Here is a 225,157-nt window from a genome sequence, read left to right on the forward strand (position 1 = left end):
AAGATCTAAGAAGCCCATGTCTAAAACGCATGGGCTTCATGCTTTCTGGCTGCCGAGTTTGTCGATCAGCCGGGAGCGTGGTTAGAGTTGTTCCTTGATCCAGTCGCGCTGGGCTTCGCGGCGGCGTTTTTCGGTGAGTTTTTCGATGATGCGCGGGCAAGCTTCAGCGAAGGGCATCATGCCGAAGGGCAGGATTTCGTCGCAGCGCAGGATGTGCAGGCCCATCGGTGATTCGAGGACTTCGGAGACTTCGTCAACCGCCAGTTCAAAGGCTGCCGGTTCGAGTTCCGGGAAAAGTTGCTGGCGCTTGACGGTGCCGAGCTTGCCGCCATCCATTGCAGTCGGGCACTGCGAGTGGCGAAGCGCCGCCTGACTGAAATTTTCGACGTTTTTTCCGGTTGACCGTAGATCTTCAAGCGTTTTCGCGGCGATGGCCTTTTCTATCGGATTCGAAAAAGTGATCAGGATGTGGCGAAGGAGGCGCGCTTCCGGACGGTCGAAGGCTTCCGGGTGCAGGCGATAGTAGATTTCCGCGTCGACTTCGGTGACCGGGGGAACGGCTGAGGCGACCTTTTCAAGAACTGCTTCGATGCGCAAATCACGTTCGACGGCTTCGGCCAGTTTGTCGGCATCGAGACCAATCCGTTCGAGATCAGCGGTCATCTCGTCCGGGCTGGTGTAACGAAGGCGGATTTCATTGAGCCGGGTGGCGATGGTTGGTGCCGGAACAACAACCCTGGCTGCGGCGGCGCTCGACAGAATGCGTTGCTCGAGACGCGCCTGCTTGCTGGCAACTTCACCGAGGCGGGCCTGCTCGGCCTCGCTCAGCGTGTCGGGCGCCTTTTTGAACAGTTCGTGGGCAAGCTTGAGTTCCAGGTAGCCGTGTTGCATTTGCTTACTCCGCCGGTTTGTGCGGTTCGAGGATGGCTTCAGGAATCTGCAGGACGCGCCCTGGCAGGCTGTCGAAGTGGATGTGATACGTCACGCCATTTGCCGCATCGCGGATCACTTTGATTACTTCGCCAACAGCGCCAAGTTCGACCAGCACCTGGCCGCCGACCGACAACTGCTTGGCGGCGCGGACTTTCTCGCGGAACTCGAAGCGTGACGGCGTCCATTCATCGTCTCCACCGATCAGTTCCTCTTCGCGGCATCCGACGATCTTGCCCTCTTCGAGGAAGTTCACCGAGTAGATGATCTGGTCCTGCAAGAAGGTGCCGACATCAACGACATAGCCGATGCTGCCACGGCGCACGAGAAAGTCGCCCGGGTCAAGGCCGGGATAGGTGCCGTCGTTGCGGACGTTGCGGGTGAGGCGCACGGCCTCACCGTACTCCCATTTGGCGTTCATCATTGGCGGAACACCTTGTCGAGAGACACGAAGGAGCTCATGCCGCCATCGGGCTTGGAAACGGTCTGAAAGACGGCAAAGACTTTTTCGGTCAGCGAATCCGAGGTCACGAAGTCCTGATAGGCGCGTTCCAGCCACAGGCGGTAGATGCCGCGCTGCATTTCCTCTTCCGGCGGCAGGTTCGGGGCCTGTTTCGACAGGTAGTCGTGGAAGCGCTGCAGGATGTGCAGACGATTCACGTGAACGACAGCCGGGTCGTAGGGGACCGCGAAATAGTCGAGAAAGTCTTCGGCGGAAACCAGGTCTTCCATGGCTTCGGCAAGGGTCAGGGTATCGTCCATGATGGTTTCCTCAGGCAGCAACTAGGGTTAGTGAAGGTTCTTCGGCAGGGGCCGGGTTTTCGCTCTGGAACTCGTCGATGACTTCGAGCAGTTTGGCGGCGCCAAGGTGGTCGCGGCTGTCCAGTGCGGCAAGCCGGGTCAGGCGGTCGCGCGATTCGGTGATGCGGCCAAGGCGCAGCAGAACGACGCTTTCGGCCTTGAGCGCCAGCAGATAGAAACGGAGCAGGCCGAAGGAGGTGGTCGCGGCCGAGCCGAGCTGGGTTTCATTGATCAGCCGCCAGTCGTTGGGAATGCCAAGATGGCGGGCCGAGATGCGCTTGGCGTGGTCGGCGACGATCAGCACATCGTCAAGGCGATGCTGATAGAAGTAGTAGCGATACAGGCTGACCAGCACGGTGAGGTGCTCGGGGGCGAGCAGATGGGCGCGCAGCAGGGCGAGTTCGGCTGCCGGGTCGCCGTAGTCCTGAGCGGCCTGGGCGATCAGACGTTCGGCCTCGGCGGGCAGTTCGTCCTCGAAATACAGCTTGCAGTCGGAGAAGTCGAGTAGGTCCATGGCGGGTCAGTTCACTAGATGCATGGACTCGTGCTCGCAGCACAAGTCGCCGGCTGAACAGGTATTGCATTCGCCGCTGTGATCGGTTGGCGGCTCGTGGCGGACTTCTGCCAGTTCCCTTTCGAGGATCTCGATGCGCTCGATCAGGCAGGCGATCGACTTGGCGACCGGGTCGGGCATGAGGTTGTGATCGAGGCTGATGCCATTGGCGGGGCGTGCCGTACCGACCCGGGTGTCGACGATCCGGCCGGGAACCCCGACGACGGTCCGGTCGGCCGGCACGTCCTTGACGACAACCGAGTTGGCACCGACGCGAACACGTTCGCCGATGCTGATCGGGCCGAGAATCTTGGCGCCGGCACCGACGACAACGCCGTCGGCCAGCGTCGGGTGGCGCTTGCCCTTGTTCCAGGAAGTGCCGCCCAGCGTGACGCCGTGGTAAAGGGTGACATCGTTGCCGACTTCTGCCGTTTCACCGATCACGACGCAGGCGCCGTGGTCGATGAAGAAGCGGCGGCCGATGGTGGCGCCAGGGTGGATGTCGACATTGGTCAGCGTCCGCCCGACGAAGGACAGCAGGCGCGCCGGAAAGCGCCAGCCGGCAAGCCACAGGCGGTGCGATAGCCGGTGGGTGAGGATGGCATGGACGCCGGGGTAGGTGGTCAGCACTTCAAGTGTCGAGCGGGCGGCCGGGTCGCGCTGGAACACGCAGGCCAGGTCTTCCTTGAGGGTCGCCCACAGGCCGGGGGCTGCCAGTACAGTTGCTGTCATGGTCATCGCTTCAGACATGGAGTTGGCTCCGGACGGAGGTCAGAAGTTCGCGCAGATCGGCGGTTTCCGGTGCGTGCTTGTTTTCGGCAACAAAGTTGCGGACGCGTGGCAGCATGGCCTGCGCTTCCTTCTCGCCCAATTCGATGCCGAGGCTGGCGAAAACGACCTGCACGGCACGCGACCCGGAATGCTTGCCGAGCACGATGCGGTGGGACTGGCCAACTTCCTGCGGGTCGTAGCCCTGGTAGTTGTCGGGGTGCTTGAGCAGGCCATCGACGTGGATGCCGGCTTCGTGGGTGAAGGCGCCGGCGCCGACGATGCTCTTCTGCCATGGTACGGCGCGGCCGGAGGCGCTGGCGACCTGGCTGGAGAGGGCGGGGAACCCTTTGAGGCTGACGCCGGTTTCGATGCCGTAAAGCTTGGTCAAGCCGAGCACGACTTCTTCAAGTGGCGCATTGCCGGCCCGTTCGCCGAGGCCGTTGACCGTCGTATTGACGTGCGTCGCGCCGGCCTTGCAGGCGGCCAGCGTGTTGGCGGTGGCCAGGCCCATGTCGTCGTGGGCGTGCATCTCGATTTCGAGGCCGGTGTTGCGGCGCAACGTGCAGATCTTGTCGAAGGTGCCGAAGGGCTCAAGGATGCCCAGGGTGTCGGCAAAACGCAGGCGGCGGGCGCCAGCGCGTTCGGCAGTTTCGGCCAGGGCGCAGAGGAAATTCATGTCGGCGCGCGAAGCATCTTCGCAACCGAGGCCGACTTCGAGACCGAGTGACAGCGCGGCGCCGATGAACTTGGGCAGTTCGCGCAGCAACCAGGCGCGGTCCTGCTTGAGCTTGTAGGAGAGGTGCTGGTCGGAGGCAGGCACCGAAATGTCGATCATGTGGGCGCCGAGATCGGCGCAAGCCGCGATGTCGGCAGGGTGCATGCGGCTCCACACCATGAGGCGCGGGGCGAGCTTGAGGTCGGCGACGGCACGGATGGAGTCACGCTCCTCGTCGCCCATGGCCGGGATGCCGACTTCCAATTCGGGCACGCCAATGGCGGCGAGCTGACGGGCGATGTCCAGTTTTTCGGCCAGCGAGAACGCCACGCCAGCTGACTGTTCGCCGTCGCGCAGGGTGGTGTCGTTGATGGTGACGAAAGCCGCTTGGGTCATGGAAATCTCCTCGGCTTCTTTTCAGCAAGGATGGTGCCAATTTGCAAACCATTGAAAATGCGAAGAAATTTTTTTGTGCTGACGATGGTGTGGGGCCAATGTAGCGAATGCGACAAATTGTTTCGTCGTGCAGCTCGGGCAATTTCGGTGATAGGCTAGTCGTTACCGGGCAACCAGATTGCTCCAACCGCGCGAGTGCCTTTTCGGCCTGCATGGCTCTTTTAGTGGTCCCTTCGCCAATTGCGAAGCAGACCATCAATGAAGCGTTGTGTCTTTCGATCAGAACATTTTCCTGATTCAACAACGCTGCATTTGAAGGGAAGAATCCGCCATGACCGGGCGTGACAACGAACTTTGGCAACAATCCTGGCGCGACGACGAGATCGCCTTTCACCAACTTGCGGTAAATCCGCATCTTGTCAAATTCTGGCCAAATTTCCGGTTGACCGTGGAAGACCGGGTGTTTGTCCCACTTTGTGGCAAAAGTCTTGATCTCCTCTGGCTCGCCAAGCAAGGCCACAAGGTGATCGGCGTTGAACTGAGTCCGCTGGCTGTGCGCGCCTTTTTTCGTGAAAACAAGCTGCAGCCGACGCGCCGGAAAGCCGGTAAATTTACCCTGTGGGAACATGGCCGGATCGCGATTCTGTGCGGTGATTTCTTCAAATTGACGGCCGCCGATCTGGGCGATATTTCCGTCGTTTTCGACCGTGCCTCGCTGACAGCCCTTCCCGACGACATTCGCGGTGACTACATCGCGCAACTTCGGCGCATTTTGCCCGCCAGTTGCCGCATGCTGCTGCTGACCACCGAGGAGCCGGACGAGGACGAAACGCAAGGGCAGCCCTTCGCCGTGGCTGATGAAATTGCCAGTCTGTACACCAGCGCTTTCGACATCGAGCTCAGCCATGTCGAAAGCTTCTTCGAGCCTGATCCCGATCCGGCAATCCGCCAGCCGGTTCGGGTCGAGCAGAAGGTCTATGTTCTGACGCCAAAACGCGAACTGTCTCCCGGGTGATCGAGTGCGGTTCGACCATCAACCTTGGCCTCATTGCCGAGCAACTGGAACGCGTTGGCTACATCGTTCTGCCGGCACCGTTACTGAAAAAACTCTCCGCCCAATTGCTGGGGCGTTGCCAGGATGACGATCCCGGGCGCTTTCATGCCGCCCAGATTGGCCGCGGGCAGGCCAAAAAGCGGATCGACGCCATTCGCGGTGACGTCATCTGCTGGCTCGATGGCCAGGACAGCGTCGATCAAGCCTATCTGGCATGGATGGAAGAACTGCGCGTCGGGCTGAACGCGGCGCTTTTTCTCGGTTTGTTCGATTATGAGTGCCACTACGCCATATACGGCTCAGGCGCTGGCTACGCCCGGCATTCGGATGTGCTGGCCGGGACCCGAAACCGCGTGCTGTCGACGGTTTATTACCTGAACGAAGCCTGGCAGGCCAGCGACGGTGGCGAACTCCTCCTCTTCGCACCGACCGGCGATGCCGTCGTCGCCACGGTCAACCCGACATTCGGCACGATGATCATCTTCCTGAGCGAATCATTTCCGCATCAGGTGCTCGCCGCCCGCCAATCACGCCGCAGCATCGCCGGCTGGTTTCGCGTCAGGGAAGCTAGCTGAAGGCCAGGCTGGCCGACCATTAAACCGAATACGGCCGGTGCAGCCAGCCACGCACGACATCGACATCACGTTGCGGCAGGTAGGCGAAGCCGGCCAGCGCGTCTTCGACAACGGTCTGGGCCACCCAGTGGGGAACCGCCTTGGTGCTCAGCATGTGGAAATACCAGGCGAGCGGGTAGCCCATTTCGCGGTCGAAACGGGTCAGCGCCTCCTGCAGGCTCAGGCCGCTGGTGCCGGCGCTCGCTTCGAATTCGGGCGGCTCACCGGCCAGCGTGGCAATCGGCTGGGCGCGGAAGACTGGCTGGTGGTAGCGGTCGAGGTGTTCGCGGGTGGCGATGACCCAATGGTTGTAGTAGTTGCTGGCGCTGCCGGCGCTGCTCTTGCTCCAGTCTTCGACCATGCGGTGAATGGAGGCGGGTTCCGGCTTTTGCGCCAGCATGCGCTTGAGGAAATTGCCGACATGCTGGATGCGGCGGAATGCATAGAAGGGCAAGCCGACCGGGATCGGGGCATCGTTGCCGCCGCGTGGATCGACCAGTTCTTCGAGCGTTGTCGGTTCGTTCACAAAAAGCTGATGGACGCGCATTTCCTGCAGGTCTTCGATTTCCAGCTGCAGGAAATCGTCGCAGCCCTCACCGGCCGAGGCGACGAGGTAGTGCGTTTGGCCGACCAGTCGCGTGGCGTAAAGCTGCTGACCGGCAAAGTCGTCAATCAGTCGAGCGATGTCGCCGTCGCGTTCATCAATGGCATTTTCGACCCAGCTCTCAAGGCTGTCGCTGACCCGCTGGCCGGCCGCATCGACGATGCCGCCGAGACGGTACCAGCCGCCGCGACCCAGCGCGTGGCGAAATTTCCATTCGGGCAGGGCGTTGCTCAGGGCTTTGACCAGCGCGGCCGGGCCGGCGCTGACCGGGGTCTTGGCGCAGGTTTCAACAATCGCCGGCGACAGTGATTTACAGTATTCGGTCCAACCCTGGTCTTGTTTCATGACTTTCCCTTGTGGTCAGGCAGCTTCCGATTCAGCAAGCCGGGCTTGCGCCGCTTCGCGGACTTCAATTTCTGGGTCGGCGGTCAGTGGCCGCAAAAATTCGATGGGGGCGTTGCCGACGGCCGCCAGGCGAACCCACCATTCGCTGTCCTGCAGCATGGCGGCAGCGAGGCCGGGCAGGGCGCGTTCGGCGACAATGGCGCGAACTTCCGGCTCTTCATCGTCGGCCAGCAGGTGCAGGGCAAAGGGCGGCAGACGGGAGGCGACGACCTTGCGGACTTCGCGTTCCGGATCCTTGGCCAACTTGGCCAACTGGCCATGCGGCAGGCGGCGGGCGACGGTAGCGCGAATCAGATAATCGGGGTCGTTGATCAGGCGGATGAGCAGCGGCTCGGGCAGGCGGGCGGCGACGGAAAGCCGAACTTCGCGGTCACGGTCGGTGGCCATGTCGATCAACTCGTCAACCGGCAGACGCATGGCGACGACGCGACGGACCACTTCGTCGGGGTCCATTTTCAGCCCCAAAATGGCGTCGACCGCAGCATAACGGGTGGCAATGGCCCGCCGTTCCCAGAAAATGTCATTGAGGTACTCGTGCGCCAGTTCCGGATTGTTGCGCAGGAAGCGGTCGATCTGCCGGCCGCTGTGGGCGCGGATGCAGGCATCGCCGGGCGCGCAGCGGCGGCCGTTCAGGTATTCCGGGAAAAAACGGCAGCCTGAGCACAGGCCCAGTTTTCCGATGCCGGCATCGGCGGCGGTCTTTTCACTCGTCATCGACCTTGGACGCAATCAGGATGCCGGTGGCGGCTTCCGCGTTGTTGGTGATTTCCAGGCAATGGCCGGTGGCGCCGGAGATGTAGAAAAGTTCGTAGCCTTCGATGCTGAAAGCCGGGTGATAGCGTGGCGAAACGTCGTCTTCGCTGCATTCGGTAAAGTGCAGTTCGGGAAAGCGCTGGCGCAGCGCGGCGGCGCTGCCATCGATCAAGGCGGCTTCGCCGACCCGGGCGAGCAGGGTCGGGGTAATCATGCTGATTCCTCTTCTTCGAAATCTTCCTCAAAGCGCGCCAGCGAGGCGGATGGAACACCCATGATCTGGGCCAGCCAGGGCGGCGGGCTGGCCAGGCGAGCCTGCAGCTCGACCAGCACTTCGCGGGCCTTGCCGCCTTCCGGCTTCTTGACCGGATGGACGCCGGCGCGAACGACCTTGGCCGCTGCCGGGCCGCCGATCGACTGGACATAGACAATCTGGCAGTCGTTGATCAGCGCCGAGCGGGCGGCATTCTTGTCTTCGGCCGTATCGGCTTCGACCGTCGTGCGGATGTCGATCAGACGGATGGCGTCCTGGCTGATCTGATAGACCAGGAAGCGTTCGCAGGAGCCGAAGTGGCCGTCCAGGGTTTCGCCGCGATTGGCTGCAATGGCGACGCGCAGTGAGCCGGGCATGTCGCCGTCGGTATAGGCGTCGACCGCCGGGAAGTCGCTGTTCTCTACACCCTGGCCCCAAAGCAGGCGGACGGCCTCCTTGAGCGCTTCGCCTTCGACGCCAACGTGGCAGCCTTGTTCGGCGAAGTCGCCGGCCAGGATGACGCGCAGGTCTTCAACCGTCAGCGTGCCGAGCTTGCTTTCGGTGAGCGGGGCTTCGAGTTTCTCGATCAGCGCGCCGACCAGGGCACGAACATCGAGACCGTTCAGGGCGCGGGCCGCCAGCGCAATGCGCAGAGCGGCTTCACGAGAGGCAATTGGCGTATTCGACATGGTGTGCTCCACAGAGGGTCTTCAGTGGAACACCGGTGCAGGTTTCGCTGCCCCGGCGTTCGGCTCAAGACTCTTTGACTCAGGCCGGGCTGATACAGCCCGACGGGCAAACGTCGACACACAACGGTGAATCGTTGTGGCCGTCGCATTCCGTACAAATGGCGGCATCGATCTTGAAGAAGATCTTGCCGGAACTGATGGCCTTGGTCGGGCAGACAGGTTTGCAGTCGCCGCAGGCGGTGCACATGTCGGGGTCGATTTTCATTGCCATGATGCTCTCCTTTAAATCCGCCCTGGCTGGCCGCAGTTATCAAATAAGCGGCTGGCTGGGCGGGCAGGTTTCAACGGGCTTAGTCTTCGGCAGCGCCGAGGCGCTTTGCTCTCAGCGAAATCGGTAAGCGAGCCGGTTTGGCGATCGGATCGATGTAGTACGTTCCACCGTTGTCCAGTTTGAGTTCGCCACCCCATTTTTCGGCGGTGTCGAATTCGATGGATTCGATGGACGCTTCCAGATCGCGCTTCGGAAGGTAGAACACCAGCCCACCGCTGCTGCCTTGCTGGATCATGATGTTGGCCATTTCGGCTCCCTAATGATGTTGTCGCCAAAGTTCGCGCGTATGCCCCACTACCGTTGCCGGTAGCGGGGCATTGCGAAGACCGATTAACGAACCAGGTCGAAGTTGTAGTCGGTGGTGCCCATGCCGATCGTTTCCTTGTCGAGTTGCTCAAGGACAGCGTTGGTCAGCTGGGTAACTACAGACATCATGCCTTCGTAGCCCATGGTCGTGGCGCGGTGCATGTGGTGACGGTCGAAGATCGGGAAGCCGAGGCGGATCAACGGTACTTCGAACTCTTCACCCAGGTGGCGGGTGTCGCGCTGGATGTACTTGCCGTAGGAGTTGCCGATCAGGAAGTCCGGCTTGTCCGTGAAGCACAGGCTGCGCATGTGCCACAGGTCGTTGCCAGCGTAGACCTTGCCATTGACGCCGAACGGGCTGGAAGCGAGCAGCTTCTCGATGCTCTTGGCCCAACGCTTGTTGCCGTTGTGAGCCAGGATGTGGGTCGGTTCAGCACCCACTTCGAGCAGCATCTTGACGACGCCCATGACGAAGTCCGGGTCACCGTAGATGGCGAACTTCTTGCCGTGCAACCAGGCGTGGCTGTCGGAAACGAGGTCCATACAGCGGCCGCGTTCCAGTTCCAGGGAGGCCGGGATCGGCTTGCCGGTGACTTCGGAGATCTTCATCAGGAACTCGTCGGTCCACTCGACACCCATCGGGATGTTGAGCTTCGGAATGTCGTGGTTCCAGGTGTTCTCGACGAACTTCTTCGTCTTTTCCAGTTGAGCCGGTTGCAGCAGGACGGTGGTGATGCCGTTCGGTGCATCCTTGACTTCGTCCATCGTCGTGCCGCCCGAGTACATGCGGAATTCGCCGTCAGCCGGGGTGTCGAAGACTTCGGAAGGATCGGACAGCATCGTGTAATCGACGCCCATTTCGGTCAGCATGCGCTTGATGACACGGTAGTTGCCGAGATAGGTCTCGAAGCCGGGCACGATGTTGATCTTGCCGTTCGAACCAATCTTCTTGCCGTCCATATAGTTCAGCGTGAAGTAGCGGAGGATGCCTTCTTCCATGTTGTCCCAGCCGGTCGTGTGCGAACCGACGAAAGACGGGGTATGGGCGTAAGGAACCGGGTATTCCTGGGGAATGTTGCCGGCCTTCTTGGTGTTGTTGATGAAGGCATTCAAGTCGTCACCGATAACTTCCGCCATACAGGTGGTGGAAACAGCGATCATGTCCGGCTTGTAGATGGCCTTGGCATTTTCCAGACCGTCGATCATGTTCTTCTGACCACCGAACACGGCTGCATCTTCGGTCATCGAGTCGGAAACGCAGGAACACGGCTCCTTGAAGTGACGGTTGAAGTAGGTGCGGAAGTAGGCGACACAACCTTGCGAACCATGCACGTAGGGCAGGGTCTTGTGGAAGCCGGAGGCGCAGAGGACGGCGCCGAGCGGCTGGCAGGCCTTGGCCGGATCAACGGTCAGGGCTTCGCGCTTGAAGTTGAGGTCCTGATATTCCTTGGTGGTCGACCACACGAAGGTTTCCCAGACCTTTTCAGGGCCATGGCCTTCTTCGAAGAGTTCGCGCTTTTCAGCGAGGTTCTTCTTGTAGTCGTCGTCGCGGAACAGCGGGTAACAGGGCTTGATGTTGTCTGCGGTTTGCATTGCTATCTCCTTGCCCGGTCCGCTCATCTGCGATACCAGGCGAAAGGTTGATGATCAGGGTTTCCGGCAGCGGGACAGGTGAAGGACGCGAAGTCCGCAATCACCTGTCGCCGCTACTTTTTCCCAATTCCTGAAACTCAGGCAGCCTTCTTGACTTCTTCAGCAGCAACCTTCTTCCACGGGGGCGTCAGGTTCTTGAAGGTCGGGTTGGACAGGGCGATGTCCATGTCACGGGCGAAGATCGCGAAACCGTCGTAACCGTGGTAAGGACCCGAGTAGTCCCAGGAGTGCATCTGGCGCAGCGGAATGCCCATCTTCTGGAAGATGTACTTTTCCTTGATGCCGGAGCCGACCATGTCGGGCTTCAGGCGCTTGACGAACTCTTCCAGCTCGAAACCGGTGACGTCGTCGTAGAGCAGGGTGGCATCACCCATTTCCTTGATCGTGCGGTCGTAGTCGTCGTTGTGGCCGAATTCGTAGCCGGTGCCGATGACTTCCATGCCGAGGTCTTCGTAGGCGCCGATAACGTGACGCGGACGCAGGCCGCCGACGTAGAGCATGACCTTCTTGCCCTGCAGACGCGGTTTGTACTTGGCGATGATCTCGTCCATCATCGGCTTGTAGCGGGCGATGACAGCTTCGGTCTTTTCCTTGACGGAATCGTCGAAGAAAGCAGCGATCTTGCGCAGCGATTCGATGATCTTCGTCGGGCCGAAGAAGTTGTATTCCAGGTAAGGAATGCCGTACTTCTCTTCCATGTGACGGGAGATGTAGTTCATCGAACGGTAGCAGTGCAGCAGGTTCAGCTTGACCTTCGGCGTGTTCATCATTTCAGCAATGGTGCCGTCGCCGGACCACTGAGCCACGACACGCAGGCCCATCTCTTCGAGAAGAATACGGGTTGCCCAGGCATCGCCGCCGATGTTGTAGTCACCGATGATGGCTACATCATAGGGGGTCGATTCGTAGGCAGCGCCATCGCGCTTGTCGAGAACCCAGTCACGGATCGCGTCGTTGGCGATGTGGTGGCCGAGGGACTGCGAAACACCGCGGAAGCCTTCGCAGCGAACCGGGACAACCGGCTTGTCGATGGCGGCCGCAGCCTTCTTGGAGACGGACTCGATGTCGTCACCGATCAGGCCGATCGGGCATTCGGACTGGACCGAGATACCCTTGTGCAGCGGAAAGAGTTGTTCGACTTCTTCGATCAGCTTGGCGAGCTTCTTGTCGCCGCCGAAGACGATGTCCTTCTCCTGGAAATCGGAGGTGAAATTCATCGTGCCGAAGGTATCGACACCGGTGGTGCCGACGTAGTAGTTACGGCGACCGGCGCGGGAGTACTGACCGCAGCCGACGGGGCCGTGCGAGATGTGGATCATGTCCTTGATCGGACCCCAGACCACGCCCTTGGAACCAGCGTAGGCACAACCACGAATGGTCATGACGCCGGGCAGGGACTTGCGGTTGGAAGTGATGCACTTCTTCGATTGTTCGATGGTTTGATCATTGGTCGCGAGATGCTTGGCGCGATCCTTCTGAGCTTTTTCCGGATAAACCTCAAGCACCTCGGCAATGAGGGCGTCGGTTTCTTCGCGAGACAGAGTTGTCATGTTTTCCTCCTGACGTCGCCACCAATCTGTGGCCGACGTACTGGTTGAAAGTGGCGGGGGGAAGCCCCCGCCGGAGCTTGCAGGGTCTTGCTTAGGCAGCCAGTTCAGCAGCGGTCTGACCGACGATGGACTCGTCTTCCGCTTCCATGATGCCGAATTCCATCAGCAGTTCTTCCAGCTCTTCCATCTCGATCGGAGTCGGGATGACGAAGTTGGTGTTGTTGACGATCTTGTTGGCGAGCTGACGATATTCGTCAGACTGCTTGTGCTTCGGATCGTATTCAACCATGGTCATGCGGCGGATTTCAGCGTGCTGAACAGCGTTGTCACGCGGCACGAAGTGGATCATGGTGGTGCCCAGGCGACCAGCCAGAGCCATGATCAGTTCGTCTTCGCGGTCGGTGTTGCGGCTGTTGCAGATCAGGCCGGCCAAACGGACAGAACCGGAGTTCGCGTACTTCACGATACCCTTGGCAATGTTGTTGGCAGCGTACATGGCCATCATTTCGCCGGAGCAAACGATGTAGATTTCCTGAGCCTTGTTTTCGCGAATCGGCATGGCGAAGCCACCGCAGACCACGTCACCCAGCACGTCGTAGAAAACGAAGTCGAGATCTTCGTCGTAGGCGCCTTCTTCTTCAAGGAAGTTGATGGCGGTGATAACGCCGCGGCCAGCACAGCCGACGCCGGGTTCCGGGCCACCGGATTCAACGCACTTGATACCGCCGAAACCGACGGAGAGGACGTCTTCCAGTTCCAGATCTTCCACCGAACCGGCTTCAGCAGCCAGGTGCATTACGGTGGTCTGAGCCTTGCTATGCAGGATCAGGCGGGTTGAGTCGGCTTTCGGATCGCAGCCAACAATCATTACTTTCTTGCCGGATTCAGCGAGTGCAGCCACCAGATTCTGAGTGGTGGTGGACTTGCCGATGCCGCCTTTGCCGTAGATGGCGCATTGACGCAGTTTAGCCATGGTGTAATCTCCTTAGTCTGTCAGTCGATTTGCGAAGGAATCTTTGAGAGTCGCACCTCACCTTTTGCACGTAGCGTGCCAGGTCGACTGGCAGACCGTAATCGATTGATTATTAAATGAAAATAAAAAATAAGCCGGTAATTGTCGGGTCGGATGCATCCGACAATATCCCTACGCTTTGTAGGGGTGACGACAATGCGTCGAGCGTTAGCGAGACAAAACCGGCCTCAGGAGACGGCAGTCTCCTATGTGACTCATTGCGAGGCAGCCACTGGCCTCAGGCCGGATCAACTCACAAAGCGACATTGCCGCGCGAGGCTCGCCTGCCGATCAATCGCTGCAATCTGCCGGCCGTCGTCCTCGGTGGCCTGACTTATCAGCAATACCCCAGCCCCTTATTGATCGACGGCGTTGCCGAGCTGCATAGTGATTTGTTCCGGCGCCTCAATGCAGCGCTGCCGGAAGCGCGGGCAGACGTCTTTCGCGATTACATGACTATCCATTTCCAGCTTGAGTGGCCTGAAGAAATGGGGCTGAGCGGAGAACTGCGCGGGCGTCGGAAAAGTCGGGCGAAAGCCAACTACATCCGGATGATTCGCGGCTGGAGCTTCGATTCCGACAGCCGCGAGGGCGCCGTGCTCAAAGGCTGGGTCGAGTCACGTTTCGGCCTGATGCCGCGCTACCACGGCCAGCCTCTGCGTGACCCGGCCGGTGAGGGTTACCGGCGCTACCAGGAAATGCGCTCGCACGGCCTGTATGGCACCAGTGCACTCGAAGCGCAGTTCGATCTGCTGTACACCTTCAGCCAGTTTGAACTGGCCCAACGCCATCATGGCGCCCGGCACGTCACGCTCTATCGCGGCGTCAATCGCCTGGCCGACCACGAAGTGCTCAGGAAGGGCGCTGGTGGCCACCACATTGTCCTGCTCAACAACCTCAATTCATTCACCTGCAGCCGCGAACGCGCCTGCGAGTTCGGCGACTACATACTTGAAGTCAACATTCCGCTGACCAAGATCTTCTTCCAGTGCGGCCTGCTGCCCGGGGTGCTGCAGGGTGAGGATGAGTTTCTGGTAATCGGCGGTGTTGTCGATGTCACGTTGTCGACAATTTGACGCGTTCCGGGGCGTCGGTCGAGTCAGAGTGCTGTTGTTTGGCTCATGACTAAATCATTTTTTGCAGTTAGCGGTATCTGACTACAGAAAGCACGGTATTTACGGTTTCTCGCCCGGTTGGTAGGCTCGAAAAAATGCAAATGAGCTGACGTTTGCAAGGCGTTATCGGGCGGAGAAGGAGCGAGATGAGGGAGGGTAAGTCTGCCAGATCACGGAGCTTTCCCGGAGCACCGACCATGTGGCGCCGTATCTTCGACGCCATCGAGGATCCGGTAGTTCTCCACGATGCGGAGTTCCACGTGCTGCTGGCCAACGCAGCCTATTGTCGGGAGGCTGGTCTGAGTGAGGCGGAAGTTCTAGGAAAACCATACTGGGAGGTTTTCCCCCGCGGCGCCGGGCCGCTGCCCAAGCGCAAGGATGTGGTGCGGAGCGGTGACCCGTCGATCAGCCAGGATGAGGTACAGGTCGGGGCGAAGCTGTTTCTTGCCAAGTGTTATGTCGTTCGCGACGACCAGGGGGTGGCCAGCCATTCATTGCTGATCTTCAACGACATCACGGCACAACGTCTGGCCGAGATGGCCCTGGCAGAAAGTGAGGAACGCTTTCGCCGGGCCATGGAAACGGCGCGCGACGCCATTGTCAGTATCGATGGCGAGAGTGGCATCGTCACTGCCTGGAACCCGGCGGCGGAGATGATGTTCGGCTTTCCGCGGGAAGAGATTCTCGGGCGGAATTTTCACGACTTCATTTTGCCGCCGAGATTTCGCGAGGCAGCAAAAACAGGTATGGCCCAATTCGCCAGCGAAGGGAAAGGTCCGGTCATCGGCCGTACGCAGGAGCTTATCGCCTTGCGCCGCGATGGTACGGAGTTCCCCATCGAGCTTTCGATTTCCGCGGTGCAGATTCACGGTAAATGGAATGCCACCGGGATTGCCCGCGACATCAGCGAGCGCAAGCATGCAGAGGAGTCGCTGAAGAACCTGGCAACGAAATTCCGTACCGTCTTCGAATCGTCTTCGGATGCGATCATCCTGCTCGATGAGGCAGGTTTCTTCGACTGCAACATGGCGGCCCTGCGCATGTTCGGTTTTCAATCGCGCGACGAATTTCTTGGCAAGAATCTCTCGACACTTTTCCCGCCGACCCAGCCGGGCGGTGAACAGTCGATTGAGTTGGCCCATGAACACATGGCCATCGCATTCGAGAGTGGAAGCGATCGGTTCGAGTGGCTCCATTGCCGGCAGGATGGCGCAGAGTTTCCTGCCGAGGTGTTGCTTACCGCCCTGACGCTTGATGGAAAACTGGCAATACAAGCTACGGTGCGCGACATCTCCGAACGCAGGCATGCGGAAGAAAAAGATCGTCGCCTTGGCCAGATGTACCGTACGATCAGCCGTTGCAATGAGGTTTTGGTACGCGCGCAGGACGAGGCGGCGCTGATCCACGATATGTGCCGGGTTCTTTCGGACGAAGGCGGATTTCCGACTGTATGGGTCGGTTATGTCACGCCCGGTGCGTCCGAATTGATCCGGCCGGTTGCTTCGATCGGGGAGCTTGCCGAACGTTTTCTCGAATGCCCCGATACGACCACGGCTGACGAAGGGCAGGGGCCGGCGACCACTGCCATTCGCACGGAGCAGGCCGTGGTGTGCCTGGACATCCAGAAGGACGAGCGCTGCCAATCGGTGCGTGAGTCGGCCTTGCAACTGGGTTACGAGGCGGTCGCCGCCTTTCCGCTTACCTTCAACGAACATGGATTGGGCGTCCTGGTTGTCTATGGGCACCGGCCGGACGAGTTCGCCGAAGACATCATCGCGCTGTTGGCGGAATTGGCCGGCGACCTCGCTTTCGGCATCGGCAATCTGCGTTCCCGTGGGGATCGTTTGCGCATTCTGGAGAAGCTTGAACTGAGTCTCGATCACGCGGTCGCCGCGATCGCCGCAATGGTCGAGATGCGCGACCCCTATACCGCCGGACATCAACGGCGCGTGGCCAAGCTGGCAACTGCAATTGCTGAGGAAATGGGGATGTCAGCCGATGACCAGGAGGGACTGCACATGGCGGGCATTCTCCACGATATCGGCAAAATCCATGTGCCGGCCGAAATTCTGTCAAATCCGGGCAAACTGAGCGATGCGGAATTCGAGATCATCAAGACGCACGCCAAAATCGGTTGGGAAGTCCTCAAGGAAATCGACTTTCCCTGGCCGGTCGCCGATATGGTCTATCAGCACCACGAAAAGCTGGATGGTTCCGGCTATCCCCGTGGCTTGAAAAGCGATGAAATTCTCCCCGCTGCACGCATTCTTGCGGTGGCCGACGTCGTCGAATCAATGACCACGCACCGCCCCTATCGGCCCGGATTTGGCGTCTTCCCGGCATTGCAGGAAATCTCCCAGCGCAAGGGCACGGCCTATGACGCAATGGCGGTTGAGGCCTGCCTGCGGCTGTTCATGGAGAAGAACTATCAATGGTAGGAAGCCCCCGGATTCTTTCGGTCTGATTGAAAGCAATCAGGTGGCGTGACCGGGCGTCGCTCGCGGCGGCGTTTCGAGAGGGTCGCCCCTGGCCAAATTCACATTTCGATTTTGGCCGTTTTTTCCGGTTGACCGTGGAAATACTCAAGCCAGGCTGTCACGCGAAATCGGCTTGCCAAGCAGGCCGGCCGCGGCATTTCGCGATGTGGATCGATCGGGGGCTATCCTCAAAAGCACCCCATCTAAACCAAAGTCTAATACTCCGCTTCTTTCATTCCCTGTAACTTTAGCCATATGCGGAATCTCGATATTTTTCAATTTGCCGCGTGCCCCTGGCGACAGAGATCGCTTTGATTCGGGAAGTGCGGGATCCCCAATCCTGCTACAAAGAAGGAGACATTGATGGCTGTACTAAACAGAATGGACTGGTATGACCTGGCCAGGACCACGAACTGGACCCCCACGTATGTGACGGAAAATGAACTGTTTCCGCCACTGATGTCGGGCGATTTCGGCTTGCCCCAGGATGCCTGGGAAAAATACGACGAGCCTTACAAGCAGACCTATCCGGAATACGTCAAAGTCCAGCGTGACAAGGACGCCGGCGCTTACTCGGTCAAGGCAGCGCTGGAACGCAGCCGCATTTTCGAAAATGCCGATCCGGGCTGGAAGTCGGTCATGAAAGCCCACTACGGCGCCATCGCCCGCGGCGAATACGCCGCCGCCAGTGCCGAGGCGCGCATGATGCGTTTCTCCAAGGCACCGGGCATGCGCAACATGTCCACGCTGGGTTGCCTGGATGAAATCCGTCACGGCCAGATGCAGTTGTATTTCCCGCACGAACACGTTTCGAAGGACCGCCAGATGGACTGGGCCTTCAAGGCCTACGACACCAATGAGTGGGGCATGATTGCGGCCCGTCACTTCTTCGACGACATCATGATGACCCGCGACGCGATCAGCGTCTCCATCATGCTGACCTTCAGCTTCGAGACCGGTTTCACCAACATGCAGTTCCTCGGCCTGGCTGCCGATGCGGCCGAAGCAGGTGACCACACCTTCGCCAACCTGATTTCCAGTATCCAGACCGACGAATCCCGCCATGCCCAGATCGGCGGCCCGGCCCTCAAGATTCTGATCGAGAACGGTCAGAAGGCAGAAGCGCAAAAGCGTGTCGATATTGCCGTGTGGGGCGCCTGGAAGCTTTTCTCGGTGTTGACCGGTCCGATCATGGACTACTACACGCCGCTCGAGCATCGCAAGCAGTCGTTCAAGGAATTCATGGAGGAATGGATCGTCGCCCAGTTCGAGCGCGCCCTGACCGACATGGGCCTCGACCTACCCTGGTACTGGGATATTTTCCTCAAGGACATCGCTGAAACCCACCACGGCATGCACATGGGGTCCTACTTCTGGCGCCCCACCGTCTGGTGGAATCCGGCAGCAGGCGTAACGCCCGACGAGCGTGCCTGGCTCGAAGAGAAGTATCCCGGCTGGAACGACACCTGGGGTCAGTGCTGGGACGTCATCATCGACAACGTTGTCGATGGCAACATGGCCATGACCTATCCGGAAACCCTGCCCTACGTCTGCAATCAGTGTCAGTTGCCGATTCTCGGTACGCCCGGCAAGGGCTGGAACGTCAAGGATTACCCGCTGGAATACAACGGCCGCTTGTATCACTTCGGTTCGGAAGTTGATCGCTGGTGCTTCGAGCAGGAGCCGGAGCGTTATGCCGGACACCTGAGCATTGTCGACCGTTTTCTGGCCGGCATGATCCAGCCGATGGACCTCGGCGGTGCGCTTGCCTACATGAACCTGGCGCCTGGCGAGTGTGGCGACGATGCCCACAACTATGCCTGGGCTGAAGTTTATCGCGCCCTGCGGGCAACCAAAAAGGCCAGCTGATCGCAGCTGCCATGCAAGCCGGCGTCTGCGGACGCCGCTTCCAAAAAAACAGGAGATTCTAGAAATGGCGTTGTTTCCAATTACTTCCAATTTCGAGGGCGACTTCGTCCTGCAACTGGTCGCGGTCGATAGCGAGAACACCATGGACGAGGTGGCTGCCGCCGCTGCCGTGCATTCGGTCGGCCGCCGCGTCCGGGCGCGGCCGGGGCAGATCCTGCGCGTGCGTCGGCAGGACAGTGACGAGTTTCTGCCGCGCACCATGCGCGTTTCCGAATCCGGCCTGAAGCCGACGGAGACCGTCGAAATCATCTGGGAGGCCCCGAAGCACTGAGTGCTTGCGGCGTCGCCATCCTAAACAGGAATTATCAGGAGTCAGGAATGGGTTTCAAAAAGGTATGCACGCTCGACGACCTCTGGGAAGGGGAAATGGAGTCGTTCGAAGTCGATGGCCAGGAGATTTTGCTGGTCTGTGCGGAGGGCGGCGACATCAAGGCCTTTCAGGGCATCTGCCCGCATCAGGACATTCCGCTGGTCGAAGGCAGCTTTGATGGCAAGAAGCTGATTTGCAAGGCGCACCTGTGGCAGTTCGATGCCTGTACCGGCAAGGGTATCAACCCCGACGACTGCGCGCTGGCCGAGTATCCGGTCAAGGTTGATGGGGAGGATGTCCTGATTGAGACAGACGGTGTCGAGCCTTTGTTTGCCCATTCCTGACCGGGCTTCCTTCACATATTTGAGGATGAGTCACATGGGTATTTTGAATTGGCTGGGAAGCTTATTGGGCGGCGGACAAACGCAGCCGAAGCTGGCTTGCCCGTCCGGACTGGCCAGCAGCATCGGCGCGCCAGACTTGAAAGAAATCGAGGAGAAAAAAATGAACACGACAGGTTCCGCACAGGCCTATCACAACAATCTGGTCGGGCCTGTCATGCGCGGTGGTGACTTGGCCATGGCGGTCATCGAGGCGGCGAAAATCGACAATCCGGGCAAGGAAGTCTTTGTTGACGACAAACGCGCCTATATCCGCATCCACACCGAACACGAGATGGTGCTGCACCGCGCAACCATCGAGGATGAGTTGGGCCGCCCGTTCAAGATGAATGATCTGGAAGTGGACCTGAGTTCCTTCGCCGGCCAGATCGAAAGCGGTGATAACTCCATCCGTTTCTATTTCGCGAAAAAGATGTAAGGGCTGCCCCAACGCAACACTGGCCAGCCAACACCAAAAAATCAAGGAGACAAGAATGTCGGAAGTTCAAGTACTGAAGCCGCTCAAGACGTGGAGCCATCTCGCCGCCCGCCGTCGCAAGCCGAGCGAATACGAAATCGTCAGTGCCAACCTGCACTACAACGACCGGGATGCCAATTCGCCGTACGAGCTTGATCCCAACATGTTCATGAACACCTGGTACAAGAAGAACACCTTCGGTACCGCCCTCAAGCACCCTGACTGGAACGCCTTCCGCGACCCGGAAGAAGTCGTCTACCGCACCTACAACATGATGCAGGACGGCCAGGAAACCTACGTTTTCGGCCTCTTCGACCAGTTCAACCAGCGCGAGAACGACAAGGCGCTCGATCCCCGCTGGGCCGGCACCCTGGCGCGTTTCTATACGCCCTCCCGTTACCTGTTTCACACCATCCAGATGGCTTCGGCTTACGTCGGACAGGTCTCGCCGGCGAGCACCATCACCAACTGCAATTACTTCCAGATGGCCGACAGCCTGCGCTGGCTCAGTCACACTGCCTACCGCACCAAGGAGCTGTCAATCGCCTTCCCCGACAAGGGTTTTGCGGTCGACGAGCGGACCTATTGGGAAACCGATCCGGTCTGGCAGGGTTTCCGCGAACTTATGGAAAAGGCGATGACCGTGTGGGACTGGGGCGAGGCGATTGTCGTCCTCAACCTGGTCGCCAAGCCGGCCATCGATGAAGCCGTGCTGCGCAAGCTCGGCGAGTCTGCCCGCCACAATGGCGACACCCTGCTCGGCCTGCTGACCGATGCCCAGTTGCTCGATGCGGCGCGCCATCGCCGGTGGATTTCGGCGCTGGTCAAGATGGCGCTGGAGACCCCGGGCAACCTCGAGCTGATCCAGGGCTGGGTCGCCAAGTGGGAGCCGCTGGCCGACAAGGCCATTGATGCCTACTGCTCAACGCTGCCCGACGTTGCTGCCGGTGCCGAAGCGGCCAAAGCGGCAACGCGCGACTTCCGTCGTTCCCTCGGCCTGTAATCGTCAAGCAATCTGAGTTTGGCCAGCGCCCCTTGGCGCGGGCCAAACGCAACCTTCACATTTGTGCTGCCATGACCAAACCAACTATCCGGAATGAAAAAGACGGTTCCGTCTGCGAGCAGAAGGACGGCGACACCATCATCCGCGCCGCCTTGCGCGCCGGGCTGGGGTTTTCGTACGAATGCAACTCCGGCGGCTGCGGTGCCTGCAAGTTCGAACTCGTTGAGGGCGAAGTCGAGACGCTGTGGGTCGATGCGCCGGGCCTCACCGAGCGGGACCGCAAACGTGGCCGCCATCTCGCCTGCCAATGCCGGGCTCTTGGTCCGGTGACCATCAAGGCAGCGACGGCGCCAGAATACAAGCCGAAGGTTCTGCCCAAACGGCAGCGCGCCTACCTGATCGGAACGCGCGATATCACGCATGACATCCGCGAGTTCCGCTTTCGCTCCGAGGATGATGCCGAGTTCCTGCCTGGTCAGTTCGCCATGCTCGATCTGCCCGGCCTTGGCGCCTCGCGCGCCTATTCCTTGTCGAACACGGGCAATGAAAAGCGCGAGTGGCATTTCCAGATTCGCCGCGTCCTGCATGGCCAGGGCACCCACATACTTTTCGAGAAGCTGGCCGAGGGCGACGAGATTGGCCTTGATGGGCCCTACGGTGTGGCTTACTTGCGCACCGAATCGCCGCGCGACATTGTCTGCGTCGCGGGGGGCTCAGGGTTGGCGCCAATGATTTCGCTGACGCGCGGAGCCGTCGAGGCCGGGCTGCTAGCCGACCGGAAACTGTATTTCTTCTACGGCGCACGAACACCGCGTGATGTCTGCGGCGAGGAGATGCTGCGCGTTCTCGCCGGCTTCGGCGACCGCATCGTTTATGTCCCGGTCGTTTCGCTGCCCGGCGACAACGGCGACTGGCATGGCGAGAGCGGTTTCGTCCATGACGTCGTGGCCCGTGCCCTGCCAGCCGAATTGGCCAGCTACGAGTTCTACTTCGCCGGTCCGCCGCCGATGACCCAAGCCTTGCAGGAACTGCTCATGGTTGGCCACAAGGTGCCCTTCGAACAGATTCATTTCGATCGCTTCTTCTGAAGCGCGTTTCAACCGGTTAGCACCGGGGGGATTCAACTGTTTCACATTCCAACAACAGAGGAGATGACGGGGATGACGACAAGAAAAATCGTTGTATCGGCGCTGGTTTCGGCGCTGGCAGGTGGAACTCAACTGGCCCAGGCGACCGATGTGTTTCGCCTCGAGGGTTTCGGCGCCGTATCACGCGGCATGGGTGGCACCGCCGTCGCCCATGATGTCGGCCCGGCCGGCATGATGACCAATCCGGCAACGCTGTCGCTGATGCCGGATGGCGATCAGGCCATGGTTGGCCTTGATCTGGTGACGACCGATATCAACGTCACGAACAAGGCAACCGGCGAAAGCGTTTCTTCCGAGACCCACTCCAACAACCGCGGCCCCTACATGGCACCCGAGGCGGCCTACACCAAACGGTTCGGTGGCTGGTCCTTCGGCGTCGGCGCCTTTGCTCAGGGCGGACTGGGTACCGAGTACGGCAATGGCAGCTTCCTGTCCCGGGCTACCGGCGGGCTGGCTACCGGGCTCGACAATTCGAGCCGCTTGCTGGTGCTGAACATTCCCTTCGCTGCCAGCTTTCAGGTTACCGAAAAGCTGACAATCGGCGGCAGCGTCGATGCGATGTGGCAGGGCCTCAATCTTGATTTGCTGCTTGGTGCTGATCAAGTCGGCAGCCTGATCGGTGCCGGACGGGCCACTGGTTCGCTGGTGGGTGCCCTGGGCGGCTTGCCAGACCTGCGCGGAGCGCATTTCAGCCTGACCAAGGACAAGTTTTTGGCTAGCGGTGTCGATGCCTGGGGCTACGGCGGCAAGTTGGGGATGATCTATCGGGCCACGCCGGAAACCATATTGGGTGCGTCCTACACGATCAAGAGCCAGATGAACGACATGGAAGGTCGGGCAACGCTGACGGCCATCGACGGTATCGCCGGCCAAATCGCCTTTGCCGGGAAAATCCAGATCAAGGATTTCCAGATGCCCTCCCATCTCGATCTCGGTGTCAGCCACCGCCTGACCCCGCAATGGACGGTCGCCGCCGACATTTCACGGGTCTTCTGGAAGGACGTGATGAAGGATATCAAGGTCGCCTTTGTTGCCGATGCCGGGGGCGACATCAACATTCTCTTGCCGCAGGACTACAAGGATCAGACCATTGTCTCGCTGGGCGCCGCCTATGCGGTCAACGATAGCCTGACGGTACGCGGTGGTTTGCGTTTCGCCAGCCAGGCCTTGTCTTCATCCACCCTGTTTGCAGTCATTCCGGCAACCCCGAAAAAGCATCTTTCGGCCGGCTTTACCTATGCGTTCTCGAAACAGAGCAAGCTTGATTTCGCCTATTCCCATGCCTTCAAGGAAACCATGGACAACACGAGTTTGCCGAATACCTCTGCCCCGATCGAGGTGACGCACGCCCAGAACAACGCAACGATAAACTTCCGCTACAGCTTCTAACGGTTTACCCATCCTCCGATGGCTTTTGGCGAGTTTTTACTCGCCTTTTTTGCTTTCTGTTGAGGATTCGAATGGCTGCAGAAGTCCGGTCAAGCCTGCAGTTTTCATTCGAATCCGCGACGGAGGGGCATCGCCGACGTTTTGCTCGTATAGTCGGGAAATGGCCTGGCGCGACGTCTCGTGCCGGCCGTGAGCCTCGATTTCCGGATTGAATTGTCAGCAATAGCCCCCACATTTTCTCCTGACTATTCGGCCCAATGGAGTGTGGATGAGAACTGAATTATTAGCGCCGAACGCGGACGTTCACGCCTCCGTAAAAGGCGTGATGCTTGCTGCAGATGACACCACAGAGGTGCGCCGGCAAAAGCTGGCGCGCATCATTCTCGATGCGATGTACCAGTTTCTCGGGTTGCTCGATGTCAACGGCACGGTCCTGGAAATCAATCGGGCGGCGTTGGAGGGGGCGGGGGTCTGTCTTGACGATGTGGTCGGGAAGCCTTTCTGGGAGGCCCGCTGGTGGGCTGTTTCCGAAGATTCGAGCCTGCGCGTGCGGGAGATGGTCGAGCTGGCCAAGCGCGGTGAATTTGTGCGCTGCGATGTCGAGGTCTATGGCGATCTGCATGGAGAAAAAACGATCTTTGTCGACTTTTCGCTGACCCCGATTTACGACGATGAGGGGCGAGTCGCCTTCCTGCTTCCCGAAGGGCGAAACATTACCGAAAAGATCGCCATCGAAGCCGAACTGACGCGCAAGAACGGCGAGTTGCAGTTGGCGCTCGAGAAGCTGCGCGAAATCGATGGCTTCAAAACGAAGTTCTTTGCCAACGTCAGCCACGAACTGCGCACGCCTCTGGCCCTGATTCTCGGGCCGGTCGATCAGCTCCTCAAGGAAGCCACGCAGCTGGGTGAACGGGAGCGCTTCCGGCTGACGACCATCAAGCGTAATGCCCAGTCCCTGCTGCATCAGGTTAACGATCTGCTCGACCTGGCGCGCATCGACGCGCAGCAAATGCCTTTGGCCTACGTCTGTGCCAATGTCAGCGCCATGCTGCGGGATGTCGCAGCCAGTTTTGCCGCAGCGGCTGAGGAGCGATCGATTGCCTTGCTGATCGAGGGGGAGGATGAGCTGTATGCCGACGTCGATCGGGCCAAACTGGCCCGAGTTCTGGCCAATCTGCTCTCCAACGCCTTCAAATTCACCCCGGCCGGTGGCCGCATTAGCTGTTCGATCACGCGCGTGGCGAATCGGCGGTTTTTGCTGAGCGTGCAGGACAACGGACCGGGCGTGCCGCCGCAAATGAAGGAACAGATTTTTTCCCGCTTCGCCCAGGGCCAGGATGGCCTTTCGGGGAGTGGCAGTGGCCTCGGTCTCAACATCGTCAAGGAATTTGTCGAACTGCACTTTGGTACGGTGGTCGCTCTCGATGCACCGGGCGGCGGGGCGATCTTCCAGGTCGAAATGCCGATGCGCGCCCCGAAAGGTGTTTTTGTCCGTGAAAGCAATGAAGAGACTGGATTTGGTGCTTACCAGCCCATCGATTTTTGCGATCCGCAGAGTCAGCCGGCCCGCGATGACAAGCCGGGCGTTTGCCGGATTCTCGTCGTCGAGGACAACCCCGACCTGCGCCATTTTCTCTATGACGTACTGATCGATGACTACAACGTCACGCTGGCCGAGAACGGGGCGATCGCGCTTTCATTGGCGCTGGAAAATCCGCCGGATCTGATCATCACCGATCTCATGATGCCGTATTTCGACGGCGAGCAATTCGTCAGGGAACTCCGTGCCAGCGAGCGTTTCCCGAACATTCCCGTGCTCGTCCTCTCGGCCCGCGCCGACGATGCGCTGCGCGAGACGCTACTCGAAGAACTGGTCCAGGATTACCTGACCAAGCCGTTTTCGCCGCAGGAGTTGCGGGCTCGTGTCCGCAATCTGGTCATGGTCAAACGCACCGTCGACATTCTTCAGAAGGAACTCAATTCACAGGCTTCCGACGTTTGCGAATTGACCGCCGGTCTCGTCGCCAGCCGAAAATCCCTGCAGGATGGCTTCGTGGCCTTGCAGATCTCGGAGCGCCGCTGGCAGGGGCTGTACAACAACACGGCGGTCGGCATCGCGCTGGCCGACAGGGAAGGGCGGATCTTGACCGCCAATCCCGCCCTGCAAAGAATGCTCGGTTACAACCAGGCCGACATCGTTGGCGTCTCGTTTGTCGATATCTCCGAGGAGTCCCAGCGGGCGATGACCAAGCAAAACGTGCATGGCCTGTTCGACGGGGTCATCGACAACTATCACGTGCAAAAACGCTATGAAAAGAAAGACGGCGGCTTCCTCTGGGCCAACGTCAGCGTATCGCTGATTCCCGCCGTTGACCGCGAAGGCCCGCGGCTCGCCGTGATCGTTGAAGACGTCACTTCGCGCAAGCAGGCCGAGACTTCGCTGGCCGTCACCCAGGCAGAACTGGCCAGGGTTTCGCGGTTCACGACCATGGGCGAACTGGTCGCCTCCATCGCCCACGAAGTCAATCAACCGCTTTCGGCCATCGCCACCAATAGCCAGGCGGCGTTGCGCTGGCTGGCTCGGGAAACGCCCGATCTGGACGAGGTGGTCGCCGCCTTGAACCGGGTCAACCGCGATGCCAGCCTGGCCGGGGAGGTCATTACCCGCATCCGGAATTTTCTCCGCATGGGCGGCATCAAGCGCGAAGTGCTCGACGTCAAAAGCATGCTCGACAACTTGCTGCAGATGCTGCAAACCTTGCTGCTCGAGACCGGCGTCCGGGTTGACGTCGCGATTGCGCCTGACTTGCCGGTCGTGCACGCCGACCTCGTTCAGTTGCAGCAGGTCATGCTCAATCTGGTCGTCAATGCCGTCGATGCCATGCGTGATCAGCCGCCAGCCGGGCGTGTCCTGAACATTTCAGTCACGGACCATGCGCAGGAAGGAGCGCTGTTCAAATTCAGCGACACCGGGCCGGGCATTCCCTCCGACATGAAAGAGAAGATTTTCGACGCCCTGTTCTCGACCAAACGCGACGGTCTGGGCATGGGTCTGGCGATCAGCCGCTCGATCATCGAAAACCACGGTGGCCGACTTCGCCTGGAAACGGCCGGTGCCGGGGCAAACTTCGTCTTCAACATTCCGATCAGCCAATGACTGCCAGCCTGACTTCGCAACTTCCCATCGTCTATGTCGTCGATGACGACGCCTCCGTTCGTGAATCCCTGAGCAGCCTGATCCGCTCGGCGGGCATGGCCGTCGAGGTCTTCGCCTCGCCCTTCGATTTCCTGGCCAAGGACAAGCTCAGCGATTTCGCCTGCCTAGTCCTCGACGTCCGCATGCCGGGCCTGGACGGTCTGGCGCTGCAGGAAAGAATCGCCGAGCTGGGCGTCGAGATACCGATCATCTTCATCACCGGCCACGGCGATGTTCCGCTGGCGGTCCGCGCCATGAAGGCGGGCGCCATTGATTTCCTGAACAAGCCGTTCGACGACACGGATCTGCTGAAAGCCATCTCCGCCGCCCTATCGCGAGTCAGCGCCAAGGTCAATGAACGGTCCGAACAGGCCGATCTATGCCAACGTTTCGACGCCCTGACGCCGCGCGAAAAACAGATCATGTTCGCCGTCGCCCAAGGCAAGCAGAACAAAGCCATTGCCTTTGATCTTTCGGTGACGGAAAGCACGGTCAAAGTGCACAAGCACAACGTGATGACCAAAATGAACCTGCGCTCCGTCGCCGAGCTGACGCTGGCCATTCAGCAGCTAAAAAGCGTCGGCAAGAAAGCTCCGGCGGGCTGAAGAGCCAGAAGCAGGAGACTACGGCCAAAAGGTAATTTCAATTTTGGCCTTTTTTCCGGTTGACCGTAGCAATCACAAAACAACCGGGTCGCTGACCACGCCAGCCGTCGCCAGCCGTTCGATTTCTTCTGCCGACAGGCCCAGCCCAGCGAGCCGTTCGCGCGAGTGTTCGCCAAGCAGCGGGGGCGGGCTCTGGATGGTGCCGGGGGTGCGCGAGAGGCGGGGGGCAGGGGTTGGCTGCAGGACGCCGGCGACCTCGGCGAAGGCGTCGCGGGCGACGTTGTGCGGGTGGGACGGGGCGTCGGTCATGCTGAGGACGGGCCAGACGCAGTCGTCGGTGTCGTCGAACAGCGCCGTCCAGTGGTCGCGCGGCTGGGCCTTGAAAATGGCTATGAGGCGTTCCTTCATGGCCGGCCAGGTCGTCGTGTCGTACTGCTTGCCGCTGAAATCAGGGTCACCGACCAGGCCGAGGCGCTCGACGAAAGTCTTGAAGAACTGCGGTTCGAGCGGGCAGACGCTGATCCACTCGCCGTCGGCACACTGATAGACATCGTAGAACGGGGCGCTCGAGTCGATGGCGCACTGGCCTTTCCATTCGCCCAGCGCTTCGAGGTTGAATAGGCCGTGGGCGAGGAGGGCGGCGCCTTCGCACATGGCGGCGTCGATGACCTGGCCTTTGCCCGAGCGTTGCGTTTCGATCAGGGCGCAGGCGATGCCCCAGGCCAGCATGAGGCCGCCACCGCCCATGTCGCCGACCAGCGTCGGTGGCGCCCACGGTGCGCCGCCGTGGCGACGGCCGGTGTCGAGCACGCCGGCAATCGCCGCGTAGTTGGCATCGTGGCCGGCGCGCGGGGCGAGCGGGCCGGTCTGGCCCCAGCCGGTCATGCGGCCGTAGATCAGGCGCGGGTTAATCGCCAGACATTTGTCCGGACCGAAGCCGAGGCGTTCCATGACGCCGGGTCGGAAGCCCTCGATCAGTACGTCGGCTTCAGCGATCAATTTGAAAACGAGCGCCTTGGCTTCCGGATGCTTGAGGTCGATGCACAGCGATTTCTTGCCGCGATTGGCCACCGCCTTGCGCCCGCCGCCGAAGAGCTGCGAGGCGAAGGTACCGCCGGCGCGCTCAAGCAGCGTGACCTCGGCGCCCATGTCGGCGAGCAGCATGCCGCAGAACGGCCCGGGGCCGATACCGGCGAATTCGACGACCTTGATGCCGGCCAGCGGGCCGCGGGATGGGTTTGGGGTGTTGGTTGGCATGGTTTTGGCCGGAGACGGATTCAGGTGGGGTCAGAACATATCACCCAACGGGCATTGGTTGGGCATCGTCTGCAGTGTAGGTCGTGCACCGAAAAACACTGTCGCAAACACGACAATTGAATGGCAGTGCGCCCGGAAAGGCAGGCCAGATCGCGAAGTGGATTCAGGCGTGGAATTTGCTGAATAGGGCTACACCCCCTTTCAGAGCAAACAAAATGACCCCAGAATTGCGCGAAAAACTGCTGGCCGGCCTCAAGGATGGCAGCATTGTTCCCTACCTCGGCCCTGGCGTTTTGGCTGATGTGAAAAATGCGGCGACCGGCGCGCCGATTCCGGCCGACAGCGATTCGCTGATTTACGCCATGAACGACGGCAAGCCGATGGCGCCGAAGCTCATGTACGAATTCCCGCGTGCCGCGATGAATGTCGAGCTCAAACGCGGCCGCAGCGCCGTTACCAAGTTCCTCAACCGCACCTACGGCGAAACCGCCTGGACGCGCGGCGCCGTGCATGACTGGCTCAAGGGCATCGCCCCGCACTACGTCATCGACATCAACCGCGACACGCAGTTGCAGGATTCCTACGCCGACGTCCCGCACAACCTGATCGTCGGCATCGCCCGCCTTGGCGGCACCGATTTTCGCTACAAACTGTATTTCTGGGATGGCGTCGCCTACCAGAAGACCGAAGTCATCAACGCCGCCCTGCCCATCCTCTACAAGCCGATGGGCACGCCGAAGCCGGAAGCCAACTACATCGCCTCCGATGCCGATTACGTCGATTTCATCACCGAACTCATGGGCGGCTTCTCGATCCCGCCGGAAGTCAAGGAACTGCGCAAGGGCAAGCAATACCTGTTCATGGGCCTGCGCATGAACCGCGACACCGAGCGCATGGTGTTGTCCGACGTCATCTACGCCGCCGCCGAACCGGCCGGCTGGGCGCTGATCGCCAACCCGACCGACAAGGAACGCCGCTTCTGCAAGAAGCAGAAACTCGAAGTGATCGAAGCCGACGTCTTCGACCTGATCGGTGCCGCGATTGCGGCCTGAGAGGCAGCCTAATTCATTCAATCCACCAAGGAAGCAACATGTCGCTTGACCGTTACGAACCCCTCTTCTTCAACGCCAATTTCAAGGAAGCCGCCACCTCCGGCGGCCTCGTCGCCTATCGCGGCGAGCTCGTCCTCAAGGAAGGCGAAGTGGCCGATGCCAATGGTCGCCGCAAGCCGCCGACGGAAGTCCTCAAGCAGGCTGTCCTGCTCGGCGATGCCGGTGGCCTCAAGCTCATTTCCGGCTCGCTCGACGAACTGCAGCAATACCCGTTTGTCGTTGAAAAATTTGGCGCCGAATTCAATGCCGGAACGATTGCCGTCTTCTTCACGGTCAATATTCCCAAGGGTTTCGTGACGACCACCAACGGCGCAACCGTTGCCTTCATCCCGCTCGTTCAGGGCATGGTGTGGACCGAGTTGAGCGATCTTGTTGCGCTCGACAAGGGCGATTTCAAGGGCCTGAGCGCTGCCGACAAAGTCGTAACCGTCTTTGACGCGCTCAAGAGCTACAAATTCAAGCTCGCCGAGAACACCGTCGACGAAGCCCTGAAGACCACCAACAACGCCAAGCGCGAGACGCACGGGGCCATCTGATGGCCTGGGACGAGTCCCGTCATGCTTTGGGCGTCCCCGCCATGGACGACACCCATCGCGAATTCGTCGAGCTGGCCTATGCCCTGCTCGTCGCGTCCGACGAGGACTTCCCGGCGCTGTTCGTGCGTCTGCACGAGCACACCCGCCAGCATTTCGAGCACGAAGGCAAGCTCATGAAGTCTTGCCGTTTTCCGGCCATTGGCGAGCACAACAGCGAGCATCTTCGGGTGCTCGGTGAGCTGGCCCACTTCGCTCGTGGCGTGGCGGCCGGTCGGTTGGGGGCGGCGCGTGAATACGCCCGCAACCTGCCAACCTGGTTCGCCGGTCACCTGGCGACGATGGATTCGGCCCTGGCGGGGTGTTTGAAGAAAGCGTGATGGCGGATCGCATCGCGCCCAAGTTTGCCGTCTGCGCGAGTGCCGAACTGGCCGACGGCGAGCACCGCAAACTGACCATGACTTTCGAAGGGCGGGAGGAGGAATGCCTGCTCCTGCGCTTCGAAGGCCAGGTCTATGCCTACATCAACCTCTGCGTGCACATGCCACGCCGGCTCGATGGCGAGGAGCCAAAGATTTTCGACCACACCGGACGCTACCTGCGCTGCTCGATGCACGGCATCGTCTATACCCCGCAAACCGGCGCCTCGGTCAGCGCCATGTGTGAAGGCGAACGCTTGCGGGCGGTGGAGTGCTACGAGGAGGGCGGGGAAGTCGGCATTGCCGACTTTCGGGTTGGCGCCGTTGTTGCCGTGGTCAATTAGGTTTGTCATTCCCGCTTACGCGGTTTTTTGCGCAGGCCAGGCTGAAGTAGCGGTTAGACATCCGAGAACTACGCTGGCCGAATGACCTGTAGAAGTTCCTGAACTACGGCCTTGACACCACGGGAAGATGGTACTGCCAACCGATCTGCAAGCATTGGCGAGCGGCTACGGACTTCTTGAGCGGTAATGTCATGCCAGACGGGTAGAACAACCTTTGTGCCGTCCTCTTCCTTCGCCACAAGGCCATCAAGTTCTCGTTGAGGCCATTCTTTTGCCAGGAAAGCTCTGCTAATGACGACGATCCCATACTGCGACTTGGCGAGGCCCTTCTCGATGGAGCGTCTCAGCCCGTCTCCCACCCTGAGTGTCGCCTCGTCATACCAGACTGTGAGTCCGCTCTGACGCAATGCATCTACTAACGGTCGGACGAATGACTCCTTGTCTTCTGAGGCATGGGAGACGAATACGTCCCAGGTTTGAGTCTCGTTCGAATACGCAGGGGGAGTCGTTCCTGTCACCGCCTTGCTTGTTGGCGGTCCAACGTTCTGGGTGGGGCTGCCCAGTCTTTGGACCTCAGGGATTCCGAGCAGGGCGGAAAGGCTATCGTGTTTCGTCAGGCGGGATCGGCGATCAGCGATCGGGGCGGCGATCTGACTTCGGAGCTGCGACCCGTAGCCCTCCAAGTCTCGTGCTTGACTGTTGAGGAAGAACTCGATGTTGTTGAGCTGGCGATCCAGTGCTGCCTTGATTTGATCAAGAGGCTCGTCGGAAGGTTGCTTGAAAGCCAAATCGAGGTAGCCGCCGTCGCCTCCTGGGTTGAGGTGAATAGTTCCCCTCGGGTCAGAGTATTGAAAGGAGCTTGGCTGCAGGTGCCACAGTTCTTTGTCCCCCGTGAACGGAACCGAGACAACCACCTTTATTCCTGGAATCAGTATTGGCCTTCCTTCGTCGAAGATGTCTCGCCTCGGATCGCCGCGCACATCGATCTGTATTTCCTCTCGCACCATTCTTGCCCCAGCGCGATTCAATACTAATGGAACGATCTTCAGTTCTTCCGCAAGTTCATCGATCATTTCGGCGTCGGGCCTAGCTCGGATGACGCTTTCAGAAATGAGCTGAACTCGCTTAACAATACTTGCGGAATGCGCACGTAACGCGTCCGACAAGCGCGCGCGAGCGAAGAGGGAGGTCTGATCGGAGTTTGTGCGCATGCCGCAAGTGTAAGTTTCTGAGGACTAAGGGTTAATCAGATGCAGAGCCGTTCTGTTTATATTTACTCGTTCGAACAACATTGAAGCGCTCATAAGCATTCTAAATGACATTGAGATTATCCGGTGCCGATCTCCTTATCAATCAAGAATCATCCGTACTTAGCCAATGTCCGGTGTAGAGGCGTTTTTTGAAGAGCTGCATGTAGCCGACCTCTGTCCGATGAAATATTTATTGTCTCTGCCCCGAGCAGGTCACGAGCAGGTCAGACACCAGATATTCTCTGACCATCGTCCACGCCAAACGATGGTCAGCTCGGGTGACATTCCGCGTTCAAGCTTCCGCCGTCACCTTTTCCAGCAGCAGCGGTTTGACTTGGGCCAGCCAGGTGGTGATGCGCTCGTCGGTGAACATGCCTTGCGTGCGCTGGTCGATGAGCAGGCCGATGAAACGGCCATCGACTTCGGCGGCGGAGTGTTCGTAGGTGTAGCCGTCGGTCGGCCAGTCGCCGACGATTTCGGCGCCCCAGCCCTTGAATTTTTCGACCAGTGCGAACAGCGAGCTGCAGAAGCGGTCAGCGTAGCGTTCCTGGGCGCCGAGGCCGAAGAAGGCGATGCGCTTGCCGGTGAAGTCCACATTGGCCGGGAGCAGGGCAAGGAATTCTTCCCAGTTCGGCTCGAAGCAGCCTGACGATGCGCCCTTGCCGGGGATTTCGCCGATGCCGTAGCTCGGCGTGCCGAGGATCAGCGCGTCGTATTTGAGCATGTCGTCGGGCGTGATGCGGTTGACGTTGACCGGCTTGTCGCAGACGTCGTCGCCGAGCTGTTTCTGCATTTTCTTGGCGATCAGGCGCGTGGTGCCGGTTTCGGTGCCAAAAAACATTCCGATTTTATTCATGGTTTTTCCTGGATGGGGTTTGAAAGTTGAAAGGTGCGGACTTGGCACGGCCGTTGCGAAGGTGGGTGAAAGCAGGCTGCCGTCGTCGACTTTGCGACAGGGCAGCAGACCCAACCCCAACGGAGTTCGCCATGAGTGCCACCACCATTGATTGCAAGGGACAGATCGTCAGCATGGGCGACAAGGTCCGCGTTCTCGAAGTCAGCGTCGATCCCGATCTCGATGAGGACGATCTGGAGATGTTCCGGGACATGGTCGGCGCTATCTGCGACATCGAGCGCATCGATGGCGAAGGCGCTGCCTGGGTGGCGCTGTGGTGGAACGGCGACGAGGGGACCATCCTGACGCAGGTTGGCCTGGCGCCGCGGCAGATGGAGCGGGTTTGAGGGGCGTTCAAGTTCTTTTGCTGGTCACCCAAACCCCACCCCAGCCCTCCCCTTGTCAGGGGAGGGAGCTTGATTGCCCGCGGTTTGCGCAGTGCTCCTCCCCTGAGAAGGGGAGGCCGGGAGGGGTTTGGGTGGATCATTCGTCGATTTCCGCCGCGCTGTAGTTCTTCAGCCGCTTTTCGGCCGAGACGCCGAGAATCTTGAGCAGCCAGGGCGGCGGCGATTCGACCATGGCCACCTGGAAGGGCTGGAGGATGTCGAGCGCCGGCCCGCCATCGGGAATCTTGATCGGGTAGATGTCGGCGCGGATGACCTTTGCAGCGGCCGGGCCGCCAATCGAGACGACGTAGCAGACGTGACAATCGCCGATCAGCTTGGCGCGCCAGAGGTTCTTGTCCTCGGAAAACTCGGCGTCCATGGTGTCGCGGATATCGACCAGGCGGATTTCGGTCGGCGACACCTGATAGACAAGGAAGCGCAGGCAGGAGCCGAAGTGGCCGGAGAGCAGGTCACCCTTGTCGGAAGCGATGGCGATGCGCACCGAGCCGGGCATTTCGCCGTCTTCATAAGACTCGATCTTCGGTAGCGAATCGTCGCCCTGCGTTTCGCCCCACAGGATGCGCACGGCCAGTTTCATCGACTCGAGGCCGATGCCGATATCCTCGCCATCCTCCTCGCCGTCGGCGCTGGCAAAGCCGGTCTTGAGCATGGTGACTGTCGTCTGGCGCAGCTTTTCCTCGTCGATCTCCTCGCCGAGCCGGCGTTGCAACAATTGGATCAGCGCCGGCAGGCTGGCGTTGGGCATGGCCCGCGACGCCAGCGCGATGCGTAGCGCGGCTTCGCGGGTGACCGGCGGTTTTCTGGCTTCTTCCATGACATTCTCCGTTTTTGATTGGGGTTGGGATTTAAATTTAGGTTTGCTTTTTCCAATTCCCTTGCAGAGATGGTGCCAGCCAGTGAAACTGGGCTAACTGCCTGATTTCACGCGGGCATGGGGCTTGCTGAAGTCCACCCAACGCCAAGGAAAACCCATCATCGTGTCGGATACCTCACAAGAAGTCGTACGCGCCTACCACGCGCGGACCAAGCATCGTTTCGAAGCCTATGCCGAAGGCCCCGGCCAACTGGACTGGGACGCCCAGCCGGCCGCCTTCCGCCACTATCCGGGCGCGCCGGTTAGCGAATTGCCGCTGGCGGCGGACAGTTTCGAGCGTTGCTACGGTCAACTGGAAAAAAAGCCCAAAAATGAAATCGCGCCGGACCTCGCCAGCCTCGGCGCACTACTCGAACTGTCGTTCGGGCTGTCGGCATGGAAGACCTGGGGACCGAGCCGCTGGGCGCTGCGCTGCAACCCGTCGTCCGGCAACCTGCACCCGGTCGAAGCCTGGGTGCTGAGCGCCGGCCTGCCCGGTGTCGGCGCCGGCCTGCAGCACTACGACCCGGAGCAACACGCCCTCGAAGGCCGTGCCCTGACTGCGCCGGCAGAGGGCGAGGCATGGCTGGCCATCGGCCTGAGCAGCGTCATGTGGCGCGAAGCGTGGAAGTACGGCGAACGCGCCTTCCGCTACTGCCAGCTCGACATCGGCCACGCCGTCGGCGCCCTGGCCTACGCTGCCGCGCTGCTTGGCTGGGAAGTCGTGCCGCTCGGCGCCACCGCCGAAGCGCTGAAGCATTGCCTCGGGCTGGATCGGCCGGACGACTTTCCGCCCTCGCGCTACGCTTTCACGGAAACGGAAGAGCCGGAAATCCTGCTCGCCGTCCGCGCGCCTGGCCTGGGCACGCCGCCATCGGCCGAAGCACTCGCCGCCTGGCTCGATACCGCCGCCTGGCAAGGCAAACCAACGCGCATCGACCCGTCACCCGGTTACCGCTGGCCGGCCATCGATCAGGTCGCCGCGGCCAGCCGCGAGGCGAGAAGCGCGCCGGAAGCCATCGATTTCGCACCGCTGCCGCCGCTCGTTCTGCATCCGACAACAACCGGCGCCGCCCAGATCATCCGCCAGCGCCGCAGCGGCCAGCGTTTCGATCCGCACTACGCCCTTCTGCGGCCTGCCTTCTACCGCATGCTCGACGCCGTACTGCCCCGGCCGCAATTGCCGTGGTTGGCCCAGACCACGCCGCCGCGCATCCACCTGCTGCTCTTCGTCCTGCGCGTCGACGGTTTGCCCAGCGGCCTCTACCTGCTGCCGCGCACGCCTGCCGCCGTCATCGAATTGCCCGCCGCGCTACTGCCCACTGACGAACGCTTCGCCGCCCGGCGTCCGGTCGCCGAATTCGACCCCGAATGCCCGCCGCACCTCGGCCTGATCCAGCTCGCCGAAATGGGCCTGCAGGAAATGCAGCGCCTGGCCCGCTCGCTGTCCTGCCACCAGGACATCGCCTCGACCAGCGCCTTCTCGCTCGGCATGCTCGGCGAATTCGAGGTGGCCACCGCTACCGGCCACGGCTACCGCGACCTGCTGCGCGAAGCCGGGCTGGTCGGCCAGGTGCTCTACCTTGAAGCCGAAGCCGCCGAAGTGCGCGGCACCGGCATTGGCTGCTTCTTCGACGATCCGGTGCATCAGCTTGTCGGCCTGAGCGGCCCGCGCTACCAGAGCGTCTATCACTTCACGGTCGGCACGCCGATCACCGACGCACGTATCGAAACCGGCCCGCCTTACCCCCAACGACAAGAGAAACCATGACCCCCGAACTTTCAGCCTTCCTCACCGAACACGGCTTTCAGCCCGACAACATCAACGCCCCGCAAGCCGACGGCCGCTTCACGCCGCTCATGCGCGCCGCCAAACTCGGCCGGCTCGACATCGTCGACGAACTGCTGGCCCTCGACGTCGATCTCAATGCCCTCAATGCCGACGGCTGTAACGCCCTGTGGCTGGCCTGCTACAACGGCAGCCATGAACTCATCGAGCGCCTGATCGCCGCCGGCGTCAATATCGACCAGCAAAACGGCAACGGCGCCAGCGCCCTGATGTACGTCTCGTCGAACAGCAAGCCCGACCTCGTCAAACTGCTGCTGGAAAAGGGCGCCAACCCGAAACTCAGGAATTTCGACGACTCGACGGCGCTCGATCTGGCCGCCTCGCTGGCGTGCCTGAAACTGCTGCGCAAGGCCGCCTGAGGGCTGGTACTTCTGGACAGAAGGGCTGGGAGGCGAATCAGTGTCGGCCAGCCAACCCACCCCTGGAAGGAGGGGGCGCTACGGCACTATCCTAAGAGGCCAGCGGATCGCCTTCCGCTTCGGCCTGGCGGGCCGCCTGGACCTGCTCGTCAGGGGCGCCGATGCGCTCGAGCAAATTGCTGTGGCCGATGTGCAGCAAGGTTTCGATGGCCCGATAGTCGTCCGGCAAGGCGGGGTCGTTCCAGCCATTGGCTGAGTGTCGGGCGAGATCGACGGCGAGCTTGACGTTCCTGACGTTGGCTGTTTCCGCATCGGCCGGATTGAGCAGCGAACAAAGCAGTGACGGCAGCCCCCAGTGGGCAATCAGTTCAACGGCGATTTCGTCGAGCGAGGCGCCGAAGACTTCTAGCTGAATCTGGCTGCTCCGCCGTCCCGGCTCGCTGGCCAGCCGCTCCTTGGCGCGGATGGCGAGGTTCGGGGCGAAGCACCACATGAGGATTTCGACCAGATCGTGAAGCAGTGCCGCCAAGGCGATTTCGTCGAAGCTGACGTTTTGCCGCTGCAGGGCCCAGTCGCGGGCCCATTGCGATGCAACACGGGAGCGGGCGATGACCTTGAGCAGGCCGAGCATGGCCTTCGGGTAGCCTTTCATTTGCTGCTCGACGATCGGCGGGCTCTGGATGCTGTTGTAAAAATTCTCCGTACCGATCATCACCAGCGAACGCTCGATGGTCGTGATGTCGGCCGACTGGCTTTTGGTTCGACGCGCCTGCATGGTTTGAAACAGGCGCACGGTCATCAGCGGGTCATGGGCGATGATCGTCGCCAGCTTGCGGGTGTTTATCGTCTCGGCTGTGGCCCGCAACTCGTCGAGCTGGTGCGCAGTGTGGCGAAGGACCGGGACCTCGATGGTCTTGAAGTGATCGACCCAGGGGCCGACGCCCGAGAAGGGAAAATCGATCATCAAGGTCATGGCAGTAAACCTTTCATCGCTCAGGCGTTGAACAGCTGTTTCAGAAAATTCTCGACATAGGCCGGGCGAACCGGCTTGACGACATAGCCGCGAGCGCCGAGTCCGGCCGCTTGCTGGACGATGGTGCGCGAGGTGTCGCCGGTGACCATGACGACGGAAGTATTCGGGCTGGCCTCGACAATTCTGGGCAGGGCATCGAGGCCGCCGAGGATGGGCATGTTGACGTCGAGAAACAGCACCGAGGGTTGGTAGGTCGTCGCCACCCGGATGGCTTCTTCGCCGTTTACTGCCTGACCGACGACCTGCAGGCCCAGTTCGGTGAGCAGACCTTTGAGCAGCAGGCGGATCGAACTGTTGTCGTCGGCAATGACGGCTGTCGGTCGTTTGCCAGGGGTTTTGGCAGGAATCGCCTGGACTGGCTGAGCTGCCGGCGATTTGGCGGCAACTTCCGGCTCGATTTCGGGCGAAGCGCGGCGGCGGGTTTCGCAAACCTGTTGCAACTCGTCGATCACCTGTTTCTGGCCAAACGGCTTGCGCAGAAAGCCGGCCGCGCCGGCATCGGCGGCCTGGCTCTCGATGCCCGGACCTTCCGTCGCGGTGATGAACAGCACATCGATTTCCGGATGGTACGAGTTGATTTCGCGCAGGATGTCGAGGCCATCGCGACCCGGCAACTGGTAGTCGAGGCAGATGATCTGCGGCGACAACGTGCGCACGGCATCCATGACGCCGTTGCCATCTTCAAGCGCACCCACTACCTCGTAGCCCTGGCTCGACAGCAGGGTGGTCAGCAGGTCTCGCATCGAGGCATTGTCATCAACAATCAGAACGCGCATTCAGAACTTCCCAACAGTTTCCATGAATCGAGGTTTGGTGTGATTCGGTCATATCGCTTGCGACGCTTATGTTAGCCGCGAAATGGGGAGATTGGACAGGCAGAAATCAAAACGCCTCCAGGTCGGAGGCGTTTTCGATTTTGGCTGTTTTTTCCGGTTGACCGTGGGAAGCCTTACAGAATCATCCGGGCGATGCACTACGCTACAGCCCGACAGCATGTCGAATATCCCGTCTGAAATTCAGGAAAGCCCTTCGATCACTCGGCGTGCTCGGTACGCTGAGGGTTACTTTTCCCGCCGGCGAGCGTAATCGGCCGTGTTTGCCGCCCCAGCGAAATGACCAGCCTTGGCGAACAAGCTGTCTGACCAACTGATCGATTTCCTTCGCAGAGCAATATCTCATGCGAAGTTCTCGCTCGGTTTTGAGTGGTACCTGGACTGGAATTTCTCCGCCTGCCAGCAAATTTCCCGAAATGCCGTTTCGGCGCCCACCGCCAGGATTTCCTTGCTGTAGCGATAGCCGTTTCCATTCAGGGCGTTCTGAAAGAAGCGGCCATGCGGATCGATCATGATGTATGACTCGATCATGTCGTTGTTGTCTTCCGCCGCCATGATTCCGCCAAGCTGCTGGTGACGGCCAACAAATTCGGCAAACTCGTGGTCGGCAATGGACAGGTCGCTGGTGATCGTCGGCAACATGCGCAGTACTTTCCATTTGTCCGGTGCCAGTTGCCGAATCGCTTGGCTCATGTCCTCCGTGAAATTAAGCGAATTGACCACGGTGTTGAGCTTCATGCGCAAGTCGGGATTCAGGCGTCGTCCTGACTCAACGATGGCAGCCAGATTGCTCAGGGAGAGAACCCGCTCATGTTTGTCAGCCCGTCCGATTTCCCGGTTGGTCGAAGCCATCGCCGAATCGAGGCTCAGACCAAGGACTGAAAGCTGCGGTGCCAGTTCCGCCATTAACGGCTGAGTCAGGCGGCTGCCATTGGTGATCAGCGAAACCTTGAAGCCGAGATTCCGTGCCAACGCGACGACACCGACAACTTCCCGGCTATACAAAAGAGGCTCGCCGCCCGCCAGGCTAAGACGCACCGAATCCCATTGCATGCCTAGGCGAGCCTGGTTAGGCTGGTTGTCCGGCGAAAAATGGCGAGCAATTTCCGTCAGCATCGCGGCACTGCGTTCCGGCGAATGAATCAGCTCCTTACCCGCACCCGCCTGCCATTTTGAATAGCAGTAGCGACAGCGGTAATTGCAAGCCTCGGTCATGTGCCAGTTGATGACCAATTCGCTGGATGGGGCGTTGCAGAAAGTCACAGCCATTCCCCGCGCTTGTTGATAAAGCCCCATTTGCCATTTTGGCGAACCGCAGCCTTGCCACCCTGAAACTCACGGGCATCCTCGAATCTCGGCTGGATAACCCAATCCTGTCGTTCATTGACGAATCCCCAGCGTCCGCCTTGCGTCTGAACGGGGGCGAGCCCTTCGCTGTAGGAGCGGGCGTTGCGGTATTTGGGGCCGGGACTTCCGCAGGCGCTGAGAGTGAGTAGCGACAGGGTGAGCAGGGCGGTGATGAGTTTTTTGAACATGGGTTGGAGCTTTCTGGCGATGGTGTTGGGTACGGGCGCGCCGACAGGAGCGCCCGTGGTCAGGGTTGCTTACTTCTTGGGCGGGTTGTTATCGCGACCGCCGCCGGATTTTTCGCCGGTTTTGCTGGGCCAGTTCGGGGTGTTGTTGCTCATGGTTTTTCTCCAGATAGAAGCCCTCTGATATATCCATGTCCGGAGTTGAGGAATATTCCGAACTGGATCGAATGCGGTGTTGCATTCGATGGAGTGGAGTGTGAGGTGAAGAAAAACGCACTGCAATGCATGATGCATTGGTGCTGCATCGGTGCAGTGGCGATGCTGGTTGTGTTCGATTCAGGTTACAGTTCTCGTCGTCGCAAAACGGAGAATCTCGATGTCAGGCACGGTGCGTTCAGCAAAGAAATATTCAGAGTTCAAATCGAACAATCACTTGGCTAGAGAGTTGATGGAGTCCTATCCTGGGCTGGAGTGGGGGAAGGATTTCCGTTCCTTAGGAAACAAAATTGGTGAGCTGGACAAAGGCAAAGTTACTTGGTGGTTGAACAACTCCGAGAAAGCCAAATGTTTGGCCAAGTTACTTGAGGTCTCACTCGAAGACCTTGGCTTGCATGGAAAGGCACAGAAAGGAGTATTTGGATTTCAGGAATTTCCCGAATTTCCCCCGCTCGATTTGAAGCGTGAGGAGTCTTGGGGGCTAGCAGAAGAGGTGCTTGATCCAGCACAGGTGGCGCCTGGTTATGTTGGAAAGTTCAGTCTCGATCGGTGGTTTAGCAAAGCACTAATTGGTAATTGGTATCCGCCGCATGAAATGGACTGGTTGTGTATTTCAGATGAATTGCATCGCCAACTCTTATCGAGAATGCTGGAAGCAACGGCGCGTCACGAGGTGATTTTTGTCGATTCCTTGGCTGATGCGGCAGTTCGGCTCGCTAATCCGAAGCCGCTGATTGTTTCCGTGAGCCACGATGGGGGAGATCAGGATTTGCTGGCTTTGGCCGGTCGACCACAAGACGCGGGTCTCTTGGTTATTGCCCCCTTTGCTTCGACTCAAAGGGAGGAGACCAGTTCAGAGGAGCGGTGGGGTAGCTGGGAGAGTAGAACCACCCGAGGATTACAAGGACGAAGGTTCGATCTGATGGGTAGAGGCCTGGGGCGCTGGACCTTCAAGAAAATTCCGGATTGGCGCGAGCAATTACTGGCGTGGGTCGAGGTTCGCTTGAATCGTGCAGGTGGCGATACCTTCTTTAGTGCGCAAGCAGTCGGTGATTGGCTGAAACGCTTTGATCCGTTAGCAGTATGGTTTTGCACAACTTCCGATGTCATGCAACTCTGCAGGCTGGCACATCTCGACTCGGAAAAGCGCTTGCCCGATCCAAGTGATTCCAATGCCGGCAGTCGCTTGGTCCAATTGCTGTTCGCGCGCGAATCTTCGTCGCGTGTTTTTCGGATCAAGCAGTTGGCGAATGCCCGTTGGCAACGAAGTGATGTGCCTTGGCAGGGGAGTCTGCCGCTCGATACTTGGTCGGCTATCTCGGTTACGGAGGCCGCCCCGGTTTCCAGGTCTGCGTTAGACGAGATTGTTTCCGGGGCAACCGTTGGTGAGCGAAAAAAGGCGGCAGATCGCGTGGCGCACATGCTGGAGGCCGGCGACCCTGAAGTGCTGTTGAGCAGCGGATTGCTTACCGAGAGCAGGCAGGGGCTTTTCGACTTTCAGCACCCGACTTTTGCTGGGCTGCTAATTCGTGATCGCTTGATGGAGGAAGTTGCTACGGAGTCGCCGGCCGAATGGGCAATGAATTGCTTTGATCCTGACCGACGTTTACTTGTCGATGCTGCATTGGATGCAGTTTCAATGGGGTGTCTCGTCAATGCGGCAGAGAGATTGGCGGCCGAGCCAGAAAATTCTGCCAAGGTAATTGCTGCCTCCGAGGCGATATTCATGGCAATCGGTAGGCGGATTGCGAATGAGGAAACTATTCCTCCCGCCTTGTATTTCATAGGGAAGCTGGTTATTCAGCGACTTGATACGTCAGACGATTGGTGTTTGGCTGAGCCGTGGTCTCGTTCCGTAACGTCGGTCGACGAACAGTTGGCTTGGGTGGGGGCTTGCTGGTCGTGGAGTTTGCTTCCTGATGCGGCTGTAAAAGTTGGCTCGTCCTGGCTTTTTCCCGGTTGGGCCAATGAGTTCTCTGAAACCCCGTATTGGCTAACGGGATTTGTTCCCCATCAAGAGGAAGAACACGCATCTCCTGCATTAAGGCGCTTTCTTGAGGTTGCTTATCAATGGACAAAGGAACTGGATGCTCCGATTGAGAATGGCCCGGCAATGCTCCTTCTTCCCTTCCTGGGTAAGGCAGCGCAGGGTGTGTTATCTCCTGAAAGTGTTTGGTGGAAGGCTTTGATTGGCCTGAAATGGGCTGAGAGCTTGCTGCTTGAGTCCTTCGAGACATCTGGAGAGGAGGCCGCACGTCGTTTGTGGCCATCGTTTCTCGCCGCAGAGCGAGAGGTGCTGTCAGAGAAGAAGGCAGAAGATAAGTACAATTTTCCCCATATGAGTTTTAGATCTTCCCCCATTCGTTTCTGGTTGCTTCGGCAGTTGAAACCGACTGAGATATTGATGGGTTTAAGTGAAGCCGACCGTATTTATCTCGGCCATACCCCGGAATCATTGCCGCCAGAGGTTCGAGCGCCGCTGTTGCAATCCTTGGTTGATTGCGCTGAGGTATTTCCATCTTTTGAGCGATTTGGCTTTCATGCTGCGCCGGCACTGGAGGCGTATTTGGCACATGAGATCTTGGGGTTTGCTGCGGCTCAGTGTTTGTGGCGCTGGAATGCCGAGCGGGCGGCAAGTCTGCTTGTCCAAGGGGCGAGTATTTCGTTGGCGGTGCGGAAAACCTTGTTTTGGCAGTGCCCTGAGCAATATTTTTCGAAAGCTATTGAAGCGCTATCGGTTGCGCCTGCACTGTGTAATGCAGAGGAGCGAAAACAGTGGGTCAGAAAACACCTGCCTAGTTCGGGCCTATTTGCAGCGAATTTGCTTGCGCTGTTGGATGTTGAGTGACATCAACGCGGTGCCTAAACGAAAACGCCTCCGGGGTGGAGGCGTTTTCAATTTTGGCCGTTTTTTCCGGTTGACCGTGGGAATCGCCTACAGAATCATCCCGGCGCCGACCGTGTTGTTGTTGCTCTCATCGATGATGATGAAAGCCCCGGTCCCACGATTTTCCAGGTAAGGATCGGCGAACAGCGGCTGGGCCAGCTTGAAGGTGACTTGCGCGATGTCGTTCATCGCCAGCTTTTCGGCCGGGACTTTTTCCAGCGTGTTCACATCGAGGCGGTGATCGATGGCGGCCAGTTTGGCTTTCGAGTCGCGCGTCGTGTGGCGGATAAGGTAGGTGCGGGCGCGGTCCATGGGGGCTTCGGCCATCCAGCAGACGGTGGCTTCGATCTGCTTTACTGCCGCCGGCACTTCGCTCGATTTGACGATCATGTCGCCGCGCGAGGTGTCGATTTCATCGGCGAGCAACAGGGTGATGGATTGTTCGCAGAAGGCTTCGCCGATATCAACGCCGCCGATTTGCACGGCTTTGACGGTCGATTCGCGGCCGGAGGGCAGGACGGTGACTGCGTCGCCGACCTTGATCGAGCCGGCTTCGACGCGGCCCATGAAACCGCGGTAGTCGTGCAGCTCAGGGTTGGCAGAATCCTGCGGACGGCAGACGTACTGGACCGGGAAGCGGAACTTCTCGGTGTGTTCGGTGTGCGCAGCCGGGGCGGCTTCGAGCATTTCGAGCAGGGTCGGGCCTTCGTACCAGTTCAGGTTGTCGCCACGGTCCACGATCATGTCGCCGTTGAGCGCCGAGAGCGGGATGAAGCGGATGTCTTCGATGCCGACCTTGGCCGCAAATTCAAGGTATTCGCCCTTGATGCGCTCGTAGGTTTCCTGCGAGTAATCGGCGAGGTCCATCTTGTTGATGGCGACGATCAGGTGTGGGATGCCAACCAGCGAAGCCAGCTTGGAATGGCGGCGGGTTTGCGTCAGGACGCCCTTGCGCGCATCGATCAGGATGATGGCGAGGTTGGCGGTGGACGCGGCGGTGACCATGTTGCGGGTGTACTGCTCGTGGCCCGGCGCATCGGCGATGATGTACTTGCGCGTGCCGGTGGAGAAGTAGCGGTAGGCGACGTCGATGGTGATGCCTTGTTCGCGCTCGGCTTGCAGGCCGTCGGTGAGCAGCGACAGGTCAACCGCGCCCATGCCGCGCTTTTCCGAGGTCTTGGCGATGGCCGACAGCGTGTCGGCGAGGATGGTTTTGGTGTCGAACAGCAGGCGCCCGATCAGGGTGCTCTTGCCGTCATCGACGCTGCCGCAGGTCAGGAAGCGCAGCAGGCCGTGGTCTTCAACTTGGGCGGTCATCAGAAGTAACCCTCTTTCTTGCGTTGTTCCATGGAGGCGTCGCTGGTCTGGTCGTCCAGACGGGTAGCGCCGCGCTCGGTGATGGTGGTGGTGGCGGTTTCGAAAACGATCTTGCTGACGTTGTCGGCATCGGATTCAACCGGAGCCGTGCAGGAAATGTCGCCGACGGTGCGGAAACGGACCTGCAGGTCGATGATTTCTTCACCCGGCTTGGACGGATTGGCGACGCCGCCACCGACCAGCGGCACGTTGACCGGCACGATGGCGCCCTGGCGCATGGCGACCGGGCGGGTGTGGGCGAAGTAGATCGACGGCAGTTCCAGGCCTTCGCGCTCGATGTATTGCCAGACGTCCATTTCCGTCCAGTTCGAGATCGGGAAGGCGCGGATGTTCTCGCCCTTGTGGCTGCGGGCGTTGTACAGGCTCCACAGTTCCGGGCGCTGGTTCTTCGGGTCCCACTGGCCGAACTCGTCGCGGAAACTGAAGATGCGTTCCTTGGCGCGGGCCTTTTCCTCATCGCGACGGGCGCCGCCGATGCAGGCGTCGAAGCCGAATTCCTCGATGGCTTCGAGCAGCGTCACCGACTGGTGCTTGTTGCGCGATTCTCCTTCATGCTTCAAAACGACGGTGCCGCGGGCCATCGAGTCTTCAACCGAACGGACGATCAGGCGCTCGCCGAGTTCGGCCGCGCGCTTGTCGCGGAAGGCGACGACTTCCTGGTAGTTGTGGCCGGTGTCGATGTGCATCAGCGGGAAGGGGAACTTGCCGGGGCGGAAGGCCTTTTCAGCCAGACGCAGCATGCAGATCGAGTCCTTGCCGCCGGAAAACAGCAGCACCGGGTTGGAACACTGGCCGGCCACTTCGCGCATGATGTGGATGGCTTCGGCTTCGAGCCAGTCGAGGTGAGAGAGGGTGGAACGTTGGGTCATTGCTTGGGTAATCCGCGTGGATTGTCGAATGAGCGCCATTGTAGCAAGCCCTTAATATTGTTTTAAGAACAAGTGCGCATCTTGTTATTTCAAATTGTTATAAAGGTGGGCGAATTTTGACGGAACATCCGTTTTGCATATTGGTCAGACAGCATTGCTCGCTTTCGTTCAGGAGAAAACCATGCCGCTCCGTCCCGCTATCGCCTTGAGTGCCCTGTCCCTCGTCTTGCTGGGCGGCTGTGCCAGCTCCATGTCCAGTCCTTCGGCCAGCGCCGAGTTGCTCGCCCGTTCGAGCAGCATGGTCAGCGGTACGGTCAGCTTTTCCGAAACGGCGGGTCGTTTGCGCATTGAAGCCACGGTGGCCGGGCTGACGCCGGGCGAGCATGGTTTCCATGTTCACGAGGCGGGCGATTGCAGCGCACCGGACGCCAGCAGCGCCAAGGGCCATTTCAATCCGGGCGCCAAAGGGCACGGTCACTTCACCAGCGAAGAGCATCACGGCGGCGACTTGCCCAACCTGATCGCCAACGCGCAGGGCGAAGCCAGATATGCAGCGGATCTTCGCGGCCTGACCCTGAGCGGCCCAACCGGCGTGGTCGGGCGCAGTATCGTGATCCATGCCGATCCGGACGATTACAAGTCGCAGCCGGCCGGCAATTCGGGCAAGCGGATCGCCTGCGGGGTGATCGCCGCGCGCTGACGGATGCTGAAAATTTCAAATTTGGCAAAAATTTCCGGTTGACCGTAATGACCGGATACGGGCAGCGGATCGGCCGGTAATGTGTGGTTTGGGCTTGCTTTCGCATCGCGGCCAGTGCCGGGCGTTGAGGGCGTGTTCACAGTGACCAGCGCTGCCCGCTGCTTGCTGAGTACGCGCTAATGGCTGCGAAATGTGTCGAAAATACTTACACGGCTAAAATTGCCAACATCGTTTTCCGTTGTGCTTGTGGGCTTTCCAGACGCAGGCATCAAGTTTGCTGAGTATTCAGAACCGGCTTTGTAGCAGTCGAGGATGTTTGTGAACTGGAGGCGAGAAGTAGATGAAGGAAGCAGAAAACCCGGGCGATAAAATTCTCACAATCCTGCTCGAAGCCCTGACCACGATTTCATATCTTCGAGGGAAGGACGAGCGGGCGGCCAGCATCGCCGAATATGCCCTGGATCAATACGAAAAGGCCTTGCGCTGTGCAGGGCGTGCGGAGGGCGCTGGCGAGCTGCCATATTTGCCTGGTCTGTGTCCGGACCAGCGCAATCATCATGCTCTCCGGCGCAGCAACGACAGACGATCCATCAACTACGGCCCGCCCGCGGGGCAGGCGGACCAAAGGCTCGGTGCGGAGCGCCGAAGGAATTCGGATCGCCGCAGCCAGTAGCCAACATACTGTTGAACAAGGCGGCATCAACAAAAAGCCGGCCGGCACCAAGGGAAAACGCATCGCCTGCGGCGTGATCGCTGCGCGCTGGGCGTCCCCGGCATTTCAATTTTGGCCAAAATTTCCGGTTGACCGTGGCAACCGTTGCCTGGCGGATCGTCAGCACCCAATCACCTTGAACTCCACCCGCCGATCCAGCGCATCGCTGGCATCGTCGCGGCCGGTGCCGACCATCGTTTGCCGCGAGCCGACACCGTTGGCGATCATCCGTTTGGCCAGCTTCGGCGATGCTCCTTCCAGGCGCGCCTTGACGAATTCAGCCCGCAACAGCGACAGCCGTTCGTTCAAGGGTTCGGGGCCGGTCGGGCTGGTGTGGCCGGTTACTTCCAGGCAACTGCCGACGCCCGATGTGCGCTGGGCGATTGTCTTCAGCCAGACGGGATACGGGCCGCTGAGCTTGGGATCGGTGACAAAAGCCGTCGAGCCGGGCCGGAAGAGGAATTTGACGGCCAGGCGGCGATGCTCAAGGCCGTAATCGACGATCTTCCCGAATGCCGCTGCCGCCTGCTGCCGGTGCCCCAGTTTCCAGTGGGCGAGGTAGATGCCGTTATGGACGCGAAACTGGTTGCCGGCCGGCGTCGCCAGGGCGTTGCCGTAGAGTTCCAGCGCATCCTGATAGTGGCCGGCATCGTAGGCATCGATGGCTTCGGCGACCAGCGCGGCGGCGATGATGCGGTCGAGGTAAAGCGGGTTGATCGGGTCGCCGGCCTTTGTGCCCTGGCAGGTCTTGATGTAGCCCTCGGTCGCGGGGTCTTCCGACCAGGCCGGGGCATCGCGGAAGAAGGCCAGCGGCGTCGGATCGACGCCATCCGGCAAGGCAAAAGCCAGGCCCTTGCTGACCAGCTTGCCGCTGCGCAGATCGGCCAGCGCCAGGCAAATCCGGTAAGCCTCGCGCGGCCCGGCCGTCTTGCGTTCGGCGTTGACGCCCGTGAAAGTGCCGATCAGCACGAGCGGGCTCTTGGCCACGTTGGCGGCCGAAAATGCCTTCACGTCAAACTGCGGATACTGCTCGCGCATCATGTTGGTCAGGCGGACACCCATCGCCTGCGTGGCCACCGATTGCGCCCCGGTCATGCCGTCGATCAGCGGGTCGATCACCACCGCGTACTTGGCCTGCGCAGGCATGCCCTCGGCCGGCAACTTGGCATTCTTGAACAAGGCCGTGGCCGCGCTCAACACGGCCTTGTCGTAGGCCTGGGTTGGCGGCGGGGAGGCGGGTGGGGTGGAAGAAGATGGCTGGGTACTGGTGGCCGGGGCGGCCGGCGATGCTGGTTTCTCGCGCAGGCTGTCGCAGCCCGTGGCGAGCAGGGCGACGCATAGCGCCGTTATGGAGACCGTAACGGCGCCCGTTTTACGGAAAATGGTGGTCATTGCTGACACTCCTTCTGGAATACGGCCTGCGCCTCGTAGGACAGTGATTCGCCCAATTGAACGCGCGAGAGAAGATCGGCGCAGCGTGCCCTGATCGCCGGCGCCCGCGTGGTTTTGACTTTCTCGTCGAGCGGCCGCGCGGCCGGCTTTTGTGCCAGTTTTTCGGTCAGGATCGGCGCATCTGCGGTCACTGATACCCCTGCTGGCTTCTTCGGGGCCAAGGCATCGGCCACTGGCGCCGGCTTCGGCACCACCAAGCCGGGGCGCGTTTCCGGCTGCTCCGGCTGGCGCGCCTGCGGCGGAACCGCGGTCGGCTCCCGTCCGGACAAAGCCAGGTAGCCGGCCCCGGCCAACACCAGCGCGCCGGCAACAGCGACGCTCGCTAAGTTGTTTTTCCACCAAACCGGCGGCTTGGTATTGATGCGGGTCAGATCGGCCGGGTCATAGGCCGGGCCAGCCTCTCCGGGCTTCGCAGCGATTGGCTTCAACGGCCGTGCCGGTGCCGCGCCAACGGGCTTGCCCAGCAGGTTTTCAAGATCGCCGAGCAGCATGCGCAGGCCATCGAAATCCGGCGAGCCATCCCAGCCCGTCAGATCGGCCGCCTGAATCTCGCGGAAACCGGCCGGCGGGCGAACGGCTTCAATCATCACCGGCACCAGCTTGCCCAGTCGCCGCCCCTCGCTGGCCTCCTCGTACACCCACTCGCTTTCGATCGACTTGGCCGACCACAAGACCACCATGCAGCGCATGTCCTCCAGCGCATGCTCAAGCACGCTGCGCCAGGTTTCACCGGCCGGAATCCGCCGATCCCACCAGACGCTCCAGCCGGCCGAACCTAGCACCTCGGCAACCCGCCGTGCCGTCTCCCGGTCGCGCTCGGTGTAGCTCAGAAAAATATCGGTCATTTCCTCCCCCGCTGAGGCCAGAAAAGCCGGAAAGGCCATCGATCCGCCAGCCCTCTTCAGTCGGCAGGCAGTGCGTTCGACGCCAGAAAACCGGCCAACCTCTGCTAGTCGACCGCGGAAAGAATATTCCGTTCAATTAAAGCGGGGGGAAGGCGTTGGGGGGAGTGTTTGTTTAAGAGCACTGCGAAGTTAGAAATGCAGAAGGGCTTTCTGAACGTCTCTGAATCGGCCTAACCGGCCATTGGCCTAATTCTCGGTGGCGGTCGGAAAACTGGCAGTAAGCAGCCCTTCAACGGCAATGAGGCTTGAACGGCAACTTCCTATCTTGGCGAACGCGAACTGCCGATCCGCTGCGGACCGTCGCAATCTTGGTTGTCGAACGACAGGTTTCTGGCTGGAGCCGCCGTTCCGAGCGCTGGCTGAAAGCGAGCTATTCGTTCTGAGCGGTAGATGATGAAACGCCCCAGATCGGTCAGCAGTCTGGCATTATTATTCTGTCTTCGTGGCATGCGTTGCAGCGACCGGAAGCATTCAACTCCGGCGAATAGTTACCCCCGACCGGCACGCACGGCACCTTTGGATTCTGATGGCATTCGGTGTCAATCCGGCTTGCATTTTGCTGCGATTGGAGACGATACTGGCAACAAAAGATACCGCTTTACTGAAGCGAAAAGTATGGGCTATTCGCCATAGGAGCTTCACCATTCCCCGCCTCAATCAACATCACCCTTCGTCAGTATTCGCCTCTGAATGGCTGAGCAAGATTGGACTTTTGACCCTGTTGGTCTGGGTCGGTATCTCTGCTAGCGCGCATGCTGCGCCGCGAGAAGTGCGTGTCGGCGTCTATAGTAATTTGCCAAAGCTTGGGCTAAGCGTAGATCGCCAACCGACCGGAATTTTTGGGGACCTCCTTCTCGAGATTGCCAAACGAGAAGAATGGCAGGTACAGACCACACCTTGCGAGTGGCAGCAATGCCTGAATGCATTAAAAGCCGGCCAAATCGACCTGTTACCGGATGTTGCTTATTCGGATCGCCGCGATCAAGAATTGGATTTCCATACCCTACCGGCGCTACATAGCTGGTCGACCCTCTATGTCCCTCACGGAACCAGCCTGGAGTCGGTACTTGGGCTTCAGAACAAAAAAATTGTTGTCCTCGAGAAGTCCATTCAAGAGGACTACCTTCGACAGACGCTTCGAGATTTCGGTATTTCCTGCGAGTTCGTTCTTGTCAGATCTTACGACGAGGGATTCGCGCTGGTTGCCTCCGGCAAGGCTGATGCGGTATCGGCTAACCAGTATTACGGTGACAGCAACGCTACCCGTTACCGTTTGTCTCCCTCAAGCATCATGTTTCAGCCTGCTCGCCTTTTCTTTGCCACAGCAGAGGGGCGAAACGCAGACCTGCTGGTTGCCATCGATGCCCACCTGAAATCTTGGCAGTCGGCATTCGACTCCCCCTATTTCGCTGTCCGAAAGTCGTGGGTGGCGGAGCCGCCAGTATCCGTACTTCCATGGTGGGGAGCATGGGCGCTGGGTGGGTTGGTAGCCGTTATTCTGATTACCATCCTTATCGCCCGGGCACTTCGTGTTCAGGTCATCAAGCAAACTGCGCAACTGCAAGATGACCTTGTTCGCATACGTGAGACCGATGCCGCATTGCGCGAGAGCGAACATCGCTATCGGATGTTGGCAGAGCGTTCACCGTTGGCAATTCAGGTGTTCGCGCCCGACGGCTCCGTGCTGCGGGTGAATGCTGCTTGGGAACAACTTTGGCACGCCTCCTTCGACGACCTAAAGCACTACAACGTACTGCAAGACCAGCTGCTTGAAACACTCGGCATTCTGCCGTTGTTGAAGCGGGTGTTTGCGGGTGAAACCCTCGTGCTTCCCGAGCATTCGTATGAGCGGATCGCAGGCGGTACGGCGGTCCAATCCAAAAAGATATGGCTCAGGGTGCATTGCTATCCTGTGTACGGCGATGCAGGGCAACTCGTCGAGATTGTAGCAATTCAGGAAGACATTTCCGCTCGTAAGGAGACGGAGGCGGCCCTGCAGGAAACCGCACATCGTTTAGATTTGGCTACCGAAGCGGCCGGTATCGGTATCTGGGACATGAATATCGAAACCGGCGACGCTTACCATTCCCACCAAATGACTGCGATGCTTGGGTATTCAGAAGGGGAGTTGGGTACACACTGGGATGACTGGGCATCCATTGTCCATCCAGATGATACGGCAAACGTAAAACAGCAAATTGCGGCCTTAGCCGCGACGCCTGATAGGCCCTATTGTGTGATGTTACGTGTTCGGGCGAAGGATGGCAGCGAACACTGGATCGAAAGTCGGGGCCGAGTTATCGAGCATTGCGACGGAAAGGTCGTCCGTATGGCTGGAACGCATCTCGACATTACTGCACGTAAGCAGGTCGATGCCGAACTCCAGCAGTACCGAGAACACCTGGAAGAAGTGGTGGTGCAGCGAACTATTGATCTGGAAGCTGCTAAAGCAGCGGCGGAGGCTGCCAGCCAAGCTAAAAGTACCTTTCTCGCCAACATGAGCCATGAGCTGAGAACCCCCATGAACGGCGTTATGGGCATGATCGACATGGCCAGAAGACGAATGGCGGATGTCAAAGGGCTGGAGTTCCTCGACAAAGCAAAACTCTCAGCAGAGCGCCTACTGGGTGTCCTCAACGATATCCTTGACCTCTCAAAAATTGAAGCTGATCGGCTTGTGCTAGAGAACGTCCCGTTCCGACTTGCCGACAGCGTGGGCAATGTTATTGGCTTTCTGGAGAACAATGCATCGCAAAAGGGTTTGAGGCTGACCACGGATGTGCCGGCTGATTTATTCAATCTTACGCTCTGTGGCGATTCGCTGCGCCTAGGACAAATCCTCATCAACCTCATCAGCAACGCCATCAAATTCAGTGAGCACGGCGAAATCGTCTTGCGCGCCAAATTGGTTGCAGAAACTATCGAAGTCCTGAAAATCCGCTTCGAAATTGTTGATACTGGACTTGGTATCGACGTGGAAGCACAAACACGGCTGTTTCAATCCTTCGAGCAGGCCGACAGCAGCATGACGCGCAGGTATGGCGGCACTGGGTTGGGCTTGGCGATCTGCAAACGGCTGGTTCAACTCATGGGCGGCGATATTGGCGTAGAGAGTGTGCTAGGGCGTGGTAGCACCTTCTGGTTCATCGTTCCATTCCAAAAGCGCGATTTCGCTTCTATCCCGCCAGCAAAAGTAGTTTCCATGCTCTCCGCTGAGCAACGTCTTAAAGCCAATTATGCGGGTAAGCATATCCTTCTTGCCGAAGACGAGCCGATTACACAGGAAGTATCACGTTGCCTGCTTGAAGACGTGGGACTGAAGGTCGACATAGCTGAGGATGGTTTACAGGCGCTCGCATTAGCCAAACAAACCGCCTATGCCCTCATCCTGATGGATATGCAGATGCCGAACATGAATGGCGTTGACGCTACTCAAGCCATTCGGGCGGATTCGTTGAACGTCGCCACCCCCATCCTAGCGATGACGGCCAACGCTTTTGAGGAGGATCGCCAAGTCTGCCGTGAGGCTGGAATGAACGATCATATTGCCAAGCCAGTTGATCCTGGCAAGCTGTATGAGACTTTGTTGGCTTGGTTGGATATTCGTGGCAATTGAACGACGGCTCCTTCTCAGTCATGTGTCATCGCATATCTTACTGATCGTCTGTCCACAGCACGTTGTGGTCCTGCTGTAGCCAGAAGTGAAAAGCTGTCATTGACTTCGGCTTACGACTGAACGGCCGGTGACAGACGAATTGCTGACGGACAAAACTCCGGATGCCAACGACCGCAAAGGCCGATTCTCCGACATGGCGCCGCCTTTCATTGAGAACTGGCAGCAGCAAATGCCTTACTCACGACTTGATCTCGGAGTTTTGATTTCACCGAAAAGAAAGACTCCGGTTGTCTTTCCGATTGCCCGGCGCGCATTCGGTTGGATGGCCCCGTTGGAACCAAATCACTTTGATCTGTGGTACTCCGAAACCAGGACTTTTGCCTTGAGTAGCATGATGTCTTTGAGCATGCGTATTTTTCGCCCATGTTCCTGATGCGCCAGGTCGTAGATTTGTTTTTTCAGCGTTTCATCGCAGCTTTCAGGAAAACTCAAGGACCATTGCGTGAAATAGGCGTCATAGCCATTGATTGTCTTGATCAGCTCGAACCTGAGTTTTTCCCGGGTTTTCGGCGGGATGGGTGCCAGTATTTCTTCAATGTCGGCATCGTAGTCATGGTTTCGTTGATTGTTCGCAATGGGAAATTCGATGATCTGACTCATGGGGGCATTCACCTGTTCGTTGATTCAAGAAAAAGGCCTCTGGGTATCTTCCCGGCATGGCAATTGATCTGTAGCGCTATCCGCTCCAATTCGCGTCTGCCTGCGGTCACGAAATCGTTTCGAGCAGGACGGTGCGCGCTTTGGTGATGCGGACGAACTGTTCATGACTTCCCCCGACGTCGGGATGGGCTTTCTGGGCGAGGCGTCTGTAGGCGGTGTTGACCTGGCGTCGTTCGAGCTTTCCGCTGGCCGGCAGGTTCAGTGCCTCGCGATGTTCGCGTTCGTCCACGGGTTGGCGCTTGCTGTGGTGTCTGCCTTGCCGGCCGAAGAAGCGGGCAAATTCCTCGTTCATTCGCTCCTGGGCGGCACGGCGCAGGTGGATTGATTCCCGCTTCAAGGCCGCCTGGTCGTCTTGCCAGCGCTGGCGTGACATGACGATACATGCCGCAAAGCTGATTCGGCCGCGGGTCTCGAGTTCGTCGAAATCGAATGGCCCGACCATGTCGAAGGGTTCTTCCAGCCATGCCTTGCGGCCTTCGGGGCCGACCTCGACCCGGCCGAGCGTGGCCGTGGTGACCACGCCGAGCCCACCGTTCCAGATGACCCATTCGTCGTCACCTGCAGCGGAGTAGGTGTCATGCATACCTTGCCTCCCGGGCGTGAGGGGCGCGGTATCGACAGGGCCGCGGGCGCCGGTTGTCCGGCGCGGGGCGCGAGGTGGCAAGGGATGTGGCTTGAATTGAGGGGAACACGACAAGAATCGCCCGTTTGAACGCTGTTACCAACGGGAATGCAAATAGCGCACCAAGAATTGCTGTGCCGTCAGTCAGAGAGCAACGACAAAACGTGCGGGGCTAACTTGCGAAGGGCTTTACGGCGCCAGGCAGCGCTTGGGAAATTTCAATTTTGGGCAAAATTTCCGGTTGACCGTGGGAGGCGAACCGGATGGGTTGCCAAAGGCGTCGGGGCTCGGGGTGATTCAAACCCCTCCCTTGTCGGGGGAGGGGGCCGATTGGGCGCGGGTTACAGGGTTTTCAAATACTCGACAAGGGCGTCCTTTTCGCTGGCCGACAGGCCGGTGCCGAACTCGTGGCCCTGGTTGCCGCTGCCCTTGCTGGCGGTGTCGAACTTGGTGCCGACGCGTTGGGCTTCCGGCGTGGCGGTGATGAAGCCGACGTTCTTCTGGTCATAAACGTCGTAGCCGCGCCAGAAAGCCTTGGGGCGTTTGGTGGCTGGTTCGAGCAGGTCGCGCAGGGTCGGCACCGAGCCGTTGTGCAGGTAGGGGGCGCGTAGCCAGAGGCCGTCGAGGAAGGGGATGTGGTAGCCAGGCAAATCCTCCTCGACCAGGCCTTTCCGTTCGAGGCCCATTTCCTTGACGACCTGGTTGGCCTTGATCGCGGCGCCCTTATTCCAGGTGTCGAGGCGGCCGCGGTCGGTGCCGACATCGGCCAGCGGCAGCGATGTGCCGGTTTTGTCGCTGGCGTGGCAGGCGGCGCAATGGGTGGCGAACAGCGCTTTGCCGTTGCTCGCCCGGGCTTGGTCGATGGGGAAGGGGTAGCTCGGTGGCTGGAGTTCGGAGAGATAGGCTTTGAGCCACTCGACCTGCTCCATGAAGCGGGCGTTGTTCTTGGGCGGGGCACCGAGCACGCCGAGCGCCGAATCGATGACTACCGAATGGACGTCGTGGGTGTCGGCAGCGTAATTTGGGCGGCTGCCCTTGGCCGGGTCGTATTTCTTGAGGTTCCACACGGCCGGCATGTCGGCCGGGCCGAAGTAGTCGTCCATCGGCGCCTTGATCATGAAATACCGGGTCAGGTTCATGCCGTCGTCGCGGCCGCGGCCCCATTCCGGAAAGTCCGGGCGATAGAGCCAGGCGAATTGCGCCTCGCGTTCGAGCAGGCGCTTTTTGGTGATCGGGATGATCAGGAAGCGGTAGAGCAGCTGGTCGATCCAGTCGAGGTGCGTGACGCGGTTGATCTCGGCCATCAGGATGTCGGCGTTGAAGCGCGGGTCCTTGGCGCAGTCGATGAGCAGCCGGAAGAAGGCCTGAACATTGGTGGTGTGGCCCGAGCCGCCGACGACGAAGACCGGGTTGCTGTCCGGCGATACGCGGTAGCTCGTGGTGTGGCAGACGGCGCAGTTGTTGGCGACGCGGGCGAAGCCGATGGTTTTCTGGGTGAAGCCGACCGGCAGTTCGCGGCCCATCTCCCACGGCACGCCGAGCGCCGCGTAACCGCCGGGGACGACCTTGCCGTCTTCCTTGAACTTCTCGGGAAAGACCCGGGGCAGCACGTAGAAAATCCAGTACGGGATGCCGGAATCCTGCTCGGCGCCGATTGAGCCGTATTTGAAGCGCATGTCCGGCGTGGCGGTCACCCAGTCCGGTTGCGGGTATTCGCGAAAGCCCCGGTCATAGCCGATCATGGCGCCGATGACGGCGAGGGTGGCGAGGCCGAGGGCGGCGTATTTGAGCCAGGTTTTGCAGGCGCAGTTGCTCATGATGGTGCCTCTCAGAATGTCTTGAGGAACTCGACCAGCGCGGCCTTTTCGCCGTCGCTCAGTTCGGTTCCGTAGGCCTTGCCCTCGTGGCCGCCGTTGCCGTTGCCGGGCACGGTGGTGTCGAGGCGGAAGAATTTCTTGCCGCCGGCTTCGGTGACGTTCGAGACGAAACCGACTTTCACCGGGTCATAGACGTCGTTGCCGCGGTAGAAGGCTTTCGGCCGTTTGGCGGCCGGTTCGAGCAGGTCGCGCAGGCTGGGCACCGAGCCGTTGTGCAGGTAAGGCGCGCGCAGCCACAGGCCGTCGAGCGGCATGTTGGCGTAGCCGTGGGTTTTCTGGAAATGTGTGAAGCGCCACGGGTAGTCGGCGTAGAGCGTGGCCTGGTTCACGGCCAGCGTGTAGGTGTAGGAATCAAGGCGGCGGCGGTCGGTGCCGATTTTGGCCAGCGGCTCGATGGTGCCGACGTATTCGCCGCTGAAGTCGCTGCCCGAGGCGCCGTGGCAGGCGGCGCAGTATTTCTGGTAGATCGGCGCGCCCTGGGCGGCCATGCCACGGTCAACCGGGAAAAAGTCCGAAAATTGAAGTGGCTCGGCCTCCCTGATCCACGCTTCGACGCGCTTGATGCGCTGGATGTCGATGGTCGGCGGCGTCGTGCCGGTGCCGAAAGCGGCGCTCTTGTTGCGCTCCTCGACCGTCGTGTTGTTGCCGTCCCAGTGCAACTGCATTTCCTTCGGCTCCATGCGCTGACGTTGCCGCCAGATCGACGGGAAGTCGGCCGGGGCATCGAATTCCTTCGGGTCGAGCAAATGCATGGGCCAGTTGAAAATGACCTTGGCCGAATTGAAGGTATCGACCCGGCCCGGCCCCCATTCGTGCTGCTTGAACACCCAGTCGAAACGCCCGGCCAGCGCCAGCACCCGGTCGCGCATGATGGCGATGGCGATGGGGTAGACCAGATAGTGGTCGAGCAGGTCGAGGTTGGCGCCCTGGCGCTCGATTTCCGGCAGGATGTATTCCTTCGAGAACTTCGGATCGGCGGCGCAGCGGAAGAAGAATTCCTCGAATGCCTTCATGTTGAAGGTCGCCGCCGGCATGCCGAGGACGATGGTGGCCGGCTGGTCGGCCGCAGTGCGCACAGTGCTGACGTGGCAGACGGCGCAATTGACGAAGACGCGGTCGACGCCCTGATAGCGGCGCTGCGAGGTACCGACCGGGAGGTCGCGGTCGCTGCCGTCGGGATTCTTTTCATAGACCATGCCGAGCGACTGGTAGCCCTTGCCCGGCAGGTATTGCGGGCAGACCTCGGGCAGCGCCTTCCAGATCCAGTACGGGAAGCCCATCTCATGCTCGCCGCCGGTCGAGCCATATTTGAAATGCTCGGTCGGGTTGGCGTAATCGACCGGAATGTCCTCGGTGAAACGCTTGAGGAAGAGCAGGCCGATGAAGCCGGGGATGATGACGGTGATGACCAGAAGAATCAGGAAGCGGCGCTTCCAGGGGCTGGGGGTTTGTTTTAGCTCTTCGTTCATGGTGCTCCCCTTGGTTTGTTGGCGTTATGGCGTGGTGGGCAGACAAGGGCGCAGGGCTTCGTAGCCGCCGGCCAGCAATTCGTTGAGGTTGGGCGAACGGCCGGTTTCTGCCCGCAGCCAGTCGCCGACCTGAGCGAGCAGGGTCTTGCGGGCCGTGCTGTTGCGCCAGCGCTCGCTGTGGGTGGCGAAGGCCGGCAGCATGCTTTCCGGCGGCATCGGCGTCTTGTCGCGTTGTTCCGGCGGCAGATCGGCCATGGCCAGCCGGACGTAAAGGCGCGGTGCACACTGGCGCAGGCGGGCCGCCACCTGCGTGCCATTGCCGGCCAGGAAATTGGGCGGGAAGGTTTCAGCTGTCTGGTGGCAGGTCGCGCAGTAGGGGTAGAAGGCCTGCAACGCTGGTTCGACCGGGGCGGTTACGAGGTTGCCCAGCGCGGCCGAGGGCACTTCCAGACGCGGCGCGGGCAGGTTCTGCGCGGCCTGGCAGCAAGGCTTTGGCGTTGGGGCGCCGAGTTCGGCGAGCAGCGCGGCCGCCAGGTTTTCCCGGGGGATGGCGCGTGGGGCGAACAGTGACTCGCCTTGCGGGCTGTCGGCCAGTCGCGTCATGGCGCGTTCGATGGCGGCGAAATCCTGGCGGATATCGAGCACGGCTTCGCCAGCAGCGGGATCGCTGGGGTTGCGGCGAAATGTCAGTCGGCCAAGCACGTGGCCATCGGCGCTGCGCGGGCTTTGCTGCCCGAGGCGTAGCGTGAAGCTTGCCTCGTTCGTCGTCGCCGGGCCGCTCGGCACCAGATCGAGATTGCTCAGGGCGGTGCCGCCGGGCAGGGTGAGGCGGGTCAGTTGTCCGCTGTTCGGTCGGCCTGCCGTCAGGTTCAAAGTGCCGGCCAGGCTTGGTCCAGCGCTCGCCGCACAGTTCACCGACCAGCGCGAGGCCGGGGTGTTGGCGCTGATTCGACAGGACGCCGTCAGTTGCGTCGTGGCGATGTCGGGTAGCCGGGCGAGGGCGATTTCGATCTGCCGGCGGTCAGAGGCGGAAACGAATTCGGCGAGGCCGGTGACCAGCGTGGTGAGCGCACCCGGGGCCTCGGCTTGCCAGATTTCCCGGGGCGGGCGCGGGCTGAGCGGTTCAAAACGGGCCGCGACGTGGGAGTGGGCGACGCGGGCAGCCGGTTCGGCCGGCCAGTCGGCGACGTTCTGCAGCGGGTTGCGATTCGGGATGTCGGGGTTGCCGACGGCCAGCCCGCCGGGCCAGCGGCGGCGGGCTTCGCTGCATAACGGGTCGATGACCTTTTGACTGAAATCGGCATCCGGTGCCCAAGTCTGTCCGCCGGACAGGGCGTGGCGCAGCGCGGCGGTGAATAGTCCGGCCCGGCAGCGGCGGGCGGGCAGGTCGTTGTCGCCGCAGCCTTCGCGCCACAGCTTCTGGCTCAGGGCGAAGCCGTTGGCGCGCTCGGTGGCGTTGTCGATGGCGTAGGGAATATCGATGCCGCGCTCGACCGGGATGCCGTAGAAACGCCGTCCACTGGCAGTGAGCAGGGCGGCAACCTGCGGATTGGCATTGGTTTCATCCCACAGGGCGCGCGAGAAAATGGGTGAGCCGTTCTGGTGGCAGGCGAAACAGAGCTTGCGGTTGGCGTAGAAAACCTGCGGCTGGCCGCCGGCCCGGTAGTCCTTAACGAGCTGGAACTCGAAACGCCCGGCCGCTTCGTTGTAGCTAATGACTTCGAGGACGGCCGATTTTTCCTGGTAGCCGAGGTAGATGCGGTCTTTCAGGAAGAATTTCGAATTTGGGCGATTTTCCGTGTCGACCGTAACAACGACGCGGGGATAGGCGAAATAGTCCGGCGCTGCCGCCGTCCGTTGCAGGGAGCGGCCGAGCGGAATGAGGACGCGCTTGGTCGGCGGCAGGGCGCTGCGGGAATCGGCTATCAGCTCGGCGTCGAGGCGAGCGAGCAGGGCGGTGAAGGGAAAGGGCAGTTCGATGGCACTCTGGCCGTTGCGCGCCACGGCAAAAAACTGGTCGAACAGCGAGCGGCCGACGGGGGGAAGATCGTCGCCGGGCACAGCCGGGTCGACGACCCAGGTCGGTGCCGGGCGGGTTTCAGCCGCCGCCCACATCACCGCTCCCGGCCCGCAGGCCAGGCCGATCAGGCCGGCCAGCAGGGCGTTGCGCAGGTTCATGGCAGGCTTCCATGACAAGCTCACGGGTCACGGTTTAGCGGCAGCGACGGCAGATTGTCGCCGCTGAGTGCCCGGCCAGCAGTCTTGCTGAACCTCTCCGGTCTTGATGAATTCCTCCCGCGCCTTGTCGTCGGTGGCCTTGTCGTAGAGCGTGAAGTTGAGGGCGAAAGCCTTGTCGAGGTAGGCGCGGCCAAGGTAAAGGCCGGGGCGGATCATGCGGATTTCGTCGCGCACCTTGAGGCCGCGGCGGCCGGCGAGGTAGTCCGGGCTTTCCTGATAACCGGGAATTTCGTCGGTGAAAAAGTAGTCGATGATGATCGATTCGCGCCGGGCGTCGAGCAGGCTCTGGCCGCAGTAGAGCTTGGCCGGGAAGAGCAGCCAGGTTTCCTTGCCGCCGTAGGTCATTTTCTTCGGTTCACCCTCAACCAGCCCGACTTTCTTGAGCACCGAAAGGTCATCGATGCGGTTGCGCAGCACGCGTTCGTCGCGGAAGAAGACCTTGCCCCGCCACAGCGCTTCGCCGACGTCCTCGATGACCAGGCCCTTGAGATGGAGCAGCGTGCCGGTAAAGCCGCCGACCAGTTCAGTCAGCCGGAATTTGCCGCTTTCTCCGCGCGGCAGCAGGATGCGGCCGTCGAAAGCGCCGTCCGGGATGGGGCCGGCGGCGAGGCGGCCGTAGAGCTGGTCGAGCTGTTCCTGATCGAGCTTGGCCAGGTAGTCCGGGGTGATCTTGGCCAGTTCGGCCGGCGGAATCGGGTATTTGTAATCGACCTGGGCGAGGTCCATCTTCGACTGGTAGCTCTTGTCGTAGGGGGCGTAGCCGATGTTGGGTGGTTCCGGCTTGGTGCAGGCAGTAATGGCCAGGGCGGCGAGGGTGAGCAGACTGGTTTTCGTCAGTGTCATGATGATCTCCCCCTCGCTCACATCGTTGCCAGGAAGGCGGTCAGCGCCTTCTTGTCGGCTTCGGAAAGGTCCTCGCCGAAGCGGTGGCCTTCGTTTTCGATTTCCTGCGTGCAGGTTTCGTAATTGGCGCTGAGGAAATCGCGCTTCTCGCGCAGGATGTCGACGAAGCGGGCGGGGCTCTTGAGAATGTCGTCGGCCATCGCCTGCAGGGTCGCCAACTGGGCCTTCTTGCCGGCAGCTTCGAGCTTGTCCGGGTGGCGCTTGGCGAGGAAGAGGTCGCCGACCAGTTGCTTGTGCTGCAGGCCGTTGAGGAAGCCGGCGCTGGTTCCGGCCGGAATCCTGACCTGGCCGAAGCCGCCCACCGGTTTCTCGGTCTTGCCGTCGAGCGGGCGAATGCCGACGTCGATGATCAGGTCGGCGTTGGTCAGCGTGCGCTTGCTGCCGCGCTCCTTGGGGTTGAGCAGTTCGCGCATCGAGCGCTTGTAGAGTTCGAAGCGGCCTTCGACCGTCGGGTCGTAGCGCAGGCAGTCGGGCTGGGCGGCGAGCAGCTTGCCGTCGCGGTCGACGTAGCGGGCACGATGGAAATCGTTGTCCGCGTTGGCCGGCTTGCCGCAGATTTCGGGGCCGATGGCGTTGTTGTGCATGAAAGGCGCCGTCGCCCAGACATTGACCAGCGAAATGTTGCGCATGTAGCCGCGGCCGCCATCCTTGAGTTCGGGCCGTTCGGGAATATCGGCCACGACCTGCTGTTTGCGCAGCGTGTCGGAGGCGTATTCCATGTAGAGGTGGCCGGCCTTGTGGTTGGAGTGCAGCGAGCGGCAACGGAAGGTGCCGACTTCGGTGACCGGCGTCGATAGGTCATTGCTCAGGAAATCGGCGCGCACCTTGCGCGGGTGGGCGTCATTGGGCGCCGCGAAATCGCGGTTCTTGAAGGCGCCGCCGGCGCTTTCCGGGATGCTCGAATGACAGCGTGCGCAGTTGTCGGCGAAGACCGTCTGGCCACGGCCGACGGCGCCCTTGCCGAATTCCTTTTCGAGATCGACCGTGAGGTCGGCCAGCGCATAGGCACCGCCCTTCTTGTTGGCGCGGGCAGCCTGCAGGTTGGTTTCGTCCGATTCGGCCGAGGCGAAGAAATCGAGCACGTTCTGCAACCTGTCCTCGACGGCCCGGAAATTCGGGCAATCGCGCCGGCACTGACCGACGTTGAACGAGGTCTGGCCGAAACCACGCTGCTCCGGATCAACCTGGCGCATGTCGGAGAAGTGATTGACCCAGCACTGCTCGGAGCACGAGCCGATATTGAAATAGACGCGCTGGATCGCCTCGTGGGCACCGGTCGAGTCCTCGCCACCCTTCAGGATGTGATGGACGCCGGGCAGGGCGACCTTCTGGCCGCCGAGGAAGACCGTGGTCGTGTCGTCATCGCGCGTGCTTTTGAGCCAGCACTTGCCGCTACGGCCTGGTTCGCACCAACATTTGTCCTCGTCCTTCTCGTCGCCGCAGGTGGTGGCCTTGCGCCATTTGTTGATCACCTCGCCCTTGAATACCGGGCGCTGGGCGACGTTGATCAACGCGTTGATCGTGCCCGGGTTGTTGATCTGGTCGTGCGAAATGGCCGAAGTGTCAGTCACACCGGGCCGGGCGTGGGCGAACATCTGGTATTCGAGCGCGCTCTTCGGCATGCCGGAGCCGAGCAGTTCGGACATCCGCGTGTATTGGTTGCCGATCAGGCCCTTGATGTTTTCCCATTTCGGATGCGCCGGGTTGGCCGGCGGATTGAGCGGGTCGAAAGCGATGTGGCAGGAGCCGCAGGTTGTGCCGATCAGGAAGGGCGGCTCGACCGAGGCATCGGCCAGCTTGGAAACGCGGCTGTCGGATTCGACGCCGGTGGCCGCCGCCTTGGTGGCATTGAAGCCGGCCCAGCTGGCGTTACCGCCGTTGAGCGCCTGCCATTTGGCGGCGTCGAAGCGCGGGTTTGGGAACTTGCGCAGGCCGAGCGCCCCGGTCGATGTGCCGAACTTGAGGTCGCAGGCCGAAGCACGTTGGTCGGCCTTTCCACCCTGGCTGTGCGGGTCGTCCGGGTCGAGTGCGGCATCCTTGAGGCCGCAGGCCGGGTCGACGTAGCCCGCCTTGCCGACGTATTTGAGTAGCACGTCGTCACCAGGGCACCAGTCGAAACCGTAGGTTTCGTCGGCCGACTTGGCCGGGCAGTCCGGGTCGCCGGGCTTGCAGCAGGCCGGATCGTTGATGATGCCCCAGGCCCAGAACCGGTCGTCGCGCTGGTCGGCGCGCAGGACGCGGAACCAGTCGACGAGCACGCCGATGCGTTGCTGGAAGGTGTAGGTGTGGAAACGCTCGTTGCCGGCCGTGGCCTTGAACCAGATCAGCCGCCCGACGCATTCCGATTCGTTGAGCCCTTCACGGGCGCAAGCTTCCATATACGGCGCGTCCTGATCGACGGCCGACATTTCAGGGACAGGTTTTCCGGGCGGCGCCGCGGCACTGGCTGGCGCATTTTGGGCCAAGGCCTCGCCGATGCTGTGCTGCTGGTTCTGGAATATCCCGATGCCAGCGGCAAGGGTGACGAATGCCGCAATAGCGGCCAGCAGAGTACGTTTCATACGTTTTCTCCCCATCAACGCCTACGAGTCTCAGGCTGCCGTGATCCCACTCACTGACTTAATGACATGTGAGATAACAGGAAGTTCAATCGGGGATGTAGCTATTTCGCATGAATTACAAATTTGGCCTGTTCTGAATAGCGCTGGCTAGGTGGCAGGCGCGGCTATTTGCGCAGGTCCGTTTGACTGTTGGGTTGGGCCTCTGTTGCATAGCTATTCCGCTTGCGTCTCGGGATGGTCTGTCCAGTCGCAAACGCCGCAACTCGTGTAGTAATCACCATCAGGTGGTATGGCAATGTCGAAGTGTGTTCGTATATGCCGTGATTTGCACACTGGGCATAGTTCGGTCTTATCTGAACGGCTCTTTTCAAGAATCTGTATGAAATGACCAATCACAGTCTGGGTGGAGTGGATCGCAATTGATGATGCGGTCTTGCTCGCACTTCTTGTGTGTGTGAGCCAATTTACAAGCTGCCAAGCTTCTTTGGCGGTGTTCTTCAAGTGCTGTCGAAGTTCCTTGTTGCTACCGCCTCCACAGAGCTGATTCATCAGGACATCGCTCCAGCCAAGAAAGTTTGAGTCCTGAGGCCGTTCAGCTTCATCGGGAAGTTCGGTTCGCCGTCGTAACGCAGCGATTAGCGATATCAGGCTCTCTCTGAGAAGCATACCGACAGCCTGATAGTCTTCAGCTTCTACTGCGCTGTCGTGTCTATCCTTAGCTTGTTCCTCGCGCCTGAGCACCTCATCAAAAGGGCTCGGATCGCCAGCGTCGACGCGATTTGATTGGTTCCTTATCCGCATCATTAGTCCGATGTGGAAAGACAATGTGTAATCGAGGCTGGGAAAGTGCTTCTGCGAATATAGATTGGTGAAATTCGTGATTACCCAATAACGATCTTTGTCGGTAGTCACGTCCCATATTTCGTAGGCATCTCCAAGGACTATCTCCTGCTTGATTCGTTCGACGTGCTGGACGTCTTCGTCTCTTGCTTGGCCCTCCACATACGTCGCAATGTCCATTTCTGAATGTGGATCACTATTGATGCTGTAGCGATCAAGTTCGCCGGGTGGCACGGGGTGCGTATGAACAACGCACTCACCCTGCACAGGGTCTTTGTTTTCTTCTTCGATTTCCATCGGCTATCTCAAAAGGTCCAACTTTTGAATTCAGGGGCGCGACGCGGTTTTATCGCGGCGCGTTCCTTGGAATGATGGGTTAGGACTCACGCGTACGAAAAACCTGCAAAGTCTGCAAAGATGTGCGCGAAGACAACTGGCCAAAGATCCTTTTTCCATAAAAAGTAGATGCTGAGAACTAGACCAAAAGCCACGATGGACAGTGCGCCGACAGGCCCCTGGTAAATGTGATACAGCACACGAACAAGAATTGTCATGCCAATTGCAAAGAAAGCACCTGCGCTCTGCAGAGTGCGCTGCAAGTACCCAATTACGAAGGTCTCCTCATAAAGCCCGTTGATAACTGAAACTCCGAGGAGTGGAAGAAGGGAGATTGTGGCACCGGACGCCATTTCTTCGATTGGTTGAACTGCAACGATAGACCGCCCGCCTGCGAGTTCTGCCGGCCACGACAGAAGCAGGGTCGCACCGTAAAGCACGAGGCCTACCAGGCAACCCTTACCGCTTGGAACCGGGACAAGGTGCCCCAGATTAAATCCACGAACGTAGAGGAATCCTATTGCGATTGTGGCCAGAATTATTTCCAGAACGACAATGCCAAGAAATGACGAGTCTGTGAATGGATGTACCGGAAATCCGGCCGCCACAGCTTGAATTGAGGAAAGGATGAACCAACCGAAACAGATTGCCATAACAATAATTGGGTCGGTTGTGCTGCAGGTTCCGGGATGATGTGGAGCCATTGATATGAGTCCTAACGTGCAGCTTGAGCCGACGCCGGAGCGCGCAGCGCGGAGGGAACCCAAAAGCGACGCTTTTGGGCGGTCGGCTCGAAGCGTTTGTTAGAGCCTTGGCACGAAAAAAATGGGGTTTTCACAGAGCCTCCACAATGCCGCGGTACCACGAGGAAGGGCACACGCTTAGAAACTGAGTGCGTATGGCGTTGGCCTCTGGAGCGAGGCCTTGCTCACACAGGGCGTAGTACTTACTGACGCACATTTGTGTTTGGTTGTTCCACTTGCTATCTGCTTCCGCGACCAGGAGTATTTGTTGTTGAAAAATTTGATCACCTGCCGGTACTTCAAGATCTTCAGACAACAACCGAACCAACAGTTGTTGTTTTTCCGAAACCGATGCCTCGGCTTGGAATTGCCCAGTCTTAAACGCTCGGAGCAACTTGTAGGCAGCGGCCAACTCATCGGACATGCTGGGTTCCTTGTGGGCTCTAACAGTTATTCAGACGCAAAAACGCCCGGGTTATTGCCAATAATACGGACACGATTGAATCGCCTGTAACAGTTTTAATGACATGGAGATTATCCGATGCCGATCTCCATATCAATCAACAATCAGGCGGACAAGGCTGATGTCCGCTTTGGAACAGTTTTCCGGGTAATCAGTTGTGGCAGGACTATGCCTTACGACTATTCCGTCGTCACCGTGTCAACCCGTTCAGGTTCCTCGTTTTGACTGCGCAACCTTGATCAAAAACGACGGTCAGCTTGTTCCAAATTTCGCCCATTTTTCCCGTTGACCGTGGAACTCGGCTACCTAGTCACTTCCCGGATGAATCATCTCGGCCGGCACGACCCAGCGGTCATAGTCTTCGAGCGAGACATGGCCGAGGGCCAGTGCCGCCTGTTTGAGCGTGGTGCCGTCGTGGCTGGCCAGTTTGGCGATTTCGGCGGCATTGTCGTAGCCGATGTGCGGGGTCAGGGCGGTGACCAGCATCAGTGAGCGTTCCATGAGTTCGGCGATGCGTTTGCGGTGGGCGGTGATGCCGCGCACGCAATGGTGTTCGAAGCTCTGCATGCCGTCACTGAGCAGGCGGACGCTTTGCAGGAAGTTGTGGGCGATCACCGGTTTGAAGACGTTGAGTTCGAAATTGCCCGAGGCGCCGGCGATGCTGATGGTGACGTCGTTGCCCAGAACCTGGCAGCAGAGCATGGTGAGCGCTTCGCACTGGGTCGGGTTGACCTTGCCGGGCATGATCGAGCTGCCCGGTTCGTTTTCCGGAATGCCGATTTCGCCGATGCCGGAGCGCGGGCCGGAGGCCAGCCAGCGGATGTCGTTGGCGATTTTCATGAGCGCCACGGCCAGCGTTTTGAGGGCGCCGTGGGCGGCGACCAGGCCGTCGTGGGCGGCCAGCGCGGCGAACTTGTTGGCGGCGGAGGTGAATGGAATGTCGCAGCGGTCGGCCAGTTCGGCCGCAACGCGGGCGCCGAATTCGGGATGGGTGTTGAGCCCGGTGCCGACGGCGGTGCCGCCCACGGCGAGCGGGGTGAGCGACTGCAGGCTGGCGGCGATCAGGCTTTCGGCGTGCTGTAACTGGGCGACGTAGCCGGAGAATTCCTGGCCGAGCGAGAGCGGCGTCGCATCCTGCAAATGGGTGCGGCCGATCTTGATGATGTCGGCGAACTCGGCCGATTTTTCGGCCAGTGTGGCGGTCAGTTGGCGGAGCGCTGGCAGCAGGTGGCGCTCGATGCCGATGGCGGCGGCGACGTGCATGGCGGTCGGAAAGATGTCGTTCGACGACTGGCCGAGATTGACCTCGTCGTTGGGATGAACGAGGCGAGCATTGCCGCGCTGGCCGCCCAGCAACTCTGAAGCGCGGTTGGCCAGCACCTCGTTCATGTTCATGTTGGTTTGCGTGCCGGAGCCGGTCTGCCAGACCGAGAGCGGGAATTCATCGTGGTGGTGGCCGCTGGTGACCTCATTGGCGGCAACGATGATGGCCGCTGCGATTGGCGCCGGGAGCAGGCCGAACTCGCGGTTGACGTTGGCGCAGGTGGCCTTGACCATGGCCAGCGCGTGGATCAGCTCTTCCGGCATGCGTTCGGTGGATATCGCAAAGTGCTCCAGCGAGCGCTGGGTTTGGGCGCCCCACAGGCGCTCCGCAGCTACCTCGATGGGGCCGAAGGAATCTTTTTCCTGGCGGGTGGGGATGACTGGGGGCATGGCAGACTCCTCGCTGGCCGCTCCAAGCACAGGAAATGCCCGCTCGACCTGACCGTTCGAGTTGCAGGCAGCCGGGAAGTTCGGCCGGATTTGCTTTGCCAGCGCTATCCGGTGATGGATACAATCAAACGCAACGATTATTGCGTTGCTGACTTCCGGAGTTCAGGTGGATATAAATTGCCGTCGAGTGTCGCTGTTGGTCGTTGTTCTGGCCGAACATCGGCGTGCTGCGACCGGGGGAGGCAGGCCGTGACGCGCCGTGTGCTTCTTCTGGTCACCGCGTCACTGGTGTTTTTCGGCCTGGCGCTGGCCGCCTATTTTGCCGAGAAAATCAATCGTGAGCAGTTTGCCTCGGCCGAACGCGCCGAGGTCTTGCGCCGCATGACCGTGATTCGCGATGCACTCGAAAGCAACCTCAATAGCGATATCCAGCTGGTGCGTGGTCTGATCGGCGTCATCGCGCTGGATCCGAACCTTGGTCAGGCCCGTTTCGACAGGGCTGTCCAGCCACTGTTTTCTGGTCGGACGCAGCTCCGGAACATTGTCGCGGCGCCGGACATGGTTATTCGTTGGGTGCATCCGATGCTCGGCAATGAGGCGGTGGTCGGGCTCGATTACCGGACTGCGCCGGGACAATTTGCGGCGGTCGAGCGCGCCCGGGTGTCGCACCAGATTGTCCTGGCCGGGCCGCTGAATTTGGTTCAGGGCGGCGTTGGGCTGGTGGCGCGGCTACCGGTCTATTTGTCGGACCGCAGGGGCGAGGAGTATTTCTGGGGCATTGTCAGTGCGGTAATCGATGTCGACAAGCTGTTTGCCAGCAGCGGCCTGGGTGATGACAAACCGCCGTTTGACATTGCGATTCGCGGCAAGGATGCGACTGGCGCTGATGGCGAGGTGTTTTTCGGGCCTCCGGAATTGTTCGAGGCCCAGCCGGTCGTGGCCAATATTTATCTACCGCAGGGTTCCTGGCAGATCGCCGCGACGCCGCGTGGCGGCTGGCAGGCTGCTCCGGATAACCTGTGGTCGCTGCGCCTCGGCTTCGCGCTGATTGCCATCATGGTGGCTGGCGCCTTTGTTGCGCAGGGGCGAGCCTTGATGCAGGCCTCACGGGCTACCGAGCGGGCTGAGGCATCCCGGCGCCAGCTCTCGGCCACCCTGGAAAAAACGCCCAACGTGGCCGTTCAGTGGTTCGATACCCAAGGGCGCGTGATTTACTGGAATCCAGCCTCGGAAGCGCTTTATGGCTGGACTGCCGAGGAGGCCGGGGGCAAACGCCTGGAACGGCTGATTCTGGACGATGGCGAAGCGGCCAGATGGCGAGTCGCACAGGCCGACGTGCTGACCAGTGGACATGCCCTGGGGCCGACCGAATATCTCGCACGCACGCGTGAGGGCGAGTTGCGCTGGGTTGAGTCGACGGCCTTTCTGATTCCCGGCGATGAGGCATCGGGGCAGATCATGGTCTGCATGGATGTCGATGTCACCGATCGCAAGCTGGCTGAGCAGAAAGTGGCTGATTTCAACCGGGATTTTGAGGCTTTCCTCAATCAGACCACCGATTTCATCTATTTCAAGGATGCCGCCAGCCGTTTCCGTTTCTGCAGCCAGACCCTCGCCGACATTTCCGGGCACGCCAGTTGGCGCGACATGCTCGGCAAGCATGACCGGGAAGTCTTTCCGGCCGATACCGCCCGGCTCTACGAGGAAGAGGAAGTCTCGGTATTCAGGGACGGCAAACCGTTGCTGGCCAAGATCGAGCCGTATTACGACGTCGATGGCGAGCTTGGTTACGTGGAAACGAACAAATGGCCGCTGTTTGACGAAAAACAACAGGTAGTCGGCCTGTTCGGTATCAGTCGGGACATCACCGAACGCGTGCACAACGAGAATGAACTCAAGCAGCACCGCTTGCATCTTGAAGAGCAGGTGGTCCGCCGCACGGCCGAACTGGCCGTCGCCAAGGAAGCGGCCGAAGCGGCGAATGTGGCGAAGAGCGCGTTCCTGGCCAACATGTCGCACGAGATTCGCACGCCGCTCAACGCCATCACTGGCATGGCCCATCTGATCCGGCGCAGCGGCCTGGCGCCCGAGCAGATGGAGCGCCTCAACCGCCTGGAACTGGCTGGTGAACATTTGCTGGAAATCATCAATGCCATTCTCGATCTGTCGAAGATCGAGGCCGGGAAATTCACGCTGGAAGAAGCGCCGCTCAGGGTGGCGTGCATTCTCGGCAATGTCGCCTCGATCATGCGCGATCGCGCGCTGGCCAAGCATCTCGAACTGACTGTCGAGCCCGGGCCAAGCCTGCCGCCCTTGCTCGGCGACCAGACCCGCCTGCAGCAGGCGCTGCTCAATTACGTCACCAATGCCATCAAGTTTACCGAGGAGGGCAGCATAACGCTGCGCGCCAGCGTGGATGAGGAGGATGCGGGCAGCCTTGTCGTCCGTTTCGAGGTCGAGGATACCGGGATCGGTATCGCCGAAAGCGAGTTGCCGCGGCTCTTCGGTGCCTTCGAGCAGGCCGACAATTCGACGACCCGCAAGTACGGCGGTACCGGGCTGGGGCTGTCGATCACGCGCAAGCTGGCCAACTTGATGGGCGGGGATGCCGGCGCTGATGGTCGGCCGGGTAAAGGCAGCATCTTCTGGCTGACGGCCCGCCTCAACAAGGGCGCGGCCGTCGAGGTGACGGCCGAAACTGAATTGTCGGGCAGCGCTGGCGAAACCTTGCGGCGCAATTACCCGGGGAGCCGCATCCTGCTTGTCGAGGACGAGCCGATCAACCAGGAAATCGCCCTGGCCATGCTCGACGATGTCGGGCTGCTTGTCGATATCGCCGACGATGGCATGGCTGCGCTGCAGATGCTTGGTCGCGAAAGCTATGACCTGATCCTGATGGACATGCAGATGCCGCGCATGGATGGCCTGACCGCCACCCGGGAAATTCGCCGGATGCCCGAGGGCGGCACTATCCCGATCCTGGCCATGACGGCCAACGCCTTTGCCGAGGACAAGGCGCGTTGCCTTGAGGTCGGCATGAACGATTTCATCACCAAGCCGGTCGATCCGGGCCGGCTCTACGCGATGGTGCTGAAATGGCTGAGCCGGGCGGCAGGCTAGGCGCTTGTGGCGCCAGCCGTCCGATTTCAATTTTGGCCGTTTTTTCGGGTTGACCGTGGCAAGCTCAATTTGCCTCAGGCGGTCGCGTGCGCTTTCTCGTATTCCTTGAGCAGGCGCTGGTGCAGGTCGCAGCCGGCGAGGTCGAGACCTGGCGATACCAGACCGAAGAAGCGCACATCGCCATCGAGCATGGCAATCGCCTGGTCCAGCGTGGCTTCGCCGTAGAGGCTGAGTAGCGCGCCTTCGTAGGTAGCCGGGTCTTCCATGTCGATGATGGTTTGCAGGCAAGCGTAGATGCGGCGACGGCCGGCGTCGAGTTGCTCGAACTGGCGGACCCATTCGAGGCCTTCGCGCAGCGCGTCAGGATCGCCGCCGGCCAGGGCGAGCATGGTCTTCAGTTCGCCGACGCGGAGGTCGGCCCACAGCGAGCCGGGATCGGCGGCGAGGCCGATCAGCGCGGCAACCGGGCGTTCGTCGGCGATGCTCAGTTCGTTAAGGGTGTCGAGCAGCTCGCAGCATTCGTCGTCGTTGAGTTCAGACAGACGCAGGATGTCGGCGCGGACGACGTTGCCGTTGCTGTTGTTTTCCCATTCGAGGTCGTCGATCGGGTAGATCTCCGACATGCCTGGAACGAGGATGCGGCAGGCGTAAACGCCGAGGTGGTCGAAGTCGGCGACGTAGATGTCATGGCCGTCGGCGTGGATGCGCTCGGCCAGCCAGGCGTAGTCGTCGGCCGTCTTGCCGTTGTCGAGGTCGTTGAAGTTCCAGTCGACGAATTCATGGTCGGCTTGATCGCCGAAGAATTCCCAGCTGACGATGCCGCTCGAGTCGACGAAGTGGATTTCGATATTCGGGGCGCTGGCGATTTCGTCGAGGTCGAAGCCGGGGGGGGGGAAGCCGTCGAGCGCTTCGAGGGCGCGGCCCTGGAGCAGTTCGGTCAGGGCGCGTTCGAGGGCGATTTCAAAGCGCGGATGGGCACCGAAGCTGGCGAAGACACCCTGGTCACGCGGGTTGAGCATGGTCACGCACATGACCGGGTAGAGGCCGCCGAGCGAGGCGTCCTTGATCAGAATGCCGAAGCCGGCGTCGCGCAGACCCTTTATGCCGGCGGCAATGCTCGGGTAACGGCCGACCACTTCGTCCGGCACATCGGGCAGGCAGAGGCCTTCGGCGATGACCTTGAATTTGACGTGGCGCTCGAGGATTTCCGACAGCGCCTGGGCGCGCGCCTCGGCCTGGGTGTTGCCGGCCGACATGCCGTTGCTGACATAGAGGTTGCTGATGACATTGACCGGGAAGAAGACCTCGGCGCCGTCACGCTGGCGGATGTAGGGAATGGCACAGATGCCGCGATCCTCGTTGCCGGAATTCATGTCCACCAGCACTTCGGCGGTGATATTGCCTTCCGGGTTGTAGAAGGCCTGCAGCTCGGGCGTCAGCAGTTCGGCCGGCCAGTCGGTGCCATGGGCCGTCAGCGGGAACCAGCGTTCGCGCGGGTAGTGCGTGAAGGCGCGGTTGGCGATGGTTTCGCCGAGGTAATAGTGGTTCCAGAAATAGTTGCAGGACAGGCGCTCGAAAAACTCGCCGAGGGCGCTGGCGTGGGCGGCCAGCTTGGTCGCCCCTTTGCCGTTGGTGAACATCAGGTGGCAGGCACGGTTGCGCACATGCACCGACCACACGTTGTCGACCGGGTTGAGCCAGGAGCATTCCTCGATGTCGAAACCGCGCGCCGCCAGCTTGGCCTGCATCGAGGTGATGGAGTGTTCGAGCGAGGCGTCTTTGCCCGGAATGAAGTGTTCTTGTTGCATCGGGCATCCTGGCTGAAAAGTAAGGGGCGCAGTGTACGCCTGCGTGCAGGCATTGCCACGGTCAACCGGAAATTTTGGCTAATTTTGAAATCGTTTGGCCGAGGCGAATCAGCGGCTTTCCATGGCGGCGCGCAGCAGGTCGATGAAGGCCGTAGTGCGCACTGGCAGCAGGCGCCGGCCCGGCGTCACGCACCAGATGGTCACGGTCGGCAAGGTCCATTCCGGCAGCACGCGTTTGAGCAGGCCTTGTTCGACCCATTTGACTGCGAAGCGGTCGGCCAGCCCGACGATGCCCATGCCATGCGCCGCGAGGTCGCGTTGCAGGCTGCGTGAGTTGGCGGCCAGCGGCCCGGTCGGCATGCCCTCCCAGCGCTCTGCACCGCGCGCCAGTTGCCAGGGGAGCATGTCGCCGGTGCCGCTGATCGCCCCGAGGCAAACGTGATCGAGCAGATCGGCCGGCTGTTCCGGCGTGCCGTAGCGGGCCAGGTAGGCCGGGCTGGCGTACAGGCTGCCCGGCATTTCGCAAAGCTTGCGGGCGACCAGCGTGCTGTCGTCGGGCAGGCGGCTGGCGGCGCGCACGGCGAGGTCGAAGCGCTCGGCCAGCAGGTCAACGCGGCGCGGCGAAAGATCGAGTTCGAGGCGCACTTCGGGGTAACTGCTGGCGTACTGGAGGAGCAGGGGCGTCAGATCAAGCTCGGCAAAATCGGGCGGCAGCGAAACGCGCAGTACCCCGCGCGGCGTGCCTTGCCGGTGCAGCGCCATGGCCGAAGCGGCCTCGGTTTCCTCGAGCAGGCGCTTGGCGTGATCGAGGATCTGTTCGCCGAATTCGGTGATGGCCAGACGGCGCGTGCTCCGGGTCAGCAGGCGTTCGCCGAGTTTCGTCTCGAGCTGGGTAATGCGCCGGGACAGCGTCGACTTGGGCAGCCCGCAGCGCTCGGCCGCGCGGGAAAAACTGCCAGCCTCCATGACCTGGGCGAAGAGGATCAGATCGTTGGCATCAAGGCTCATGGTCATCCTGACTGTTGCATAAACGGAACAATGATACCCATTTTGACGGCTTCCGGATCGTTATCGTGACCAATAGAATTCACTCCATGGTTTCAGCGGTTTGAACCAAGAACCCCACCCAAAACTGGAGAAAACGATCATGAAAATCCTGCAAATCAACGCTAGCGCCCGTTCTGCCGGTGCCAACTCGACCCGTCTGGCCGACACCGTGACGGCTCGCCTGCTCGCCCAAAATTCGAATGCCGCGGTCGAACTGCGCGATCTGGCCAGCCACCCGCACCCGGTGCTCGACGAACCGGCGCTCGGCGCCTTGTTCACGCCGGCCGATCAGCGTACGGCCGAACAATCGGCCCGTGTCGCCCTCGATGACGCGCTGATCGCCCAGGTCCAGTCGGTCGACGTCATCGTCCTTGGTGTGCCGATGTACAACTTCGGTGTGCCCGTCCAGTTGAAGACCTGGATCGACGCCATCGCCCGCGCCGGTGTCACTTTCCGCTACACCGAGAAGGGTCCGGAAGGCCTGCTCAAGGGCAAGAAGGTTTATGTTGCATTGGCCCGCGGCGGTCTCTACCGCGATACCCCGGCCGATTCGCAAGTGCCTTACCTGAAGAGCGTTCTCGGCTTCCTCGGTCTGACCGATGTCGAATTCATTTACGCCGAAGGTCTGGCGCTGGGTGCCGAATCGGCGAGCAGGGCTTTTGCCGAGGCCGAAGCTCAGATCGAAGAATTGATTGCCTAAAAACGAAGAGCGGCAGCGTTCGGAAATGCGCGCTGCCGGCTTGAGATCATTGGAGAAAATCATGAACACAGCACCATCCAGCCATCAATTCAGAACGGTTGAGCGCCTCGTTGCCGGTGTTCAGACCTCCGACGGCGCCGGCGTGCGCCTGACCCGGGTTCTGACCCAGAACCTGCAGCGTCGCCTCGACCCCTTCCTGATGCTCGACGCCTTCCGCAACGAGAATCCGGACGACTACATCGGCGGCTTCCCCGACCATCCGCATCGCGGTTTCGAAACGGTCACCTACATGATCGCCGGCCGCATGCGCCACCACGATAGCGTCGGCAACGTCGGCCTGCTCGGACCGGGCGGCGCCCAGTGGATGACGACGGGCAGCGGGCTGATCCATTCCGAACTGCCGGAGCAGGAAGCCGGGCTGATGGAAGGTTTTCAACTCTGGCTCAACCTGCCGGCCAGCCAGAAGATGGTCGCCCCGAGCTATCGGGACATCCCGCCGGCGGCCATTCCGGAATTCACTGACGAGAATGGCGTTGTGGTCCGCGTCATTGCCGGGGCCAGCCACGGCGTCGATGGCGCCGTCCACCGTCCGGATACCGAGCCGCTTTATCTCGACGTCCATCTGCCGGCCGGCACGCGTTTCGAGCAGCCGATCGCCGTCGGTCACAATGCCTTCACCTACACCTACCGGGGCAGCGTGACTATCGCCGGCACGACGGTGGCGGATCGCAACATGGCCATCTTGAGCAACAACGGCGCCGCGGCTGTCTGCATCGAAGCGGTCGAGGATGCCCGCGTACTGATCGTTGCCGGCCAACCGCTCAAGGAGCCGATTGCCCAGTACGGCCCGTTCGTCATGAACACCGGCGAGCAGATTCAGCAGGCCATGCGCGATTACCAGGCCGGCAAGTTCGAGGCGACGGCGGTTCAATCGCTGTGAACCTATGGGCCAGGCCATCGTCGAATCGGGATGATGAACTTCTCGACATGGCCGGGCCGGTCGAACATTAACGAAAGGTGACGCCATGGAAATCTCCCAGCTCAGCGAAGCTCTACAGCGTGACGCCGTCTGGGTCGTTTTCCTCAACGTCCTGCTGCAACAGATCGGCCTGCCGGTACCGGCCGTTCCGACGCTGCTCCTGGCCGGCAGTCTGATCGTCGGCTCGGGGCAGTTCGCCAGCGTCCTGGCCGCTGCCATCGTCGCCTCGGTGCTGGCCGACTGGGTCTGGTATCTGGCGGGCCGGGCCTTTGGCTATCGGGTGCTGGCGGGCCTGTGCAAGCTGTCGATCAACCCTGCTTCCTGCGTCAGCCAGACCGAATCCCGGTTTGTCCGCTGGGGGCTCGGCTCCTTGGTCTTTGCCAAATTCATTCCCGGTTTTTCGACGGTGGCGCCACCCATCGCCGGCTCTCTGCGCATGCGGCTGCCCGGTTTCCTGCTCGCCGCCGCTACCGGGGCTGCCCTCTGGGGCGGGCTCGCCCTCGGCGCCGGCTGGCTGTTGCGCAACGAAGTCAGCGCAGCCATCGCTGCACTGGACCAGCACACGGGGAGCGCACTTGTCCTGCTCGTCGCCATGATCGCACTCTGGCTGGGCTGGAAACTGTGGCAAAAATACCGCTTCCGGCAATTGTCGGCCGTACCACACATCACGCCGCTTGAACTGCTCGCCGCGATGGATGGCGAGCAACCGCCGCTGGTCCTCGACCTGCGCGGGCAAAGCATGATCACTGAAACCGGGCCGATTGCCGGCGCGACGGTGGCGGAGCATGACCTGCTGCTCGATGCCGTGGGCGAATGGCCGAAAGATAGGCCCATCGTCACCCTGTGCGCCTGCCCGGAGGATGCCGGGGCGATTCAGGCGGCGCGCCGGTTGCTCGACGCTGGCTACATCTCCGTCAGGCCCCTGAAAGGCGGCTATGAAGCCTGGCTGGCGAGTGCCTTGGAGAAAGAGATGCTTACGTCAGGTATATGACGTTAGCCTGATTGCGCCAGCGTTGTTACGAGGAGAAAATGCAGGTTTCATAATCAGTGGAGCCAGCCATGAGCAACGAGCGCAGAGGACGCCCGGAGCGGCGAGGCCGTGACGTCGGCCCGCCCAGCGGTTGTTTCGACCGGCGGCGAACGGTTGAGCGCCGACTCCCCGAAGCCGCCGAAGCTGAGTTGTCGGCCGATGACTTCGCGAAATTTTTCGGCTCGGTGAACAAAGCTGCCGGCAACACCGATCAAGTTGATCTGGCCGCCGAGGTTTTTGAGCGGGTTCGCGACCGTTATTAGATGCTTAGTCTTTGCTGGTGCTGTTTCGCCAGCGCGTAAATCGCCGGGATGACCGCCAGGGTCAGGATGGTCGATGAAATCATGCCGCCGACCATCGGCGCGGCAATGCGGCTCATCACTTCCGAGCCGGTTCCTGTCCCCCACAGGATGGGCAGCAGGCCGGCCATGATGGCGGTGACCGTCATCATCTTCGGGCGGACCCGTTCGACGGCACCTTCCATGACCGCGGCGTAGAGGTCGGAGGCCTGCGGGCTACGGCCTTCCGCGGCACATTTGGCCTGCACGGCCGTCCACGCGTGGTCGAGGTAGATCAGCATGACGACGCCGGTTTCGGCCGCCACGCCGGCCAGCGCGATGAAGCCGATGGCTGCTGCCACCGACAGGTTGTAGCCGAGCAGCCACATCAGCCAGATGCCGCCGACCAGCGCGAAGGGCACCGAGAGCATGACGATCAGCGTTTCGGTGATGCGCCGGAAATTCAGGTAAAGCAGCAGGAAGATGATCAGCAGGGTGACCGGGACGACGACCTTGAGCTTCTCGATGGCCCGTTCCATGTACTCGAACTGGCCGCTCCAGGTGACGTAGGTGCCGGGGGTGAATTTGACCTGCTCATTGACCGCCTTGCGCGCTTCGGCGACGTAGGAACCGATGTCGCGGTCGCGGATGTCGACGTAGATGTAAGCCGAGAGCAGGGCGTTTTCGGTGCGGATGGCTGGGGCGCCGGTGCTGATTTTGACTTCGGCGACCTGACCGAGCGGGATCATGCTGGCGGCGCCGCCCATTTCGGCCGGCACCGGCACCAGCACTTCGCGGGCGATGGCTTCCGGGTCGCTGCGCAGGTCGCGCGGGTAGCGCACGGTGACGCCGAAGCGTTCGCGGCCTTCGACGGTGGTGGTGACCATTTCGCCGCCGAGCGCCGCAGCGACGACATCCATGACGTCGCCGACGCTCAATCCATAGCGGGCCAGGGCGATGCGGTCGGGCACGATGTCGAGATAGAAGCCGCCGGTGATCCGTTCGGCGAAGGCGCTGCTGGTGCCCGGCACGGCCTTGACGACGCTTTCGATTTCCTTGGCCAGGCGTTCCATTTCAACCAGATCGGTGCCGAAAACCTTGATGCCGATCGGCGTCCGGATGCCGGTGGACAGCATGTCGATGCGCGCCTTGATCGGCATCGTCCACGAATTGGCGACGCCGGGGAATTGCAGCGCCTTGTCGAGTTCGGCGATCAGCTTGTCGGTGGTCAGGCCCGGCCGCCATTCGGATTCCGGCTTGAGGTTGATGACCGTCTCGAACATTTCCATCGGCGCCGGGTCGGTGGCGGTCTGGGCGCGGCCGGCCTTGCCGAACACCGAGGCGACTTCCGGGAAGCTCTTGATGATCTTGTTCTGCGTCTGCAGCAGTTCGGCTGCCTTGGTCACCGACAGGCCGGGCAGGGTGGTCGGCATGTAGAACAGCGTGCCTTCGTTGAGCGTCGGCATGAATTCGCTGCCGAGTCGGCTGGCCGGGATGATGCTGACGGCCATGGCGATCAGGGCGAGGGCGATGGTCGTTTTTTTCCAGTTCATGACTGCGGCGATGATCGGGCGATAAATGCGGATCAGGAAGCGGTTGACCGGGTTTTCGGCTTCCGGCCGGATGTGGCCGCGGATGAAGAGCAGCATCAGGACCGGCACCAGCGTTACCGACAGGAAGGCAGCGGCCGCCATGGCGAAGGTCTTGGTCCAGGCCAGCGGTGCGAACAGCCGGCCTTCCTGGGCTTCGAGCGTGAACACGGGGAGGAAGGAGACGGTGATGATGAGCAGGCTGAAGAAGAGGGCGGGGCCGACTTCCTTGCAGGCAGCGATGATGGCCTCGCTGCGCGACTCGCCGGGTTTGAGCCGTTCGAGATGCTTGTGGGCGTTCTCGATCATCACGATGGCCGCATCGATCATCGCCCCGACGGCAATCGCAATGCCGCCCAAACTCATGATGTTCGAATTGATGCCGAGCGCCCGCATGCCGATAAAGGCGGCCAGGATGCCGACCGGCAGCATGATGATGGCGACCAGCGCCGAACGCAGGTGGAGCAGGAAGACGATGCAGACCAGCGCGACGATCAGGCTTTCCTCGGCCAGCGTGCGCTTGAGCGTGGCGATAGCGCGTTCGATCAGTTCGGAGCGGTCATAGACGGTCTCGATGCTGACGCCTTCCGGCAGGCCGGCGCTGACTTCGGCGATCTTGGTCTTGACGTTGTGGATGACATCCAGCGCGTTCTGGCCGAAGCGTGACATGACGATGCCGGAAACGACCTCACCTTCGCCGTTCAGCTCGGTAATGCCGCGCCGCTCGTCGGCTACCAGCTCGACCCGGCCGATATCGGCAACGCGCACCGGCGTGCCGTTCTGCGCCTTCAAAACCAGATTTTCGATGTCGCCCTTGCCGCGCAGGTAGCCGCGGCCGCGCACCATGTACTCGGTCTCGGCCATTTCCAGCGTGCGCCCGCCGACGTCGCGGTTGGAGTTGCGGATCACCTCGGCGACGCGCATCAGCGGGATGCCGTAGGTTTTCAGCTTGATTGGATCGACGGTCACCTGATATTGCTGCACGAAGCCGCCGATGCTCGCCACTTCGGCGACGCCCGGCGCCTTGGCTAGCTGGTAGCGCAGATACCAGTCCTGCAGCGTGCGCAGTTCGGCCAGCGTTTTGTCCTTGGCCAGCACGGCGTACTGATAGACCCAGCCCACCCCGGTGGCGTCCGGGCCGAGGGTCGGATTGACGCCTTTGGGCAGCTTGCCGGAGACCGAATTGACGTATTCCAGCACGCGCGAGCGCGCCCAGTAGATGTCGGTTCCGTCTTCAAAAATGACGTAGACGAAAGAGGCGCCGAAGAAGGAGAAACCGCGGACGACCTTGGATTTCGGCACTGAGAGCAGGGCGGTGGTCAGCGGGTAGGTGACTTGGTCCTCGACCACCTGCGGCGCCTGGCCGGGGAATTCGGTGTACAGGATGACCTGGACGTCGGAGAGATCGGGGATGGCGTCGAGCGGGGTTTTGAGCACCGACCAGATGCCGGCGAGGATGATGAATAGCGTTGCAAGCAGGACGAGGAAGCGGTTTCTGGCTGACCAGTTGATGATGGCATTAAGCATGAGGCGCTTTTCTGTGGGGTTTGCCCTGGATCGGCGTGCGGGCGGGTAATTGGCATGGGGTTCCGCCTTGCTGGCGGGCGTACTTTCTTTTGTGTGGCCAAAAGAAAGTAGCCAAAGAAAAGGCCACCCCTGGGTCGGTGCCGGCTGCGCCGGTTCCCTGTGCTACTCGGAATGCCGGGCGGCTGCGGAACTCGGGGCTGCGCCCCTCAGACAGTCCTCGCCGACTGCCCCCGGCCTTCCTGCGTTGCTCGGCACCTCTCAAGGGGCCCGGAGGAACGATCCGGGTTTGAGCTTGGGTGCCTGAATGACTGATTTCAGTTTTGGGCGTTTTTTCCGGTTGACCGTGGAAACCGGTTTTTTGCGACGAAATGGTGAGCCCGGACGCCTTTGGGGTCCCCGTGGAAGGCGCTGAGCAACGCAGGAAGGCCGGGGGTAGTCGGCTGGCGTTGTTTGAGCCGGAGGCGAGTTTAGCCAGCCGCCCGGCGTTCCGAGTAGCGCAAGGAACCGGCAAAGCCGGCGCAGCCCCCGGGGTCGCCTTTTCTTTGGCTACTTTCTTTTGGCGAAGCAAAAGAAAGTACGCCCGCCAGCAAGGCGGAAACCCCTGCCCGACAATGGAAAGCGTCATTTCCGCGCCACCGAAGTCACCAACCATTCCCCCGGCCCTCGCTCAACAAACTCAAACTCCACCGCCGCGCCCGGCTTCAAACCCGAAACCAGCCCAGCATTCGCCAAAACAAAATCCATCTTCATCGCTGGCCATTTCAAACTGGCCACCGGCTCATGCGAAATCGTCACGCTTCCAGAAGCAGCATCAACGGCATTCAAAACCCCAACCGCCTTATGCCCAACCACCGCCGGCTTGGCTGCCTGCATCCCGCCCAACGCCGCCTTCAAATTACTCTCGGCATCAATCAGGAAATTGGCCGACGAAACCACCATCTCCCCTTCCTTGACCCCCTCCAGCACCTGCACGAATTCGCTGCCCCGCGCCCCAAGCTTCACAGCCCGCGGCTCAAATCGCCCTTCGGCCAACTGCACGATGACCACCTGCTTGCTCCCGCTATCGATCACTGCCGAGTTCGGCACGGTGACGACCGACGAAGCCCCGGCCACCCGAATCTCCACCTCGGCATACATCGCCGGCTTCAATCGACCCTTCGGATTGGCCAGTTCAATACGCACCGGCACCGTCCGCGTTTCCGCCTTCAGCGTTGGATAAACGTAAGCGATACGCCCCTCAAAGACCTCGCCAGGATAGGCGTTGATCCGGATTCGCGCCTTCTGTCCGACAACCACCGCAGCAATGTCCTGCTCGAAGACATCAGCCTGGACCCAGACGCTGGAAATGTCGGCAATCTGGTAGAGCATCTCGCCCGGCATGAAACGCATGCCCTGGACGGCTTTCTTCTCGGTGACGATGCCGGCCACCGGCGCGCGGAAGGTCAGCGTGCGTTTGGCGTTGCCGGACTGAGCCAGCGACTTGATCTGTTCGTCGGAAATGTCCCAGTTTTTCAGGCGTTGCAGGCTGGAGTCGGCCAACTGCTTCATCGCCGACTGCGCTTCGCCGCCGGCTTCGTTGAGCTTGCTGACACCCTGTGCGGCGATGGCATATTCGCGTTGGGCCGAGACCAGTTCCGGGCTGTACACCTCGAACAGCGGCTGGCCACGGCCGACCGGCTGGCCGGTGGTGTTGACGTGCAGGCGCTCGATGTAGCCCTCGAACTTGGCGGTTACCGTGTAGGTCCGGCTTTCGTCGATTTCGACCCGGCCGCTGGCGCGCACGTTCTTGTCGAGCACCTGCAGCGTGGCCGGCTCGGCCTTGACGCCCATTTTCTGGATTTTCTCGGCGCTGATCTTCAGGCCGCTGTCGCCTGCCGCATCGTCCTCGCCCTCATAGACCGGAATGTAGTCCATGCCCATCGGATCCTTCTTCGGCGTCGGCGAAGTGTCGGGCAGACCCATCGGATTGCGGTAATAGAGCAATTTCGGTTTTTGCCCTTTTTCCGGGTTGACCGTGGAAGTCTGCTCAACAGCATCCGTTTTTTGCCGGGCTAACTGATAGCCGCCGGCAAAACCACCGACGGTCAAGGCGACGGCAATAAAAATGAACAGCGGGCCGTTTTTCACAGGTCTTCTCCAAGCAGGCGTTCGATCTCGGCCAGCCGTATTTGCTGGCTGGCCTGGGCGCGCAGCAGCGCGAGGCGGGCGTTGCGGATCTGGCGCTGGGCGTCGAGCAGGGTGGCGAAATCCACCTTGCCGTTCTCGTAGCCGGCCAGCGCCGATTTGAAAGTCAGTTCGGCCTGCGGCAGCAGGCGGGTGCGGGTGATCTGCTCGGTCGTCCTGGCCCCTTCGAGATTGCTCAGGGCGGCGTTGAGGTCGCCCTGCAGCCGGTGGCCGAGCGCTTCCTTGCGCGCCGCCGCCGCTTCGAGCATGCGTTCGCTTTCGCGCTCCTGGCTGCGCCGGGTGCCCTGCTGCAACGGCAGGTTCATTTCCAGCATCAGGCTCCAGGCATCAACGCGGTTGCCGACCTGCATCGGCGCGACGCCCAGCGTCAGGTCGGGATAGCGATTGCGGTAGGCCAGCTCGCGGCTCTTTTCGGCGCCGCCGACGCGGGCGGCTTCAATGGCCAGTTGCGGGTTGGCGGCGAGCAGGCGGTCGTTCAGCACGGCGCCATCGAGCCGGGCGGGGATAGTCCGCAACGCCGCCGGTTCGGCCAGCGCCGCGCCGCTCGGCCGGGCCAGCATGGCGTTGATGAAGACCATCTGGTGATGGAGCTCGCTTTCCATGCCGACCAGTTCGGCATCCATCGCGCTGCGCTCAAGCTGGGCGCGGATGGCGTCCTGTTGCGCGGCAAGGCCGCCGGCGTAGCGGGCCTGGGCGATCTGTTCGAGGCGGCGGGTCAGTTCGATGTTCTCGCGGGTCAGTTGCAGCGACTGACCGGTCAGCCAGTATTGCGCATAGAGCGTCTTGATGCGGCTGGCCACTTCAGCCCAGGTGTCGCTGGCCCGGCCATCGGCCTGCCTCGCTTCAGCGCTGGCCACGTCACGCTTCAGATCGCGCTTGCCCCAGAAAGGCAGCGGCTGCATCAGCGTGTATTTGGTGTCGCCCGTCCGCGTCGGGTCGAGCGTCGCATTCTGGCTGCCGTTGCGCGTGATGTTTTCCAGCTCGATGCGCAGCACCGGGTCGGGCAGGGCGCCGGCCGGCTGGATGCGCTCGCGCGCCGCTTCGGCTTCGAGGCGGACCATGCGGATATCCGGACTGTGCTCACGGGCAGCGGCGAGCAACGATTCAACACTGGCGCCGGGCAGCGGCTCGGCGCCTTGGGCGGCCAGCGCGGTGAGCAGGAGGGCGAGAAGCAGCGGACGTTTCATGGGCAGCCTCAATGGCGATGGCGTTTGCCATCCTTGTGAATATGCTCGCCGGGGGCGGGGGCTGGCGTTTCGGCAACCGTTTCAGGCGTTGCCGCCGGCTGCTCTGCCACCGTCGATGCCACCACCTTCGGCGCAGCGAAAGCCGATGCCGAGACGCCGATGCCGTGCCGATAAACCATTTCGCCGCCCAGCCATCCGGTCACCCCCAGGCTGGCGGAAAGCACCAGCATGATCGGCAGCAATGCCGCGTGCGGCAGGCGTTCAGCGCGTTGGCGCAGGCCATCCCAGACGGCCAGCCCGATCAGCCCGGCCGTGCCAGCCAACGCCCAGTTGCGATGGTGGAGCATGACCAGATGACCGGCGCCGTCGTGTTCAACCGTCTCGAAGGCGTACCAGCCCAGCGCCGCCGCTAGCCCGGCGCTCAGGGCGGCGAAGAGGACCAGCAGCCGACCGCTGGCCGTGAATGTCGGATTGGCCGGCCGCAACCGGCCAAGCAGCAAGAGCAGCGTGGCCGTGACAGCAAGGGCAATCGGAAAATGGACGACCGCCGGATGCCAGTTGGGGATGATTTCAGGCATCGGCGAAGCGGCCTACTTGGCCATCTCGTAGCGGCTGACGATGGCATTGCCGCCCTTCATCTCGGCCGCGAACCTGATCTTGTCACCGGCCTTAAGCTTGCCCAGCCATGCCTTGTCGGCAACGCCGAAAGCCATGGTCATCGGCGGCATGCCGATGCTGTCGAGCTGGCCGTGCTGGATCACGACCTCACCGGCCTTGGCATCGATTTTCTTGACCACGCCATCGCTCAGCGGGGCGGATTGAACAGTGGCCGGCTTGTGCGCACCATGATCGTGCTGGGCAAAAGCGGGGAGGCTGAGGGAAAGCATGAGAGCAAGCAGCAGGCGCATGGCGGTTCCTTGGAGGATGGATGCGGCAATTCTGCGCTGCGGCGGCCGTCAGGCTGCTGACGGCAGGATTACAAATTTGTAATCGGGAAGATTGGGGTCTGCTGTCGGGGCGCTATTTGTGAGGGGGTATTGGACGGCATACGGCCAACTGCTGCCCATCAATGTCTCCTGCATGTGGCCAGTCGGAGGACTGCAAATCACCGATAGCTGTCGAGTGTTTAATGGGCATCCGATCAGCTGACACGCCGTAAGCATTAAATGCGATTGGCATATTTATGTTGCTCGAAACAGAACATTGATATCAGCCCCCCGATGCGTGGCTAGAAGGAGGCACGCAGTGCGCCTCGATGCCATGTCCGCCTTCGTCTGAGGCGCGTGCTCCTGTCGGCATTCTTTACCTTTCGGTGTTCGGGGGGACGGCACACCGAATAGGTAGTCAGCCAGAACAACGGCTTACGCGACATGGCGTGCATACTGCTTGAGGCTCGCTAGTTGCATGAACCCCTTTGTGCGGGCGTACCGCGGGGCGGACGAACGGATTGGAGAGTTGGGCATGAATGCGATGCGGAACTGGATGTTGGGAGCTGGGGTCACGCTAGTGCTGGCGAGCGGGATGGCCCCGTCGACGGCGCAGGCGGCGCTGGTCGACCGCGGCGGCGGCATGATCTACGACACCACCTTGAACATCACCTGGCTGGCCGACGTGAAATATGCGCAGACCAGCGGTTACGACGCCGACGGTCGCCTGAACTGGGCTGACGCCAATATCTGGGCGGCGAACCTCGTTTACGGCGGTTTTGACAACTGGCGCTTGCCTACGGTGGGTTCCATTGGCCCAGCCTTCAACCTCGACTTCAGCAACAACGGGACGACCGATCTCGGCACCGCGAAGACGACCACCGGCGGGAACGACGGCGGCTGGCGAGACGCGGCTGGTGTGCCAGTGTCTGAACTCGGTCACATGTTCTACGTCAATTTGGCTAACAAGGGCCAATGCATAACGAACGATGCCGATCCGGCAAGTTGTGTGATGCAGGCCGATTTTGGCCTGGTCGATGATCCGGCTAACCTTAACGACGAGAGCCTATTTATCAACTTGGATCCCTTCACGCGACACGTGACCGGCACGGCTTACGCGCCGATTCCCACCGCGGCCTGGTACTTCCGAACAGCCGTTGGTCTTCAGGAATTAACTGGTCAAGGCGCCGAGGGCTATGCTTGGGCAGTTCGTCCCGGAGACGTGCTCGCCGTACCGGAACCCGCGAGTGCGCTGTTGATTTTGCTTGGTCTTGCCAGCCTTGGCGGGTTACGGCATCGGCGCTTAAGCGCTTAGCGCGCTTCAGACTGCGCTACGAAGCGGGAGCGCAGGCTCCTGTTTCAATTTGTAGGGAGGACGTATCTGTACTACGTGAGCGCGTAACAGCATGTTTTTCGCCGAAATAGCACTAGGTGACTTTCAGAGAGCAGGTGGCGCTGCGGCTGCTTGATTCGGTGACCAGCCTTTGAACCGTAGTCGGCACGAACGGCAGCAGGGGGCACATTTCTGCCCGGTAGCCCCCGCTTTTGCGAACGCTCCGATTTTTGACGCCAGCGTAGCCAGACAACTCGCAGGCATCTCGGGCAAAATGCGGGCATGAAAATTCTCATCGTCGAAGACGAAGCGAAGACTGGCGATTACCTTAAACAGGGGCTTTCCGAGGCTGGTTTCACCGCCGATCTCGTGCGCAACGGGCTCGATGGCATGCACGAGGGTTTGGCTGGCGCCTACGACCTGCTGATCCTTGACGTTAATCTGCCGGGGCTGGATGGCTGGCAGGTGCTGAAAACCTTGCGGGCGGCGGGGCGTGATTTGCCGGTGCTGTTTCTGACGGCGCGCGATCAGGTTGAAGACAGGGTCAAGGGGCTGGAACTGGGGGCCGACGACTATCTGGTCAAGCCTTTTGCCTTTTCGGAATTGCTCGCCCGCGTGCGCACGCTGCTGCGTCGGGGGCGGGCCCGGGAGGCGGAGAGCTTGAGTCTGGCCGATCTCGAACTCGACGTGCTGAAGCGCCGGGCGACCCGGGCCGGCCAGCGTATCGACCTGACGGCCAAGGAGTTCGCGCTGCTCGAGCTTTTCCTGCGTCGGCAGGGCGAGGTGCTGGCGCGCAGTTTCATCGCCTCGCAGGTCTGGGACATGAATTTCGATTCCGACACCAACGTTGTCGAGGTGGCCATCCGCCGTCTGCGCGCCAAGGTGGACGACGACTTTTCGCCGAAACTGATCCACACCCTGCGCGGCATGGGTTATGTCATGGAAATCCGCTGATCGTGGCCGACTGGCGGCATTCGATTGCGCTGCGTTTGTCGCTGGCCTTCGCGCTGCTGGCGACGGTGGTTTTCGCAGCGCTTGGCGTCTATTTCAGCCGCGCCGCCGATGCCCACATGGCCGAACTGGATGCACATGACCTGTTTGGCAAGCTGGCGCTAATTGGCCATGTCGGCGCGCAGGAAAAATCGGCCGAGGGCTTTGCCGCGCGCCTCGGTGACGCCCTGATCGGCGCGCACGGGGTGATTGTTACGGTCAACCGGGAAAAAGGGCCAATTTTCAAATGGCCGACGCCCGAACTGGCCGAGCCGCTGGCCGCCGCCAACGTCGCGCTGGGCCGGACGCCGGTCCGGCTGGTGCTGGGCGATGCCGAGTACCGGGTCATGGCCGCCGACATCGAAACCGCCTGGGGCGAATCGGCACGCGTCGTCGTCGGCCGCGACATTCGTCACCACACTGATTTTCTCGACGAGCTGCAGCATGATTTCCGCTTCGCCATTCTGGCCGCCGCGCTGCTCACCGCCATCGTCGGCGCGCTGGTCGTTCGCCGCGGCCTGCACCCGGTGCGCGCCATTGCCCGCGCCGCCGGCCGCATTTCGGCCGGGCAGCTGGCCGAGCGTATCCCGGAGCAGAATGTGCCGCCGGAACTGGCTGAACTGGTCACTGCCTTCAATGCCATGCTTGGCCGGCTGGAGGACTCGTTCAAACGTCTGTCGGATTTCTCGGCCGACCTCGCCCACGAGTTGCGCACGCCGATCCACAGCCTGCGCATGCAGACCGAGGTGTCGCTGAGCAAGGCGCGCCATGTCGATGAATACCGCGATCTGCTGGCCTCGAATCTTGAGGAATACGAACGCCTGGCGCGGATCATTGCCGACATGCTGTTGCTGGCCAAGGCTGACCACGGCCTGCTCGTGCCGCAGACCGAGCCGCTGGCGCTGCGCCCGCTGTGCGAACGGTTGATCGAGTACTACGGGCTGCTCGCCGAGAACGTCAGCCTGCAACTGGTCGGCGACGATATCACGGTGAGTGGCGACCGCCTGATGCTGGAACGGGCCATCGGCAACGTGCTGGTCAATGCCATTCATCACACGCCGGCCGGCGGTTCGATTGTCGTCACGGTCGGGGCGGTCGACGGCATGGCCGAGCTTTCCATTGCCAACTCCGGGCAGCCGATCCCGGCCGAGGCGCTGGATCGGGTATTTGACCGCTTTGTCCGGCTCGACTCCGGTTCGGAAGGGACAGGACTCGGCCTGGCCATCGCCCGCTCGATCGTGCTCGCCCATGGCGGCGAAATCGCCGTGCGCGTTGGCGAACAGGCCACCGAGTTTTATTTGCGCCTGCCTTCCCGCACCTGAATTTCCTGGTTCTTACCAGTCCTCAAGCGTCCTGACGACCACGGTGCGGAGCTCCTTTTCCTTGCCGCTGGTCATCGTCCTGATGTCCTCCACGTCATCTACCCGGTGGAGCTGGACGCTCTTGACGGCGGTTTTCTCCGGCCGGGTTTCGTCCACGTCCCAGAACTTGCCTTTGCCTCTGCTGGCAGGCTGACTGACATCACGTGACACCGTGAATTCCATTTCGCCAAAGCCATGGAATTGATCCTGCGGTTTGGCAATGGCGCTCTCGGGATACCAGCCCTGCCAGTGGTAGAGAATCTTCTGCTCATCCCTGTCAACGCGGGCGACCAGGCTTTTCCAGTTCGCCATCAACGTGCCTTTTTCATCATAGGAGATGCCTCGCATCTGAACGGTGCCGTAGATTTCATCGGCATCGATCTCAAGGAAGCTGAGCCAATGCTGGCCGTTGATGGTGATGCGCTCCCACCATGCACCTTTGACTCGGTCGACGAAGGCACGATTGGCTGCCTGTGCGGCGCGAACCTCCGGGCTGAGCTTGTGGCGGCTGCCCAGCGTCATGATGCGTTCGGCGACCAGCCCGCATTTGGCGCCGAGTGCAGCCTCAAGGTCGCCGTCCGCGGGGCGCTTGAAGCTCGCCGAATGGATGCCGAGCAGGTCGCTGGGGAGTTTGAGATCGGGCCTGTCCTCCTGCACCAGATAGCAACGCTCGCGCCCGAGAGCGCCCATGAACAGGCCGAGTTCGAAGATGACGTTGTCGCGCGGCGAGAGCTTTTCCTTCTTGCGGCTGGTCGTTACATCGTCAGGCGTCAGCACCAGAATGGCGAAATCAGCCTCGTCGGCAATTTTTTCCAGCGACTCGATGTAGGTCGCGCTGAGTTCGAAGGCGAGGGTCCATGGTTCGATGTCGGCAGTTTGACCAAGCTCGCCTTGCAACAGCAGGCGCACCGCATTGACCACCTCCAGCCCCTCCGATGAAGAGGCAATGAATACTTTTGATCGCACAGGCATGCGCTACTCCATCGTCAAAAAACGCCAAATCGGGCAAGCCGGGCCTCATTAAACTAGCATATCGGTCCCCGGCTGGATAGCGCACCGGGTGGCCAAGCGCGGCGACATTGCGCATACTGGCTGCCTGAAGAACGCGAGGAGACTGCCTTGGAAATCGACATGCCGCCGCTCGAAGTCGAAACCGCCGCCAACCCGGAGTACGCGGTGATCTGGCTACACGGACTGGGCGCCGACGGCTCGGATTTCGTGCCGGTTGTCCCCGAACTCGGTTTGGCCGCGTCGCCTGCCGTACGTTTCGTCTTCCCCCACGCACCCTACATCGCGGTGACCTGTAATGGCGGCTACGTCATGCGCGCCTGGTACGACATCATTTCGCTCGACAGCACCAGCCGGCGCATCGACGAGGCGGGGATCCTCACTTCCCGCGAAGCCTTGCGGCGCCTGATTGATCGTGAAAAAAGCCGGGGAATTCCGGTTGACCGTATCTTCCTCGCCGGTTTCTCGCAGGGCGGGGCGGTGGCCTACACGACGGCGCTGACTCATCCGGAAAAGCTGGCCGGGATCATTGCCTTGTCGACCTACATTCCATCACCAGCGCTGCTTGCCGAAGACTTGGCCGGCGCCAACCGCAATATCCCGATCTTCGCCGCCCACGGCACGGCCGACGATGTCGTTTCGCCAACGCTTGGCCTGGCCGCCCGGGATTTGCTGATTGAGCGCGGCTATACAATCGACTGGCACGAATACCCGATGCCGCATTCGGTCTGTCTGGAAGAAGTCTGGGCCATCGGCCAGTGGCTCGCCGAGCGGATGCGGCAGCTGGCCTAAGCCAGCGCGCGCTGCTTACTGGCTTTTGCTGCTCTTGGGTTTTTCGGTGTCGGTGATCGAGTGTGCTTCTTCATCCGCCGCATGGAGCAGCCAGATCAGGTCGCTGCCCTGCACCGGCATCGGGACCATCTGGTTCCAGCTCCAGCGAAACACCGGGCCGTAGGGCACGTATCGGGCCAGCACGTCGCCTTGTTCGGTGACGCCAAAGAACGGTAGCGGCGAGGTGATGAGGCTTTTCAGTTGGTCGTTGGTCATGATGGGCTTCCTTTCGGAGAACGGATTTTCTGCAGTGTGGCTGCTGACCTGATTCTAAGCTCATGGCATCCAGAATTTCGAACTCTCGGTCACGGCGACCTTCGGGTCGGCGACATCGGCCACGCTGAAGGAGATCGGTGCCGCGCCCGAAGGCGTGGTCCCCGGCTCGGCGCTGACAATCGCAGTCTGGGTGCCGATCTCGCCGCCCGGAACGGTGATTTCGCTGTCGCTGGCCAGTCGCGCGCCATCGAAACCGGCGATGCTGATCCGGAATTTCCGCGTCTGGTCGCCCGTATTCATGATTTGCAGGCGATACGAGTTTTCGATTGAGCCATCATCGGCTTCGCGTGACAGCACGTTGCGGTCTTTCAGCACATTGACCTTGAGCGGGATGCGCGTGGCCAGCGACCAGGCCATGGCCGTGGTCAGGGCGACGAGGATCGCCGTGTAGATGATGACCCGCGGCCGGGCGGCGCGGCGAATGATTTCCGTCGTCGTGAAGCGCATGGTCACGGCGTTTTCTGTCGAATAACGGATCAGGCCGCGCGGGTAGTCCATCTTGTCCATCACCTGATCGCAGGCGTCGATGCAGGCAGCGCAGCCAATGCACTCGTTCTGCAGGCCGTTGCGAATGTCGATGCCGGTCGGGCAGACCTGGACGCAGATGCCGCAATCGACGCAGTCACCGAGTCCCAAGGCCTTCGGATCGGCTCCCTTGGCACGGGGGCCGCGCGCATCGCCGCGTGCCGTGTCGTAGGCGATGATCAGCGTGTCGGGGTCGAACATGACGAACTGGAAACGGGCGTAGGGGCAGATCTGCCGGCACATCTGATCGCGCAGGAAACCGGCATTGCCATAGGTGGCGAAGGCGTAGAAGACTACCCAGAAGGCTGACCAGGCGCCGGGCGACAGCGTGATCAGGTCATTGACCAGATCACGGATCGGCATGAAATAGCCGACGAAAGTGATCCCGGTCCACAGCGAAAAGAGCAGCCAGGTCGCGTGCTTGGCGCTCTTGAGCGCAAGTTTGCGCATCGACCACGGCGCGGCATCGAGCTTGATGCGTTGTGGGCGCTCGCCTTCGATCATTTTCTCGAACCACAGGAAAATCTCGGTATAGACCGTCTGCGGGCAGGTATAGCCGCACCACAAGCGCCCGGCCACGGCGGTGAACAGGAAGAGCGTGAAGGCGCCGAGAATCATCAGCAGGACAAGATAGATCGTGTCCTGCGGCCAGAGAACGAGGTCGAAGAAATAGAACTTGCGGGTGTCGATGTCGAACAGGACAGCCTGCCGGCCATGCCAGGGCAGCCAGCACAGGCCGTAGAAAACGATCTGGGTCAGCCAGACGAAAATCCAGCGCCAGCGGGTATAGGGGCCGCTGATCGAACGCGGGTAAACCTTGGCATCCGGATCAACGACAGGCTTAATTTCAATGATTTTGCGGGGGGAGGGCTTGGCCATTATTTTCCGGGCACAACCATGCGAACGGATTGCGCCGCGTGTTGGCATAAGATATAAATAAAATGAATCTTGATGCTACCAATCAAACCTCTCATAAGCAATATTTTGGATGTATCTTATAAACAGCCATGCGCCTGAGCACTTTTTCCGATTACAGCCTGCGCGTCCTCATGTATCTCGGCGTGCAGGACGACCGGCTGGTCACCATCGCCGAGATCGCCGCTGTCCACGACATCTCTAAAGCGCACCTCATGAAAGTGGTGCATCAACTGGGCCTCAATGGCCATATCGAGACCGTGCGTGGCAAGGGGGGCGGCATCCGGTTGGCTCGACCGCCGCGGGAGATTGTCGTTGGCGCCGTGATCCGTCAGTCGGAAAGCGATTTCGCAATGGCTGAGTGCTTTGCGGGTCAATCTTCATGCCGGATTCACGGTGGCTGTGGTTTGCCGGGCATTCTCAACGAGGCACTGAGTGCGATGTTTCTTGTGCTTGATGGTTATACGTTGGCGGATTTGTTGCGGGGGCCGGTTTGGTTGGTGCCAGGGTTTACGGAGTCGGCTGTTGCCGGGGATTGAGTTCGCTCATTTTGCGATTTCCAGTTTAATTGGCACGGGGTTCCGCCTTGTTGGCGGGCGTACTTTCTTTTGCTTCGCCAAAAGAAAGTAGCCAAAGGCTATTGCTAGCGCAGCTAAAAGGTGACCCCGGGGGCTGCGCCGGCTTTGCCGGTTCCTTGCGCTACTCGGAATGCCGGGCGGCTGGCTAAACTCGCCTCCGGCTCAAACAACGCCAGCCGACTACCCCCGGCCTTCCTGCGTTGCTCAGCGCCTTCCACGGGGACCCCAAAGGCGTCCGGACTCGCCATTTCGTCGCAAAAAGTCGGTTTCCACGGTCAACCGGAAAAAACGGCCAAAAATGAAATTTTCCGGACGCCCTTAATCGCCCGGCACCCGTCACTCCCGCGCAAGCGGGAGTCCAGGATGCTGGATTCCCGCCTGCGCGGGAATGACGGCACCGCTGCGTAGCCACGGATCGTTTTACCGGGCCCCTTGGAAGGTGCCGAGCAACGCAGGAAGGCCGGGGGCCTTCGGCGAGGACTGTTTGAGGGGCGCAGCCCCGAGTTCCGCAGCCGCCCGGCTTTCCGAGTAGCGCAGGGAACCGGCGCAGCCGGCACCGACCCAGGGTCGCCTTCTTCTTTGGCTACTTTCTTCTTGGCGAAGCAAGAAGAAAGTACGCCCGCGCCTCAAGCGCGGAAAACACCGCTGACGAAGGGAGGCCAATGCATCAAGGGCGGAACCCCAAGCTAATTAAAGCCGCCCCAGCAGCAGCATCCGGATATCCGCTTCAAAAAAATGGCCGGACAAAGCCGGCCATCATCCTCAGCACCCGATCAATGTCGGCTCTGGATTTCCTCGATGTAACCAAGCATCCCGGTCTGGATGTTGCCCGCATTTCCTTCATCGGTGTCGATATGCATGGCCAGGCGGAAGGCCGGATTGACCCGGACGACGACGTCGCCGAAGATCAACTGGCGTTCGCCTTCGATGCGGACGCGGACGACGTAGTTGTCGCGGACATGGAAGCGCATGGCGTCTTCCGGCGTCATGTGGATGTGGCGCTGGGCGCAGATGACACCGCGTTCGATGGTTGTGCTGCCGTAAGGGCCTTCCAGTGTCACGCCCGGCGTGCCGGCAAGGTCGCCGGACTGGCGGATGGGCGGCTGGACGCCGAGCTTGAATTGCTCGGTCATGGCGATCTCGACCTGGGTTTCCTTGCGTGTCGGGCCGAGGACGCGGACCTTGGCGATCCGCCCCTTGGGGCCGACGAGATGGACTTGTTCTTCGCAGGCAAACTGGCCGGGCTGCGACAGTTCATGCATCGGCGTCAGTTGATGGCCGGGGCCAAACAGTTTCTCGACATCGGCCTGCGAGAGGTGGGCGTGGTGGGCCGAGATTTCGACCGGGATCGGTGCTTCTTCGGGCTTGGCAGCCAGCAGTAGCGCGTTGCGCTCGATGGAGCGCAGGGTTTCCCAGGCGACCAGACGCTCGTCGTCATTGGCGACGACGAGTATGGTGACCGGCGAGTCGTCGGCCGAGATGATGGCGAAATTGTCGACGCTGCCCAGATTGCGGTTCTTTTCCTCGTCGAGCTTGATGCCCATGAATTCAAGTCCCTGGCAAGCCAGGCTGCGCACCGTGGCGCTCGTTTCGCCGACATCGCCGGTGAAGGCCAGAACGTCGATACCGCCCATCGCCGCAACGTAGGCGCCGATGTTCTTGCGTACCTGGTAGCAGTACGCCTTGTGGGCGAGCAGGGCGCGGTGGTGGCCGTCGGCAGCAGCAGCCTCGATCTCGTGGATGTCGCTGGAAATGCCGGAAAGGCCCTTGAGACCGCTTTCGCTGTTGATCAGCGTTGATAGCTGCTCGGGCGACATGTGGTGTTTTTCCATCAGGTGAATCATCACCGCCGGGTCGATGCTGCCCGAACGGCTCGGCATGATCAGGCCGTCCGAGGGCGTCATGCCCATGGTCGTGTCGATCGAACGGCCGTGGTCGATGGCGCACAGCGAGGCGCCGATGCCGAGGTGGCAGGAGACGATTTCCAGCTCGCCAAGCGGGCGTTTGAGAACTTCGGCCGACTTCAGCGAAACGTAGCGGTGCGAGGTGCCATGGAAGCCATAGCGGCGGATGCCGTGCTGCTTGTAAAGGTCGTAGGGCAGGCCGTAGAGGTAGGCGTAGGGCGCCAGCGTCTGGTGGAAAGCGGTGTCGAAAACGGCAACCTGCGGCACGTTCGGGAACAGCTTGAGGGCGACGCGGATGCCGGCGACATTGACCGGATTATGCAGCGGTGCGAAAACCGAAAGTTCCTCGATGTCGGCGATCACGGCCGGCGTGATGACCACAGAGCTGGAGAACTTGTTGCCGCCATGGACGACGCGATGGCCGATGGCACTGACCTCTTCCGGGTGGAAGGTGAAGGCATCGCCGAGCAGGGCTGTCGCTTCCTGGATGACCTTGAACAGGTCGGAAAGCTTGAACGGGGCGTGGTCGATGGCCCTTTGCTGGGTGCCGACCTTGACGGTGATCCGGGTGACCTGCTGGTCGGCGTGGTCGATGATGCCGTGCACATCGGCGCCGCTCTCTTCGGTGTTGTAGATGCCGAAATGAATCTGGCTGATGCCGACGTTAAGGACGACGACCTTGCCCGGCTCGTTTGTCTGCAGCGACAGCGCATACGGGTCGCGCGAGCGGACGATGGCATTGGCCTGGGCGGTGACCAGATCGACCGACATGGCGCGGGTGCGCTCGGCGAGCAGGCGCGACAGGTAGCCGACAGCCTTCGGATTGGTCAGGATGTGCGTGTTGAAGACGTCCTGCGGAATCATCAGCACGAAGCAGCGGTTTCCGGCGATGACGTCGGCAACGATGCGGTCGCCGGTGAGCAGCGACATGACGCCGAAGACGTCACCGACGCCAAGCTGGGTGATGACGGCGCGGGTACCGGTGTTGTCGGTCATCGAGATCTCGGCGTGGCCGCTGATCATGACGCCGATGAAACGGCCTTCGTCGCCGGTTTCGAGGATGGCTTCGTTGCCTTCATAAGTCGCCAGACGGGACTTGATGACGATTTCCTCGACCTTGTCGGCCGGGAAGTTTTCGAACAGGCGGACCTGCTCGAGGAAGAAGCGTTTCAGATCGATTTCGCTCATGCTGTTTTTCCTTGCCTTGAAGGCATTATCTTATGCCTGCAAGACTACCATTTTGTTGCGCTGCAGCAAAGATTTTGCTGTGGTCAGGCGTCGCGGATTCTGGTGAATTGCAACATGTTGCGCGCTCAACAGTCCGCCCCTTGCCAATCATCATCGCGGCAGCATTTTTTCAGCTGGCAGGGCGATTCATCGCTAAGATTGAGCTATTCGAAAAAAGCCAAAAGGATGCATCTCAATGTCCTCCGTCAGGTTTCAGCTTCGACTTGGTGAACAGCCTGCAACCTTGTCGGTCGGTGATGGCGTTTTCGCATTGCTTGGCTTTTCTTCAGAAGAGTTTACCAGTGGAAAAATCGCCTTGAGAGAGCGGTTTCACGCCGATGATGCAGACATCGCGGAACTGGTTTTCAGCCAGATTGTGCCGGTTGGCGAGCAGACCTTCAATGCGCGAGTCCGCCATGCGGCGGGTGGCGTAATCTGCGTTCGCGGGCGGCTCGGCAAGGCCTTTGCGGAGTCGGGGCAGTTGCAGGCTGAACTTGATCTTGAAGATGCCCGCACGCTGTTTGACGGGCAGCGAAATGAGCCGATGATGGCCAATTTCGTGGCCATGATGGAGAACACGGATGACTTCATCTACTTCAAGGATAGAAACCATGTCTTTACCGGTGCCAGCGAGACGCTGGTATCGATAACGCATTCAACCGGACACTGGACTGATCTGCTGGGCAAGACCGACTACGACGTCTTCCCGGAGGCCTACGCCGATATCTATTACCGGCTGGAGAAGCAGGTATTCTCGGGGGCCGAAGTCGCCCGTGAGGTGCAGGCCTATGTGAGCAATCAGGGGGACATGGGCTGGGTCGACAACCGCAAGTATCCGCTACGCAACGCGCAGGGCGAGATTGTCGGGTTGTTCGGCGTGGCCCGCGATGTGACCGATAAAATCATCGCCGAGCAGGCGCTGCAGCGCCAACGCGAGAGCCTGCAGCTGATCCTCGACTATGCGCCGATCGGTATCTGGCTTCAGAACGGCAAAGGCCGGATGAGCTTCGTCAACCGGGCATTCTGTCAGGCCACCGGTATTTCCGAAGCGGCTTTCCTTGCCGTTGACCACTATGGCGAGCTGATTCCCGAGGCGTTTCGTCAGCAATGCCTGACCTCCGACGTCAAGGCGCTGGCCAATCCGGGTGTCAGCGTGACGCATCAGCGGCTTCCTTTTGTCGATGGCAAGATCCATGACTTGCGCGTGATCAAGGCCGTCAAGCGGGATGAATCGGGGGCGCCCGTGGCGCTGGTCGGACTCAGCCTCGACATTACCGACGAGTTGCACCAGGAAGAGCTGTTGCGTCGGGAAAGGGATTACAGCCAGAACGTGCTTGATACGGTCGAGACACTGATCGTTGCCCTGGATCTCGACGGGCGGGTCATGTCGATCAACCGGAAAGCCGGCGAGGTGCTTGGCTATCTGTCGCAGGAGCTGGTTGGCCTGGACTGGTTTGAAACCTGTCTGATGCCCAGCGCTAATCCGGAACGCCGGCGGGCCGCGATCTACGATGCAGTGGTATTGGCCGAAAGCCGAACCGATTATTTTGAGTACCCCGTCAGGACCCGCAGTGGCGATGTCCGCCTGATCGGCTGGCATGCCTGTCCGATCCGCGATGAGCACGGCCGGATCATCGGCGGTCTCGGCGCCGGCGACGACATTACCGAGCGGCGAAGCGCCGAAGCCGGGGCTGAGATGGCTCTCAGGCTTTCGCAGCAGCGCTTTGCCACAGCTTTCAATGCCAGTCCGATCGCCGCCTCGATCGCCACTGCTGCCGAAGGGCGTTTCATTGAAGTGAATCGCAATTACGAACGGGATTTTGGCTGGGCGCCGGCCGATCTGATCGGCCGCACCACAATCGAAATCGGGCTTTGGCCTGATGAGGCAAGCCGAACGGCTTGGGCTGACGTGCTCCGGCGTGACGGCCGCGTGGTCGACTGGGAAACGAACTGGCTGCACAAGGGGGGTGAGCGCAGGCAGGTCAGTATTTCAGCCGAGATTACGGATCTGAATGGCGAGGCTTGCATTCTCGGCTTTGTTACCGATGTGACCGAACGACGCCAGGCCGAGCGCATCCTGCGCAATCACCATGCCGAGCTGGAAATCGAGGTTCGCGAACGGACGGCAGAGCTGGCCGAGGCGAAGGATGCGGCGGAAAAGGCCAGTCTTGCCAAGAGTGCCTTTCTGGCCAACATGTCGCATGAAATCCGGACGCCGCTCAATGCGATTTCCGGCATGGCGCATCTGATCAGGCGGAACGGCCTGACTGACGAACAGTCACAGCGTCTGAGCAAGCTGGAGATGGCGAGCGAGCATCTGCTGAGCACCATCAATGCCGTTTTGGAGCTTTCCAAGATCGAGGCTGGCAAGTTCGCGCTCGAGGAGCGGGAGCTTGATGTCGACGCTTTGCTCGCCGGGATCATGGCGATTTTCCGCGAACGGGCTGGCGAAAAGGGCTTGTCGCTCGTTCTTGATGCCCGGTTGCCCGATTGTCTGTTGCTTGGCGACGCTACCCGGCTCAGCCAGGCCCTGATGAACTATGTCGGCAACGCCATCAAATTTACCGACTCCGGTCGGGTAAGCCTGTGCGCCCGGTCTGTTGCAGAAGACGATGAAGCGGTCGTTCTCCGTTTCGAGGTGGCCGATAGCGGGATAGGCATTCCGCAGGAAGCCCTTGGCCGATTGTTTTCGGCTTTTGAGCAGGCCGACAATTCGACCACCCGTCGCTATGGTGGTACCGGCCTTGGGCTGGCCATCACGCAGAAACTGGCGCAGATGATGGGGGGCGAGGTTGGCGTCGAGAGTTGCGACGGTGTGGGCAGCACCTTCTGGTTTTCGGCGCGCCTCAAAAAGGCCGGGCAGGGGGCCGGGACAGTACAGGCAAGGACGGCCGAGACGGCTGAGGCAACGCTGCGTAGAGAGTATGCCGGGCGCCGAATCCTGCTCGTTGATGATGAGCCGATCAATCAGGAAATCGCCCAGGTGCTGCTCGAGGATGTCGGCCTGCGCGTCGACCTGGCTGCCGATGGTCGTCAGGCGGTCGAGAAAGTCGAGGGCGCGGCTTACGATCTGGTTCTGATGGACATGCAGATGCCGTCCATGGATGGACTTGAGGCAACCCAGTGCATTCGCCGGATAGCGGAGCGGACGACGCTGCCCATTCTGGCCATGACGGCGAATGCCTTTGTTGAAGATCGTGAGCGTTGTCTGGCGGCCGGCATGAACGATTTCATCACCAAGCCGATCAGTCCGGATCACCTGTTTTCGCTGGTCCTGCGTTGGCTGGAAAAGCGCGCGTGAACGGCCGGGGTGGCGCCGTCACCTGGCGCCACTAGTCGCCATTTCATTTTTGGCCGTTTTTTCCGGTTGACCGTGGCAGGCCGCAGTTGGCGGCAGTGCCACGGTTTCCCGGCCGCTCTACGTCAGGCGCCAGCCTTGCACTTGCCTTCGGCGGCCGGGCGATCGGCAATCAATGGGCGCAGGGCCGGTTCCATCTCCTTCATGATCTGCACCGGCAGGGCCGAGGTGAAGTCGTAGCCGGCGGCCTTCGCGCCGGGAACGAAGGCGGTGACGACGCCGTAGAAACGGTCGCCGATGTAGAAGGCGAAGGTGGCGGCGCGGTTCATGACCTTGGCGCTGCGCACACCACCATCGGCGCCGATGACCTTGGAACGGTGGTCGCCGGTGCCGGTCTTGCCGCCCATGACGAGTGGTTCTTCTTCGTGGTCGCGGTAGGTGTCCTTGATGCGCCGGGCCGTGCCGCTGTTGACGACGCGGAGCAGGGCGCGCCGGGTAACCTGGGCGACCTCGACCGGCATGACGCGTTGGCCGGCTTCGTTCTGCTGCTGCAAGCGGGTCTCGAACGGCGTATTGGTGGCAAAGCGGAGTTCGTCGATGCGTACCGTCGGCCGGCGGATGCCGTCATTGACGACGATGCCCATCAATTCGGCCAGAGCGGCCGGGCGGTCGGCCGAACTGCCGATCGAGGTGGCCAGCGAGGGCACCAGATGCTCGAAGGGGTAACCGAGGCGGCGCCACTCTTCGGCAATGCGCTCGAAGGCGGCGACTTCGACGACGATGTCGATGCGCACCTGCTGGGCATGCTTGAAGCGCGGCGCGAACAGCCATTTCGAGGCGTCGCGGCGGGCTTCGACGCTGGCCGGGACGATGTCCTTGAGCGTCGCTTTCGGATCGCTCTGCAGGTGGCGGACCAGCCACAGTTCAAGCGGATGGACGCGGGCCAGGTAGCCCTGGTCGGCCAGGTTGTACTGGCGCGTGGCGTGCATGTCGAACAGGCGGCGCAGGCCGGCGTCGGTGCCGGCCCGGTCGCCGAGCTGCTTGCGCATGAAGGCGGCAAAGCTGTCGAAATCGCTCTTTGGCAGCACGCTCAGGTAGGCGGCGGCTTGCGGGACGGGCCGCGACGGCACGGAGTCGCTGAGCACTTCGAGGCGATCGGCCGGGGCGACGTCGCGGTACTTGTGCCAGTACGTGCGCAGGAAGCCGAGGCCTTCGCGCTCGGCGAAGCGGTTGAGGAAGGCCTGGCGGGTCTCGTCGTCATCCTTGTCGCGCAGGCCGCGGGCCGGGGCATCGACGGCCTCGTAGGCGTGGTAATGGACGACGTCGTGCATGATGCGTACGAAGGACAGATTGACCGACTGTTCGAGCGCTTCGGCGACGCTCGGCACCTTGCTGTCGTCTTCATGCTTGAAATTGCCGAAGCGATGGATGCCGCCGCCGGTGAAGAAGGTGGCGCCGGGATCGGCCGAATAACGGCGTTCCATGGCCGCTTCGAGCAGTGCTTCTAGGGTCGTTTCCGGCTTGGCGCGCAGGATGTCGATGGCCCAGTTGCTCAGGCGGTCGGCCGGATGCTGCTTGAGCTTGGCCAGTTCTTCCGGTGGCGTCTGGCTGTAGCGCTTGTGCAGATCGGCGACAACCAGCAGGTAGGAAACCAGGGTCCGGAACTTGGCGCTGGAGCCGAGATCGAGCTTGGTGCCGGCGTTGATGTCGAGCGGCTGGTCGAGGTTGTCGGCCTGGATGCGCAGGACGTTGGCGGTCGGCGTGCGCTCGTAGAGCGTCAGGCTGTAATTGACCTGTTTCGGGTCCCCCTTGGCCAGCAGCCGACCTTCCTTGAGGCCGGCGCAGGCCAGGAAGGTCGGGTCGGCCAGCCGGTTGAGGACGCGCGTCACCGCTTGCTGGCTGGGGCCGTCGAGGGTGCTGTGCACGGTCAGGTCGTAGCGGTCGAGGGCGTAGAGGTTCTCGACGTTGAGCAGATCGCCCAGCGTGCCGCGGATTTCATTGACCGCCTTGCGCTCGACGAAGGACACCTCTTCGGCCGGCCGGGCCTGGCGGGCCGGGCTGATCTGCACGAGCAGGGCGGCTTCGCGCAGGTCGGTGGGGATCAACTGGTCGTCGGCAAGCAGGCGGATGTAGCTGTCGGTGAGCGTGTTGAGGCGCCCCGTGGTGTCGCCGAGCAGGCCGGACGGGCGGCGCTGGGCGACAAAGAGCGAGAGCGCCTGCTTGAAGGCCTTGGCGCGTTGCCTCAGATCGGCCTTGGGGTCGGCCAGCAGTTGGTTGATCTGGCCAAAATCCTGGCCGTACCACGCCCACAGACCGTCGCCCAGGCCATTGACCTCGCCGTAGCCGGGGATGCCGCCGAGCGGCACGGAATTGACGAAATCGAGCACGATCCGGCGGCGGGCCGGCAGATTTTCTTCGCCGTCCTGGTAGGCGCGCAGGGCGGCCGACATCATCTGGTGATACTTGTCCTTGCTGTCATGCGTGCGGCCGCCGGGCGAATGGCGGAATTTCTCGATCTGCGTGGCCAGCGTGCTGCCGCCGGCCCGGCCGCCACCGAGACCAACCTGGCGGGCTGCCTGGCCGGCCGCAACGCGGGTCAGCCGGCCCCAGTCGACGGCCGGATTGTGTTTTGGCGAATTGGCGTCGAGCAGATCGCGGTTCTCGATGAACAACAACGCCTCGACGAGCACCGGTGGGATGGCCTCGAAGCTGGCGTACTGGACGCGCGGGTACTGGCTGTCGTAGAGCGGTTGGTCGTTGCGGTCAAGGATGGTCAGACCGGCCCGCGATTTCTCGCGGTAAATCGGGAAGTGACCGCGTCCGACGATGGCGCGAAAGCCCTCCGATTGGCGGGCCTGGGCGGCAATGGTGAAACCGGCATTGGACAGGCGCGGCAGAAAGGTGTTGAGCTGGGCATAGCCCAGGCGCTGCTCGTAGGGGCCGCTGCTGGGCAGCCAGATGTCCTTGTCAGCGCCGGGTTCAACGGTCCATGTTGACGTTCTGGCCCGTTCGGCGAAGTGGCTGGCCTGGAGGAAGGACTCCTCAAGCTCCACCCAGGCTATGCCGGCGAGGGCGGTGCCGGCAATGATGAGTCCAAGTATGAGATGAAATTTCCGGCGCTGTGGCCGGGGTTGAAGCAGGTAACTTTGTTGCGGATCGATGCGGGACATGAGTCTGGGGGCTGGAGCTTTATGAATCTGTCAGGCCGAAATTCGGCCCGACGCGGTGCTTTGGTCGTTGTAGATACGGTGCAATCGTAACCCGTTTGAGTGGTCGCGCAATAAGTGTCTCAGGGTAAATCCTTGGTTATTTTAAAATGCCTTGTGCATTCTTGTCGTCGGGGGCTGGACGCTCTCCGCTTCGGCGCGTCGCTCTTGCTCGTAAAGGCCTTGAAACAGAGGCTGGGGCATTTCAATTTTGGTCGTTTTTTCCAGTTGACCGTGGCAATCAAGTCTTTTTGCCGAAAACTGGCGCTCCGCGCGGCATCACCCTTGCGCAGCAGGCCGGTGGCTTCCCGGCGCATGCTCGAAACTGGATTCCGTGCCCGGAGAGCACGGCCGTTTATTTTATAAATCGGCGTTTAAGCGCATTATATTACGCGTAAATCGATTTTTTGCAGTTTGAGCGTAATATAGTGCGCGTAACGGATTTTATGTTATGTGATAAAGTGCGTCAAAAAATGCGCGTAGTATCGTATTTTATTTATTGTGCGCCTAATCATGCGCGTTACAGAGAATTGACATGCAGACCAGCCACACGCTAGCCGAACTCGAAGCGATCCTGGGTGAACAGGTTAAAAAGCTCCGGTTGAGCCAAAATATCGACCAGACTTTGCTGGCCGAACGGGCCGGGATCAGTCGCCGGGCGCTGCAGAATCTCGAGGCGGGGACGGGCTCCAGTACCGCCAGCCTGCTCTCCGTGGTGCGGGCGCTGGGTAGGGAAGACTGGCTGACGCTCCTCGCGCCGACCACCACCATCAATCCGCTCAACATGGTTCGCGCCCGTCGTGAACGGCTGCGGGCAACCTCAGTCCGCGCCAAATCGTCCCCGGCAAAATAAGACGAAGACACCATGGCCACTTCTCCCAAGTCCCGTCGTACCCGTGCCGCGCCGTATAAACACGTCGACCGTGTCGAAGTCCATCTCTGGGGCCAACTCATGGGCGCCGTCGCCCTCGACCCGGCCTATGGCTTCTACGCCTTTGCTTATGCGCCGAGCTTCATCGCCAAAGGCATCCAACCCTCGCCCCTGCGCATGCCGCTGCGCGAAGAGCCCTACATCTTTACCGATTTGCCGCGCGAAACGTACAAGGCGCTGCCGGCGCTACTCAGCGACGCCCTGCCGGACGATTTTGGCAACGCCCTGATCAACAAATACATGGCTGACCGCGGTATCCCGGCCAATCAGGTTTCAGAAATCGACCGGCTGGCCTACATGGGCAACCGCGCCATGGGCGCCATGGTGTTCAAGCCGGGGCGCGGGCCCATCCGCCAGAAGCCGACGCCCATCGAACTGAGCGATCTGGTCAGCGAAGCGCGCAAGGCCGTCGCCGGGACGATTGAAGACGACGAACAGACCGATGCCGCCCTGCGCAGCATCATCGACGTCGGCACCTCGGCTGGCGGCGCGCGCGCCAAGGCCGTCATCGCCTGGAACCGGACGACCAACGAGGTGCGTTCCGGTCAGTTCGAAGCCGGCGAAGGCTTCGAACACTGGCTGCTCAAGTTCGACGGCATCGGCAAAGACCTCGAACTCGGCGCCTCGGGCGGTTACGGCCGTATCGAGCAGGCCTATTACCTGATGGCCAGGGCGGCCGGCATCGAGATGATGGAATGCCGGCTGCTCGAAGAAAACGGCCGGGCGCACTTCATGACGCGCCGTTTCGACCGCGAAGACGGCGCCGTCCGCCACCACATGCAAACCCTGTGCGCCATGGACCACCTGGACTACAAGAAAAAAGGCACCAACGCCTACTCGCAGCTCTTTCTGGTCATGGACAAACTCGGGCTGCCCTACGAGCAGAAGGAAGAAGCCTTCCGGCGCATGGCCTTCAACGTCATGGCGCGCAACTGCGACGACCACACCAAGAACATCTCGTTCCGGCTAAAAGCCAATGAAACCTGGGCCCTGTCCCCGGCCTACGACATCACCTTCGCCCACAACCCGGCAGGCGAATGGACCAACCAGCACCTTATGTCGGTCAACGGAAAGTTCAAGAACTTCAGCGAAGATGATCTGTTGGCCGAGGCCGATCGTTTCAAGATCGGCACCGCTCCCCGGGTGATAAGGAAGGTCAGGGAGGCAATCAAAAGTTGGCCCGACTTTGCGCGGGCAACCGGGGTGCCTGCTGCGGAAATTGGGAACATTGGAGGGCAGCATTTGCTGCTGGCTTAGGCTTGGTTCGAGCCCAGCCGACAACAGGATCAGATCGCCAACCACCATGGGACGAGGTTCCGTTCCTTTTTATAGTACTTTCCATCGTAACGCAGGGTGTGCCGCTCGATCCGGTTATTAAGGCTGTCGGTAGGGGATTCCATGGCATTGACCTCTATTTTTGCGGTGATTTCCAGGTCTTGGAAGCCATTTGTGCTTGATTGGGCCATGCCGACTGTCAACGTTGCGTTTTCCCAGAGTGCCGTTGAAGTTGCTGCAGGGCAGCCCCGGTGCCATTTCTGTTGATACAGGTTGAGATTTGCGACGGGGCGCAAATTATTCCCTTCGGGTACAAAAAGCGTCAGTTCATTTCCCCAGTACGCCTCGCCGCAATTTGCACCGTGGGCTGCGCTATTGAACCTTATGCCGAACGCCCTCACGTTCTCGGCAAGCTGATACCTTGCCGTATCAAGCTTTAGACTGTACTCGCCAACTTCCGTAAGGGCATCCTCGTAGTAGGCATCCTGAAAGCTGCTGACGACACGCTTTGTCTTTTTGTCTATGACCGCGACGAGCAGCTTTTTTTCGCTTTCAATTCCCTCATCGTAGGCAAAGACAGCCAGAAGCAAATTGGTCTTGTAGGGCCATGTTTTGCAGGCTGAGGAGATGACCTTGTCTGGTGCCAACGGGGTGATCTTCATGCTTTTGTTCACGGCGGCATAAGCATCGGGGCCACATTGATCTTCATCGCCCTGCGCGTAAGCACTACCCGATAGAACGCAAAAGAACATCAGGGCGGCTAGATTGTTCTCTCTCAATTCCGTAACTCCTTTTGTTTAAGCATTGGTCGGGGCAGCTTTGGATTCGTTTCGAGCCCGAAGGCGCATTCCATTTTCGCCCATTTTTTCCGGTTGACCGTTGAAATCATGCTTATGGCGTAAATCCTGTGTCCGTCCGACACTTTTACGTCAGCCAAAAAAAAACCCCAGCTCGAAGCCGGGTTTTGATGATCTTGAACTGCGTCAGCCCTTGACGTGCAGCCCGCATTCCTTCGTTTCCGGGTTTTCCCACCACCATCTACCAGCGCGGACGTCCTCTCCCGGCGAGATGGCGCGGGTGCAGGGGGCGCAGCCGATGCTGGGGTAGAACTTGTCGTGCAGGGCATTGTAGGGCACGGCGTGTTGCTTGATGTAGGTCCAGACTTCCTTTTCGGTCCAGTCCGACAGCGGATTGAATTTTTCCAGGCCATTGCCTTCGTCGTATTCGCGGAAGGGCAGGCCGGTGCGCGTGGCGGCTTGCTGGGCGCGCAGGCCGGTGATCCAGGCGCGTTTGCCGGCCAGGGCGCGTTTTAGCGGTTCGACCTTGCGGGCGTGGCAGCAGGCCTTGCGCAGCGTGACGGAGTCGTAGAAGCCATTGATGCCGTGGTTGCGGACAAAGGCTTCGACTTCTTCGGCTTGCGGGAAGTAGATTTTGAGCTTGAGGCCGTAATGTTTGCGCAGGGCGTCCATCAGGTCGTAGGTTTCGAGCGGCAGGCGGCCGGTGTCGAGGCTGAAGATTTCGATCGGCAGCTTGGCCTTGACGATGAGGTCGGTCAGCACCATGTCTTCGGCGCCCAGGCTGTTGGCGAAGGCGGCGGTCGACCAGTTGGCGGCGATGTCGGCCAGCAAGGCTTGTACGGCCTTGGTCTTGGTGGCGACGCTGGCGGTCAGTTCGGGCGTGATGTTGAGCAGGCTGGGGGACATGGCTGTTCCTAGGCGCGGCGGCGGAAATGGGGTTGCGGCTGGGTGGTCGAGGCCTGGTAAGCGTCGCTGAAGGTGCTGAAGCCGGCTTCGATGGCGACCACGACGTTCTTGCCGTCCTTCAGTGCATAGCTGTCGAAGCCGACGCGCTGCATGTAGAACAGCTGGTCGTGCAGCACGTCGCCGACGGCGCGCAATTCGCCTTGATACTTGTAGCGCTGGCGCAGCAGGCTGGCTGTCGAGTAGCCGCGGCCATCGACGAATTTCGGGAAATTGACGGCGATGACGATGAAGTAGTCGAGATCGGCTGCGATGTCTTCGACCCGCTCATCCGGCTGGATGAGCAGGCCGATGCGCTTGTGGCAGGAGATGATTTCGGCCTTGCGCGCCAGCCAGACAGCGACCGGGAAGATGACGTCGCCGGCCGGCAGGGCGACCGTTTCCGGCGTTTCGCCTTCAGCGATTTCGAGCGTTGTCCAGGTGTCGACCGCAGCAGTGCCTTGTTTGATCAGTTGCGCCATTATGCGGCCTCCTTTTGTGCTGCCTTGGCCTTGCCGTGGGCGCGGCCTTCGTAAACGCGGTTCTTGAACGGGTCGATGCCGATGCGATCGAAGGTGTCGAGGAAACGCTCGTCGGGATGACGGCTTTCGATGTAAACCTTGATGATCTTGTCGACGACATCCGGCATTTCATCAGCCGCGAACGACGGGCCGATCACCTTGCCGAGCTTCGCATCGTTGCCCTGACGGCCACCCAGCGTGACCTGATAGAACTCGGAATCGTTCTTGTCGACGCCGAGCACGCCGATATGGCCGACGTGATGGTGGCCGCAGGCGTTCATGCAGCCGGAGATGTTGAGGTCGATCTCGCCGATGTCGAACAGGTAGTCGAGATCGTCGAAGCGGGCCTGGATGGCGGTGGCGATGGGGATCGACTTGGCGTTGGCCAGATCGCAGAAATCGCCGCCCGGGCAGCAGATGATGCCGGTCAGCAGGCCGATGTTCGGTGTCGCCAGGCCGGCCGCTTTGGCCTTTTGCCAGACGGCGTAGAGGTCGGCCAGCTTGACGTCGGCGAGGATGATGTTCTGCTCGTGGCTAATGCGTAGTTCGCCGAAGCTGAACTGGTCGGCCAGGTCGGCGACGACGGCCATCTGCTCGGAAGTGATGTCGCCCGGCGCGATGCCGTGCTTTTTCAGCGACAGCGTGACGGCAGTGTAGCCCGGCACCCTGTGCGGATGCGTGCTACGGTCAACCCAGTTTTTGAACGATTTTTCAAGTGCCAGCTTTTCGTTGAGGCCGGCATCGTCGGCGCTCAGCTTTTCGTAAGCCGGCGCGCTGAAGTGGGCGGCAACCCGATCGAATTCAGCTTGCGTCAGGGTGGCCGGGCCATCCTTGCCGTGCGCCCATTCTTCTTCGACCAACTGGGCGAAGGCTTCGACGCCAAGCGCCTGCACCAAAATCTTGATACGCGCCTTGTAGGCGTTGTCGCGGCGACCTTGACGGTTATAGACGCGGAGGATGGCTTCGCAATAGGTCAGGATGTGCTGCCAGGGCAGGAATTCGCGGACGATCTGGCCGCGGATCGGCGTCCGGCCGAGGCCGCCACCGACGATGACGCGGAAGCCAACTTCGCCGTTCTGCTCCTGCAACTGCAGGCCGATGTCGTGGAACCAGGTCACGGCGCGGTCTTCCTTCGTCCCGGAAATGGCGATCTTGAACTTGCGCGGCAGGAAGGCGAATTCCGGGTGGAAGGTCGTCCATTGACGGAGGATTTCGGCCAGCGGGCGCGGATCGATCACTTCGTCGGCAGCGACGCCGGCGAACTGGTCGGTAGTGATGTTGCGCAGGCAGTTGCCCGAGGTCTGGATGGCATGCATCTCGACTTCGGCCAGTTCGGCCAGCATCTCCGGCACGTCCTCGATCTTTGGCCAGTTCAGTTGCAGATTGTGGCGCGTCGTGAAGTGGCCGTAGCCGCGGTCGTACTTGCTGGCGACCTGGCCGAGGCGGCGCAACTGGGCCGAATTCAGCATGGCGTAAGGCACGGCAATGCGGAACATCGGCGCGTGGCGCTGGATGTAGAGGCCGTTCTGCAGGCGCAGTGGGCGGAATTCGTCGTCGCTCAGTTCGCCGGCTTTCCAGCGGCGGACTTGATCGCGAAATTGGTCGACGCGCTCGTTGATGAGCTGGCGGTCGATGGCATCGTATTTGTACATGAAACGTCCTTGGGGAAAACGTCAGGCAAAAACCAGTTTGGTGCCGATGAGCACCAGCATGGCAGCCAGAAGGCGGCGCAGGATATGTTCCGGCACCTTGGCAGAAACCTGTGTGCCCAGCCAGATGCCGGGCAGCGAGCCAAGCAGCAGCGCACCGAGCAGCGGCCAGTCAACTCCGCCGAGCATCCAGTGGCCGAGGCCGGCAACCAGCGTCAGCGGCACGGCGTGGGCAACATCCGATCCGACAATGCGGACCGGGGAAAGTTTTGGGTAGAGGAAAAACAGCGCAGCAACGCCAAGCGCGCCGGCGCCGACCGACGAAATGGTGACGAGCACGCCGAGAATGGCACCCACGGCGACCGTAATCTTGCCCAGACAGCACTGGCGCAGCGGCGAATCTTCGTGCTTGCTGGCGTACTCGCGCAGCGTGCGGCCGAACAGGATAGCGATGGCCGTCAGCATGAGCGCGAAGCCGAGGCCGTGCGAGATGATCTGGCCGATGACATTGCTGCCCTTCGGCAACTGCGACAGGATATAGACCGTAATCGCCGCCGCCGGGATGCTGCCGAGCGCCAGCCGACCGGTGACGGCCCAGTCGATATGGCCTTTCCTGCCGTGCGCCACGGTGCCGCCAGCCTTGGTCATCGCCGCATAAAGCAGGTCGGTGCCCACGGCGGTGGCTGGTGGCACGCCGAACAGCAGCACGAGCAGCGGCGTCATCAGCGAGCCGCCGCCCACGCCGGTCAGGCCAACAATGGCGCCAACGGCAAAGCCGGAAAGGGTGTAGAGGTAGTCCATGGCAGCCATGTTAACCGCGGCCAATTGAATCAAAAAGAATATTGAGTTAGATTGTTATATCGTTAAGTTATTAAGTCGCCTCATGAAGCTCCAGCAGCTACGCTACATCGTCGAAATCCAGCGCCAGGGACTCAATGTCTCGGAGGCGGCCGAATCGCTCTACACCTCGCAGCCGGGCATTTCCAAGCAGGTCAAGCTGCTCGAAGACGAGCTCGGCATCGCCATCTTCGAGCGCAGCGGCAAACGTTTCACCGGCGTTACCGAGCCGGGCAAGGCGGTGCTGACCATCGCCGAACGCATCCTGCGCGAGGCGGAAAACCTCAAACGGGCGAGCGGTGAGTTCGCGACGGGAAATTCCGGCCGGCTGATCCTGGCCGCGACGCACACCCAGGCGCGTTATGCCCTGCCGGTGGTGGTCCGCGATTTCGTTGCGCAGCACCCCGACGTCAAGCTCGAAATGCATCAGGGAAGCCCGATCCAGATCGCCGAATGGGTGGTCGCCGGCGCGGCCGATATCGGGATTGCCACCGAATCTCTCGACCAGTATCCACAGCTGATCACGCTGCCGGTGCGCCAATGGACGCATTGCGTGATCGCGCCGGAAGGCCACCCCATCCTCAAATCGCAGCCGCTGTCGCTCAATGAACTGGCGCGCTGGCCGCTGATTACCTACGACACGGCATTTACCGGCCGTTCGCGCATCAACCGCGCCTTCGAGCGCATCGGGGCGCAGCCGAATGTGGCGCTGACCGCCCTCGATGCCGACGTGATCAAGACCTACGTCAGCCTCGGTCTTGGTCTCGGGATCATTTCGGCCCTGGCTTTCGATGCCCAGCGCGATACCGGTCTGGTGGCGATCGATGCTGCCCACCTCTTCGAATCGAATACCACTCGTCTCGCCCTGCGTCGCGGCACCTATCTGCGCCGCTACGACTACGACCTGATTTCGCTGTTTGCCCCCCATTTGTCGAAACGGGTGGTCGAAATGGCCATGCAGGGCGGCGGTGACGAATATCAGTTGTAGGCTTTGGCCGGCTGCATGCGTGGCGCCGTGTCGCGCAGAATGAGGGAGGGCGCCGAGAATGGCGCCAGTCGCTCGAGGAAGTCGAGCAGTTCAAGCACTGGCGAGTTGCGGAAGAACGTGACGCTTGGCGTTTCGATCCACAGGCGATCCGCGTAGGCGTGCAGTTCGTGCGGCTTGTCGCCAAAGCCGTCGCCATCAAGGTCGAATCCTTCGTAGGTATCCCAGGTATTGCCCCACCAGGTATCGTTCATCGGGTCGCCATCGCCGATGGCCGTGACGGGCCACAGGTTGCTGCGGAAGGTGTTGTTGATGGCGATGTGGCCGCCCTTGGCGCCATAAAAATAGATGCCAGTGATGTTGTGGGCGATGACGTTGTTGATGAAAACGATGCGATTGATGGCGTCCATCGGCGAATCGGCCATGATGCCGTGGGCGCAGTGCACGATTTCGTTGTCGACGACCAGGGCCGCCGAGGTTTCCTTGAGCGCGATGCCGGCGCCGGAGGCGTCCATGGCGTGCAGGATGCGGTTGTTGCGGATGATCAGGCCATCGGAGTTGAGGGCGATGATGCCCGTCGAGTTCTTGTCGAGAATGTTACGGTCAACCAGACTTCGGTGCGAAAACAGAAAATTGAAGGCGCGCCGGCTGTCGCGGATGGTGTTGCCGGTGTAGCGGTTGTGCGGCGAATTGCTCACTGTGATGTCGCGAATCTGCGCGATGTCGTTGTTCTCGATGCGGTTGCCCGTGCTGTACCACAGGCGCAGGCCGTCGCCGCGGTCGGCCGAGTCGACCGGGCGCGAGCGGATGCGGTTGTGGCGGACGACGCTGTCGGTCGTCCGGTGGAGCGAAATGCCGAACAACACGTCCTCGATCACGTTGTGCTCGATGAGCAGGCCGTTGCCTTCGGCCACCATGATGGCGCCGTCGATGGCATCGTGCGAATCGCCGCTGGCGCGCAGGGTCAGGCCGCGAATGGTCACCCGGTCGGCCTTGATGGTCAGCACGGTCCCTTTGCCGCCGCCATCGACGATGACCTTGCCGTTGCCTTCCAGCGTCAGAGGCTTGGTGATGCTGGCCGGGCCGCGATAGGTGCCGGGCGGCAGACGCAGGATCGTGCCCGGCAGCGCGGTATCGATCCAGGCTTGCAGGGATTGGTCGGCGTGGGCCGGCTGCCAGAAAATCAGGCTGAGCGCGGCGAAGAATAGACGAATGGCCATTGCAGCGGATTTAGCCACCGCCGGCCAATTACGGCCTCAACCTGCATCAATTTTTTCGGCGAATGTCAGCCAGCCAGGCTTATTCCCAGTATTCGGTCACTTCACTGGCCCAGGCCGTCGCGGCAAGCAGGGCGCGGTTGACCGTTTCCGGGGCAACGCCAGCGGCCAGGGCTGTCTCTCTCATGCGCGGCAGGTCGAAGTCCTCGCTGGCCTCGGCGACGGCCAGAAGTGGGGCATAAGGGCCGCTTCGTTCAAGCAGGGCGTTCTTGATGTCGTCGGACAGCAGAATGTCGTTCAGCGTTTCCGCCAGCGGTCGATGCAGCAATTCGCCGAGGCAGGAAAAAATTCCGGTCAGGAACAGCGGGTCATGCGCGACGCCCGGCATCGACTGCTCGCCAAGGACCTCCATCAATCGGCCACGCGTCAGCGCGTTCTCGACCAGCAGCCAGTCGCCGAAATGCGGGTCGCGTACCGAAAAGAGCAGCACGGATAACCAGCGGGTCAGCCGTTGCCGGCCGAGAATGACCAGCGCCTGGGCCAGCGAGTCGATGCGATGGGTCAGGCCGAGGGCCGGGGAATTCAGGTAACGCAGGATGCGGAAGCTGAGCAGCGGGTCCTGCTTCATGGCCTCTGCAATCTCGGCGTTTTCAGCATCGCCTTGTACCAGGCGCATCATGTTCAGCAGCAAGGCCTTGTGCGGGTCGCCACTATTTTCGGCCCGGACACCCGAGGCTGAACTGGCGAACTTTCCGTGGAAATTGTCGAAATGCCACTGCTGGCAGAAGCGCAGGTCGTCGAGCGTTTCGACGTTGCAGGCCAGTAGCTTCTTTGGACGCTCTCCCGCGCTGGCTCGCACCGCCGCGGAAAAATCGCGGGCGGTATCGGCCTCGTTGGCACCGATATCAATCGCGGCGAAATCAGCCAGCTGGATGACCCTGGCGAAAGCCGGGTTCTTTGGTTGACGGAAAACCCCGATCTGGATGCCGCGCTCGTGCAGCCGGTCGATGGTCTCGCAAACGATGTCCGCTTCGGCGTCGGTAGCCAACTGGACGAGCAGCACGATATTTGACGATTTGAGACGGTCGACCGCAGCAAGGTCGAGGCTGGAGGAACTGAGCGGAATGAAGGCGAGGCTGGTGTTCCAGGCGTCGGTGCTGGTGTTCAGTGTGTCGAGCAGGGTTTCGTCAAAACTTCGTTGGCGAACAGCATCGGCATCGGCCAGCGTCGTCGACTCCTGCAGCGTAAATACGTGGCCGGAAAGACGATTGTTGCGGTCGAAAACCGCTTCGCGGCGCAGAAACTGGGTGCTGGCGGCGGTGGTTTGCGCCGCCGGAACGGTGCGGGAGGAGGCGGTTTGCCCGGGGTTGCCACTGAACAGTTTTTTCAGGCTGTTGAACACACTCGTCTCCCACAAACAAAAATGCCCACCGCAGGGTGGGCATTCTCGCATCTCGGCGAAGGTTTAGTCGACCTTGGCCTTGCCACGCAGCTCCTTGACCAGGTTTTCAACCTGTTGCTGGCTTGCGCGCTGTTGCAATTGCGGCTTGACCTGATCGAACGGCGGCGGGGTCATCGGACGGGAATCGTCGAGCTGGATGACGTGGTAGCCGAAATCGGAGTGCACCGGCACTTTGGTGTATTCGCCCTTCTTGAGCTTGCCCAGTGCCTCGCCAAACGGCTTGACGTAGGCGTTCGGGGAACTCCAGCCGAGCTCGCCGCCCTTGTCCTTGGAGCCAGGATCCTTCGAAGCCTTGGCCAGTTCGGAGAACTTCTCGCCCTTTTCCAGCTTGGCGATGATCGCCTTGGCTTCGTCTTCCTTCTCGACCAGCACGTGGCGGGCCTTGTATTCGGTGGCACCGAGGTTGGTCTTGATCAGTTCGTACTCAGCCTTGAGCTGGGCATCGCTGATCGGGTGAGCCTTGACGTAGTCGGTCAGGAAGGCACGGATGAGGACGGCCTGCTTGGCAAGTTCGATCTGGCCCTGGATGTTGGCGGATTTGTCGAGGCCCTTTTTCTTGGCTTCCTGGGCGAGGATTTCGCGGCGGACGAGTTCTTCCTTGACTGCATTTTTCAGTTCCGGCGAATCCGGGGCGCCCTGGGCTTTCTGTTCGGTGACAAAAGCGTCGTAGACGGCTTGGGAAATCGGCTGGCCATTGACGGTGGCAAAGGCCTTGCCCTTCTCGGCAGCAAAAGCCGGGGCAGAAACGATGGCGCCAGCGATCAGCAGAGCGGCCAGACGGGAGAGCTTGAGCATGTATCTATCCTTGGGTGGAGGGAATATCAATCAAAAATTATACGTTGCCGGGTACTTCGGCGCGAATGCTGAGCGCATGGATTCTGCCGCGCATCAAATCACCTGCAGCATCATAAATCATGCGATGACGGGCCATGGTACTTTTACCGGCGAATGCCTGTGCAACAATTTGTAACTGGTAGTGGCCGCCTTCGCGCGCACCGGCATGGCCGGCGTGGCGGTGCGACTCGTCGACGATGGTGATTGATGACGGTTGCAGCACGGCCAGGCGCTGGCGCAATAGTTCGATGGTTTCGGCACTCACGCCGGCAACACTTTCTTGAACGGCTTGATGACGACCTTTTCATAGACGCCGGCGACGATGTAGGGGTCCGCATCGGCCCAGGTCCGGGCGGCTTCCAGAGAAGCGAATTCGGCAATGATGATGCTGCCCGAGAAACCGGCCGGGCCGGGATCGGGCGAGTCGATGGCCGGGCAGGGGCCGGCCAGGATCAGGCGGCCTTCAGCCTGCAGAGCCTGCAGTCGTTCGACGTGGGCGGGGCGGGCGGCCATGCGCAGGTCCAGCGTGCCGGCATTGTCTTCGGCGATGATGGCGTAAAGCATTACTTTTCTTCCTCGACATATTTCGACAGCAGCATGCCCTGGCCGATCACGAAGACAAGCATCAGGCCCATACCGCCGAACAGTTTGAAATTGACCCAGATATCGGTCGGGAAATTGAAGGCGATGATCAGGTTGAGGGCACCCATGACCAGGAAAAAGGCGATCCATGAAAGGTTGACCTTGCCCCAGATTGGTTCGGGCAGCGTCAGTTGCTCGCCGAGCATGGCCTTGATGGCGTTTTTCTTGAGCACGTAGGCGCTGAAGGCCATGCTGCCGGCGAAAACCCAGTACAGGATGGTCGGTTTCCATTTGATGAAGGCTTCGTTCTGGAAGGCCAGCGTCAGGCCGCCAAAGACGACGACGAGGACGAGGCTGACCCAGAGCATCTTGTCGACCTTGCCGTGGCGGAAGTGCACCCAGATGATCTGGGCGACCGTGGCGACGATGACGACGACGGTGGCGAGCAGGATCGGCGCCATCTTGGCGTCGTCGGGGACGAAGCCGAGCAGCGAGCCCATCCAGCCGGCCGCGAGTTCGGGGCTCTTTTCCGCATACTTGAAGGTGGCGAAAAAGAGAATGACGGGGAAGAGGTCGAAGAGCAGTTTCATGGCGGGGCATTATATACTGCCGGAAACAACTATCCGGCAAGCAGGGAAGTACATGCACAACGTCCTGATCATCGATGACAGCGACATCAATCTGACGCTGATCAAGGCGTTGGTGCTCAAACTGGGCGATTGCAGCCCGACCTTGTTCGATCATCCGGTGGCGGCGCTGGAATGGTGCCGCAGCAATGTGCCCGACCTGGTCATCGTCGATTACATGATGCCGGACATGGACGGCCTCAAGTTCATCAGCGCCTTCCGCGCCTTGCACGGGCGCAACGAGATTCCGGTGCTGATGATTACCGCCAACGACCAGAAGGACATTCGCTACGATGCCTTGCTCGGCGGTGCCAACGACTTCCTGACCAAGCCGATCGACCGTATCGAATTTTCAGCCCGAGCCCGCAACATGTTGTCGCTGCGTACCGGTCAGAAATACCTGGCGGACCGCGCCGAGCATCTGAGTTCGCTGGTCGAAGAGCGGACGGCTGAAATTCGCGAGCGCGAGAAGGAGCTGATTTTCCGCATCTCGCGGGCGGCCGAGTTTCGTGATCCGGAAACCGGCGCCCACATCCAGCGCATGGCCCATTACTCGCAGATCATCGCCCTCGGCCTTGATCTGAGCATTGCGCAGCAGAAGCTGATTCTCGAAGCAGCGCCGATGCACGACGTCGGCAAGATCGGCATTCCCGACTACATCCTGCTCAAGCCGGGCAAGCTGACCCACGAAGAATTCGAGGTCATGAAGGGGCATGCGCGGCTCGGCCAGGAACTACTCAAGAACAGCCGTTCGGAAGTCATCCAGGCCGGGGCTGAAGTGGCGATCTCGCATCACGAAAAATACGACGGGACGGGTTACCCGTATGGTCTCAAAGGCCATCAGATTCCGCTGTTCGGCCGGATCGTCGCGGTGGCCGATGTCTTTGACGCACTGACCTCCGAGCGGCCCTACAAGCGGGCGTGGTCGCTGGAGGATGCCTGCCAGTTTCTTGAAGACGGACGCGGCAAGCATTTCGATCCGATGTGCGTCGAGGCTTTCCTGGCAGGCTGGGAGCATGTGCTGGACATCCGCCAGCGCTTCCGCGACGAAGAGATGCCGCAGATCTGAATTTGCTAGACCCGGCCGATTTCCTGGAGGGCAGGCGGGTTGAATGGAGATGAATATGGCAGGGGCTTTCGTGTTGGACAAAGCATCGATTCTTGATCGCCTGGGGGGCGACGAGGAGATATTCGCGATGATGGTCGACATGTTTGTTCAGGATGTCGACAGCAATTGCGCGGCTCTGGGGACTGCCCTGGCCTCTGGCGATGCTGCGGTGCTGCGCCGCGAGGCCCATACGGTCAAAGGTTTGATGGCCACGTTTTCCGATGAGGCTGGTGCGGCTGATGCCAGTGTTGTCGAACTGCGGGCGCGCGATGGGTTTGTCGACGATCAGGCCGAGGCTGTAGCCGGCCTGCAGCAACGCCTGCGCGAAATTGCGGCGGTTTTAAGCGCCGGGTAGTTTAAGGAAAGCGGCGGCGCCGATGGCGCCGTCCTGCGGCCCATGCGGTACGACGCCGAGCAGCGGGGCCGGTAGCAGCGCTTGCAGCGTTGCCAGATTTTCAGCGAAACGCGACATGGCCGGATCAATGCTGTTGGCCACCCAGCCGACCAGCTTCAGGCCGCGGGCGGCGATGGCTTCGGCCGTGAGCAGCGCGTGGTTGATGCAGCCAAGACGCATGCCGACGACGAGGATGACCGGCAGGCCGAGGTCGACGGCCAGATCGGCGGCGTTCCGTTTGGTGCCCAAGGGCACACAGAATCCGCCGACGCCTTCAACGATGACCAGATCGGCCTGCTGCCGGGCCTCGTCACAACTTGCTCCGATCGGGCCGAATTCAATGCGCACGCCGGCTTCAGCCGCGGCGATGTGCGGGGCGATGGCAGGCTTGAAGCAATAGGGGTTGATGATCTGGCGCGGCAGTTCGACATTGCTGGCAGCGCGGATGGCTTCGACATCATCGTTCAGCCCGGCGGCATCGGTGCCGGCGGCGATCGGTTTGAGGCCGACGGCTTTGAGGCCATCAAGCCCGGCGCGGTGGAGCAGGGCGCAGGTGATGAAGGTCTTGCCGATTTCGGTGTCGGTGCCGGTCAGGAAATAGGCGGAACTCATTTTTGGGTGCTCATTTGCTGGCGTAAAGGTAGATCACGTCGTAGGTCAGCGGCAGGCCGGCCGGGGTGCGCAATTGCTCGTAAGCCGTCTCGGCGCGCAGGAAAGTGGTGCGGCTCATCAGGCTGGTTCGCCGGCCGTCGCCGAGCTGGTTGGCGCCGATGGCCTTGACAGCGCGGAGCAGGGTCTTGAAGTCCGGGTAATGTGCCGTTTTTATGCCTTTTTTCGTGTTGACCGTGGCAAAGCCGAGATTGACGGCGATTTTGCGGATTTCGTCCGGGCTGTGGAAACTCAGCGTGTGACGATAGTGGTCGACGTCGGCAAAGGCGTGGCGAAGTTCGTGGAAGGTGGCCGGGCCGAGGCTGGCCAGGGCGACCAGGCCATTCGGGCGCAGCGAGCGGTGGGCTTCACGCAGTGCCGTGGCGAGGTCGCACCACTGGACGGCGAGGCTCGACCAGTAGAGGTCGAGGCTGGCGTCGGTCAGCGGCAGGTTTTCGAGATCGCCGGCGATGCGGCAGCAGGGTGAGCTGACCTTGCCAAGCATGGCCGGCGAGAGGTCGAGGGCGACGGCATGGGCATCCGGAAAACGGGCCAGCAAGTCGGCCTGGGCAAAACCGGTGCCGCAGCCGGCATCGAGCAGGCGGGTTGGGGTGATGGCCGGCAGGCCGTCGGCCAGTTGCATGCAGATGCGGCGCTGGATGTCGGCGGCGCTGTCGTAGGTCGGGGCGGCGCGCTCGAAGGATAGACGGATGCGCGCCTTGGACGGTCTAGTCATTCAGGAATTGGTGCACGGTGGCGACGAAATCGTCAGGCCGGGACATGAAGGGGGCGTGGGCGCAGTCGTCGAAGACAGCTAGCTTGGCGCCGGGAATCAGGGCGGCGAGGGCTTCGGCGGCGCCCAGCGGCATGAGTGGATCGGCGGCGCCGTGGATGAGCAGGGTCGGCGCCTTGACCTGCGGCGCGAGACCGCGCAGGTCGATGTCGCGCAGCCAGTTCAGCCCGGTCGCCAGGACTTCGCCGGACGGGCGTGGGTCGGCCAGTTCGAGGAGTTCGAGGGTGACCGCCTTGGCGCGGGCGTCGCCGCGATTGAAGCCGCCAACGAAGCGCGGCAGCATGGCTTCGACATCGGCGGCGATGCCGGCCGCAAACTCGGCCAGCGTGGCCGGCGGCATGGCGTGCGGCCAGCCGTCGCGCTGGACGAAGGAGGTGGTGCCGGCGACGAGCAGCAATTTGCCGACCTTGTCCGGATGGCGGGCGGCGACGGCCAGCGCCAGTTGGGCGCCGAGCGACCAGCCGGCCAGCGTGGTGCCGGGCTGCAGGCGGGCCGCGATGTCGTCGGCCGCGGCGTAGAAATCGGTGATCAACGGGGCGCTGCCGTAGCCCGGCAAGTCAAAAATTTGACCATTTATCCGGTTGACCGTGGCATTGAGCGGGCCGCGCCCGACGCACCAGCCGGGCAGGAAAATGAGGGGAGCGGTCATGCCAGTTCCTTCAGGGCGGTAATCAGTTGGTTGATATCAGCTTCGCTGTGCGCGGCGGAGACCGAAATGCGCAGTCGCGCCGTGCCTTTAGGCACCGTTGGCGGGCGAATGGCCGGCACCCACAGGCCACGTTCCCAGAGGGCTTTGGCGAGGGCGACGGCGGCGTCGTTTTCGCCGACGATGAGCGGCTGGATGGCGGTCAGCGACGGCAGCAGCTTGAGCGGCAGGCCGGCCAGCCCGTCGCGCAACTGGCCGATGCGGGACATCAGGTTGGCGCGCAGGGCGTCGCCGTTTTCGATCAGTTGCAGGCTCTTGCTCAGCGCACAAGCGATGGCCGGCGGCTGGGCGGTGGTGAAAATGTAGCTGCGGCCTTTTTGCAGCAGGTATTCGATGGCTGTGGCCGAACCGGCGACAAAGGCGCCGCCGACACCGGCCGCCTTGCCCAGTGTGCCCATGAGCAGGATGCGTGGCGAGGCGGGCAGGTTGAAGTGGGCGAGGCTGCCTTTGCCGTGCGGGCCAAGCACGCCAAAGCCGTGGGCATCGTCGATGACCAGCCAGGCGTCGTAACGCTCGGCCAGCGCGAAGATGAGCGGCAGCGGGGCGAGGTCGCCGTCCATGCTGAACACGGCATCGGTGACGATCACCTTGCGGGCAGCCGTGCTGGCAGCCAGCATCTTTTCGAGCGCCGCGACGTCGTTGTGCGGGTAGCGCTGGACGTCGGCACCGTTGGCCTTGGCCTGCTGCATGGCATCAATCAGCGAGGCGTGGTTGAGCTTGTCGGCAAACACCGCATCGCCCCGCCCGGCCAGGGTCGGCGTCACGGCGAGGTTGGCCAGGTAGCCGGTGGAGAAGGTCAGGGCGCGCGGAAAGCCGGTGAAAGCGGCGATTTCCTTTTCCAGCGCTTCGTGCGGCGCGAGGTGGCCGCTGACCAGATGCGAGGCGCCGCTGCCGGCGCCCCACTGGATCGCGCCATCGGCCAGCGCCCGGGCGATCTCGGCATTGCCGGCCAGCCCGAGATAGTCGTTGGCGGCGAAATTCAGCACATTTTTACCGTCGACCGTGGCAAGCCGGCCGCACGGGCTTTCCAGCACGCGGCGACGGCGGGTCAGGCCGGCGGTTTCGAGTTCGGCGAGTTCGGTACGCAGGCGGTCTTCGATTGGGGAATTCGTCATAGCCTGCTATTTTCCCGCAGCCGGGCAGGAATGTCGCGTTTTGCTTTGACCACGTGCCGAACATCGATATTCTTCCGCCCCTCGCCTTTGCCTGGAAGGTTCTTTCGCGCCTATGGATTTTTACGGTGCTATCGGCTCAGCAAGGGCGATCCGCTTATTCCGGGGAGTCAGGACCGTTCGGCATCGAGTCCGCTGCCGAGGAGTTTGCACAATTCGACAATGGGCAACGGTCGGGCGAACAGGTAGCCCTGGCCTTCATGGCAACCGAGTTCCTGCAGGATTGTGGCCTGATCGGCGTGCTCGATGCCTTCGACCGTAATCTGCATCGACATCGCCTTGCTCAGGGCGACGATGGCTTCAACGACGGCCCGCTGATTCTGGCTGGCGGGCAGATTGACGATGAAGGAGCGATCGATCTTGATGCGCTGGATGGGAAGATCGCGCAGGACGCTCAGCGAAGAATAGCCGGTCCCGAAGTCGTCGATGCTGACGGCAACGCCCAGTTCATTCAGGGCGTTGAGTATGGACAAACTCCGTTCGGTCGCCTGCAGCGTGCTTTCCGTGATTTCCAGTTCGAGTGCGCTGGGTGGAAAGCCCGTTTCGCTCAGTACCGAGCGGACAGTTGCGACGAAATCCACGCCGAGGAATTGCCGTGCCGAGACGTTGACCGCAACGTGAAAGATTTCCCCGGCAGGTTTGCCAAGGACACCATCGAGCATTTCGCGGCAGGCGCGATTCAATACCCAGCGACCCAGTTGTTCGATGATTCCACATTCTTCGGCGATGCCGATGAAGTTTGCCGGGGAAATGATGCCGCGTTCCGGGTGTTGCCAGCGAACCAGTGCTTCGACGCCGACGAAGCGGCGAGTGGCGAGATCGACGCGCGGTTGGTAGTGCACGACCAGGCCATCGTTCGCCAGGGCGCGACGCAGGCCCTGTTCGATGTCCATCCGCTGGCGTGCCCGCTCGGACATGTCCTCGGCGTAGAAGTGATAGCGGTCGCGCCCCTCGGCCTTGGCCGTGTACATGGCCATGTCGGCGGCACGCATCAATTGCTGGCTGTCGGCACCGTTGTCCGGATAGACCGCGATCCCGATACTGCCGGTGACGGAAAGCATATCGCCGGAAAGCGGGATGGGGATGCGCAACTGGTCGAGAATCTTGTTTGCCAGTCGCGCCGCGTAGTCAGGATTGAAACTGCCGGCCAGAATCACGAACTCGTCACCGCCCAGGCGGGCGATGGTGTCACTGCTGCGCATGACACTTTTCAGCCGGTCGCCGACGATGCGCAGCATATCGTCACCGACGGCGTGGCCGAGCGTGTCGTTGATCACCTTGAATCCGTCCAGGTCGAGAAAGAGCAATACGCAGCGCTGTTCGTTGCGTATTGCGTGCTCGATGGCGTATTGGAACCGTTCGTCGAACAGGATACGGTTGGGCAAGCCGGTCAGGGGGTCGTGATGGGCCAGGTGCCGAAGTTGTTGCTGGGCATCGTAAATTGCCGTGACATCGGAAAAGGCCGTAACGAAATGCGTCAGCTTGCCATTGGTGTCGTGCACGACGCTGACACTTTGCCAAGCCGGGAATGTGCTGCCATCGCTGCGGTGGCAGCGCACCTCCCCTTGCCAGAATCCTTCGCCGCCATTCTTGAAGCTGTCCTCATACTGATCGTACGGTGGGCTGACCCGCAGCAGAATGTCCGGGTCAAGGCCAAGCACTTCGGTTTCCTGATATCCGGTGATGCGTGAAAACGCGGTGTTGGCGGCAACGATCTGGTGTCTGGCATCGGTGATCACGATGGCTTCAGCCGTGGTGCGAAAGACGACGCTCGACTGGCGCAGCATGGCTTCGTCGAGGTGGCGCTGCGTCACATCCTGGAGGATGCCGACCACGCGCTGAACGGCTCCGTCCGCGCCGTAGGCCTTGGCGTGGGCTTCCATGCGCCGGTGCGGGGGGGCGTTGCCAGCCAGTTGAAATTCGACACTGATCGCTTCGTTACCTGGCAATTTGGCGGTCAGCGCATTCGTGACGCGTTCCCGGTCGGCTTCGGCAACTCGCTCGATGAAGGCTGCCCACGGCTCGTCGAGCGGTTGTGGCCGGTTGCCGAACAGCATGCCGAGGTAAACGTCGCCCTTCATTCGGTTCGATAACGGACACCATTCAAGGACGCCGAGCGAGGCGGCATCCAGCGCCAGTTTGAGGCGCTGCTCGCTTTGCTCGATGGCGACTTCATCTTCCCGGCGGGCCAGCGCCATCTGGATCGTTGCATGCAGTTCGCGTCCTTCGCAAGGCTTGATCAGGTAGCCGAACGGGCGGCTGTCCAGGGCCCGCCGCAGGGTGTCGTCCTCGGCGTAGGCGGTCAGGAAGATGACGGGTACCTGGTGTTGGGCGCGAATCGCCGTGGCTGCTTCGATGCCGTCCATGCCGCCCTCAAGGTGAATATCCATAAGGACGAGGTCGGGCTTGTTCCTGGCCACCTCGCTGATGGCTTGTTCACCGCTGGCTACGACGCTTTCGACGTGGTAGCCGAAGGTCTGTAACTGGCGCTTGAGGTCGAAGGCAACAATGCGCTCGTCTTCGACCAGCATCAGATTGATCGGTAATCGCGCACTCATGAAGGCTCCTTGGCTGCGATATATTTTGGAAAACGCATGGCAAACCGCACGCCGCTCCCCCGCTCGACATCCAGCGTGCCGTGCAGTTGCTCAACGAACAACTGGACGAGTTGCAAGCCCAAAGACGATCCGTGGGCCAATTCGCTCTCAGGGGGCAGTCCGACGCCGTTGTCGGCCACGCTGACGCAGACCATGCCATCGAATCCTTCTTCCAGTTGGATGACAATTTCTCCCTGACGTTCCCCCTTGAACGCGTGCTTGAACGAATTGGTGACGAGTTCATTGACGAGCAGGCCGCAGGGAATTGTCCGCTCGAGGTCGATCTGGACATGGGCATCAGGCCGAACCATGCGCAGGGTGATGCGGTCGCCGGTGGCGCGGTAGCTTGAGCGGATCGACTGAATCAGGCGGTCCAGATAGTCCCCTAGGTCAAGGCGGGAAAAGTCCTTGCGTTCATAAAGCAGTTGATGGGTCAGCGCCATGGCCTTCACCCGCCCGCAACTCTCGGCCAGAATCGCCCGCAGGCGCGGATCGGCGGCAAAGTCGGCCTGCAGGTTGAGCAGGCTGGTGATGACCTGCAGGTTGTTCTTGACCCGATGATGAACCTCGTTGAGCAGCACGGTTTTTTCGCGCAAGGCGTCTTCCAGCCTTTGCTGGGCGCGTTGGCGCTCGGTGATGTCGATGATCGACGCCAGAACCATGACGCCGGCTTCGGTGGCTATCGGATTGAGGCCGATTTCAATCGGAAACTCGGTGCCATCGGCGCGGCATCCCGCCAAATCACGACCGACGCCCATCGGGCGCGGCTGCGGGTCATTGAAATAACCGGTGCGGAAAGCACTATGGTGTTGGCGGAAACGCTCGGGAACGAGGATTTCGACCGGTTTTCCGATCAGCTCATCGCGTCCGTAATCGAACATTCGCTCAGTCTGGGCGTTGACCAGCACCATGATGCCTTCGAGGTCGATCATCACCATGGCGCTCGGTGCCCACTCGACTACCCGGCGGAAAGAGTCTTCCCCGAGTAACGGACTGACGGCAAGCATGGGCGCGACAGGGCAAGAAGCTCTATCCGGTGCGCCTGCGGGCGGCAGATTGACGGGGGCATCCATGGCGACTCCTCAAAGCGGGCGGCCATCACCAAACCGCGAACTTGTGGGAAGGTCCGGGATGGCGCCAATGCGGATTGGACAACGCTTCGCAGGAAAATATCTGCCCGGAAAAAGAGTATTTGCATGTGGTTGCCAGAGGTCGATGGCAAGTTGAAATGCTTCTTCCTGGCGATTTTTACGCGGATTTTTCCTGTATTTCGGCGAGAGATTCGCTGATTGCCTTACTCAGGTGCTCGATTTCTTCGTCGCTGACGATATACGGCGGCATCAGGTAGACGGTATTGCCGATCGGCCGGATCAGCGCTTCGCGTTCCAGGGCGGCACGGTAGAACTTGCGCGAGAAGTGCGGGTCGGCTGTTTCGACATCGAAGGCGGCAATCATGCCGCGCTGGCGCAGGTGTTTTACCTGCGGATGCTCGGCCAGCGGAGCGAGGGCGGATTCGATTTTTTGCGCTTTTTTCCGGTTGACCGTGAGAACGTCGTCGGACTGGAAAATGTCGAGTGTGGCCAGCGCGGCGCGGCAGGCCAGCGGGTTGCCGGTGTAGGAATGCGAGTGCAGGAAGGCGCGAGCCACCGAGTCGTCGAGGAAGGCGTTGTAAATGGTGTCGCTGGAGAGGACGATGGAGAGCGGCAGGTAGCCGCCGGAAATGCCCTTCGACAGGCACATGAGGTCGGGCCGGATTTCAGCCTGTTCGTGGGCGAAGAAAGTGCCGGTGCGCCCGCAGCCGACAGCGATTTCGTCGCAGATCAGGTGCACTTCGTGGCGGTCGCACAGTTGGCGGGCGAGGCGCAGGTATTCGGGGTCGTACATCGCCATGCCGGCGGCGCCTTGCACCAGGGGTTCGACGATCAGGGCAGCGATGCTTTCGCCGTGACGTTCCAGGTGACTTTCCAGCGCGGCAGCGGCGCGGCGGGCCACATCGGCCGGCGATTCACCAGCTTCAGCCTGGCGGAAGTCCGGCGAGGGGATCACCGTCGCGGCGCGGACGAGCGGCGCGTAGGCATCCTTGAAAATGGCGACATCGGTGACGGCCAGGGCGCCGACCGTTTCGCCGTGGTAACTGCCCTGAAGACAGAGGAATTCAGCCTTCTCCGGCCGGCCGATGTTGCGCCAGTAGTGAAAGCTCATTTTCAGCGCGATCTCGGTGGCCGAGGCGCCGTCCGAGGCGTAGAAGGCGTGGCCGAGGACGCCGCCGGTCAGGGCGCTCAAACGCTCGGAAAGCTCGACCACCGGCTGGTGCGTGAAGCCGGCCAGCATGACGTGTTCGAGCGTTTCGAGCTGGTCGCGCAGCGCCGCGTTGATGCGCGGGTTGGCGTGGCCGAAGAGGTTGGTCCACCACGAGCTGATGCCGTCGAGGTAACGCTTGCCGTCGAAGTCGTAAAGCCAGGCGCCCTCGCCGCGGGCGATGGGCACCAGCGGCAGGTGGCCGGGCGTGCCGGTCTGCGCGTGGTGCTGCATCTGAGTGCATGGGTGCCAGACGGCCGACTGGCTACGCGCCAGCCAGTCGGCGTTCGACGGTTTTTCCATCAATGCAGGACTTGCGACGTCGCCGCCGGCTGTTCCGGCATTTCGGCGTGCACCAGTTCGGCTTCGCGGTTGGGGAAGAGTGGGGCGCCGCAGTCGTCGCAGAATTCCATCGGGAAGTGATGGTCGAGGAAGAGCACGTCCTTGACGCCGGCTTCGCGCAGCACGGCCTCGATTTCGCCAGCCGCGTCGGTCGCTTCGTCTTCGGCGCCGAGCAGCGGCCAGACGATGCCGTGATAGACCTCATCACCGGTCGTCGGGCCGAGCCCGACGCGGTATTCCTCCATCCGGCGGTCGTAGCACGGGCCGACGACAGCGCGGATGTCGGCCGGCATGAGGGCGAGCATGCTTTGCAGGAAAGCGACCGAGGCCTTGAGCGAATACGGCCGCGACAGGCGATCGGCGTTGCGGCAGGAGGCGTGGTAGGCATCGGGCAGCAGCGGTTGCCAGGCGCAGCCGGTGAGCAGCGGCTCGATATTCGGGCTGCCCTGCTTGATCCATTCCTTGAGTGCCGTTTCCTTGTTGCCGTCCTTTTCGTTCCAGCGGAACAGCGGCTTGCCGCGCGGCACGACGACGGTGCCGACGATGTAGCGGACGTCGGACAGGAAACGGTTGGTTTCGGCCATGCCGGCGGTGTCCACAGCCAGATGTTTGCCGCCCAGCGCGGCTTCACCGAGCAGTTTGGTCAGTTGCCAGGTGTCGCAGAAGCTGCGCGGCAGTTGGTCCGGGCTGAACAGGAAATCGGCCAGCGCGACGCGCGCATCACCGCCAAAGACATGGGCACCGAGATGCACGTGCAGGGCCTGCAGTGTGCTCTTGGGGAGCGGACTGGCGGGGATGGAAAAGCGTGACCAGGCAAGGATGGGCGCGGCGAAGAGCTGGATGTCGTATTCCTGGCCTTGGGCTTCGACGCGGTTGGTTTCGGCACGTGATTCGACCATGTCGGCCAGTTCGTCATGGGCGCGTGGGTTGGCCTCGAACAGGCGGTCGAGCGCGGTGTTGATGTCGTCCTCGGCACCGTTTTTCAAGAGGCTGTCGACGACGTCGGCGAGTTGCGCTTCCCAGTAGGCGTCTTCCAGCTTGCCACCGGATTCGGAAAGGCCGGTGGCCAGACGTTGCAGTTCGGCCGCATCGCGGGAAAGACGGTCGCGAGAGCCAAAGCGGGTGCGTTTCATCGGGTGTCCAGAAAATTCAAAGATGAAATTTTAACAGGGGGCGGGGGTAGCGTCGCAGGATCGATGGTCGAGATCGCATCGTGAGCGAATCGGGACAATCCTTGCGCGCCACGAAGCGGCGTCGAAAGGGCCGGGCGGGCAGACTGATGGCTCCCGTCATCACAAGGAGCCTTTCCATGAAAAACTTTTTCCGCCTCACGTTGCTTACCGCCCTGTTGGCCTGCGGCTTGGCCCGTGCCGATGATTTTCGCCTGGTCGTCGAGGCCGGGCCGGATGGTCGTCTGGCGCCGGCGCATTACGCCAATGTCTTCGGCTGCAACGGTGGCAACGTCTCGCCGGCCTTGCATTGGTCGGGGGCGCCGGCCGGGACGCGCAGTTTTGTCGTGACCATGTACGACCCGGATGCACCAACCGGTTCCGGCTGGTGGCATTGGGTGGTCGCCAACCTGCCGGCCGCCAGCGATCATCTGGATGCGGCGGCCGGTAATCCCGGCAGCGCCTTGCCTGCTGGTGCCAGCGCCATTGCCGGCGACAACGGCGCGGCGGCTTATCTCGGCAGTTGCCCGCCGGTCGGCCAGACGCACCGCTACGTATTCACCGTGCATGCGCTCAAGGTCGACAAGCTGGACCTGCCGGCCAATGCCACCCCGGCGCTGGTTGGCTTCATGGCTTGGGCCAACGGCCTCGGCAAGGCGAGCGTGACCCTGACCGGTTCGCGTTAACATGGGCGAAAAGGCCGGCATGCCGCCGGCCTTCCCGGAGAAAAAGCATGCAGCCAACCATCGTCCAGCGCGCCGGTATTGCCGTGTCGGGCAGTATCGTCCAGCGCCAGCCCTTGCAGTTCCGGCGGCTGTGGATCGACCTGCCGACGCTGGTGCTGGTCGAATCCGGCTACAAGATTCTGCACGGCGAGGCCGGCACCTTCCGCGTCGAGGCCGGTCAGGCGGTGGCGTTGGCCGGTGGCCAGGCCTTCGACGTGACCAATTATCTCGGCGAGGCGCCGAGCTATCGGGCCCGCTGGCTGGCTTGGGAGCGCGGCCTGCTTGAGCAGTGGCGGGCGCCAGCGGCCGGTGAGCGGCCGCAGTCGGTGGTGAAGCTGGGCAAGGTGGTGCCGGCCTTTGCCGATGCTTTCACGGCATTGACGCAATCGTTCGACGATGCGGCCTTGCCGGATGCGGTGGTCGCTCATCGGGCGCTGGAAATGCTGGTCTGGCTGGAGGGCGCCGGTCGCCTGCTGCTCGACGACGCGAGCCTGGCGCCGCGGGTGCGTCGACTGCTTGCTGGCGATCCGGCGCATGACTGGCATTCGCCCGAAGTGGCCGGCCATTTCGCCATGAGCGAGGCCAGCCTGCGCCGTCATCTGGCCGCCGAGGAGTGCTCGCTGTCCGAAATCCTGCTCGACGTGCGCATGTCGACGGCGCTCACCATGCTGCAATCGACCGCGCAACCGGTGACGCGGATTGCCGGCGAGGTCGGCTACCAGTCGCCGTCGCAGTTCGCCGTGCGCTTTCGTCGCCGTTTCGGCTGTTCGCCCAGCGACATTCGCCGCGACAGTCCGCGTGGCCGGGTCGCCCTCGCGTAAAATCGGGGGCATTGCCAACCTGCGCCAACCGACCATGCTGATCTTCCTGTCCCCCGCCAAATCGCTTGATTACAAGACCCCGCCACACGTCGCCACGCACACGCAGCCGGCCTATCTGAAGCATTCGGAAGCCTTGATCAAAAAGCTGCGCAAATTGTCGCCGGCCGATATCGCCAATTTGATGGACCTCTCCGACCCGCTGGCGCTGCTCAATTTCAATCGTTACGCCGACTGGTCGCTGCCTTTCACGCCGGAAAATGCCAAGCAGGCCGTGCTGGCTTTTGATGGCGATGTTTATGATGGCCTCGCCGCAAAAACGCTGGGCGCCGACGATCTCGATTTCGCCCAGCAACGTGTACGCATCCTGTCCGGCCTCTATGGCATCCTCAAGCCGCTCGACCTCATGCAGCCCTACCGCCTCGAAATGGGCACCAAGTTTGCCAACAAGGCCGGCAAGGATCTTTACGCCTACTGGGGCGAGCGCCTGCTCGATGCGATCAATGCCGAATTGGCGGAAATGCCACGGCCGGTCGCGGTCAACCTGGCTTCCGAGGAATATTTCAAGGCCGCCGTCGGCCGCAAAATCAACGGAACGGTGATTCAGCCGGTGTTTGAGGACTGGAAGAACGGCAAGTACAAGATCATCAGCTTCTACGCCAAGCGGGCGCGCGGCTTGATGACGCGCTATGCCGTGGTCAATCGGCTGAGCGAGCCGGAAGGGCTCAAGGATTTTGACAGCGATGGCTACGCCTTCGCCCCCGAAGCATCCGACGAGAAGAGCTGGGTGTTCCGCCGGCGCCAATGACATGAGCTATCGGGCCAGCGTCGGTTCGCAAGGCTATCGCTTCGCCGATCTGCGCGAAGTGCTGGCCAAGGCCAGCCCGGCCCGTTCCGGCGATGCGCTGGCCGGCATTGCCGCGCAGAGCGCCGCCGAGCGGATGGCGGCCCGGCTGGTGCTGGCTGATCTGCCCTTGCGCTGCTTCCTTGACATAGCGCTGATCCCCTACGAAATCGACGAAGTCACCCGGCTGATCGTCGATAGCCACGACGCCGCCGCCTTCGCGCCGGTCGCTTCGCTGACGGTTGGCGAATTCCGCGAATGGCTGCTCGACGCGACGACGGGCGAGGCCGAACTGGCGGCGCTGGCGCCCGGCATCACGCCGGAAATGGCTGCTGCCGTCAGCAAGCTGATGCGCAATCAGGATCTCATCGCGGTGGCCCGCAAGTGCCGGGTGGTCACCGCTTTCCGCGACACCATCGGCCTGCCCGGCCGGCTGGCCGTCCGCCTGCAGCCGAATCATCCGACCGACGACGCCAGTGGCATTGCAGCTTCGATGCTCGACGGCCTGATGTACGGCGTCGGCGACGCGGTGATCGGCATCAACCCGGCGTCGGACAGCCTGCCGGCGCTCGCCAGCTTGTGGCGGATGCTCGACGAACTGATCGGCCGTTTCGACATTCCGACGCAATCCTGCGTGCTGACCCATGTTAGCAGCCAGATCCGCGCCATCGAGGCGGGATTGCCGGTCGATCTCGTCTTCCAGTCCATCGCCGGCGCCGAGGCGGCCAATGCCGGCTTCGGCATCACCCTGGCCTTGCTCCACGAGGCGCGCGAGGCGGCCTTGTCGCTCAAGCGCGGCACGGTCGGCGACAACGTCATGTATTTCGAAACCGGGCAGGGCAGCGCCCTGTCGGCCAACGCCCACCACGGCGTCGACCAGCAGACCTGCGAGGCGCGCGCCTATGCCGTGGCCCGCCATTTCAAGCCGTTGCTGGTCAATACCGTGGTCGGTTTCATCGGCCCGGAATATCTCTACGACGGCAAACAGATCATCCGCGCCGGGCTGGAAGACCATTTCTGCGGCAAGCTGCTCGGCCTGCCGATGGGCTGCGACATCTGTTACACCAACCATGCCGAGGCCGATCAGGACGATATCGACAACCTGCTCGTGCTGCTCGGCACGGCCGGCGTCAATTTCATCATGGGTGTGCCGGGGGCCGACGACATCATGCTCAACTACCAGAGCACCTCCTTCCACGATCAGCTATTCGTCCGTCAGGCGCTCGGTTTGCAGCGGGCGCCGGAATTCGAAGCCTGGCTGGCGAGCATGGGTTTGACCGACGGTGCCGGGCGCCTGCTGCCGGCCAGCCCCGATCATCGGCTGCTGGCCGACCTGCGGCAGCGCCTGCCATGAGCCGCCCGGACCCCTGGCAATCGCTGGCGACACTGACCGCCGCCCGCATCGCGCTGGGTCGCGCTGGAAACAGCCTGCCGACGGCCGCCGTCCTCAGTTTCGATGTCGCCCACGCGCTGGCCCGCGATGCCGTGCATCAGGCGCTGGATGTCGACGGGCTGGTCGCCCGCTGGCGCGAGATGGGCGGGGCTGAACCGCTCGTCGTCCATAGCCGGGCGATGGACCGCCATACCTATCTGCAGCGCCCGGACCTTGGCCGCTGTCTCGATGAGGCTAGCGCCGCGATGCTTCTCGCCCGGCATCTTCCCGACGCGCCCGATGTGGCCATCGTGATCGCCGACGGTCTGTCGGCGACCGCCGTGCATGAGAACGCCTTGCCGCTGCTGGATGCCCTGTTGCCCCTGCTCGATGGCTTGCGCATCGCCCCGCCGGTCATCGCCCGTCAGGGCCGGGTGGCGCTCGGCGACGAAGTTGGCGCCGTGCTCGGGGCGCGGCTGGTGCTCGTCATCCTCGGCGAGCGACCGGGCCTTTCGTCGCCCGACAGCCTTGGCGCCTACCTGACCTTCGCACCAAAAATCGGCCGGCTCGATGCCGAGCGCAATTGCCTTTCCAACATCCGCCCGGCCGGGCTGACGCCGGCCGCCGCTTCGGTCAAGCTGGCCTGGCTGATTCGTGCCGCCCTGGCCCGGCAATTGACCGGCATCGGTTTGAAGGACGACAGCGAAATACAGACGCTGCCGGGGAATCCGGAAGGTGTTTGAAGGGCAAACCAAAGTTCGCCAGTCATTTGGATTTTGGCTATTTTTTCCGGTTGACCGTAGGATTCAGCGCTCCCGCCAAATCTGTCAGGTGTCCAACATGGTTCGCATCGCTTTCTTCATGCTCGCCGTCAGCCTTCTTGGTGGCTGCGCGACGCGCCAGGCGACGCATGCGCTCGATCTCGAACCCGGCCACCAACCGCCGCCCAGCGTCACCATCAACATTCCCGGCCTCGGCCCGTGCACCGACAATCCGGATCGGCGCTTGCGCTTTGATGCGAGCCAGCCGATCAACGTGCTGGTCCATGGCTGTTTCGGCTCATCGGGCCAGTTTCGCGGCCTGGCTCAGGTGCTGGCCTTCCACGGTCAGCAATCGGCCTGCTTTACCTATGATGACCGCGCCAAACTGGCGCAGAGTGCGGCTGCATTGAGGTCCGCAATCGAGCAACTGGCCGAGCAATCGCATGTGCCGCAGGTGACGGTGATCGGTCACAGTCAGGGCGCACTGATCGCCCGCGGCGCACTGACCGAATCGACCCGTACGCCGCACGTCGATTTGCGCCTGGTCACCGTCTCGGGGCCATTCTCGGGAATAGAGGCGGCCCGCACCTGCGGCAAATCCTGGTTGTACCCGCTGACGCTCGGGCTGCTGCCCTTGAGTTGCTACGTGGCGACCGGCCCGAAGTGGGCAGACATCACGTACTCCTCGCGGTATATTCGCGAGCCGGGCGCATTGACCGATCAAGTCGCCCGCTATCTGAAAATCGATACCGACGAGCGCGATGCCTGTCGCCGTGAGGAGAACGGGCGTTGCATCGAGGACGACGATATTTTCTCGCTGGCCGAACAGCGCAATGCCATGGTTGAAGACGATCACCGGCTGACGCGCGTCGAAGTGCAGGCCGGGCATGTCGAGATCGTTGGCGACAAGCACGTTGCGCCAATGAAATTGATCGCCGTCTTGCAGGAGCACGGGGTCGTTCGCCCGACCGAGCCGGCGCGTACCTCTGCGTTCCACCTGCTGCTCTCGCAGATATACGAGACTGACGGCAAGTAACGCCAACTCGATCCGCCCCGCATTTCATTTTTCGATTTTGGCCGTTTTTTCCGGTTTACCGTGGGATTCAAGTCGGGCGCCAGGTTTGCCTCAAGTCGCCAGTAACAGCGATGCCGCCGCCGGTTTGACGATCTGGAAGCCAAGGGTGGTTCTCCCGCGCAAGCAGAGCAGCGCCTTGTCCTTGCTGACCAGCAGGTTGGCACCGCAGCGGGCGGCCAGCTCAAGGAATTTCTGGTCGTCCCTGTCCTTGCAGCGCGGCAGCTTCGGCGCTTCACCTTCGGGGAAAACCTCGACCAGCCGGGTGTAGCGGGCGTAGCGCTCGATGATCATGTCCGGGGTCAGTTTGAGTTGCGGGTAGGTCAGTACGCGTTGCAACTCATCGAGCGTGCGGGCGTCGACGACGCATTGAATCCGCCCGGCCTCCAGCGCCGCCATGATCGGCACGGCATCGGTATTGCCCCAGTGGAAGAGGTCGAGGACGACATTGGTATCGAGAACTAAGCGCAGCATGGGGCGGGATTATATGCGCCAGGGCACAGTTCCGGCCGGCGGTCAGGTGCAGAATCCAGTCGCCGGTCGTCTCGTTGCTGAGTGCGAAATACTTGCCGGTCATAAACCTTTGTTACCATGTCGTCCCCGCTGCCGGCAGATGCTCGGCAAGCACCTCCACCATAGGACATCACCATGGCGCATCCCCTTGCCGGCCAGCCGGCCCCGAAATCCAGCCTGACCGACATTCCCGCCCTGCTGGCGGCCTACCGGAATCTGCCGGACGCCAGCGATCCGGCCCAGCGCGTTGCCTTCGGCACCAGCGGCCATCGCGGCACGGCGTTCAATGGCAGTTTCAACGAGGCGCACATTCTCGCCATCGCCCAGGCCGTCGCCGAATACCGCGCCCAGGCCGGCATCCGCGGCCCGCTCTTCCTCGGCAAGGACACCCATGCACTGTCCGGCCCGGCGCAGCAGACGGCCCTCGAAGTTCTCGCCGCCAACGACGTTCTGATCCATTTTCAGGCTGACGACGGCTACACCCCGACGCCGGTCATCTCGCGCGCCATCCTCGTCCATAACGCCGGCAATCCGGCGGACCGCGCCGACGGCATCGTCATCACGCCCTCGCACAATCCGCCGCAGGATGGGGGCATCAAGTACAACCCGCCGCACGGCGGCCCGGCCGACACCGACGTCACGGGCTGGATCGAGCAGCGCGCCAACGCCCTGCTGGCCGACGGCAATCGCGGCGTCAAGCGGCTTCCCTACGCGCAGGCCCTGGCCGCACCGACGACCCGGGCGGTCGACCTGATGACGCCCTACATCGCCGAACTCGGCGAGGTCATCGACATGGAGGCGATTCGCAACGCCAAGTTGCGCATCGGCGTCGATCCACTGGGCGGCGCGGCCGTCGCCTACTGGCAGCCGATTGCCGATCTGTACGGCCTCGACATCGAGGTGGTGAATCCGGCGGTCGATCCGGCCTTCGGCTTCATGACCCTCGATCACGACGGCAAGATCCGCATGGATTGTTCCAGCCCCTACGCCATGGCCAGCCTGGTCGCCCTCAAGGACCGCTTCGACATTGCCTGGGGCAACGACGCCGACGTCGACCGCCACGGCATCGTCACGCCCTCGCTGGGCCTGGTTAATCCCAACCATTACCTCGCCGTCGCCATCCAGTACCTGCTGGCCCATCGTCCGCAATGGTCGGCGGCAGCGGCGGTCGGTAAGACCCTGGTGTCGAGCGGCCTGATTGACCGCGTCGTCGGCGGCCTGGGGCGCACGCTCTACGAAGTGCCGGTCGGCTTCAAATGGTTCTCGGCTGGCCTGCTCGACGGCAGCATCTGCTTCGGCGGCGAAGAGAGCGCCGGGGCCAGCTTCCTCAAGCGCGACGGCACGGTGTGGACGACCGACAAGGACGGCATCCTCCTCGGCCTGCTCGCTGCCGAAATCACCGCCGTCACGGGAAAAGATCCGGGTCGCCATTACCAGGAGCTCGCCGCCCGTTACGGCACGCCGTACTACACCCGCATCGACGCCCCGGCCAGCCGCGAACAGAAAGCCGCCTTCAAGCAACTGACCGGCGACAAGGTCAGCGCCGCCAGCCTGGCCGGCGAAGCCATCACCGCCCGCCTGACCACGGCCCCCGGCAACGGCGCCGCCATCGGCGGCCTCAAGGTAAGCACCGCCAACGGCTGGTTCGCCGCCCGCCCATCGGGCACCGAAGACATCTACAAGCTCTACGCCGAAAGCTTCAAGAGCGCCGAACACCTCGCCGAACTGGTCAGCGAGGCGCAGGCCATCGTTACGGCAGCGCTGGCGGGGTAAGGGGTCGGGCGGACTGCTTGGTGCCCCAAGCAGTCATCACCCCAAAAAACAACAAAGGCATCCGAAGATGCCCTGTACATGGTGATTAGCTTAGTGCTTACGGCAGTATTCGCGCCGTCGTGTTACCGACTAATTACTTCACTCCGATTCGTTGTGCCAGCTCTCTTAATTCCCCCAAGGCTTGGAGCTCGCTATCACTCTTAGGAGACTTGTCTTCGAGGCTTTTAATTCCACCCTTAATTGCCTTTTCTATCGCAGGCCTCACCGTGTTCTGGTCGACGCTCTGAAGAATTGCGCTGAGTACGACTTCGATTGCTTTCGCTTTACTGCTTTCCATATAACCTCCAAACGATACTGGTTAGTTGATCTAGGTTGCCGGATGGTGCAACTTCCCCGACTTACCTAAACTTTTCTGAAATTCATCAGTGTCGAAAGCGCCTTTGCCAACTCCGCCTCGTCTTTTAGTGCTTGAGACAGCCTTTCTGAGAGTTCGCCAAGAACTATGCGAATGCTGCCCGCCAATTCGAGGCATTGCTCGTCAGAAAGCGCGTGAACACCCTCACTTAGAGCACTGTGAAGCAATTGGATAGGACTGTGACCATTAATCAGCAAACTTTCTGGTAACACGTCCTTGGCCATTTCAAGAGCCTTGCTAAATTGGGTCTCTTCAATGGCCTTCTTGAGCGTAGAGATTTTTTCAGGTGCCGCAGAGAGTTTCTCGGAGACTTTTATAATCTCGCTCAATATTCTGTTCTTCTGGTTCTCGACTACACGTCGATAATAAATAAATGCACCCACACCAAGGCCTTGATTCTCGCTCCGGCGCCCCTTGAGGAAATCGTCCCTGTCGGGTCCGATAAGCTTGATGAGTCTGGGGGGGGTGGGGGGGCCAAAAGGTGGTAACTCTCCAAATTTATATAACTCACCAGTCGAGTGTCCATCCTTGTCTAGCCGTACTGCCAGAGCGAATGTCTTTTCGTTATCTTGGCAATTTGAGCAGCGATATGAGATGTAGAGATAATCGTATTTGTCACTCAAACGCTTTCCAGCACCAGACACGCAACGGAAAAAGCGAGACCCGTTGCAAGAGTCATTGGCGCAATGCAATTGAATCTCGGGAGTTTGCATCACATTTGCTGACCGCCCTATTTGTTGCACGTACTCGTACTTGGACAAATCCGAGATGTGAACGACCTGATTCGGCGGGCAGCTTTCAAGAAAATCCGAAATCAATTGATACTGAATTTCCTGTTGCACTTTTTCCGGGTTCTCTTTGGCACTCATGCTTTTCAGTCGATTGGAATATTGCTAGCAAGTATAACAAAACGACCGTGCTGTAAGAGTTTACAAAGGGCGAGCAGCTTTGCGGCAGCGTTCTCGAAGGGCCGCTTGTGGCCGATGTCTGCCAATTCAAATCGTTCCCAGCTTCCCTGATCTTCGCGTTTTCCTGGTCTCGCCAACTCGCCAGCGTCGGCGGCTTATAATTCGCCCCTTCCTTTTTCGACCCGGATTTCGCCGCATGTCCCGCATTCTTCTCGCCCCCATGGAAGGGCTCGCCGACGATTTGTTGCGCGGCGTGCTGACGGCCATTGGCGGCTACGACTGGGGCATCTGCGAATTTGTCCGGGTCTCGGCCAATGTGCTGCCGGCCAAGACCTACGAGCGGATTTGTCCGGAACTGCTGAACGGCAGCAAGACGGCGGCCGGGACGCCGATGCGCGTTCAGTTGCTCGGTTCCGATCCGTTTTTGATGGCCGCGAATGCGGCGCGGCTGGTGACGCTCAACCCGGCCGGTATCGATCTGAATTTTGGTTGCCCGGCACCGACGGTGAATCGCCATCGGGGCGGGGCTGCCTTGCTCGGCGAACCAGAGCTATTGAACGAGATCACCAGCGCCGTGCGTGCCGTGGTGCCGGCGCACATTCCGTTTACCGCCAAGATGCGCCTTGGTATCGACAATACCAGCCGGGCCGTCGACAACGCCCAGGCGCTGGTCGCTGCGGGCATCGACGAACTGATTGTGCATGGCCGGACCAAGGCTGATGGCTATCGCCCGCCGGCGCGCTGGGAATGGATTGACCGGGTGCGCGCCGCCATCGATATTCCGCTGATCGCCAACGGCGAGGTATGGACCGTCGAGGATTTTCGCAATTGCCAGGCGGCGACCGGTTGCGCTGACATCATGGTCGGCCGTGGCGCGGTGGCCGACCCGCTGCTGGCGCGGCGCGTGCGCGGCGAGGAAACCGGCGGCTGGGCGGAAATCCGGCCGGCCGTTGGTGACTACTGGCTGGGCGTGCGCAAGAAAGTGGTGGCGGTGCATGCCGGCGGCCGGCTCAAGCAATGGCTGGCGATGATGCGGCGCCATTACCCGGAGGCCGAAGCGCTTTATGACCGGCTGCGGCCGATCAAGGGGGCCGCCGATATCGATGCGGCGCTGGTCGCCGAGGGCCTGCTGACGCCGGAACGGCTGGCGGCATGATCGACGAACCCTTGTCTGGCAACTCGCGCTTCATTTCCAGCGCACAGGAAGGTCCGCACCGCGACCTCGAAGCGCTCGTCCGCCGGCACATGGCGCACCCGTTCCGGAAGCCGGTTGTCGATTACAACCGCGAGGCTTTCGCGCTGGCCATGGCGGCGCGCGAGGCGTGGAATCCGCTGGCGCCGCTGATTCTTGACGCCGGCTGTGGCGTTGGCTGGAGCACGCAGCGCATCGCCGAAACATTCCCCGATCATTTCGTTTTTGGCGTTGATCAGTCGGTCGACCGCATCAGCCGTGGCAAACCCTTGCCGATGCCGGCCAACGCGCTGCTGATCCGGGCCGATCTGGTCGACTTCTGGCGCCTGTTGGCCGATAACGGCGTTCGTCTCGCCCGCCATTACAACCTCTACCCGAACCCGTGGCCGAAGATCGGCCATCTGGCCCGGCGCTGGCAGGGGCACGCGGTGTTTCCGGTGTGGCGCGAACTGGGCGGTGAAGTCGAATGCCGCAGCAACTGGCGCATCTACATCGAGGAAATGGCCCAAGCGCTGAGCCTGCTCAGCGGCCAGCCGGTCGTCGCCGAGCCTTGGCAAACCGATGACCCGATGACGCCCTTCGAAAAGAAATACCTCGCCTCCGGCCACGAACTGTGGCGCTGCCGGGTCAGCCTGCCATGAGCGTCTGCCAGACCTGCGGCGCCTGCTGCGCCAGCCTGCGCGTCGATTTTCACCCGGCCGAGCTGGCCGGTGGTGCCTTTGCCTGGGAGCAGGGCGTGCCGGTGGAAATGACGGTGCCGGTAACGCCGGCCATCGTCCGCCTGTGCGGCACCGACGCCAGCCCGCCGCGTTGCGTGGCGCTGGCCGGTGAGGTTGGTGTGGCGGTGCAATGCACGATTTACGACGTTCGGCCCTCGCCCTGCCGGGAGTTCGATACTGAACACGCTGCCTGCAACCAGGCGCGCAAGCGCTGCGGGTTGATGCCTTTGTAGGTTGCGGAAGTCGGAGAAAAGGTCGGCTACTTTGTGCTCATCGCTGTCATTCGACACTTCCATTTTTATCGTCTGCTTCCTGGCTAACTGCTGACTACAGCCGCTCATCCTTACGCCAATTGCAACTATTTGTTGCAACGCCTGATTTATCTGTAATTGCGGCTATAACTGAAATGACGGGATGGGAAAACACCTCGTCATAGTGGTTGAACGTTTTCATGGCCTTGATGAATTAGCCGTTTGGGAGAGAAAAATGACCAAGAACACCTTGAAAATTACCCTGTCTGCTTTCGCACTGGGTTTGATGGCATCTACTGCTTCCTTTGCCGCTGATGCCCCGATTTACGGCAGCCAACTGATGACCAATCAGGAGCGTATTGAGCATCGCAACAAATTGCAGGCGGCCAAAACTGCTGAAGAGCGTGAGCAAGTCCGGTTGCAGCATCACGAACAAATGCAATTGCGTGCCAAGGAACGAGGCGTGAGCTTGCCGGATACGCCGCCTGCTCAAGGAGGCGGACAAGGTCGCGGCATGGGACCGGGCGGTGGCATGGGCGGCGGTATGGGTGGAATGGGGCCCGGCGGTGGTATGGGCCCGGGACGGAACCGCTAAGCGTTAAATATGGGCATCGGTGGCAACCGGTGCCCTTTCTATTTCATGTCTCAAGCCATCGGCCGCTGCGCCAGCAATCCGAAGTGATAAGGCGCACTTGCCCCCAGGTCCACATGAACCACGGAATCAAACCCAGCCTCGGATAGCCAGGAAGCACATTGTTCGGGCTTCGGCCGAATAGCCAGTGGCGGCCCGCGAGGCGTCTCAATGTCACTGCGCCAGTGAATCACCGAGAGAATGGCACTTGGTCGAAGCGTTCGATAAGCTTCACGCAGGAGGGGCTGCGGGTCTTCGATGTGCAGAAGATTGAAGACCATCGCATGTCCCTGTGAGCAGTCGGGTACACCTGCGCCATGCTCAACAAAGTCACGCAGTTCGGTTCGTACATTGCGCAGGCCATCAGCCTTTGCTCGTTCAGCCACCAACTCAACCATCACAGGCTCGATGTCCAGTGCGGTGACCGTGCCGCGCGTGCGCTTTGCCGCTGGAAGGCTGAACGTGCCGTAGCCACAGCCGAATTCGACCAGGTTGTAGCATCCCCCTTGGCTAACCCGCAGTCGGTCGAGAATGCCTTCTGGCTGGAAGAACGAGTCCCAGTAGGCCTCGTCCGGCATGCCGCTTTCACGTCCCTTCATACTCAGAACACCAGCACCTTGTCAGCGGCAGCCGTCCATTCGGCGAGTTCCTTCAGGGTGCTGCGCCGGGCCCCTTCGACCACCTGGTCAACAGCCATGCCACGAGCGTCCATGCAGGTACCGCAAAGACCCACCTCGCCACCGACCATACGCACCATATCCCCGGCGTTGTAATAACCCTCGGGCACCTTCTGACCGCTCTTGGCGCAGGCGACCGCATCGCCCATCAGGAAAACGCGTACCGTCTCACCTTCCATCTTGCCGAGCTGGCGAGCCAGACGCAGGGCGTTGAAGCTGCGTTCCGTGCCGTATGGCGCATCGTTGAGGATGAACAGCGTATTCATGGTGGGCTCCCCGGGCGTGATTGAGAAAGCTATTTACCCCCGGCCTTGATGGTGGCCTTCAGGGTATCGAAATCCTTGCGTACCCCATCCTGGAAAAGCAGACCCGACTTGGCCTGCTTCGGCACGCTCTCCATGTCGAGCACGTCGGCAACAATCTGGTAGCTGGCGGCACCGTTGAAATCCTTGCCATCGGCGACGATGAGTTGGGTTCCGTAGAAGACAGCCGGCGCCGGCAGTCCGGGGGCCAGGCTGGAAGGCAGCAACTGGATGGGGACACGGTAGGTGTTGGCGACTTCAGCGGCGACCTGGAGGTTGCCGTTGCAGCGCTGGCCCGGTGGGTCCTTGGCGATGAAGGTCAGTACCTTCTGGCCATTGGCGGTCTGGGCGCCAGGAACCGCCATCGATACCTCGGCCGCCATGGCCGAGAAGGCCAGGGTGCCGCACAGGGCAAAAATAGTCAGATGCCTCACGAGTTGTCTCCTCTGTTTTGCTTTGAATTCAGTTCTCGATAGGCAGGCCGCCAGTACGCCATTCGCTGACACCATCGGTAATCTTGTGGGCGGTGTAGCCGCGTTGGCGCAGCAGCTTTACAGCTTCGTCGGACATCAGGCAGAACGGGCCACGGCAGTAGGCAACGATTTCCTTGCCGGCCGGCAGGTCAGCCAATCGCTTCTCCAATTCCGCCAGGGGCAGCGAACGGGCAAATGGCAGGTGGCCGGCGACGTATTCCGCCTCAGGACGAACGTCGATGACGACAATGTCGCCACTACGCGCTTTGGCCAGCAGGCTTTCACGGCTCTCAGAGGACAAGGCATCGGGTGAGGTAGCCATCTGGTCAAGTGCTACCCGCAGTTCGAGCAGGTGCTCCTCAGCCACTTCCCGGACATTGACCCACAACTGGGCGACATCCGGGCCACTCAAGCGGTAGTGGATGAATTTTCCCTCGCGGCGGGTTTCGACCAGACGCGCTTCGCGGAGAGCGCGTAAATGTGCGCTGGTCAGACGCATGTCGATACGAGCCTGTTCGGCCAGGGTCTCTACAGTCTTCTCGCCTTGCGCGAGCAATTCGATGAGTTCCAGACGCTTCGGGCTGGAAATCGCCTTGCCGATACGGGCAACGTGTTCGTAGAGGTAGGACTTGGTAATGGTCGGTTTCATAATTACAATCTAACGATTCTTGGATTGTTTGTAAACATTGATGGTCTGTTGGAAATCTTTCGCGGAATCAACCATGCACGGCGCAGCCTGAAATGGTCGCGTACCTATGAAATTGAGCATCCCGCTTCTGCTGTCGCTGGCACTGCATGCCGTCCTGCTCGCAGGATGGCAGCTTGGCGCATTGAAGATTGCGGAGAACCCTGAAACCATCGAAATCCGGATTGCTAGCCAAGTTCGGGAGGACATTCAGGAGTTACCTGCACCACCTCCGCCAAAGCCAGCGAAACCCAGAGCATCTGCGCCACGAACTGCAGCATCTCCACGTGAGGCAAACCCAAAACCGGCGCCGGAGGTGCCCGCCGCGCCATCGGCCAAGCCCCCGGCCTCACTGGAGGCGCCACCACCACCGAGTGCGGAAGAGTGGCAATTGGCCTCGACCTACAAGCTCAAAAACAGTAAGCGTTATCGCAACAATTGGGGGCAGCTGGTGCGCAGCATGATGGGCACGGCGGTCGAGGGGCCCGGTCAGGGGATGGTGCGTTTCCGTATCGAGATTGCCCCGGATGGCACGCTGGCGAACGTCAAGGAGCTGTGGTCCACTTCCGAAAATGCATCGAAACTGGCGTGGCAGGCCATCAAATCCTTGCCACCGCTACCACCGACGCCAACCGGGCAGCCCCTGATATTCGAGCGGACGATTTCATTCCAGCCCTATGAGACCGGCTGGCCACCGAGCTATACCTTAGACTGCCTGCCGGACCCGCCCGTGTTCAAGAATCCGTTTGCCTGGGATGGCAAATCGCCGCAGGAGCAAGTTAAGCATCAGGCACCGAAACGGGTTCCGGCCGATGCCGAGGCGTCCCAGGAGAAATGTGTGACGGACTCGACAGCCGAGACCATTGAGCAGGAAGAAGGCGAAATGAAGCGCCAGATGGAAATTTATCGTTGGGGACGATGACTGCTACCTGGCGGTTTGCAGTCATTTCCCGTAGGTAGGGGAACAGTCTGCGCCTGGCCGAAGGCGGAAACCCAGCCGCTATTCCGCGCTTACTTTGACAAGCTCCGCATCGCCCGCTCAAGGCCGTCGATGGTCAGCGGAAACATGCGTTTGCCGAGCAATTGCTCGATCATCTGGATCGATGGCGTGTAGGTCCAGTGCGCCTCCGGTAGCGGGTTGAGCCAGGCGGCGTGGGGCCAGGTGGCGAGCAGGCGTTCGAGCCAGACGGCGCCGGCTTCTTCGTTCCAGTGTTCGACACTGCCGCCGGGGCGGGCGATTTCGTAGGGGCTCATGCTGGCGTCGCCGACGAAGACCAGCTTGTAGTCGGGGCCGTAGGTGTGGATGACGTCCCAGGTCGATAGTTTTTCGCCATGGCGGCGGCGATTGTCCTTCCACACGCCTTCATAGACGCAGTTGTGGAAGTAGAAGTGTTCGAGATGCTTGAACTCGGCGCGGGCGGCGGAGAAGAGTTCTTCGCAGGCCTGGATGTGGTCGTCCATCGAGCCGCCGATGTCGAGAAAGAGCAGGACCTTGACGGCGTTGTGGCGTTCCGGCCGGAGGTGCAGGTCGAGCCAGCCGCCGTTGCGGGCGGTGCCGGCGATGGTGCCGTCGAGGTCGAGTTCGGTGGCGGCGCCCTTGCGGGCAAAGCGGCGTAGCCGACGCAGGGCGACCTTGATGTTGCGGATGCCGAGATCGACCGAGTCGTCGAGGTTGCGGAATTCGCGCTGGTCCCAGACCTTGATCGCCGTGCGGTTGCCGACCGATTCGCCGCCGATGCGGACGCCTTCCGGGTTATAGCCGCTGTGGCCGTAGGGCGAGGTGCCGGCGGTGCCGATCCACTTGCTGCCGCCGGCATGGCGTTCTTTCTGCTCGGCTAGTCGTTCTTTCAGTTGCTCGAATATCTTTTCGTAGCTCAGTTTCTGCAGCTTGAGGCGGTCGGCTTCCGACAGATGGCGGCGGGCCGCCATTTCGAGCCATTCCTCCGGCACTTCCGGCGCGAAGCCGGGCAGGGCTTCGATGCCGCGAAAGTACTCGCCGAAGGCGCGGTCGAAACGGTCGTAAAGTGCTTCGTCCTTGACCAGGATGGCGCGCGAGAGGAGGTAGAAATCGTCAAGGCTGCCGCTGACCAGCCGGGCTTCCAGTGCTTCGAGCAGGGCCAGCAGTTCGTTGGTGGAAACCGGCAGCTGGCGGGATTTCAGGTGCAGGAAAAAATCGACGAGCATTTACGGCTGCTTGCGGCGCGCCATGAAAGCCAGGCGTTCGAAGAGATGGACGTCCTGTTCGTTCTTGAGCAGGGCGCCGTGCAGCGGCGGGATGGCGTCCTTCGCCTCCTTGGCGCGCAGGGCTTCGGGCGGGATGTCTTCGGCCAGGAGCAGTTTTAGCCAGTCGATCAGTTCGCTGGTTGAGGGTTTTTTCTTGAGGCCGGGGACGTCGCGCAGGTCGAAGAAGACTTCCAGCGCTTCCTTGAGCAATTCATGCTTGAGCACCGGGAAATGGACGGCGACGATGCGCTGCATGGTCTCCTTGTCCGGAAACTTGATGTAGTGGAAAAAGCAGCGGCGCAGGAAGGCGTCGGGCAGTTCCTTCTCGTTGTTGGAGGTGATGATGATCAGCGGCCGGTGTTTGGCCTTGACCGTGCGGTGCAGCTCGTAGCAATGGAATTCCATGCGGTCGAGTTCGCGCAGCAGGTCATTGGGGAATTCGATGTCGGCCTTGTCGATCTCGTCGATCAGGACGACCGACGGCTCGTCGCATTCGAAGGCCTGCCACAGCACGCCATGCACGATGTAGTGGCTGATGTCTTCGACACGCGGGTCGCCCAGTTGCGAGTCGCGCAGGCGGGAAACGGCGTCGTATTCGTAGAGGCCCTGCTGCGCCTTGGTCGTCGATTTGATGTGCCACTGGAACAGCGGCATGTTCAGGGCGCGGGCCACTTCCTCGGCGAGCAGCGTCTTGCCGGTGCCCGGCTCGCCCTTGATGAGCAGCGGGCGTTGCAGGGCGATGGCGGCGTTGACCGCCAATGTCAGGTCGCGTGTGGCGACGTAGGTATCGGTGCCTTGGAATTTCATGTCGATTGGGGGGCTGACAGGTGTGATGAACGAATAAATTGTACGGGCAAACCGTTGCCGTACCGCGTAAATCGGCGATGGCCCAGGATTCCACGGTCAACCGGAAAAAATGGCCAAAATTGAAATTCTCGCGACGTCCGTCGGACGCTTTGCGGTTCGGCGAAAAGCCGCTTCTTATCCCCATTCGGGTCGGACAAGGCTGTGGATAAGCTCGGGACAAGTTGCCCAAGTCCATGAGCGGCAACGCATTTAAAGCGGTGCCTAAAAAATGGGCAAAAACCTCAGCTTTGCTTGTTCAGCGGGCGTTTCCGGCGTTTTGGGGCGAGCATCCGGGTTTCGACCAGTTCGGCCGGCAAAGGTTTGGAGAATAGATAGCCTTGCAGGTAATCGCATTCGAGGCGAGCCAGCGTTTGGTGCTGCGCCTCGGTTTCCACGCCTTCGGCGACGACCTTCATGCGCAGGCTGTGGGCCAGGGCCAGGATGCCGGTCACAATGGCCACGGCGTCTTCGTCGTGAGGAATGTCCTGGACGAAGGAGCGGTCGATTTTCAGGGTATTGGCGGGCAGGTGCTTGAGATAGGAGAGCGAGGAATAGCCGGTGCCAAAGTCGTCGATGGACAGACTTATCCCGAGTTTGCGCAGTTCGCGCAGCAGACCGATGCTTTCGGCGGCGCGGGCCATCAGCACGCTTTCGGTGATTTCGAGGACCAGCGACGAAGCGGGCAGGCCGCTTTCGTCGAGAGCGCTCAGGATGATGGCGTGCAGGTCGGGTTGTTCGAGTTGCTTGGCCGAGAGGTTGACGGCAACGTGCAGGTTGGCCATGCCGTTATCCTGCCAGGCCTTGGTTTGCCGGCAGGCGCTGCGCAGGACGAATTCGCCAAGTGGCAGGATAAGGCCGGTTTCTTCGGCAATGGGAATGAAATCGGCGGGCGAGACGATGCCTTGTTCCGGGTGCATCCAGCGGACGAGGGCTTCGAGGCCGGAAATTTCGCCAGTGACGGTATCGACCACGGGCTGATAGAAAACGGAAAACTCCTCGCGCTCGAGAGCGTGGCGAAGATCGTTTTCAATTTTCAAACGATCAGAGACGGCGGATTCCATGGTCGCTTCGTAATAGCAGAAACCACTGCCGCTATGCTTGGCGCGATACATCGCGGTGTCGGCATGGCGGAGCAAGCGGCTGAGGTCGGGGCCATCCTGCGGATAGAGTGAAATGCCGACACTGGTCGTGACGACGATTTCCCGACCATCGATGACTATGGGGGCCGAGACGGTTCGGCAGATATTCTGGGCAACGCTGGCGGCGATTGATGGGTGGGGGATCTCGTCGAGAAGTACGGTGAATTCGTCACCACCCAGGCGCGCGACGCAATCGTCGGTCCGGACGCAGCCTTTGAGGCGTTGGGCCATGGCGGCCAGCAACTTGTCGCCGACTTCGTGGCCCAGTGTGTCGTTGACGAACTTGAAACGGTCCAGGTCGAGAAATAGCACGGCCAGCATGCTGTCGCGCGTTGTCGCGCGTTCGATGGCCTGGGCCAGTTGTTCCATGAACAACTGGCGGTTGGGCAGCCCGGTCAGTGTGTCGTTGTAGGCGAGGTGATGAACATGACGTTCGGCCCGGGTCGCCTCGATGACCCGGCGGACCCGTTGATTGACGACCGACAGGTGGATGGGCTTGGGGATGAAATCACTGGCCCCGACTTCGAAGGCGTGTTCGATGGACTGGCGATCTTCGAGCGCCGTGATCATGAGGATGGGGATGTCTTTCCAGCGCGAATGGCTTTTCAGGATGGCGCAGGCGGCAAAGCCATCCATGATGGGCATCAGGGCATCCATCAGGATGACATCGGCCACGTTGCTCTCCAGCCAGTTCAGCGCCTCGCTGCCATCGCCGGCTTCCTCGACATGGAAGCCGCTCAGGTGCAAGGCGTGGCGCAGCGCGGCGCGGGTGCTGCGGTCGTCGTCGACGACCAGTACGATGGGGGCATTCTCGGACAATTGGAGCAGTTTGCCCGGCAATGTGCCAACTTCGTTGCGCAAGACCGGCTCAATGACCGCAAACTCGGTCCGCAGGCGAAGCAAGAGTTCGCTGGCTTCGCCCAGGGCGCCAGCCTCGGCGCGCAATTCCAACTCCCGGGCAACACTGGCGATGGTGACGGCGCCAAGATTGCTGGCGGCACCTTTGATGACATGCGATACCTGTCGAATCGTCTCAGTGTCACCCGCGGCGATGGCCATTTCGAGCTTTTGCAGATAGGGGGGCAGATCTTCAAGAAAAGGTTGAATTGCTTCGCCGGTAGCGGCGCCGAGAATTTCCCGCAAACGCGCGAGCACCGTCATGTCGAGCGGTGAATTGTTGATGTGCTCGGTGGCGGGGGCTGTCCGGGCAAGAGGGTCGCTATGCCAGTTCAGCCATTTTTCCAGGCAGGCCGACAGTGCTTCGAGCGTCAACGGCTTGGGCAGATGGCCATCCATGCCTGCCGCCATGCAGTGCTCAATGTCGTTCGCCAGGGTGTTCGCAGTCATGGCAATGATAGGCGTACGGGACATGCCGCCGGCTTCGTGGCGGCGGATACTTTCAGTGGCTTCAAAGCCATCCATGTCCGGCATCGAGCAATCCATCAGGATCAAGTCCCAATTTCCCTCCCGCCACTGGTTAATCGCTTCGATACCGTTTTTGGCAACGCTGCTCGAACACCCCAGCAAGCGCAACATTCCGGCGGCAACCAGCTGGTTGGTCGCATTGTCTTCGGCGATCAGGATTCGTCCGGTACGCGGAAGTTTGGGCATGTCCGCATGGCGGATATCGGCAATCGGCACGCCGACGGTGTATGGGCAGGTGAACCAGAACAGGCTCCCTTGGCCGGGCGGGCTGTCTACGCCGATTTCTCCGCCAAGCAGTTGGACAATCTGCTTGCTGATGGATAAACCCAGCCCACTGCCGCCATAGCGGCGGGTTGTTGAAGTGTCGGCTTGGGTAAAGGAGTCGAAAATGTCCGACTGCAGGTGTCCGGGGATGCCAATGCCTGTATCTCGCACGCCGAAGCGCAGGGAAAGAGTGTCATCCAGGCATTCGAGCGTGAGTCTGACCGAGCCCGTTTCGGTAAATTTGACAGCATTGCCGAGAAAGTTGATCAGGACCTGACGAATGCGTGCCGGGTCGCCATTGATCACGGGCGGCACGCCCTGAGCGATGCTGGCAGAGATCTTGAGATTCTTGCTCGCGGCCGGGGCGTAAAACATGTTCATCACGCCATCGATCAGCGGCTGGAGGGCGAAGTCGCAGGCGTCGATCTCCATGCGCCCGGCTTCCAGTCGCGAAAAATCGAGAATGTTGTTGATCAGTTCGAGCAGGTATTGCGACGAGTCCCAGGCCAGGCTAAGCAGTTTTTGCTGTTCAAGGTTTAACTGGCCAACCTTGAGCATGTCGAGCGTACCGATGACCCCGTTCAAGGGAGTCCGGATTTCGTGGCTCACCGTGGCAGCGAAATCGGCTTTCAGCTTGGCAAAACGCAAGGCGCTGTCGCGTGCTGTTCGCAGTTCCTGTTCCCGTTGTTCGAGTGCGTCCATCATGCTGTTGAATGCCAGGGCCATTTCGGCCAGGTCGCGAGGGCCCGTTATGTCGGCGCGCAGGCCGCTTTCGCCCTTGGTCGCGCGGGCCATGGTTTTTGACAGGTTGGCCAGCGGCTTGATCATGCGTCGTCCGAGCAGGCGAATCGCCAGGACAAACAAAATAGCGAAGGTGAGACCCGCAGCAAAATTGACGACAAATACTTCGTTGACGAGTGCTTGAAGTGTGGCCTTGCTCTGATCGACGATGACGAAACCAAGCAGGATGTCTTTACGTTCTGTGGTTTCGAACTGTGAGTCAGGTCCGGAAATCGACCAGACTGGTGCAACGAAACGCCAACCTGACGCGTTTTCGGCTTCAAGATACGACGTGCGAACGTGGTTGGGCAGGTTGTGATTCAAATTGCCGACAATCACTTTGCCGTGTTCGAGCAGGGTTCTTCCGTCGGTGTGGCGGATTTCAACCCGTGTAATGTCGGGAAATGCAGAGGCCGCTTCGAGTGCTTCCGAAACATTTTCGGCTGAGCCGAAGGCCAGTGCCAGCCTGCTCTGCGTCGCGAGGGTCTGGGTGATGCGAAGGCCGTCGTCGAGCTTGCTGGCGTGCAACTGCCGGCTACCCTGCCAGGAGGTGGCCAGCGCGGCAAGCAGCGAGATGCTCAGTACGCCAACCGAGAACAGGACAGCCAGCTGTTGGCTGAAGGTGGCGTGTTTGAACCCACGGAGTTGCCGCGAGAGCCAGCCCATCGCGCTATTGCTCCGGGAACAGCAGGTCGAAGCCCTTCTGCTGGGCTGGTGACGCCGTTAAGCCGAGATGGCTTGCCGTACGCGTATTGAATGCCATCAGGACTTCTCGCAAGGGAAGCACACCGCGTACGGTAGTGTTGCCGTTGGCCATGCTGATCGCTGACGAAGCGAGGTTGCGACCGAGTTCGAAATTATTCGGGTAAAGCGCAAACAGGGCGCCTCGCTTGACGTGCGAAACATTACTCGAAAATACGGGAATGCTCTTGTTCCAGGATTCCTGCAAGACGTGGGGCATGACCAGCGATTCGTCGACCGTGGCGCTGTCCTGCGGTAACCAGAGCGCATCACGCTTGGCATCGACCGTGGCGAAAATGCTCTGGTAGATGGTCAGCGCGCTCTTCAGGTCGCTGGCTTCCTGAGCAACCAGTTCGATCCCTTGAGTCCGTGCTGCCTCTTTCGCCAACTTGATCAACCAGCCATTCTGGCGCGGTTCATAGACGACGAAAATTCGTTGTGTCTTCGGTGACAGCATTTTCAACCGGGCAAACAGCAGCGCCGGATCCGGCGCCAGACTCAGTATGGCGTTGCGGCGCTGTTCGGATTCCGGAACCGAGACCACACCACCGGCCACGATGCTGATTTCCTTGTCGAGGGTGCTGGCCGCACGCAGGCCGTTGCGCCCCAGGGCGATGACGACACGAATATCCTGGCGTTTCAGTTCCTCTGCAATGGACTGGGTGTTGAAGCTGTTACCCACGGCGTAACTGGCGACCTTGGCCTGGGAGGTTTCCTCGATCCCCTCAATGATCTTCGAGAAGATGCTGCGGTACGGTTCGCCGATATCCGGGTAGAACACGGCTATCGGGCCAATGTTGCCGCCAGCTGCGGCGAGTCGCAACACGCTGTTGCGCTGGCTGCCTGCCAACAGCATCTGGCTGAGCTGGGGACCGTTGATGTCTTTGAGGGAAAGGAGAATGACTTCAACGTCGGGCGTATTTTCTATGCCGCCCAGGAGGCTGGATAAATTGCCGGGATTGAAATCGTCAGCCTCTGTATAAATGACTGCGATGCGCGTCGGCTCGGCATGGAGTTGAAAAGCGCTGGCAACCAATGCACAAACCAGCAGGAAGCGGACGAAGCGCATTGTCATGCGGATATTATAGACTGTAACGTGCTTGCAGCCAGATGGTGCGGCCGGGCATGGGCAGATCGTAGATGATGCCGGATGTGGTGATGCTCGGTTCGCGAATGTCCGCGTTAAAGAGGTTGTAGATCGAAGCGGAGAAATCCCAGCCAGCCTTGCTTCGGTCTGTCCGCAACGTCAGGTCGAGCGCGGTGTAATCGGGAATCTGGGCACGGGTGTCACCGGGGGCGCGTTGGCGGTCGGCGACGTAATTGACCTGACCGTTGAGGTGCCAGCCAGGGAAGAACCGCCAGTCGGCGCGGCTGTAAAGGTGGTGGTGAGGGGCATAACCGGCGTCTTGCCCGCTGGTTTCATCCACATTGTGCTGATAAGCGTAATTGCCGGACAAGCGAAGATTGCTGGATGCGTTCCAGGCAACTTCAAATTCGCCGCCGTTGCCACGTTGCTTCCCGGTGTTCTGGAAGGAGGTGCCGCTGAGGGCGATGATGTCCTTGATTTCATGCCGGAACAGACTGAGCGTGGTGTGCAGACGTTCCGTGACTTGCCAGGCCAGCGAAGCTTCCAGTGTGGTGATGGACTCAGGTGAGAGACTGCTGTTGCCCAGTGCGACCGGATTGCTGGTGGCGTATTGTTCGACGAATGATGGGGCGCGGAAAGCGGTGCCGTACATCAATTTGGCCGTGAGGTCTTCATGGGCTTCCCAAACGAGCGCGACACGCGGGTTGGTGGTAGTGCCGAAATCCGAGTATTCGTCGTGGCGTACGCCTGCGGTCAACGTCCATTGGCGGGCAAAACTCCATTCGTCCTGAGCGTAGATGTATTCGACATGGCGTTTGTGTGGTGACAGGAAAAGGTTGGCGCCGCTCGCTTCGCTCCAGGGCACGGGGGTCGGGAACGGACCCCCGCCAAGGAGCGTGAAGTTTTTCCATTCCCTCGTTTTGTAGATGTTCATTTCGTCGCGTCCCAGCCCGAAGCGTATCCGGTGGTCCGCAAAACCGGAGTAAACACCGGATGCAGACAGACGCAACTGCTTTTCCCATTTGTCCGGATCGCCAATCATCCCATTCGGGAAAGAGCCAAGAAAAGCGCCTTGTGGATAGAGCATGGCCGGCGTCGTGATTTCGTTGGCCAAGTGCATGAAGGACGCCTGGAGACTGACACCGAGGTCAGGCGTGAGATTGGCTTCGTTCCAGGAGAGGTCGCTGGTAAAACGACCGGTACGGTAGCGCCCGACGAGATCCATGGCACCGGCAATGCCGACACCACCTTGGCCATTTTCTCGTTGACTGAAGGCGTTACGCCAGCGGAAACGGCCGAGTGCAAGGTCGAGCTGGGCATTGAAGTCGTCATAGCCGAGGTTGACGGGGCCTGGCGCCAGCGAGGCGGCGGGAGATAAACCGAATGCGTCAATCGAAGTTTGTGCATCGGCGCCCACAATTCTTCGTTGCCCATCCGTTGTGCCGATTTTGAGATAACCGGCGATCTCAAGATCGCCAATCATGCCGCCATGTTGAATCCAGCTATCCCAGGAATTGAACGAGCCGGCCCGAACGCCGAAAGAAGTACCGCCGATTTCGTCGGCCGTTTTGGTGATGACGTTGATGGTGCCGGCAAAAGCATCGGCACCGTACATGGCGGACCCAGGGCCGCGGATGACTTCGATTCGGGAAACGTTTTCTACCGGCAGGGTAAACGGCATGTCGCTGCGGTTACCCTGGTAGGCGCTGGTCCAGGGGACGCCGTTGACCATCAGCAGGACATGCGGGTTTGCTTCGGTCAGGATGCCGCGGATGCTGTAGTTCGCTCCATAGTTCATGGTGGCGCGGGAGACATGCAGGCCGGGGACGGATTCCAGCGCTTCGTCCACAGTACGCGCCCCCATGTCGGCGATGTCCTGGGCGCTAATGACGGCGGCTGCTGATGGTGCCTTGCGCAGCAATTGCTTGCTGCCAGTGGCAATGCTGACGAAGTTGCGGTCACCATAGGCGAGCGCCAGATCTTCTTCTTCCTCCAGACTTTGGCAAATCGCCTGTTTGCCAATGGCCAATGCCAAGGCGGTTGCGACTACGATCCTGGCCAGTTTCATTTGACGATCCCCCCGAAACCATGGCATTCATTTTTGATATTTTCTGGTATCGCAATCTAGAGCAAAGGCGAAGTCGTGGCAACGGTGTTGTTACCATGAACGGTGTTTTGGGCCCTCATAGTGGATGGAAGAGCAACGTAGTGGCAGGGTTGCCTGCTGTGGACGCTGGGTAGCCTCGATGTAGCAGGGAACCATGCCGGCAAGAAAAGTGGGGAAACCGAACAGGTAGCATTCTTGTGGCGACAGGCCAATGTCGAGCGCTAGCGCTACAGCTAGTGCTGCGTAGTTCATGCGCATGCGCCAGCGTCCATTGAGCAAGATGGCCTCGACGGCAAAGGCAAGACGGACGTATTTGCCGTCGGCGAGACCATACCGGGTGGCAACATCGAGAATCGGGCCGATCCGCTCATCGGCGGCGTTACGGGCAACCGGTCGGCCGTAGCCGCCGATGCTGCGATTGCGTTGTAGCTCTTCGCGGATCACGTTTTCGAGATTTTCCCCGGCTTCGATCCGGCCTTGGGCACGCTCCAGGAAATCGGCAACGGCGATATCGATCTGCCGACCGTAGATGGCAGCTTCCGAAGTGGCCAGCGCAGCAGCCAGGGCCAGCGAGCCGGTGCTGCGCGCGCTGCCGGCGAGGGCGGCGACCCGGTTGTTCCACAAGCGGGCGTCAGGGTAGCTGGTGTTGACCCAAATGGCGTGCAGTACCTTTATTTGTTCCGGTGTGTGCCGGCGACCAGTAATCCCGAACAGGTAAAGGTCGAGCCAGTCCGCATCGCGCAAACTGGCGTGCAGGTCGTGGCCGCGAAAGACAGCGCGCTCGCCGGGAAAGCAGCCGCCGACTTCGCTGCGTAGCGGGCCTTCCCAGGAAATGAGGGGATTTTCAGTGTTCACCGCAGCGCTCTCCTGTTTGTGGGCCGGGATCGTTGGGAATGTCGATGGCGAAGAAGGGGAATTTCCGAATACCGTTCCGGCCTTGCTCGAGCGCATGCGCCGCCGCGCCGGGAAGGCGTAGCAGCAAGGCCAGCATTTCGCCGTCGGCAGGGGCAAAGCCGAGGTCGGTCAGGGCTGCGCTAGCGACACCGGTCATGGCCAGCGGGTGGCCGGCCAGTTGCTCCAGTGCTTCACGCTGGCTTTGCAGCCAGGTAAGGCAACCGGATGGCAGAACGCGGCAGAGCGCATTCAGGGTTTGCTGGATCGGTTGGGCGCAGCGCAAGGCATGCGGCGCAAAGCCGGGTGGATGCTCGTTGTCCGGCCAGACTGAGCGGCGTCGACCGAGGGTTTCCTGGTCGGACGGGAGCAAGGATTGCCGCCAGGCATCGAGCGAGCAGCCGCAGCTTTGCCAGGTTTCCATGCAACGGTGAATTTCCCGCGCACCGCCGGAAACGCCTGCGCCACTGGCTAAAGCTGCCATCAGTACGGCCGCGACAGGCGAGCCGCCGACGCCAGCGGCCATTGCTGCGTGTACGGATGGGTCGCGAGGGCCGGGATTGGCCAACGCGATAGCCAGTATTTCGAGGGCTCGCCCGGTCGCCGGTTTCGGTTTTTCACCCCGGAAAAGCAGATAGAGATATTCGGGATAGCTGGCCTTCTCCAGCAATTCGCCGTAAACATCGTAGCCACGGCAGTAGCAGTCTTCGGCGGTGAACGGGTCGTCGCTGCTGGCGCTTTCTTCCCAAATGGTGGAATGCAGGGTAGGCATTGTCATCAGGCTGTCCTAAAGGAGGCTGATGCCACCGTCGACCACGATTTCTTCACCCACTATGTAGCTGGAGTCATCACTGGCCAGGAATAGAACGGCTTTGGCGATTTCGTTCGGTTCGCCGAAGCGGCCGATGGGGGACTTGGCCTGAATTTGGGCCTTGATTGCCTGGCTGACTTCGGCGGGCAGGCCGAAGCGCTCGAACATCGGCGTGGCCGTGGGGCCTGGGCTGACGGCGTTGAGGCGGATCTTGCGCGGGATCAGTTCCAGGGCGAGGGAGCTGACCAGGGAACGCAAGCCTGCCTTGCAGGCAGCGTAAACGCTGAAGTTCGGCGAACCCAGGCGGTTGGTGATTGAGGTGGTGACGATGATCGACGCACCCGGGCGCAGTAGGGGTAAAGCTTTCTGGATGGTGAAGAAAACCCCTTTCAGGTTGGTGTTGACGGTTTGGTCGAAGCTGCTTTCGTCGGTGGCTTCGAGCGGAGCAGGCAGGGCGATGCCGGCGTTGAGAACGAGGATGTCGAGACCACCAAAGGCTTCTCCGATGTGGGCCATCAGGTTGTCGATGGCGGGCAGGCTGCCGGCATCGCTGGTAATGAGCAGGGCGGTTTCGCCAAGCATTTCGCCAGCCACTTTCAGGCTTTCTGCGCTACGTCCGGTCACGGCGACGCGGGCGCCTTCATTTTGAAACTGGCGGGCGATGGCCAGGCCGATGCCGCTGCTGCCGCCGGTAACAAGGGCTGTCTTGTTGCTGAGTCGAGTCATGTTGTTTTCCTTGAGTTGTTAAATATTGGTGCCGAGTATCTGCATGCGCAGGTTCATCGGCGGTACTTCTTCGGGATCGATATAGATGTCCAGCAGCGTCGGGCCACGGCGTTGGCAGATGGTGTCGATGTCCAGGGATGCCATGTCTTCGGGGGAGCGGATGGTGTGGGCATCGGCGCCCATGGCGCGGGCAATGGCCGCGAAGTCGGTGGGCGGCAGTTCGAAGGCGATCTGTTCGGCGCCGGCCAGTCGCTGGCCGTGCTTGACCATGCCCAGGGCTTGATCGTTGAGGACGACGAAAATCACCGTCAGTTTTTCGGCCACGGCGACGGAGAGTTCCTGTCCGTTCATCATCATGCTGCCGTCGCCGGTAACGCAGACGACGGGTACGTGCGGATTGCCGGCAGCAGTACCGACGGCACCGCCGATGGCCCAGCCCATCGGGGCGAAATCCATGGTCAGGCGTAGCCAACCGCCATGGGTCAGGCGGCGGCCCGGGTCGGGGCGCCGTCCGCCACCGCCCAGGCGCCGCTCACCGATGCGGTGGTCGGCCGGGGTAAGGTAATGGGTGGTCCAGGCGACGCTGTTGCCGGCATCGGCAAGGAAGCGGGTGCTCGACGGAAACAGGCGGCCGAGGTCGTGCATCAGGCGTTGCGGCGTGATCGGCGTGGTCGGGCTGACGTACTGAGCGGGTGCAGCGAGCAGGCTGCCGGGAGGGCTGTCCTGCGGTTGCAGCTCGCGCGCAGTACGTTGGCGCTGATATTCGAAGGCTGTACCGCGACTGGTCTGGTGGGTACGTTCGATCAGCCGCTCAAAAATATTGAGCAGGCGGCCGCGAATGTGCAGACGCGCCATCGGCGAGCGGGCGAGATGCTCGGCAGATTCATCGACGTGTACCAGTTTGCCGTTGAGCAGGTCCTCACTCCAGCCGCTGCTGGTCCATTCGTTCATGCTGGTGCCGATGGCGACAATGAGGTCGACCGTGGGATCGTTGAGCGTTTCGCGCGCCAGGGCGTGGCCGGCAAAGCCGAAAACACCGCGAAAGAGCGGGTGGAGCGGGTTGACCAGGCCCTTGCCGTCCGGAGTGGTGACGAAGGGGGTATTGCGCAGGGCGGCGAGTTGCAGGATGGCGCCGATGGCCTCGCCGCACCAACCGCCGATGAGCAGACAGGGGTTGGCGGCCTGATCCAGGATATGGTGCAGTTCCTCAGTAGCATCGGTGTCGATCAGCGAAGCCGGGCGGATCTTGTCGGCGATGTTGTAGGAGGGCCGGGTGACGGGGCTAGGGCTTTTCAGGATGTCGAGCGGTATGCTCAGGTGAACCGGCCCGCGTGGCGCGCGCACGGCCCGTTGCAGGGCGGTAAGTAGCTTGGATTCGATCTGCTCCGGGTGCGAGACGAGCGAGTTGTAGCGGGTGCAGTGGCGGAACATGCCCAAGGTGTTGACGCCGGTACAGGCTGATTCCTGCAAGGCCCGCTTGCCGAAGGAGGGGAGCGACGGTTGCCCGGTGATGACCAGCATCGGGATGCCGTTGTCGAAGGCGCAGGCAACGCCGGTAATCAGGTTGGTGGCACCGGGCCCGGAGGTGGCGCAGCAGACGCCGATCCGGCCGGTTTCGCGGGTGTAGCCGTCGGCCATGAAGGCAGCGCCGGCTTCATGTCTGGCGACTAGTGGTCGCGGGCCGCCGCACCGGCCGCTCCGCGCCAAGGCGTTGTATAACGGCTCGATAGCTCCGCCGGGAACGCCAAAAACAAATTCGACTCCCAATTGTTCCAGGTAGGCGACGATCAGATCGGCAACCTGAGGTCCTTCCTCAGTGACGCAAGTGGCGATATCTTCGTTGCTTGCTTCATAGGCAAGCGCAATGCTCCGGCTGTTCATGAATTGTTCCCTCATCTTGCTACGAATCAAGGGGGGAACTGTCTATTGCTTTAGTAATAACTGTTGTGATGCATTTCACATATTCAATGAATATTCATAGGCATTTGTCTTATTTTTCGCCATAAGGGGGGCGGGAAGACTGTTTTTGGGACCGACTTCATCGGGAAGCAGCGAAGCAAGTTCACAGCAAGCCTTCTAAAAGATAAAATATATAAGACTTGAACGGGGCATCTATCCGGGGGCCGCCTGAACTGATTTCCCCTTGTCGCTGTCGTAGAATAATTGTTTTCGCCAAGAACCCCTCAGAGCAACCCTTTACGAAAGGAAGTCGCCGTGCTTGAAGCCTATCGCGCCCACGTAGCAGAGCGTGCAGCCCTCGGTATCCCCCCGCTGCCCCTGTCCAAGCAACAGACCACTGAACTGGTCGCCCTGCTGAAAAATCCGCCCGCTGGCGAGGAAGCCGCCCTGGTCGAGCTGATCACCTACCGCGTCCCGGCCGGTGTTGATGATGCTGCCAAGGTCAAGGCCGAGTTCCTGGCCAAGGTTGCCAAGGGCGAAGAAGCCTGCGCCCTGATCTCCAAGGAAAAGGCCACCGAACTGCTCGGCACCATGCTCGGTGGTTACAACGTCAAGCCGCTGATCGACCTGCTCGGCTGCCCGACCTGCGGCAGCGTTGCCGCCGAAGGCCTGAAGAAGACCCTTCTGGTTTTCGACTTCTTCCACGATGTCGCCGAACTGGCCAAGTCCAGCAACGCGACCGCTGCCGCCAACGCCAAGGCTGTCATGCAGTCCTGGGCCGACGCCGAGTGGTTTACCTCGCGTCCGGAAGTCCCGGCTTCGCAGAAGCTGACCGTTTTCAAGGTCACCGGCGAAACCAATACCGACGACCTGTCGCCGGCCCCGGATGCCTGGTCGCGTCCGGACATCCCGCTGCATGCGCTGGCCATGTTGAAGAACGCCCGTCCGGGTATCAACCCTGACGAACCGGGTGCCCGTGGCCCGATCAAGCAACTCGAAGCGCTGGCCGCCAAGGGCAACCTGATCGCCTACGTCGGCGACGTGGTTGGTACCGGTTCCTCGCGCAAGTCCGCCACCAACTCAGTGTTGTGGTTTACCGGCGAAGACATCCCGTTCGTCCCGAACAAGCGTTTCGGTGGCTTCTGCCTCGGTTCCAAGATCGCTCCGATCTTCTTCAACACCATGGAAGATGCCGGCGCCCTGCCGATCGAAATCGATGCCGGTCAGATGGACATGGGGGACGAGATCGAACTGAAGGTTGATCAAGCCACCGGCAAGGTCACCGCCACCAAGAACGGTGCCGTGATCGCCGAATCCCAGCTCAAGACCCTGGTGATTCTCGACGAAGTCCGCGCTGGCGGTCGTATCCCCCTGATCATCGGTCGCGGCCTGACCACCAAGGCCCGTGAATTCCTCGGCCTGCCGCAATCCACCCTGTTCCGCCTGCCGCAAAATCCGGCCGACGACGGCAAGGGTTACTCGCTGGCCCAGAAGATGGTTGGCAAGGCATGCGGCGTGACCGGCATCCTGCCGGGCACCTACTGCGAGCCGAAGATGACCACCGTCGGTTCGCAAGACACCACCGGCCCGATGACCCGCGATGAACTGAAGGATCTGGCCTGCCTCGGCTTCTCCGCCGATCTGGTCATGCAGTCCTTCTGCCACACCGCTGCCTATCCGAAGCTGGTCGACGTCCGCATGCATCGCGAACTGCCGTCCTTCATCAGCACCCGTGGCGGCGTTGCGCTGCGTCCGGGCGACGGCGTCATCCACTCCTGGCTGAACCGTCTGCTGCTGCCGGATACCGTTGGTACCGGCGGTGACTCGCACACCCGTTTCCCGATCGGCATCTCCTTCCCGGCCGGTTCCGGTCTGGTTGCCTTCGCCGCCGCCACCGGCGTCATGCCGCTGGACATGCCGGAATCCGTGCTGGTCCGCTTCAAGGGCAAGATGCAGGATGGCATCACCCTGCGTGATCTGGTCAACGCCATTCCGCTGTACGCCATCAAGGCCGGTCTGCTGACCGTCGAGAAGAAGGGCAAGAAGAACGTCTTCTCCGGCCGCATTCTGGAAATCGAAGGCCTGCCGGATCTCAAGGTCGAACAAGCTTTCGAACTCTCCGACGCCGCCGCCGAGCGTTCGGCTGCCGCCTGTGCCATCGCCCTGAACAAGGAACCGATCGTCGAGTACATGCGTTCGAACATCACCCTGATGAAGTGGATGATCGCCGAAGGCTATCAGGATGCCCGCACCCTGAAGCGCCGCATCAAGTCGATGGAAGAGTGGATTGCCAACGGCACCCTGCTCAAGGCTGACGCCAATGCCCAGTACGCCGCGGTCATCGAAATCGACCTGGCCGAAGTCACCGAGCCGATCCTGGCCTGCCCGAACGATCCGGACGACGTCAAGGTCCTCTCCGAAGTCGCCGGCGCCAAGATCGACGAAGTCTTCATCGGCTCCTGCATGACCAACATCGGCCACTTCCGTGCCGCCGGCAAGGTCCTCGAAGGCAAGTCCGACATCCCGACCCGCCTGTGGATCGCCCCGCCGACCAAGATGGATGCGCTGATCCTGACCGAAGAAGGCTACTACGGCATCCTCGGCAAGTCCGGCGCCCGCATGGAAATGCCGGGCTGCTCGCTGTGCATGGGTAACCAGGCACAGATCCGCAAGGGCTCCACCGCGATCTCCACCTCGACCCGCAACTTCCCGAACCGCCTCGGTATCGACACCCAGGTCTATCTGGGTTCCGCCGAGCTGGCCGCCATGTGCGCGCTGGCCGGCCGCATCGTCACCGTTGCGGAATACATGGAGCAGATCAAGCTGGTGAACGCCAAGGCCGGTGAAGTCTATCGCTACATGAACTTCGACCAGATTCCGGAGTTTGTGGAACAGGCGGCGACCGTCGAGATGTAATTTCGATTTTGGCCGGGATTTCCGGTCGACCGTAAAAAATCCCCTATCGGGCAACCGGTAGGGGATTTTTTTGTTTTCAAGTTAGTCAGATATACCAGTTGTCCGGGATACCTATGGCTTGCACTAGATGTTAAACAGGTAGTGCTGGTTGTACTATTCTGAACGAATAGAATCGCCAGGTTTTTTGCGATTTAACTCCTCAATCAAGGTGGTGTATGGCTTACGAAGTGGTCTGGGAACCTGAAGGTGTGGTGAATCAGTTTTCAGGAGTTGTTCCTGGCTGGGAGTTCATCGAGTCTGTCAAGAATGTTCAGAGCGATTTTCGCTTCGATGAGGCGCGCTACGTCATCAACGATTTTTCGGAGGTGACGAAACACGGGCTGACCGAGGACGTGCTGACCGAGTACGCGGCGCTCCTGTTTGGTGCTTACGCTTCGCATCCGAATTGCCGGGTGGTCTTTGTCACTACCGACAAGGCACTGGCGGCGCAGGTCATCAATATACCGGCCGTGGTTGGGCTTGCTTCCTACCAGACTGAAATTCGCCCGACACTTGCTGAAGCAAGGGATTGGCTGGATGCCCAGCCGCAGTTGTTTTTGATGAGCAACGTGATGGGTTTTCGGGTCAGTTAATGGCCCGGCGGGGCTGGCTAAGGGCTGGCCCGTAGTTGTCCCTGGTCAATGATGAAGCCGGTCATACGATCGGAATTCTCGCCAGAAAACGATCGAGTTGATTGGCGAAGGCTTGCCGGTCGGCTTGGCTGAAGGCGCTGGGGCCACCGGTTTCGACGCCGGCGCTGCGCAGTTCTTCCATGAAATTACGCATCGTCAGGCGTTCCTGGATGGTCGCCGTGGTGTACATCTCGCCACGTGGATTCAGTGCATGGGCCCCGCGCCCGATGACCAGCGAGGCAAGCGGGATGTCGGCGGTAATGACGAGATCGCCCGCGGTCAGCTGATCGACGATGTGCGCATCGGCAACATCGAAGCCGCTCGGCACCTGGATGGCGCGGATGAACTTCGATGGCGGCGTCCGCAGCATCTGGTTGGCGACCAGAATGGTCTGGATCTGCCGACGCTCGGCAGCGCGGAAGATGATTTCCTTGATAACGCCGGGGCAGGCGTCGGCATCGACCCAGATCTGCATGCCGCGTTCTATTTCGGCATCGGGGCGAATTCGGCCGGGACCCAGGCATAGCCGCCAGCCGATTCCTTGCGGACGTGACCGATGCCGGGGAAGGGCAGGTGCATGCCGGCCACCATCAATTTTTCCTTGGCGGCCTGGAAGAAAATGCGCTTGCGGGCGGCGACGGCCTGCTTCGGGTCGTTGTCGTATTCAAAGGCGACTTCCGGGCGGGCGAACTGCACGGCATGGTTATGCACCAGGTCGCCGAGGATGAGCAGACGCTGGTCGCCGCTCTGGAACAAATAGCTGGCGTGGCCAGGGGTGTGGCCGTGGGTGTCGACGCTGGAAATCCCGGCCAGCAGTTCGTGGTCGCTGTCGAAAGTCTTCCACTTGCCGGCGGCGAGGTAGGGGGCGGCGGCATCGCGTGACATCTTGAAGAAGGGCTGGAAATCTTTCGGCGCCTTGGCGGCGATTTCTTCGCTCAGCCAGAAGTCGTTGTCGGCCTGGGCCGACCACACTTCGGCGTTGACGAAGACGCGCTGACCGTCCGGCGTGACCAGACCATTGACGTGGTCGCCGTGCAAGTGGGTGATGAGCACGGTGTCCACCTGCTCGGGGTTGTAGCCGGCGGCCTTCAGGTTATCGACGATGTTGCCGAGGCCTGGCCCGAACAGCTTGGCGGCGCCGGCATCGACCAGCACCAGCTTGTTGCCGGTGTTGACCAGGTAGGCGTTCACGGCGGTCTGGACCTTGGGGCCTTTCAGGAACTGACGGGCGAGCAGGCGCTGGATGTCGCGCTTGGCGATGCTTTTGAGCAGTTTTTCGTCGAGGTCGATGGCGCCGTCGTAGAGCGCGGTGACTTCGAAACTGCCGAGCATCAGGCGGTAATAGCCGGGAACCTGGGATTTTTGTTGCGGTGCTTCGGCGATCGCAAAGGTGGAAGCGACAGCGAGCAGGCCGGCAAAGATGCAGCGGCGAAGGAGGGATGAAACGGAGCTGGGCATCGATTTCTCCTGATGGGAAAGGACGGGTTTTTTCAGCGGATGGACTGGTCGTCGCCAGTTTGGCCGAAGGGCGAATATTGCCATGGCTTGGCCGGTTGACAAATGCATGCCTGCTGCCGTTTCATGAGGGGCGGGTTGAACCCCCGTTTTCCTTGCCCGCACTTGGCAGCCCAATCCCCGACAGGAGGAGAATCCGATGATTCGACAACGCTTGCCGTGCAGCCTCCGTCATTTCGGCCTGATGCTCATTTTCCTTGCTCAGGCAGTGAACGTGGCAGCGCAGATTCCCAACAAACTGCCGCCGGCGCCGGACTATATCGGCGAAATCCGCCGTTCGCCGGACGGCCAATTGAAAACGGTCGCCGCCGACCCGAAACTGGCTGCCATCGCTGCCAAGCCGGCGACGATGATCGTCGGACCGGGCGAGAAAATCACCACGATTACCGAGGCGGCCCGGCTGGCGCAGGACGGCGAAGTCATCGAGATTCGTCCGGGCGATTACCACGGTCAACCGGCAATTTGGGCCAAAAATGAAATCATCATTCGCGGTGCCGGTGGCCGGCCGGTCATGCTGGCCGACGGCAAGAGCGCCGAGGGCAAGGCGATCTGGGTCGTGCGCGGCGGCAAGGTGCGGATCGAGAACATCGAGTTTCGCGGCGCCCGGGTGGCCAGCCTCAACGGCGCCGGCATCCGCTTCGAAAAGGGCGAACTGACGATCCAGTCCTGCGCCTTCTTCGACAACGAAATGGGAATCCTGACGGCGAATTCACCGGAGCAGAGCCTGGAAGTCGTCGATAGCGAATTCGGCGATGCGCCGCGCCATCCTGGTGACCTGCACCATCTGCTCTACGTCGGCGGGATCGGCAAGTTCGTGCTGCGCGGCAGTCGCTTCTCAAACGGCTATCTTGGTCATCTGGTCAAGTCGCGGGCCCGTGAGAATCACATCCTGTACAACATGCTGGTTGATGGCGCCGGCGGGCGGGCTTCCTACGAACTTGAGTTCCCGAACGGCGGGCTCGCCTATGTCATCGGCAATGCCATCGGCCAGAGCGCCGGGACCGATAATCCGAGCATTGTTGCCTACGGTGCCGAAGGTCGGCGCTGGCCGGATAACGCGCTGGTCATGGCGCACAACACGCTGATCAACGACAGTCATGCCGGAAAATTTCTGAACGTTTTTGGCGAAAAGATCGGGGCGGATGTTGAGGTCTGGCTGCTCAACAACCTGATGGTCGGGCCGGGCGATCTTTACAAGCCGGCGCAGGGGCGGTTCGATGGCAATCGTCTGGTGGCGCGTGGCGATCTCATTGAAACGAGTGGCGTACCGCTGCGCCTGACCAATATGTCGCCGCTACGTGGTGCAGTCAGGCCGCCGGGCCAGGCAAGGGGTGTTGAATTGATGCCGAGCGCGGAGTTCCATTTCCCGGTCGGCAGCCGCCCGATGCGCCCGAACAGCATGCTGGCACCGGGCGCTTTTCAGTAATTTAGACGGGCTTGGCGCCCATCGCCTCGCCCATCTGGATGGCGCCGGTCGGCACCCAGTCCGGGTTGAAGGCCAGCGTGTCTTTCGGGAAGAGCATGACGACGGTCGAGCCGAGCAGGAAGCGGCCCATTTCCTCGCCTTTTTTCAGCACGATGTTCTGTTCGTCGTAGCGCCATTCGCGCACGACGCCCGGGCGCGGCGGATTGACCATGCCGTGCCAGACGGTGGCCATGCTGCCGACGATGGTGGCGCCGACGAGCGTCAGCACGAAGGGGCCGAATTCTGATTCGAAGACACAGACGACGCGCTCGTTGCGGGCGAACAGGCCGGGCACGCCGCGCGCCGTGGTCGGATTGACCGAAAACAGCTCGCCCGGGACGTAGATCATGCGCGTCAGCTTGCCGTCACAGGGCATGTGGATGCGGTGATAGTCGCGCGGGCTGAGGTAGAGGGTGGCGAAGCTGCCGTTCTCGAATTGCCTGGCCAGTTCGCGGTCGCCGCCGACCAGTGCGGTGGTCGAATAGCTGTGGCCCTTGGCCTGGAAAATCTGGTCGCGGGCGATGGGGCCGAACTGGCTGATCGCGCCATCGACCGGGCTGATGAAATCGGCATCGGCCTGCGGGCGGGCGCCATCCTTGAGCGGCCGGGTGAAGAATTCGTTGAAGCTCTTGTAGCTGGCGATGTCCGGATTGGCGGCTTCGGCCATGTTTACCTTGTAGCGACCGACGAACCAGCGGATGACGCTGGTTGTCAGGCCGCCAGCCTCTTTCGAAGCCAGCTTGCCGGCGAGGGCGGTCAACGCCTGTTTCGGGATCAGGTATTGGGGCAGGACGGCGAGGCGGTCGGACACGGGCGAATTTCCAGACAGAAAACCGGCAATTATACGGGGTCGGCTGCCGGCGGCACGGGCCCGGCCGGTGCGAAGGCCGGTTGCGCGTCGGGCGCCGTGGTGCCGAAGGCCGGGGCGGATGACCAGTGTTCCTTGCGCCATTTTTCCCGTTCGCCATTGCCGAAGAAGGTCCAGGCGATCAGGCGGCTTTGCTTCTGGCCCTGGGCCATCGGGATGATGCGCGAGTCGACGACCTTGGCTTTCTTGAGCGCGGCTTCGATGTGCGGCAGGTTGTCGCCTTGCGAGAGCAGGCTGGTGAACCACATGACCCGCTTCGGGATGTTGCAGCTCTGTTCGATCATCAGTTTGACGAAGGCGCGTTCGCCGCCGTTGCACCACAGTTCGGCACCACCGCCGCCGAAATTGAGGCGCGGCTCGGCCGCACCACGCTTGGCACCCGGCTTGTTGAGGTTGTTCCATTTGCGCTGGCTGACGGCGTGAACGTCATCCGGCGAGTTGTGGAAGGGCGGGTTGCAGATCGACAGGTCGAAGACTTCGCCGGAGCGCAGCAGGCCCGTGAAAATATTTTCCCAGACGGTCTGGTGGCGCAGTTCGATCTCGCCATCCAGTTCGGGATTTTTGGCGATGATGGCTGCCGCGTTGGCCAGCGCTGCCTCGTCGATGTCGACGCCGAGAAAGGACCAGCCGTATTCGGCGTGACCGATGAGCGGATAGACGAGGTTGGCGCCGGTGCCGATGTCAAGCACACGCACGCCGGGGCCGCTCGGAATGTTCTTCTTGTTGCAGGTGGCGAGCAGGTCGGCGACGCTGTGGATGTAATCGGCGCGGCCGGGGATCGGCGGGCAGAGGTAGCCGGCCGGAATGTCCCAGCCCTTGACGCCGTAGTGATGCATGAGGATCGCCCGGTTGAGCATCTTGACCGCGGCCGGGTTGGCGAAATCGATGCTTGGCGTGCCGGCCTGCGTCGTCTTGATGTGCTTGGCGAGCGCGGCCGAGGTGGCGGCCAGGGCGGCGAAATCGTAGCCGTCGGCGTTCTTGTTGCGGGGATGCATGGTGGTCCTTCCTACAGCGGGGACGGGATTGTCCCACGAAAGTGTTGCCAACACGACAATGGCCTGCTTGGCATGGCTTTGATTTTTGGCCGTTTTTTCCGGTTGACCGTGGCGGCACAAAACTCGCTTAGTCGGGTGTATCGCTCAAACAGGGAGGCGGCTCATGAAGCTGCAAATCGACCGGCGGCACATCGAACCGATGATGCAGTCTTTTCCGCGACTGGAATTCGTGCGCGAGCAATTGCGCTTCGGCAATCGCGTCGAGGTCTCGTTCAACCAGCTTGAGGACGGCGAGCTCGACCTGCTGCAAAGTTTATATGCGGCGGGCGATAGTGAGTTGCGGGCGCGGGCGGCGCAGATCGCCACCTTGCGTCAGGCTCTGCATGAAGGCGGCCGGCGCTTCGAGGCTGAGGAGCTGGAGATGGCGGTGCCGGCTATCGCCCGTTATCTGGCCGAGAAGGCTTCGCGCGGCTGGCTGTTTTCGGCCGGCATTACCGGCAAGCCGCTGGCCTACGTGGTGACGCGGCTCGACTTCACGCCGCCGTCCGAGGAAGAAACCGGCAAGATCTTCGTCGAACTCAAAGCCAATGCCAAGGCGCGGCTGGCGACGGCGACGCTGCGTATTTCCGGTCCCGACATCGCCGGCCGGACCATCCCCGAAGTCTTCGCCACCAAGGGTTTCGTCAAGGAAACACCAGCCTTGCTGGCCAGCTACGACGAAGGCGTCGAGCGCTATTTCGACTGGCGTGGGCAGTACGGCGCGCAGTTTTCCGGGACCGGCGTCGGCTACTTCGCCGAGAACCCGACGGCAACGCACCGCGATACCGATTACTCGCGCAAGGACATGATCATTTTGTCATCGACCGGCAGCCCGGCGCGGCTGGTCAACGACGAGAGCATCCTCGGCGAACGCGTCCTGGCGCTTGATGCGACGGGCGACATCATGGCCAAGTTCGTCCGCCGCGTGCAGCGCAATTCGCGGCTGTCCGGCAAGGAGGAGGCCGAGATCGAGGAAACCCAGGCCGGCATCGCCAAGGGCCTGTTCACCGAGCTGCCGGTGCATTTCTACATGCTGATGTTTCACCTCGATCTGCACCATTACGTCTGGGTGCACGTCGATGACATGGAACCCTACGCCTACCAGCCGGAACTCAAAACCAAACTGGTTTTGCCGCCCGAACAGACCGATCTCATCGACATCCTGACCGCCGAGATGGACGTGCTGATGGACGACATCGTCGCCGGCAAGTCGGGCGGGACGACCGTGTTGTGCGCCGGGCCTCCCGGCGTCGGCAAGACGCTGACCGCCGAGGTCTATTCCGAGATCATCCGCCGGCCGCTTTACCGCGTGCATTCGGGGCAACTTGGCCTGAACGTCGCAGCCATGGAAACGGCGCTCAAGGAAGTGCTGACCCGTGCCCAGCGCTGGGGGGCGGTCATGCTGATCGACGAGGCGGACGTGTACATCAAGAAGCGCGACGACAACATCACGATGAACGCCGTCGTCGGCGTGTTTTTGCGCGTGCTGGAGTATTTCAACGGGCTGCTCTTCCTGACCACGAACCGGGTTGACGACATCGACGAAGCCATCGTCTCGCGCTGCATCGCGCTGATCCGCTTCTACCCGCCGGACCGTGTTGATCGCAAGAAGATCTGGGGCGTCATGGCCGCGCAATTCGGCCTGAATCTGCCAGCTGACCTGCACGACCGCCTGCCCGATATTTTCCCGAAAGCCTCGGGCCGCGACATCAAGGGGCTGGCCAAACTGGTGGCGAAATACTGCAGTCAGAAAGCCTTGCCGCCGACCGAGGATGTCTTCCGTCGCTGCTCGATGTTCCGGGCCATGGATCAGGCGGAGGTGCCAGCCTGATCATTTCAATTTCGGGCAAAATTTCCGGTTGACCGTGGGATTGCTACGGTCAACCGAAGAAAATGGCAAAAATCAAACCGCGAGCAGGGTTTCGTCGATCAAGGCAGCAATCACCGAGCCGCCGACTCCATCTTCCGGGTCCAGCGCCAGCACGCGCTTGATGGCCACTTCGGCCTGGGCCGGCTGGCTGTTGCGCAGATGGATGAAGGCCAGGCCCTTGAGCGCAGCCAGCGCACTGCCGGGAGCGTCTTGCCAGAGCAGCCAGTTGTCGGACAGGCCGGCTTGCCGGGCGGCGGCAGCGACCCAGCCCTGGGCAGCGCTCAATGCCTTGTCGAATTGCCGACAGCGGTTGTAGTGTTTCACCAGACAGCGGTGCGCCGGCAGTGCATCCGGGGCCAGGGCGAGGGCGGTCAGGAAGGCGTTTTCGGCCAGCTCCGGATGGGTGAAATGGGCGGCAACGCCTTGTTGTAGCAGGTGGTCTACGGCCGGCGGCAGTTGGCCGAAGTCGAGTTTGTCGTCGTTATCGAATGCGTTCATGGTGGCTGCTGTCAGGATTGCGGTATTTCTGAGTAAGCAACAAGCATGCGCAGATTTTGTTGAGCATTTTTCAGGGAGTTCCCATGTTTCTCGCCATGAACCGTTTTCGCATCGCGCTCGGCAAGGAGGACGATTTCGTCGCCCACTGGCGCAACCGCAACAGCTATCTCAGCGAGGTGCCCGGCTTCGTCTCCTTCAACCTGCTGCGCGGCGATACCAACGAAGAGCGCACACTGTTCGCCTCGCACACGGTCTGGAATTCCGAGCAGGCGTTCGCCGACTGGACGCAGTAGGACGCCTTCCGCAAGGCGCACATGCAGGCCGGCCAGTCGCCGCGCGATTTCTACCTCGGCCCGCCGCAACTGGAGCTGTTCGAAGCCGTGCTTTAGTGTTCGCGGCCGTCGATGCGCGGCTGCAACAGGATCGGAATGTAGCGCCAGGCGAGGATGCCGAAGGCGATGAACCAGCAGGTCGCCGACAGGTGGATCCAGCCGAGATAGGCGGTCGGGGCAAATTGCGGGGCGACAATGCGGGCGACCAGGGCGACGAGCATGATGATCAGCACCAGCTTGTCGCCGCCATCGAAGGTGACCTTGCGCCCGGTATGGCCCTTGGAAATGCGCACGATCATGCCCGGAATGACCAGGCCCATGGCGCCGAAGGTGAATAAATGGACGGACACCGAGCCGATCCAGACAAAGCTCATGACGTGGCCGAGCGCTTCGATCAAAAGCTGGGCGACGATGCACAGATAGCCGATGTACATGACGCCGATGTCGAGACGCTTGAAGGCCTGTTGCGGTTTCCAGAAAACGAAGCGGATCGCCAGCAGCACCGCCAGCGCCAGCGAGATTGCTGCGGTCAACGGGCGGGGCAGGGCAAATTCCAGAATCAGCATGAGGCCGAGCAGCTTGATCGCCATGTCCAGCCCTGGATGGCGCAGGATTTGCGCCTGGAAGGCCGCCTTCATGAAACCGGTCAGCGTTCGTTCGAGCATGACCAGGAAGGCCAGGCGAAAGAGCGCCATGGCCATGCTGTAGCCGGCCGTGAAGTCGCCACCTTCGAGCATCCAGTATTTGGCCAGCAGAAAGCCGGGCAACATGATCAGGAAAAAAGCGTTATCGCGGTAACTGTCTGCGTCGCGATGGCGGATCAGCGTCCACAGCAGCATGGCCACGATGCTGCCGAGAAAGAGATTGTTGCTGAGCAGGAACCAGGCTTTTGGCCAGCTGCCGCCAAAGCTCATGCCGATACGCTCAATCATCCAGGCGGCGGCCAGCAGCATCAGTGCCGGGCCGTGGTAGCCGCGAATATTCACCCAGTTCTTGGTCGAGGTCAGCAGGAAGCCGCCGAGCACCGCCCAGCCGAAGCCGAAGAACATTTCATGGGCGTGCCACTGGACAGTGGTGAAGGTCGCCGTCGGCGCCGCAATGGCACCACTGAAGATCAAAGCCCAAGCGACCGGCAGGACCATCCCGGCCAGGCAGGCCAGCGTGAAAAACGGCCGGAAGCCGACCAGCCAGAATGGGTGGGTTGAGAAACGCATGTGAACCTATTGCCAAAGAGTCGATCGAAGTGGCAAGTTTAGCCACAGTCGGCTGGGCGAAACTTGATTTATCCCCGGCTCGTCACGCATCGGACTTAACATTGGCGTAAAATCCGTCACTTGGCCGCGAGCGAGGGGACCGGCCTGTATTCATAAGGAAAATGATGAAGCGTGTGGACGATTTCCGCTTGCGGCTTGGCAAGCACGAGCTAGTACCAATCATGATCGGCGGCATGGGAGTTGATATTTCGAGTGCCGATCTAGCCGTCGAGGTCGCCCGTCTGGGTGGCGTCGGGCACATCTCCGACGCAATGATCAAGACCGTGTCGGATCGCCGCTACAAGACCAAGTTCGTCAAGGAAAAGCTCGCGCTTTACAAGTACAACGTCGAGAACGAAGACAAGTCACCGGTCAAATTCGATCTCGGCAAGCTGGTTGAAGCAACCCGTCTGCACGTAGAAGAGGCCATGTCGCGCAAAAAAGGCGACGGCATGATCTTCATCAACTGCATGGAAAAGCTGACCATGAACGCGCCGAAAGAGACGCTCAAGGTCCGCATGGAAGCCGCGATGGATTCCGGCATCGAAGGCATTACCCTGGCGGCCGGCCTGCACCTTGGCTCGTTTGCGCTGATCGAAGAGCACCCGCGTTTCCGCGACGTCCAGCTCGGCATCATCGTTTCCTCGGTGCGCGCCCTGCAACTGTTCCTCAAAAAGAGCATGCGCACCGGCCGCCTCCCCGACTACATCGTGGTCGAAGGCCCGCTGGCCGGCGGTCACCTTGGCTTCGGCATGGACTGGGCTAAGTACGACCTGGCGACCATCGTCGCCGAAGTGATGCTGTTCCTGAAGAACGAGCACCTCGACATTCCAGTCATTCCGGCCGGTGGCATCTTCACCGGCTCCGATGCGACTGCCTTCCTTGAGGCCGGTGCCGCCGCCGTGCAGGTCGCCACCCGCTTCACTGTCTCCGAAGAATGTGGTCTGCCGGAAAAGGTCAAGCAGGAATACTTCAAGGCCAGCGAGGACGACATCGAGGTCAACCAGATTTCCCCGACCGGTTACCCGATGCGCATGATCAAGAGCAGCCCGGGCATCGGTTCGGGCATCCGCCCGAACTGCGAAGCCTACGGCTACCTGCTCGACGCCAACGGCAAGTGCGCCTACGTGACCGCCTATAACCGCGAAGTGGCCTTGCACCCGGATGCCCGCAAGATCTCGGTGATGGACAAGACCTGTCTGTGCACCCACATGCGCAACTTCGATATCTGGACCTGTGGCCACTTGACCTACAGGCTCAAGGACACGACGCGCAAGGCAGCCGACGGCAGCTATCAGCTGCTGACTGCTGAGCATATTTTCAAGGACTATCAGTTCAGTACTGAACAGAAGATCGCCCTGCCGGAATAACTGCGAACCAGGCTGCGCTGGAGCGATGCTTGCCGTGTAGCCAGTCCGGGATGTTGACGAAATTCGACTGATGACGATTGCCAATCTATTTCGCCGGGCCGCGCGGGCGTGTGCACTCAACGGGGTGCTTCCGGTCCTTGCCGGTTCAGTCGTTCTCGCCGTCGCCCATCCTGCCATTGCCGAGCCCGAGCATGACTCGGCCATTAGCCTGCAGGGATTCGGAACGTTTGGTTTGGCCCGAACGAATTCAGATGACGTCGAGTTCGTCCGGGACATTTCCCAGCCCCGGGGTGTCGGTAAAGACTGGAGTGCGTTGATTGACAGCGTCCTCGGTCTGCAAGCGGCCTGGCACATCAATCCGCAGCTTGAAGCGGTAGTTCAGGCAACCAGTCGCTATCGTTACGACAAGACCTTTACCCCGGATATTTCCTGGGCCTTCCTGAAATATGATCCGATCCCCAATCTGAGCCTGCGGGCCGGTCGGCTGGGTACGGAATTCTTCATGATGGCCGATTCGCGTTGGGTCGGTTATTCCTTCCTGACGGTCCGCCCGCCCGGCGATTACTTCTGGTATTTGCCTTTCTACAGCATTCACGGTGCCGATGCAGCGATCACCGTCCCCCTTGGCGAAAGCGTTCTGCGCGGCAAGGTTTTCTACGGCCATTCCGACGGCCGGATCCCGTTGGCTGACGAGCAGTGGGATATTGCCGACTCTCCGATGCTGGGTGGTTACCTCGAATACCAGCGTGGTCCCTGGCAGGTCCGGGCAAGCTACGCCAATATTGAATTCAAGAACGACTTGCCGATCGCGCCCGTCTTGAAAAAGGCGGTCGGCGCCACCCTTTCTGCGCAGGATGCGGCCTTCCTGGCGACGCATGGCACGCGGACCCACTATTACTCACTGGGCTTGGTTTACGATCGCGGCCCCTGGCAAGCGCAGTTGATGCTCAATCACATTGAGCAGGGTAGCCAGGCGCTGGAGAGTTCAGATGGTGGGTACGCACTGGTCGGCTACCGGATTGGCCAAGTAACGCCTTATCTCGGCTATTCCTGGGTGCTCTCCAGATCGCGTGGCAATGCGTCAAGTGCTGTCGCTGCGTATGTAATGCAGGATTCACATGCCGACCAGCAGACCATTTTTGCCGGCATGCGCTGGGATGTCGCCCGGAATGTAGCTGTCAAGGCGCAATGGGATGGCATCCGTGGCGAGGCATCGTCGCTTTTCCCCTATCGCCAGGACAGCCGGGCGCGGTGGGATGGCGAAATGGATGTGTTTTCGCTGACCGTGGATTTCGTTTTCTGAGGCCATGCCACTTCGTCGCCTGATCCTTCTTGGCTCGATTTTCTGGCTGCTGGTTCAGCCAGCAGCGGAACTGCGCGCCGAACTGGTTGTTGTCGTCAATGCCCGTTGCGGTGTCGCAGCCATGACGCGCAACGAGGTAATCAATGTTTTCTTCGGTCGCAATCGTCAGTACTTCAACGGTGCCGAGGCGCAGCCGGTGGATTTGTCTGACAATCATCCGGACCGGGGGCGTTTTTATGGCTTGCTGGTTGGCAAGGATTTGTCTGAAATCAACGCCTACTGGTCCAGGCAGGTTTTCTCAGGGCGCATGCAGCCGCCGGCCAAGGTTGGTTCGACTGAGGAGGTGCTGAAATGGGTGGTCTCCCATCCGGGGGGTATTGGTTTTGTTGATCTGGCCAAGGCAGATGCTCGGGTTCGCGTGGTTTACGAGCTGACTCCGTGAATGAATATTTTTGGGGTTTTCATTGAACGTTGAGCTGATAGGCATGGTCATCATCTTTGTGGCCATTGCGGTGATTGTCATCAAGCTGGGGTAATCTCCGCGTGTGCTGTGCGTTCCGGCTTGCCGGGATCACGCCGCTGATTTTTACAACAACGCAGGAGACAAACATGCCAAATCGAATCATCAGCAATATCATCGCCGGCCAAACTGTCGTTTCGGCTACCAAGGAAAGCACCGTTCGCGAAGCTTGCAGCCTGATGGCCCAAAAGCGGATAGGTGCCTTGCTGGTTGTTGAAAGCAACCGGATCGTTGGCATCTTCACCGAACGTGATGCCCTCAACAAGGTCTTGGCTGGCAATCTGGATCCGGATAAAACCACTTTGGCGCAGGTTATGGTGGCCAATCCGCAAACGATTCGAGCTGACAAGCCTCTGGGCTATGCCTTGCAGTTCATGGTCGATGGCGGTTTTCGCCATGTCCCGGTGGTCGATCAAAACGGCGCCCCGTTGGGTATGGTATCGGCGCGCGATGCCTTGGGTCAGGATATGGTGCAGCTCGAACGCGACCTGAAACTCAGGGAGCATCTCGAGGAAAATATCGCCTAAGCGCCTTCAGAGGGCCAGCCAAAACGCGCCAGTATGGCGGCGAATTCGCCGGATACTGGCGCTTTTATTTCCATGCGCCGTCCATCCGCCGGATGCTTGAAGGTCATCGCGACGCACGCCAGCAACAGGCGATTGGCGCCGAGATGCTCGGCAAAATAACGATTGTGCCGTCCCTTGCCGTAGGTGGCGTCGCCAATGATCGGGTGGGCAATGTGTTTGAGGTGGCGCCTGATCTGGTGGCGGCGGCCGGTGATTGGCTCCAGTTCGAGCAGGGCATAGCGGCTGTTCGGGTAACGATCCACCGCGACCGGCAGTTCGATTTCCGCCAGTTTCCGGAAGTGCGTCAGTGCTGCTTGCGCCTCGGTACTGCTGCGCTCCCCCTGGAATTCATAGGCGTCGCGTTGTCTTGAAAGCGCGTGGTCGATGCTGCCCGATTCCGGCGGGTATCCGCGGACGACGGCAAGATATCGCTTTTCCACCGTGCCGGCTTCGAATTGTCGCCCGAGGAGGCTGGCTATTTCCTTGCTCAGTCCGAAGAGCAGGACGCCGGACGTGCCACGATCGAGACGGTGGGCTGGCCAGACGTACTGGCCGATCTGGTTGCGCAGGATTTGAATCGCGAAGCGCGTTTCGTGACGGTCGATTTCCGAGCGGTGAACGAGCAGTCCGGGCGGCTTGTCGATGACGACGATCTGCTCGTCACGATAGAGGATGGGCAGCGGCGACTCAGCCTCAGTGCTACGGTCAACCGGAATTTCAGGCAAAAAAGCGAATCCTCGCTGCTGCCGGAATATCCATTCCGGTAACGTGGGCGCGGTCGAGCAGTTCCCAGAAGTAGCGGTAGGAGGCGCGGTCATGCAGCTTGCCGTCGTGCTGGATCGGGCCCCAATCCTTGTCCTGGGCGGCAATCAGGATATCGGCGGCAGCCTGGACTTCGGTGAAGTCGGGGCGCATGGCTTCAATGATCGGGACAATCTGGTTCGGGTGGATGCTCCACATGCGCAGGTAGCCGAATTCGGTCCGGGCGCGTCGGGCATCGCTGCGGATGTACTCGATGTCTTTCAGTTCTGTCGTCACGTTGTGCGAGGGAACCACGCCGCAGGCCAGCGCGGCGGCGCTGATCTCGCACTTGGCGCGAGTGACCAGCGGATGCTCAAACTGGCCGGGGCTCTTCATGGCATACCCGGGAATGGCGCCGTGGTGACCCGAGACAAAATCCATCAGGCCAAAATCCAGGCTCTCGACGCCGGGAATGGCGGCGATTTCCCATACTTCGCGCAAGGCGCCATGGGTTTCGATCAGCACATGGACCGGAATCCTGCGGTCAACGCCAAAACTCTGCTCAATTTCACGGAGGGCTTCGATCTGCACTTGAACATCGCCCGCGCTGCACGGTTTGGGCAGGGTGATGAACGGGAGCCTGCTACCGGCAATGCCGACCAGGATGTCCATATCCTGCCGCCAGTGCGGGTGGGTGACGTCGTGGACACGGGCGCCGACCCGGTTGAAACGATTTTCATCACTCATGATCACGCCGGCCGCCATTTCGGCATGCTCGCGCTCGGCGCCGGCATGGGCGCCGTCTTCGCAGTCGCAAGTGATGTCGAAGATCGGGCCGAGTTCGTTCTGCAATTGCAGCGCCTTCTTCATCAACTTTTCCGAGCCGGCGTAATGGTCGACTGCCGGCAGGATGGGGAAGGGCTTTTCGCCGGAAAAAAGAACGGCTTTCGGATGGCGCATGGTTTTCGAATCCGTAAACTAAAAAAGGCCGCGGTATTTTACCGCGGCCTTCTAATGAAGCTGGGAACTAATGCTGGATTACAGCATGTCCTTGACGGCTTCGGCTTCGTCGGTCAGTTCCTTGAGCGTGATGTTGATCTTCTCGCGGCTGTACTCGTCGATTTCCAGACCCTGAATGATCTTGAACGAACCACCCTTGCATTCGCACGGGAAGCCGAAAACGATACCGGCCGGAATGCCGTAGGAGCCGTCAGACGGCACGCCCAAGGTAACCCATTCGTCGGAACCGAGTACCCAGTCACGGATGTGGTCGATGGCGGCGTTGGCGGCCGAAGCAGCCGACGACAGGCCACGGGCTTCGATGATGGCGGCGCCACGCTTGCCGACGGTCGGCAGGAAAACGTCGTTGTTCCAGGCGTGATCATTGATCAGGGCCTTGACGCTGTCGCCATTCGAGGTGCAGTTGCGGTAGTCGGCGTACATCGTCGGCGAGTGGTTGCCCCAGACGACCAATTGCTTCAGCGAAGAAACCGGACGGCCGATCTTGTTGGCAAGTTGCGACAGGGCGCGGTTGTGGTCAAGGCGCAGCATGCCATGGTAGTTGTTCGGGTTGGTGCGGCCAACCTTCTTGGCAGCAGCAGCGGCGATGAAGGCGTTGGTGTTGCACGGGTTGCCGACGACGAGAACCTTGACGTTCTCGTTGGCGTTCTCGGCAATGGCCTTGCCCTGCACCGTGAAGATGGCGCCGTTGGCGGTCAGCAGGTCAGCGCGTTCCATACCCTTGGTGCGCGGACGGGCACCAACCAGCAGGCAGACGTCGGCATCCTTGAAGGCGACGTTCGGATCATCGGTGGCAACCATGCCGGCGAGCAGCGGGAAGGCACAGTCTTCCAGCTCCATCATCACGCCCTTGACGGCTTGCTGAGCTTGCGGCAGGTCAAGCAACTGAAGGATGACCGGCTGGTCTTTGCCGAGCATTTCGCCGGAGGCGATGCGGAACAGCAGGCTATAACCGATCTGGCCGGCGGCGCCGGTAATGGCAACGCGCATGGGGGCTTTGGACATGTATCGCTCCTGTTTGAAACAGCGTGGTTGAAATTGTTCGTATTTGCCCGAATACCTGCTTTGTTTGCTTCCTTGCGTCAGCAGGCACGAGAACTCAAGATGGTAAAAGTTCGGCGTCTGGCTGTCAATTCATCATCTGTCTTATATAAGACAACTTTTCGTGGACGGTGTGGCCAAAATGTGCTGAAATTTGGACCATGACTCGTGACGCCTCCCGTCCTGCTCCCCGCCTAAGTTCCCCGACTTTCAGCCCCCTCTATCGCCAGATCAAGGACTTCTTGATTCGCAGCCTGGAGGAGGGTGAATGGGGGCCGGGCGACGCAATACCGAGTGAAGGGGAATTGGCTGCTCGTTTCAACGTTAGCCAGGGGACAGTGCGTAAGGCAATTGATGAAATGGCCGCTGAAAACATGCTGGTCCGGCGTCAGGGAAAGGGTACGTTTGTCGCGACGCATAGCGATCCGCGGTCTTTTTATCGTTTCCTGAGACTGGTCCCGGATGATGGCAAGGCTGCGCATGCTGTCAGTGACCCGTTTTTTTGCGAGACCATCGACGCGTCACCTGAGGTTGCGGCTGTCCTGGGGTTGCAGGCGGGGGACAAGGTGGTTCATGTCAAGCGCTTGCTGCGTTTCAGTGGCGAACCGGTGGTTTTCGATCAAATTTATCTGGTCGCCGACCTGTTTAATGGTTTGACCCTGGAGGCCTTGCGGGGCGGCGAGCGTTCGCTCTATAGCCTTTTCGAGAGCGATTTTGGGGTTCGCATGATTCACGCCGAAGAGCATTTGCGCGCGGTTGGCGCAGATGCTCAAAGTGCCAGCATGATTGGCGTCAAGTTAGGCGAGCCGCTTCTGCTCGTCGAACGCACGGCTTATACCTACGGCAATAAACCGGTGGAGTGGCGGCGTGGGCTTTATTCCACGCGGCATCACTACTACCGGAACGATCTGGGGTGAGAGAAAGCAGTACTTTGGAATTAGCTCGGAAAGCGCCCCGCAAGGCACGTTCCGTATGGTTTTGAATGTATAATTACGGTTCTTTTCAAACCACGTAAAAGCGGTTAACCGCATCTTCACGCGAGGGATGACGTTCATGGCAGAAATGACCATCAAGAAACGTCCAAAAAACTTGGACTTGACTACAATAAAGTTGCCGCTGCCGGGCAAGGTTTCAATTCTTCATCGTGTAAGCGGTGCGGGATTGTTTCTTTGTATCCCGGTTGTGCTCTGGCTCTTCGGGGCTAGTGTGGGCTCTCCTGAAAGCTTTGCTGCTTTCCAATCGGTTGCCGGGATGTTGCCGGTCAAGGTGATTCTGGCTGGCCTCCTTTGGGCGTTTGTTCACCACTTCTGTGCTGGTATCCGCTTTCTTCTGCTCGATCTGCATGTCGGTATCGAAAAAGAAGCTGCCCGAAAATCTGCCGGTGTTGTACTCGCTGTCAGCATTCCGCTGACCCTGATTCTCTGGGGGGTGTTGCTGTGATCAACCGTATCGTTGTCGGTGCCCACTACGGCCTGAAGGACTGGATCATCCAGCGTGCTACGGCTGTCATCATGGCGGTCTATTCGGTATTGATTGCCGCGGTTCTCTTGGTTGTGCGCCCCTCGACCTTTGAAGCCTGGCAGGGTGTGTTTGCCAATGGCGTCATCAAGTTCCTGACCTTCCTTTTCTTTGTCAGTCTGTTCTACCACGCCTGGATCGGCGTGCGTGACATCTGGATGGACTACGTGAAGCCGACCGGCCTGCGCCTGTCCCTGCACGTTCTGACCGCTGCTGCGCTGGTGGGCTACACCGCGTGGGCTGCTGCGATTCTCTGGAGGCTGTAAGCGTGAGTATTCCTGTTCTCAAGTTTGATGCAGTGATTGTTGGCGCTGGTGGTGCTGGTCTGCGTTCTGCGATCCAATTGTCTGAAGCCGGTCTGAAGACTGCCGTGCTTTCCAAGGTTTTTCCGACTCGTTCGCACACTGTTGCGGCGCAGGGGGGTGTTGCCGCTTCGCTCGGTAATTCCGAGGAGGATCACTGGACGTGGCATATGTACGATACCGTCAAGGGTTCCGACTGGCTCGGCGACCAGGATGCGATCGAGTTCATGTGCAAGAAGGCCAATGAAGTCGTTGTTGAGCTCGAGCATTACGGTATGCCGTTTGATCGCACCGATGATGGCAAGATCTATCAGCGTCCATTCGGCGGTCACATGTCGAATTTTGGCGAGAAGCCGGTTCGTCGCTCATGCGCTGCCGCTGACCGTACCGGCCATGCGATGCTGCACGCGATGTATCAGCGCAACGTCAAGGCCAATACACAGTTCTTCGTTGAATGGATGGCGCTGGACCTGATCCGCGACGAAGAGGGTCATGTCCTTGGCGTTACCGCCATGGAAATGGAAACCGGCCAGGTCGTGATTTTCCACGCCCGCGCAACCATTTTCGCGACCGGCGGTGCCGGCCGTATTTATTATTCCTCGACCAATGCCTTCATCAATACCGGTGACGGCCTCGGTATGGCGGCCCGCGCTGGCATTCCGCTCGAAGACATGGAATTCTGGCAGTTCCACCCGACCGGCGTAGCGGGTGCCGGTGTGCTGATTACCGAAGGCGTGCGCGGCGAAGGCGGCATCCTGCGTAACAGCAGCAAGGAGCGCTTCATGGAGCGCTACGCGCCGAATGCCAAGGACTTGGCGTCGCGTGACGTAGTTTCCCGCGCCATGACTACCGAAATCAAGGAAGGTCGTGGCTGTGGCGCGAACAAGGACTACGTCCTGCTCGACATTACTCACCTCGACCCGGCCACCATCATGAAGCGCCTGCCGGGTATCCATGAAATTGGTTTGCAGTTTGCTGGCGTCGACTGTCTGAAGGAGCCGTTGCCGGTTGTTCCGACCTGTCACTATCAGATGGGTGGTATTCCGACCCATTACTCCGGCCGTGTCGTGATGCCTCAAGGTGGCGACATGAATGCCGTTGTTCCGGGCTTCTATGCCGGCGGTGAGTGTGCCTGTGCCTCGGTGCATGGTGCGAACCGTCTCGGTACAAACTCGCTGCTCGATCTGCTGGTCTTTGGCAAGTCGGCTGGTGACTCCGCTGTTGAAGACCTCAAGGCTGGTCGCGCTCACCGCGATCTTCCGAAGGATGTTGCAGACAAGACCTTGGCTCGTATCAGCGCACTCGACAATCGCAAGGGTGGTGCCAACGTGCACGAAACTCGTCTGGCCATGCAGCGCACCATGCAGGACCATGCTGGTGTGTTCCGCTTCAGTGATATGTTGAAGCAGGGTGTCAGCAAGATTCTCGAAGTCGAAAAGGCCGCTCGCAATCTGGAAATCAAGGACAAGTCGATGGCCTGGAATACGGCCCGTACCGAAGCGCTGGAAATGGAAAACCTCATCGAAGTCGCCAAGGCCACGATGATTTCCGCCGAGGCTCGCAAGGAGTCCCGTGGTGCACATGTGCGTGACGATGCCCCGGACAGTCCTGAGTTCCCGAATGGCCGTAACGACGCCGTGTGGCTCAAGCACACGCTGTTTTCGCCGGTGGATAACTCGATCTGCTACAAGCCAGTCAACATGCAACCCCTGTCCGTCGAGCCGGTTGAGCTCAAGACGCGCTCGTACTAATTGGAGTCGAGAATGAGCAAACGCATGGTTCAATTCAGTATCTATCGCTACGATCCGGACAAGGATGACGCGCCTTACATGCAGGACATCTCGGTTGAACTCGAACCGACTGACCGCAAGCTCTTGGACGCGTTGACCAAACTGAAGGCCAAGGATGACGCAATCTCCTATCGTCGCTCTTGTCGTGAGGGTGTGTGTGGTTCCGATGCCATGAACATCAACGGCAAGAACGGCTTGGCTTGTCTGACCGATATTGACAGCTTGAAGCAGCCAATCGTGCTGCGTCCGCTGCCGGGTCTGCCGGTCATTCGCGATCTGATCGTCGATATGACCCAGTTCTTCAAGCAGTACCACTCGATCAAGCCTTACCTGGTCAATAACGATCCTCCGCCAGAGCGCGAGCGTCTGCAGTCGCCAGAGGATCGGGAAGAGTTGAACGGCCTGTACGAGTGCATTCTGTGCGCCTGCTGTTCGACCGCCTGTCCGTCGTTCTGGTGGAATCCCGACAAGTTTGTCGGCCCGGCCGGACTGCTGGCGGCTTACCGTTTCATCGCCGATACGCGCGATCAGGCGACCAACGAGCGCCTCGACAACCTCGAGGACCCGTATCGACTGTTCCGTTGCCATTCCATCATGAACTGTGTTGACGTGTGTCCTAAGGGTTTGAACCCGACCAAGGCCATTGGCAAGATCAAGGACATGATGGTTCGTCGCGCAGTCTGATGGAAAGAGCGGACTACGAGCGCTTGCGCTGGCGTTGTATTCGTCGTGCGCTTCTCGAGCTTGATATCACCCTCACACGTTTTCTTGATGGTGGCGAATTTGAGAAGCTGAATGGCGACCAGCAGCAGGCGTTCGTGGAGCTTGCTGACATGGAGGATTACGATCTCTGGGACTTGCTGACAGGCAAGGCCGAGATCGATGATCCTCGCTTGGCGCAGATGGTGGCGCTAATTCGTAAGAGTTGAGTAAGGTTTACATCCTATCTTTAGAATGTTGACCGCTTTTTTGGCATTGCAGTTACAACCAACACCTGTAAAGGGATGACTCCATGACGACTGAACGCAAGGCAATTTTGACAATCGATGGACAGGCTCCCGTCGAGTTCCAGATTATGACCCCGACGCACGGCAACGATTGTGTCGATATTCGCACCTTGGGTGCCAAGACCGGCTTGTTTACTTATGACTCCGGCTTCCTTTCCACTGCTAGTTGCAAGTCCACTGTTACCTTCATCGACGGTGACAAAGGCGAGTTGCTGTATCGCGGTTATCCGATTGAGCAGCTTGCAGAGAACTGCAACTTTCTCGAGGTTACCTATCTGCTGAAGAATGGCGAGTTGCCGAACGCGAGTCAGAAATCTGCTTTTGAAAGCACCATCAAGAATCACACGATGGTGCATGAGCAACTGACCAAGTTCTATTCCGGTTTCCGTCGTGATGCTCACCCGATGGCCGTGATGACCGGTGTTGTCGGTGCCCTTTCTGCTTTCTACCACGATGCGATGGACTTTTCTGATGTGGAGCATCGGAATGTCAGCTTTAATCGCCTCGTCGCCAAGATGCCGACTATTGTCGCCATGGCGTACAAGTACAATACCGGCGCTCCATTCATGTACCCGGATAACGATCTGGACTACACCGCCAACTTCATGCGCATGATGTTTGGCAATCCTTGCGAAAAATACAAGCCGAATCCGGTCCTGGTCAATGCGCTCGACACGATCTTCACGTTGCATGCTGATCACGAGCAGAATGCCTCGACCTCGACGGTTCGTCTGGCTGGTTCGTCTGGTGCCAATCCGTTTGCCTGTATCGCTGCCGGCATCGCCTGTCTGTGGGGGCCGGCACACGGTGGTGCCAACGAAGCATGTCTGCAGATGCTCGAGCAGATTGGCGACGTCTCGAAGGTGGGTGAGTACATCAATCGCGCCAAGGACAAGAACGATTCGTTCAAGCTGATGGGCTTCGGTCACCGTGTTTACAAGAACTTCGATCCGCGCGCCAAGCTGATGCGCAAAGTCTGTTTCGATGTTCTTTCCGAACTCGGCCTGCAGAACGACCGCCTCTTCAAGCTGGCCATGGAGCTGGAAAAGATTGCTCTGGAAGATCCGTACTTCGTGGAAAAGAAGCTCTACCCGAACGTCGACTTCTACTCTGGCATCGTCCAGAAGGCGATCGGCATCCCGACCGAAATGTTCACCTGCATTTTCGCGCTGGCCCGCACGGTTGGCTGGATGACGCAGTGGGAAGAAATGATTACCGATCCGGAATACAAGATTGGTCGTCCGCGTCAACTGTACATGGGTGCAGCCAAGCGCGATGTAGTGCCGCTCGCCCAACGCGGCTAAGAAAGAAATTGGGCGGCCGTGTGGCCGCCCTTTTTTTACCTGCGGAAACTTGTGATCAAGCTATCTGCGGCTACAGTGGAAAAAAATACCCTTGAGGGGACGCCTATGACTACGATGAACAATTTATTTGACAGCACAATGTACTTCGGCGGGAATGCGCCGTTTGTCGAAGAGCTGTACGAAAACTATCTGAACAACCCGACCGCCGTGCCTGAAGAATGGCGCGAGTATTTTGACCGCCTGGCTCAGATGCCAGGCTTCGTTGCGCGTGACGTTGCACATGCTCCTGTGATTTCCGCTTTTGCCGAACTGGCCAAAGACGGTGGCTTCCGCCCGGCTCCAGCTACCGGTGCCGACAACAAGAAGCAATCCGCAGTGGGGCAACTGGTTACCGCGTATCGTTCGATCGGTACGCGCTGGGCCGATCTTGATCCGCTCAAGCGCTTGCCGCGTCCGAAAATTGATGAGCTTGAGCCGTCGTTTTATGGTTTCACCGATGCAGACCTGAATCAGTCGTTCAGCGTTGGTTCGCTGAAAGGGCTTCCGGAAACCGCCAGGCTTGGTGACATCCTTGAAACCTTGAAGCAGACTTACTGCGGCACAGTCGGTGTCGAGTACATGTACATGTCGGACTACACCGAGAAGCGCTGGTTGCAGGAGCGTCTGGAGGGTATCCGTTCACGCCCGACCTACTCTGCCGAGCAGAAAAAACGCCTCATGGAACGGTTGACCGCAGCTGAGACGCTGGAGCGTTACCTGCATACCAAGTATGTTGGTCAGAAGCGATTCTCGCTGGAAGGTGGCGAATCGTTGATCGTCTCCATGGATGAGGCCATCCGTACTGGTGGCAAGCTGGGCATTGACGAGGTCGTTATTGGCATGGCCCACCGTGGCCGCCTGAACGTGCTGGTCAATACGCTGGGCAAGGCGCCGTCGATGCTGTTTGCCGAATTCGAAGGCAAGAAAAAGAGTGACCTTTCCGCTGGTGACGTCAAATATCACATGGGTTTCTCGTCCGACGTTTCGACGCCGGGAGGTCCCTGCCACCTGACACTGGCGTTCAATCCCTCACACCTGGAAATCGTCAATCCAGTGGTCGAAGGTTCCGTGTATGCACGCCAGGTTCGTCGTGGCGAAGAGGGCAAGTCCAAGGTATTGCCGGTAGTGGTGCATGGCGACTCTGCCCTGGCCGGCCAAGGCGTCAACCAGGAAATGCTCAACTTTGCGCAGACCCGTGGCTATGGTACGGGCGGCACGCTTCATATTGTTGTCAACAACCAGATCGGCTTCACCACCAGCGATCCGCGTGACTATCGCTCCGGCCATTACTGTACAGACATCTTCAAGATGGCTGATATGCCGATCTTCCACGTCAATGGTGACGATCCGGAAGCGGTCGCGCTGGTTACACAGTTGGCCATGGAGTTCCGCCAGGAATTCAAAAAAGACGTCGTCGTCGACATCATCTGTTTCCGCAAGCTTGGTCACAACGAGCAGGACGAGCCGATGGTCACCCAGCCGCTGATGTACAAAATCATCAGCAAGCATCCGGGTACCCGGAAGCTTTACGGAGACCGTTTGATCGCTGAAGGTGTGCTGGCTGAAGACGGGCCGGATCAGATGATCAAGGAATATCGCGAACATCTCGACAAGGGTGAGTTGCTGTACAACCCGGTGCTGGCAGGTTACAAGCACCCGATGACCATCGACTGGACACCGTTCCTGACCAAAAACTACATCGAAACCTGCGATACGACGGTACCGATGAAGGAACTGAAGCGTCTTGCCAAGGGGCTCACCACCTTCCCTGAAGACTACGCTCTGCACTCCCGGGTCAAGAAGATTGTTGAGGACCGGGCAGCAATGGGCGAAGGCAAATTGCCGGTTGACTGGGGTATGGCAGAGAATCTGGCCTATGCTTCCCTGTTGGTCTCAGGCTACGGTGTCCGCATTTCCGGTGAAGACGTCGGTCGCGGAACCTTCTTCCACCGCCATGCAGCTTTCCATGACCAGAATCGGGCGAGCTGGGACGAGGGTACCTATTACCCGTTGCGTCACCTTCAGGAAAAGCAGGCCACCTTCCAGTGCTTTGATTCCGTGCTGTCAGAAGAGGCAGTTCTGGCCTTCGATTACGGTTATGCGTCGGCCAATCCTTATGAGCTGGTTATCTGGGAAGGCCAGTTTGGCGACTTCGCCAATGGTGCCCAAGTCGTCATCGACCAGTTCATCGCTTCCGGCGAAGCCAAGTGGGGGCGCGCCTGCGGTTTGGTGATGTTGCTGCCGCACGGTTACGAAGGTCAGGGCCCGGAGCACTCTTCGGCTCGTCTTGAACGTTACATGCAGGCGTGTGCCGAAATGAACATGGAAGTCTGTGTGCCGACCACGGCAGCCCAAGTATTCCATATGCTGCGCCGTCAGGGTGTTCGCATGCAGCGTAAGCCGCTGATTGTCATGACACCGAAGTCGCTGCTTCGTCACAAGGATGCCGCTTCCAGCATGGAAGAGCTGGCAACTGGCGAGTTCAAGCGCGTTATCGGCGAAGTTGATGAGATTGATGCCAAGAAGGTCAAGCGCGTGATCCTGTGTTGCGGCAAGGTCTACTATGACTTGGTGGCAGCGCGTCGCGAGAAGAAGATCGCCGACATCGCCATCGTCCGCGTCGAGCAGCTCTATCCTTTCCCGAAGGATTCGCTCGAGAAGGAACTGGCCAAGTATCCGAAGGCGACCGAAATCGTCTGGACCCAGGAAGAGCCGCGCAATCAGGGCGCCTGGTACTGGATTGCATCCCGTCACCATCTGGATACCCAGTTGGGCGTAAAACAGAAGATGTTGCTGGTCTCTCGTCCGGCTTCGTCGTCTCCGGCGGTTGGCTATCTGGCCAAGCACAACGAGCAACAAAAGGCACTGATCGAGTCCGCACTGGGCAAGATCGAGTACTGATAACTACAGCAGAGTGGAGTCACTATGAGCATTATCGAAGTTCAAGTTCCCCAGCTTTCCGAGTCCGTCGCCGAAGGCACGCTCGCTTCCTGGAAAAAGAAAATCGGCGAGGCCGTTGCTCGCGATGAAATCCTGATCGATATCGAAACCGACAAGGTCGTTCTCGAAGTGCCGTCGCCGGCTGCCGGCGTTCTGGTCGAAATCATCAAGGCTGACGGCGAAACCGTTGTCTCCGGTGAGTTGATCGCCCGCATCGATACCGAAGCCAAGGCGGGCGCTGCCGCTCCGGCCGCTGAAGCACCGAAGGCTGCCGCCGCCGCTGCGCCGGTTGCCGCTGCCGCCGCACCGGCTGGTACGGCCAGCCCGTCGGCCCGCAAGATCCTCGACGAAAAGGGCATTGCTGCCTCTGACGTCGCCGGTTCCGGTCGCGGTGGTCGTGTCACCAAGGAAGATGCTGTTGCTGCTGCGCCGAAGTCTGGCCCTGTCGCTGCTCCTGCCGCTGCCAAGGCTGCCATGCCGACGCCGCCGGTTGCCGTTGCTCTGGGCGATCGCACCGAGCAACGCGTGCCGATGTCCCGTCTGCGTGCCCGCATTGCCGAGCGTCTGCTGCAGTCGCAAGCAACCAACGCCATTCTGACCACGTTCAACGAAGTGAACATGGGCCCGATGATGGCACTGCGCAAGCAGTACGGCGAAAAGTTCGAAAAGGCCCACGGCGTCCGCCTCGGCTTCATGGGCTTTTTCGTCAAGGCCGCCTGTGCCGCCCTGCAGAAATTCCCGATCCTCAACGCATCGGTTGATGGCAATGACATTGTCTATCACGGCTTTATCGACATCGGTATTGCTGTCGGTTCGCCGCGTGGCCTGGTCGTGCCGATCATCCGCAATGCGGATCAAATGAGCATCGCCGAAATCGAAAAGAAGATTGCCGAATTCGGTGCCAAGGCCAAGGATGGCAAGCTGTCCATCGAAGACCTGACCGGCGGTACCTTCTCGATTTCCAACGGCGGCATCTTTGGTTCGATGATGTCCACCCCGATCATCAACCCGCCGCAATCCGCGATCCTCGGCATTCATGCCACCAAGGACCGCGCCATGGTTGAGAACGGTCAAGTCGTTGTGCGTCCGATGAACTATCTTGCCATGTCCTACGATCACCGCATCATCGACGGCCGCGAAGCCGTCCTCGGTCTGGTGACCATGAAGGAAGCGCTGGAAGATCCGTCCCGCCTGCTGCTCGGCGTCTAATCGACGTTGGCCGGCGCCAGTGTCCCGCAAAGGGCGCTGGCGCTTTTGCACATCTGAAATCTGAAAGGTTTACACATGTCCAAGCAATTTGACGTGCTCGTTATCGGTGGTGGCCCCGGCGGTTATGTCGCAGCCATCCGCGCCGCCCAGCTCGGTTTTTCCGCTGCCTGCTGCGAATCCAATCCTTATGCCGACCCCAAGGGCGAGCCACGCCTCGGCGGCACCTGCCTGAACGTTGGCTGCATTCCCTCCAAGGCACTGCTGCACACCTCGCACCTGTTCGAGGAAGCCGGTCACAGCTTTGAAGGCCAGGGCATCAAGGTTGGCAAGGCGACAATTGACGTGCCGGTCATGAAGGGCCGCAAGGACACCATCGTTACCCAACTGACGTCCGGCATCAAGGGCCTGTTCAAGAAGAACAAGGTTACCCTGCTCAACGGTCATGGTTCCTTTGTCGGCAAGGAAGGCGATCTGTACAAGGTCAAGGTTGGTGCCGACGAGGTACTGGCCAAGCAGGTCATCATCGCTACCGGCTCCAAGCCGCGTCACCTGCCGAACGTGCCGGTGGACAACAAGATCGTCATGGACAACGAAGGCGCCCTGAATCAGGAATCCGTGCCCAAGAAGCTGGCCATCATCGGTGCCGGCGTCATCGGTCTGGAAATGGGTTCGGTCTGGCGTCGCGTCGGTTCCGAAGTCACCATCCTTGAAGCAATGCCTGATTTTCTGGCTTTTGCCGATCAGGATATCGCCAAGGAAGCGCTCAAGCTGTTCACCAAGCAGGGTCTGAACATCCAGACAGGCGTCAAGATTGGCGATATCAAGACGACCAAGAAGGGCGTCTCGATTGCCTATGAAACGAAGGACGGCAAGGCTGAGAAGCTCGATGCCGACCGCCTGATCGTTTCCATCGGTCGCATCCCGAACACTGACGGCCTGAATGGCGAAGCGGTTGGCCTCAAGCTGACTGATCGCGGCATGGTTGAAGTCGATGGCCATTGCAAGACCAACCTGCCGGGTGTCTGGGCCGTTGGCGACGTCGTGCGCGGCCCGATGCTGGCGCACAAGGCCATGGAAGAGGGCGTCATGGTTGCCGAGTTGATGGCCGGTCAAGCTGGCCACTGCAACTTCGACACCATTCCGGGCGTCATCTACACCGCGCCGGAAATTGCCTGGGTTGGCAAGAGCGAACAGCAGCTCAAGGCGGATGGCGTTGCCTACAAGGTTGGCAAAATCCCGTTCATGGCCAATGGCCGTGCGCTGGGCATGGGCGAGCCGTCCGGCTTCGTCAAGATGCTGGCCTGCGCGCAGACCGACCGCATCCTCGGCGTCCATATCATTGGCGCCAATGCTTCCGAACTGATTTCCGAAGCCGTTGTGGCGATGGAGTTCGGTGGCGCTTCCGAAGATCTGGCTCGCATCTGCCACGCTCACCCGACCTTGTCGGAAGCGGTGCACGAAGCAGCTCTGGCTTGCGACAAGCGTCCGCTGCACTTCTAAGCTGACTCTTCTTTGCGGGAAAGGCGGGTTGCGGCAACGCACCCGCCTTTTTCTTTGGCAGAATACGTTTTTACCCCAAACCAGATTCACCCCAATGCCCCATAAAAAACTGAATGTCGCCGCGCAGGGCATGCTCGACGCCTACAAGAACCTGCTTGATGCCCGTGGCTACATTGCCGATGCCGCACAGATGACGGCGGCAACGGCCTTGCAAAGCCTTTACACAAATTTGCTGTTTTTCAAGGTTGACCGTGGCAGTACCTTCAAGCGTCTGTTGTCACCGCCCAAGCCGCCAAAGGGCGTCTATTTCTGGGGCGGGGTAGGGCGTGGCAAGAGCTTCCTGATGGATTGCTTTTACGACTCGGTGCCCTATCGGCGCAAGCGTCGCATTCACTTTCATGCCTTCATGCAGCAGATTCATCATGACCTCGAAAAATACAAGGGCGAACCGGACCCGATGTTGAGGTTGGCCGAGCAGATCGCCAAGGAAGTGCGTCTGCTGTGTTTTGACGAGTTCCACGTCTCTGACATCGCCGACGCGATGATTCTTGGTCGTTTGATGGATGGCCTGTTCGCTCAAGGCGTCATCATCGTGATGACGTCCAACTATCCTCCGGACATGCTGTATCCGAACGGCCTGCACCGCGAGAGCTTTCTGCCGACCATCGCGCTGCTCAACAAGCATCTCGATGTCTTCGAGGTCGATGCCGGAACCGACTACCGTTTGCGCGCGCTGGAGCAGGTCGAGATCTACCACCACCCGGCCGACGCCACGGCGGAAAAAAAGATGCTCGACTATTTCAAGATGGTCGCCGGTGAGGATGGCAAGAAGGGCGGCCATATCGAGGTGTTGGGCCGCGACATCGATACCGTGCGACGTGGCCATGGCGTGATCTGGTTCGATTTCCGCACCCTGTGTGGTGGTCCGCGATCGCAGAACGACTATCTCGAAATCGCCCGCGGCTACCACACCGTGCTTCTCTCGCATGTGCCGAAAATGACTGTGCACCAAGCCTCGGAGGCGCGTCGCTTCACCTGGCTGGTCGACGTCTTCTACGATCACAAGGTCAAGCTCATCATCACCGCCGACTGTGCGGCTGACGGGCTCTACACTGAGGGTACGCAGGCCAGCGAGTTTGCCCGCACGGTGAGCCGGCTGACCGAAATGAATTCCAGGGAGTACCTGGCCTTGCCCCACGCAGTGACCTGATCAGATGACCGAAACCTTGCTCCCCGCCGATCTGGCCATCGATCTTCGGCAACTGGTCATGACCATCGCCAACACGGTTGATCTGGTTGGTGTTGACGATGTCATGCATGGTCGCCGGGTTGGCATGCTGGCCCGCGAGATGGCAATCCGCATGGGGTGGAGCGAGGCCGATCAGCTGATCCTTTACGATGCCGGCCTGCTGCACGATTGCGGCGTGTCGTCGACGCGGGTGCACCACCGTCTGGTCGTCGATCTTGAATGGACTGGAGCCGAAGAGCATTGCATTCGCGGCGACGAGTTACTGGCTGACTTCCCGCCGCTGGCGCATCTCGCCCCGATCATCCGTTATCACCACAGCGCCTGGGAATGGCTGGTTACGCAGAGCCTGCCAGGTAATACGGCGCGTTTTGCCAATCTGGTCTATCTGGCCGACCGCATCGATGTCCTGGCTGCGCCCTACCATGCCGATCAGAGCGTGCTGTCGCATGCTGACGAAATTCGCGCTCGCCTGACCTCGGCGCGCGGGCGCCTGTTTTCGCCCGAGTTGGTCGATGCTTTTGAACTGATCTCTCAGGAAGAGGCTTTCTGGCTGGCAATGCAGCCGGAATGGGTGCAGCAGTATCAGGTCGAGATGGAATCCCATGGCGACCTGAAAATGATCGGCTGGATCGAGTTCAAGCAATGCGCGACCATTTTTTCGCGCATCATCGATGCCAAATCGCCCTACACCGAGCAGCATTCACAAGGGGTTGCACGGCTGTCGCGCCGCCTCGCCGAACGACTCGGGCTCGATGCCATCACCTGCGAAAAAATTGAAGTAGCAGGTTTGCTGCACGACATCGGCAAGCTGCAGATTCCCGACGAGATCATCGAGGGTGAAAGCGCCCTGACGGCGCATGAGTTCGACATCATGAAGAGCCACAGCTATGGGACGCTGCAAGTCCTCAAGCGGCTCCATGCCATTGCCGAAATCGCCCGCTGGGCCTCGCTGCACCACGAAACGCCGGATGGCCACGGCTATCCGTTCCACATCGGTGGCGCCGCGCTGCCCATTGAGGCACGCATCATCAATGTCGCCGATATCTTTCAGGCGCTGGCGCAGGACCGTCCTTATCGCAAATCAATGACACCGGCCCAGATATTGGCGATCCTTCAGGAACGTGCCGATACGGGACGCGCCGATCCGGGTGTGGTCGGCCTGGTTGCCGACGATCTGCCTGAATGCTACCGGGTTGCCGTCTGTCTCGAATGACCTTTGAAGCCAACGGGAGAACGTCCATGATGCTGCGCATTCTTTGCCTGCTGGCCTGCCTGGTCAGCACTTCGCTGTGGGCCCAGCAGATGGAAGTCATCGAGCTCAGGAGCAAGAACGTCGAGGATGTGCTGCCGGCGCTGTTGCCGCTGGTCGAGCCGGGCGGCACGCTGACCGGCATGAACAACCAGCTTTTCCTCAAGGCATCGCCGCGCAACCGGGCTGATATCAAGCGGGCACTGGCGGCCATCGACAAGCCAACCCGGCGCCTGATCATTCGCGTTTCGCAAAACCGCCAGGCCGAAGACAGCGCGCGTGGCGCCGAGGCAAGCGGCCAGGTTGTCCTCGGCAGCACCCGGCGCAGCCATGTCGAAGCCAGTGTCTGGGACACCAAGAGCGTGCGTGGCGAAAGTGCGGCGCAGATGGTGCAGACCGTCGAAGGTGGCCAGGCCTTCATCCAGGTCGGTCGTTCGCTGCCCATCCCGATGCGTCAGGTCGTCATTGGCCCCGGCGGTGCAGTGATCAACGAAAATGTCGTCTATCAGGATGTCGGCCGCGGCTTCTATGCCGTGCCACGCGTGAACGGCAACCGGGTCACACTCGACATCAGCCAGCAGGCGGCCAGTCAGGGCGGCTATGGCAGCATCAACAACCAGCGCCTGTCGACGACGGTTTCCGGGCGTCTGGGCGAATGGATTGAGCTCGGCGGCAGCGGTCGTCAGGCCAGTGGTAATCAGGGCGGCGCGCTCGGTCTTTCAACCAGCGACGCGCGTGACAATCGCTCAATATGGCTGATGGTAGAGGAAGTCGAGTGAGCGAACTGAAACGACATATCGGGCAAAAGGTGGCGCTGGCGACCTCGATTTTTTGTGCCCTGCTGGCCTTGCCGGCCTTTGGCCTGTTCATCTGGCTGTGGATGGAGCGTGGACTGGCCGATAGCTGGGTGCCAAGTGCGCTGGCTACGGTCGCCTTTCTCGGCGCCTGTGCCGTCGTACTCTACGTTACCAGCCGGCCGCAACCGCCGCTGCCGGCCGAGGATGCCCAAGCCGAAGGCTGAATCGGGGGGTCGGTCTTTTCAGGCAATCAGGCGGGCAATCAAAGTGCTGTCGGCGACGCCGGTGGCCGGTAAGCCTGTCTTTGTCTGATACTGCTTGAGCAGATTGGCGCTGGTCTGGCCGAAAATGCCGTCGGCCTTGATCGGGACGCCTTGCTCGGAAAGCCCTAGTTGCACGAGACGGACATCGAGGCCGCGGGCCAGCGGACTTTGCAACGCGATAGCCCGCGTGCCGGGCTGCGGGCCGTCGTAGCAACCGGGTGGCGTGGCGCGCAGGGTGCTCAGCGAAATCTCGGCGCCGCGGATGACGAGCGGCAGTTCGAGACCCCAATAGCCTTGCTCGATCAGACGCTGGAAAGCCTCCATCCGGTAAGCCGTCTTGCGCAAGTCGCTGCGCGGATGGTTGGTTAGCCAGGCGCGCCGTGTCGCGACGTAGGCCGCGATCCACTTCTTTTCACCAAGCGCCGCGAGGCTGCCGGATTGCGCCATGGTGCGGTCGCGCATGGCTTTCCACGAGCCGTGGACGGTGCTGTCGTAAACCACCGCCGCGCCGAGGGCCGAGGTGATGCCGAGGTTGGCGGCGATGCGGGCGGCCGTCTGCCAGTAAACCTCGTCGAAAAACTGATCCTGGGTTTCGCGCATGATCGGATCGTCGGCCGTGGCGCGGAGCAGGTTGTGCAGACGCAGCTCGTCGTCGAGGCCGAGGTCGATGGCTTCGAAACGCGGCAGCCAGGGCGACAGCCGTGGCCCGAAACGGGCGCCGTCGTTGCTGCAGTAGCGCTGCAGCAGGTCGAGCAGGTTGCCCGAGGCCAGCGTCGTTTGCGAGCGCCCGAAAGTGAGGTGGCCGGTATCGCCGGGAATGACGGTGACGCTGCCGTAATCGCCGAGCACGACGCCGGTTTCAAACAGGTTGACGATCGATTGGGCCGTCTGCTTCTGGGTCGGGGTCAGCATGGGGAGCTCCTTGCGCTTGGAATGCGATCCAGAATAGCACGGTGGCATTCTTGTTCAAGGGCAGGATTGCTACGGTCAACCGGAAAAAACGGCCAAAATTGAAATAGCTTGTGCTGACCAAATAAACATCCGGGCGCATGGCCCGGACGTTTATTCCTTTGCGAAGACAGCGGCCGTAATTTCGAGCGAGCGCAGGCGCAGGGCCGGATCGAAGATGTCGCTGACCAGGATCATTTCATCGGCCCTGGTCGCTTCTTTCAGCGCCAGCAGGCCAGCGCGCACCGTGTCCGGTCCGCCGACGACGGCGGCACCGAGAAAATCGGCGATGCCGGAACGTTCCTGCGGATGCAGGCTGCTCAGGTAGTCGGCGATCGGTGGTGGCAGGCAGCGCCGGTCGCCGCGCAGGATGCCGAGAACGCGTTGGTAAGTGCTGCTCGCCAGGAACTCGGCTTCGTCGTCGGTTGGCGCGGCAATCACCGGCACGCCGATCATCACATAGGGCTTGTCGAGCTTGGCCGAGGGGCGGAAATTGCGCCGGTAGATGTCGATGGCCGGCAACAGCATGGCCGGCGCGAAATGCGAGGCGAAGGAGTAGGGCAGACCGCGCTCCGCCGCCAGGCGGGCCGAGAACAGGCTAGAACCGAGCAGCCAGATCGGCACTTCGGTGCCATTGCCGGGGACGGCGAGCACCTTCTGGTCCGGCAAACGAGGGCCGAGCAATTGCTGCAGTTCGCTGACCGTCCGCGGGAAATCGGCTTCCGTTTCGATGCGGTCGCGGCGCAGTGCGCGCATCGTCATCTGGTCGGTGCCCGGGGCACGGCCGAGGCCGAGATCGATCCGGCCGGGATAGAGCTCGGCAAGCGTGCCAAAGGCTTCGGCAACGACCAGCGGCGCATGGTTGGGCAGCATGATGCCGCCCGAACCGACGCGGATACGGCTGGTCGCTCCGGCAATGTAGCCGACCAGCACGGCCGTCGCCGAGCTGGCGATGCCCGGCATGTTGTGGTGTTCGGCCAGCCAGTAGCGGGTGAAGCCGAGCTTTTCGACATGGCGCGCCGTATCGCGCGCGATGGCCAGCGCCTCGGCCGTCGTGCCGCCCTCGCGGATGGCAACGAGGTCGAGCATCGAAAGTTTGGTGTCATGCAGGGTATTCATGCTGCCTCCTCAATCTGTTTTGCCGGATCGCGCCGGCTCGCTGCCCAGCCGAGCAGCGAAAGCAGGGCCAGGCCGCTGCCGATCAGCACGATGCCGGCGATTTCACTGGTTTTGAAGGCCTCGCCAAAGATCAGGCGCGACGAAAGAATGGCCACCACCGGTGTGCCGAGCACCGACAGGCTGGCCTCCCAGGCCGGCACGCGGTCGAGGATGTAGATCCACAGCCACCAGCACATGGCGGTACTGATGATCGACATGAAAATGAGGATGCCGATGTAACTGCCGCTCCATTCGGTCGGGTGCTCGGGCACGATGAGGGCGAGAAGGATGAGCGGCACGGCGCCGACGATCATCTGCCAGGTGGTCAGGGTCAGCAGGTCCACCGGCGTTTTGGCGCGCAGGCGCTTGATCAGAATCGTGCCGGTCGCCCAGCACAGCGCCGCCATTAGGCCGAGAAACTTGCTGAACAGGCTGGCGTGCATGTCCCACGGTTCGATGATCAGGAGCAGACCGCCCAGCGTGCTCGCCGCCGCCAGCCACTGCTTGCCGCGCACGCGTTCGCCGAGGATGGGCCAGGCGAGTAGCAGCGTCCAGATCGGCATGGTGAAAATCAACACGGCCGTCTTGCCGGGGCCGCCTTCGACCAGCGCCCAGGTCTGGAAAATCATGAAGCCAGAGACTTGCGCCAGGCCGATGGCGATGGTCTGGCGCGGGGCGACCAGCTTGAGCGAACGCCCGCTCAGCTTGACCGCAATGATCAACGCCAGCGCGGCGCCGACGCAGCGTTCGGCGGCAAAGGCGAAGGGCGGCGCGTAGGCCAGGCCCTGCTTGGCGAGAACCCAGGTGTAACCCCAGGTCAGCGAGAGGACGATCAGGGCCAGTGCGGGCAGCCAGCGGCGGTATTCGGACATGATGTTTCCGGGAAAAGCGGCCCCGGCCGGCGCCTGGCCGGTCGGGGTCATGGTTAAAAAGAAATCAGGCAGCCAGCGCCGGGTAGTCGGTGTAACCCTCGGCCCCGCCGCCATACAGCTTGTCGGCCTGCAGTTCGTTGAGCGGCAGGTTGTCCTTCAGGCGACGGACGAGGTCCGGCGTGCTGATGAACGAGCGGCCGAAGGCAACCAGGTCGGCCTTGCCGGCCGCGACATTGTCGATGGCCAGTTCCCGCGAGTAGCCGTTGTTGAGCATCCAGGCACCGGGGAAAGCGCGATGCAGCGCTTCGTAGTCGAAAGCCTTTGCCTCGGGCGTGCGCGTGCCGCCAGTTTCGCCCTCGATGACGTGCAGATAAGCCAGGCCGAACGGCGCCAGCTTTTCCACGACGTAGCTGTAGAGCGCCTGCGGATCGCTGTCGAGCGGCGCCGTGAAGGTCGTCATCGGGCTCAGGCGGACACCGGTTCGGCCGGCGCCGATTTCCTTGGTAATCGCCTCGACGACTTCAAGCAGCAGGCGGGCGCGATTGGCGATGCTGCCACCGTAAGGGCCGCTGCGGTCATTGACGCTGTCGCGCAGGAATTGTTCGATCAAGTAGGTGTTGGCGGCATGCAGTTCGACGCCATCAAAGCCGGCCTCGATGGCGTTGCGCGCGGCGCGGCGGTAATCCTCGATCAGGCCGGGGATTTCATCGTCGCGCAGGGCGCGTGGTTTCGACACCGGGACGAAGCCGTCGCTGGTAAAGGTCGAGGCATCCGCGACCTTGTCGGTCGACGACACCGGCGTCGCGCCATCCGGCAGCAGCGAGGTGTGCGAAATGCGCCCGACGTGCCACAACTGCAGCACGATCTTGCCGCCGGCGGCATGCACGGCAGCGGTCACCTGGCGCCAGCCGGCAATCTGTTCCGGGCTGTAAATGCCCGGGGTGTCGAGGTAGCCCTGGGCCATCGGGCTGATCTGGCTGGCCTCGGCAATGATCAGGCCGGCCGTGGCGCGCTGGCGGTAATACTCGACGGTCAGCGGGCCGGCAACATTGCCGGCGATGGCACGGTTGCGCGTCAGCGGCGCCATGACGATGCGGTTGGCGAGGGCGATATCGCCGATTTGGATCGGGTCGAACAGGGAAGTCATGTTGAATCTCCTGATGGGTAACAGATGAAAATTAGACCGGTCGTCTATGAATTCGGGTTAAAAATAGGCCGCAACAGCATGCGGCCTGTAGTCGGATGTTCAATGATTCAAGGTGTCAGCAACTGTCTGGTAAATCGCATGGCATTTTCGAGGGCCTGGCTGTTGCGGTGCAGCTTGCCGAGCAGGCTGGCGCCCAGCCAGAGTTGGTAGAGCAATTGTGCGGTCGGCCGGGCCTCAAGCGCCGGTAGCGAGCCATCGGCGACGCCGCCTTCAATGGCGCCGGCGATGCGGTCGACAATGCGGTCGGTACCATCGCGCAAAGTCAGGCGCATGGCGTCCGACAGGTCAGAGACCTCGGCGGCAAGCTTGACCACCAGGCATTTCTGCTCGGCACATTCAGTGCACTGCTTGTCCACCCAGCGCTGCCAGTAGCGCATCAGACGTTCGTGGCCCGACGCCGCTTCGAGCGCAAACAGACTGTCGATATCGGCCAGATAGCGCGCGAAATAGTCCTCGAGCAGCGCCTTGCCGTAGTCTTCCTTGGATTCGAAATAGTGATAGAACGACCCTTTCGGCACACCAGCGGCCTTCAGCAATTCGTTCAAACCCACGCTGGCGAAGCCCTTCCCGGCAAAAATGCCGAGACCGGTGTCGAGAATGTGCTGGCGCGTGTTGTCGTGACGAGTGTTCATGGGATGGGAGTTTGCCAACAAATAGACCAGTCGTCTAGTTTGTTTTTTGTCGCCGGGTTAATCAAGGCTGTTTGCAGGTGAACGTCGGCAATCGGCCGATGGTGTTGAAATACTCGCTGTGGTAAAAAATGCATATTGCATTTTGTGGTGAGTAATCAAGATGTTGGGGCGTCAGCCAAGCGGTCAAGACCATCTGTTCTATGCATTCAATCTTGAATCCATTGTTCCTCGGAAACACCTTCTTCGTGGCATCGACAACTGCCTTGATCTGACTGATCTGCACCAGCACTTCGCTGAGTATTACAGCCACACTGGGTGCCCCTCGATTTACCCGGAGTTGATGATCCGGATGCGGGGCGTCGGCTACCGCTACGGCATCCGTTCCGAGCGGCGATTATGCGAGGAAGTGCACCTGAACCTGGCCTACCGTTGGTTCTGCCGTCTCAGCCTGGAAGATGTCGTGCCGAACCATTCGACCTTTTCAAAGAATCGCTACGGGCGGTTTCGAGAGAGCGGAACCTTCCGTTGGTGTTCGACAAGGTCGTGCCTGCATGGCTGCCGGCCTGGTCAAGGGCGAAGGTATTGCGGTGTATGCAATCATCATTGAGGCTGAGGCCGGCTCCAAGTTGGCCATTCCAGGCGATGAGCCTCATGTCTGCCAGAACCCGGCATTGTGCAAGCGGGCCGTGCGTGAGTATCTGGAGGGTCTTGACGACGAAGTACGGGGCGCAACCGTCCCCTGGCGCATTTCGCTCGCCGACCCGCAATCCAGTCGTACAGCTGCGCCCGGCGTGCCTGCCTTCTCTGCCTATTCGACGAACTATCTGATTGATGTCGCCCATGGCGTAATCATGGATGTGGAAGCAACCTCCGCACATCGAACCGCAAAGGTAGAGTCCACCAAGCTCATGGTCGATCGCGTCGAGACGAACTTCAATATAAACCCACCGCGCCTCATCGGGGATACGGCTTACGGAACGGCACCAATGCATGCCTGGATGGTCAATGAGAAGTCCATTGAACCCCATATCCCGCTCTGGGACAGGACCGAGCGTAAGGACGGGACTTTCTCACGTAGCGATTTCCGGTGGGATCGAGAGGCCAATGAATACCGCAGCCCAACTGGCAAGGCCCTGCGTTGTGATCGTCGGACCTTCAATACTCCGCGCAGCCGCATCACCATAGCCGAGATGATCGTATATCGGGCATGCCAGTGTGACTGCGCAGGCTGTCCAGAAAAAGCGCGGTGCTGCCCAAATACAGAGATTCGAAAAATTGCCCGAAGCATCCATGAAGATGTCCGGAATGTGGCACGGGACATCGCCAAGACGCCGCAATATCATCAGTCACGCTGTGAGCGCAAGAAGGTCGAGATGCTCTTTGCCCACCTCAAGAGCGTTCTCCGGTTGGACAGGTTACGTTTGCACGGACTCAGCGGTGCCAGCGATGAATTTACCCTGGCTGCAACAGTTCAGAATTTGCGCCGCTTGGCCAAGCTAGCCTGTCCTTTGCAATCCTTCGGCGGGATAGTTGCGCCCACAGCATGCGAAATTGGATGAAATGACCTAAAAGCACAACTCGCTGGCCTTATTTAAATGCCAATAACCGCAAAAAACGCGTACCTAGCGAGCCTACCCGGCTTCACCAATGAGTTTTCAACACCATCGGCCAACTGTGGACGGTCTCCATTCCTCGGAAGCAGCCATCTGAGCGACCGCTTAGATCTGCGGATTCAACCGGTGCGGATTCAACCGGTGGATGCAACGGTTTGGTAAAAACGTTGTGCCGGTGTTTCGTAGTTTAGTGTTTTCCGTGGGCGCTCATTCAGTTTCCGGGCAATGGCACTGAGCTTCGCCTGCGAATAAGGGGACAGGTCAATTCCCTTTGGGAAATACTGGCGCAATAGTCCATTTGTATTCTCATTCGTTCCGCGTTGCCAAGGGTGATGGGGATCGCAGAAATAGACTTGGATATCCGTCGCCAGCGTGAATCGCTTGTGGCCGGCCATTTCCTTGCCCCGGTCCCAGGTCAGAGACTTGTAGAGTTCTTGCGGTAACTTGCGAGCGTTTTTGATCAGGGCGTTGGTGACGGTCCCAGTATCTTTACCTGAGAGCTTGACCAGGATCAGGTAGCGCGACTGACGTTCGACGAGCGTCGCAATCTGGCTGTTCTTGCTGCCGCACAGCAGGTCCCCCTCCCAGTGCCCCGGCTCCGCCCGATCATCCGCCATGGCTGGCCGTTCGCTGATTGACACAGCATCGACGATTCGGCCGTGATCGCCGGTCTTTTGTGTGTGATGGCGAGAGCGGCGCATGGCTCGCGTCCGCCGCAAATACGCCAGCAACTCCTTCTTCAGAGCGCCCCGGGTTTGAATATAGAGTGTGCGATAGATCGTCTCGTGTGACACCTGATTGCTCGCATTGTCTGGATAGGTCCGCTTGAGCCAGCCTGCGATCTGTTCTGGTGACCACAGCGAGTGCAGCTTATTCGCCACTATATGCGCCAGCGCTGGGTTTTTCGCTAGCTTGCAAGGTTTGGGACGATGCGCCCGAGTCCAAGTCGCCTGGTCGGCCTGAGTTGCTCGGTAGCATTCACGGCCACCATTGCGTTTGACTTCACGACTGACGGTGGAAGGTGCTCGTCCCAATTGCGCAGCGAGGGCACGGATTGAACACCCCGCGACCAAGCCTCGGGAAATTTCCTCTCGTTCAGAAAGCGTCAATGCCCGTTTAGAGCGACATCGCGGTACCGGAGTTATCCCGCCAGTCTCGGCCAGGACTCCCTGAACCGATGAGTGATTTCGATCAAATAGCTGGGCGATTTTTTGAAGTGAGTCGCCCTTGCGCCAGCGTTCCCTCATCAGCGCCTTCTGGCTATCCGTGTAATAGATCCGGGGTCTCTGCTTCATTTGCAACACTCCTTCTGCTCACGCAGTTAATAGTGTGTTGCATCCACCGGTTGAATCCGCAGGCTATTCCAGATGCTCAACCATCAACTGAGGGGCTTTCGACGCCCATGTACTCGTTGATGGTCAGCCGGTAGGCGAGGCGGGTGCGGTTGCCGGGCTGGGTGCTGAAGTTGAACTGGATGGCGTCGATGCGGGTGTCGCCTTTGCGCAGGCGCAGCTTGAGGTGTTTGTCCTTGAGCACGCGTTGTTGCTCGACGTCGAAATCGTCCATGAACAGCGGTGCCGGGAAGCCCTGGCACCAGATCTCGTTTTCGAGCAGGCGGGCGGTGGCCAGGGAAATGTAGCTGCCTTCGAGGTTGCCGTCGGTTTCCAGCGTGCGGGTCAGGTCGGCCGGGGCGAGAAGTTCGCAGGCGACTTCGGCGAACAGGGATTTGAATTTTTCGAAATTTTCGGCGTTGACCGTGGCGCCGGCCGCCATGGCGTGGCCGCCGAAGCGGATGAGCAGGCCGGGGGGCGCGCTTGGCGACGAGGTCGAGGACGGTGTGCCAACATGGAGATAATCCCATCCCTCGCTCAACCTCATTCTGAAGTCATCGAGACAATGCAACTCTACGCGTAGCGGCATGGTGGTTAGTCGGCAATGGGTGATGCGAATCAGTGCACGTTTGACGGATCATAATTTCAGCATGTTGCAAAAGAGCAGGCCTTGTTCTATAGCGTCGTCCAGGGCGATGTGCGTATGTGGCGATGGACCCAACCAGTCTGCGGGCATCGAAGCCCTGCCACATTGGTGGTAGGGCTTGGGCAGGATGGCCATGGCGTAGGTTTTGATGTCGATAACCGAATATCCGAATGGATTCTCGCCGGCATAGTGGTTGAGATACCAGAGCACAAAGGGGAAGTCGAAGGCGGCGGGGTAGGCGACGAAGACAGGTTTTCCGGGCAGCGCCTTCAGCCAGGCGGCGTATCGGGTTATCGCCGTTTCGGGGGCTTCGGGATTGACCCGGCAGGTGGCCCAGGCTCTGGGTTGGGTGGCCCACCAGGCCATGGTGTGCCGGTCCGGTTCGCTGTCCGGCGGTATTTCCAGGTTGGCTGAAAACGTCGCCAGCAACTGTTTGTCAGCGGTGAAGACGGCCGAGCCGATACTGAGCATGGCGTTTTTGCCGACGATCGGGCCATTGGTCTCGATATCGGTGCTGACATACAGTTCGCGCGTTGGATTCATAGTCCGAGGTCGCTCAGGGACGGATGGTCATCGGGGCGCCGGCCGAGCGGCAAGAAGAACTTCCGTTCGCTTTCGCTGATCGGCAGGTCGTTGATGCTGGCGAAGCGTCGCACCATGAAGCCGTGTCCGTTGAATTCCCAGTTTTCGTTGCCATAGGCACGAAACCATTGGCCTGTCTCGTCATGGTATTCATAGGCGAAACGCACCGCGATGCGGTTGTCGGTGCAGGCCCAGAGTTCCTTGATCAGGCGGTAGTCCAATTCCTTTTGCCATTTGCGTGTCAGGAATTGATGCACCTGCTCGCGCCCGACCGGGAATTCAGTCCGATTGCGCCAGCGCGTGTCGTCGGTATAGACCTGCACGACGCGGTCCGGGTCGCGGCTGTTCCAGGCGTCCTCGGCCAGTCGGACTTTCTGGGCGGCGGTGTCGGCGGTGAATGGTGGCAGGGGTGGTTTGGTTTCCATCATGCTTCCTTATCGATTGCTGCTTAGTCGTTTGATCTCGGCTTCCAGTTCGGCAATTTTCGCGTCGCGGCTTTGCAGTGCCCTGGACACATCACCGGCTTCGAGGCGTTGCGGGATATGTTGTGGGCAATTGGCATCCCAGGCTTCGACGGTGAACACTATGGCCTGTTCGCTTCTTGCCCTGTAGTTTTGCGGCATCAGCCGGTCGGTCAACGCCCTGTCGTCCTCGACGACGCGGGCAGTTCCCCACAGCTTGAACCGTTGCTGCGTTGCGTAGTCGATCAGGAAGAGATGCGCCCTGGGGTTCTCGGCCAGATTGCCGCTCGTGATGTATTGCCGGTTACCGCTGAAATCGGCAAAGGCGACGGTGTGTTCATCGAGCACCACCAGAAAGCCTGGTGGCCCGCCGCGGTGCTGGATGTAAGGCTGGCCGTCGCGGTTGGCCGTGGCGAGAAAGACACTGGTTTGCTGCGCGATGAATTCGGCGAGATCGCTGCTGATCGTTGTTGCCCAGCCGCCCTGGCTTTCCATGCGGGCGTAGGCATCGCGCGAACCTTTGCGGGATTGGATGGCCTTGACGCCGGGCGTGAAGGCGACATCGCTGGCGATCTTGCGTTCCTGGCTCATGGCTATCCGCTCCGTAAATGTATACCGGTTTATTGGAATGGATGGACGACCGGGAAGTCGATGTCCGTCCGGGCGACGTTATTGACGTAGTTCGTCAGCGTGTTGAGGGCGACCAGCAAAACGATCTCGATGACCTCGGCTTCATTGAAGCCGGCAGCTTTGATCTCCGCCAGGTCGGCGTCGGCAACGTGCCCGCGCGTATCGACGACACGCGTGGCGAAACGCAGGGCGGCGGCGGCCTTGGGGTTGGTCGAGTTGCCACGACGATTGGCTTCGAGTTCGGCGGCGTCGAGCTTGGCCAGATTGCTGCCGAGATAGCTGTGGGCCGACAGGCAATAAGCGCAGCCGTTGAGTTCGGCCACTGCCAGGGCTATCCGCTCGCTGGTCTGGGCGCCAATGCTGCCCTTGCCGAGGGCGCCGTTCAGGCTCAAGTAGCCTTCAAGTGCTGCCGGGCTGTGGCCGACGACTTTCATCAGGTTGGGGACGACGCCGAGTTGGCGCTGGACGGCCTCGAGCAGCGGCAAAGAGGCGGACGGGGTTTGATCTGCTGAGGGAATGCTGATACGTGACATGGAAGTTTTCCTGTTTGATTCACCGTGCTGGTTGCGCAGTGCCTGAAACGCATCTTGCTCGTGTTCGCGAAATAGAAGAATATCCATATTTCGGAATTTATTATTGTAAATATCGGAATATTGAAATGGACCGGCTATATTCGATGGGTGTCTTTGTTGCGGTGGCCGAAGAGGAGAGTTTTGCCGCCGCGGCGCGCCGGCTGAACATGTCGCCGCCCGCTGTGACGCGGACCATTGCGGCGCTGGAAGCGCATCTCGGCGTCAAGCTGTTGACCAGGACGACGCGCTTTGTCCGGGCGACCGATGCCGGTCAGCGCTATCTTGAAAGCGCCCGCCGCATTCTGGCCGAGGCCGACGAGGCCGACGAGGCGGCGGCCGGCGTTCACGCCACGGTGCGTGGCCGATTGGTCGTCACGGCCCCGGTCCTCTTCGGCAGCATGCACGTCATGCCGGGTATCGTCGAATTCCTGGCGCGTTACCCGGAGGTTTCGGTCAGCGCGGTCTATGTCGACCGGGTGGTCAATCTGCTCGAGGAGGGCATCGATGTCGGCGTTCGTATCGGCGACCTACCCGATTCGACGATGCGCGCCGTTCCGGTCGGTTCGGTCCGTCGCGTCATTTGCGCCGCGCCGGACTACCTGGCCCGGCACCCCGAGTTGAGGGAGCCGAGCGATCTGACCGGGCAGACCATCATCTCGGCCAGCGCGGTATCGCCGGGTACCGAATGGCGCCTGGGCGACGGCAAGCATCAATTCAGCGTCAAGCTTCGGCCGCGCCTGACTGTCAGCAACAATGCGGCGGCCATCGAGGCAGCGCTGATGGGCTTTGGCGTGACGCGCCTGATGTCCTACCAGGTGGCGGGCCATCTGGCGACGGGGAAACTGATCCGCTTGTTTGCCGACAACGAGCCGCCGGCGCTGCCCGTCCACATCATTTACCTCGAAGGGCGGCAAGCTTCGGGCAAGGTTCGCGCGTTGGTCGATGTGCTGGTTGAGTGGTTGCGTGGCAATGCTGCCTTGGCCTATCGGGAATAACCTTGCTGCCTTTGGCTAATCCCGCCTGTCCGGCGAGCGGCATGGCGGGATGTCAATTTTGGCCGTTTTTTCCGGTTGACCGTAGCAATGGCGCTGCAAATACCAAATAGCGGTTACTCCAGATGTTCAACCATCAACTGCGGGCTTTCGACGCCCATGTATTCGTTGATGGTCAGCCGGTAGGCGAGGCGGGTGCGAGGGCCGGGCTGGGTGCTGAAATTGAACTGGATGCCGTCGATGCGGGTGTCGCCTTTGCGCAGGCGGAGTTTGAGGTGTTTGTCCTTGAGCACGCGTTGCTGTTCGACCTCGAAATCGTCCATGAACAGCGGTGCCGGGAAGCCTTGGCCCCAGATTTCGTTTTCGAGCAGGCGGGCGGTGGCCAGGGAAATGTAGCTCCCTTCGAGGTTGCCGTCGGTTTCCAGCGTGCGGGTCAGGTCGGCCGGGGCGAGAAGTTCGCCGGCGACTTCGGCGAACAGGGATTTGAATTTTTCGAAATTTTCCGCGTTGACCGTGGCACCGGCTGCCATGGCGTGGCCACCGAAGCGGATGAGCAGGCCGGGGGCGCGTTTGGCGACGAGGTCGAGGGCGTCGCGCAGGTGCAGGCCGGGGATCGAGCGGCCGGAACCCTTGACGATGCCGCCTTCACCGGGGGCGAAGGCGAAGACCGGGCGGTGCAGCTTGTCCTTGATGCGCGAGGCGAGGATGCCGACGACGCCTTCGTGCCAGCTTTCGTCGAAGAGCGCGATGCCGGGCGAAGCCTCGTTGGCGTCGAGCGAGTCGAGCAGGACGAGCGCCTGTTCCTGCATGCCGGATTCGATTTCGCGGCGCTCGCGGTTGAGGGTGTCGAGTTCCTGGGCGATTTGCAGGGCGCGGCTGGGGGCGTCGGTGAGCAGGCATTCGACGCCGAGGCGCATGTCGGCGAGGCGGCCGGCGGCATTGAGGCGCGGGCCGAGGATGAAGCCGAGATCCATCGCCGTGGCCTTCTTCGGATCGCGTCCGGCGGCCTTGAACAGGGCGGCGATGCCGGCCTGCATCTGGCCGGCACGCATGCGCTTGAGGCCCTGGCTGACGAGGATGCGGTTGTTGCGGTCGAGCTTGACGACGTCGGCGACGGTGCCGAGCGCGACGAGGTCGAGCAGGCTGGCGAAATTGGGTTCCGGGCGTTCGGCAAACCAGCCGCGTTCGCGCAGTTCGGCGCGCAGGGCGAGCATGACGTAGAACATGACGCCGACGCCGGCGATGCATTTGGACGGGAAGTCGCAGCCGGGCTGGTTGGGATTGACGATGCAATCGGCCTCGGGCAGCGTTTCAGCCGGCAGGTGGTGGTCGGTGATCAGTGTTGCGATGCCGTGCTGCTGGGCGCGGGCGACGCCTTCGAGGCTGGCGATGCCATTGTCGACGGTGATGATGAGGTCCGGCGACTGCTGTGCAGCGACATCGACGATTTCTGGCGACAAACCGTAGCCGAGCTTGAAGCGGTCGGGTAGCAGGAAATCGACATCGGCGCCAAGCGACTTCAGGGCGCGCATGCCGACGGCTGTGGCGGTGGCGCCGTCGCAGTCGTAGTCGCCGATGATCAGCATTTTCGCTTCGGCTTCGATGGCGTCGGCCAATAGTTGGGCGGCCTCAGTGGCGTTGGTCAGTGCGGTTGGCGGGATCAGCGATTTGAGTTCGTAGTCGAGCTCGGACTTGTCCTTGATGCCACGCGCCGCGTAGAGCCGGGCGAGCAGCGGGTGCAGGCCCTGTTGTTCGAGTTGCCAGACGACGCGTTGCGGCGCGCTGCGGGTGGTGATGTTGGTCACGGGAGTGTTCCTTCGGCCGGAGTTTCGGCCAAATCCTTGGCGATGGTCTGCAGTGAGCGGCTCTTGCGCCAGAATTTCCAGCGGTCCTTGCCGTGCAGGGTCCAGGTCAGCTGGCCGTAGATGGTGGGGGCGACGATGCTCAGGCTTTCGATCTTGCCGCCGAGCGCGGCACGGAGCGGGACGAACCAGTCGCGTTCAAGCGCGGCGAAGGCGTTGCGCCAGTCTTCGCTGTTTTCGTAGAGGACCGGTGGCAGCAAGGTGTCGAGCAGGACCAGCGGCGCGTCGTTCGGCGCCGAGTCGGCGAGCAGTGCGCTCAGGCTGGCCGGGCAGGGCGGGGCCTCGATGCCGGCAGCGAGCGCCAGGCCGGTGGCCAGCGGATTGTCGCTGCACACGGCGGAAAAGTGCGGGGCCGGCACTTCGGCCAGCGGCCCTCCGCCCCACAGCCACACGCTGTTGACGGCCGGCTTGCCTTCGGCCTGACGGCGCTCGTTGATCGGGTGGCCGTGCAGGAACATCTGCACTTCGTTGAGCCAGCGGTTGAGCCGGCCGTTCTTGTCGGTCAGGTCGCTATCGAGGCGACGGCCGGCAATTGTTGAAATTGGGGCAAATTTCTCGTTGACCGTGGAATGCAATTGCAGATACCAGCGGCGGGCGGTGGCGACATGAAATCGCCCGATGTCGGCAAATTCCGAGTTCAGGGCGGCCGTGATGGCCTGCGCTTCTTCCAGTTCGAGTTCGAATGCGCCGGCATCGGCAAGGACAATGCGTTCGTGATGAAAGCGCAGGTGAACCGGGTCGGCGCACAGCCAGTTGCATTCGCTCACCTGCTTTTCGCCCGCTTCGCCGAGCAGGCGCAGGGCGCCGAAAGGTGCGTCGGTCAGCCCGAAGTTGTCGGCCAGGCTGTGTTCGAAAGCCCGGCGCGGCTGGCGCGAAAATTCAGCATGGGCGGCCAGCCATTCAAAGCCGGGGGCAGCCAGTTTTCCGAGGGTCAGTTGGTCGTTCGGTTCGGGCCAGATCAGTTCGGGGACAAGCAGGGTAAGGCGCACGGGGAGGGCTTCAGGCTGGGGAAGCCGGGAGTCTATCATCGGCCGGCAGGCGGCGCCGAATCGCTGGTCAGTCAGCCTTCATGAAACCCGGCAGGGGCGTCGCCGGCGCTTGTTCCGGCTTCGCATGGCGGGCCGAGAATTCGCGAATGCGGGCAATCCGTTGGTCGACGTCGGGATGGGTGTTGAACATCGTCGGAGTATGTGCCGCCGATTGGCGCTCGGCTACCGCCTCGAAAAAGGCTGCGGCGTCACCGACGTGGCCGTAGAGGTCGAGTACCGCTTGCAGCGCGGAGCTGTCGGCGGCTTCTTCCTGGCTGCGGCTGAAGGAAAGGATGGGCAGCATGCCGACACCACCCAGCCATTGCTGCAGTGCGCCATCGCCGAAGCCGGCCAGGCTGGAGAGGGCGAGCACGACGGCGAAGCCGCGGCCCATGGCGACAACCGGGTCGCGGTGGCGGACGTGGGCGATTTCATGGGCCAGGACCATGGCCAGCGCATTTTCGCTGGGCAGGGTATCGATCAGGCCTTGGAAGACGACAACGTGGCCGCCCAGCGTGGCCATCGCATTGACCGTTTGGCTCGACGAGTAATGCACGGTAATCGGCATGTCCGGTGGCAGAGCCATTGCGCTGGCGAGACGGTCGGTCAGGGTTTGCAAATAGTGCTGGCGCTGCTTGGCGACCGCCGAATCAGGTGGCTCCGGAAGCCAGCGGCCGAGGCTGGCCGCCAAGGCCCGTTCCTGTGCGAACGGGATGTGGCGGGCAAGCTGGCCGGCGAGCAGCGACAGGGCCAGCACGGCGACGATGATCAGGGCGCTGATGCCGGCGACGAGCAGGGCGAAATCCTTGAGCGGGTGAGTCGAGCTGACATTGATGCCCTCGGGAATCTGCGGGTTTTCGTATTCGGCCATCTGGTCAGCGCGGCTTGACGGCGGTCCCGTAGGCCAGGACTTCGACCGCGCCGATGCTCTGCTGCGCGCCCTTGTAGATCGACGATGTCTCCAGGCGGGTGTTCCAGACGCTCCTTGCCCCGGTCCGCCGCGCTTCTTCCTTCATGCGCAGGATGGCCTCGCGGCGGGCGCGTTCGAGCAGGGATTCATAGGCACTGACGCGACCGCCGACCAGATTGCGCAGGCCGGCGACGAAGCGTTTGAAGAAATCGACCGAAACGACAACACTGCCGCAGACCAGCGTGCCGTCAAGTTTGTCTTCGTCAGGAATGCGTCGCTCGGAAAAAACCAGGATGTCGCGCAGTTGCTTTTCGCGTTCGATGATCGAACGGAAATGGCTCTTTTCGGCGCGTTGACCGAAGACGTAGCCGAGTAGCAGCAGGACCAGGAAAAGTATCAGGTCGTACATAGCTTATTCCACGACAACGGCGGTGCCGTAGGCGTACAGCTCGGCGGCGCCGGCAGCGACCGATGACGTCGAGAAGCGCACGTTGACAATGGCATTGGCGCCGACTGCTTTGGCTTGATCGATCATCCGCTGCACGGCTTCTTCGCGCGATTCAGTGAGCAATTCGGTATAGCCCTTGAGTTCGCCGCCGAAGATGTTTTTCAGGCCGGCCATCAGGTCGCGGCCGGCGTGTTTGGAGCGCACGGTGTTGCCGCTGACCAGGCCGAGGTGCTTGACGATGGTCTGGCCAGGTACGGTTTCAATATTGGTGACGATCATTGCGAAAGCTTCCTGAACAGGTTGATGGGCCGGCTTTTTCCGGGTGCGTGTACCATAGCGGTTTTGTTGCATTGCGGGAATACCGATGGCATTACCCTACGAGTTGCTGATTGGCCTGCGCTACACGCGCGCCAAGAAACGCAATCACTTCATTTCATTCATTTCACTGATCTCCATGCTCGGCATCGGCCTCGGTGTTGCGGCGCTGATCGTCGTGCTGTCGGTCATGAACGGCTTTCAGAAGGAGTTGCGGACGCGCATTCTCGGCGTCGCCTCGCACATCCAGATCACCGGCATCAACGGCGAGTTGCCGAACTGGCAACTGGTCGCCGAGCAGGCCGCCAAGCACCCCGAAGTCCGGGCCAGCGCGCCGTTTGTCCAGTCGCAGGGGATGTTCAGCGTCGATGGCACGGTCAAGGGCACCATCGTGCGCGGCATCATTCCCGATCAGGAGGACCGCGTTGCCGATTTCCGCAAGACCATCCAGAGCGGCAGCCTCGACGATCTGCGGCCGGGTGAATTCGGTGTCGTGCTGGGTTCCGATCTGGCCCGCTCGCTGCGTGTTTTTACCGGCGATAAGCTGACGCTGATCGCGCCGCAGGGCACGGTGACGCCGGCCGGCGTGATGCCGCGCCTGAAATCCTTCAAGGTGGTTGGCATTTTCGAGGTCGGCATGTTCGAGTACGACTCGGGGCTGGCCCTGATCAATCTCGAAGACGCGCAGAAGCTCTACCAGATGGAGGACCGGGTGACCGGCGTGCGGCTCAAGGTCGACGATCTGTTCCAGGCGCCGCGCATCGCCCGCGAACTGGTCCGCTACATCGATGCCGACGCCTACCTGAGCGACTGGACGAAGAGCCACGCCAATTTCTTCCGCGCCGTGGCGATCGAGAAAAACATGATGTTCATCATCCTCTCGCTGATCGTCGCCGTCGCCGCCTTCAACTTGGTCTCGACGCTGGTCATGGCGGTCACCGACAAGCAGGCCGACATTGCCATCCTGCGCACGCTCGGGGCGCGGCCGTTGTCGATCATGGCGGTCTTCGTCGTGCAGGGCGCGCTGGTCGGCTTCATCGGGCTTGGTCTGGGCATCGTCGGCGGCGTGCTGCTGGCGCTTAATATCGATGTCGTTGTCCCGTTCATCGAGCAGATGCTTGGTGTGCATTTCCTGTCGAAGGAGGTTTACTACATCTCCGACCTGCCGTCCGAGTTGCAATGGGGCGATGTCTGGGGTGTCACGCTGATTGCCTTCGTGCTTGCCTTGCTGGCGACGCTTTACCCCAGTTGGCGGGCTTCCCGCGTTAATCCGGCGGAGGCCCTGCGCTATGAGTGAACCGATTCTGATCTCCCGCGGGCTATCCAAGGTATTTCGTGGCGGCGGGCTCGAAGTGCCTGTGCTCTCCGGCATCGACTTGCAGGTCAATCCCGGCGAAACGGTTGCCGTGGTCGGTGCCTCCGGCTCGGGCAAGAGCACCTTGTTGCACTTGCTGGGCGGGCTGGACACGCCAACGGCCGGTGATGTGACCTTGATGGGCCGCGATTTTTCGTCGCTCGGCGAGGTTGCCCGGGGCGACTGGCGCAACCGGCATCTCGGCTTCGTCTATCAGTTCCACCATCTGCTCGCCGAGTTCTCGGCGCTGGAAAATGTCGCCATGCCCTTGCTGATTCGTCGCATGGAACGAGCTGAAGCGCTGGCCAGAGCGGGCGAGATACTGACTGCCGTCGGCCTCGGCCACCGGGTAGAACATCGACCCGGTGAGCTTTCTGGTGGCGAGCGCCAGCGCGCCGCCATCGCCCGTGCCCTGGTCAGCGATCCTTCATGTTTGCTGGCCGATGAACCAACCGGCAATCTTGATAGTCATACGGCATCTGTCGTTTTTGGCTTGCTGATTGATCGGGTGCGCGAGCAGCAAACCAGCCTGATTGTCGTAACCCACGATCAGCGCCTGGCAGCAAAGGCGGATCGGGTGCTAAATTTGAATGACGGTGTTCTTTGTTAATAGTTTGATAAGTGATAAAATGTAAAGGATGTATTTAATTTAATATTTGGCATGTCGCAAGCGGAGCGACGTTGAGGAGATCCCTAATGCAAGCGCTCTTTTCCCCGGCTGTTGCCCTGATGAACCGGCTCCGTTACAACAGCAAATTCTTGCTGCTCGGCTCGGCGGTTTTGTTTGTCATGCTGGTTCTCCTGTACTCGGTCTTTTCCTTCCTGAGTCGGGATATCGAAACGGCCGAGCAGGAAATGGCCGGGCTGCAGATGATCAAGCCGATCAATAGCCTGGCAAAGGCGATGCAGCAACATCGCGGGTTGTCGTCTGGCGTGCTCAATGGCAACGACGGAATGAAGGACAAGCGGGCCGCCAAGGAAAAAGAGGTGGCTGCGGCCATCGTGGCAACCGATGCGGCGCTCTCGCCGCTGTTGCGCGAAACCGCTGACTGGAGGGCGATTCGTCGGGACTGGGAGACCATTGCCGGGCAAGGGCTGACCTGGACGCCGCCGGAGAATATCAAGCGCCATTCGCAAATGATTGGTAACGTCCTTCAGTTCATGGTGACGGTGGCCGACGAGACGCAAATGACCCTTGATCCGGTCATGGATACCTACTATTTCATGGACACGCTGGTCACCAAGATGCCTGCCATGCTCGAACAGATGGGGATTACGCGGGCGCGTGGCACCGGCCTGTTGACCAAGAAGGAATTGTCGCAGCAGCAGCGTGTCGAGTTTTCGTCAATCCTGGCGCAGATGGAAGGCACGCTGCGCGCCCAGAACATCAATCTGGAAAAGGTGATGCGTTACTCGCCGGCGCTGCAGTCGGCGCTTTCCGGGCCGACCAGGGAATTTTCAGCGGGGGCTGAGAAGATTTTCGCCTTGGTGCGCGACGATATTTTTGGTGAAAAGTATGCGACCGCCCCTCAGGACTATTTTGCGATGACGACGCAGGTCATCGATCTCGGCTACAAGGTCATGTTCGACACGCTGATTCCGCAATTCGAGCATCAATTGCAGAGGCGGATAGATCAGTCGCGCCAGGTGCTGCTGTTTCAGGTCGGGATGGCTGTCGGGATTGCTCTGCTTGTCATGTATCTTGGCATTGGTACCTATTATTCGGTCATCAACAGCGTCGGGGACTTTTCCCGGGGGGCCAGCCGTTTGGCTGATGGTGACCTGACGATCGAGTTCGACACCCATGGGGTCGATGAACTGCATGGCGCCGGCCAGAATTTCAATGGCATGGCAGCGGCCTTCCGCAAATTGCTCGGCGGCATTCAGGGAGATGTTCGGCAACTCAATCAGGCGGCCGAACAACTGGCTTCGTCGAGCCAGCAGATATCGTCGGGCACCGCATCGCAGAGCGATTCGGCTTCGAGCATGGCGGCCGCTGTCGAACAAATGACCGTCGGCATCGATCACATTTCCCGCAATGCGCAGGATGCGCAGATGTACTCGCGCGAATCGGATGAGGTCGCGACGCGCGGTGGCCAGATTGTCCAGGGCGTGGTCAATGAAATTCAGGGCATCGCCCAGACCGTCAATGAATCGGCGGCAGCGGTCGAGGCCCTGGGGCAGCAATCCGGACAGATTTCGGCCATCGTCGGCACGATCAAGGATATTGCCGATCAGACCAATCTGCTGGCACTCAATGCCGCCATCGAGGCGGCGCGTGCTGGCGAGTCGGGGCGTGGTTTTGCCGTGGTGGCCGATGAAGTCAGAAAGCTGGCGGAACGGACGACCAAATCGACGCATGAAATCTCGGCCATGATTTCGGCTGTTCAGTCAGGCACCGCAACGGCGGTATCGAGTATGAAAGAGGGTGTTTCGCGGGTGTCGTCCGGGGTTGAGCAGGCGCGCCTGGCTGGCGAAGCGATTGGCCAGGTTCAGGCCCAGTCACGCCAGGTTCTCAACGCCGTTTCCGAGATTTCCGTGGCCTTGCGCGAACAGGCTGCGGCCAGTACCGAGATCGCCCAGAACGTCGAGCGCATCGCCCAGATGGCCGAGGAAAACAGCGCGGCGGCCAGTGGCAACGCCGATACGTCAGATACGCTGCGCAAGCTGGCGCACGCGTTGACGACGGCTATCGCCCGCTTCCGGACCTGAGTTTCGTCCGGCGCCGCCAGGCGTTGATCAGGTAAACCCGCCACGCCGCGCGCGTGGCGAAATAGCCGATTACCGCCAGTCCGCTGGCGAGCATGATCAGGCCGATGCCCAGTGGCTGGGCGACGGTCAGCATCCAGTTTTGCATCGCGTTCGTCCAGCCGATGAAGTCGGTTGCGCTGAACGCTGGTGGGGTAATGAATCCGTTGCTTTCGCCGATGGTCAGCCGACCGATCTGGTAGGCCAGCAGGTAGAGCGGGACGATGGTGAACGGGTTGGTGTAGAGCGTCATCAGCATTGCCAGCGGCAGATTGACGCGAAATGCCAGCGCGCAGGCGGCGGCACCGAGCATTTGCAATGGGCCGGGAATGAGCCCGCAGAACAGGCCGGCCGCCACCGCGCCGGCTGCCGAATGGCGGTTCAGGTGCCACAGCCGCGGGTGCAGCAGCGATGAGGCAAACGGTCTCAGCCAAGGGTTGTCGCGGATCGTTTGGGGATCGGGCAGGTATTTTTTCAGGGTCCGGCGCATGCCCGTATTATTGCAGGATGCGCCTGAATATTCTCGCCTTCGCCGCCGGCATCCTCGGCGTGCAAATGCAGCCGGAGCTGCCCGGCTGGGCGCTGTGGGCGGCAACTGGCGGGCTGTTGGTGTTGCCCCGGCTGCGCTGGTCGGGCTGGCCGGTTCGTCTTCTGGCGCTGCTCGGCTGTCTGGCCCTCGGGGTGGCATGGGGCGCCTGGCGGGCCGAAGTTCGGCTGGCCGACGAACTCGGTGCCGAATGGGAGGGGCGCGATGTCGAAGTGGTCGGCGTCGTCGCCGGATTGCCGCAGGACTTCAGCAACGGTACGCGTTTCGAATTTGACGTAAATTTCCGGTTGACCGTGGAAACCGTCAAACCCGTCGTTCCCGAGCGGATCATGCTCTCCTGGTATCAGGGACGGCGTGACGATGAGCAATTCGAGCGTCTGCAGGTCCGTCCTGGCGAGCGCTGGCGTTTTACGGTGCGCCTGAAACGCCCGCATGGCAATGCAAATCCCGGCGGCTTCGACTACGAAGCCTGGCTGCTTGAGCGCAATATCCGGGCGACCGGCTACATCCGCCCGAATCCGGCGCAGCGCTTGGACGACATGGTGTGGCGGGGGGATTACGTCATCGAGCGGCTGCGCCATGCCATCCGCGATTCATTTGCCAGCATTCTTCCCGAAGAAAATTACCCGTGGGCCGGGGTTCTCGTGGCACTGGTCATCGGCGACCAGAAGGCGATTCAGGGCGAACTATGGACGACCTTCAACCGGACGGGAACGACGCACCTCATGTCGATTTCCGGCCTGCATGTCACGATGGTCGCCGCGCTGTTCGGCTGGCTCGTGTCGTTTGGCTGGCGACGCGTTCCGGCCTTGGCCTTGCGACTGCCAGCACAAAAGGCTGGGCTCCTCGCCGCTTGCCTGGGAGCACTGGCTTATGCGCTGCTCGCTGGCTTTGCCGTGCCGGCCCAGCGTACGCTCTACATGTTGCTGGTCGCCGCCGCGGCCATGCTTTCCGGGCGCATCGTGGCGCCGAGTCGAATCCTATGCCTGGCCTTGCTTGTCGTGCTGTTGTTCGATCCCTGGGCGGTGTTGGCGGCTGGTTTCTGGCTATCCTTTGGCGCCGTGGGGGCGCTGCTCTACATCGGATCAGCCTCGGTCGGCGAGGCAACTGACCGCTGGGCCAAAATCCGCGCCTGGGGCGTCGTCCAGTGGGCGGCAACGCTTGCTTCGCTGCCCATTCTGCTTCTCGTTTTTCAGCAGTTTTCGCTGGTCTCGCCGCTGGCCAACGCGCTGGCCATTCCGGTGATCAGTTTCATCGTCACGCCGTTGGCGCTGCTCGGGGCGTTGGTGCCATGGTGGCCGATCCTCTGGCTGGCCCATCAGGTCATGGCCTGGCTCATGGTTTTTCTCGACTGGTGCGCCACCTGGCCGGTCTGGCTGGCCCCGGCTCCACCGTTGTGGGCAGCGCTGTCAGCGGGCGTTGGCGTCGCTATCTGCTTGTTGCCACGCGGCTTGCCCGGACGCTGGCTGGGCGCCGTCGTGTTCGTGCCGGCCTTGTTCTGGCCGGTGGAAAAACCGCCCGAGGGCGACGCGTGGATCAGTGTGCTTGATGTCGGACAGGGTCTGGCCAGCATCATCCGGACGCGCGAACACACGCTGATCTACGATCCTGGGCCGCTCTACAGCGCCGAGTCGGATGCCGGGCAGCGGGTCGTCGTGCCGTATTTGCGGGCGCAGGGTATTGGCCATGTTGATATCCTGATGGTGACGCATCGCGATACCGATCACTCGGGTGGAACGGCCTCGGTGCGGGCGGCGCTGGCGGTCGACGAGGTTTATTCGTCAGTCGCCGGTATTGACGGTCAGCACTGCATAGCCGGTCAGCGCTGGGTTTGGGATGACGTGGTTTTCGAGGTGCTGCACCCGGCGGCTGAGGCTTACTCGGCCGACAGCAAGCCGAACCATCTGTCCTGCGTGCTGCGCGTCGAGGCTGGCGGAAAGCGCATGTTGCTGACCTCCGACATCGAAGCGCCCGACGAGGCCGCCTTGCTTGAGCGCTATCCGGACCGGTTGGCGGCTGATGTCCTGCTCATGCCGCACCACGGTTCAAAGACGTCATCGACGCCGGCTTTCCTGCAGGCGGTGGGCGCAACGCAGACTGTCATCCCGGTCGGCTATCGCAATCGTTTCGGCCACCCCAAGTCGGACGTGCTGGCCCGTTACGAGGCGATGGGCACGACTATCTGGCGCACCGACCGCGATGGCGCCGTGCGTATAAAGCTCGGCGAAGGCGGTGCCGCCTTGTCCGGCTGGCGACGTGAACATCATCGTTACTGGCATGGCCGGTGATACATTTGAGGCGGAGGAGCAAACATGCAATTCAAACAACAGATCGTGCAATGCCTCGGGCCATCGGGCCTGCACCGGATGGCCTATACCGAGTGGGGCGCCCGCGATAATCCGCGCGTCCTGATTTGTGTCCATGGCCTGACTCGTAACGGCCGGGATTTTGACGCGCTGGCCGAAGCCATGTCGGGTCACTACCGGGTGATTTGTCCGGATGTCGTCGGCCGGGGCCAGAGCGGCCATTTGCGAGACCCGGCGGCTTACGCCATCCCGCAATACGTTTCCGACATGGTAACGCTGATCGCCCGCCTCAATGTCGAGAGCGTGCATTGGGTTGGCACCTCGATGGGCGGGCTGATCGGCATGGGGCTGGCCGCGCAGGATGGTTCGCCGATCCGCAAAATGGTGCTCAATGACGTCGGGCCGGTGATCACCGCCGAATCGCTGCAGCGCATCGGCACCTATGTGGGCGCCAACCCGGATTGGGCAACCTTCGACGAGGCGCTGGCCTTCGTCAAATTCGTCAGCGAGCCATTCGGTGCCCTGACCGAGGCGCAGTGGTATCACCTGACCGAAACCGGCGTCGTCCAGGGCGCCGACGGCCGCTGGCGCTTCCGTTACGATCCGCGCATCGCCGAGCCGTTCCGGGCTGCCTTTGCCGACAAGGATGTCGACCTCTGGCCGCTTTACGAACAGATCAAGTGCCCGACGCTGGTTATTCGTGGTGCCCAGTCGGACCTGCTGACCCGTGACACTTGGCAAAAGATGGCCTCCTGCGGTCCACGGGCTAAATTGGCCGAAATCGAAGGCGTCGGCCATGCGCCGATGTTTCAGTCGGAGGACCAGATTGCCGTTGTTCGCGATTTCCTGTTGAGTGCATGAAGCACATTGTTATAAACGGGCTGAAGCTCGAATATCGCGATTACCCGGCCACCGCCGAAGGGCGGCCGACGCTGTTGCTGCTCCACGAGGGCCTCGGTTGTGTGAGCATGTGGCGGCATTTTCCGGAAATGCTGGCGGCGGTAACCGGTTGCCGACTGATCGTCTGGTCACGCGCCGGTTACGGTGGTTCGCAGGCCTGCCCGGAGCCACGCATGCCACGCTACATGCACCGCGAGGGCGAGGAAATGCTGCCGGCCCTGCTCGCCGCCTTGGAGATCAAACGACCACTGCTCATCGGCCATAGCGACGGTGGCAGCATTGCGCTGATCTTCGCCGGCGCCTTCCCGGAAGTGCCGCTCGGCATCGCCGTCATGGCGCCGCACGAGTTCGTCGAAGAGGTTACGCTGGCCGGTATCCGTGAGGCCAGGGTGGCCTGGCAAACGACTGATCTGCCGACGAAATTGGCGCGTTACCATCATGCGCAGACCGAGCGGGTGTTCAGCGACTGGAACGACACCTGGTTGTCGCCGGCTTTCCGCGACTGGAATATTGAAGAATATCTGCCGAAAATCCGCTGCCCGGTACTCGCCATTCAGGGCGAGGATGACGAGTACGCCACGATGCGCCAGATTGATGCCATTTCCGAACAGCTACCCGGTACGCAGTTGCTCAAACTGGCCGAATGCGGTCACTCGCCGCACCGCGATCAGGAAGGGGTGGTATTGGCCGCCCTAGCTGCTTTCGCAGCTAAGTTTTGAGTCGGCCCGACCTTCCGGGTCGGCCTTTTCGAGCCAGCTGAGTACCGTCGCAAAAAGCAGTTCGGGGCTGGCCGGTTTGGTGATGAAGTCGTCCATGCCGGCGGCCAGGCAAAGAGCCCTATCCTCGGCATAGGCGTTGGCGGTCATGGCGATGACCGGTACTTGCCGGCCGTTGGGCAAGGCACGAATCTGGCGGGTTGCGGCCAGCCCGTCGAGGGTCGGCATCTGGACGTCCATGAGGATCAGGTCGTAATTGTTGCGGCGGACCAGGTCGACCGCTTGTTTGCCGTCTTCGGCTGTCTCAACGGATAGTCCGGCCTCGGCCAGAATCTGCTCGGCAATTTCGCGGTTGATCGGCTCGTCCTCGACGAGCAGGATGCGACGTCCCGGGAATTCACGGGCCAGCCGGGCTTCGGGATGGCTCGGGGTGAGGTCCGGAATATTCCGAAGAGCCTGGCCCCCTTTTTTCAGGCGGGCGGTGAACCAGAATATACTGCCTTGGCCCGGCGTACTGCTGGCTCCCGCCGCGCCGCCCATGTGTTCCGCCAGCTTGCGGGTGATGGCCAGCCCGAGGCCGGTTCCGCCGTATTTTCGGGTCAATGAGTTGTCCGCCTGTTCGAAGGCCGCAAACAATCTGGGCATCGCTTCGGCCGGGATGCCAATGCCGGTGTCTTCCACCTCAAAGCGCAGCTCCGCACTATCCGCTTCGTCGGCCTGCAGGCGAACCCGCAGGGTAACCGTCCCGGCATCGGTAAATTTGACGGCGTTGGCGGCGTAGTTGAGAAGGGCCTGGTGGAGCGCAGTCGGATCGCCCAGCAGATTGGGCGGCAGATTTTCGGTTTCGCTGGACAGATTCAGGTGCTTGGTCTGAGCTGCGGATTGCAGCATGGTCAGGACGTTATCGAGAACCTGTCCGACGTTGAGGGGCGTTTCGGCGAGAACGAGTTTCCCGGCCTCGATTTTCGATAATTCCAGAATGGCGTTGATAATGCCGAGCAGGTGTTGGCCAGCGTTTTCCAGCTTGTCGAGCTGCCCGGACTGCAACGGGGTCAGACCGCCGCGCCGGATCAGATGGGCCATACCGGTGACGGCATTGAGCGGGGTCCGGATTTCGTGACTCATATTGGCCAGAAAGGCGCTTTTCGCGATGCTGGCCGCTTCAGCTGCTTCCTTGGCGCGCGAGAGTTCGACCGTGCGCTCGGCAACCAGTTGTTCGAGGCGGTCGCGATGGCTGGCTAATTCATCCTGTGCGGCCTTGGCCTCGGTTACGTCGCGGGTGATCGAAAGCAGGCAGGGTTGGCCGTTGAAGCTCATTGGCGAGACGGAGAACATGCCCCAGAAGAGTTCGCCGCACTTTTTGCGAAAGCGGGCCTCGAAGTTCAAGCGCGACTTTTTTTCGCGGAGTTTCTGGCTGAAATTCTGGCGATCCAGCGGGTCGGCCCAGATCGACAGTTCCAGCGAACTGCGGCCAATCAATTCCTGGCGCGTGTAGCCGCTCATGTCGAGGAAGGCCTGATTGACGTCGATGTAAATGCCGTCCTCCAGGCTGGTAATGGCGATGGCGTCGAGCGTTGTCTCGAAGGCCGTGGCGTAACGCCTTTCGCTGTCCTCCTTTGCTTGCTGCGAGAGGATGATGTCGCTGATGTCGCGGAAGAACCACACCCGGCCCATGTATCGTCCGTCGTCGCCCTGCAGCGCAGCCGAATGGCGGTGCAGGGTACGTCCATCCTTGAGCGGGATGTTGCAGTCGTCTTTCAGGCTCGGATCGGCGTAAAGCGTGCGGATACGCGTCAGGAAGACATCTTTGTCGCGGACACGGGCCAGCACCTGTTCGAGAATGGGGGAGTCGGAGGTGCCGATCAGTGCTTCGAGCGGCGAAGCCGGGCAGGGCATGTCCCACACTGCGAAAAAGCGCTCATTGACCGAGGCCACCGTGTTTTCCGGGGTCACAACAAGAATGCCGCCTGGCGCCTCGTTGAGGATGGCACTTTGCAAGGTGGCGCGAAATGATTCGCTGTGCGTTTCGAAGGACATCGAACAAATTTTTTTCAGATGTAGGTTGGTTATGACCAGACATCATACCCCTGTCAATAGTATGGGAATTTGCCTTGCCGCTGGCTTGCCTGCTATTCAGGTGGCTGTCGGCCGAGGCTGGGCGCGGTCAATGGCCAGGGCGGCAGGTCAATCGGCGGGTCAGTGGATCCTGAAGGTAGTAGCGGCAAAGCAGGCCGTAGATGGCCGGATATTCTCGGGCGACGACGTCGGGAATGTCGAAGAAACTTTCCGACAGAACGGCGAAAAACTCGGCCGGATCGGTGCTGGCATAGGGATCGATCGGTGTATCTTCGCCGCTGTCCACGCGCTGGCAAAAGTTGTCATAGGCATCGGCAAACTTGGCTTCCCACTCCTTTTCAGTGATGCCTGAATGCAGCGCCGGCATGCCGTCTGCCTCACCGTTGAGCATGTCCAGCTTGTGGGCAAATTCGTGGATCACGACGTTATAGCCGTCGCCGGCCATTTGCACGTCGTGCCACGAAATGATCAGCGGGCCACCTTCCCAAGCTTCGCCGGAGAGCACGTCGTCGTATTCATGGACGACGCCGGATTCGTCCTCGATGCGCCGCGGCACGACGAATTCATCGGGGTAAACAACAATGCCGACCCACTCGCGGTAGGCCGCCAGCCCGAGCTTGAGGATGGGCAGGCAACCCTGGGCGGCGATGGACACGCAGATTTCGTCGGTCAGATCGAGGCCGCCGGCGGTGCTGAATTCCTTCTCGGCGAGGAAGGCTTCGGCTTTCATTTTTAGCTCTTTTTTCTCGTTGACCGTGAGATCGTCGAGAAAGGGCAGCGCTGCGACGGTGCTCGCCCACAAGGCGTCGGGAATCTCCGCCGCCTTCTTGCCACGCAGCCTGTCGAGCCAACGCCTCATTTTTTCATGGTCAGCCAGATGCCCGAGAAAATCAGGGCGATGCCGAAATAGTGGTACCAGAACGGAACTTCTCCGAGGAACAGGAAGGAGAGCAGCGTCCCGAAAACCGGCATGAGGTGGATGAACAGGCTGGCCTTGTTGGCGCCGACTTCGGCGACGCCCTTGTTGTAGAAAATGTAGCCAAGGAAGCTCGGGAAGAGCCCGACGTAGGCCAGGGCGGTCAGCGAGCCGAGGTGGAGGTTGATGTGCCGGCCTTGCGCCAGTTCCCAGGCGTAGGCAGGGCCGAGCGCGCAGAGGCCGATGGCGGTGGTCGCGCCGAGCATGAGCATCGGATGCACGCCGGCCGGGCGCCAGGCCAGCGCCACGGTGTAGATGGCCCAGTCGAGCACGGCGACGAGCATCCAGACGTCGCCGACATTGAGGTTGAGATGGGCGAGCACGGCCAGGTCGCCGCGCGACACAATGGTCAGCGCGCCGCACAGCGAAATGAAGACGCCGATGCCTTCGATCCTCCGCAGGTGCTTGCCGAGAAACGCCCAGGAGATGGCGATGGTGGCGATCGGCACGAAGGAGTTGAGCAGCGCCGCATTGGTCGCACTGGTGTCCTGCAGGGCGATGTAGGCGAAGGTGTTGTAGCCGCCGACGCCGAGCAGGCCGAGAACGAGCAGGGGTCGCCAGCCTTTTTTCAGCAACGGCCACTGGGTCTTGAGGTGGGGCAGGGCGAGCGGCAGGATCAGCGCAAAGGCGATGGTCCACCGCCAGAAGGCGAAGCCCAGTGGCGGAATGTCGCCACGGGCACCTCGGCCGACCACCATGTTCCCGGACCAGAAAAGCACGGTCAGGATCAGCAGGAGGTAGGGGTTGGCAAACAGTTTTTTCATTGTCGCCGGATTATGCCTGATCGGGCTGAAGCTCGGGCTGCATGGCCGTGTCGCGGGCAATTTGGCGCTTGTCATGCCGGCCCCGGAAGATCGGTCTTATAATTGCGCCATGGTTTCCGTCGTCCATTCTGTCGCCTCGCAAAGCGACTTCGAACAGTTCCTGGTCACGTTGGCAGAGGGCTTGGCCCCTGCCGATGCGGAACGTCTAAAATCTGCCGTCGAATACGCTTGGACCACCTACGGCGAACGCACGCTGGGCAGCGGTGAGCGCATCTGGTCGCACGCGCTGGGCATGGCGGTGATCATCGCCGGCCTCAAGCTCGACGTCGAGTCGCGCATTGCCGCGCTGCTCTTCGCCATTCCAGCTCAGGACGAGCACGGCATCGCCAGCATCGAAACACGCTTCGGCAAGCCGGCGGCGCATCTCGTGCAGGGCATTTCGCGCCTCAATAAACTGCGGCCGATTGCCAAGGGCTTTGTCGCTACCAACATTGAGGCCGGCGAGGTCAATCCGGTCGAGATGAAGGCGCAGATTGAAGTCCTGCGCAAGATGCTGCTGGCCATGGTCGAGGACATTCGCGTCGTGCTGCTGCGTCTGGCCAGCCGGACGCAGACCTTGCGGTTTTACGCGGCCAATCCGGACGACCTGCGCGTCCAGGTGGCGCGCGAAACGCTCGAACTCTATTCGCCGCTGGCCAACCGCCTTGGCGTCTGGGAATTGAAGTGGGAATTGGAGGACTTGTCCTTCCGCTTCATCCACCCCGAAACCTACAAGAAGCTGGCCAAACTGCTTGACGAAAAACGCAGCGAGCGCGAGCAGTTCATCGTCGATGCCGTGGCCAAAGTGCGCACCGAACTCGAAGCCGCCGGTGTGCACAACGCCGAGATCTACGGGCGGCCGAAGCATATCTACAGCATCTGGAACAAGATGCGCAAAAAAGGCGTCGAGTTCTCGGAAGTCTATGACGTGCGCGCCTTGCGCATCATCGTCGACGACCTGCGCGAGTGCTACACCGCGCTGGGCATCGTGCACAACCTGTGGCTACCGATTCCCAAGGAATTCGACGACTACATCTCGAATCCCAAGGGTAACAATTACCGCTCGCTGCATACCGCCGTTCGCTGCCCGGATGGGCGCAGCCTGGAAATCCAGATCCGTACCTGGGAAATGCACAAGCACGCCGAACTCGGCGTCGCCGCTCACTGGCGCTACAAGGAAGGCAGTAAGCGGACGACCGAGGACGACTACGACGAAAAGATCGCCTGGCTGCGCCAACTGCTGACCTGGAAGGACGAAGTCGCCGACAGTTCGGACTGGGTCAAACATTACAAGCAGGCGGCACTCGACGAGACCATCTACGTCATCACGCCGCAAGGCAAGGTCGTCGACTTGCCGGCCGGCTCGACGCCGGTCGATTTCGCCTATCGCGTGCATACCGATCTCGGCCACCGTTGCCGGGGTGCCAAGATCGCCGGCCATCTGGTGCCGCTCAATACGGCGCTGGAAACCGGGCAGGAAGTCGAGATCGTCACCGCCAAGGTCGGCGGTCCGTCGCGCGACTGGCTCAACCCCTTGCTGGGCTACATCCATACCAAGAGCGCCCGGGTCAAGGTGCGCGCGTGGTTCTCCAATCTGGCGCTCGAAGAAACGCTGAGCGAAGGCCGTGGCCTGATCGCCAAGGAATTGCAGCGGGCCGGCCAGACCGGGGCGAATATTGAAGAGTTGTCGCACAAGCTCGGTTTCGCCAAGGCCGACGACCTGTACATCGCTGCTGCCCGTGGCGACCTCAACCAGCGGCAGTTCCAGGCCGTCGCCAAGGGTGGCGACCTGCTGGCCGAAACCCAGTTGCCGGACGAAGTGCTGGCCAAGCCGAGCAAGCCGGTCCAGGGCAACCAGGGCATCCTGATCGTTGGCGTCGACAAGCTGCTGACTCAACTCGCCCGTTGCTGCAAGCCGGCTCCACCCGATGAAATCCAGGGTTTCATCACGCGTGGCAAAGGCATCTCCATCCATCGCATGGACTGTCCCAATTTTTCAAATCTCGCTGCACTGCATCCGGAACGGGTCATCGAAACCGACTGGGGCCTGACGACGACTGGCGTCTTTGCTGCCGACATCATTGTCGATGCGCATGACCGTCAGGGCCTGCTGCGCGATATTTCCGAAATATTTACCCGCGAGCGGCTCAACGTCATCGGCGTGAACACGCAGTCCAAGCAGGGCAAGGCGCACATGAGCTTTACCGTCGAAATCACCAACCTGCAACAAATGCAGAAGACGCTGACCCTCATCCATGAGGTCGAAGGCGTCGTCGGCGTACGCCGCGCCTGAGCATTCGGGCTAACCGGGAGAAAGCATGAAAGGCAATTTCGCTGCCGTCGCCTTGGTCGCCATCGGCGCCATCGCCCTGGCCGTCAATCTCGACCTGTTTGAACTGGATCTGGTCGGGCTGATCAAGAAATGGTGGCCGCTGGTGCTGATTTTGCTCGGGGTTGGCTTGTTCTTTACGCCGGATGACGGTGGAAAGCGGGGCTGATAGTGGCTTCCATAACCTGACTTGCCAATCGAAGACGCATAGCGAGGCGCAAATCACGCTATCTGATTGGCAGAGGTTCGAGCGGTTCCGCTTCGTACCTATTGCCATCATCTGCAAGATATGGCGCCAGTGATTCATCGCTTGACTGCGAAATTCAAAAGCTGTTGCTCACGTTTCGGAATCCGGTTTCTCCCTTGAGCAGTTGCAATGCAGCCGGCCCCGGCCATTGGATTCGCCGACCTGAAAGACACCGCCTGACTCCGATCAGACATTGAGGCCGCGAAAAATCGGGGGATCTGCTCGTGGGCTGGCGGAATTGCTGAAATTTCATTGTGAGTAAACGACAGCCTTGTCACCGATTGGACATGTGAACTGCGTAAACTGAGGCGAACGCGAATACTGCGGTTATTTAACGTATATCACTGTTCCCCGGAATGCCCACCTTGGAAATATCCACCCTGCTCCCGCTCGATTGCCGCCCACGCTTCCAGCAGCCGACCGCTGAGGATCTTTGCGTTCAGACTCCCTCGGTCACCGCCGAAGACAACAATGAAATTGTCATGGAGATATTCTCCAAGTACCGTGATCTCACCAGTCTGCCAGTAATTGAGGTTGGCAAGCCCATCGGCCTCATCAACCGCGGCATCTTCCTATCGCAGATGAGCAAGCCCTTCCACAAAGAGGTTTACAGCCGCAAGAGTTCCATTGCCTTTATGGACAAGGAGCCGCTGGTGGTCGAAGCCAGCATGGACATCGAGGCGCTGACCTTCAAGGCGGTGGAGTACGGCGAGAAGGCACTGGCCGACGGCTTCATTATCACCTGTGGCGGCCGTTTTGCAGGCATCGGTCACGGTCTGCAATTGATGCGGGTGGTGGCGGACATGCAGGCAGCCCGTAACCGCCAGATCATGCATAGCATCGAATATGCGAGCGTGATTCAACGTTCCATGCTGCGTACTTCGCGTGACACAATGCTGCACACCCTGAAGGATGCAGATCTGGTTTGGGAGCCGCGTGATGTGGTGGGCGGCGACTTTTATTACTTCGTCGCTCGTAGCGACGGCTGGTTTGGAACCGTTGCCGATTGCACCGGCCACGGCGTGCCCGGCGCGTTTATGACGCTGATTGCTTCCAGCTGCCTGGGTCAAGCAATTGACCAGCACGGCCCAGCTGACCCATCGCTATTGCTAGGCAGTGTCAACCGTGGAATCAAGCAGATGCTTGGCCAGGTCGACGGGCAGGACGAAACCCCTGAATCGGATGACGGTATGGATGCTGCCTGCTTCTGGTACGACGCCGGCAGCCGCCGGTTGCTATTTGCTGGCGCAAAATCAAGCCTCTTCGTGCTGCACCCGGGCGAGGATGGCGTGGAGATGGTTGAGGGTGACCGCAAGTGCGTGGGCTACGTCGACAGCGGGCTAGATTTTACTTGGCAGAAGCGGGTAGTGCAGATGCAAACCGGTAGCCTCGTGTTTGTGACCACCGACGGTCTGATCGATCAGGTCGGCGGCCCCAAGTCCATCGCCTTCGGCAAGCGCCGTATTCGCGACCTCATCCTGGCCAACCGCGACCGTCCGGCCAGTGAGATCAATCGCGCCATGCAGGAGGCGATGGGTGGCTGGCAGGGTCCGAACCACCGCCGCGACGACGTTACCTTCTTCTGCTTCCGCGTACAGGAACCGCAATGAACGCATCACGTATCATAAAAGACTTTGGCACTTTCTTCGAGATCGCATGCCAGCAACGGGTGATTTTCTACTACGTTGGTTATTTCTCGCAGAACGTAGTGGCGGCCATGGCCGACGCGGTCAGGCTGCAACTGGAAATGAGCGGAGTGAACGGTCCGACCCGCCGCAAGCTGTTCTCTTCCTTCATCGAGATGGCGCAGAACATTATTCACTACTCGGCCGACTCGCTGACCCCTATCGACCAAGACAATCACGAGTTGCGTCATGGTTCAGTTTGCATTAGCGAGAAGGAAGGGCAATACCTGCTGCAGTGCGCAAATCCCATCGATGCCACGGTAGCTGAAGGCCTGCGTGAGCGACTGCAATCACTGCGCAGCATGACGCTGGAGGAAATCAAGCAGGCATACAAGGAATCACTGCGCGCCGAGGCGCCAGAGGGCAGCAAGGGGGCCGGCCTTGGCTTCCTGACTATGGCGCGCGACTCGAGCGAACCGCTGGAATTCGACTTCCAGCCTTTGGAGGATCACCCAGACACGGTGGTATTTAACCTCAAGGCCACGATCTGAACACCGATACGACAATAGCGAGAAATATGTATGGAAACTTTGTATATCGCCGCCACGCCTAGTTCACCGGAAGTGAATTTCGATTTTGCCCAGCACCAGCTGAGTATACGTGGCGAGTCCTACCCCGAAAATGCGGCTGCCTTTTACGGCGATATCATTAAGCGCCTGCGTGAGTATCTGGCCAGTTGCAACAAGACCAGCGTCAACGTGGATATCTCGCTGGCCTACTTCAATAGCTCCAGCACCAAGATGCTGTTCAATATTTTCGAGGCATTCAAGAATGCAGTAGACGCTGGGAACGAGATCGTACTTAACTGGTACCACTACGAAGAGGACGACACCATCCTTGAGTTCGGCCAAGAATTGCATGTCGATTTCCCGGAGATCACCTTCGTCGATCACCCTGTGAAATCAGCCTAGGCGATTGTCATGTCTCAGCCCGATCCGGATCTGTTCGATCAAGAGAACAACGCGCTGTTGTCCGCCCGTACCGTGTACAACATCGAATCAGGCGATGCCAATACGTACCGCATGGCCCTTGGCGAACTCATCAACTGCTACGATCAGTTGATGCGGCAAACTCGCCGGCTAATTCGTCGCAGCGACCGCCAAGAGTTCGAGATGAACCAGCTTAACCATCGACTCACCGATCTGGCCAACGAATTGGAACACCGAGCTACCCACGATTCGCTCACCGGTGCGCTAAACCGCGCGGCAGTAATCGAGCGCGCCCAGCACTTCCTGGCCAAAAATGACATGGCCATGATCGTGCTCGACATAGACCACTTCAAGCTGATTAACGATAGCTTCGGCCATCCGACTGGGGATGCCGTAATCTGTGGCTTGGTCGAATGCCTGCGACGGACGCTCGTGACGCCGGGCGAGATTGGTCGGGTGGGCGGCGAGGAATTCACGGTGATCCTGCCGCAGCAAGATTATTTGCAGGCGCAGCAGATAGCTGAGCGTATGCGCGTAGCCATCGCTGGCCATGATTTCTCGTTGCCTAATGCAAGCCGCATCACTGCCAGCTTCGGAGTTTGCTGGATGCCGGCCGGCGCCGACTTCGGAACAACCTACAGCGAGGCCGACGAAGCCATGTACGAGGCAAAGCGGGCTGGCCGCAACCGCGTGATCCGCGCCGACCAGATTCTTCGCTGGTCCTGCGATGCTGCCAAAACTTAATGATGCCGAATTCGTTAAGGAAAATGGTCTGCCAGAGCGTATCAAGCCCCGGTGCCTCAAGAAATAAGGCTCGTGTCGGTGATTCTCTATCCATGCAGAGTCACCGCATCTAGCGAATCAAAATGAAGCGTTTTGGTTGGTAGTGCGGCAGACATTGCATTGTCTCAGCAGGCACACCAAGGCGAAGAACGCCCAAGTAACGACTCCGCGAGACGCAAGGTATTGTCCAAGGTTTCCTGAGCATGTGCGGTGTGCCAGGCGGCAATTTCTTCGCGTGTTTCCTTTGAAATAGCTCCTTGCTCAACCCAGACTTGCAGCCGGGAGAGCGCTACGTGGAAATCATTGGTAAACCCAAAATCATCTTGGAGGTTGGCTATTGCTTTGGCGTACTGCAGCATCTCCTCTTCGTCGAAGAGCGGCGTAAAGAACTCGCAGGAGTAGCGCAGATGCTTCAAGGCAATTCGGAGTTGGTGCGCATTCTTGGGAGTCGGTAATTTGAGTGCCTTGCTCAGTCGTTTCACGGCAGTGCGATGCAATCCGGAAAGTTGTTTCTCGGCGTACCTAGGCAGGTTGTTTGGGAATTTATCTGTCGGTAGCTCTTGTAGCTCGCGGACAAACAGGAGAAGCGGCCCACCGTAGCTCAGCTGTTGAACTTGCGATTGAGCATCTTGCCTTGCCTCGTCCCAAGCAGCCAGCAATGTTGAAGCTGTGGCTTGCGCCTGCCGATCATCGCTTTGTAACATCGGCAACAATATGCCTTCACGCATGACATCCAAATCTCTGACATCCCCGGTAAGTTGCGACAACTCCTTGAGACGCTGAGTCCACCGTTGTTGAAAACGGTCAGGAAGAGCTGACCTGAAAACCTTGAGGAGACTGTTGAGGCGGCGCAGTGAAACTCGGAGCTGATGAACGAACTCCTGATCCTTGGAAGTCAGTGTTCCGAGTAGATTGGCCTGCCAAATCTGCCTGCCCTGGCTGGCCAGTATCTGGAATGCCTTGGCAGGTGTTTGCTTTGTGGTGAGTGGACTTTGGGCTGCCTTCTCTGGGCCGGCCTCAGAATTTAAGAATAGTTTATATCCTCGCTCCACTTTACTGACGTTGTTCGGTACGAGCGGCAGGTGGGTTGCCAAGGCAATCGCATAATCGAGCAGGTCTTCAGGAGTGCCTTGGGCGAGTTCCAGCACAACCTCTGAGATAGGCATCATGCGGCCGAGGGAGGAAATATGCCCGATATTAACCGTGACCCGCAGGGCTATTTTCTTGGAAATATTAATTCGCCAGATCCGGCGATCAATGGATGTCGAAAACACGGGAACCAGTTCTGACTGTCGTTCCTTCAGCAAAGCTTGCACCTTACGGTTGGCCACATGTTTGAAGTTGAAGCTGCCCTCATAGGGAGCTTCCCATGCTGGACGGGACGATAAACCCGCTACCAATTCGGCTGTACATTTGGCCGTCTGTAATTGTTCGGTGGGAGATTCCCGAACACGAAGCGCGATTCCTTTTGCCTTTAGCGCTAAGTCTGGGGTATCGAAGTACGTGTTTTCCAGACCTTTCGACGGTTCCTGCAAGCTCCCCACGGTGATGAGTGGGTGAGACTCGATACGAGAAATCTCTTCTGGAGGACAGTAGAGCTTCAGTTCAATCTCTGTTGCCATGGCGAGGCTTTCAATTCAACAGGCATTTAAGTCTAATCAAAGCCATATTTCGGTTCTACCTTGCCAGTCGAGAATCGCCAGAAAGAAATCGTTCAGGATGCGGGAAAATGTTCAGTCGATGGACTCTGATCACAGGACTTCTTCTTTAGCCTAAGTTTAAGGCTTTGGAGCGTCTAGAGGTTCCCCGGGGCGATTCAATATATGAAGGACCAGAATCCATGTTTCGATAACGCACCACCTAACGACCACACAATCGTGGTTGGAAAACCTAATGTCATCTAACTGAAATAATATAACGGTATAAACCGTTTACATTATTTAAGACGACTCGACCACAACAACAACTACTACTACCAATATTCAAACATGGACAAGGGATACAACCAACCGGGAGCATGGGCTGTCATTTACTGTGCGGCCACCGGCAAATTTCTGATGGGGAAACGCTCTTCCAAGGTTAACAAAAGCGGTTCCTGGAACCTGTTTGGAGGTCGTGTCGATAACGGCGAGCGACCCCGGGAGGCTCTTGTTCGCGAACTGGGTGAAGAGGCTGGCTTGAGCGTCAAGCCACGTCACCTGGCAAAACTGCATACGGTCACCCGACGGCTTGGCTCAGGGCACGATGAGCGGGATATGCATTACTTCGTGATTAAAGCCGAACGAGAGTTTTCACCACGCCTCA

207 protein-coding genes and 1 pseudogene (1 of these 208 running past the window's edge) are annotated in these 225,157 nt (G+C 60.7%); 92 read left to right on the forward strand and 116 right to left on the reverse strand.

Annotation, left to right across the window (positions count from 1 at the left end; all coding sequences use genetic code 11):
- Positions 1-81 precede the first annotated feature (81 nt).
- The 6 genes from nifM to nifV are packed head-to-tail and all read right to left on the reverse strand — an operon-like array spanning position 82 to position 4,166.
- Positions 82-891, reverse strand: a complete 810-nt coding sequence (gene nifM / locus AC07TV_RS07670; RefSeq protein ID WP_494647801.1) for a nitrogen fixation protein NifM — start codon at positions 889-891, stop codon at positions 82-84.
- Positions 892-895: 4 nt separating this feature from the next.
- Positions 896-1,354, reverse strand: a complete 459-nt coding sequence (locus AC07TV_RS07675; protein ID WP_494647802.1) for a nitrogen fixation protein NifZ — start codon at positions 1,352-1,354, stop codon at positions 896-898.
- A complete protein-coding gene (gene nifW / locus AC07TV_RS07680; RefSeq protein WP_226498246.1) occupies positions 1,351-1,692 on the reverse strand; it encodes a nitrogenase-stabilizing/protective protein NifW in 342 nt (113 codons plus the stop codon). Before nifW ends, AC07TV_RS07675 begins: the two co-directional genes overlap by 4 nt.
- A 10-nt stretch (positions 1,693-1,702) precedes the next feature.
- Positions 1,703-2,245 (reverse strand): hypothetical protein, encoded by a 543-nt coding sequence (locus AC07TV_RS07685; RefSeq protein WP_494647803.1) that lies wholly within the window; start codon positions 2,243-2,245, stop codon positions 1,703-1,705.
- A 6-nt stretch (positions 2,246-2,251) separates the two neighbouring features.
- Complete coding sequence (gene cysE, locus AC07TV_RS07690) at positions 2,252-3,034, reverse strand: serine O-acetyltransferase (RefSeq protein ID WP_494647804.1); 783 nt, start codon at positions 3,032-3,034, stop codon at positions 2,252-2,254.
- Complete coding sequence (gene nifV / locus AC07TV_RS07695) at positions 3,027-4,166, reverse strand: homocitrate synthase (RefSeq protein WP_494647805.1); 1,140 nt, start codon at positions 4,164-4,166, stop codon at positions 3,027-3,029. Before nifV ends, cysE begins: the two co-directional genes overlap by 8 nt.
- A 331-nt stretch (positions 4,167-4,497) precedes the next feature.
- Between nifV and AC07TV_RS07700 the strand changes: the two genes are divergently transcribed.
- Together AC07TV_RS07700 and AC07TV_RS07705 are read left to right on the forward strand one after the other, a co-directional pair.
- Positions 4,498-5,181, forward strand: coding sequence for a thiopurine S-methyltransferase (locus AC07TV_RS07700; protein ID WP_494647806.1), 684 nt, complete (start codon positions 4,498-4,500; stop codon positions 5,179-5,181).
- The gene (locus tag AC07TV_RS07705; protein WP_494647807.1) at positions 5,178-5,795 is read left to right on the forward strand and encodes a 2OG-Fe(II) oxygenase; all 618 of its coding nucleotides are present in this window, start codon (positions 5,178-5,180) and stop codon (positions 5,793-5,795) included. The genes AC07TV_RS07700 and AC07TV_RS07705 overlap by 4 nt, the downstream gene beginning before the upstream one ends.
- 19 nt (positions 5,796-5,814) lie before the next feature.
- Here the strand turns inward: AC07TV_RS07705 and AC07TV_RS07710 are convergent, their stop codons facing one another.
- The 9 genes from AC07TV_RS07710 to nifH all read right to left on the reverse strand — a co-directional run bounded on the left by AC07TV_RS07710 (position 5,815) and on the right by nifH (position 13,351).
- Positions 5,815-6,783 (reverse strand): hypothetical protein, encoded by a 969-nt coding sequence (locus AC07TV_RS07710; protein WP_494647808.1) that lies wholly within the window; start codon positions 6,781-6,783, stop codon positions 5,815-5,817.
- Positions 6,784-6,798: 15 nt separating this feature from the next.
- A complete protein-coding gene (locus AC07TV_RS07715; protein WP_494647809.1) occupies positions 6,799-7,557 on the reverse strand; it encodes a 4Fe4S-binding leucine-rich repeat protein in 759 nt (252 codons plus the stop codon).
- Entirely contained in the window at positions 7,547-7,810 is a 264-nt protein-coding gene (locus tag AC07TV_RS07720) for a DUF6129 family protein (RefSeq protein WP_494647810.1), read from the reverse strand. The genes AC07TV_RS07715 and AC07TV_RS07720 overlap by 11 nt, the downstream gene beginning before the upstream one ends.
- Positions 7,807-8,538 carry a dinitrogenase iron-molybdenum cofactor N-terminal domain-containing protein gene (locus AC07TV_RS07725; protein WP_494647811.1) on the reverse strand — a complete coding sequence of 244 codons (732 nt, stop codon included), beginning with the start codon at positions 8,536-8,538 and terminating at the stop codon, positions 7,807-7,809. Before AC07TV_RS07725 ends, AC07TV_RS07720 begins: the two co-directional genes overlap by 4 nt.
- 79 nt (positions 8,539-8,617) lie before the next feature.
- Complete coding sequence (locus AC07TV_RS07730) at positions 8,618-8,809, reverse strand: 4Fe-4S binding protein (RefSeq protein ID WP_494647812.1); 192 nt, start codon at positions 8,807-8,809, stop codon at positions 8,618-8,620.
- Between the two features lie 79 nt (positions 8,810-8,888).
- Positions 8,889-9,116 carry a putative nitrogen fixation protein NifT gene (gene nifT / locus AC07TV_RS07735; RefSeq protein WP_226498257.1) on the reverse strand — a complete coding sequence of 76 codons (228 nt, stop codon included), beginning with the start codon at positions 9,114-9,116 and terminating at the stop codon, positions 8,889-8,891.
- Between the two features lie 83 nt (positions 9,117-9,199).
- On the reverse strand, positions 9,200-10,768 hold the full coding sequence (gene nifK / locus AC07TV_RS07740; protein WP_226498258.1) for a nitrogenase molybdenum-iron protein subunit beta: 1,569 nt from the start codon (positions 10,766-10,768) through the stop codon (positions 9,200-9,202).
- A gap of 137 nt (positions 10,769-10,905) precedes the next feature.
- Complete coding sequence (nifD, locus tag AC07TV_RS07745) at positions 10,906-12,378, reverse strand: nitrogenase molybdenum-iron protein alpha chain (protein ID WP_494647813.1); 1,473 nt, start codon at positions 12,376-12,378, stop codon at positions 10,906-10,908.
- Positions 12,379-12,469: 91 nt separating this feature from the next.
- Positions 12,470-13,351 (reverse strand): nitrogenase iron protein, encoded by an 882-nt coding sequence (nifH, locus tag AC07TV_RS07750; protein WP_494647814.1) that lies wholly within the window; start codon positions 13,349-13,351, stop codon positions 12,470-12,472.
- 305 nt (positions 13,352-13,656) lie between these two features.
- Here nifH and AC07TV_RS07755 point away from each other — a divergent pair, with 305 nt between their 5' ends.
- The 11 genes from AC07TV_RS07755 to AC07TV_RS07805 all read left to right on the forward strand — a co-directional run bounded on the left by AC07TV_RS07755 (position 13,657) and on the right by AC07TV_RS07805 (position 27,420).
- Entirely contained in the window at positions 13,657-14,466 is an 810-nt protein-coding gene (locus AC07TV_RS07755; RefSeq protein WP_494647815.1) for an NAD(+)--dinitrogen-reductase ADP-D-ribosyltransferase, read from the forward strand.
- Between the two features lie 236 nt (positions 14,467-14,702).
- Positions 14,703-16,943, forward strand: a complete 2,241-nt coding sequence (locus AC07TV_RS07760) for a PAS domain S-box protein (protein WP_494647816.1) — start codon at positions 14,703-14,705, stop codon at positions 16,941-16,943.
- Positions 16,944-17,345: 402 nt separating this feature from the next.
- Positions 17,346-18,851: an aromatic/alkene/methane monooxygenase hydroxylase/oxygenase subunit alpha gene (locus AC07TV_RS07765; RefSeq protein ID WP_494647817.1), complete on the forward strand. Its 1,506-nt coding sequence runs from the start codon at positions 17,346-17,348 to the stop codon at positions 18,849-18,851.
- Positions 18,852-18,915: 64 nt separating this feature from the next.
- Positions 18,916-19,182 (forward strand): toluene-4-monooxygenase system B family protein, encoded by a 267-nt coding sequence (locus tag AC07TV_RS07770; protein WP_494647818.1) that lies wholly within the window; start codon positions 18,916-18,918, stop codon positions 19,180-19,182.
- Between the two features lie 47 nt (positions 19,183-19,229).
- Positions 19,230-19,565 carry a monooxygenase system ferredoxin subunit gene (locus tag AC07TV_RS07775; protein ID WP_494647819.1) on the forward strand — a complete coding sequence of 112 codons (336 nt, stop codon included), beginning with the start codon at positions 19,230-19,232 and terminating at the stop codon, positions 19,563-19,565.
- The gene (locus AC07TV_RS07780; RefSeq protein ID WP_494647820.1) at positions 19,552-20,040 is read left to right on the forward strand and encodes an MmoB/DmpM family protein; all 489 of its coding nucleotides are present in this window, start codon (positions 19,552-19,554) and stop codon (positions 20,038-20,040) included. The genes AC07TV_RS07775 and AC07TV_RS07780 overlap by 14 nt, the downstream gene beginning before the upstream one ends.
- 55 nt (positions 20,041-20,095) lie before the next feature.
- Positions 20,096-21,082 carry an aromatic/alkene monooxygenase hydroxylase subunit beta gene (locus AC07TV_RS07785; protein ID WP_494647821.1) on the forward strand — a complete coding sequence of 329 codons (987 nt, stop codon included), beginning with the start codon at positions 20,096-20,098 and terminating at the stop codon, positions 21,080-21,082.
- Between the two features lie 71 nt (positions 21,083-21,153).
- On the forward strand, positions 21,154-22,170 hold the full coding sequence (locus tag AC07TV_RS07790) for a 2Fe-2S iron-sulfur cluster-binding protein (protein ID WP_494647822.1): 1,017 nt from the start codon (positions 21,154-21,156) through the stop codon (positions 22,168-22,170).
- 72 nt (positions 22,171-22,242) lie between these two features.
- Positions 22,243-23,619 (forward strand): OmpP1/FadL family transporter, encoded by a 1,377-nt coding sequence (locus tag AC07TV_RS07795; RefSeq protein WP_494647823.1) that lies wholly within the window; start codon positions 22,243-22,245, stop codon positions 23,617-23,619.
- A gap of 268 nt (positions 23,620-23,887) precedes the next feature.
- A complete protein-coding gene (locus AC07TV_RS07800) occupies positions 23,888-26,776 on the forward strand; it encodes an ATP-binding protein (protein ID WP_494647824.1) in 2,889 nt (962 codons plus the stop codon).
- Entirely contained in the window at positions 26,773-27,420 is a 648-nt protein-coding gene (locus tag AC07TV_RS07805) for a response regulator transcription factor (protein WP_494647825.1), read from the forward strand. Before AC07TV_RS07800 ends, AC07TV_RS07805 begins: the two co-directional genes overlap by 4 nt.
- Positions 27,421-27,492: 72 nt before the next feature.
- On the opposite strand, the gene AC07TV_RS07810 is transcribed toward AC07TV_RS07805, so the two are convergent.
- Positions 27,493-28,677: a CaiB/BaiF CoA transferase family protein gene (locus AC07TV_RS07810; RefSeq protein WP_494647826.1), complete on the reverse strand. Its 1,185-nt coding sequence runs from the start codon at positions 28,675-28,677 to the stop codon at positions 27,493-27,495.
- Between the two features lie 215 nt (positions 28,678-28,892).
- Here AC07TV_RS07810 and AC07TV_RS07815 point away from each other — a divergent pair, with 215 nt between their 5' ends.
- Genes AC07TV_RS07815 through AC07TV_RS07830 form a run of 4 tightly spaced genes read left to right on the forward strand, consistent with a single transcriptional unit; the run spans position 28,893 to position 31,085 of the window.
- Positions 28,893-29,729: an SIR2 family protein gene (locus AC07TV_RS07815; RefSeq protein ID WP_494647827.1), complete on the forward strand. Its 837-nt coding sequence runs from the start codon at positions 28,893-28,895 to the stop codon at positions 29,727-29,729.
- A gap of 38 nt (positions 29,730-29,767) precedes the next feature.
- Positions 29,768-30,325, forward strand: coding sequence for a hypothetical protein (locus AC07TV_RS07820; protein WP_494647828.1), 558 nt, complete (start codon positions 29,768-29,770; stop codon positions 30,323-30,325).
- Entirely contained in the window at positions 30,325-30,702 is a 378-nt protein-coding gene (locus AC07TV_RS07825; protein ID WP_494647829.1) for a bacteriohemerythrin, read from the forward strand. Before AC07TV_RS07820 ends, AC07TV_RS07825 begins: the two co-directional genes overlap by 1 nt.
- On the forward strand, positions 30,702-31,085 hold the full coding sequence (locus AC07TV_RS07830) for a Rieske (2Fe-2S) protein (RefSeq protein WP_494647830.1): 384 nt from the start codon (positions 30,702-30,704) through the stop codon (positions 31,083-31,085). The genes AC07TV_RS07825 and AC07TV_RS07830 overlap by 1 nt, the downstream gene beginning before the upstream one ends.
- 68 nt (positions 31,086-31,153) lie before the next feature.
- Here the strand turns inward: AC07TV_RS07830 and AC07TV_RS07835 are convergent, their stop codons facing one another.
- Together AC07TV_RS07835 and AC07TV_RS07840 are read right to left on the reverse strand one after the other, a co-directional pair.
- A complete protein-coding gene (locus AC07TV_RS07835) occupies positions 31,154-32,158 on the reverse strand; it encodes a toll/interleukin-1 receptor domain-containing protein (RefSeq protein WP_494647831.1) in 1,005 nt (334 codons plus the stop codon).
- A gap of 469 nt (positions 32,159-32,627) precedes the next feature.
- A complete protein-coding gene (locus AC07TV_RS07840; RefSeq protein ID WP_494647832.1) occupies positions 32,628-33,191 on the reverse strand; it encodes a flavodoxin in 564 nt (187 codons plus the stop codon).
- A gap of 131 nt (positions 33,192-33,322) precedes the next feature.
- Between AC07TV_RS07840 and AC07TV_RS07845 the strand changes: the two genes are divergently transcribed.
- Positions 33,323-33,577, forward strand: coding sequence for a hypothetical protein (locus tag AC07TV_RS07845; RefSeq protein WP_494647833.1), 255 nt, complete (start codon positions 33,323-33,325; stop codon positions 33,575-33,577).
- A 136-nt stretch (positions 33,578-33,713) separates the two neighbouring features.
- Here AC07TV_RS07845 and AC07TV_RS07850 read toward each other — a convergent pair whose 3' ends face one another.
- Complete coding sequence (locus AC07TV_RS07850; RefSeq protein ID WP_494647834.1) at positions 33,714-34,451, reverse strand: dinitrogenase iron-molybdenum cofactor biosynthesis protein; 738 nt, start codon at positions 34,449-34,451, stop codon at positions 33,714-33,716.
- 163 nt (positions 34,452-34,614) lie between these two features.
- Between AC07TV_RS07850 and AC07TV_RS07855 the strand changes: the two genes are divergently transcribed.
- Both AC07TV_RS07855 and AC07TV_RS07860 read left to right on the forward strand, forming a co-directional pair.
- Positions 34,615-36,261, forward strand: a complete 1,647-nt coding sequence (locus AC07TV_RS07855; RefSeq protein WP_494647835.1) for a SagB/ThcOx family dehydrogenase — start codon at positions 34,615-34,617, stop codon at positions 36,259-36,261.
- Positions 36,258-36,698 (forward strand): ankyrin repeat domain-containing protein, encoded by a 441-nt coding sequence (locus AC07TV_RS07860; RefSeq protein ID WP_494647836.1) that lies wholly within the window; start codon positions 36,258-36,260, stop codon positions 36,696-36,698. The genes AC07TV_RS07855 and AC07TV_RS07860 overlap by 4 nt, the downstream gene beginning before the upstream one ends.
- A 91-nt stretch (positions 36,699-36,789) precedes the next feature.
- Here the strand turns inward: AC07TV_RS07860 and AC07TV_RS07865 are convergent, their stop codons facing one another.
- The 4 genes from AC07TV_RS07865 to AC07TV_RS07880 form a co-directional block, all read right to left on the reverse strand.
- A complete protein-coding gene (locus AC07TV_RS07865) occupies positions 36,790-37,671 on the reverse strand; it encodes an HDOD domain-containing protein (RefSeq protein WP_494647837.1) in 882 nt (293 codons plus the stop codon).
- Positions 37,672-37,691: 20 nt separating this feature from the next.
- Positions 37,692-38,507, reverse strand: a complete 816-nt coding sequence (locus tag AC07TV_RS07870; RefSeq protein ID WP_494647838.1) for a response regulator transcription factor — start codon at positions 38,505-38,507, stop codon at positions 37,692-37,694.
- A 399-nt stretch (positions 38,508-38,906) separates the two neighbouring features.
- The gene (locus AC07TV_RS07875) at positions 38,907-39,833 is read right to left on the reverse strand and encodes a viperin family antiviral radical SAM protein (RefSeq protein ID WP_494647839.1); all 927 of its coding nucleotides are present in this window, start codon (positions 39,831-39,833) and stop codon (positions 38,907-38,909) included.
- Entirely contained in the window at positions 39,824-40,099 is a 276-nt protein-coding gene (locus AC07TV_RS07880) for a WG repeat-containing protein (protein ID WP_494647840.1), read from the reverse strand. Before AC07TV_RS07880 ends, AC07TV_RS07875 begins: the two co-directional genes overlap by 10 nt.
- Here AC07TV_RS07880 and AC07TV_RS07885 point away from each other — a divergent pair.
- Together AC07TV_RS07885 and AC07TV_RS07890 are read left to right on the forward strand one after the other, a co-directional pair.
- Positions 40,083-40,280 carry a hypothetical protein gene (locus AC07TV_RS07885; RefSeq protein WP_494647842.1) on the forward strand — a complete coding sequence of 66 codons (198 nt, stop codon included), beginning with the start codon at positions 40,083-40,085 and terminating at the stop codon, positions 40,278-40,280. The genes AC07TV_RS07880 and AC07TV_RS07885 overlap by 17 nt on opposite strands.
- Before the next feature lie 192 nt (positions 40,281-40,472).
- Complete coding sequence (locus AC07TV_RS07890) at positions 40,473-43,160, forward strand: hypothetical protein (protein ID WP_494647843.1); 2,688 nt, start codon at positions 40,473-40,475, stop codon at positions 43,158-43,160.
- An 87-nt stretch (positions 43,161-43,247) separates the two neighbouring features.
- Here the strand turns inward: AC07TV_RS07890 and AC07TV_RS07895 are convergent, their stop codons facing one another.
- A complete protein-coding gene (locus tag AC07TV_RS07895) occupies positions 43,248-44,516 on the reverse strand; it encodes a sulfate adenylyltransferase subunit 1 (protein ID WP_494647844.1) in 1,269 nt (422 codons plus the stop codon).
- Entirely contained in the window at positions 44,516-45,484 is a 969-nt protein-coding gene (cysD, locus tag AC07TV_RS07900; RefSeq protein WP_494647845.1) for a sulfate adenylyltransferase subunit CysD, read from the reverse strand. The genes AC07TV_RS07895 and cysD overlap by 1 nt, the downstream gene beginning before the upstream one ends.
- A 142-nt stretch (positions 45,485-45,626) precedes the next feature.
- On the opposite strand from cysD, the gene AC07TV_RS07905 reads away from it, so the two are divergent.
- Complete coding sequence (locus AC07TV_RS07905; protein WP_494647846.1) at positions 45,627-46,145, forward strand: superoxide dismutase family protein; 519 nt, start codon at positions 45,627-45,629, stop codon at positions 46,143-46,145.
- A gap of 340 nt (positions 46,146-46,485) precedes the next feature.
- On the forward strand, positions 46,486-46,818 hold the full coding sequence (locus AC07TV_RS07910) for a hypothetical protein (RefSeq protein ID WP_494647847.1): 333 nt from the start codon (positions 46,486-46,488) through the stop codon (positions 46,816-46,818).
- Positions 46,819-46,977: 159 nt separating this feature from the next.
- Here the strand turns inward: AC07TV_RS07910 and AC07TV_RS07915 are convergent, their stop codons facing one another.
- Entirely contained in the window at positions 46,978-48,249 is a 1,272-nt protein-coding gene (locus tag AC07TV_RS07915) for an OmpA family protein (RefSeq protein ID WP_494647848.1), read from the reverse strand.
- On the reverse strand, positions 48,246-49,154 hold the full coding sequence (locus tag AC07TV_RS07920) for a toll/interleukin-1 receptor domain-containing protein (RefSeq protein WP_494647849.1): 909 nt from the start codon (positions 49,152-49,154) through the stop codon (positions 48,246-48,248). Before AC07TV_RS07920 ends, AC07TV_RS07915 begins: the two co-directional genes overlap by 4 nt.
- Before the next feature lie 586 nt (positions 49,155-49,740).
- Between AC07TV_RS07920 and AC07TV_RS07925 the strand changes: the two genes are divergently transcribed.
- Complete coding sequence (locus AC07TV_RS07925) at positions 49,741-52,830, forward strand: ATP-binding protein (RefSeq protein WP_494647850.1); 3,090 nt, start codon at positions 49,741-49,743, stop codon at positions 52,828-52,830.
- 342 nt (positions 52,831-53,172) lie between these two features.
- On the opposite strand, the gene AC07TV_RS07930 is transcribed toward AC07TV_RS07925, so the two are convergent.
- From AC07TV_RS07930 to fumC, 11 genes are all read right to left on the reverse strand, one after another.
- Positions 53,173-53,490, reverse strand: a complete 318-nt coding sequence (locus AC07TV_RS07930) for a hypothetical protein (RefSeq protein ID WP_494647851.1) — start codon at positions 53,488-53,490, stop codon at positions 53,173-53,175.
- 106 nt (positions 53,491-53,596) lie between these two features.
- Positions 53,597-54,133, reverse strand: a complete 537-nt coding sequence (locus tag AC07TV_RS07935) for a J domain-containing protein (RefSeq protein WP_494647852.1) — start codon at positions 54,131-54,133, stop codon at positions 53,597-53,599.
- Between the two features lie 380 nt (positions 54,134-54,513).
- Positions 54,514-55,989, reverse strand: a complete 1,476-nt coding sequence (locus tag AC07TV_RS07940; RefSeq protein ID WP_494647853.1) for a c-type cytochrome — start codon at positions 55,987-55,989, stop codon at positions 54,514-54,516.
- Positions 55,990-56,000: 11 nt separating this feature from the next.
- Positions 56,001-57,518 (reverse strand): c-type cytochrome, encoded by a 1,518-nt coding sequence (locus AC07TV_RS07945; RefSeq protein WP_494647854.1) that lies wholly within the window; start codon positions 57,516-57,518, stop codon positions 56,001-56,003.
- A gap of 24 nt (positions 57,519-57,542) precedes the next feature.
- The gene (locus tag AC07TV_RS07950) at positions 57,543-59,696 is read right to left on the reverse strand and encodes a hypothetical protein (protein ID WP_494647855.1); all 2,154 of its coding nucleotides are present in this window, start codon (positions 59,694-59,696) and stop codon (positions 57,543-57,545) included.
- A 27-nt stretch (positions 59,697-59,723) separates the two neighbouring features.
- Entirely contained in the window at positions 59,724-60,599 is an 876-nt protein-coding gene (locus AC07TV_RS07955; protein WP_494647856.1) for a hypothetical protein, read from the reverse strand.
- Between the two features lie 17 nt (positions 60,600-60,616).
- Complete coding sequence (locus tag AC07TV_RS07960; RefSeq protein ID WP_494647857.1) at positions 60,617-63,220, reverse strand: cytochrome c; 2,604 nt, start codon at positions 63,218-63,220, stop codon at positions 60,617-60,619.
- A 213-nt stretch (positions 63,221-63,433) separates the two neighbouring features.
- Positions 63,434-64,357, reverse strand: a complete 924-nt coding sequence (locus AC07TV_RS07965) for a hypothetical protein (protein ID WP_494647858.1) — start codon at positions 64,355-64,357, stop codon at positions 63,434-63,436.
- Positions 64,358-64,443: 86 nt separating this feature from the next.
- On the reverse strand, positions 64,444-65,100 hold the full coding sequence (locus AC07TV_RS07970; RefSeq protein ID WP_494647859.1) for a CPBP family intramembrane glutamic endopeptidase: 657 nt from the start codon (positions 65,098-65,100) through the stop codon (positions 64,444-64,446).
- A 130-nt stretch (positions 65,101-65,230) separates the two neighbouring features.
- Complete coding sequence (locus AC07TV_RS07975; RefSeq protein WP_494647860.1) at positions 65,231-65,563, reverse strand: hypothetical protein; 333 nt, start codon at positions 65,561-65,563, stop codon at positions 65,231-65,233.
- Positions 65,564-65,908: 345 nt separating this feature from the next.
- On the reverse strand, positions 65,909-67,315 hold the full coding sequence (fumC, locus tag AC07TV_RS07980; RefSeq protein WP_494647861.1) for a class II fumarate hydratase: 1,407 nt from the start codon (positions 67,313-67,315) through the stop codon (positions 65,909-65,911).
- A 249-nt stretch (positions 67,316-67,564) separates the two neighbouring features.
- Here fumC and AC07TV_RS07985 point away from each other — a divergent pair, with 249 nt between their 5' ends.
- Complete coding sequence (locus AC07TV_RS07985; protein WP_494647862.1) at positions 67,565-70,435, forward strand: response regulator; 2,871 nt, start codon at positions 67,565-67,567, stop codon at positions 70,433-70,435.
- A 74-nt stretch (positions 70,436-70,509) separates the two neighbouring features.
- Here AC07TV_RS07985 and ycaO read toward each other — a convergent pair whose 3' ends face one another.
- A complete protein-coding gene (ycaO, locus tag AC07TV_RS07990) occupies positions 70,510-72,243 on the reverse strand; it encodes a 30S ribosomal protein S12 methylthiotransferase accessory factor YcaO (protein WP_494647863.1) in 1,734 nt (577 codons plus the stop codon).
- A 108-nt stretch (positions 72,244-72,351) separates the two neighbouring features.
- On the reverse strand, positions 72,352-73,251 hold the full coding sequence (locus tag AC07TV_RS07995; RefSeq protein WP_494647864.1) for a LysR family transcriptional regulator: 900 nt from the start codon (positions 73,249-73,251) through the stop codon (positions 72,352-72,354).
- Between the two features lie 139 nt (positions 73,252-73,390).
- Here AC07TV_RS07995 and AC07TV_RS08000 point away from each other — a divergent pair, with 139 nt between their 5' ends.
- The 4 genes from AC07TV_RS08000 to AC07TV_RS08015 all read left to right on the forward strand — a co-directional run bounded on the left by AC07TV_RS08000 (position 73,391) and on the right by AC07TV_RS08015 (position 76,262).
- The gene (locus AC07TV_RS08000) at positions 73,391-73,990 is read left to right on the forward strand and encodes an FMN-dependent NADH-azoreductase (RefSeq protein WP_494647865.1); all 600 of its coding nucleotides are present in this window, start codon (positions 73,391-73,393) and stop codon (positions 73,988-73,990) included.
- 61 nt (positions 73,991-74,051) lie between these two features.
- Entirely contained in the window at positions 74,052-74,930 is an 879-nt protein-coding gene (locus AC07TV_RS08005) for a pirin family protein (protein ID WP_494647866.1), read from the forward strand.
- Positions 74,931-75,015: 85 nt separating this feature from the next.
- Complete coding sequence (locus AC07TV_RS08010) at positions 75,016-75,960, forward strand: VTT domain-containing protein (RefSeq protein WP_494647867.1); 945 nt, start codon at positions 75,016-75,018, stop codon at positions 75,958-75,960.
- Positions 75,961-76,028: 68 nt separating this feature from the next.
- Positions 76,029-76,262 carry a hypothetical protein gene (locus AC07TV_RS08015; RefSeq protein ID WP_494647868.1) on the forward strand — a complete coding sequence of 78 codons (234 nt, stop codon included), beginning with the start codon at positions 76,029-76,031 and terminating at the stop codon, positions 76,260-76,262.
- Here AC07TV_RS08015 and AC07TV_RS08020 read toward each other — a convergent pair.
- The 5 genes from AC07TV_RS08020 to AC07TV_RS08040 all read right to left on the reverse strand — a co-directional run bounded on the left by AC07TV_RS08020 (position 76,259) and on the right by AC07TV_RS08040 (position 83,672).
- Entirely contained in the window at positions 76,259-79,393 is a 3,135-nt protein-coding gene (locus AC07TV_RS08020) for an efflux RND transporter permease subunit (protein WP_494647869.1), read from the reverse strand. The two genes, AC07TV_RS08015 and AC07TV_RS08020, sit on opposite strands and share 4 nt — an antisense overlap.
- Positions 79,394-80,014: 621 nt before the next feature.
- The gene (locus AC07TV_RS08025; RefSeq protein WP_494647870.1) at positions 80,015-81,520 is read right to left on the reverse strand and encodes an efflux RND transporter periplasmic adaptor subunit; all 1,506 of its coding nucleotides are present in this window, start codon (positions 81,518-81,520) and stop codon (positions 80,015-80,017) included.
- On the reverse strand, positions 81,517-82,764 hold the full coding sequence (locus AC07TV_RS08030; protein WP_494647871.1) for a TolC family protein: 1,248 nt from the start codon (positions 82,762-82,764) through the stop codon (positions 81,517-81,519). The genes AC07TV_RS08025 and AC07TV_RS08030 overlap by 4 nt, the downstream gene beginning before the upstream one ends.
- 8 nt (positions 82,765-82,772) lie before the next feature.
- On the reverse strand, positions 82,773-83,342 hold the full coding sequence (locus tag AC07TV_RS08035) for a DUF2231 domain-containing protein (RefSeq protein ID WP_494647872.1): 570 nt from the start codon (positions 83,340-83,342) through the stop codon (positions 82,773-82,775).
- Positions 83,343-83,354: 12 nt separating this feature from the next.
- A complete protein-coding gene (locus AC07TV_RS08040) occupies positions 83,355-83,672 on the reverse strand; it encodes a copper-binding protein (protein ID WP_494647873.1) in 318 nt (105 codons plus the stop codon).
- A gap of 553 nt (positions 83,673-84,225) precedes the next feature.
- Here AC07TV_RS08040 and AC07TV_RS08045 point away from each other — a divergent pair.
- The 3 genes from AC07TV_RS08045 (at position 84,226) to AC07TV_RS08055 (ending at position 87,335) form a co-directional block, all read left to right on the forward strand.
- Positions 84,226-85,005: a PEP-CTERM sorting domain-containing protein gene (locus tag AC07TV_RS08045; RefSeq protein ID WP_494647874.1), complete on the forward strand. Its 780-nt coding sequence runs from the start codon at positions 84,226-84,228 to the stop codon at positions 85,003-85,005.
- A 300-nt stretch (positions 85,006-85,305) separates the two neighbouring features.
- Positions 85,306-85,977 carry a heavy metal response regulator transcription factor gene (locus AC07TV_RS08050; protein WP_494647875.1) on the forward strand — a complete coding sequence of 224 codons (672 nt, stop codon included), beginning with the start codon at positions 85,306-85,308 and terminating at the stop codon, positions 85,975-85,977.
- A gap of 2 nt (positions 85,978-85,979) precedes the next feature.
- Positions 85,980-87,335, forward strand: coding sequence for a heavy metal sensor histidine kinase (locus tag AC07TV_RS08055; protein ID WP_494647876.1), 1,356 nt, complete (start codon positions 85,980-85,982; stop codon positions 87,333-87,335).
- 12 nt (positions 87,336-87,347) lie between these two features.
- On the opposite strand, the gene AC07TV_RS08060 is transcribed toward AC07TV_RS08055, so the two are convergent.
- Positions 87,348-88,346 carry a TIR domain-containing protein gene (locus AC07TV_RS08060; protein WP_494647877.1) on the reverse strand — a complete coding sequence of 333 codons (999 nt, stop codon included), beginning with the start codon at positions 88,344-88,346 and terminating at the stop codon, positions 87,348-87,350.
- Positions 88,347-88,505: 159 nt separating this feature from the next.
- Between AC07TV_RS08060 and AC07TV_RS08065 the strand changes: the two genes are divergently transcribed.
- Positions 88,506-89,174 (forward strand): alpha/beta hydrolase, encoded by a 669-nt coding sequence (locus tag AC07TV_RS08065; RefSeq protein WP_494648123.1) that lies wholly within the window; start codon positions 88,506-88,508, stop codon positions 89,172-89,174.
- A 15-nt stretch (positions 89,175-89,189) separates the two neighbouring features.
- On the opposite strand, the gene AC07TV_RS08070 is transcribed toward AC07TV_RS08065, so the two are convergent.
- Together AC07TV_RS08070 and ccoG are read right to left on the reverse strand one after the other, a co-directional pair.
- Positions 89,190-89,429 (reverse strand): hypothetical protein, encoded by a 240-nt coding sequence (locus AC07TV_RS08070; RefSeq protein WP_494647878.1) that lies wholly within the window; start codon positions 89,427-89,429, stop codon positions 89,190-89,192.
- A 60-nt stretch (positions 89,430-89,489) separates the two neighbouring features.
- Entirely contained in the window at positions 89,490-90,893 is a 1,404-nt protein-coding gene (ccoG, locus tag AC07TV_RS08075; protein WP_494647879.1) for a cytochrome c oxidase accessory protein CcoG, read from the reverse strand.
- A 128-nt stretch (positions 90,894-91,021) separates the two neighbouring features.
- Between ccoG and AC07TV_RS08080 the strand changes: the two genes are divergently transcribed.
- Entirely contained in the window at positions 91,022-91,468 is a 447-nt protein-coding gene (locus AC07TV_RS08080) for an RrF2 family transcriptional regulator (RefSeq protein ID WP_494647880.1), read from the forward strand.
- Between the two features lie 812 nt (positions 91,469-92,280).
- On the opposite strand, the gene AC07TV_RS08085 is transcribed toward AC07TV_RS08080, so the two are convergent.
- Positions 92,281-94,599 (reverse strand): acetate/propionate family kinase, encoded by a 2,319-nt coding sequence (locus tag AC07TV_RS08085; RefSeq protein ID WP_494647881.1) that lies wholly within the window; start codon positions 94,597-94,599, stop codon positions 92,281-92,283.
- 32 nt (positions 94,600-94,631) lie between these two features.
- Between AC07TV_RS08085 and AC07TV_RS08090 the strand changes: the two genes are divergently transcribed.
- The gene (locus AC07TV_RS08090; RefSeq protein ID WP_494647882.1) at positions 94,632-94,958 is read left to right on the forward strand and encodes a hypothetical protein; all 327 of its coding nucleotides are present in this window, start codon (positions 94,632-94,634) and stop codon (positions 94,956-94,958) included.
- Positions 94,955-97,939: a PAS domain S-box protein gene (locus tag AC07TV_RS08095; RefSeq protein ID WP_494647883.1), complete on the forward strand. Its 2,985-nt coding sequence runs from the start codon at positions 94,955-94,957 to the stop codon at positions 97,937-97,939. Before AC07TV_RS08090 ends, AC07TV_RS08095 begins: the two co-directional genes overlap by 4 nt.
- A gap of 122 nt (positions 97,940-98,061) precedes the next feature.
- Here the strand turns inward: AC07TV_RS08095 and AC07TV_RS08100 are convergent, their stop codons facing one another.
- Positions 98,062-101,106, reverse strand: coding sequence for a transglycosylase domain-containing protein (locus tag AC07TV_RS08100; RefSeq protein WP_494647884.1), 3,045 nt, complete (start codon positions 101,104-101,106; stop codon positions 98,062-98,064).
- A gap of 571 nt (positions 101,107-101,677) precedes the next feature.
- Between AC07TV_RS08100 and AC07TV_RS08105 the strand changes: the two genes are divergently transcribed.
- Entirely contained in the window at positions 101,678-101,995 is a 318-nt protein-coding gene (locus AC07TV_RS08105) for a helix-turn-helix domain-containing protein (RefSeq protein ID WP_494647885.1), read from the forward strand.
- A 12-nt stretch (positions 101,996-102,007) separates the two neighbouring features.
- Positions 102,008-103,330: a type II toxin-antitoxin system HipA family toxin gene (locus tag AC07TV_RS08110; protein WP_494647886.1), complete on the forward strand. Its 1,323-nt coding sequence runs from the start codon at positions 102,008-102,010 to the stop codon at positions 103,328-103,330.
- 29 nt (positions 103,331-103,359) lie between these two features.
- On the opposite strand, the gene AC07TV_RS08115 is transcribed toward AC07TV_RS08110, so the two are convergent.
- The 5 genes from AC07TV_RS08115 to AC07TV_RS08135 all read right to left on the reverse strand — a co-directional run bounded on the left by AC07TV_RS08115 (position 103,360) and on the right by AC07TV_RS08135 (position 108,058).
- On the reverse strand, positions 103,360-104,127 hold the full coding sequence (locus AC07TV_RS08115) for a PA3715 family protein (protein ID WP_494647887.1): 768 nt from the start codon (positions 104,125-104,127) through the stop codon (positions 103,360-103,362).
- 204 nt (positions 104,128-104,331) lie between these two features.
- Positions 104,332-105,051 carry a phosphoadenylyl-sulfate reductase gene (locus AC07TV_RS08120; RefSeq protein ID WP_494647888.1) on the reverse strand — a complete coding sequence of 240 codons (720 nt, stop codon included), beginning with the start codon at positions 105,049-105,051 and terminating at the stop codon, positions 104,332-104,334.
- An 8-nt stretch (positions 105,052-105,059) separates the two neighbouring features.
- Positions 105,060-105,569 (reverse strand): DUF934 domain-containing protein, encoded by a 510-nt coding sequence (locus AC07TV_RS08125; protein ID WP_494647889.1) that lies wholly within the window; start codon positions 105,567-105,569, stop codon positions 105,060-105,062.
- Positions 105,569-107,260, reverse strand: a complete 1,692-nt coding sequence (locus AC07TV_RS08130; protein ID WP_494647890.1) for a nitrite/sulfite reductase — start codon at positions 107,258-107,260, stop codon at positions 105,569-105,571. Before AC07TV_RS08130 ends, AC07TV_RS08125 begins: the two co-directional genes overlap by 1 nt.
- Positions 107,261-107,281: 21 nt before the next feature.
- Positions 107,282-108,058 (reverse strand): sulfite exporter TauE/SafE family protein, encoded by a 777-nt coding sequence (locus AC07TV_RS08135; RefSeq protein ID WP_494648124.1) that lies wholly within the window; start codon positions 108,056-108,058, stop codon positions 107,282-107,284.
- 82 nt (positions 108,059-108,140) lie between these two features.
- On the opposite strand from AC07TV_RS08135, the gene AC07TV_RS08140 reads away from it, so the two are divergent.
- Positions 108,141-109,082 carry a CysB family HTH-type transcriptional regulator gene (locus AC07TV_RS08140; protein WP_494647891.1) on the forward strand — a complete coding sequence of 314 codons (942 nt, stop codon included), beginning with the start codon at positions 108,141-108,143 and terminating at the stop codon, positions 109,080-109,082.
- Here AC07TV_RS08140 and nosD read toward each other — a convergent pair.
- The 6 genes from nosD to AC07TV_RS08170 all read right to left on the reverse strand — a co-directional run bounded on the left by nosD (position 109,073) and on the right by AC07TV_RS08170 (position 113,764).
- Positions 109,073-110,299, reverse strand: coding sequence for a nitrous oxide reductase family maturation protein NosD (gene nosD / locus AC07TV_RS08145; RefSeq protein ID WP_494647892.1), 1,227 nt, complete (start codon positions 110,297-110,299; stop codon positions 109,073-109,075). The genes AC07TV_RS08140 and nosD overlap by 10 nt on opposite strands.
- 79 nt (positions 110,300-110,378) lie before the next feature.
- The gene (locus tag AC07TV_RS08150; protein ID WP_494647893.1) at positions 110,379-111,698 is read right to left on the reverse strand and encodes an EAL and HDOD domain-containing protein; all 1,320 of its coding nucleotides are present in this window, start codon (positions 111,696-111,698) and stop codon (positions 110,379-110,381) included.
- Positions 111,699-111,761: 63 nt separating this feature from the next.
- Positions 111,762-112,553: a peptidylprolyl isomerase gene (locus tag AC07TV_RS08155; protein WP_494647894.1), complete on the reverse strand. Its 792-nt coding sequence runs from the start codon at positions 112,551-112,553 to the stop codon at positions 111,762-111,764.
- A 37-nt stretch (positions 112,554-112,590) separates the two neighbouring features.
- Positions 112,591-112,857, reverse strand: coding sequence for a BolA family protein (locus AC07TV_RS08160; RefSeq protein WP_494647895.1), 267 nt, complete (start codon positions 112,855-112,857; stop codon positions 112,591-112,593).
- Positions 112,854-113,156, reverse strand: a complete 303-nt coding sequence (locus tag AC07TV_RS08165) for a YciI family protein (RefSeq protein ID WP_494647896.1) — start codon at positions 113,154-113,156, stop codon at positions 112,854-112,856. The genes AC07TV_RS08160 and AC07TV_RS08165 overlap by 4 nt, the downstream gene beginning before the upstream one ends.
- Positions 113,156-113,764 carry a septation protein A gene (locus AC07TV_RS08170; protein WP_494647897.1) on the reverse strand — a complete coding sequence of 203 codons (609 nt, stop codon included), beginning with the start codon at positions 113,762-113,764 and terminating at the stop codon, positions 113,156-113,158. The genes AC07TV_RS08165 and AC07TV_RS08170 overlap by 1 nt, the downstream gene beginning before the upstream one ends.
- 52 nt (positions 113,765-113,816) lie before the next feature.
- Here AC07TV_RS08170 and AC07TV_RS08175 point away from each other — a divergent pair, with 52 nt between their 5' ends.
- Both AC07TV_RS08175 and AC07TV_RS08180 read left to right on the forward strand, forming a co-directional pair.
- The gene (locus AC07TV_RS08175; RefSeq protein WP_494647898.1) at positions 113,817-114,869 is read left to right on the forward strand and encodes an HD domain-containing phosphohydrolase; all 1,053 of its coding nucleotides are present in this window, start codon (positions 113,817-113,819) and stop codon (positions 114,867-114,869) included.
- Between the two features lie 70 nt (positions 114,870-114,939).
- Positions 114,940-115,263 (forward strand): Hpt domain-containing protein, encoded by a 324-nt coding sequence (locus tag AC07TV_RS08180; protein ID WP_494647899.1) that lies wholly within the window; start codon positions 114,940-114,942, stop codon positions 115,261-115,263.
- Here the strand turns inward: AC07TV_RS08180 and bioD are convergent.
- The 8 genes from bioD to AC07TV_RS08220 all read right to left on the reverse strand — a co-directional run bounded on the left by bioD (position 115,249) and on the right by AC07TV_RS08220 (position 124,991).
- Entirely contained in the window at positions 115,249-115,914 is a 666-nt protein-coding gene (bioD, locus tag AC07TV_RS08185; protein ID WP_494647900.1) for a dethiobiotin synthase, read from the reverse strand. The genes AC07TV_RS08180 and bioD overlap by 15 nt on opposite strands.
- A gap of 10 nt (positions 115,915-115,924) precedes the next feature.
- Entirely contained in the window at positions 115,925-116,686 is a 762-nt protein-coding gene (bioC, locus tag AC07TV_RS08190) for a malonyl-ACP O-methyltransferase BioC (RefSeq protein WP_494647901.1), read from the reverse strand.
- Positions 116,679-117,392, reverse strand: a complete 714-nt coding sequence (locus tag AC07TV_RS08195) for an alpha/beta fold hydrolase (protein ID WP_494647902.1) — start codon at positions 117,390-117,392, stop codon at positions 116,679-116,681. Before AC07TV_RS08195 ends, bioC begins: the two co-directional genes overlap by 8 nt.
- Positions 117,389-118,564 (reverse strand): 8-amino-7-oxononanoate synthase, encoded by a 1,176-nt coding sequence (gene bioF, locus AC07TV_RS08200; RefSeq protein WP_494647903.1) that lies wholly within the window; start codon positions 118,562-118,564, stop codon positions 117,389-117,391. Before bioF ends, AC07TV_RS08195 begins: the two co-directional genes overlap by 4 nt.
- 167 nt (positions 118,565-118,731) lie before the next feature.
- Positions 118,732-121,179 carry a two-component system response regulator gene (locus AC07TV_RS08205; protein WP_494647904.1) on the reverse strand — a complete coding sequence of 816 codons (2,448 nt, stop codon included), beginning with the start codon at positions 121,177-121,179 and terminating at the stop codon, positions 118,732-118,734.
- Positions 121,176-122,291: a sensor histidine kinase gene (locus AC07TV_RS08210; protein ID WP_494647905.1), complete on the reverse strand. Its 1,116-nt coding sequence runs from the start codon at positions 122,289-122,291 to the stop codon at positions 121,176-121,178. Before AC07TV_RS08210 ends, AC07TV_RS08205 begins: the two co-directional genes overlap by 4 nt.
- 175 nt (positions 122,292-122,466) lie before the next feature.
- The gene (gene bioA / locus AC07TV_RS08215) at positions 122,467-123,819 is read right to left on the reverse strand and encodes an adenosylmethionine--8-amino-7-oxononanoate transaminase (RefSeq protein WP_494647906.1); all 1,353 of its coding nucleotides are present in this window, start codon (positions 123,817-123,819) and stop codon (positions 122,467-122,469) included.
- Positions 123,819-124,991, reverse strand: coding sequence for a DUF2863 family protein (locus AC07TV_RS08220; RefSeq protein ID WP_494647907.1), 1,173 nt, complete (start codon positions 124,989-124,991; stop codon positions 123,819-123,821). Before AC07TV_RS08220 ends, bioA begins: the two co-directional genes overlap by 1 nt.
- A 176-nt stretch (positions 124,992-125,167) precedes the next feature.
- Here AC07TV_RS08220 and AC07TV_RS08225 point away from each other — a divergent pair, with 176 nt between their 5' ends.
- The 6 genes from AC07TV_RS08225 (at position 125,168) to AC07TV_RS08250 (ending at position 130,583) form a co-directional block, all read left to right on the forward strand.
- Complete coding sequence (locus AC07TV_RS08225; protein ID WP_494647908.1) at positions 125,168-125,713, forward strand: YbhB/YbcL family Raf kinase inhibitor-like protein; 546 nt, start codon at positions 125,168-125,170, stop codon at positions 125,711-125,713.
- A gap of 47 nt (positions 125,714-125,760) precedes the next feature.
- Positions 125,761-126,573: a helix-turn-helix transcriptional regulator gene (locus AC07TV_RS08230; RefSeq protein ID WP_494647909.1), complete on the forward strand. Its 813-nt coding sequence runs from the start codon at positions 125,761-125,763 to the stop codon at positions 126,571-126,573.
- Positions 126,574-126,607: 34 nt separating this feature from the next.
- The gene (yaaA, locus tag AC07TV_RS08235; protein WP_494647910.1) at positions 126,608-127,378 is read left to right on the forward strand and encodes a peroxide stress protein YaaA; all 771 of its coding nucleotides are present in this window, start codon (positions 126,608-126,610) and stop codon (positions 127,376-127,378) included.
- 1 nt (position 127,379) lies between these two features.
- Positions 127,380-128,768, forward strand: a complete 1,389-nt coding sequence (locus tag AC07TV_RS08240) for an ethanolamine ammonia-lyase subunit EutB (protein ID WP_494647911.1) — start codon at positions 127,380-127,382, stop codon at positions 128,766-128,768.
- On the forward strand, positions 128,765-129,529 hold the full coding sequence (gene eutC / locus AC07TV_RS08245) for an ethanolamine ammonia-lyase subunit EutC (protein WP_494647912.1): 765 nt from the start codon (positions 128,765-128,767) through the stop codon (positions 129,527-129,529). The genes AC07TV_RS08240 and eutC overlap by 4 nt, the downstream gene beginning before the upstream one ends.
- A 97-nt stretch (positions 129,530-129,626) precedes the next feature.
- Positions 129,627-130,583: an esterase/lipase family protein gene (locus tag AC07TV_RS08250; protein WP_494647913.1), complete on the forward strand. Its 957-nt coding sequence runs from the start codon at positions 129,627-129,629 to the stop codon at positions 130,581-130,583.
- A gap of 90 nt (positions 130,584-130,673) precedes the next feature.
- On the opposite strand, the gene AC07TV_RS08255 is transcribed toward AC07TV_RS08250, so the two are convergent.
- On the reverse strand, positions 130,674-131,093 hold the full coding sequence (locus AC07TV_RS08255; protein ID WP_494647914.1) for a putative toxin-antitoxin system toxin component, PIN family: 420 nt from the start codon (positions 131,091-131,093) through the stop codon (positions 130,674-130,676).
- A gap of 174 nt (positions 131,094-131,267) precedes the next feature.
- Between AC07TV_RS08255 and pgm the strand changes: the two genes are divergently transcribed.
- Positions 131,268-132,905 carry a phosphoglucomutase (alpha-D-glucose-1,6-bisphosphate-dependent) gene (gene pgm, locus AC07TV_RS08260; RefSeq protein ID WP_494647915.1) on the forward strand — a complete coding sequence of 546 codons (1,638 nt, stop codon included), beginning with the start codon at positions 131,268-131,270 and terminating at the stop codon, positions 132,903-132,905.
- Positions 132,906-133,038: 133 nt separating this feature from the next.
- Here the strand turns inward: pgm and AC07TV_RS08265 are convergent, their stop codons facing one another.
- Together AC07TV_RS08265 and AC07TV_RS08270 are read right to left on the reverse strand one after the other, a co-directional pair.
- Positions 133,039-133,242: a hypothetical protein gene (locus AC07TV_RS08265; protein WP_494647916.1), complete on the reverse strand. Its 204-nt coding sequence runs from the start codon at positions 133,240-133,242 to the stop codon at positions 133,039-133,041.
- Positions 133,243-133,307: 65 nt separating this feature from the next.
- A complete protein-coding gene (locus AC07TV_RS08270) occupies positions 133,308-134,189 on the reverse strand; it encodes a hypothetical protein (RefSeq protein ID WP_494647917.1) in 882 nt (293 codons plus the stop codon).
- 235 nt (positions 134,190-134,424) lie between these two features.
- On the opposite strand from AC07TV_RS08270, the gene AC07TV_RS08275 reads away from it, so the two are divergent.
- From AC07TV_RS08275 to AC07TV_RS08290, 4 genes are all read left to right on the forward strand, one after another.
- Positions 134,425-135,384 carry a tRNA dihydrouridine synthase gene (locus AC07TV_RS08275; RefSeq protein WP_494647918.1) on the forward strand — a complete coding sequence of 320 codons (960 nt, stop codon included), beginning with the start codon at positions 134,425-134,427 and terminating at the stop codon, positions 135,382-135,384.
- Entirely contained in the window at positions 135,381-136,061 is a 681-nt protein-coding gene (gene trmB / locus AC07TV_RS08280; RefSeq protein WP_494647919.1) for a tRNA (guanine(46)-N(7))-methyltransferase TrmB, read from the forward strand. The genes AC07TV_RS08275 and trmB overlap by 4 nt, the downstream gene beginning before the upstream one ends.
- On the forward strand, positions 136,058-136,372 hold the full coding sequence (locus tag AC07TV_RS08285; RefSeq protein WP_494647920.1) for a YkgJ family cysteine cluster protein: 315 nt from the start codon (positions 136,058-136,060) through the stop codon (positions 136,370-136,372). The genes trmB and AC07TV_RS08285 overlap by 4 nt, the downstream gene beginning before the upstream one ends.
- Positions 136,373-136,553: 181 nt before the next feature.
- The gene (locus AC07TV_RS08290; RefSeq protein WP_494647921.1) at positions 136,554-136,985 is read left to right on the forward strand and encodes a hypothetical protein; all 432 of its coding nucleotides are present in this window, start codon (positions 136,554-136,556) and stop codon (positions 136,983-136,985) included.
- 50 nt (positions 136,986-137,035) lie between these two features.
- On the opposite strand, the gene AC07TV_RS08295 is transcribed toward AC07TV_RS08290, so the two are convergent.
- From AC07TV_RS08295 to AC07TV_RS08310, 4 genes are read right to left on the reverse strand one after another with little or no spacing between them, the layout of a single operon-like run.
- Entirely contained in the window at positions 137,036-137,620 is a 585-nt protein-coding gene (locus AC07TV_RS08295; protein WP_494647922.1) for a class I SAM-dependent methyltransferase, read from the reverse strand.
- 2 nt (positions 137,621-137,622) lie between these two features.
- The gene (locus tag AC07TV_RS08300) at positions 137,623-137,964 is read right to left on the reverse strand and encodes a DsrE/DsrF/TusD sulfur relay family protein (RefSeq protein WP_494647923.1); all 342 of its coding nucleotides are present in this window, start codon (positions 137,962-137,964) and stop codon (positions 137,623-137,625) included.
- A 29-nt stretch (positions 137,965-137,993) separates the two neighbouring features.
- Positions 137,994-138,434 (reverse strand): hypothetical protein, encoded by a 441-nt coding sequence (locus AC07TV_RS08305; protein WP_494647924.1) that lies wholly within the window; start codon positions 138,432-138,434, stop codon positions 137,994-137,996.
- Between the two features lie 28 nt (positions 138,435-138,462).
- Positions 138,463-139,122: a metalloregulator ArsR/SmtB family transcription factor gene (locus AC07TV_RS08310; RefSeq protein ID WP_494647925.1), complete on the reverse strand. Its 660-nt coding sequence runs from the start codon at positions 139,120-139,122 to the stop codon at positions 138,463-138,465.
- Positions 139,123-139,228: 106 nt separating this feature from the next.
- On the opposite strand from AC07TV_RS08310, the gene AC07TV_RS08315 reads away from it, so the two are divergent.
- The gene (locus tag AC07TV_RS08315) at positions 139,229-140,080 is read left to right on the forward strand and encodes a hypothetical protein (protein ID WP_494647926.1); all 852 of its coding nucleotides are present in this window, start codon (positions 139,229-139,231) and stop codon (positions 140,078-140,080) included.
- A gap of 89 nt (positions 140,081-140,169) precedes the next feature.
- Here AC07TV_RS08315 and AC07TV_RS08320 read toward each other — a convergent pair whose 3' ends face one another.
- The 9 genes from AC07TV_RS08320 to AC07TV_RS08360 form a co-directional block, all read right to left on the reverse strand.
- A complete protein-coding gene (locus AC07TV_RS08320; RefSeq protein ID WP_494647927.1) occupies positions 140,170-141,342 on the reverse strand; it encodes a vWA domain-containing protein in 1,173 nt (390 codons plus the stop codon).
- Positions 141,343-142,188: an AAA family ATPase gene (locus AC07TV_RS08325; RefSeq protein ID WP_494647928.1), complete on the reverse strand. Its 846-nt coding sequence runs from the start codon at positions 142,186-142,188 to the stop codon at positions 141,343-141,345. It abuts the gene before it with no gap.
- Positions 142,189-142,469: 281 nt separating this feature from the next.
- Complete coding sequence (locus AC07TV_RS08330) at positions 142,470-146,501, reverse strand: EAL domain-containing protein (protein WP_494647929.1); 4,032 nt, start codon at positions 146,499-146,501, stop codon at positions 142,470-142,472.
- 4 nt (positions 146,502-146,505) lie between these two features.
- Positions 146,506-147,651 carry an ABC transporter substrate-binding protein gene (locus AC07TV_RS08335; protein WP_494647930.1) on the reverse strand — a complete coding sequence of 382 codons (1,146 nt, stop codon included), beginning with the start codon at positions 147,649-147,651 and terminating at the stop codon, positions 146,506-146,508.
- A 7-nt stretch (positions 147,652-147,658) separates the two neighbouring features.
- On the reverse strand, positions 147,659-149,731 hold the full coding sequence (locus AC07TV_RS08340) for a TonB-dependent receptor plug domain-containing protein (RefSeq protein WP_494647931.1): 2,073 nt from the start codon (positions 149,729-149,731) through the stop codon (positions 147,659-147,661).
- 90 nt (positions 149,732-149,821) lie between these two features.
- Complete coding sequence (locus tag AC07TV_RS08345; protein ID WP_494647932.1) at positions 149,822-150,625, reverse strand: citrate synthase family protein; 804 nt, start codon at positions 150,623-150,625, stop codon at positions 149,822-149,824.
- The gene (locus AC07TV_RS08350) at positions 150,615-151,439 is read right to left on the reverse strand and encodes a citrate synthase family protein (RefSeq protein WP_494647933.1); all 825 of its coding nucleotides are present in this window, start codon (positions 151,437-151,439) and stop codon (positions 150,615-150,617) included. Before AC07TV_RS08350 ends, AC07TV_RS08345 begins: the two co-directional genes overlap by 11 nt.
- Positions 151,440-151,448: 9 nt before the next feature.
- Complete coding sequence (locus tag AC07TV_RS08355) at positions 151,449-152,198, reverse strand: SDR family oxidoreductase (RefSeq protein ID WP_494647934.1); 750 nt, start codon at positions 152,196-152,198, stop codon at positions 151,449-151,451.
- A gap of 18 nt (positions 152,199-152,216) precedes the next feature.
- Positions 152,217-154,079, reverse strand: a complete 1,863-nt coding sequence (locus AC07TV_RS08360; RefSeq protein ID WP_494647935.1) for a thiamine pyrophosphate-binding protein — start codon at positions 154,077-154,079, stop codon at positions 152,217-152,219.
- A 333-nt stretch (positions 154,080-154,412) separates the two neighbouring features.
- Between AC07TV_RS08360 and acnB the strand changes: the two genes are divergently transcribed.
- A complete protein-coding gene (gene acnB, locus AC07TV_RS08365; protein ID WP_494647936.1) occupies positions 154,413-157,013 on the forward strand; it encodes a bifunctional aconitate hydratase 2/2-methylisocitrate dehydratase in 2,601 nt (866 codons plus the stop codon).
- A gap of 215 nt (positions 157,014-157,228) precedes the next feature.
- On the forward strand, positions 157,229-157,645 hold the full coding sequence (locus tag AC07TV_RS08370) for a hypothetical protein (protein ID WP_494647937.1): 417 nt from the start codon (positions 157,229-157,231) through the stop codon (positions 157,643-157,645).
- Positions 157,646-157,706: 61 nt separating this feature from the next.
- Here AC07TV_RS08370 and AC07TV_RS08375 read toward each other — a convergent pair whose 3' ends face one another.
- Together AC07TV_RS08375 and AC07TV_RS08380 are read right to left on the reverse strand one after the other, a co-directional pair.
- A complete protein-coding gene (locus AC07TV_RS08375) occupies positions 157,707-158,159 on the reverse strand; it encodes a YaiI/YqxD family protein (protein ID WP_494647938.1) in 453 nt (150 codons plus the stop codon).
- An 8-nt stretch (positions 158,160-158,167) separates the two neighbouring features.
- Complete coding sequence (locus AC07TV_RS08380; protein ID WP_494647939.1) at positions 158,168-159,142, reverse strand: MBL fold metallo-hydrolase; 975 nt, start codon at positions 159,140-159,142, stop codon at positions 158,168-158,170.
- Positions 159,143-159,338: 196 nt separating this feature from the next.
- On the opposite strand from AC07TV_RS08380, the gene AC07TV_RS08385 reads away from it, so the two are divergent.
- Complete coding sequence (locus tag AC07TV_RS08385) at positions 159,339-160,625, forward strand: right-handed parallel beta-helix repeat-containing protein (protein ID WP_494647940.1); 1,287 nt, start codon at positions 159,339-159,341, stop codon at positions 160,623-160,625.
- A 1-nt stretch (position 160,626) separates the two neighbouring features.
- Here the strand turns inward: AC07TV_RS08385 and asd are convergent, their stop codons facing one another.
- Together asd and rlmF are read right to left on the reverse strand one after the other, a co-directional pair.
- Positions 160,627-161,475 carry an archaetidylserine decarboxylase gene (gene asd / locus AC07TV_RS08390; protein ID WP_494647941.1) on the reverse strand — a complete coding sequence of 283 codons (849 nt, stop codon included), beginning with the start codon at positions 161,473-161,475 and terminating at the stop codon, positions 160,627-160,629.
- Positions 161,476-161,504: 29 nt separating this feature from the next.
- Entirely contained in the window at positions 161,505-162,527 is a 1,023-nt protein-coding gene (gene rlmF, locus AC07TV_RS08395) for a 23S rRNA (adenine(1618)-N(6))-methyltransferase RlmF (protein ID WP_494647942.1), read from the reverse strand.
- Positions 162,528-162,690: 163 nt separating this feature from the next.
- On the opposite strand from rlmF, the gene AC07TV_RS08400 reads away from it, so the two are divergent.
- Positions 162,691-164,397, forward strand: coding sequence for an AAA family ATPase (locus AC07TV_RS08400; RefSeq protein ID WP_494647943.1), 1,707 nt, complete (start codon positions 162,691-162,693; stop codon positions 164,395-164,397).
- 72 nt (positions 164,398-164,469) lie between these two features.
- Here the strand turns inward: AC07TV_RS08400 and AC07TV_RS08405 are convergent, their stop codons facing one another.
- Complete coding sequence (locus AC07TV_RS08405; protein WP_494647944.1) at positions 164,470-164,934, reverse strand: hypothetical protein; 465 nt, start codon at positions 164,932-164,934, stop codon at positions 164,470-164,472.
- A gap of 83 nt (positions 164,935-165,017) precedes the next feature.
- Here AC07TV_RS08405 and AC07TV_RS08410 point away from each other — a divergent pair, with 83 nt between their 5' ends.
- On the forward strand, positions 165,018-165,227 hold the full coding sequence (locus AC07TV_RS08410; RefSeq protein ID WP_494647945.1) for an antibiotic biosynthesis monooxygenase family protein: 210 nt from the start codon (positions 165,018-165,020) through the stop codon (positions 165,225-165,227).
- A gap of 92 nt (positions 165,228-165,319) precedes the next feature.
- Here the strand turns inward: AC07TV_RS08410 and AC07TV_RS08415 are convergent, their stop codons facing one another.
- A complete protein-coding gene (locus AC07TV_RS08415) occupies positions 165,320-166,480 on the reverse strand; it encodes an NnrS family protein (RefSeq protein ID WP_494647946.1) in 1,161 nt (386 codons plus the stop codon).
- 164 nt (positions 166,481-166,644) lie between these two features.
- Here AC07TV_RS08415 and AC07TV_RS08420 point away from each other — a divergent pair, with 164 nt between their 5' ends.
- The 4 genes from AC07TV_RS08420 to AC07TV_RS08435 all read left to right on the forward strand — a co-directional run bounded on the left by AC07TV_RS08420 (position 166,645) and on the right by AC07TV_RS08435 (position 170,239).
- Positions 166,645-167,889: a nitronate monooxygenase gene (locus tag AC07TV_RS08420; RefSeq protein ID WP_494648125.1), complete on the forward strand. Its 1,245-nt coding sequence runs from the start codon at positions 166,645-166,647 to the stop codon at positions 167,887-167,889.
- A gap of 70 nt (positions 167,890-167,959) precedes the next feature.
- Positions 167,960-169,192: a hypothetical protein gene (locus tag AC07TV_RS08425; protein WP_494647947.1), complete on the forward strand. Its 1,233-nt coding sequence runs from the start codon at positions 167,960-167,962 to the stop codon at positions 169,190-169,192.
- A gap of 4 nt (positions 169,193-169,196) precedes the next feature.
- A complete protein-coding gene (locus AC07TV_RS08430) occupies positions 169,197-169,634 on the forward strand; it encodes a hypothetical protein (RefSeq protein ID WP_494647948.1) in 438 nt (145 codons plus the stop codon).
- 167 nt (positions 169,635-169,801) lie between these two features.
- On the forward strand, positions 169,802-170,239 hold the full coding sequence (locus tag AC07TV_RS08435) for a CBS domain-containing protein (protein WP_494647949.1): 438 nt from the start codon (positions 169,802-169,804) through the stop codon (positions 170,237-170,239).
- Here the strand turns inward: AC07TV_RS08435 and AC07TV_RS08440 are convergent.
- The 3 genes from AC07TV_RS08440 to AC07TV_RS08450 form a co-directional block, all read right to left on the reverse strand.
- Complete coding sequence (locus AC07TV_RS08440; RefSeq protein ID WP_494647950.1) at positions 170,236-171,003, reverse strand: tRNA pseudouridine(65) synthase TruC; 768 nt, start codon at positions 171,001-171,003, stop codon at positions 170,236-170,238. The two genes, AC07TV_RS08435 and AC07TV_RS08440, sit on opposite strands and share 4 nt — an antisense overlap.
- Positions 170,996-171,979 carry an HpcH/HpaI aldolase/citrate lyase family protein gene (locus AC07TV_RS08445; RefSeq protein ID WP_494647951.1) on the reverse strand — a complete coding sequence of 328 codons (984 nt, stop codon included), beginning with the start codon at positions 171,977-171,979 and terminating at the stop codon, positions 170,996-170,998. Before AC07TV_RS08445 ends, AC07TV_RS08440 begins: the two co-directional genes overlap by 8 nt.
- A 78-nt stretch (positions 171,980-172,057) precedes the next feature.
- Positions 172,058-173,044, reverse strand: coding sequence for a malate dehydrogenase (locus AC07TV_RS08450; RefSeq protein WP_494647952.1), 987 nt, complete (start codon positions 173,042-173,044; stop codon positions 172,058-172,060).
- Positions 173,045-173,241: 197 nt separating this feature from the next.
- On the opposite strand from AC07TV_RS08450, the gene AC07TV_RS08455 reads away from it, so the two are divergent.
- The 14 genes from AC07TV_RS08455 to AC07TV_RS08520 all read left to right on the forward strand — a co-directional run bounded on the left by AC07TV_RS08455 (position 173,242) and on the right by AC07TV_RS08520 (position 188,208).
- On the forward strand, positions 173,242-173,997 hold the full coding sequence (locus AC07TV_RS08455; RefSeq protein WP_494647953.1) for a GntR family transcriptional regulator: 756 nt from the start codon (positions 173,242-173,244) through the stop codon (positions 173,995-173,997).
- A gap of 136 nt (positions 173,998-174,133) precedes the next feature.
- A complete protein-coding gene (gene sdhC, locus AC07TV_RS08460; RefSeq protein ID WP_494647954.1) occupies positions 174,134-174,520 on the forward strand; it encodes a succinate dehydrogenase, cytochrome b556 subunit in 387 nt (128 codons plus the stop codon).
- On the forward strand, positions 174,517-174,864 hold the full coding sequence (gene sdhD / locus AC07TV_RS08465; RefSeq protein ID WP_494647955.1) for a succinate dehydrogenase, hydrophobic membrane anchor protein: 348 nt from the start codon (positions 174,517-174,519) through the stop codon (positions 174,862-174,864). Before sdhC ends, sdhD begins: the two co-directional genes overlap by 4 nt.
- Positions 174,865-174,866: 2 nt before the next feature.
- The gene (sdhA, locus tag AC07TV_RS08470) at positions 174,867-176,651 is read left to right on the forward strand and encodes a succinate dehydrogenase flavoprotein subunit (protein ID WP_494647956.1); all 1,785 of its coding nucleotides are present in this window, start codon (positions 174,867-174,869) and stop codon (positions 176,649-176,651) included.
- Between the two features lie 12 nt (positions 176,652-176,663).
- A complete protein-coding gene (locus AC07TV_RS08475; protein WP_226400362.1) occupies positions 176,664-177,374 on the forward strand; it encodes a succinate dehydrogenase iron-sulfur subunit in 711 nt (236 codons plus the stop codon).
- Positions 177,374-177,619 (forward strand): FAD assembly factor SdhE, encoded by a 246-nt coding sequence (locus tag AC07TV_RS08480; RefSeq protein ID WP_494647957.1) that lies wholly within the window; start codon positions 177,374-177,376, stop codon positions 177,617-177,619. The genes AC07TV_RS08475 and AC07TV_RS08480 overlap by 1 nt, the downstream gene beginning before the upstream one ends.
- A gap of 83 nt (positions 177,620-177,702) precedes the next feature.
- Positions 177,703-179,001, forward strand: coding sequence for a citrate synthase (gene gltA / locus AC07TV_RS08485; protein ID WP_494647958.1), 1,299 nt, complete (start codon positions 177,703-177,705; stop codon positions 178,999-179,001).
- Positions 179,002-179,106: 105 nt separating this feature from the next.
- On the forward strand, positions 179,107-181,941 hold the full coding sequence (locus AC07TV_RS08490; RefSeq protein WP_494647959.1) for a 2-oxoglutarate dehydrogenase E1 component: 2,835 nt from the start codon (positions 179,107-179,109) through the stop codon (positions 181,939-181,941).
- A gap of 24 nt (positions 181,942-181,965) precedes the next feature.
- A complete protein-coding gene (gene odhB / locus AC07TV_RS08495) occupies positions 181,966-183,189 on the forward strand; it encodes a 2-oxoglutarate dehydrogenase complex dihydrolipoyllysine-residue succinyltransferase (RefSeq protein WP_494647960.1) in 1,224 nt (407 codons plus the stop codon).
- Between the two features lie 75 nt (positions 183,190-183,264).
- Positions 183,265-184,689 carry a dihydrolipoyl dehydrogenase gene (gene lpdA / locus AC07TV_RS08500; protein WP_494647961.1) on the forward strand — a complete coding sequence of 475 codons (1,425 nt, stop codon included), beginning with the start codon at positions 183,265-183,267 and terminating at the stop codon, positions 184,687-184,689.
- Between the two features lie 94 nt (positions 184,690-184,783).
- Positions 184,784-185,899 carry a cell division protein ZapE gene (gene zapE, locus AC07TV_RS08505; protein ID WP_494647962.1) on the forward strand — a complete coding sequence of 372 codons (1,116 nt, stop codon included), beginning with the start codon at positions 184,784-184,786 and terminating at the stop codon, positions 185,897-185,899.
- 4 nt (positions 185,900-185,903) lie between these two features.
- The gene (locus AC07TV_RS08510; RefSeq protein WP_494647963.1) at positions 185,904-187,151 is read left to right on the forward strand and encodes an HD domain-containing phosphohydrolase; all 1,248 of its coding nucleotides are present in this window, start codon (positions 185,904-185,906) and stop codon (positions 187,149-187,151) included.
- A gap of 26 nt (positions 187,152-187,177) precedes the next feature.
- Positions 187,178-187,966: a secretin GspD/PilQ domain-containing protein gene (locus AC07TV_RS08515; RefSeq protein WP_494647964.1), complete on the forward strand. Its 789-nt coding sequence runs from the start codon at positions 187,178-187,180 to the stop codon at positions 187,964-187,966.
- The gene (locus AC07TV_RS08520; RefSeq protein WP_494647965.1) at positions 187,963-188,208 is read left to right on the forward strand and encodes a hypothetical protein; all 246 of its coding nucleotides are present in this window, start codon (positions 187,963-187,965) and stop codon (positions 188,206-188,208) included. Before AC07TV_RS08515 ends, AC07TV_RS08520 begins: the two co-directional genes overlap by 4 nt.
- An 18-nt stretch (positions 188,209-188,226) precedes the next feature.
- Here the strand turns inward: AC07TV_RS08520 and AC07TV_RS08525 are convergent, their stop codons facing one another.
- From AC07TV_RS08525 to AC07TV_RS08550, 6 genes are all read right to left on the reverse strand, one after another.
- Entirely contained in the window at positions 188,227-189,159 is a 933-nt protein-coding gene (locus AC07TV_RS08525) for a peptidoglycan-binding protein (RefSeq protein ID WP_494647966.1), read from the reverse strand.
- A gap of 150 nt (positions 189,160-189,309) precedes the next feature.
- On the reverse strand, positions 189,310-190,314 hold the full coding sequence (locus tag AC07TV_RS08530; RefSeq protein ID WP_494647967.1) for an LLM class flavin-dependent oxidoreductase: 1,005 nt from the start codon (positions 190,312-190,314) through the stop codon (positions 189,310-189,312).
- Entirely contained in the window at positions 190,311-191,225 is a 915-nt protein-coding gene (locus tag AC07TV_RS08535; protein WP_494647968.1) for a DMT family transporter, read from the reverse strand. Before AC07TV_RS08535 ends, AC07TV_RS08530 begins: the two co-directional genes overlap by 4 nt.
- Positions 191,226-191,289: 64 nt before the next feature.
- The gene (locus AC07TV_RS08540) at positions 191,290-192,372 is read right to left on the reverse strand and encodes an alkene reductase (RefSeq protein ID WP_494647969.1); all 1,083 of its coding nucleotides are present in this window, start codon (positions 192,370-192,372) and stop codon (positions 191,290-191,292) included.
- 107 nt (positions 192,373-192,479) lie between these two features.
- Positions 192,480-193,064 carry a TetR family transcriptional repressor CurR gene (gene curR / locus AC07TV_RS08545; protein WP_494647970.1) on the reverse strand — a complete coding sequence of 195 codons (585 nt, stop codon included), beginning with the start codon at positions 193,062-193,064 and terminating at the stop codon, positions 192,480-192,482.
- A gap of 61 nt (positions 193,065-193,125) precedes the next feature.
- Positions 193,126-193,374 (reverse strand): hypothetical protein, encoded by a 249-nt coding sequence (locus AC07TV_RS08550; RefSeq protein WP_494648127.1) that lies wholly within the window; start codon positions 193,372-193,374, stop codon positions 193,126-193,128.
- Here AC07TV_RS08550 and AC07TV_RS08555 point away from each other — a divergent pair.
- A pseudogene (locus AC07TV_RS08555) lies at positions 193,285-194,623 on the forward strand (transposase). The gene AC07TV_RS08550 and the pseudogene AC07TV_RS08555 overlap by 90 nt on opposite strands.
- A 188-nt stretch (positions 194,624-194,811) precedes the next feature.
- On the opposite strand, the gene AC07TV_RS08560 reads toward AC07TV_RS08555, so the two are convergent.
- From AC07TV_RS08560 to AC07TV_RS08585, 6 genes are all read right to left on the reverse strand, one after another.
- Entirely contained in the window at positions 194,812-195,972 is a 1,161-nt protein-coding gene (locus AC07TV_RS08560; RefSeq protein WP_494647971.1) for an IS30 family transposase, read from the reverse strand.
- Positions 195,973-196,048: 76 nt separating this feature from the next.
- A complete protein-coding gene (locus AC07TV_RS08565) occupies positions 196,049-196,549 on the reverse strand; it encodes a hypothetical protein (RefSeq protein ID WP_494647972.1) in 501 nt (166 codons plus the stop codon).
- Between the two features lie 96 nt (positions 196,550-196,645).
- Positions 196,646-197,197 carry a 3'-5' exoribonuclease domain-containing protein gene (locus tag AC07TV_RS08570; protein WP_494647973.1) on the reverse strand — a complete coding sequence of 184 codons (552 nt, stop codon included), beginning with the start codon at positions 197,195-197,197 and terminating at the stop codon, positions 196,646-196,648.
- Complete coding sequence (locus AC07TV_RS08575) at positions 197,194-197,664, reverse strand: nuclear transport factor 2 family protein (protein ID WP_494647974.1); 471 nt, start codon at positions 197,662-197,664, stop codon at positions 197,194-197,196. The genes AC07TV_RS08570 and AC07TV_RS08575 overlap by 4 nt, the downstream gene beginning before the upstream one ends.
- 6 nt (positions 197,665-197,670) lie before the next feature.
- Positions 197,671-198,288 carry a pyridoxamine 5'-phosphate oxidase family protein gene (locus tag AC07TV_RS08580; protein WP_494647975.1) on the reverse strand — a complete coding sequence of 206 codons (618 nt, stop codon included), beginning with the start codon at positions 198,286-198,288 and terminating at the stop codon, positions 197,671-197,673.
- Between the two features lie 29 nt (positions 198,289-198,317).
- Positions 198,318-198,860, reverse strand: a complete 543-nt coding sequence (locus AC07TV_RS08585; RefSeq protein ID WP_494647976.1) for a carboxymuconolactone decarboxylase family protein — start codon at positions 198,858-198,860, stop codon at positions 198,318-198,320.
- 125 nt (positions 198,861-198,985) lie between these two features.
- On the opposite strand from AC07TV_RS08585, the gene AC07TV_RS08590 reads away from it, so the two are divergent.
- Positions 198,986-199,894: a LysR family transcriptional regulator gene (locus AC07TV_RS08590; RefSeq protein ID WP_494647977.1), complete on the forward strand. Its 909-nt coding sequence runs from the start codon at positions 198,986-198,988 to the stop codon at positions 199,892-199,894.
- A 113-nt stretch (positions 199,895-200,007) separates the two neighbouring features.
- Here the strand turns inward: AC07TV_RS08590 and recJ are convergent, their stop codons facing one another.
- The 5 genes from recJ to AC07TV_RS08615 form a co-directional block, all read right to left on the reverse strand.
- Positions 200,008-201,696, reverse strand: a complete 1,689-nt coding sequence (recJ, locus tag AC07TV_RS08595) for a single-stranded-DNA-specific exonuclease RecJ (protein WP_494647978.1) — start codon at positions 201,694-201,696, stop codon at positions 200,008-200,010.
- Positions 201,693-202,742 (reverse strand): hypothetical protein, encoded by a 1,050-nt coding sequence (locus tag AC07TV_RS08600; protein WP_494647979.1) that lies wholly within the window; start codon positions 202,740-202,742, stop codon positions 201,693-201,695. The genes recJ and AC07TV_RS08600 overlap by 4 nt, the downstream gene beginning before the upstream one ends.
- Before the next feature lie 67 nt (positions 202,743-202,809).
- Positions 202,810-203,652, reverse strand: a complete 843-nt coding sequence (locus AC07TV_RS08605) for a M48 family metallopeptidase (protein WP_494647980.1) — start codon at positions 203,650-203,652, stop codon at positions 202,810-202,812.
- Positions 203,653-203,656: 4 nt separating this feature from the next.
- Positions 203,657-204,100: a YbjQ family protein gene (locus AC07TV_RS08610; RefSeq protein ID WP_494647981.1), complete on the reverse strand. Its 444-nt coding sequence runs from the start codon at positions 204,098-204,100 to the stop codon at positions 203,657-203,659.
- Between the two features lie 3 nt (positions 204,101-204,103).
- Positions 204,104-204,418 (reverse strand): YbjQ family protein, encoded by a 315-nt coding sequence (locus tag AC07TV_RS08615; protein ID WP_310493674.1) that lies wholly within the window; start codon positions 204,416-204,418, stop codon positions 204,104-204,106.
- 85 nt (positions 204,419-204,503) lie between these two features.
- Here AC07TV_RS08615 and AC07TV_RS08620 point away from each other — a divergent pair, with 85 nt between their 5' ends.
- From AC07TV_RS08620 to AC07TV_RS08630, 3 genes are all read left to right on the forward strand, one after another.
- A complete protein-coding gene (locus AC07TV_RS08620) occupies positions 204,504-205,751 on the forward strand; it encodes a lipoprotein-releasing ABC transporter permease subunit (RefSeq protein WP_310493673.1) in 1,248 nt (415 codons plus the stop codon).
- On the forward strand, positions 205,744-206,418 hold the full coding sequence (gene lolD / locus AC07TV_RS08625) for a lipoprotein-releasing ABC transporter ATP-binding protein LolD (protein WP_494647982.1): 675 nt from the start codon (positions 205,744-205,746) through the stop codon (positions 206,416-206,418). The genes AC07TV_RS08620 and lolD overlap by 8 nt, the downstream gene beginning before the upstream one ends.
- An 86-nt stretch (positions 206,419-206,504) precedes the next feature.
- A complete protein-coding gene (locus AC07TV_RS08630; RefSeq protein WP_494647983.1) occupies positions 206,505-208,520 on the forward strand; it encodes a methyl-accepting chemotaxis protein in 2,016 nt (671 codons plus the stop codon).
- On the opposite strand, the gene AC07TV_RS08635 is transcribed toward AC07TV_RS08630, so the two are convergent.
- Entirely contained in the window at positions 208,498-209,046 is a 549-nt protein-coding gene (locus AC07TV_RS08635) for a DUF2062 domain-containing protein (protein WP_494647984.1), read from the reverse strand. The two genes, AC07TV_RS08630 and AC07TV_RS08635, sit on opposite strands and share 23 nt — an antisense overlap.
- A gap of 17 nt (positions 209,047-209,063) precedes the next feature.
- Here AC07TV_RS08635 and AC07TV_RS08640 point away from each other — a divergent pair, with 17 nt between their 5' ends.
- From AC07TV_RS08640 to AC07TV_RS08650, 3 genes are read left to right on the forward strand one after another with little or no spacing between them, the layout of a single operon-like run.
- Positions 209,064-211,391 (forward strand): DNA internalization-related competence protein ComEC/Rec2, encoded by a 2,328-nt coding sequence (locus AC07TV_RS08640; RefSeq protein ID WP_494647985.1) that lies wholly within the window; start codon positions 209,064-209,066, stop codon positions 211,389-211,391.
- A 24-nt stretch (positions 211,392-211,415) separates the two neighbouring features.
- Positions 211,416-212,270: an alpha/beta fold hydrolase gene (locus tag AC07TV_RS08645; protein WP_494647986.1), complete on the forward strand. Its 855-nt coding sequence runs from the start codon at positions 211,416-211,418 to the stop codon at positions 212,268-212,270.
- On the forward strand, positions 212,267-213,028 hold the full coding sequence (locus AC07TV_RS08650) for an alpha/beta fold hydrolase (RefSeq protein WP_494647987.1): 762 nt from the start codon (positions 212,267-212,269) through the stop codon (positions 213,026-213,028). The genes AC07TV_RS08645 and AC07TV_RS08650 overlap by 4 nt, the downstream gene beginning before the upstream one ends.
- Here AC07TV_RS08650 and AC07TV_RS08655 read toward each other — a convergent pair.
- The 3 genes from AC07TV_RS08655 to AC07TV_RS08665 all read right to left on the reverse strand — a co-directional run bounded on the left by AC07TV_RS08655 (position 213,002) and on the right by AC07TV_RS08665 (position 216,841).
- On the reverse strand, positions 213,002-215,062 hold the full coding sequence (locus AC07TV_RS08655; RefSeq protein WP_494647988.1) for a PAS domain-containing hybrid sensor histidine kinase/response regulator: 2,061 nt from the start codon (positions 215,060-215,062) through the stop codon (positions 213,002-213,004). The two genes, AC07TV_RS08650 and AC07TV_RS08655, sit on opposite strands and share 27 nt — an antisense overlap.
- 127 nt (positions 215,063-215,189) lie before the next feature.
- Positions 215,190-215,960 carry a M90 family metallopeptidase gene (locus AC07TV_RS08660; RefSeq protein ID WP_494647989.1) on the reverse strand — a complete coding sequence of 257 codons (771 nt, stop codon included), beginning with the start codon at positions 215,958-215,960 and terminating at the stop codon, positions 215,190-215,192.
- On the reverse strand, positions 215,957-216,841 hold the full coding sequence (locus AC07TV_RS08665) for a DMT family transporter (protein ID WP_494647990.1): 885 nt from the start codon (positions 216,839-216,841) through the stop codon (positions 215,957-215,959). The genes AC07TV_RS08660 and AC07TV_RS08665 overlap by 4 nt, the downstream gene beginning before the upstream one ends.
- Before the next feature lie 109 nt (positions 216,842-216,950).
- Here AC07TV_RS08665 and AC07TV_RS08670 point away from each other — a divergent pair, with 109 nt between their 5' ends.
- The 6 genes from AC07TV_RS08670 (at position 216,951) to AC07TV_RS08695 (ending at position 222,814) form a co-directional block, all read left to right on the forward strand.
- Entirely contained in the window at positions 216,951-219,173 is a 2,223-nt protein-coding gene (locus AC07TV_RS08670) for a RelA/SpoT family protein (RefSeq protein ID WP_494647991.1), read from the forward strand.
- A gap of 25 nt (positions 219,174-219,198) precedes the next feature.
- Complete coding sequence (locus AC07TV_RS08675; protein ID WP_494647992.1) at positions 219,199-219,378, forward strand: LiaI-LiaF-like domain-containing protein; 180 nt, start codon at positions 219,199-219,201, stop codon at positions 219,376-219,378.
- A gap of 443 nt (positions 219,379-219,821) precedes the next feature.
- Positions 219,822-221,066, forward strand: a complete 1,245-nt coding sequence (locus tag AC07TV_RS08680) for a SpoIIE family protein phosphatase (protein ID WP_494647993.1) — start codon at positions 219,822-219,824, stop codon at positions 221,064-221,066.
- A complete protein-coding gene (locus AC07TV_RS08685) occupies positions 221,063-221,632 on the forward strand; it encodes a SiaB family protein kinase (protein ID WP_494647994.1) in 570 nt (189 codons plus the stop codon). Before AC07TV_RS08680 ends, AC07TV_RS08685 begins: the two co-directional genes overlap by 4 nt.
- Positions 221,633-221,662: 30 nt before the next feature.
- A complete protein-coding gene (locus AC07TV_RS08690; protein WP_494647995.1) occupies positions 221,663-222,052 on the forward strand; it encodes a DUF1987 domain-containing protein in 390 nt (129 codons plus the stop codon).
- A gap of 9 nt (positions 222,053-222,061) precedes the next feature.
- Positions 222,062-222,814 (forward strand): GGDEF domain-containing protein, encoded by a 753-nt coding sequence (locus tag AC07TV_RS08695; RefSeq protein ID WP_494647996.1) that lies wholly within the window; start codon positions 222,062-222,064, stop codon positions 222,812-222,814.
- A gap of 164 nt (positions 222,815-222,978) precedes the next feature.
- On the opposite strand, the gene AC07TV_RS08700 is transcribed toward AC07TV_RS08695, so the two are convergent.
- A complete protein-coding gene (locus tag AC07TV_RS08700) occupies positions 222,979-224,475 on the reverse strand; it encodes a CYTH and CHAD domain-containing protein (protein ID WP_494647997.1) in 1,497 nt (498 codons plus the stop codon).
- Between the two features lie 366 nt (positions 224,476-224,841).
- Between AC07TV_RS08700 and AC07TV_RS08705 the strand changes: the two genes are divergently transcribed.
- Positions 224,842-225,157, forward strand: partial view of an NUDIX hydrolase gene (locus AC07TV_RS08705; RefSeq protein WP_494647998.1) — the 5' portion only. The gene runs 116 nt beyond the window's last position; 316 of the gene's 432 nt are visible here — the first part of the coding sequence; the start codon lies at positions 224,842-224,844; the stop codon falls past the right edge of the window.

The sequence above is a fragment of the Azonexus sp. GW821-FHT04F04 genome (assembly GCF_059420025.1).

Excerpts from the sequence above, each read along its gene's own strand:
- nifV (WP_494647805.1), bottom strand. The coding sequence starts at position 4,166 with ATGACCCAAGCGGCTTTCGTCACCATCAACGACACCACCCTGCGCGAC.
- AC07TV_RS07835 (WP_494647831.1), bottom strand. The coding sequence starts at position 32,158 with ATGATCGATGAACTTGCGGAAGAACTGAAGATCGTTCCATTAGTATTG.
- AC07TV_RS08605 (WP_494647980.1), bottom strand. The coding sequence starts at position 203,652 with ATGGCCGAATACGAAAACCCGCAGATTCCCGAGGGCATCAATGTCAGC.
- odhB (WP_494647960.1), top strand. The coding sequence starts at position 181,966 with ATGAGCATTATCGAAGTTCAAGTTCCCCAGCTTTCCGAGTCCGTCGCC.
- AC07TV_RS07865 (WP_494647837.1), bottom strand. The coding sequence starts at position 37,671 with ATGACCTTGATGATCGATTTTCCCTTCTCGGGCGTCGGCCCCTGGGTC.
- AC07TV_RS08310 (WP_494647925.1), bottom strand. The coding sequence starts at position 139,122 with ATGAAACCGACCATTACCAAGTCCTACCTCTACGAACACGTTGCCCGT.
- AC07TV_RS08020 (WP_494647869.1), bottom strand. The coding sequence starts at position 79,393 with ATGCTTAATGCCATCATCAACTGGTCAGCCAGAAACCGCTTCCTCGTC.
- AC07TV_RS08205 (WP_494647904.1), bottom strand. The coding sequence starts at position 121,179 with ATGAGTGCGCGATTACCGATCAATCTGATGCTGGTCGAAGACGAGCGC.
- AC07TV_RS08255 (WP_494647914.1), bottom strand. The coding sequence starts at position 131,093 with ATGCTGCGCTTAGTTCTCGATACCAATGTCGTCCTCGACCTCTTCCAC.
- AC07TV_RS08155 (WP_494647894.1), bottom strand. The coding sequence starts at position 112,553 with ATGCTCAAGCTCTCCCGTCTGGCCGCTCTGCTGATCGCTGGCGCCATC.
- AC07TV_RS08225 (WP_494647908.1), top strand. The coding sequence starts at position 125,168 with ATGAAAAACTTTTTCCGCCTCACGTTGCTTACCGCCCTGTTGGCCTGC.
- AC07TV_RS08675 (WP_494647992.1), top strand. The coding sequence starts at position 219,199 with ATGAAAGGCAATTTCGCTGCCGTCGCCTTGGTCGCCATCGGCGCCATC.
- bioD (WP_494647900.1), bottom strand. The coding sequence starts at position 115,914 with ATGAGTTCCGCCTATTTCCTGACCGGCACCGACACCGAAATCGGCAAG.
- cysE (WP_494647804.1), bottom strand. The coding sequence starts at position 3,034 with ATGTCTGAAGCGATGACCATGACAGCAACTGTACTGGCAGCCCCCGGC.
- AC07TV_RS08000 (WP_494647865.1), top strand. The coding sequence starts at position 73,391 with ATGAAAATCCTGCAAATCAACGCTAGCGCCCGTTCTGCCGGTGCCAAC.
- AC07TV_RS08425 (WP_494647947.1), top strand. The coding sequence starts at position 167,960 with ATGACGATTGCCAATCTATTTCGCCGGGCCGCGCGGGCGTGTGCACTC.
- AC07TV_RS07820 (WP_494647828.1), top strand. The coding sequence starts at position 29,768 with ATGTCGCTTGACCGTTACGAACCCCTCTTCTTCAACGCCAATTTCAAG.
- AC07TV_RS07715 (WP_494647809.1), bottom strand. The coding sequence starts at position 7,557 with ATGACGAGTGAAAAGACCGCCGCCGATGCCGGCATCGGAAAACTGGGC.
- gltA (WP_494647958.1), top strand. The coding sequence starts at position 177,703 with ATGACGACTGAACGCAAGGCAATTTTGACAATCGATGGACAGGCTCCC.
- AC07TV_RS08360 (WP_494647935.1), bottom strand. The coding sequence starts at position 154,079 with ATGAACAGCCGGAGCATTGCGCTTGCCTATGAAGCAAGCAACGAAGAT.
- AC07TV_RS08530 (WP_494647967.1), bottom strand. The coding sequence starts at position 190,314 with ATGAATACCCTGCATGACACCAAACTTTCGATGCTCGACCTCGTTGCC.
- AC07TV_RS08410 (WP_494647945.1), top strand. The coding sequence starts at position 165,018 with ATGTTTCTCGCCATGAACCGTTTTCGCATCGCGCTCGGCAAGGAGGAC.
- AC07TV_RS08370 (WP_494647937.1), top strand. The coding sequence starts at position 157,229 with ATGGCTTACGAAGTGGTCTGGGAACCTGAAGGTGTGGTGAATCAGTTT.
- AC07TV_RS08290 (WP_494647921.1), top strand. The coding sequence starts at position 136,554 with ATGGGAAAACACCTCGTCATAGTGGTTGAACGTTTTCATGGCCTTGAT.
- AC07TV_RS08610 (WP_494647981.1), bottom strand. The coding sequence starts at position 204,100 with ATGTACGACCTGATACTTTTCCTGGTCCTGCTGCTACTCGGCTACGTC.
- AC07TV_RS08615 (WP_310493674.1), bottom strand. The coding sequence starts at position 204,418 with ATGATCGTCACCAATATTGAAACCGTACCTGGCCAGACCATCGTCAAG.
- AC07TV_RS08080 (WP_494647880.1), top strand. The coding sequence starts at position 91,022 with ATGCGCCTGAGCACTTTTTCCGATTACAGCCTGCGCGTCCTCATGTAT.
- AC07TV_RS08430 (WP_494647948.1), top strand. The coding sequence starts at position 169,197 with ATGCCACTTCGTCGCCTGATCCTTCTTGGCTCGATTTTCTGGCTGCTG.
- AC07TV_RS07935 (WP_494647852.1), bottom strand. The coding sequence starts at position 54,133 with ATGCATGACACCTACTCCGCTGCAGGTGACGACGAATGGGTCATCTGG.
- AC07TV_RS07730 (WP_494647812.1), bottom strand. The coding sequence starts at position 8,809 with ATGGCAATGAAAATCGACCCCGACATGTGCACCGCCTGCGGCGACTGC.
- AC07TV_RS08385 (WP_494647940.1), top strand. The coding sequence starts at position 159,339 with ATGATTCGACAACGCTTGCCGTGCAGCCTCCGTCATTTCGGCCTGATG.
- ccoG (WP_494647879.1), bottom strand. The coding sequence starts at position 90,893 with ATGGCCAAGCCCTCCCCCCGCAAAATCATTGAAATTAAGCCTGTCGTT.
- AC07TV_RS07920 (WP_494647849.1), bottom strand. The coding sequence starts at position 49,154 with ATGACCGATATTTTTCTGAGCTACACCGAGCGCGACCGGGAGACGGCA.
- curR (WP_494647970.1), bottom strand. The coding sequence starts at position 193,064 with ATGAACACTCGTCACGACAACACGCGCCAGCACATTCTCGACACCGGT.
- AC07TV_RS08510 (WP_494647963.1), top strand. The coding sequence starts at position 185,904 with ATGACCGAAACCTTGCTCCCCGCCGATCTGGCCATCGATCTTCGGCAA.
- nifH (WP_494647814.1), bottom strand. The coding sequence starts at position 13,351 with ATGGCTAAACTGCGTCAATGCGCCATCTACGGCAAAGGCGGCATCGGC.
- AC07TV_RS08050 (WP_494647875.1), top strand. The coding sequence starts at position 85,306 with ATGAAAATTCTCATCGTCGAAGACGAAGCGAAGACTGGCGATTACCTT.
- AC07TV_RS07760 (WP_494647816.1), top strand. The coding sequence starts at position 14,703 with ATGTGGCGCCGTATCTTCGACGCCATCGAGGATCCGGTAGTTCTCCAC.
- AC07TV_RS07675 (WP_494647802.1), bottom strand. The coding sequence starts at position 1,354 with ATGATGAACGCCAAATGGGAGTACGGTGAGGCCGTGCGCCTCACCCGC.
- nifW (WP_226498246.1), bottom strand. The coding sequence starts at position 1,692 with ATGGACGATACCCTGACCCTTGCCGAAGCCATGGAAGACCTGGTTTCC.
- AC07TV_RS08005 (WP_494647866.1), top strand. The coding sequence starts at position 74,052 with ATGAACACAGCACCATCCAGCCATCAATTCAGAACGGTTGAGCGCCTC.
- AC07TV_RS08275 (WP_494647918.1), top strand. The coding sequence starts at position 134,425 with ATGTCCCGCATTCTTCTCGCCCCCATGGAAGGGCTCGCCGACGATTTG.
- AC07TV_RS07945 (WP_494647854.1), bottom strand. The coding sequence starts at position 57,518 with ATGAACGAAGAGCTAAAACAAACCCCCAGCCCCTGGAAGCGCCGCTTC.
- AC07TV_RS08480 (WP_494647957.1), top strand. The coding sequence starts at position 177,374 with ATGGAAAGAGCGGACTACGAGCGCTTGCGCTGGCGTTGTATTCGTCGT.
- AC07TV_RS08300 (WP_494647923.1), bottom strand. The coding sequence starts at position 137,964 with ATGAATACGCTGTTCATCCTCAACGATGCGCCATACGGCACGGAACGC.
- AC07TV_RS07995 (WP_494647864.1), bottom strand. The coding sequence starts at position 73,251 with ATGAGCCTTGATGCCAACGATCTGATCCTCTTCGCCCAGGTCATGGAG.
- bioC (WP_494647901.1), bottom strand. The coding sequence starts at position 116,686 with ATGACTAGACCGTCCAAGGCGCGCATCCGTCTATCCTTCGAGCGCGCC.
- AC07TV_RS08355 (WP_494647934.1), bottom strand. The coding sequence starts at position 152,198 with ATGACTCGACTCAGCAACAAGACAGCCCTTGTTACCGGCGGCAGCAGC.
- AC07TV_RS08455 (WP_494647953.1), top strand. The coding sequence starts at position 173,242 with ATGACTCGTGACGCCTCCCGTCCTGCTCCCCGCCTAAGTTCCCCGACT.
- AC07TV_RS08350 (WP_494647933.1), bottom strand. The coding sequence starts at position 151,439 with ATGACAATGCCTACCCTGCATTCCACCATTTGGGAAGAAAGCGCCAGC.
- AC07TV_RS07975 (WP_494647860.1), bottom strand. The coding sequence starts at position 65,563 with ATGTCCGATGAGTTGGCCGCTGCCTACAAGTTGCTCCGAGCGTTTAAG.
- AC07TV_RS08140 (WP_494647891.1), top strand. The coding sequence starts at position 108,141 with ATGAAGCTCCAGCAGCTACGCTACATCGTCGAAATCCAGCGCCAGGGA.
- AC07TV_RS08330 (WP_494647929.1), bottom strand. The coding sequence starts at position 146,501 with ATGGGCTGGCTCTCGCGGCAACTCCGTGGGTTCAAACACGCCACCTTC.
- AC07TV_RS07885 (WP_494647842.1), top strand. The coding sequence starts at position 40,083 with ATGAGTTTTTTGAACATGGGTTGGAGCTTTCTGGCGATGGTGTTGGGT.
- AC07TV_RS08165 (WP_494647896.1), bottom strand. The coding sequence starts at position 113,156 with ATGCTTTACGCCATCATCGCCGAAGACAATGCCGGCACGCTGGACCTG.
- AC07TV_RS08490 (WP_494647959.1), top strand. The coding sequence starts at position 179,107 with ATGACTACGATGAACAATTTATTTGACAGCACAATGTACTTCGGCGGG.
- AC07TV_RS08035 (WP_494647872.1), bottom strand. The coding sequence starts at position 83,342 with ATGCCTGAAATCATCCCCAACTGGCATCCGGCGGTCGTCCATTTTCCG.
- AC07TV_RS08090 (WP_494647882.1), top strand. The coding sequence starts at position 94,632 with ATGCCTGCAAGACTACCATTTTGTTGCGCTGCAGCAAAGATTTTGCTG.
- bioF (WP_494647903.1), bottom strand. The coding sequence starts at position 118,564 with ATGACGAATTCCCCAATCGAAGACCGCCTGCGTACCGAACTCGCCGAA.
- yaaA (WP_494647910.1), top strand. The coding sequence starts at position 126,608 with ATGCTGATCTTCCTGTCCCCCGCCAAATCGCTTGATTACAAGACCCCG.
- AC07TV_RS08040 (WP_494647873.1), bottom strand. The coding sequence starts at position 83,672 with ATGCGCCTGCTGCTTGCTCTCATGCTTTCCCTCAGCCTCCCCGCTTTT.
- AC07TV_RS08375 (WP_494647938.1), bottom strand. The coding sequence starts at position 158,159 with ATGCAGATCTGGGTCGATGCCGACGCCTGCCCCGGCGTTATCAAGGAA.
- AC07TV_RS07905 (WP_494647846.1), top strand. The coding sequence starts at position 45,627 with ATGCCGCTCCGTCCCGCTATCGCCTTGAGTGCCCTGTCCCTCGTCTTG.
- AC07TV_RS08590 (WP_494647977.1), top strand. The coding sequence starts at position 198,986 with ATGGACCGGCTATATTCGATGGGTGTCTTTGTTGCGGTGGCCGAAGAG.
- AC07TV_RS07870 (WP_494647838.1), bottom strand. The coding sequence starts at position 38,507 with ATGCGCGTTCTGATTGTTGATGACAATGCCTCGATGCGAGACCTGCTG.
- AC07TV_RS07880 (WP_494647840.1), bottom strand. The coding sequence starts at position 40,099 with ATGTTCAAAAAACTCATCACCGCCCTGCTCACCCTGTCGCTACTCACT.
- nifM (WP_494647801.1), bottom strand. The coding sequence starts at position 891 with ATGCAACACGGCTACCTGGAACTCAAGCTTGCCCACGAACTGTTCAAA.
- AC07TV_RS08250 (WP_494647913.1), top strand. The coding sequence starts at position 129,627 with ATGGTTCGCATCGCTTTCTTCATGCTCGCCGTCAGCCTTCTTGGTGGC.
- AC07TV_RS08320 (WP_494647927.1), bottom strand. The coding sequence starts at position 141,342 with ATGCTCGTCGATTTTTTCCTGCACCTGAAATCCCGCCAGCTGCCGGTT.
- AC07TV_RS07725 (WP_494647811.1), bottom strand. The coding sequence starts at position 8,538 with ATGTCGAATACGCCAATTGCCTCTCGTGAAGCCGCTCTGCGCATTGCG.
- AC07TV_RS08585 (WP_494647976.1), bottom strand. The coding sequence starts at position 198,860 with ATGTCACGTATCAGCATTCCCTCAGCAGATCAAACCCCGTCCGCCTCT.
- fumC (WP_494647861.1), bottom strand. The coding sequence starts at position 67,315 with ATGCCCCCAGTCATCCCCACCCGCCAGGAAAAAGATTCCTTCGGCCCC.
- AC07TV_RS08105 (WP_494647885.1), top strand. The coding sequence starts at position 101,678 with ATGCAGACCAGCCACACGCTAGCCGAACTCGAAGCGATCCTGGGTGAA.
- AC07TV_RS08670 (WP_494647991.1), top strand. The coding sequence starts at position 216,951 with ATGGTTTCCGTCGTCCATTCTGTCGCCTCGCAAAGCGACTTCGAACAG.
- AC07TV_RS07710 (WP_494647808.1), bottom strand. The coding sequence starts at position 6,783 with ATGAAACAAGACCAGGGTTGGACCGAATACTGTAAATCACTGTCGCCG.
- AC07TV_RS08660 (WP_494647989.1), bottom strand. The coding sequence starts at position 215,960 with ATGAGGCGTTGGCTCGACAGGCTGCGTGGCAAGAAGGCGGCGGAGATT.
- sdhC (WP_494647954.1), top strand. The coding sequence starts at position 174,134 with ATGGCAGAAATGACCATCAAGAAACGTCCAAAAAACTTGGACTTGACT.
- AC07TV_RS08100 (WP_494647884.1), bottom strand. The coding sequence starts at position 101,106 with ATGTCCCGCATCGATCCGCAACAAAGTTACCTGCTTCAACCCCGGCCA.
- rlmF (WP_494647942.1), bottom strand. The coding sequence starts at position 162,527 with ATGCATCCCCGCAACAAGAACGCCGACGGCTACGATTTCGCCGCCCTG.
- AC07TV_RS08295 (WP_494647922.1), bottom strand. The coding sequence starts at position 137,620 with ATGAAGGGACGTGAAAGCGGCATGCCGGACGAGGCCTACTGGGACTCG.
- AC07TV_RS08420 (WP_494648125.1), top strand. The coding sequence starts at position 166,645 with ATGAAGCGTGTGGACGATTTCCGCTTGCGGCTTGGCAAGCACGAGCTA.
- AC07TV_RS07960 (WP_494647857.1), bottom strand. The coding sequence starts at position 63,220 with ATGAAACGTACTCTGCTGGCCGCTATTGCGGCATTCGTCACCCTTGCC.
- AC07TV_RS07915 (WP_494647848.1), bottom strand. The coding sequence starts at position 48,249 with ATGACCACCATTTTCCGTAAAACGGGCGCCGTTACGGTCTCCATAACG.
- AC07TV_RS07785 (WP_494647821.1), top strand. The coding sequence starts at position 20,096 with ATGTCGGAAGTTCAAGTACTGAAGCCGCTCAAGACGTGGAGCCATCTC.
- AC07TV_RS08695 (WP_494647996.1), top strand. The coding sequence starts at position 222,062 with ATGTCTCAGCCCGATCCGGATCTGTTCGATCAAGAGAACAACGCGCTG.
- AC07TV_RS08065 (WP_494648123.1), top strand. The coding sequence starts at position 88,506 with ATGCCGCCGCTCGAAGTCGAAACCGCCGCCAACCCGGAGTACGCGGTG.
- AC07TV_RS08315 (WP_494647926.1), top strand. The coding sequence starts at position 139,229 with ATGAAATTGAGCATCCCGCTTCTGCTGTCGCTGGCACTGCATGCCGTC.
- AC07TV_RS08110 (WP_494647886.1), top strand. The coding sequence starts at position 102,008 with ATGGCCACTTCTCCCAAGTCCCGTCGTACCCGTGCCGCGCCGTATAAA.
- AC07TV_RS08125 (WP_494647889.1), bottom strand. The coding sequence starts at position 105,569 with ATGGCGCAACTGATCAAACAAGGCACTGCTGCGGTCGACACCTGGACA.
- AC07TV_RS07790 (WP_494647822.1), top strand. The coding sequence starts at position 21,154 with ATGACCAAACCAACTATCCGGAATGAAAAAGACGGTTCCGTCTGCGAG.
- nifT (WP_226498257.1), bottom strand. The coding sequence starts at position 9,116 with ATGGCCAACATCATGATCCAGCAAGGCAGCAGCGGTGGGCTGGTGTTC.
- AC07TV_RS07685 (WP_494647803.1), bottom strand. The coding sequence starts at position 2,245 with ATGGACCTACTCGACTTCTCCGACTGCAAGCTGTATTTCGAGGACGAA.
- AC07TV_RS08700 (WP_494647997.1), bottom strand. The coding sequence starts at position 224,475 with ATGGCAACAGAGATTGAACTGAAGCTCTACTGTCCTCCAGAAGAGATT.
- AC07TV_RS08335 (WP_494647930.1), bottom strand. The coding sequence starts at position 147,651 with ATGACAATGCGCTTCGTCCGCTTCCTGCTGGTTTGTGCATTGGTTGCC.
- AC07TV_RS08405 (WP_494647944.1), bottom strand. The coding sequence starts at position 164,934 with ATGAACGCATTCGATAACGACGACAAACTCGACTTCGGCCAACTGCCG.
- zapE (WP_494647962.1), top strand. The coding sequence starts at position 184,784 with ATGCCCCATAAAAAACTGAATGTCGCCGCGCAGGGCATGCTCGACGCC.
- AC07TV_RS07925 (WP_494647850.1), top strand. The coding sequence starts at position 49,741 with ATGGCATTCGGTGTCAATCCGGCTTGCATTTTGCTGCGATTGGAGACG.
- AC07TV_RS08010 (WP_494647867.1), top strand. The coding sequence starts at position 75,016 with ATGGAAATCTCCCAGCTCAGCGAAGCTCTACAGCGTGACGCCGTCTGG.
- AC07TV_RS08640 (WP_494647985.1), top strand. The coding sequence starts at position 209,064 with ATGCGCCTGAATATTCTCGCCTTCGCCGCCGGCATCCTCGGCGTGCAA.
- AC07TV_RS08120 (WP_494647888.1), bottom strand. The coding sequence starts at position 105,051 with ATGTCCCCCAGCCTGCTCAACATCACGCCCGAACTGACCGCCAGCGTC.
- AC07TV_RS07930 (WP_494647851.1), bottom strand. The coding sequence starts at position 53,490 with ATGAGTCAGATCATCGAATTTCCCATTGCGAACAATCAACGAAACCAT.
- AC07TV_RS07940 (WP_494647853.1), bottom strand. The coding sequence starts at position 55,989 with ATGAGCAACTGCGCCTGCAAAACCTGGCTCAAATACGCCGCCCTCGGC.
- AC07TV_RS08170 (WP_494647897.1), bottom strand. The coding sequence starts at position 113,764 with ATGAAACTGCTCTTCGACCTCTTCCCCGTCATTCTCTTTTTCGCCACC.
- AC07TV_RS07845 (WP_494647833.1), top strand. The coding sequence starts at position 33,323 with ATGAGTGCCACCACCATTGATTGCAAGGGACAGATCGTCAGCATGGGC.
- AC07TV_RS07895 (WP_494647844.1), bottom strand. The coding sequence starts at position 44,516 with ATGACCGCCCAAGTTGAAGACCACGGCCTGCTGCGCTTCCTGACCTGC.
- AC07TV_RS08380 (WP_494647939.1), bottom strand. The coding sequence starts at position 159,142 with ATGCCCAGCTCCGTTTCATCCCTCCTTCGCCGCTGCATCTTTGCCGGC.
- AC07TV_RS07965 (WP_494647858.1), bottom strand. The coding sequence starts at position 64,357 with ATGGAAATCGAAGAAGAAAACAAAGACCCTGTGCAGGGTGAGTGCGTT.
- AC07TV_RS08195 (WP_494647902.1), bottom strand. The coding sequence starts at position 117,392 with ATGACCGCTCCCCTCATTTTCCTGCCCGGCTGGTGCGTCGGGCGCGGC.
- AC07TV_RS08085 (WP_494647881.1), bottom strand. The coding sequence starts at position 94,599 with ATGAGCGAAATCGATCTGAAACGCTTCTTCCTCGAGCAGGTCCGCCTG.
- AC07TV_RS08325 (WP_494647928.1), bottom strand. The coding sequence starts at position 142,188 with ATGAAATTCCAAGGCACCGATACCTACGTCGCCACACGCGACCTGACA.
- AC07TV_RS08435 (WP_494647949.1), top strand. The coding sequence starts at position 169,802 with ATGCCAAATCGAATCATCAGCAATATCATCGCCGGCCAAACTGTCGTT.
- AC07TV_RS08540 (WP_494647969.1), bottom strand. The coding sequence starts at position 192,372 with ATGACTTCCCTGTTCGACCCGATCCAAATCGGCGATATCGCCCTCGCC.
- AC07TV_RS08175 (WP_494647898.1), top strand. The coding sequence starts at position 113,817 with ATGCACAACGTCCTGATCATCGATGACAGCGACATCAATCTGACGCTG.
- AC07TV_RS08515 (WP_494647964.1), top strand. The coding sequence starts at position 187,178 with ATGATGCTGCGCATTCTTTGCCTGCTGGCCTGCCTGGTCAGCACTTCG.
- AC07TV_RS08135 (WP_494648124.1), bottom strand. The coding sequence starts at position 108,058 with ATGGACTACCTCTACACCCTTTCCGGCTTTGCCGTTGGCGCCATTGTT.
- AC07TV_RS07765 (WP_494647817.1), top strand. The coding sequence starts at position 17,346 with ATGGCTGTACTAAACAGAATGGACTGGTATGACCTGGCCAGGACCACG.
- trmB (WP_494647919.1), top strand. The coding sequence starts at position 135,381 with ATGATCGACGAACCCTTGTCTGGCAACTCGCGCTTCATTTCCAGCGCA.
- AC07TV_RS08655 (WP_494647988.1), bottom strand. The coding sequence starts at position 215,062 with ATGTCCTTCGAAACGCACAGCGAATCATTTCGCGCCACCTTGCAAAGT.
- AC07TV_RS07970 (WP_494647859.1), bottom strand. The coding sequence starts at position 65,100 with ATGGCTCCACATCATCCCGGAACCTGCAGCACAACCGACCCAATTATT.
- AC07TV_RS08265 (WP_494647916.1), bottom strand. The coding sequence starts at position 133,242 with ATGGAAAGCAGTAAAGCGAAAGCAATCGAAGTCGTACTCAGCGCAATT.
- cysD (WP_494647845.1), bottom strand. The coding sequence starts at position 45,484 with ATGGCGCTCATTCGACAATCCACGCGGATTACCCAAGCAATGACCCAA.
- AC07TV_RS07770 (WP_494647818.1), top strand. The coding sequence starts at position 18,916 with ATGGCGTTGTTTCCAATTACTTCCAATTTCGAGGGCGACTTCGTCCTG.
- AC07TV_RS08690 (WP_494647995.1), top strand. The coding sequence starts at position 221,663 with ATGGAAACTTTGTATATCGCCGCCACGCCTAGTTCACCGGAAGTGAAT.
- AC07TV_RS08560 (WP_494647971.1), bottom strand. The coding sequence starts at position 195,972 with ATGAAGCAGAGACCCCGGATCTATTACACGGATAGCCAGAAGGCGCTG.
- AC07TV_RS07950 (WP_494647855.1), bottom strand. The coding sequence starts at position 59,696 with ATGAACCTGCGCAACGCCCTGCTGGCCGGCCTGATCGGCCTGGCCTGC.
- AC07TV_RS07850 (WP_494647834.1), bottom strand. The coding sequence starts at position 34,451 with ATGGAAGAAGCCAGAAAACCGCCGGTCACCCGCGAAGCCGCGCTACGC.
- AC07TV_RS08450 (WP_494647952.1), bottom strand. The coding sequence starts at position 173,044 with ATGTCCAAAGCCCCCATGCGCGTTGCCATTACCGGCGCCGCCGGCCAG.
- AC07TV_RS08070 (WP_494647878.1), bottom strand. The coding sequence starts at position 89,429 with ATGACCAACGACCAACTGAAAAGCCTCATCACCTCGCCGCTACCGTTC.
- AC07TV_RS08130 (WP_494647890.1), bottom strand. The coding sequence starts at position 107,260 with ATGTACAAATACGATGCCATCGACCGCCAGCTCATCAACGAGCGCGTC.
- AC07TV_RS08400 (WP_494647943.1), top strand. The coding sequence starts at position 162,691 with ATGAAGCTGCAAATCGACCGGCGGCACATCGAACCGATGATGCAGTCT.
- AC07TV_RS07830 (WP_494647830.1), top strand. The coding sequence starts at position 30,702 with ATGGCGGATCGCATCGCGCCCAAGTTTGCCGTCTGCGCGAGTGCCGAA.
- AC07TV_RS08580 (WP_494647975.1), bottom strand. The coding sequence starts at position 198,288 with ATGAGCCAGGAACGCAAGATCGCCAGCGATGTCGCCTTCACGCCCGGC.
- AC07TV_RS07700 (WP_494647806.1), top strand. The coding sequence starts at position 4,498 with ATGACCGGGCGTGACAACGAACTTTGGCAACAATCCTGGCGCGACGAC.
- lpdA (WP_494647961.1), top strand. The coding sequence starts at position 183,265 with ATGTCCAAGCAATTTGACGTGCTCGTTATCGGTGGTGGCCCCGGCGGT.
- AC07TV_RS08630 (WP_494647983.1), top strand. The coding sequence starts at position 206,505 with ATGCAAGCGCTCTTTTCCCCGGCTGTTGCCCTGATGAACCGGCTCCGT.
- AC07TV_RS07910 (WP_494647847.1), top strand. The coding sequence starts at position 46,486 with ATGAAGGAAGCAGAAAACCCGGGCGATAAAATTCTCACAATCCTGCTC.
- AC07TV_RS07815 (WP_494647827.1), top strand. The coding sequence starts at position 28,893 with ATGACCCCAGAATTGCGCGAAAAACTGCTGGCCGGCCTCAAGGATGGC.
- lolD (WP_494647982.1), top strand. The coding sequence starts at position 205,744 with ATGAGTGAACCGATTCTGATCTCCCGCGGGCTATCCAAGGTATTTCGT.
- AC07TV_RS08210 (WP_494647905.1), bottom strand. The coding sequence starts at position 122,291 with ATGGATGCCCCCGTCAATCTGCCGCCCGCAGGCGCACCGGATAGAGCT.
- AC07TV_RS08575 (WP_494647974.1), bottom strand. The coding sequence starts at position 197,664 with ATGATGGAAACCAAACCACCCCTGCCACCATTCACCGCCGACACCGCC.
- AC07TV_RS08270 (WP_494647917.1), bottom strand. The coding sequence starts at position 134,189 with ATGAGTGCCAAAGAGAACCCGGAAAAAGTGCAACAGGAAATTCAGTAT.
- AC07TV_RS08570 (WP_494647973.1), bottom strand. The coding sequence starts at position 197,197 with ATGAATCCAACGCGCGAACTGTATGTCAGCACCGATATCGAGACCAAT.
- AC07TV_RS08220 (WP_494647907.1), bottom strand. The coding sequence starts at position 124,991 with ATGAAACGCACCCGCTTTGGCTCTCGCGACCGTCTTTCCCGCGATGCG.
- AC07TV_RS08650 (WP_494647987.1), top strand. The coding sequence starts at position 212,267 with ATGAAGCACATTGTTATAAACGGGCTGAAGCTCGAATATCGCGATTAC.
- AC07TV_RS07890 (WP_494647843.1), top strand. The coding sequence starts at position 40,473 with ATGTCAGGCACGGTGCGTTCAGCAAAGAAATATTCAGAGTTCAAATCG.
- AC07TV_RS07775 (WP_494647819.1), top strand. The coding sequence starts at position 19,230 with ATGGGTTTCAAAAAGGTATGCACGCTCGACGACCTCTGGGAAGGGGAA.
- AC07TV_RS07810 (WP_494647826.1), bottom strand. The coding sequence starts at position 28,677 with ATGCCAACCAACACCCCAAACCCATCCCGCGGCCCGCTGGCCGGCATC.
- AC07TV_RS07805 (WP_494647825.1), top strand. The coding sequence starts at position 26,773 with ATGACTGCCAGCCTGACTTCGCAACTTCCCATCGTCTATGTCGTCGAT.
- nifK (WP_226498258.1), bottom strand. The coding sequence starts at position 10,768 with ATGCAAACCGCAGACAACATCAAGCCCTGTTACCCGCTGTTCCGCGAC.
- AC07TV_RS07840 (WP_494647832.1), bottom strand. The coding sequence starts at position 33,191 with ATGAATAAAATCGGAATGTTTTTTGGCACCGAAACCGGCACCACGCGC.
- AC07TV_RS07860 (WP_494647836.1), top strand. The coding sequence starts at position 36,258 with ATGACCCCCGAACTTTCAGCCTTCCTCACCGAACACGGCTTTCAGCCC.
- AC07TV_RS08445 (WP_494647951.1), bottom strand. The coding sequence starts at position 171,979 with ATGCGCCATCCGAAAGCCGTTCTTTTTTCCGGCGAAAAGCCCTTCCCC.
- nifD (WP_494647813.1), bottom strand. The coding sequence starts at position 12,378 with ATGACAACTCTGTCTCGCGAAGAAACCGACGCCCTCATTGCCGAGGTG.
- AC07TV_RS08525 (WP_494647966.1), bottom strand. The coding sequence starts at position 189,159 with ATGCTGACCCCGACCCAGAAGCAGACGGCCCAATCGATCGTCAACCTG.
- ycaO (WP_494647863.1), bottom strand. The coding sequence starts at position 72,243 with ATGCAACAAGAACACTTCATTCCGGGCAAAGACGCCTCGCTCGAACAC.
- AC07TV_RS07875 (WP_494647839.1), bottom strand. The coding sequence starts at position 39,833 with ATGGCTGTGACTTTCTGCAACGCCCCATCCAGCGAATTGGTCATCAAC.
- nosD (WP_494647892.1), bottom strand. The coding sequence starts at position 110,299 with ATGGCCATTCGTCTATTCTTCGCCGCGCTCAGCCTGATTTTCTGGCAG.
- AC07TV_RS08645 (WP_494647986.1), top strand. The coding sequence starts at position 211,416 with ATGCAATTCAAACAACAGATCGTGCAATGCCTCGGGCCATCGGGCCTG.
- AC07TV_RS07800 (WP_494647824.1), top strand. The coding sequence starts at position 23,888 with ATGAGAACTGAATTATTAGCGCCGAACGCGGACGTTCACGCCTCCGTA.
- AC07TV_RS08340 (WP_494647931.1), bottom strand. The coding sequence starts at position 149,731 with ATGAAACTGGCCAGGATCGTAGTCGCAACCGCCTTGGCATTGGCCATT.
- AC07TV_RS08620 (WP_310493673.1), top strand. The coding sequence starts at position 204,504 with ATGGCATTACCCTACGAGTTGCTGATTGGCCTGCGCTACACGCGCGCC.
- AC07TV_RS08685 (WP_494647994.1), top strand. The coding sequence starts at position 221,063 with ATGAACGCATCACGTATCATAAAAGACTTTGGCACTTTCTTCGAGATC.
- AC07TV_RS08240 (WP_494647911.1), top strand. The coding sequence starts at position 127,380 with ATGAGCTATCGGGCCAGCGTCGGTTCGCAAGGCTATCGCTTCGCCGAT.
- pgm (WP_494647915.1), top strand. The coding sequence starts at position 131,268 with ATGGCGCATCCCCTTGCCGGCCAGCCGGCCCCGAAATCCAGCCTGACC.
- AC07TV_RS08665 (WP_494647990.1), bottom strand. The coding sequence starts at position 216,841 with ATGAAAAAACTGTTTGCCAACCCCTACCTCCTGCTGATCCTGACCGTG.
- AC07TV_RS08285 (WP_494647920.1), top strand. The coding sequence starts at position 136,058 with ATGAGCGTCTGCCAGACCTGCGGCGCCTGCTGCGCCAGCCTGCGCGTC.
- AC07TV_RS07955 (WP_494647856.1), bottom strand. The coding sequence starts at position 60,599 with ATGACACTGACGAAAACCAGTCTGCTCACCCTCGCCGCCCTGGCCATT.
- AC07TV_RS07795 (WP_494647823.1), top strand. The coding sequence starts at position 22,243 with ATGACGACAAGAAAAATCGTTGTATCGGCGCTGGTTTCGGCGCTGGCA.
- AC07TV_RS07825 (WP_494647829.1), top strand. The coding sequence starts at position 30,325 with ATGGCCTGGGACGAGTCCCGTCATGCTTTGGGCGTCCCCGCCATGGAC.
- AC07TV_RS08635 (WP_494647984.1), bottom strand. The coding sequence starts at position 209,046 with ATGCGCCGGACCCTGAAAAAATACCTGCCCGATCCCCAAACGATCCGC.
- AC07TV_RS08230 (WP_494647909.1), top strand. The coding sequence starts at position 125,761 with ATGCAGCCAACCATCGTCCAGCGCGCCGGTATTGCCGTGTCGGGCAGT.
- AC07TV_RS08045 (WP_494647874.1), top strand. The coding sequence starts at position 84,226 with ATGAATGCGATGCGGAACTGGATGTTGGGAGCTGGGGTCACGCTAGTG.
- eutC (WP_494647912.1), top strand. The coding sequence starts at position 128,765 with ATGAGCCGCCCGGACCCCTGGCAATCGCTGGCGACACTGACCGCCGCC.
- AC07TV_RS08475 (WP_226400362.1), top strand. The coding sequence starts at position 176,664 with ATGAGCAAACGCATGGTTCAATTCAGTATCTATCGCTACGATCCGGAC.
- AC07TV_RS08030 (WP_494647871.1), bottom strand. The coding sequence starts at position 82,764 with ATGAAACGTCCGCTGCTTCTCGCCCTCCTGCTCACCGCGCTGGCCGCC.
- AC07TV_RS08060 (WP_494647877.1), bottom strand. The coding sequence starts at position 88,346 with ATGCCTGTGCGATCAAAAGTATTCATTGCCTCTTCATCGGAGGGGCTG.
- bioA (WP_494647906.1), bottom strand. The coding sequence starts at position 123,819 with ATGGAAAAACCGTCGAACGCCGACTGGCTGGCGCGTAGCCAGTCGGCC.
- AC07TV_RS08415 (WP_494647946.1), bottom strand. The coding sequence starts at position 166,480 with ATGCGTTTCTCAACCCACCCATTCTGGCTGGTCGGCTTCCGGCCGTTT.
- AC07TV_RS08535 (WP_494647968.1), bottom strand. The coding sequence starts at position 191,225 with ATGTCCGAATACCGCCGCTGGCTGCCCGCACTGGCCCTGATCGTCCTC.
- AC07TV_RS08015 (WP_494647868.1), top strand. The coding sequence starts at position 76,029 with ATGAGCAACGAGCGCAGAGGACGCCCGGAGCGGCGAGGCCGTGACGTC.
- AC07TV_RS07720 (WP_494647810.1), bottom strand. The coding sequence starts at position 7,810 with ATGATTACCCCGACCCTGCTCGCCCGGGTCGGCGAAGCCGCCTTGATC.